This window comes from Paraburkholderia mimosarum LMG 23256 = NBRC 106338, assembly GCF_000739815.1.
Taxonomy (GTDB): Bacteria; Pseudomonadota; Gammaproteobacteria; order Burkholderiales; family Burkholderiaceae; genus Paraburkholderia; species Paraburkholderia mimosarum.
On sequence record NZ_BBJJ01000005.1, the window covers coordinates 1 to 223,699 of the forward strand.

General features: G+C 65.2%; 214 protein-coding genes and 4 pseudogenes. 96 read left to right on the top strand and 122 right to left on the bottom strand.

The genetic code is table 11. From position 1 onward, the window contains the following. Nucleotides 1-40: 40 nt before the first annotated feature. Entirely contained in the window at nucleotides 41-997 is a 957-nt protein-coding gene (locus BMI01S_RS05040; protein WP_028230306.1) for a universal stress protein, read from the bottom strand. A gap of 214 nt (nucleotides 998-1,211) precedes the next feature. On the opposite strand from BMI01S_RS05040, the gene BMI01S_RS05045 reads away from it, so the two are divergent. Together BMI01S_RS05045 and BMI01S_RS05050 are read left to right on the top strand one after the other, a co-directional pair. Continuing rightward, on the top strand, nucleotides 1,212-3,500 hold the full coding sequence (locus tag BMI01S_RS05045; RefSeq protein WP_028230305.1) for a heavy metal translocating P-type ATPase: 2,289 nt from the start codon (nucleotides 1,212-1,214) through the stop codon (nucleotides 3,498-3,500). Between the two features lie 143 nt (nucleotides 3,501-3,643). Then, nucleotides 3,644-4,900, top strand: a complete 1,257-nt coding sequence (locus BMI01S_RS05050) for a cation:proton antiporter (protein ID WP_036044361.1) — start codon at nucleotides 3,644-3,646, stop codon at nucleotides 4,898-4,900. Nucleotides 4,901-4,949: 49 nt separating this feature from the next. On the opposite strand, the gene BMI01S_RS05055 is transcribed toward BMI01S_RS05050, so the two are convergent. Next, on the bottom strand, nucleotides 4,950-5,405 hold the full coding sequence (locus BMI01S_RS05055) for a universal stress protein (protein WP_028230303.1): 456 nt from the start codon (nucleotides 5,403-5,405) through the stop codon (nucleotides 4,950-4,952). Nucleotides 5,406-5,786: 381 nt separating this feature from the next. Between BMI01S_RS05055 and BMI01S_RS42555 the strand changes: the two genes are divergently transcribed. After that, on the top strand, nucleotides 5,787-6,917 hold the full coding sequence (locus BMI01S_RS42555; protein WP_081723325.1) for a sigma-70 family RNA polymerase sigma factor: 1,131 nt from the start codon (nucleotides 5,787-5,789) through the stop codon (nucleotides 6,915-6,917). Here BMI01S_RS42555 and ftsH read toward each other — a convergent pair. Next, on the bottom strand, nucleotides 6,911-8,887 hold the full coding sequence (gene ftsH / locus BMI01S_RS05065; RefSeq protein WP_081716091.1) for an ATP-dependent zinc metalloprotease FtsH: 1,977 nt from the start codon (nucleotides 8,885-8,887) through the stop codon (nucleotides 6,911-6,913). The genes BMI01S_RS42555 and ftsH overlap by 7 nt on opposite strands. A gap of 36 nt (nucleotides 8,888-8,923) precedes the next feature. Continuing rightward, entirely contained in the window at nucleotides 8,924-9,430 is a 507-nt protein-coding gene (locus BMI01S_RS05070; protein WP_051381329.1) for a universal stress protein, read from the bottom strand. 155 nt (nucleotides 9,431-9,585) lie between these two features. Between BMI01S_RS05070 and BMI01S_RS05075 the strand changes: the two genes are divergently transcribed. Beyond that, complete coding sequence (locus tag BMI01S_RS05075; RefSeq protein ID WP_028230302.1) at nucleotides 9,586-10,428, top strand: universal stress protein; 843 nt, start codon at nucleotides 9,586-9,588, stop codon at nucleotides 10,426-10,428. 53 nt (nucleotides 10,429-10,481) lie between these two features. Here the strand turns inward: BMI01S_RS05075 and BMI01S_RS05080 are convergent, their stop codons facing one another. Further along, nucleotides 10,482-11,426 (bottom strand): 1-phosphofructokinase family hexose kinase, encoded by a 945-nt coding sequence (locus tag BMI01S_RS05080; RefSeq protein WP_028230301.1) that lies wholly within the window; start codon nucleotides 11,424-11,426, stop codon nucleotides 10,482-10,484. Nucleotides 11,427-11,588: 162 nt separating this feature from the next. Here BMI01S_RS05080 and BMI01S_RS05085 point away from each other — a divergent pair, with 162 nt between their 5' ends. Then, entirely contained in the window at nucleotides 11,589-11,816 is a 228-nt protein-coding gene (locus BMI01S_RS05085) for a hypothetical protein (protein WP_028230300.1), read from the top strand. Between the two features lie 50 nt (nucleotides 11,817-11,866). Here BMI01S_RS05085 and BMI01S_RS05090 read toward each other — a convergent pair whose 3' ends face one another. Beyond that, the gene (locus BMI01S_RS05090; RefSeq protein WP_028230299.1) at nucleotides 11,867-12,613 is read right to left on the bottom strand and encodes a beta-ketoacyl-ACP reductase; all 747 of its coding nucleotides are present in this window, start codon (nucleotides 12,611-12,613) and stop codon (nucleotides 11,867-11,869) included. Nucleotides 12,614-12,840: 227 nt separating this feature from the next. Between BMI01S_RS05090 and BMI01S_RS05095 the strand changes: the two genes are divergently transcribed. The 4 genes from BMI01S_RS05095 to BMI01S_RS05110 all read left to right on the top strand — a co-directional run bounded on the left by BMI01S_RS05095 (nucleotide 12,841) and on the right by BMI01S_RS05110 (nucleotide 16,890). Continuing rightward, complete coding sequence (locus BMI01S_RS05095; protein ID WP_028213045.1) at nucleotides 12,841-13,659, top strand: universal stress protein; 819 nt, start codon at nucleotides 12,841-12,843, stop codon at nucleotides 13,657-13,659. A gap of 66 nt (nucleotides 13,660-13,725) precedes the next feature. Then, nucleotides 13,726-14,532, top strand: coding sequence for a universal stress protein (locus BMI01S_RS05100; protein ID WP_028213044.1), 807 nt, complete (start codon nucleotides 13,726-13,728; stop codon nucleotides 14,530-14,532). A 43-nt stretch (nucleotides 14,533-14,575) separates the two neighbouring features. Then, nucleotides 14,576-15,601 carry an Acg family FMN-binding oxidoreductase gene (locus tag BMI01S_RS05105; RefSeq protein WP_028230298.1) on the top strand — a complete coding sequence of 342 codons (1,026 nt, stop codon included), beginning with the start codon at nucleotides 14,576-14,578 and terminating at the stop codon, nucleotides 15,599-15,601. Between the two features lie 164 nt (nucleotides 15,602-15,765). Further along, on the top strand, nucleotides 15,766-16,890 hold the full coding sequence (locus tag BMI01S_RS05110; protein WP_028213042.1) for a sensor histidine kinase: 1,125 nt from the start codon (nucleotides 15,766-15,768) through the stop codon (nucleotides 16,888-16,890). 18 nt (nucleotides 16,891-16,908) lie between these two features. Here the strand turns inward: BMI01S_RS05110 and BMI01S_RS05115 are convergent, their stop codons facing one another. Then, entirely contained in the window at nucleotides 16,909-17,334 is a 426-nt protein-coding gene (locus tag BMI01S_RS05115) for a hypothetical protein (protein WP_154671155.1), read from the bottom strand. Nucleotides 17,335-17,589: 255 nt separating this feature from the next. On the opposite strand from BMI01S_RS05115, the gene BMI01S_RS05120 reads away from it, so the two are divergent. From BMI01S_RS05120 to BMI01S_RS05150, 7 genes are all read left to right on the top strand, one after another. After that, nucleotides 17,590-19,035 (top strand): MBL fold metallo-hydrolase RNA specificity domain-containing protein, encoded by a 1,446-nt coding sequence (locus BMI01S_RS05120; RefSeq protein WP_081716096.1) that lies wholly within the window; start codon nucleotides 17,590-17,592, stop codon nucleotides 19,033-19,035. Nucleotides 19,036-19,249: 214 nt separating this feature from the next. Next, nucleotides 19,250-21,334, top strand: a complete 2,085-nt coding sequence (locus tag BMI01S_RS05125; RefSeq protein WP_244145296.1) for a PAS domain S-box protein — start codon at nucleotides 19,250-19,252, stop codon at nucleotides 21,332-21,334. Next, nucleotides 21,331-21,984 (top strand): response regulator, encoded by a 654-nt coding sequence (locus tag BMI01S_RS05130; RefSeq protein WP_028213040.1) that lies wholly within the window; start codon nucleotides 21,331-21,333, stop codon nucleotides 21,982-21,984. The genes BMI01S_RS05125 and BMI01S_RS05130 overlap by 4 nt, the downstream gene beginning before the upstream one ends. A gap of 139 nt (nucleotides 21,985-22,123) precedes the next feature. Then, a complete protein-coding gene (locus BMI01S_RS05135) occupies nucleotides 22,124-22,531 on the top strand; it encodes a response regulator (RefSeq protein ID WP_028213039.1) in 408 nt (135 codons plus the stop codon). 13 nt (nucleotides 22,532-22,544) lie between these two features. Continuing rightward, complete coding sequence (locus BMI01S_RS05140; RefSeq protein ID WP_081716089.1) at nucleotides 22,545-23,333, top strand: helix-turn-helix domain-containing protein; 789 nt, start codon at nucleotides 22,545-22,547, stop codon at nucleotides 23,331-23,333. A 250-nt stretch (nucleotides 23,334-23,583) separates the two neighbouring features. Further along, on the top strand, nucleotides 23,584-23,979 hold the full coding sequence (locus BMI01S_RS05145) for a c-type cytochrome (protein ID WP_238327942.1): 396 nt from the start codon (nucleotides 23,584-23,586) through the stop codon (nucleotides 23,977-23,979). Nucleotides 23,980-24,008: 29 nt separating this feature from the next. Then, entirely contained in the window at nucleotides 24,009-24,377 is a 369-nt protein-coding gene (locus tag BMI01S_RS05150; protein WP_051381323.1) for a DUF3564 family protein, read from the top strand. A gap of 30 nt (nucleotides 24,378-24,407) precedes the next feature. Here BMI01S_RS05150 and BMI01S_RS05155 read toward each other — a convergent pair whose 3' ends face one another. The 5 genes from BMI01S_RS05155 to BMI01S_RS05175 form a co-directional block, all read right to left on the bottom strand. Continuing rightward, a complete protein-coding gene (locus tag BMI01S_RS05155; RefSeq protein ID WP_042288533.1) occupies nucleotides 24,408-24,758 on the bottom strand; it encodes a hypothetical protein in 351 nt (116 codons plus the stop codon). A gap of 71 nt (nucleotides 24,759-24,829) precedes the next feature. After that, complete coding sequence (locus BMI01S_RS05160) at nucleotides 24,830-25,069, bottom strand: hypothetical protein (protein ID WP_028213035.1); 240 nt, start codon at nucleotides 25,067-25,069, stop codon at nucleotides 24,830-24,832. A gap of 140 nt (nucleotides 25,070-25,209) precedes the next feature. Further along, nucleotides 25,210-26,262 carry a universal stress protein gene (locus tag BMI01S_RS05165; protein ID WP_028230295.1) on the bottom strand — a complete coding sequence of 351 codons (1,053 nt, stop codon included), beginning with the start codon at nucleotides 26,260-26,262 and terminating at the stop codon, nucleotides 25,210-25,212. A 61-nt stretch (nucleotides 26,263-26,323) separates the two neighbouring features. After that, nucleotides 26,324-27,157 carry a universal stress protein gene (locus BMI01S_RS05170; protein WP_081723324.1) on the bottom strand — a complete coding sequence of 278 codons (834 nt, stop codon included), beginning with the start codon at nucleotides 27,155-27,157 and terminating at the stop codon, nucleotides 26,324-26,326. Nucleotides 27,158-27,329: 172 nt separating this feature from the next. After that, complete coding sequence (locus tag BMI01S_RS05175; protein ID WP_028213032.1) at nucleotides 27,330-27,764, bottom strand: Hsp20/alpha crystallin family protein; 435 nt, start codon at nucleotides 27,762-27,764, stop codon at nucleotides 27,330-27,332. Between the two features lie 253 nt (nucleotides 27,765-28,017). Between BMI01S_RS05175 and BMI01S_RS05180 the strand changes: the two genes are divergently transcribed. Both BMI01S_RS05180 and BMI01S_RS05185 read left to right on the top strand, forming a co-directional pair. Further along, nucleotides 28,018-28,857 (top strand): universal stress protein, encoded by an 840-nt coding sequence (locus BMI01S_RS05180; protein WP_028230293.1) that lies wholly within the window; start codon nucleotides 28,018-28,020, stop codon nucleotides 28,855-28,857. A gap of 52 nt (nucleotides 28,858-28,909) precedes the next feature. Next, nucleotides 28,910-29,413 (top strand): universal stress protein, encoded by a 504-nt coding sequence (locus tag BMI01S_RS05185; RefSeq protein WP_028230292.1) that lies wholly within the window; start codon nucleotides 28,910-28,912, stop codon nucleotides 29,411-29,413. 1 nt (nucleotide 29,414) lies between these two features. On the opposite strand, the gene BMI01S_RS05190 is transcribed toward BMI01S_RS05185, so the two are convergent. The 13 genes from BMI01S_RS05190 to BMI01S_RS05250 form a co-directional block, all read right to left on the bottom strand. Then, nucleotides 29,415-29,744 (bottom strand): DUF1488 family protein, encoded by a 330-nt coding sequence (locus BMI01S_RS05190; protein ID WP_042288537.1) that lies wholly within the window; start codon nucleotides 29,742-29,744, stop codon nucleotides 29,415-29,417. 37 nt (nucleotides 29,745-29,781) lie between these two features. Beyond that, on the bottom strand, nucleotides 29,782-30,252 hold the full coding sequence (locus tag BMI01S_RS05195; RefSeq protein ID WP_028230291.1) for a hypothetical protein: 471 nt from the start codon (nucleotides 30,250-30,252) through the stop codon (nucleotides 29,782-29,784). A gap of 32 nt (nucleotides 30,253-30,284) precedes the next feature. After that, nucleotides 30,285-31,217 (bottom strand): LOG family protein, encoded by a 933-nt coding sequence (locus BMI01S_RS05200; RefSeq protein WP_036044358.1) that lies wholly within the window; start codon nucleotides 31,215-31,217, stop codon nucleotides 30,285-30,287. Nucleotides 31,218-31,223: 6 nt separating this feature from the next. Beyond that, on the bottom strand, nucleotides 31,224-32,261 hold the full coding sequence (locus BMI01S_RS05205; RefSeq protein ID WP_028230289.1) for a zinc-dependent alcohol dehydrogenase family protein: 1,038 nt from the start codon (nucleotides 32,259-32,261) through the stop codon (nucleotides 31,224-31,226). Nucleotides 32,262-32,388: 127 nt separating this feature from the next. Then, the gene (locus BMI01S_RS05210) at nucleotides 32,389-33,723 is read right to left on the bottom strand and encodes an ABC transporter ATP-binding protein (RefSeq protein WP_154671154.1); all 1,335 of its coding nucleotides are present in this window, start codon (nucleotides 33,721-33,723) and stop codon (nucleotides 32,389-32,391) included. A gap of 25 nt (nucleotides 33,724-33,748) precedes the next feature. Further along, nucleotides 33,749-35,491, bottom strand: a complete 1,743-nt coding sequence (locus tag BMI01S_RS05215) for an ABC transporter permease (RefSeq protein WP_028230287.1) — start codon at nucleotides 35,489-35,491, stop codon at nucleotides 33,749-33,751. A 67-nt stretch (nucleotides 35,492-35,558) separates the two neighbouring features. Continuing rightward, nucleotides 35,559-37,367, bottom strand: a complete 1,809-nt coding sequence (locus BMI01S_RS05220) for a PHA/PHB synthase family protein (RefSeq protein ID WP_036044355.1) — start codon at nucleotides 37,365-37,367, stop codon at nucleotides 35,559-35,561. Nucleotides 37,368-37,464: 97 nt separating this feature from the next. Then, nucleotides 37,465-38,343 carry a potassium channel family protein gene (locus BMI01S_RS05225; RefSeq protein ID WP_063619584.1) on the bottom strand — a complete coding sequence of 293 codons (879 nt, stop codon included), beginning with the start codon at nucleotides 38,341-38,343 and terminating at the stop codon, nucleotides 37,465-37,467. A 40-nt stretch (nucleotides 38,344-38,383) separates the two neighbouring features. After that, nucleotides 38,384-39,211, bottom strand: coding sequence for a polyphosphate kinase 2 (ppk2, locus tag BMI01S_RS05230; protein WP_028230285.1), 828 nt, complete (start codon nucleotides 39,209-39,211; stop codon nucleotides 38,384-38,386). A 39-nt stretch (nucleotides 39,212-39,250) separates the two neighbouring features. Then, nucleotides 39,251-40,591, bottom strand: coding sequence for an ArsB/NhaD family transporter (locus tag BMI01S_RS05235; RefSeq protein WP_028213015.1), 1,341 nt, complete (start codon nucleotides 40,589-40,591; stop codon nucleotides 39,251-39,253). A gap of 52 nt (nucleotides 40,592-40,643) precedes the next feature. Then, nucleotides 40,644-41,681 carry a transporter substrate-binding domain-containing protein gene (locus tag BMI01S_RS05240; protein ID WP_036019657.1) on the bottom strand — a complete coding sequence of 346 codons (1,038 nt, stop codon included), beginning with the start codon at nucleotides 41,679-41,681 and terminating at the stop codon, nucleotides 40,644-40,646. Nucleotides 41,682-41,694: 13 nt separating this feature from the next. Then, entirely contained in the window at nucleotides 41,695-43,116 is a 1,422-nt protein-coding gene (locus BMI01S_RS05245; RefSeq protein ID WP_028213013.1) for a DUF2252 domain-containing protein, read from the bottom strand. A gap of 21 nt (nucleotides 43,117-43,137) precedes the next feature. Continuing rightward, on the bottom strand, nucleotides 43,138-44,007 hold the full coding sequence (locus tag BMI01S_RS05250; RefSeq protein WP_051381321.1) for a sensor histidine kinase: 870 nt from the start codon (nucleotides 44,005-44,007) through the stop codon (nucleotides 43,138-43,140). A gap of 352 nt (nucleotides 44,008-44,359) precedes the next feature. On the opposite strand from BMI01S_RS05250, the gene potE reads away from it, so the two are divergent. From potE to BMI01S_RS05280, 6 genes are all read left to right on the top strand, one after another. After that, nucleotides 44,360-46,609: a putrescine-ornithine antiporter gene (gene potE / locus BMI01S_RS05255; protein WP_028230284.1), complete on the top strand. Its 2,250-nt coding sequence runs from the start codon at nucleotides 44,360-44,362 to the stop codon at nucleotides 46,607-46,609. A gap of 35 nt (nucleotides 46,610-46,644) precedes the next feature. Then, nucleotides 46,645-47,484 (top strand): universal stress protein, encoded by an 840-nt coding sequence (locus tag BMI01S_RS05260; protein ID WP_028230283.1) that lies wholly within the window; start codon nucleotides 46,645-46,647, stop codon nucleotides 47,482-47,484. A 118-nt stretch (nucleotides 47,485-47,602) separates the two neighbouring features. Further along, nucleotides 47,603-48,001 carry a hypothetical protein gene (locus tag BMI01S_RS05265; RefSeq protein WP_028230282.1) on the top strand — a complete coding sequence of 133 codons (399 nt, stop codon included), beginning with the start codon at nucleotides 47,603-47,605 and terminating at the stop codon, nucleotides 47,999-48,001. After that, complete coding sequence (locus BMI01S_RS05270) at nucleotides 47,998-48,600, top strand: hypothetical protein (protein ID WP_028230281.1); 603 nt, start codon at nucleotides 47,998-48,000, stop codon at nucleotides 48,598-48,600. Before BMI01S_RS05265 ends, BMI01S_RS05270 begins: the two co-directional genes overlap by 4 nt. A 40-nt stretch (nucleotides 48,601-48,640) precedes the next feature. Further along, the gene (groL, locus tag BMI01S_RS05275; RefSeq protein ID WP_028230280.1) at nucleotides 48,641-50,236 is read left to right on the top strand and encodes a chaperonin GroEL; all 1,596 of its coding nucleotides are present in this window, start codon (nucleotides 48,641-48,643) and stop codon (nucleotides 50,234-50,236) included. A 64-nt stretch (nucleotides 50,237-50,300) separates the two neighbouring features. After that, the gene (locus tag BMI01S_RS05280; RefSeq protein WP_028230279.1) at nucleotides 50,301-50,888 is read left to right on the top strand and encodes a hypothetical protein; all 588 of its coding nucleotides are present in this window, start codon (nucleotides 50,301-50,303) and stop codon (nucleotides 50,886-50,888) included. A 22-nt stretch (nucleotides 50,889-50,910) separates the two neighbouring features. On the opposite strand, the gene BMI01S_RS05285 is transcribed toward BMI01S_RS05280, so the two are convergent. The 3 genes from BMI01S_RS05285 to BMI01S_RS05295 form a co-directional block, all read right to left on the bottom strand. After that, nucleotides 50,911-52,233, bottom strand: coding sequence for an erythromycin esterase family protein (locus BMI01S_RS05285; protein WP_028230278.1), 1,323 nt, complete (start codon nucleotides 52,231-52,233; stop codon nucleotides 50,911-50,913). Between the two features lie 79 nt (nucleotides 52,234-52,312). Beyond that, the gene (locus tag BMI01S_RS05290; RefSeq protein WP_036044351.1) at nucleotides 52,313-53,026 is read right to left on the bottom strand and encodes a phosphoribosyltransferase; all 714 of its coding nucleotides are present in this window, start codon (nucleotides 53,024-53,026) and stop codon (nucleotides 52,313-52,315) included. An 89-nt stretch (nucleotides 53,027-53,115) separates the two neighbouring features. After that, nucleotides 53,116-53,769 carry a dienelactone hydrolase family protein gene (locus tag BMI01S_RS05295; RefSeq protein ID WP_028213005.1) on the bottom strand — a complete coding sequence of 218 codons (654 nt, stop codon included), beginning with the start codon at nucleotides 53,767-53,769 and terminating at the stop codon, nucleotides 53,116-53,118. A gap of 433 nt (nucleotides 53,770-54,202) precedes the next feature. On the opposite strand from BMI01S_RS05295, the gene phaZ reads away from it, so the two are divergent. Beyond that, nucleotides 54,203-55,465 carry a polyhydroxyalkanoate depolymerase gene (gene phaZ, locus BMI01S_RS05305; RefSeq protein WP_028213003.1) on the top strand — a complete coding sequence of 421 codons (1,263 nt, stop codon included), beginning with the start codon at nucleotides 54,203-54,205 and terminating at the stop codon, nucleotides 55,463-55,465. Nucleotides 55,466-55,547: 82 nt separating this feature from the next. On the opposite strand, the gene BMI01S_RS05310 is transcribed toward phaZ, so the two are convergent. From BMI01S_RS05310 to BMI01S_RS05395, 18 genes are read right to left on the bottom strand one after another with little or no spacing between them, the layout of a single operon-like run. After that, a complete protein-coding gene (locus tag BMI01S_RS05310; protein ID WP_244145295.1) occupies nucleotides 55,548-57,887 on the bottom strand; it encodes an FAD-dependent oxidoreductase in 2,340 nt (779 codons plus the stop codon). Next, nucleotides 57,884-58,408: a flavodoxin family protein gene (locus tag BMI01S_RS05315; RefSeq protein ID WP_028230276.1), complete on the bottom strand. Its 525-nt coding sequence runs from the start codon at nucleotides 58,406-58,408 to the stop codon at nucleotides 57,884-57,886. The genes BMI01S_RS05310 and BMI01S_RS05315 overlap by 4 nt, the downstream gene beginning before the upstream one ends. A 51-nt stretch (nucleotides 58,409-58,459) precedes the next feature. Beyond that, a complete protein-coding gene (locus BMI01S_RS05320) occupies nucleotides 58,460-58,909 on the bottom strand; it encodes a CBS domain-containing protein (protein ID WP_028213001.1) in 450 nt (149 codons plus the stop codon). Beyond that, nucleotides 58,906-59,136 carry a hypothetical protein gene (locus tag BMI01S_RS05325; protein ID WP_028213000.1) on the bottom strand — a complete coding sequence of 77 codons (231 nt, stop codon included), beginning with the start codon at nucleotides 59,134-59,136 and terminating at the stop codon, nucleotides 58,906-58,908. Before BMI01S_RS05325 ends, BMI01S_RS05320 begins: the two co-directional genes overlap by 4 nt. Before the next feature lie 16 nt (nucleotides 59,137-59,152). Next, a complete protein-coding gene (locus BMI01S_RS05330; RefSeq protein WP_028212999.1) occupies nucleotides 59,153-59,803 on the bottom strand; it encodes a BON domain-containing protein in 651 nt (216 codons plus the stop codon). Nucleotides 59,804-59,853: 50 nt separating this feature from the next. After that, a complete protein-coding gene (locus tag BMI01S_RS05335; RefSeq protein WP_244145294.1) occupies nucleotides 59,854-60,552 on the bottom strand; it encodes an NAD(P)H-dependent oxidoreductase in 699 nt (232 codons plus the stop codon). Beyond that, nucleotides 60,549-61,415: a F0F1 ATP synthase subunit gamma gene (locus BMI01S_RS05340; protein WP_028230274.1), complete on the bottom strand. Its 867-nt coding sequence runs from the start codon at nucleotides 61,413-61,415 to the stop codon at nucleotides 60,549-60,551. Before BMI01S_RS05340 ends, BMI01S_RS05335 begins: the two co-directional genes overlap by 4 nt. After that, nucleotides 61,412-62,929 (bottom strand): F0F1 ATP synthase subunit alpha, encoded by a 1,518-nt coding sequence (locus BMI01S_RS05345; RefSeq protein ID WP_028230273.1) that lies wholly within the window; start codon nucleotides 62,927-62,929, stop codon nucleotides 61,412-61,414. Before BMI01S_RS05345 ends, BMI01S_RS05340 begins: the two co-directional genes overlap by 4 nt. Beyond that, entirely contained in the window at nucleotides 62,916-63,665 is a 750-nt protein-coding gene (locus tag BMI01S_RS05350) for a F0F1 ATP synthase subunit B family protein (protein WP_028212995.1), read from the bottom strand. Before BMI01S_RS05350 ends, BMI01S_RS05345 begins: the two co-directional genes overlap by 14 nt. A 13-nt stretch (nucleotides 63,666-63,678) precedes the next feature. Beyond that, the gene (locus BMI01S_RS05355; protein ID WP_017774099.1) at nucleotides 63,679-63,924 is read right to left on the bottom strand and encodes a F0F1 ATP synthase subunit C; all 246 of its coding nucleotides are present in this window, start codon (nucleotides 63,922-63,924) and stop codon (nucleotides 63,679-63,681) included. Then, the gene (locus tag BMI01S_RS05360; protein ID WP_028212994.1) at nucleotides 63,921-64,619 is read right to left on the bottom strand and encodes a F0F1 ATP synthase subunit A; all 699 of its coding nucleotides are present in this window, start codon (nucleotides 64,617-64,619) and stop codon (nucleotides 63,921-63,923) included. Before BMI01S_RS05360 ends, BMI01S_RS05355 begins: the two co-directional genes overlap by 4 nt. Next, nucleotides 64,616-64,891 (bottom strand): N-ATPase subunit AtpR, encoded by a 276-nt coding sequence (locus BMI01S_RS05365; protein WP_036019654.1) that lies wholly within the window; start codon nucleotides 64,889-64,891, stop codon nucleotides 64,616-64,618. The genes BMI01S_RS05360 and BMI01S_RS05365 overlap by 4 nt, the downstream gene beginning before the upstream one ends. After that, nucleotides 64,884-65,189: an AtpZ/AtpI family protein gene (locus BMI01S_RS05370; protein ID WP_028230272.1), complete on the bottom strand. Its 306-nt coding sequence runs from the start codon at nucleotides 65,187-65,189 to the stop codon at nucleotides 64,884-64,886. Before BMI01S_RS05370 ends, BMI01S_RS05365 begins: the two co-directional genes overlap by 8 nt. After that, nucleotides 65,186-65,644, bottom strand: coding sequence for a F0F1 ATP synthase subunit epsilon (locus BMI01S_RS05375; RefSeq protein WP_036044349.1), 459 nt, complete (start codon nucleotides 65,642-65,644; stop codon nucleotides 65,186-65,188). Before BMI01S_RS05375 ends, BMI01S_RS05370 begins: the two co-directional genes overlap by 4 nt. A 9-nt stretch (nucleotides 65,645-65,653) precedes the next feature. After that, complete coding sequence (gene atpD, locus BMI01S_RS05380; RefSeq protein ID WP_036044393.1) at nucleotides 65,654-67,105, bottom strand: F0F1 ATP synthase subunit beta; 1,452 nt, start codon at nucleotides 67,103-67,105, stop codon at nucleotides 65,654-65,656. 44 nt (nucleotides 67,106-67,149) lie between these two features. After that, on the bottom strand, nucleotides 67,150-67,800 hold the full coding sequence (locus BMI01S_RS05385; protein WP_028230270.1) for a BON domain-containing protein: 651 nt from the start codon (nucleotides 67,798-67,800) through the stop codon (nucleotides 67,150-67,152). Nucleotides 67,801-67,842: 42 nt separating this feature from the next. Continuing rightward, complete coding sequence (gene ppsA, locus BMI01S_RS05390; RefSeq protein ID WP_081723321.1) at nucleotides 67,843-70,305, bottom strand: phosphoenolpyruvate synthase; 2,463 nt, start codon at nucleotides 70,303-70,305, stop codon at nucleotides 67,843-67,845. A gap of 48 nt (nucleotides 70,306-70,353) precedes the next feature. After that, nucleotides 70,354-70,806: a universal stress protein gene (locus tag BMI01S_RS05395; protein WP_028212990.1), complete on the bottom strand. Its 453-nt coding sequence runs from the start codon at nucleotides 70,804-70,806 to the stop codon at nucleotides 70,354-70,356. Between the two features lie 190 nt (nucleotides 70,807-70,996). On the opposite strand from BMI01S_RS05395, the gene BMI01S_RS05400 reads away from it, so the two are divergent. Beyond that, nucleotides 70,997-71,476, top strand: coding sequence for a hypothetical protein (locus BMI01S_RS05400; RefSeq protein ID WP_042288546.1), 480 nt, complete (start codon nucleotides 70,997-70,999; stop codon nucleotides 71,474-71,476). A gap of 53 nt (nucleotides 71,477-71,529) precedes the next feature. Here BMI01S_RS05400 and BMI01S_RS05405 read toward each other — a convergent pair whose 3' ends face one another. Next, entirely contained in the window at nucleotides 71,530-72,180 is a 651-nt protein-coding gene (locus tag BMI01S_RS05405; RefSeq protein WP_028212989.1) for a BON domain-containing protein, read from the bottom strand. Between the two features lie 184 nt (nucleotides 72,181-72,364). Here BMI01S_RS05405 and BMI01S_RS05410 point away from each other — a divergent pair, with 184 nt between their 5' ends. After that, complete coding sequence (locus BMI01S_RS05410) at nucleotides 72,365-73,048, top strand: lecithin retinol acyltransferase family protein (protein ID WP_409372309.1); 684 nt, start codon at nucleotides 72,365-72,367, stop codon at nucleotides 73,046-73,048. A 211-nt stretch (nucleotides 73,049-73,259) separates the two neighbouring features. Here BMI01S_RS05410 and BMI01S_RS05415 read toward each other — a convergent pair whose 3' ends face one another. Next, nucleotides 73,260-73,949, bottom strand: a complete 690-nt coding sequence (locus BMI01S_RS05415; RefSeq protein ID WP_028230269.1) for an NBR1-Ig-like domain-containing protein — start codon at nucleotides 73,947-73,949, stop codon at nucleotides 73,260-73,262. 97 nt (nucleotides 73,950-74,046) lie between these two features. Between BMI01S_RS05415 and BMI01S_RS05420 the strand changes: the two genes are divergently transcribed. Together BMI01S_RS05420 and BMI01S_RS05425 are read left to right on the top strand one after the other, a co-directional pair. Beyond that, a complete protein-coding gene (locus tag BMI01S_RS05420; protein WP_244145293.1) occupies nucleotides 74,047-74,664 on the top strand; it encodes a hypothetical protein in 618 nt (205 codons plus the stop codon). Next, nucleotides 74,661-75,293, top strand: coding sequence for a LysE/ArgO family amino acid transporter (locus BMI01S_RS05425; protein ID WP_028230268.1), 633 nt, complete (start codon nucleotides 74,661-74,663; stop codon nucleotides 75,291-75,293). The genes BMI01S_RS05420 and BMI01S_RS05425 overlap by 4 nt, the downstream gene beginning before the upstream one ends. Nucleotides 75,294-75,403: 110 nt before the next feature. Here BMI01S_RS05425 and BMI01S_RS05430 read toward each other — a convergent pair whose 3' ends face one another. The 5 genes from BMI01S_RS05430 to BMI01S_RS05450 form a co-directional block, all read right to left on the bottom strand. After that, entirely contained in the window at nucleotides 75,404-76,936 is a 1,533-nt protein-coding gene (locus tag BMI01S_RS05430) for a phytoene desaturase family protein (protein ID WP_028230267.1), read from the bottom strand. Between the two features lie 298 nt (nucleotides 76,937-77,234). After that, entirely contained in the window at nucleotides 77,235-77,675 is a 441-nt protein-coding gene (locus tag BMI01S_RS05435; protein WP_028230266.1) for a hypothetical protein, read from the bottom strand. A gap of 2 nt (nucleotides 77,676-77,677) precedes the next feature. Further along, nucleotides 77,678-78,244 carry a hypothetical protein gene (locus BMI01S_RS05440; RefSeq protein WP_036019651.1) on the bottom strand — a complete coding sequence of 189 codons (567 nt, stop codon included), beginning with the start codon at nucleotides 78,242-78,244 and terminating at the stop codon, nucleotides 77,678-77,680. 243 nt (nucleotides 78,245-78,487) lie between these two features. After that, complete coding sequence (locus BMI01S_RS05445) at nucleotides 78,488-78,847, bottom strand: septal ring lytic transglycosylase RlpA family protein (RefSeq protein ID WP_042288551.1); 360 nt, start codon at nucleotides 78,845-78,847, stop codon at nucleotides 78,488-78,490. A gap of 467 nt (nucleotides 78,848-79,314) precedes the next feature. Further along, nucleotides 79,315-79,947 carry an outer membrane lipoprotein gene (locus BMI01S_RS05450; RefSeq protein WP_028230264.1) on the bottom strand — a complete coding sequence of 211 codons (633 nt, stop codon included), beginning with the start codon at nucleotides 79,945-79,947 and terminating at the stop codon, nucleotides 79,315-79,317. 344 nt (nucleotides 79,948-80,291) lie between these two features. Here BMI01S_RS05450 and BMI01S_RS05455 point away from each other — a divergent pair, with 344 nt between their 5' ends. Continuing rightward, entirely contained in the window at nucleotides 80,292-81,404 is a 1,113-nt protein-coding gene (locus BMI01S_RS05455; protein ID WP_028230263.1) for a BMP family ABC transporter substrate-binding protein, read from the top strand. 59 nt (nucleotides 81,405-81,463) lie between these two features. On the opposite strand, the gene BMI01S_RS05460 is transcribed toward BMI01S_RS05455, so the two are convergent. Both BMI01S_RS05460 and BMI01S_RS05465 read right to left on the bottom strand, forming a co-directional pair. Beyond that, nucleotides 81,464-82,531 carry a purine-nucleoside phosphorylase gene (locus BMI01S_RS05460; protein WP_028230262.1) on the bottom strand — a complete coding sequence of 356 codons (1,068 nt, stop codon included), beginning with the start codon at nucleotides 82,529-82,531 and terminating at the stop codon, nucleotides 81,464-81,466. Between the two features lie 203 nt (nucleotides 82,532-82,734). Next, nucleotides 82,735-84,462 (bottom strand): methyl-accepting chemotaxis protein, encoded by a 1,728-nt coding sequence (locus tag BMI01S_RS05465; RefSeq protein ID WP_028230261.1) that lies wholly within the window; start codon nucleotides 84,460-84,462, stop codon nucleotides 82,735-82,737. 417 nt (nucleotides 84,463-84,879) lie between these two features. Between BMI01S_RS05465 and BMI01S_RS05470 the strand changes: the two genes are divergently transcribed. From BMI01S_RS05470 to BMI01S_RS05485, 4 genes are read left to right on the top strand one after another with little or no spacing between them, the layout of a single operon-like run. Continuing rightward, the gene (locus tag BMI01S_RS05470) at nucleotides 84,880-85,686 is read left to right on the top strand and encodes a transporter substrate-binding domain-containing protein (protein ID WP_028230260.1); all 807 of its coding nucleotides are present in this window, start codon (nucleotides 84,880-84,882) and stop codon (nucleotides 85,684-85,686) included. A gap of 57 nt (nucleotides 85,687-85,743) precedes the next feature. Then, the gene (locus BMI01S_RS05475) at nucleotides 85,744-86,421 is read left to right on the top strand and encodes an amino acid ABC transporter permease (RefSeq protein WP_028212976.1); all 678 of its coding nucleotides are present in this window, start codon (nucleotides 85,744-85,746) and stop codon (nucleotides 86,419-86,421) included. Next, complete coding sequence (locus tag BMI01S_RS05480) at nucleotides 86,418-87,068, top strand: amino acid ABC transporter permease (RefSeq protein WP_028212975.1); 651 nt, start codon at nucleotides 86,418-86,420, stop codon at nucleotides 87,066-87,068. Before BMI01S_RS05475 ends, BMI01S_RS05480 begins: the two co-directional genes overlap by 4 nt. Continuing rightward, nucleotides 87,055-87,774 carry an amino acid ABC transporter ATP-binding protein gene (locus BMI01S_RS05485; RefSeq protein ID WP_028212974.1) on the top strand — a complete coding sequence of 240 codons (720 nt, stop codon included), beginning with the start codon at nucleotides 87,055-87,057 and terminating at the stop codon, nucleotides 87,772-87,774. Before BMI01S_RS05480 ends, BMI01S_RS05485 begins: the two co-directional genes overlap by 14 nt. Nucleotides 87,775-87,838: 64 nt before the next feature. Here the strand turns inward: BMI01S_RS05485 and BMI01S_RS05490 are convergent, their stop codons facing one another. Further along, the gene (locus BMI01S_RS05490) at nucleotides 87,839-88,042 is read right to left on the bottom strand and encodes a hypothetical protein (protein WP_028212973.1); all 204 of its coding nucleotides are present in this window, start codon (nucleotides 88,040-88,042) and stop codon (nucleotides 87,839-87,841) included. 263 nt (nucleotides 88,043-88,305) lie between these two features. On the opposite strand from BMI01S_RS05490, the gene BMI01S_RS38785 reads away from it, so the two are divergent. After that, nucleotides 88,306-88,470, top strand: a complete 165-nt coding sequence (locus BMI01S_RS38785) for an FmdB family zinc ribbon protein (protein ID WP_028212972.1) — start codon at nucleotides 88,306-88,308, stop codon at nucleotides 88,468-88,470. 333 nt (nucleotides 88,471-88,803) lie between these two features. On the opposite strand, the gene BMI01S_RS05500 is transcribed toward BMI01S_RS38785, so the two are convergent. Next, nucleotides 88,804-89,259, bottom strand: a complete 456-nt coding sequence (locus BMI01S_RS05500; RefSeq protein WP_028230259.1) for an MEKHLA domain-containing protein — start codon at nucleotides 89,257-89,259, stop codon at nucleotides 88,804-88,806. Between the two features lie 273 nt (nucleotides 89,260-89,532). On the opposite strand from BMI01S_RS05500, the gene BMI01S_RS05505 reads away from it, so the two are divergent. The 3 genes from BMI01S_RS05505 to BMI01S_RS05510 all read left to right on the top strand — a co-directional run bounded on the left by BMI01S_RS05505 (nucleotide 89,533) and on the right by BMI01S_RS05510 (nucleotide 91,950). After that, complete coding sequence (locus BMI01S_RS05505) at nucleotides 89,533-91,074, top strand: methyl-accepting chemotaxis protein (RefSeq protein ID WP_028230258.1); 1,542 nt, start codon at nucleotides 89,533-89,535, stop codon at nucleotides 91,072-91,074. Between the two features lie 255 nt (nucleotides 91,075-91,329). Continuing rightward, a complete protein-coding gene (locus BMI01S_RS40670; RefSeq protein ID WP_154671153.1) occupies nucleotides 91,330-91,539 on the top strand; it encodes a hypothetical protein in 210 nt (69 codons plus the stop codon). A gap of 72 nt (nucleotides 91,540-91,611) precedes the next feature. Beyond that, nucleotides 91,612-91,950, top strand: a complete 339-nt coding sequence (locus BMI01S_RS05510; protein ID WP_028212969.1) for an RcnB family protein — start codon at nucleotides 91,612-91,614, stop codon at nucleotides 91,948-91,950. 161 nt (nucleotides 91,951-92,111) lie between these two features. Here BMI01S_RS05510 and BMI01S_RS05515 read toward each other — a convergent pair whose 3' ends face one another. After that, a complete protein-coding gene (locus BMI01S_RS05515; protein ID WP_028212968.1) occupies nucleotides 92,112-92,396 on the bottom strand; it encodes a hypothetical protein in 285 nt (94 codons plus the stop codon). A gap of 323 nt (nucleotides 92,397-92,719) precedes the next feature. Next, entirely contained in the window at nucleotides 92,720-93,013 is a 294-nt protein-coding gene (locus BMI01S_RS05520) for a cupin domain-containing protein (protein ID WP_028212967.1), read from the bottom strand. Nucleotides 93,014-93,137: 124 nt separating this feature from the next. Here BMI01S_RS05520 and BMI01S_RS05525 point away from each other — a divergent pair, with 124 nt between their 5' ends. After that, nucleotides 93,138-93,554 carry a plastocyanin/azurin family copper-binding protein gene (locus BMI01S_RS05525; RefSeq protein ID WP_028212966.1) on the top strand — a complete coding sequence of 139 codons (417 nt, stop codon included), beginning with the start codon at nucleotides 93,138-93,140 and terminating at the stop codon, nucleotides 93,552-93,554. Nucleotides 93,555-93,771: 217 nt separating this feature from the next. Here BMI01S_RS05525 and BMI01S_RS05530 read toward each other — a convergent pair whose 3' ends face one another. Then, a complete protein-coding gene (locus BMI01S_RS05530; RefSeq protein ID WP_028212965.1) occupies nucleotides 93,772-94,665 on the bottom strand; it encodes an SDR family oxidoreductase in 894 nt (297 codons plus the stop codon). 100 nt (nucleotides 94,666-94,765) lie between these two features. Between BMI01S_RS05530 and BMI01S_RS05535 the strand changes: the two genes are divergently transcribed. After that, the gene (locus BMI01S_RS05535) at nucleotides 94,766-95,587 is read left to right on the top strand and encodes a helix-turn-helix transcriptional regulator (protein WP_028230257.1); all 822 of its coding nucleotides are present in this window, start codon (nucleotides 94,766-94,768) and stop codon (nucleotides 95,585-95,587) included. A gap of 588 nt (nucleotides 95,588-96,175) precedes the next feature. On the opposite strand, the gene BMI01S_RS05540 is transcribed toward BMI01S_RS05535, so the two are convergent. The 3 genes and pseudogenes from BMI01S_RS05540 to BMI01S_RS05550 form a co-directional block, all read right to left on the bottom strand. Beyond that, nucleotides 96,176-96,577, bottom strand: coding sequence for a DUF3597 domain-containing protein (locus BMI01S_RS05540; RefSeq protein WP_028230256.1), 402 nt, complete (start codon nucleotides 96,575-96,577; stop codon nucleotides 96,176-96,178). 342 nt (nucleotides 96,578-96,919) lie between these two features. Continuing rightward, nucleotides 96,920-97,201: pseudogene (locus BMI01S_RS05545) on the bottom strand (MBL fold metallo-hydrolase); the annotation flags it as partial. Nucleotides 97,202-97,256: 55 nt separating this feature from the next. Continuing rightward, nucleotides 97,257-97,613 (bottom strand): cupin domain-containing protein, encoded by a 357-nt coding sequence (locus BMI01S_RS05550; RefSeq protein ID WP_036044345.1) that lies wholly within the window; start codon nucleotides 97,611-97,613, stop codon nucleotides 97,257-97,259. Between BMI01S_RS05550 and BMI01S_RS05555 the strand changes: the two are divergent. After that, nucleotides 97,554-98,012, top strand: a pseudogene (locus BMI01S_RS05555) (CadC-family transcriptional regulator); the annotation flags it as partial. The gene BMI01S_RS05550 and the pseudogene BMI01S_RS05555 overlap by 60 nt on opposite strands. 372 nt (nucleotides 98,013-98,384) lie before the next feature. Here BMI01S_RS05555 and BMI01S_RS05560 read toward each other — a convergent pair. Continuing rightward, complete coding sequence (locus BMI01S_RS05560) at nucleotides 98,385-99,788, bottom strand: PQQ-dependent sugar dehydrogenase (protein ID WP_028230253.1); 1,404 nt, start codon at nucleotides 99,786-99,788, stop codon at nucleotides 98,385-98,387. A gap of 575 nt (nucleotides 99,789-100,363) precedes the next feature. Between BMI01S_RS05560 and BMI01S_RS05565 the strand changes: the two genes are divergently transcribed. Then, nucleotides 100,364-100,591, top strand: a complete 228-nt coding sequence (locus tag BMI01S_RS05565; protein ID WP_028211361.1) for a hypothetical protein — start codon at nucleotides 100,364-100,366, stop codon at nucleotides 100,589-100,591. A 638-nt stretch (nucleotides 100,592-101,229) separates the two neighbouring features. On the opposite strand, the gene BMI01S_RS05570 is transcribed toward BMI01S_RS05565, so the two are convergent. The 3 genes from BMI01S_RS05570 to arcD form a co-directional block, all read right to left on the bottom strand. Then, nucleotides 101,230-101,469 carry a hypothetical protein gene (locus BMI01S_RS05570; protein ID WP_028230252.1) on the bottom strand — a complete coding sequence of 80 codons (240 nt, stop codon included), beginning with the start codon at nucleotides 101,467-101,469 and terminating at the stop codon, nucleotides 101,230-101,232. A gap of 431 nt (nucleotides 101,470-101,900) precedes the next feature. Beyond that, the gene (locus tag BMI01S_RS05575) at nucleotides 101,901-102,278 is read right to left on the bottom strand and encodes a BON domain-containing protein (RefSeq protein ID WP_028211358.1); all 378 of its coding nucleotides are present in this window, start codon (nucleotides 102,276-102,278) and stop codon (nucleotides 101,901-101,903) included. A 218-nt stretch (nucleotides 102,279-102,496) separates the two neighbouring features. Next, nucleotides 102,497-103,960, bottom strand: coding sequence for an arginine-ornithine antiporter (gene arcD / locus BMI01S_RS05580; protein ID WP_028230251.1), 1,464 nt, complete (start codon nucleotides 103,958-103,960; stop codon nucleotides 102,497-102,499). Between the two features lie 279 nt (nucleotides 103,961-104,239). Here arcD and BMI01S_RS05585 point away from each other — a divergent pair, with 279 nt between their 5' ends. Then, nucleotides 104,240-104,707, top strand: a complete 468-nt coding sequence (locus BMI01S_RS05585) for a YaiI/YqxD family protein (protein ID WP_028230250.1) — start codon at nucleotides 104,240-104,242, stop codon at nucleotides 104,705-104,707. A 250-nt stretch (nucleotides 104,708-104,957) separates the two neighbouring features. On the opposite strand, the gene BMI01S_RS05595 is transcribed toward BMI01S_RS05585, so the two are convergent. The 4 genes from BMI01S_RS05595 to BMI01S_RS05610 form a co-directional block, all read right to left on the bottom strand. Continuing rightward, nucleotides 104,958-106,199: a DUF3443 family protein gene (locus BMI01S_RS05595; protein WP_028230249.1), complete on the bottom strand. Its 1,242-nt coding sequence runs from the start codon at nucleotides 106,197-106,199 to the stop codon at nucleotides 104,958-104,960. Further along, nucleotides 106,196-106,735, bottom strand: a complete 540-nt coding sequence (locus BMI01S_RS05600) for a DUF2844 domain-containing protein (protein WP_154671152.1) — start codon at nucleotides 106,733-106,735, stop codon at nucleotides 106,196-106,198. Before BMI01S_RS05600 ends, BMI01S_RS05595 begins: the two co-directional genes overlap by 4 nt. An 18-nt stretch (nucleotides 106,736-106,753) precedes the next feature. Continuing rightward, nucleotides 106,754-107,137 (bottom strand): hypothetical protein, encoded by a 384-nt coding sequence (locus BMI01S_RS05605; RefSeq protein WP_028211353.1) that lies wholly within the window; start codon nucleotides 107,135-107,137, stop codon nucleotides 106,754-106,756. Nucleotides 107,138-107,537: 400 nt separating this feature from the next. Further along, nucleotides 107,538-108,317, bottom strand: a complete 780-nt coding sequence (locus BMI01S_RS05610; protein ID WP_051381309.1) for a hypothetical protein — start codon at nucleotides 108,315-108,317, stop codon at nucleotides 107,538-107,540. 287 nt (nucleotides 108,318-108,604) lie between these two features. On the opposite strand from BMI01S_RS05610, the gene BMI01S_RS05615 reads away from it, so the two are divergent. Together BMI01S_RS05615 and BMI01S_RS05620 are read left to right on the top strand one after the other, a co-directional pair. After that, a complete protein-coding gene (locus BMI01S_RS05615) occupies nucleotides 108,605-109,081 on the top strand; it encodes a VOC family protein (RefSeq protein ID WP_028230248.1) in 477 nt (158 codons plus the stop codon). A 177-nt stretch (nucleotides 109,082-109,258) separates the two neighbouring features. Further along, complete coding sequence (locus BMI01S_RS05620) at nucleotides 109,259-110,842, top strand: tannase/feruloyl esterase family alpha/beta hydrolase (RefSeq protein ID WP_407668947.1); 1,584 nt, start codon at nucleotides 109,259-109,261, stop codon at nucleotides 110,840-110,842. Between the two features lie 17 nt (nucleotides 110,843-110,859). Here the strand turns inward: BMI01S_RS05620 and BMI01S_RS05625 are convergent, their stop codons facing one another. Next, nucleotides 110,860-111,648 (bottom strand): COG4705 family protein, encoded by a 789-nt coding sequence (locus tag BMI01S_RS05625; RefSeq protein ID WP_028211350.1) that lies wholly within the window; start codon nucleotides 111,646-111,648, stop codon nucleotides 110,860-110,862. A gap of 279 nt (nucleotides 111,649-111,927) precedes the next feature. On the opposite strand from BMI01S_RS05625, the gene BMI01S_RS05630 reads away from it, so the two are divergent. Continuing rightward, a complete protein-coding gene (locus tag BMI01S_RS05630; RefSeq protein ID WP_028211349.1) occupies nucleotides 111,928-112,188 on the top strand; it encodes a hypothetical protein in 261 nt (86 codons plus the stop codon). 125 nt (nucleotides 112,189-112,313) lie between these two features. Here the strand turns inward: BMI01S_RS05630 and BMI01S_RS05635 are convergent, their stop codons facing one another. Together BMI01S_RS05635 and BMI01S_RS05640 are read right to left on the bottom strand one after the other, a co-directional pair. After that, nucleotides 112,314-112,568 (bottom strand): DUF2934 domain-containing protein, encoded by a 255-nt coding sequence (locus BMI01S_RS05635; protein ID WP_028211348.1) that lies wholly within the window; start codon nucleotides 112,566-112,568, stop codon nucleotides 112,314-112,316. Between the two features lie 179 nt (nucleotides 112,569-112,747). Further along, nucleotides 112,748-114,025: a phospholipase A gene (locus BMI01S_RS05640; protein WP_028230247.1), complete on the bottom strand. Its 1,278-nt coding sequence runs from the start codon at nucleotides 114,023-114,025 to the stop codon at nucleotides 112,748-112,750. Nucleotides 114,026-114,343: 318 nt separating this feature from the next. Here BMI01S_RS05640 and BMI01S_RS05645 point away from each other — a divergent pair, with 318 nt between their 5' ends. Both BMI01S_RS05645 and BMI01S_RS05650 read left to right on the top strand, forming a co-directional pair. Continuing rightward, nucleotides 114,344-114,760, top strand: coding sequence for a Spy/CpxP family protein refolding chaperone (locus tag BMI01S_RS05645; protein ID WP_036044343.1), 417 nt, complete (start codon nucleotides 114,344-114,346; stop codon nucleotides 114,758-114,760). A 69-nt stretch (nucleotides 114,761-114,829) separates the two neighbouring features. Next, on the top strand, nucleotides 114,830-115,108 hold the full coding sequence (locus BMI01S_RS05650) for a hypothetical protein (RefSeq protein ID WP_036018625.1): 279 nt from the start codon (nucleotides 114,830-114,832) through the stop codon (nucleotides 115,106-115,108). A gap of 97 nt (nucleotides 115,109-115,205) precedes the next feature. On the opposite strand, the gene BMI01S_RS05655 is transcribed toward BMI01S_RS05650, so the two are convergent. The 6 genes from BMI01S_RS05655 to BMI01S_RS05680 all read right to left on the bottom strand — a co-directional run bounded on the left by BMI01S_RS05655 (nucleotide 115,206) and on the right by BMI01S_RS05680 (nucleotide 121,952). Further along, the gene (locus tag BMI01S_RS05655) at nucleotides 115,206-117,320 is read right to left on the bottom strand and encodes a phosphocholine-specific phospholipase C (RefSeq protein ID WP_028230246.1); all 2,115 of its coding nucleotides are present in this window, start codon (nucleotides 117,318-117,320) and stop codon (nucleotides 115,206-115,208) included. An 88-nt stretch (nucleotides 117,321-117,408) separates the two neighbouring features. Further along, nucleotides 117,409-117,852 carry a hypothetical protein gene (locus BMI01S_RS05660; RefSeq protein ID WP_028211345.1) on the bottom strand — a complete coding sequence of 148 codons (444 nt, stop codon included), beginning with the start codon at nucleotides 117,850-117,852 and terminating at the stop codon, nucleotides 117,409-117,411. 171 nt (nucleotides 117,853-118,023) lie between these two features. Next, nucleotides 118,024-118,419 carry a PPC domain-containing DNA-binding protein gene (locus BMI01S_RS05665; RefSeq protein ID WP_028211344.1) on the bottom strand — a complete coding sequence of 132 codons (396 nt, stop codon included), beginning with the start codon at nucleotides 118,417-118,419 and terminating at the stop codon, nucleotides 118,024-118,026. A gap of 121 nt (nucleotides 118,420-118,540) precedes the next feature. Continuing rightward, nucleotides 118,541-118,861: a DUF4148 domain-containing protein gene (locus BMI01S_RS05670; protein ID WP_028230245.1), complete on the bottom strand. Its 321-nt coding sequence runs from the start codon at nucleotides 118,859-118,861 to the stop codon at nucleotides 118,541-118,543. 223 nt (nucleotides 118,862-119,084) lie between these two features. After that, a complete protein-coding gene (locus tag BMI01S_RS05675) occupies nucleotides 119,085-120,587 on the bottom strand; it encodes a M81 family metallopeptidase (protein ID WP_028230244.1) in 1,503 nt (500 codons plus the stop codon). Between the two features lie 75 nt (nucleotides 120,588-120,662). Further along, the gene (locus BMI01S_RS05680; RefSeq protein WP_028211341.1) at nucleotides 120,663-121,952 is read right to left on the bottom strand and encodes an MFS transporter; all 1,290 of its coding nucleotides are present in this window, start codon (nucleotides 121,950-121,952) and stop codon (nucleotides 120,663-120,665) included. A 127-nt stretch (nucleotides 121,953-122,079) separates the two neighbouring features. Between BMI01S_RS05680 and BMI01S_RS05685 the strand changes: the two genes are divergently transcribed. Next, a complete protein-coding gene (locus BMI01S_RS05685; protein ID WP_028230243.1) occupies nucleotides 122,080-122,997 on the top strand; it encodes a LysR family transcriptional regulator in 918 nt (305 codons plus the stop codon). A gap of 110 nt (nucleotides 122,998-123,107) precedes the next feature. Here the strand turns inward: BMI01S_RS05685 and BMI01S_RS05690 are convergent, their stop codons facing one another. From BMI01S_RS05690 to BMI01S_RS05700, 3 genes are all read right to left on the bottom strand, one after another. Further along, nucleotides 123,108-124,226, bottom strand: coding sequence for a WD40/YVTN/BNR-like repeat-containing protein (locus BMI01S_RS05690; RefSeq protein WP_028230242.1), 1,119 nt, complete (start codon nucleotides 124,224-124,226; stop codon nucleotides 123,108-123,110). Between the two features lie 13 nt (nucleotides 124,227-124,239). Further along, nucleotides 124,240-124,509: a ubiquitin family protein gene (locus BMI01S_RS05695; protein WP_028230241.1), complete on the bottom strand. Its 270-nt coding sequence runs from the start codon at nucleotides 124,507-124,509 to the stop codon at nucleotides 124,240-124,242. Nucleotides 124,510-124,644: 135 nt separating this feature from the next. Then, the gene (locus tag BMI01S_RS05700; protein WP_042288555.1) at nucleotides 124,645-125,448 is read right to left on the bottom strand and encodes a hypothetical protein; all 804 of its coding nucleotides are present in this window, start codon (nucleotides 125,446-125,448) and stop codon (nucleotides 124,645-124,647) included. A gap of 167 nt (nucleotides 125,449-125,615) precedes the next feature. Between BMI01S_RS05700 and gcvA the strand changes: the two genes are divergently transcribed. Continuing rightward, nucleotides 125,616-126,527, top strand: a complete 912-nt coding sequence (gene gcvA, locus BMI01S_RS05705) for a transcriptional regulator GcvA (RefSeq protein WP_028230240.1) — start codon at nucleotides 125,616-125,618, stop codon at nucleotides 126,525-126,527. On the opposite strand, the pseudogene BMI01S_RS05710 reads toward gcvA, so the two are convergent. Both BMI01S_RS05710 and BMI01S_RS05715 read right to left on the bottom strand, forming a co-directional pair. Beyond that, nucleotides 126,499-127,760 (bottom strand): annotated as a pseudogene (locus BMI01S_RS05710) (cysteine desulfurase family protein); the annotation flags it as partial. The gene gcvA and the pseudogene BMI01S_RS05710 overlap by 29 nt on opposite strands. A 242-nt stretch (nucleotides 127,761-128,002) precedes the next feature. Next, nucleotides 128,003-128,266, bottom strand: coding sequence for a DUF6723 family protein (locus BMI01S_RS05715; protein WP_042288558.1), 264 nt, complete (start codon nucleotides 128,264-128,266; stop codon nucleotides 128,003-128,005). Nucleotides 128,267-128,668: 402 nt separating this feature from the next. Here BMI01S_RS05715 and BMI01S_RS05720 point away from each other — a divergent pair, with 402 nt between their 5' ends. After that, nucleotides 128,669-129,934 carry a multidrug effflux MFS transporter gene (locus BMI01S_RS05720; protein ID WP_028230239.1) on the top strand — a complete coding sequence of 422 codons (1,266 nt, stop codon included), beginning with the start codon at nucleotides 128,669-128,671 and terminating at the stop codon, nucleotides 129,932-129,934. Nucleotides 129,935-130,010: 76 nt separating this feature from the next. Here the strand turns inward: BMI01S_RS05720 and BMI01S_RS05725 are convergent, their stop codons facing one another. Then, on the bottom strand, nucleotides 130,011-130,439 hold the full coding sequence (locus tag BMI01S_RS05725; RefSeq protein ID WP_028230238.1) for a YybH family protein: 429 nt from the start codon (nucleotides 130,437-130,439) through the stop codon (nucleotides 130,011-130,013). Nucleotides 130,440-130,513: 74 nt separating this feature from the next. Then, the gene (locus BMI01S_RS05730) at nucleotides 130,514-131,515 is read right to left on the bottom strand and encodes a Gfo/Idh/MocA family protein (protein WP_028211333.1); all 1,002 of its coding nucleotides are present in this window, start codon (nucleotides 131,513-131,515) and stop codon (nucleotides 130,514-130,516) included. Nucleotides 131,516-131,800: 285 nt separating this feature from the next. Here BMI01S_RS05730 and BMI01S_RS05735 point away from each other — a divergent pair, with 285 nt between their 5' ends. Continuing rightward, the gene (locus tag BMI01S_RS05735; RefSeq protein WP_028211332.1) at nucleotides 131,801-133,453 is read left to right on the top strand and encodes an alkaline phosphatase family protein; all 1,653 of its coding nucleotides are present in this window, start codon (nucleotides 131,801-131,803) and stop codon (nucleotides 133,451-133,453) included. A gap of 63 nt (nucleotides 133,454-133,516) precedes the next feature. On the opposite strand, the gene fnr is transcribed toward BMI01S_RS05735, so the two are convergent. Continuing rightward, nucleotides 133,517-134,272, bottom strand: a complete 756-nt coding sequence (gene fnr, locus BMI01S_RS05740) for a fumarate/nitrate reduction transcriptional regulator Fnr (protein WP_081715946.1) — start codon at nucleotides 134,270-134,272, stop codon at nucleotides 133,517-133,519. Nucleotides 134,273-134,659: 387 nt separating this feature from the next. On the opposite strand from fnr, the gene BMI01S_RS05750 reads away from it, so the two are divergent. The 3 genes from BMI01S_RS05750 (at nucleotide 134,660) to BMI01S_RS05760 (ending at nucleotide 137,491) form a co-directional block, all read left to right on the top strand. Continuing rightward, the gene (locus BMI01S_RS05750; RefSeq protein ID WP_244145291.1) at nucleotides 134,660-135,394 is read left to right on the top strand and encodes a hypothetical protein; all 735 of its coding nucleotides are present in this window, start codon (nucleotides 134,660-134,662) and stop codon (nucleotides 135,392-135,394) included. A 190-nt stretch (nucleotides 135,395-135,584) separates the two neighbouring features. Then, a complete protein-coding gene (locus tag BMI01S_RS05755; RefSeq protein ID WP_042288564.1) occupies nucleotides 135,585-137,069 on the top strand; it encodes an MFS transporter in 1,485 nt (494 codons plus the stop codon). An 83-nt stretch (nucleotides 137,070-137,152) separates the two neighbouring features. Next, a complete protein-coding gene (locus BMI01S_RS05760; protein ID WP_244145300.1) occupies nucleotides 137,153-137,491 on the top strand; it encodes a DUF2322 family protein in 339 nt (112 codons plus the stop codon). 56 nt (nucleotides 137,492-137,547) lie between these two features. Here the strand turns inward: BMI01S_RS05760 and BMI01S_RS05765 are convergent, their stop codons facing one another. From BMI01S_RS05765 to BMI01S_RS05775, 3 genes are all read right to left on the bottom strand, one after another. Further along, entirely contained in the window at nucleotides 137,548-138,987 is a 1,440-nt protein-coding gene (locus BMI01S_RS05765; RefSeq protein ID WP_028230236.1) for an MFS transporter, read from the bottom strand. 165 nt (nucleotides 138,988-139,152) lie between these two features. Then, entirely contained in the window at nucleotides 139,153-140,304 is a 1,152-nt protein-coding gene (locus BMI01S_RS05770) for a CaiB/BaiF CoA transferase family protein (protein WP_028230235.1), read from the bottom strand. Nucleotides 140,305-140,320: 16 nt separating this feature from the next. Continuing rightward, on the bottom strand, nucleotides 140,321-141,283 hold the full coding sequence (locus tag BMI01S_RS05775; RefSeq protein ID WP_028230234.1) for a hydroxymethylglutaryl-CoA lyase: 963 nt from the start codon (nucleotides 141,281-141,283) through the stop codon (nucleotides 140,321-140,323). A 118-nt stretch (nucleotides 141,284-141,401) separates the two neighbouring features. On the opposite strand from BMI01S_RS05775, the gene BMI01S_RS05780 reads away from it, so the two are divergent. Together BMI01S_RS05780 and BMI01S_RS05785 are read left to right on the top strand one after the other, a co-directional pair. Then, nucleotides 141,402-142,331 carry a LysR family transcriptional regulator gene (locus BMI01S_RS05780; protein WP_028230233.1) on the top strand — a complete coding sequence of 310 codons (930 nt, stop codon included), beginning with the start codon at nucleotides 141,402-141,404 and terminating at the stop codon, nucleotides 142,329-142,331. Nucleotides 142,332-142,406: 75 nt separating this feature from the next. Further along, nucleotides 142,407-143,072: a DUF2278 family protein gene (locus BMI01S_RS05785; protein ID WP_028211323.1), complete on the top strand. Its 666-nt coding sequence runs from the start codon at nucleotides 142,407-142,409 to the stop codon at nucleotides 143,070-143,072. 802 nt (nucleotides 143,073-143,874) lie between these two features. Here BMI01S_RS05785 and BMI01S_RS05795 read toward each other — a convergent pair. Next, entirely contained in the window at nucleotides 143,875-144,300 is a 426-nt protein-coding gene (locus BMI01S_RS05795; RefSeq protein WP_028230231.1) for a VOC family protein, read from the bottom strand. A gap of 102 nt (nucleotides 144,301-144,402) precedes the next feature. Between BMI01S_RS05795 and BMI01S_RS05800 the strand changes: the two genes are divergently transcribed. The 10 genes from BMI01S_RS05800 to BMI01S_RS05840 all read left to right on the top strand — a co-directional run bounded on the left by BMI01S_RS05800 (nucleotide 144,403) and on the right by BMI01S_RS05840 (nucleotide 153,078). Next, entirely contained in the window at nucleotides 144,403-145,293 is an 891-nt protein-coding gene (locus BMI01S_RS05800) for a LysR family transcriptional regulator (protein WP_028230230.1), read from the top strand. Between the two features lie 238 nt (nucleotides 145,294-145,531). Then, nucleotides 145,532-146,653: an alanine racemase gene (alr, locus tag BMI01S_RS05805; protein WP_036044338.1), complete on the top strand. Its 1,122-nt coding sequence runs from the start codon at nucleotides 145,532-145,534 to the stop codon at nucleotides 146,651-146,653. 584 nt (nucleotides 146,654-147,237) lie between these two features. Next, on the top strand, nucleotides 147,238-148,353 hold the full coding sequence (locus BMI01S_RS05810; RefSeq protein ID WP_036044336.1) for a SpoIIE family protein phosphatase: 1,116 nt from the start codon (nucleotides 147,238-147,240) through the stop codon (nucleotides 148,351-148,353). A 14-nt stretch (nucleotides 148,354-148,367) separates the two neighbouring features. Next, nucleotides 148,368-148,931 (top strand): SiaB family protein kinase, encoded by a 564-nt coding sequence (locus BMI01S_RS05815; RefSeq protein ID WP_028230228.1) that lies wholly within the window; start codon nucleotides 148,368-148,370, stop codon nucleotides 148,929-148,931. Nucleotides 148,932-148,949: 18 nt separating this feature from the next. Beyond that, nucleotides 148,950-149,336 (top strand): DUF1987 domain-containing protein, encoded by a 387-nt coding sequence (locus BMI01S_RS05820; RefSeq protein ID WP_028211316.1) that lies wholly within the window; start codon nucleotides 148,950-148,952, stop codon nucleotides 149,334-149,336. A gap of 22 nt (nucleotides 149,337-149,358) precedes the next feature. After that, entirely contained in the window at nucleotides 149,359-150,099 is a 741-nt protein-coding gene (locus tag BMI01S_RS05825) for a GGDEF domain-containing protein (protein WP_028230227.1), read from the top strand. A 150-nt stretch (nucleotides 150,100-150,249) separates the two neighbouring features. Beyond that, the gene (locus BMI01S_RS05830) at nucleotides 150,250-151,380 is read left to right on the top strand and encodes a patatin-like phospholipase family protein (RefSeq protein WP_028211314.1); all 1,131 of its coding nucleotides are present in this window, start codon (nucleotides 150,250-150,252) and stop codon (nucleotides 151,378-151,380) included. A 111-nt stretch (nucleotides 151,381-151,491) separates the two neighbouring features. Continuing rightward, on the top strand, nucleotides 151,492-151,686 hold the full coding sequence (locus tag BMI01S_RS38790; RefSeq protein WP_255217791.1) for a hypothetical protein: 195 nt from the start codon (nucleotides 151,492-151,494) through the stop codon (nucleotides 151,684-151,686). Between the two features lie 76 nt (nucleotides 151,687-151,762). Further along, nucleotides 151,763-152,413: a CoA transferase subunit A gene (locus BMI01S_RS05835; protein WP_028211313.1), complete on the top strand. Its 651-nt coding sequence runs from the start codon at nucleotides 151,763-151,765 to the stop codon at nucleotides 152,411-152,413. An 11-nt stretch (nucleotides 152,414-152,424) separates the two neighbouring features. After that, nucleotides 152,425-153,078 carry a 3-oxoacid CoA-transferase subunit B gene (locus BMI01S_RS05840; RefSeq protein WP_028211312.1) on the top strand — a complete coding sequence of 218 codons (654 nt, stop codon included), beginning with the start codon at nucleotides 152,425-152,427 and terminating at the stop codon, nucleotides 153,076-153,078. Between the two features lie 176 nt (nucleotides 153,079-153,254). On the opposite strand, the gene BMI01S_RS05845 is transcribed toward BMI01S_RS05840, so the two are convergent. Beyond that, entirely contained in the window at nucleotides 153,255-154,505 is a 1,251-nt protein-coding gene (locus BMI01S_RS05845) for a serine hydrolase domain-containing protein (RefSeq protein ID WP_028230226.1), read from the bottom strand. Between the two features lie 259 nt (nucleotides 154,506-154,764). Between BMI01S_RS05845 and BMI01S_RS05850 the strand changes: the two genes are divergently transcribed. Together BMI01S_RS05850 and BMI01S_RS05855 are read left to right on the top strand one after the other, a co-directional pair. Continuing rightward, nucleotides 154,765-155,841, top strand: coding sequence for a GGDEF domain-containing protein (locus tag BMI01S_RS05850; RefSeq protein ID WP_028230225.1), 1,077 nt, complete (start codon nucleotides 154,765-154,767; stop codon nucleotides 155,839-155,841). A gap of 192 nt (nucleotides 155,842-156,033) precedes the next feature. Further along, entirely contained in the window at nucleotides 156,034-156,303 is a 270-nt protein-coding gene (locus BMI01S_RS05855) for a DUF4148 domain-containing protein (protein WP_028211309.1), read from the top strand. A 115-nt stretch (nucleotides 156,304-156,418) separates the two neighbouring features. Here BMI01S_RS05855 and BMI01S_RS05860 read toward each other — a convergent pair whose 3' ends face one another. Both BMI01S_RS05860 and BMI01S_RS05865 read right to left on the bottom strand, forming a co-directional pair. Then, complete coding sequence (locus BMI01S_RS05860; RefSeq protein WP_028230224.1) at nucleotides 156,419-157,561, bottom strand: YncE family protein; 1,143 nt, start codon at nucleotides 157,559-157,561, stop codon at nucleotides 156,419-156,421. A gap of 614 nt (nucleotides 157,562-158,175) precedes the next feature. Further along, the gene (locus tag BMI01S_RS05865; protein WP_028211307.1) at nucleotides 158,176-159,129 is read right to left on the bottom strand and encodes a GlxA family transcriptional regulator; all 954 of its coding nucleotides are present in this window, start codon (nucleotides 159,127-159,129) and stop codon (nucleotides 158,176-158,178) included. A 159-nt stretch (nucleotides 159,130-159,288) separates the two neighbouring features. Between BMI01S_RS05865 and BMI01S_RS05870 the strand changes: the two genes are divergently transcribed. Continuing rightward, nucleotides 159,289-160,092, top strand: a complete 804-nt coding sequence (locus BMI01S_RS05870; RefSeq protein WP_028211306.1) for an SDR family NAD(P)-dependent oxidoreductase — start codon at nucleotides 159,289-159,291, stop codon at nucleotides 160,090-160,092. 280 nt (nucleotides 160,093-160,372) lie between these two features. Here BMI01S_RS05870 and BMI01S_RS05875 read toward each other — a convergent pair whose 3' ends face one another. The 7 genes from BMI01S_RS05875 to eat all read right to left on the bottom strand — a co-directional run bounded on the left by BMI01S_RS05875 (nucleotide 160,373) and on the right by eat (nucleotide 170,095). Continuing rightward, nucleotides 160,373-162,031, bottom strand: coding sequence for a methyl-accepting chemotaxis protein (locus BMI01S_RS05875; RefSeq protein ID WP_063619582.1), 1,659 nt, complete (start codon nucleotides 162,029-162,031; stop codon nucleotides 160,373-160,375). Between the two features lie 15 nt (nucleotides 162,032-162,046). After that, on the bottom strand, nucleotides 162,047-162,355 hold the full coding sequence (locus BMI01S_RS05880; RefSeq protein WP_154671151.1) for a hypothetical protein: 309 nt from the start codon (nucleotides 162,353-162,355) through the stop codon (nucleotides 162,047-162,049). A 47-nt stretch (nucleotides 162,356-162,402) separates the two neighbouring features. Next, nucleotides 162,403-164,931: an EAL domain-containing protein gene (locus BMI01S_RS05885; protein WP_028211304.1), complete on the bottom strand. Its 2,529-nt coding sequence runs from the start codon at nucleotides 164,929-164,931 to the stop codon at nucleotides 162,403-162,405. A 253-nt stretch (nucleotides 164,932-165,184) separates the two neighbouring features. Next, nucleotides 165,185-166,219 (bottom strand): helix-turn-helix domain-containing protein, encoded by a 1,035-nt coding sequence (locus BMI01S_RS05890; protein WP_028211303.1) that lies wholly within the window; start codon nucleotides 166,217-166,219, stop codon nucleotides 165,185-165,187. A 229-nt stretch (nucleotides 166,220-166,448) separates the two neighbouring features. Then, complete coding sequence (gene eutC, locus BMI01S_RS05895) at nucleotides 166,449-167,240, bottom strand: ethanolamine ammonia-lyase subunit EutC (protein ID WP_028211302.1); 792 nt, start codon at nucleotides 167,238-167,240, stop codon at nucleotides 166,449-166,451. Next, the gene (locus tag BMI01S_RS05900) at nucleotides 167,237-168,634 is read right to left on the bottom strand and encodes an ethanolamine ammonia-lyase subunit EutB (RefSeq protein WP_028230222.1); all 1,398 of its coding nucleotides are present in this window, start codon (nucleotides 168,632-168,634) and stop codon (nucleotides 167,237-167,239) included. Before BMI01S_RS05900 ends, eutC begins: the two co-directional genes overlap by 4 nt. A gap of 27 nt (nucleotides 168,635-168,661) precedes the next feature. Beyond that, nucleotides 168,662-170,095, bottom strand: coding sequence for an ethanolamine permease (gene eat / locus BMI01S_RS05905; RefSeq protein ID WP_036044331.1), 1,434 nt, complete (start codon nucleotides 170,093-170,095; stop codon nucleotides 168,662-168,664). A 259-nt stretch (nucleotides 170,096-170,354) separates the two neighbouring features. Here eat and glgX point away from each other — a divergent pair, with 259 nt between their 5' ends. Beyond that, nucleotides 170,355-172,532, top strand: a complete 2,178-nt coding sequence (gene glgX, locus BMI01S_RS05910) for a glycogen debranching protein GlgX (protein ID WP_028211299.1) — start codon at nucleotides 170,355-170,357, stop codon at nucleotides 172,530-172,532. A 189-nt stretch (nucleotides 172,533-172,721) separates the two neighbouring features. Here glgX and BMI01S_RS05915 read toward each other — a convergent pair whose 3' ends face one another. Then, on the bottom strand, nucleotides 172,722-174,683 hold the full coding sequence (locus BMI01S_RS05915) for a PAS domain S-box protein (protein WP_042288585.1): 1,962 nt from the start codon (nucleotides 174,681-174,683) through the stop codon (nucleotides 172,722-172,724). 553 nt (nucleotides 174,684-175,236) lie between these two features. Between BMI01S_RS05915 and BMI01S_RS05920 the strand changes: the two genes are divergently transcribed. The 3 genes from BMI01S_RS05920 (at nucleotide 175,237) to BMI01S_RS05930 (ending at nucleotide 178,558) form a co-directional block, all read left to right on the top strand. Beyond that, nucleotides 175,237-175,695 (top strand): PRC-barrel domain-containing protein, encoded by a 459-nt coding sequence (locus tag BMI01S_RS05920; RefSeq protein WP_244145290.1) that lies wholly within the window; start codon nucleotides 175,237-175,239, stop codon nucleotides 175,693-175,695. Between the two features lie 744 nt (nucleotides 175,696-176,439). Beyond that, a complete protein-coding gene (locus BMI01S_RS05925) occupies nucleotides 176,440-176,709 on the top strand; it encodes a hypothetical protein (RefSeq protein WP_028211298.1) in 270 nt (89 codons plus the stop codon). 301 nt (nucleotides 176,710-177,010) lie between these two features. Then, entirely contained in the window at nucleotides 177,011-178,558 is a 1,548-nt protein-coding gene (locus tag BMI01S_RS05930) for a methyl-accepting chemotaxis protein (RefSeq protein WP_028230220.1), read from the top strand. 99 nt (nucleotides 178,559-178,657) lie between these two features. On the opposite strand, the gene BMI01S_RS42390 is transcribed toward BMI01S_RS05930, so the two are convergent. From BMI01S_RS42390 to BMI01S_RS05945, 3 genes are all read right to left on the bottom strand, one after another. Then, a complete protein-coding gene (locus BMI01S_RS42390; protein ID WP_063619581.1) occupies nucleotides 178,658-179,008 on the bottom strand; it encodes a hypothetical protein in 351 nt (116 codons plus the stop codon). 159 nt (nucleotides 179,009-179,167) lie between these two features. Then, on the bottom strand, nucleotides 179,168-180,193 hold the full coding sequence (locus BMI01S_RS05940; RefSeq protein WP_028211296.1) for an AraC-like ligand-binding domain-containing protein: 1,026 nt from the start codon (nucleotides 180,191-180,193) through the stop codon (nucleotides 179,168-179,170). Nucleotides 180,194-180,338: 145 nt separating this feature from the next. Continuing rightward, nucleotides 180,339-181,094, bottom strand: a complete 756-nt coding sequence (locus tag BMI01S_RS05945; protein ID WP_028211295.1) for a DeoR/GlpR family DNA-binding transcription regulator — start codon at nucleotides 181,092-181,094, stop codon at nucleotides 180,339-180,341. 90 nt (nucleotides 181,095-181,184) lie between these two features. On the opposite strand from BMI01S_RS05945, the gene BMI01S_RS05950 reads away from it, so the two are divergent. Continuing rightward, nucleotides 181,185-181,772: an NUDIX domain-containing protein gene (locus tag BMI01S_RS05950; RefSeq protein ID WP_028230219.1), complete on the top strand. Its 588-nt coding sequence runs from the start codon at nucleotides 181,185-181,187 to the stop codon at nucleotides 181,770-181,772. 45 nt (nucleotides 181,773-181,817) lie between these two features. Beyond that, nucleotides 181,818-182,114, top strand: a complete 297-nt coding sequence (locus BMI01S_RS05955; RefSeq protein WP_028230218.1) for a YciI family protein — start codon at nucleotides 181,818-181,820, stop codon at nucleotides 182,112-182,114. Between the two features lie 18 nt (nucleotides 182,115-182,132). Here BMI01S_RS05955 and BMI01S_RS05960 read toward each other — a convergent pair whose 3' ends face one another. The 7 genes from BMI01S_RS05960 to BMI01S_RS05990 form a co-directional block, all read right to left on the bottom strand. Next, nucleotides 182,133-182,936, bottom strand: a complete 804-nt coding sequence (locus BMI01S_RS05960) for an FRG domain-containing protein (protein WP_028230217.1) — start codon at nucleotides 182,934-182,936, stop codon at nucleotides 182,133-182,135. A 154-nt stretch (nucleotides 182,937-183,090) separates the two neighbouring features. Next, the gene (locus BMI01S_RS05965) at nucleotides 183,091-183,594 is read right to left on the bottom strand and encodes a pyridoxamine 5'-phosphate oxidase family protein (RefSeq protein ID WP_051381306.1); all 504 of its coding nucleotides are present in this window, start codon (nucleotides 183,592-183,594) and stop codon (nucleotides 183,091-183,093) included. Nucleotides 183,595-183,678: 84 nt separating this feature from the next. Beyond that, nucleotides 183,679-184,530, bottom strand: a complete 852-nt coding sequence (locus BMI01S_RS05970) for a carbohydrate ABC transporter permease (RefSeq protein ID WP_028230215.1) — start codon at nucleotides 184,528-184,530, stop codon at nucleotides 183,679-183,681. A gap of 21 nt (nucleotides 184,531-184,551) precedes the next feature. Beyond that, nucleotides 184,552-185,514, bottom strand: coding sequence for a carbohydrate ABC transporter permease (locus BMI01S_RS05975; RefSeq protein ID WP_028230214.1), 963 nt, complete (start codon nucleotides 185,512-185,514; stop codon nucleotides 184,552-184,554). Between the two features lie 131 nt (nucleotides 185,515-185,645). After that, nucleotides 185,646-186,908 carry an ABC transporter substrate-binding protein gene (locus BMI01S_RS05980; RefSeq protein WP_028211289.1) on the bottom strand — a complete coding sequence of 421 codons (1,263 nt, stop codon included), beginning with the start codon at nucleotides 186,906-186,908 and terminating at the stop codon, nucleotides 185,646-185,648. A gap of 83 nt (nucleotides 186,909-186,991) precedes the next feature. Beyond that, complete coding sequence (locus BMI01S_RS05985; RefSeq protein ID WP_028230213.1) at nucleotides 186,992-189,001, bottom strand: beta-galactosidase; 2,010 nt, start codon at nucleotides 188,999-189,001, stop codon at nucleotides 186,992-186,994. Between the two features lie 34 nt (nucleotides 189,002-189,035). Then, nucleotides 189,036-190,208 (bottom strand): ABC transporter ATP-binding protein, encoded by a 1,173-nt coding sequence (locus BMI01S_RS05990; protein WP_028230212.1) that lies wholly within the window; start codon nucleotides 190,206-190,208, stop codon nucleotides 189,036-189,038. A gap of 189 nt (nucleotides 190,209-190,397) precedes the next feature. Between BMI01S_RS05990 and BMI01S_RS05995 the strand changes: the two genes are divergently transcribed. Beyond that, complete coding sequence (locus BMI01S_RS05995; RefSeq protein WP_028230211.1) at nucleotides 190,398-191,423, top strand: LacI family DNA-binding transcriptional regulator; 1,026 nt, start codon at nucleotides 190,398-190,400, stop codon at nucleotides 191,421-191,423. Nucleotides 191,424-191,577: 154 nt separating this feature from the next. Continuing rightward, the gene (locus BMI01S_RS06000) at nucleotides 191,578-193,374 is read left to right on the top strand and encodes a methyl-accepting chemotaxis protein (protein WP_028230210.1); all 1,797 of its coding nucleotides are present in this window, start codon (nucleotides 191,578-191,580) and stop codon (nucleotides 193,372-193,374) included. Here the strand turns inward: BMI01S_RS06000 and BMI01S_RS06005 are convergent. Next, nucleotides 193,371-194,345, bottom strand: coding sequence for a response regulator (locus tag BMI01S_RS06005; protein WP_028211284.1), 975 nt, complete (start codon nucleotides 194,343-194,345; stop codon nucleotides 193,371-193,373). The genes BMI01S_RS06000 and BMI01S_RS06005 overlap by 4 nt on opposite strands. A gap of 286 nt (nucleotides 194,346-194,631) precedes the next feature. On the opposite strand from BMI01S_RS06005, the gene BMI01S_RS06010 reads away from it, so the two are divergent. After that, nucleotides 194,632-195,129 (top strand): acyl-CoA thioesterase, encoded by a 498-nt coding sequence (locus BMI01S_RS06010; protein WP_028211283.1) that lies wholly within the window; start codon nucleotides 194,632-194,634, stop codon nucleotides 195,127-195,129. A gap of 50 nt (nucleotides 195,130-195,179) precedes the next feature. Here BMI01S_RS06010 and BMI01S_RS06015 read toward each other — a convergent pair whose 3' ends face one another. Continuing rightward, nucleotides 195,180-196,667, bottom strand: a complete 1,488-nt coding sequence (locus BMI01S_RS06015; RefSeq protein WP_028230209.1) for a sensor histidine kinase — start codon at nucleotides 196,665-196,667, stop codon at nucleotides 195,180-195,182. Between the two features lie 573 nt (nucleotides 196,668-197,240). On the opposite strand from BMI01S_RS06015, the gene BMI01S_RS06020 reads away from it, so the two are divergent. Continuing rightward, on the top strand, nucleotides 197,241-198,776 hold the full coding sequence (locus BMI01S_RS06020; protein ID WP_169745483.1) for an EAL domain-containing protein: 1,536 nt from the start codon (nucleotides 197,241-197,243) through the stop codon (nucleotides 198,774-198,776). A 13-nt stretch (nucleotides 198,777-198,789) separates the two neighbouring features. Here the strand turns inward: BMI01S_RS06020 and BMI01S_RS06025 are convergent. Beyond that, nucleotides 198,790-199,403 (bottom strand): annotated as a pseudogene (locus tag BMI01S_RS06025) (GNAT family N-acetyltransferase). A 174-nt stretch (nucleotides 199,404-199,577) separates the two neighbouring features. Between BMI01S_RS06025 and BMI01S_RS06030 the strand changes: the two are divergent. From BMI01S_RS06030 to cls, 3 genes are all read left to right on the top strand, one after another. Beyond that, on the top strand, nucleotides 199,578-200,060 hold the full coding sequence (locus BMI01S_RS06030; protein ID WP_028211280.1) for an OsmC family protein: 483 nt from the start codon (nucleotides 199,578-199,580) through the stop codon (nucleotides 200,058-200,060). A 213-nt stretch (nucleotides 200,061-200,273) separates the two neighbouring features. Continuing rightward, nucleotides 200,274-201,857 carry an alpha/beta hydrolase family protein gene (locus tag BMI01S_RS06035; RefSeq protein WP_028230207.1) on the top strand — a complete coding sequence of 528 codons (1,584 nt, stop codon included), beginning with the start codon at nucleotides 200,274-200,276 and terminating at the stop codon, nucleotides 201,855-201,857. A gap of 141 nt (nucleotides 201,858-201,998) precedes the next feature. Further along, complete coding sequence (cls, locus tag BMI01S_RS06040) at nucleotides 201,999-203,270, top strand: cardiolipin synthase (RefSeq protein ID WP_028230206.1); 1,272 nt, start codon at nucleotides 201,999-202,001, stop codon at nucleotides 203,268-203,270. Between the two features lie 74 nt (nucleotides 203,271-203,344). Here cls and BMI01S_RS06045 read toward each other — a convergent pair whose 3' ends face one another. Beyond that, the gene (locus BMI01S_RS06045; RefSeq protein WP_051381304.1) at nucleotides 203,345-204,463 is read right to left on the bottom strand and encodes a radical SAM protein; all 1,119 of its coding nucleotides are present in this window, start codon (nucleotides 204,461-204,463) and stop codon (nucleotides 203,345-203,347) included. Between the two features lie 397 nt (nucleotides 204,464-204,860). Between BMI01S_RS06045 and BMI01S_RS06050 the strand changes: the two genes are divergently transcribed. The 4 genes from BMI01S_RS06050 to BMI01S_RS06065 all read left to right on the top strand — a co-directional run bounded on the left by BMI01S_RS06050 (nucleotide 204,861) and on the right by BMI01S_RS06065 (nucleotide 207,936). After that, on the top strand, nucleotides 204,861-205,127 hold the full coding sequence (locus tag BMI01S_RS06050) for a hypothetical protein (protein ID WP_028230205.1): 267 nt from the start codon (nucleotides 204,861-204,863) through the stop codon (nucleotides 205,125-205,127). A 442-nt stretch (nucleotides 205,128-205,569) separates the two neighbouring features. After that, a complete protein-coding gene (locus tag BMI01S_RS06055; protein WP_028211276.1) occupies nucleotides 205,570-205,989 on the top strand; it encodes a MarR family winged helix-turn-helix transcriptional regulator in 420 nt (139 codons plus the stop codon). Between the two features lie 91 nt (nucleotides 205,990-206,080). After that, nucleotides 206,081-207,388, top strand: a complete 1,308-nt coding sequence (locus tag BMI01S_RS06060) for a chloride channel protein (protein ID WP_028230204.1) — start codon at nucleotides 206,081-206,083, stop codon at nucleotides 207,386-207,388. 146 nt (nucleotides 207,389-207,534) lie between these two features. Continuing rightward, complete coding sequence (locus tag BMI01S_RS06065; RefSeq protein ID WP_028211274.1) at nucleotides 207,535-207,936, top strand: hypothetical protein; 402 nt, start codon at nucleotides 207,535-207,537, stop codon at nucleotides 207,934-207,936. A 10-nt stretch (nucleotides 207,937-207,946) separates the two neighbouring features. On the opposite strand, the gene BMI01S_RS06070 is transcribed toward BMI01S_RS06065, so the two are convergent. Next, the gene (locus BMI01S_RS06070; RefSeq protein ID WP_028230203.1) at nucleotides 207,947-208,849 is read right to left on the bottom strand and encodes a LysR family transcriptional regulator; all 903 of its coding nucleotides are present in this window, start codon (nucleotides 208,847-208,849) and stop codon (nucleotides 207,947-207,949) included. Between the two features lie 192 nt (nucleotides 208,850-209,041). Here BMI01S_RS06070 and BMI01S_RS06075 point away from each other — a divergent pair, with 192 nt between their 5' ends. Next, nucleotides 209,042-210,064, top strand: coding sequence for an NAD-dependent epimerase/dehydratase family protein (locus tag BMI01S_RS06075; RefSeq protein WP_028230202.1), 1,023 nt, complete (start codon nucleotides 209,042-209,044; stop codon nucleotides 210,062-210,064). Between the two features lie 85 nt (nucleotides 210,065-210,149). Here BMI01S_RS06075 and BMI01S_RS06080 read toward each other — a convergent pair whose 3' ends face one another. Then, nucleotides 210,150-211,892: an IlvD/Edd family dehydratase gene (locus BMI01S_RS06080; protein ID WP_028211271.1), complete on the bottom strand. Its 1,743-nt coding sequence runs from the start codon at nucleotides 211,890-211,892 to the stop codon at nucleotides 210,150-210,152. Between the two features lie 283 nt (nucleotides 211,893-212,175). Between BMI01S_RS06080 and BMI01S_RS06085 the strand changes: the two genes are divergently transcribed. The 4 genes from BMI01S_RS06085 to yjfF all read left to right on the top strand — a co-directional run bounded on the left by BMI01S_RS06085 (nucleotide 212,176) and on the right by yjfF (nucleotide 216,957). Continuing rightward, complete coding sequence (locus BMI01S_RS06085; RefSeq protein WP_407668945.1) at nucleotides 212,176-213,126, top strand: ABC transporter substrate-binding protein; 951 nt, start codon at nucleotides 212,176-212,178, stop codon at nucleotides 213,124-213,126. A gap of 96 nt (nucleotides 213,127-213,222) precedes the next feature. Beyond that, a complete protein-coding gene (locus BMI01S_RS06090) occupies nucleotides 213,223-214,746 on the top strand; it encodes a sugar ABC transporter ATP-binding protein (RefSeq protein ID WP_028230201.1) in 1,524 nt (507 codons plus the stop codon). Next, a complete protein-coding gene (locus tag BMI01S_RS06095) occupies nucleotides 214,743-215,780 on the top strand; it encodes an ABC transporter permease (RefSeq protein WP_028230200.1) in 1,038 nt (345 codons plus the stop codon). Before BMI01S_RS06090 ends, BMI01S_RS06095 begins: the two co-directional genes overlap by 4 nt. Nucleotides 215,781-215,814: 34 nt before the next feature. Then, entirely contained in the window at nucleotides 215,815-216,957 is a 1,143-nt protein-coding gene (gene yjfF / locus BMI01S_RS06100; RefSeq protein WP_081715944.1) for a galactofuranose ABC transporter, permease protein YjfF, read from the top strand. Between the two features lie 53 nt (nucleotides 216,958-217,010). Here the strand turns inward: yjfF and BMI01S_RS06105 are convergent, their stop codons facing one another. After that, on the bottom strand, nucleotides 217,011-217,214 hold the full coding sequence (locus BMI01S_RS06105; protein ID WP_028211266.1) for a hypothetical protein: 204 nt from the start codon (nucleotides 217,212-217,214) through the stop codon (nucleotides 217,011-217,013). Here BMI01S_RS06105 and BMI01S_RS06110 point away from each other — a divergent pair. From BMI01S_RS06110 to BMI01S_RS06125, 4 genes are read left to right on the top strand one after another with little or no spacing between them, the layout of a single operon-like run. Further along, nucleotides 217,213-218,316, top strand: coding sequence for a sugar ABC transporter substrate-binding protein (locus tag BMI01S_RS06110; protein ID WP_028211265.1), 1,104 nt, complete (start codon nucleotides 217,213-217,215; stop codon nucleotides 218,314-218,316). The two genes, BMI01S_RS06105 and BMI01S_RS06110, sit on opposite strands and share 2 nt — an antisense overlap. A gap of 25 nt (nucleotides 218,317-218,341) precedes the next feature. Next, the gene (locus BMI01S_RS06115; RefSeq protein WP_028230199.1) at nucleotides 218,342-219,352 is read left to right on the top strand and encodes an ABC transporter permease; all 1,011 of its coding nucleotides are present in this window, start codon (nucleotides 218,342-218,344) and stop codon (nucleotides 219,350-219,352) included. Further along, nucleotides 219,352-220,173 (top strand): ATP-binding cassette domain-containing protein, encoded by an 822-nt coding sequence (locus tag BMI01S_RS06120; protein ID WP_028211263.1) that lies wholly within the window; start codon nucleotides 219,352-219,354, stop codon nucleotides 220,171-220,173. Before BMI01S_RS06115 ends, BMI01S_RS06120 begins: the two co-directional genes overlap by 1 nt. A 60-nt stretch (nucleotides 220,174-220,233) precedes the next feature. Continuing rightward, nucleotides 220,234-220,959 (top strand): FadR/GntR family transcriptional regulator, encoded by a 726-nt coding sequence (locus BMI01S_RS06125; RefSeq protein WP_028211262.1) that lies wholly within the window; start codon nucleotides 220,234-220,236, stop codon nucleotides 220,957-220,959. Between the two features lie 62 nt (nucleotides 220,960-221,021). On the opposite strand, the gene araH is transcribed toward BMI01S_RS06125, so the two are convergent. Together araH and araG are read right to left on the bottom strand one after the other, a co-directional pair. Beyond that, on the bottom strand, nucleotides 221,022-222,032 hold the full coding sequence (gene araH, locus BMI01S_RS06130; RefSeq protein WP_028211261.1) for an L-arabinose ABC transporter permease AraH: 1,011 nt from the start codon (nucleotides 222,030-222,032) through the stop codon (nucleotides 221,022-221,024). An 88-nt stretch (nucleotides 222,033-222,120) separates the two neighbouring features. Continuing rightward, nucleotides 222,121-223,689, bottom strand: a complete 1,569-nt coding sequence (araG, locus tag BMI01S_RS06135; RefSeq protein WP_028230198.1) for an L-arabinose ABC transporter ATP-binding protein AraG — start codon at nucleotides 223,687-223,689, stop codon at nucleotides 222,121-222,123. Nucleotides 223,690-223,699 lie beyond the last annotated feature (10 nt).

The following is a 223,699-nucleotide window of genomic DNA, read 5'->3' on the forward strand; positions in this document are numbered from 1 at the left end:
GACAGCGCCGACGTGCGCGCATCGCGACTGGCCGAAGAAACTACCGCTCCACTGGCGGCACGAGCAAGAGCGGAATCGATGTCAATCTCAGCGTCCGTTCCGCGACGCTGCCAAGCAGCCAGCGTGTCAGGCCGCGTCGTCCGTGCGTGCCGAGGACAACGAGCTGCGCCTTCCACTGCCGCGCGTCACGGTCGATCGCATGCGCCACGTCGTCATAGGTGCTCTTCGTCATGATGAGCGCCGTTTCCACTACCTTTTGCGGGTCGCTCGCAGCGAGCTCGCCGCCAGCCGCCTTGAGTGCGACCTGGCCGCTCTCCCTGAGTGTTTCTTCGAGTTGCTGTTCGAGCGGCCCGGTCTCCCGTCCGAGCAGCCGGTCGACAACATAGATGACGCGCCAATCCGAGCGCGCAGACACCAGCCCCATGCCTGCGCGCAACGCGGTCAGCGACGCGTCGCTGCCGTCTGTCGCGAACAGGATCCGTGAAGGTGGGCCTGGCAGTTCGTCTTCGTATTCGACCGGGACAATCAGGGTGGGCGCGCGAAGCAGTTTCGCGAGCGGCGCGGACACCTCGCCTTCCACCCAGCGCAACAGGGCCCGATGATGCCGCGCCCCGAGGACGACAAGATCGGGCGCCCATTGCACTGCGGCCATGGAAAGCGCGTGGACGAGGTCGCCCCCTTCCTTGTAAAGATCGATGACCTCGCCTTCGAGAAGCGCGCCGCAGCCGTCCAGTGCGGATTGCGCGGTCTTGATCGCCGTGTCTGCGTCACGCAGGAGTTCGTCCCGTGCGGCCTGGAGCTGCGACCCGGCCCATACGCCCAGGGGCACGAGCGTGTGAGGATTCTCGGCCACGGATACGACGCGAACCGTCGTGGCGCCCGGATGCACGAGTCTGCGCAAGTACCGTAACGCCGCGGCAGAAGCGGGCGAGGAGTCAACGGCGACCATGATCCTTGCAAAGGACAACGGAGCCTGCGTGGCGGAGTGCTGGGTCATGTCGGGCCTCGCTTCGATGACGGAATATCCTTTTCCATGCTGCCCGCGATCTGTCGCCGACATATGATGCAGATCAAACCGCTTCTCCGTTGCGACTTCAAGGTACGGCGTAGCGGCACGGCGTGGCAGGCCCCGTTTGCGCGGGTCGGTCTGGCGCACCATCGAGCCGCGCGCAGCGGGACTCCCGCTCGACCGAACGAGGCACGCGACAGCCATGCACGACATCTTCCGATCGCCGAACGCGTTCCTGCTTGCCGTTTGCGCGGCCGCACTGGCTGCGGGAACAGGCTGCTGGCTTGCCGGCTCCGTCGATGCGGCACGCCTCATCTGGCTAATGGGTCCGCTGCCCGTGCTCGCCGCGCTCGTGGTCTCGATCGCAGGCGCGCTGCGCCGGCGCGAGGCCGGGGTCGACATTCTTGCCGCGCTGGCCATTGTCTTTGCGCTTGTCCTCGACGAACGGCTGACTGCCGCCGTCATCGCACTGATGCTCGCGAGCGGCCGGGCCCTCGAAGACTACGCACGCGCGCGGGCTCGCTCGGAGATGACGGCCCTGTTGAGCCATGCGCCGCGCGAGGCGATCCGCTCGGACGCCGGAAAGTGGACCCCTGTCGCGCTCGACCACGTCGTGCCGGGCGATCGGCTGCTCGTGCGACATGGCGAAGTCGTCCCTGTCGATGGCACCTTGTCGGGCGCTGCCGAACTCGATGAATCGACACTGACGGGCGAATCGCGCAGCCGCCCCTGCGTATCCGGAGAAGCGGTCCGAAGCGGCGCCGTCAACGCGGGCTCCCCCTTCGAGATGATCGCGTCCGCGACTGCCGCCGACAGTACGTTTTCGGCAATCGTGCGGATGGTCGAATCCGCGCAGCGGGCGCGCAGCCCCGCGGCGCGGCTCGCCGATCGCTACGCGCTCGGCTTTCTCGCCTGCACGCTGCTCGTGGCCGGGGCAGCCTGGATTGCGAGCGGCGAGGCCGTGCGGGCGCTCGCGGTACTGGTCGTCGCGACGCCCTGCCCACTGATTCTCGCCGTGCCGGTCGCCATCGTATCGGGCATGTCGCGTTGTGCGCGCCGTGGCGTCCTCATCAAGGATGGAGGCGCGCTCGAACAGCTCGCGGTTGCGCGCACGCTGTTTTTCGACAAAACCGGAACCTTGACCGCCGGACACGCGCGGCTCGTGGCGATCGAGACCGGCCCGGCAGACACGCCCGAGCGCGTCTTGAGAGTCGCGGCTTCCCTCGCGCAGGCCTCGGGCCACGTGATTTCCGACGCGCTCACGTGCGAGGCGCGCGCGCGCGAGCTGGCCTTGTCCGCTCCGCAGGACGTGCGCGAAACCGCGGGCGCGGGCGTCATGGGAACCGTCGACGGACGCAAGGTGGTCATCGGGTCGTTTGCGTTCGTGTGCGCAACGGCACCCGCGGCGGCCTGGAGCGAACGGCTGCTGCGTCGCGTCGCCTACGAAGGCGCATCCGCGGTGTTCGTCGGCGAGGACGGCGTCATGACAGGCGCCATCCAGATGGCCGACCGGATCCGCACCGATACGCCCCGCGCGCTCCGGCTGCTGCGACGGGAAGGCGTCACGCGCATCGAGATGCTGACGGGGGACCGTGCCGACGTTGCGGAAACCGTCGGCGCGATACTTCAGGTCGATGCCGTCCACGCCGGCCAGACGCCCGCCGACAAACTGCGCGCAATCGAGCAAGCCAGGCGGACCGGACCCGTCATGATGGTCGGCGACGGCGTCAATGATGCGCCGGCACTCGCCACCGCCGATGTCGGCATTGCGATGGGCGCACAGGGGGCCGCAGCCTCGTCGGAGGCCGCGGATGTGGTTCTGCTGGTCGACCGTCTCGACAGACTGGCCGAAGCTCGACGCGTGGCGCAACGCACCCGCCGCATTGCGATCGAGAGTGTGTACGTCGGCATGGGACTCTCGCTTGCCGCGATGGGTTTCGCAGCCGCCGGCATGCTGCCTCCGCTTGCCGGTGCGGTGCTTCAGGAATTCATCGATGTCGCCGCCATCGCGAACGCCCTGCGTGCATTGCGGGTTCCCCGTGCGGGAAGCGGGTCGCTGGCGCCCGCCGCCGCCGCGCAGCTCCGGCGCGAGCATGCCCGGCTCGAGCCGGTGATCGAACAGATCCGCCAGCTTGCCGACGACATGCCGGGACTGCCCGCCACTGCGGTCAAAGCGAGGCTTGGCGATCTCGGCGATCTGCTCACACAGCAGCTCATCCCGCACGAGCGCCACGACGATGCGCAGGTGTACCCGCAACTCGCACCGCTGCTGGGCGGCGATGATCCGCTCGCCTCGATGAGCACCATGCATCGCGAAATCATCCGCGTCACCCGGACGCTGAGCCACATGGCCGCCGACCTGCCCGCCGGCGATCCCGACACCGAGTGGCTACAGGAGATCCAGCGTCTGCTCTACGGTCTTCACGCGATCGTTCGCCTGCACTGCGAGCAGGAAGACGAGCTTTTCCATGCACTCGCCGACAGCGCATAGCCGATAGCCGATCGCCCGGCTATCGCGTGACGGCTTGCATTGACCTCCATCAACTGACCGCGCGCGGGTTGGCGTCTCATATCCGCCAGGGCGACGCTCCGTCAGCGCCAAACCCTCCCGCCTTCACCATGGGAGTCGCACAAATGATGCTCATCGCCGCATTCGTCGCGCTCGTCTTCGTCTACAGCCTCGTGTCCCGGCGTCTCGAGCGGACCGTCATCACGGCGCCTATCCTGTTCACGGCGCTTGGCGCGCTCATGTCGTTTTCGCAGGAGGCGCTAAGCGAGCTTGCACTGGACCGCAAGGGTCTGCTTCTGATTGCGGAACTGGGCCTCGTGATGACGCTGTTCACGGACGCATCGCGCGTGCGGCCGCAGATGCTCAAGGGCGAAGCGAATCTGCCCGTTCGCCTGCTGAGCGGCGGCATGCTCTTCACCATTGCGCTTGGCATCCTCGCTGCGATGGTCGTCTTGCGCTCACTGACCTGGTGGGAAGCGGGCATTCTCGCCGCGATTCTGGCGCCGACCGACGCCGGGCTCGGTCAGGTCATCGTCAGCAGCCCGCGCGTGCCGCGGCGGATTCGTCAGGCGCTGAACGTGGAGGCAGGTCTGAACGACGGGCTCTCGGTTCCTTTTCTGATGTTCTTCATCGCGCTGGCGCAAGCGCGCGAGACAGGCGGGGGAGGGTCGATCCTGACCCGCTTCCTGGTCGAGCAGCTCGGCTACGGCGCGCTGGTGGGACTGGGCATCGGTCTGATCGGCGGCTGGCTGCTGGGCCTCGCGCGGCGCAAGGAATGGATGGCGGTGCCGCTCACGCAGCTCGGGGTCGTCGCCCTTCCCTTTGGCTGCGTGCTGCTTTCGGAGGCCACCGGCGCGAGCATGTTCATCGCGGCTTTCGTCGCCGGCCTGGCGACCCAGGCAGGCTTCGGCGAGGTCGGCAAGCACAGCGTCGAGTTCACCGAGGATTGGGGGCAGCTGTTCAACTACTTTGTTTTCTTCCTGTTCGGGCTGCTCGTTACGCGTGTCTGGAGGGAGTTCGATTTCGCCATCGTGGCGTACGGCGTGCTCAGTCTCACGCTGATCCGCATGATTCCCGTGGCGCTTGCGTTGAAGGGTACGCATCTCAGCTCATCAACGGTGCTGTTCATGGGCTGGTTCGGCCCGAGGGGGCTCGCGTCCATCGTCCTCGGCCTCGTGTACCTCGAGGGCGAAGCGGACCTGCCCGGCGAGCCGACCATCAAGCTGGCCGTCATGGCGACGGTCTTGCTGAGCATCTTCGCCCATGGGCTCACCGCACTGCCCGCGATCGGCCGCTATACGCGGGCGATCGCCACCCTGGGGGACGATGCCCCCGAGCACGAAATTGTCGGCGCCGATCGTGCGAGCGCCGGGGACGGCTGATACGCGACGGCTTCGCTTGTCGCAGAGGTCGCAGAGGCAAGCGCCTGTGCTAGCCACGCACGACCAGCACCGGACAGGACGATATTCGAAGCAGCCCCTCGGCAACGCTGCCCAGCACCGCCCTGCTCACGCCATGCCTGCCGTGGGTGCCCATCACGACGAGATCCGCTTCCTGCGTTTTGGCGCAGCGCTGCAGGCATTGCGCGATCGAGTCGGATTTCCCGAGCGTCTCGCAGATCTCGACCGATCCGGAAACCTTCTGATCGGCCATCGCCCGCCGCACCGCTTCGAGCGCGAGGCGACCGTCCTCGTTGAGCACCCTGCCCAGCGCATCGGGATCGAAGTAGCCGGAGTACGGCGCGATGCCCCACTTGTGCACGACGTACACGGCATGCACGTAAGCGTGCGCAAGCGCCGCGAGCGCCACGGCTTCCTGCGTGGCGCGCTGTGCGCAGGCACCACCGTCCACTGCCAGCAAAATCTTTCGAAAATCGGGCTTTGTCATTTGACGGTCTCCGCGCGCGTCGTCTCATGACGACGCATCCAACCTACGCAACCGGCCTGGTTTTGGACTGATCTCAGTCAATTGAATACGGATCGAAGGCGCGATTGGCGCAGCTTCGCGCGCCCCGAATTCCGGTTGATCTGAGTCAATCGCGTTCGCGAGCGGACGCGAGCCGGCGAAGGCAACGATGTTCACCCGCGTCGATCTGAGCGCCGTGCTCCCATAAAAAAACGGCCGGCGTTTGTTGAATCGCAGGCATTCGCCCCAAGATCGTTGTCGTCAGGCGGTCCTGGGGCGAATGGGAATTCGTGTAGTGAAGTCCGCCGTAATGCGCGGGCGCCCAGCGCCCGCGATCAGCCACGCGGAAGGACCGCCAGCGCCATGAAGACCAAACCCCGTCAGCCACGATCACACAACCGCATGGAGCGCGACGAGCCCATGCGCGAATTCGACGCGGGCCCGCACGATATTCGCGTATCGGGCGACACGCTCGATCTTTATCGCGCGCGAATGCTGGCGGTGCCGCTGTTGTCGCGCGAGCAGGAAACCGAGTTGGCGCGCGAGATCGAGGCAAGCCGTCAAGACCTCCTGTGCTGCATCGAGGCCTGTCCTCCGGCGCTCGAAGTTCTCGCGCGCCGCGCGCGAGGCGATGTCGAGCAGTACGAAGCTCATGACTGGCCGGGCGGCGACATCGAGGCCGCCTGCGACGCGTTGGCCGCGACTCGCAACGAGGCGCAAGCGGGCGAGCGCCGTGCCGCAATGACAGCGGCACGGCGCCGGCTGCGCGCGGCGACGCGCCGGATGTTCGAGGCCAATATGCGGCTCGTCTATTCCGTCGCGCGGCGCTATGAGAATCGCGGCATCGACCTCGCCGATCTCGTTCAGGAGGGCAGCCTCGGCTTGATGCGCGCAATCGAGAAGTTCGAATATCGGCGCGGTTTCAAGTTTTCCACCTATGCGACGTGGTGGATCCGCCAGGCCGTTGCGCGCGCCGTGGCCGAGCGCTCGCGCACGATCCGGCTACCCGTGCACGTGAGCGACCAGTTCTCGCGCGTCTGGCGCGCACGCGAGCGTATCCGCCAGCGCACGGGTCGCGATGCCGGCCCCGGGGAACTGGCAACGGCCAGCGGCATGGCCGAGGACAAGGTGCGCAGCCTGCTGGCGTTGCCCGTCGAGCCCGCTTCGCTCGACATCGTGCTGCCCGATGGGGAAACGGAACTGATCGCACTGATTCCGGACGAGGCCCCTGCGCCGGTGGAAACCCTGGCTCGCGTGCGCATGTGCGAGTTCGTGAAGGGCCTGGTCGACGCAATGTCTCCCCTGGAGGCGAACATCGTGCGTCGCCGCTTCGGCATCGGCGATGGCGAACCGCAAACGTACGAGGAAATCTCGAAGCACATGGGCGTCTCCCGCGAGCAGGTGCGCCGCATCGAAAAGCGCGCGCTCGAAGCATTGCGCGCCTCGGAGCGCGTGCGTACCGCCGCGCACGACTATCTGGAGAGCAATCACTGAGGCGGCCCCGGCCGCTGGGAGACGTGCGCCGCGAAAGCCGTCACCGTCGATGCGCCGCCGGCCGCGAGCGGCGCTTGCGGTGCCGCCGCGGGCTGCGCCGCATCGGGCTGAGCCGCCGCGCCCACGGCGGCAGGCTCAGCACCTGCAATCAGCGTGAGCAGTTCATCGTGCTCGATGACTTCGCGCTCCAGCAGGCGCTTCGCGATCCGGTCGAGCGCGTCGCGCTGGTCGGCGAGCGTGCGCATCACGCGTTCATGGGCGTCGCTGAGCAGCCGGCGCACTTCGTCGTCGATGAGCTGCGCCGTGCGCGCAGCCGGACGCGCGCCATCGACTCCCGTTAGCGCTTTCGGCATGGCGCCATCGTCGGCGCAGTTCGCAAGGCCGAGGCGCTCGCTCATGCCGTAGCGGGCCACCATATGCCATGCCATCGTGGTGGCCCTTTCGAGGTCGTTTTCCGCGCCGGTGGAGACGTCGCCGAACACCAGTTCCTCCGAAGCCCTGCCGCCGATCAGCACATCGAGCCGGTCGAGCAGCTCGCTGCGCCGGAGCACGTAACGGTCCTCGGTGGGCACCTGCTGCGTGTAGCCCAGCGCCGCCACGCCGCGCGGAATCATCGAGACTTTTTTCACGGGGTCACAGTGAGCGCGGCTCTGGGCAACGAGCGCATGGCCCGCCTCGTGGTATGCAATCGTCACCTTCTCCTGCGCATTCATGACGCGGCTCTTGCGCTCCGAGCCCGCCAGCGCGCGGTCGATCGCTTCGTCGAAGTCGGCCATGCTCACGTTCGCGTGGTCGGCTTCGGCGGCATGAAGCGCCGCTTCGTTCACGATGTTCGCGAGATCGGCGCCCACGCAGCCGGGCGTGCGCGCGGCCAGCTCTTCGAGGTCGACGTCGGGCGCGAGCGGTACCCCGCGCGCGTGCACCGCAAGGATCTGCCGGCGCCCGTTCAGGTCGGGGCGATCGATCGCGATATGGCGGTCGAAGCGACCCGGGCGCAGCAACGCAGGATCGAGCGTCTCGGGCCGGTTGGTCGCGGCGAGCAGGATCACACCGGCGTTCGGCTGGAAGCCGTCCATCTCGACGAGCAGCTGATTGAGCGTCTGCTCGCGCTCGTCGTTGCCCGAGACCGGATTCGCGCCGCGCACCTTGCCGAGCGCGTCGAGCTCGTCGATGAACACGATGCACGGCGCCTGCTTTTGCGCCTGCTCGAACAGGTCGCGCACGCGCGCCGCGCCCACGCCCACGAACATTTCGACAAAAGACGAGCCGCTGATCGAAAAGAACGGCACGGCGGCCTCGCCCGCGAGGGCCTTCGCGAGCAAGGTCTTGCCCGTTCCCGGCGCGCCGACGATAAGGATGCCTTTGGGGATCTTCCCCCCGAGCCGCCGGTATCGCTCAGGATGACAAAGGAACGAGACGATTTGCTGAAGTTCCTTCTTGGCTTCGTCGATACCCGCGATGTCGCTGAACGTCGTGCCTGTCGCCTGCTGAAGGTAGACCTGCGCGCGGCTTCTGCCGACGCTCATGAAGTCGCGCATGCCGCCGCCGCGCCGCATCAGGAATTGCCACACGATGACGAAGAACACGAGCGGTACGATCCAGGCGAGCAGCAGGCTATCCCAGCTGCTGTCGAGCGCCCCGCGGTAGCGTACGCCGGCGGCGGCGAGCCGCGCCGGCAGCGACTCGTCGGCGACGCGGATCGTCGTGAACGCATAAGGCGGCTTGCCGGCGGTGAAGGTTGCGGCGTCCGAGGCCGGAAGCGACGCCTTCGCTTGCTCCGAGCGCAGCTCGCCGCTGATGCGCGTGGGCGTGATCACGAGGCTGTCGACCTCGTGCGCGGCGAGCAGGCGCTGAAAGTCGCTATAGGCGATCGCCGGCGGCGCAGGCGCGAGCCAAAGCACCTGGGCCGCGAGCAGGACCAGGACGCCGATGAACAACACGATGCTGCCGGAATCGAACTTCTTCTCCATGCGCAATTCGCTCCACGATGGGTGTATCGCCCGCACTCATTCGTTGGCACCGCGAACGAGCAGGACGGGGCATGGCGCCGAGCGCACGAACCGCTCCGCAACGCTGCCGATCAGCGCGCGTTTTACGCCGCGTCTGCCATGCGTGCCGAGCACGGCCAGTTGCGCGCCGTTGAACGACGCACACCGCTGCAGGCAATCCGCCACGCTGTCTTCGATGCCCAGCACATCGATCAGCTCCGTCTCGCAGCGCACGCCAGCCGCCTGAGCTTGCGCACGGGCATCGTCGAGCCGCTTCATGGCGTCCTCCCGGTACGATTCGACGAGATCGGCCGGAACGTAGGTCATCCCCATGCCCATGGGCGCCACGATGTCGAGCGCGTGCACGATGCGCAGCTGCGCGCCAGTCAGGGCCGCGAACTTCAACGCTTCGGCGAGCGCCCGTTTCGCGGTTTCGCTGCCGTCGTACGCCACCAGGATCTTCTCGTACATGTCGATTGCTCCTGCCGGGCCTTTGCCCAGCGGATCGGGGTCGTGGGTTTCCATCTTCGAATCGGCCGGCTGGCATCGTGGCCATGGGCCGATTTTCGGGCCGGCGGGTCGCATCCCTTTGATATGTATCAAACGAATGAAGCCTGCCGGGAGGGACTAATAGAACGAGAACGACTCGATGGTCCGGAGCCCTCGGAGGAGACGCTGCCATGCCCTACAAGACCTTGCTTGCCTACCTCGACCCGAGCGACCGCGCCCAGGCCCGGCTAGGCTTTTCGCTGGACCTCGCAAGGGAATTCGACGCGCATCTCGCTGGGCTCTACACGACATTCATGCCCGAGGTGCACGAATACTTTTCGATTGCGGGCTGCGCGCACTACTACGACGACTGGAGCGATGCGCGGCGCGGTCAGCGCGACTCGGCCGAAGAGGCTTTCCGCCATGCCCTGCGTGGCGCGGGCCTCGGCGGCGAGTGGATCGCATTCGACGACTATGCCGAGCAGCCGATGATCCGGCGCAGCCGTCACGCCGATCTGCTGATCGCCGGTCAGCCCGGCCCCGACGACGATTCGCGCGCGCTGCGCAAGCGCTTCCTGGAGGGCGTCGTCCTGACGTCGGGCAGGCCGGTGCTGGTGCTGCCGTACGCCGGCGCGTTGCGCCCGCCAGGCGAATCGGTTGCGATCGCGTGGGACGGCAGCCGTGAAGCGGCCCGCGCCGTGCACGACGCGATGCCGTTTCTGGAGCGTGCCGGGCGTGTCACGGTGTTGCGCGTTCGCGGCTCCGGCGCGCTGCCGCCTGACGTGCCTGGTGCACGAGGCAGTGGAATCGAGCTGATGCTGGCGAGGCACGCGGTGAACGTCGATTTCGCGCAAGCCATGAGCGATACGGACGAAACCGCCGGCGACGCCTTGCTTTCCTGGATCGCCACGAGCGGCTGCGACTTCGTCGTGGCAGGGGCCTACGGTCATTCGCAATGGAAGGAGCAGTGGCTCGGCGGCGTGACGCGCGACCTGCTCGAATCGGCGACCGTTCCGGTGCTGTTGTCTCACTGAAGCGCAGTCGAGACTTCGCAGGCGAGTCGCACAGGCTGCGCGCCGCGGCGGCGTTACACCACTTCCTGCGTCCCGGCGTAGAGCCGCTTCACCTCTTGCGCGTCGCACAGCGCCGTGCCGCTCGACAGCAAGGTCGCGGAAGCGGCCGCCTGGGCGAGACGGGCGGCGTCCCGCAGCGTCTGGCCGCGGCGCAGGGCGACGAGCAGTCCCGCCAGGAAGCTGTCTCCGGCGCCGGTTGCGCTCGAGATGGGCACCTCCAGCGCCGGCACGCGCAGGGTTTCCTCCGCCGTGACGACCAGCGCGCCGCGTTCGCCCAGCGTCAGTGCGACGATCTGCGCGCGACGGTCATCGACGAGCGACCGGGCCGCCGCGAGCCACGCCGCTTCATCGGCGAGCGGTTTTTCCGCCATGGCCGCCAGTTCGCCGAGACTGGGCTTCACCAGGAAGACGCCCGCATCGAGTGCGAGCGCGAGCGGCGGACCCGAGGTATCGAGCACCACGCGGGTGCCGCGCAGATTCGCCCAGCGGGTCAGGTCCGCGTAGGCCTTCGCGGGCAAGCCGGGCGGCAGGCTGCCGCTCAGCACGAGATAGCGCGGCGCGGGCATGAGCACGTCGAGTATGGCCAGCGTAGCCGACCACTCATCGGCGCTGATCTGCGGGCCCGGCAGGACGAAGCGGAACTCGCGGCCGGTCGCGCGTTCCGTGACCGAGAAGTTTTCGCGCGTCTCGCCCGCGATGCGCAGCCGCCGGCCGGGCACGCGCTCGGCGGTGAGCATCTGTTCGAGCAGATTCCCCGACGCGCCGCCCGCGAGATAGAGCGCGAGGCAGTTCGCCTCGCGGCCGGCGAGCCGCTGGATCACGCGAGCCACGTTGAGCCCGCCTCCGCCTGGATAGCGGCGCGCGGCTTCGCAACGCAGCTTGTGCGTATCGACAACGCGCTCCACCGCCGTCGAGACATCGACGGCAGGGTTCAGCGTGAGTGTCACGATCTCGACCACCTTCGCCCTCCTTCTCGTCCTTCGTAGGGATTTGCCTACATTCCAAGAAAAAGTCTTACGCCAGTTTCAGCGCCCGCTCATTGGAACGCCGCAGCCGGCGTTGGATACTGAAGACGTACTCACCGCAGCCGCTTTGTCCCATCCGATGCAAGGAGCGCCGAAATGTCCACCGTCGAAATCCGCTCGCTGACCGACGCGGCGCTCCCGAACGCGAGCGCCGCCGACGACCCTGAAACCCTGCTCGCGCTTGCCCGTACCGCCGGCTTGCTCGTCACCCTCGACGGTCAGATCGGCCGGGAAAAATATCAGAGCGTGGCGGGCTCGTTGCCTGCGTTCCAGCGCTTCGCCGCCGCACTGCGCGACACGCTCGTCGCCGACGGCGCGCCCTGAGCGAGGCGCGCCCCAAAGCGGGCCTTCCGGCGGCTCAAACCGCGCGCGTCCTACTCCATGTGCATGCCGCCGTTGACGGCAAAATTGGCGCCTGTCGCGAACGCGCCGTCGTCCGAGCAAAGATACGCAACCAGCGACGCCACCTCCTCCGGACGGCCAAGACGGCCGATGGGAATCTGCGGCAGGATGCGCGTCTCCATGATCTCCTGCGGCACGGCTTCCACCATGGCGGTGGCGAGGTAGCCGGGCGACACCGTGTTCACGGTCACGCCGTGTTTCGCGACTTCGAGCGCGAGCGACATCGTGAATCCATGAATGCCGGCCTTCGCCGCCGCGTAGTTCGTCTGCCCGAACGCCCCACGCGAACCATTCACGGAGCCGATGTTCACGATGCGCCCGAAGCGCCGCTCGAACATGCCGGGCAGGAACGGCTTCGTGAGATTGAACATGCTGTCGAGATCCGTGTGCATCACCGCATCCCACTCGGGCTTGGAGAGCTTCATGAAGCTCGCGTCGCGCGTGATGCCGGCGTTGTTGACGAGAACATCCACGCCGCCGAACTCCGCGATGACCTTTCGTGCGCACTCCTCGCATGAGTCGTAGCTGGCCACGTCCAGCCCGAACGCGTGAAACATGCGGCCCGCTTCGCGTTCGCCGTGCAGCCATGTCGCGACATGATCGTTCTGCTCCGAGTGCGACACGACCACGGTCATGCCAGCGTCGTACAGTCGCCGGCTGATGGCGGCGCCAAGTCCTCCCATTCCACCGCTCACAAACGCAATCCGGTCCTTGCGCATCATGTTTCTCCTCGCAGATCGGTGATCGGCCGCGGATCGGCACGATCGAAAGGTCGCTCCACTATAAAAACCCGCTCTCGCCAGCGATTGACATGCGTCAAATGGAGGCCGGCTCGACCGAAACCGCCGGCTTCAGCCTGGCATTGATTCAAATCAATGGCGACCGCGCGCCCGAATCTAGACTGATCGCACGCCACCGTTATTCGCGCAATTGTGGAGCGCCGATCATGGAGTACCGCAGCATCCTCGTTCATCTGGACGGCAGCGAGCGCGCCAGCGCCTGTCTCGATCTTGCGTTGCTTGTCGCCCAGCGGCACGGCGCCCACGTCAAGGCGCTGTTCGCGCCGGTCACGGCCGATCACGACAGCGCCTGGCCCCTGGCGTTCGATGCGGGCTATCGCGTGCGCTCACGCGAAGACAAGCGCCGGGCGCTCGAGCATCAGTTCTTCAACGGGCTGTCGCAGGCGAATCTCAAAGGCAGCTGGCGTACCGCAACGGAGCACGCCCGGCCGGAACTGCTCGCGCTCTCGCCGTATTCGGACCTCATCGTCGTGGGTCAAAGCGATCCGCACGATCCGGACGCTTCGCTCAGCAGCCGCCTGCAAGCCCAGGTGACGCTGGCGGCGGGCAGGCCGGTCCTGTGGGCGCCCTATGTCGGGACGTTTCCCACCGCGGGCGAACGGATCGTCGTCGCGTGGGACGCGGGTCGGTCCGCCACGCGTGCACTGTACGACGCCCTGCCCTTCATGCGGCTCGCCACGCATACGACCATCGTCACGCTCAACGCCGAACGGGAGGGCCGCATACCGGGAGCCGACATCGCGCTCGTCCTCGCGCGCCACGGCATCGAGGTGGAACTCACCCAGTTACACACGCCCCCCACGGTGTCGATTGCCGATGCCCTGCTGTCACGCGTGGACAAACTGGGTGGCGACCTGCTCGTGATGGGGGCATACGGGCACGCGCGCTGGAAGGAACTCATGCTCGGCGGCGTCACGCAAACCGTTCTCGGCTCGATGCCGGTCCCGGTTTTGATGTCCCATTGAGCGTGCATTTGACTGTTGGCGCGCCAGGGTGGCCGGCGCGCTAGCTCGGGTTCAAGGAAAATCGCCATGTGCTACAAGAGCCTGCTCGTCCACCTCGACGACTCGGAACGATGCGCGGCGCGCCTTGCGCTCTCGCTCGACCTGGCTGAACGCTTCGACGCGCATCTGACCGGACTGTATGTGCCGCGAGGGCAGCGGGAAGCGTCCGAGGGCATGCAGACGCCCGCGGCGCGCCTCGCGCGCATGCACGAGCAATTTCTCCTCGAAGCCGAGCGTGCGGGCCGCATCGTCGAATGGCGCGCGCCTCAGCCTTGCGACGCCGCGATCGCGGCCGTGCACGCGCGCCATGCCGACCTGCTCGTGCTCGGGCAGCCCGAAGCCGCGGATTGGGTCGCCCAGAGCGCCGGCGGCTTCGTGGCCGATGTGCTGATGACAGCCGGACGGCCCGCCGTCGTGGTCCCGCATTCCGGCGACTTCGCCCGGTTCGCGCAGAACATCCTCGTCACGTGGGACGGCAGCCGCGAAGCCGCGCGGGCCGTCTCCGACGCGCTCGGGTTGCTGCAGCGCGCCGAGTGCGTGTCGATCGAGGTGATCGCGTCGCACGGCGGCGCGCAGCGCGCGCACGCGCAAAACGCGGCCATCGATGCCGCCGCGTGGCTCGATCTGCACGGCGTGCAGGCATCCTTTCACGAAACCCCGCGCGACCCGGCGGTTCAGACCGGCGCGGCGCTGCTGGGCCGGGCCAGCGACCTGCATGCCGACCTGATCGTGGCGGGGGCTTACGCGCATTCGCGCGTCCACGAATGCGTCCTGGGCGGCGTGACGCGCACGTTGCTGGAAGCGATGACGGTTCCGGTCTTCATGTCGCACTGATTTCACCGGGCGCAGCGCGCCTTCGAAGAGGCAGGAGTACGTCATGCTCGACAAGCCCCACGACCCGGCAGCCGACACCAGCCCGGTCGACAAGCTCGACGACTACGCGTTGCGCTACGCCGTGCGCCACGCCACGCTAGCGCCGTCGAGCCACAACAGCCAGCCGTGGCGTTTCGTGCCCGGCCAGGACAGGATCCTGCTGTGCGCCGACCGCCTGCGCGCGCTGCCCGTCGTCGATCCGTTCGATCGGGAACTGATCATCAGTTGCGGCGCCGCGCTCTTCAATCTGCGCGTCGCGCTTGCGAGCCTCGACATAGGCTATGCGATCACGCTCTTTCCGACGAGCCTCGATCCGGACCTGCTCGCCGATGTGCGCCTGCTGCGCGGGCAGCCCGTTGGCGCGGAGCTGGCGCCGCTTCTCAATGCGATTTCCCGGCGGGTCACGACACGTCGGCCGTTTTCTCCTGCGCCTGTCGCCGCTGCCATCGAACACGCACTGCTCGAGGCGGCGCGCGCCGAGGGCGTGGAAGTTGCGTGCGCAACCGAAACCGCAACGCGAGAGGCGATCGCCGACCTCGTTGCCGCTGCCGACCAGCGACAGTTCGCCGATCCACGCTTTCGCCGCGAACTCGCGAAATGGATCCATCCGCGCCATACCGGCGACGGCATGCCGGCCTACTCGGCCGGAATCGGATCCCTGCTCGACTTCGCGACGCCGCTCGTCGCCTCCGCGATCCGCACGTTCGATGTCGGCGGCGGCGTGGCGGCCACGCATCGCGCGCTTGCAGCGGGGTCGCCGCTGCTGCTGTGCATCGCGACGAGCGTCGACGACGCACAGGCCTGGCTCGCCGCGGGCGAGGCGCTGGAGCGCGTGCTGCTCGTCCTCACATCGCACGGGCTCTGCGCCTCGTATCTGAACCAGCCCATCGAGGTGGGAGAGTTGCGCGCGCAACTTGGGGCAGTGCTCGGCATGCCGGCATCGGCGTGCCCGCAGCTTCTGCTGCGCATCGGCCACGGCACGCCCGACGCGCCGTCGCCGCGCCGTCCGCTGAGCGAAGTCGTGGCGTAGGCTTCGTCGTTAGGCCGTCGTCTGGAAGTCCGGCGCTTGTCACCCTTCTCAACGCGACAAGCAATTTGCCCTACCATGCGGTTTATCGGCTATCGGCGCAAAGCGCCTCGTGCATCGGCACGCGTCCGATACCTGCTGACACGGCAAATCATCCGGAGCGCTTCATGCAAACGGCGGGGCCCACATCCTGGACTGGAAGCAACGGCAGCGACATCACGATTGCGGACCGGTATCGCCTTTTGATCGACGCCGTCGCCGACTACGCCATTTTCATGATCGAGCCCGGCGGCCGCGTCGCGAGCTGGAACGCCGGCGCGCAGCGCATCAAGGGCTATTCTCCAGATGAAATCGTCGGCCAGCACTTTCGCGTGTTCTATACGCACGACGATATCGCCGCCGGCAAGCCCGAGCGTCTGCTCGAAGCGGCCGCGCTGCACGGGCGCGTCGCCGACGAAGGCTGGCGGCTGCGCAAGGACGGCACCCGCTTCTGGGCGAGCGTCGTCATCACCGCCGTGCGCGACGACGACGACGTGCTCGTCGGCTTCGCCAAGATCACCCGGGACATGACCGAGCGGCGCAGACTCGAAGAACTCGAGCGCGCTCATGCTGCATCCGCCTTGGTCCAGCAGGCGCGCGAGAACGAGCAGCGGCGCATTGCCCGCGAATTGCACGACGATCTCGGGCAACGGATCGCCGCGCTGAAAATGGCGCTCGGCATGCACGGAAAAGAACTCGCCAACGTGTTGCCGACACGGATGCATGCCGAACTCGAGGCCGTCGCGCAAATCGGCGCGGATATCGATTCGCTAGCTGCCGCGGTGCGGCGCATCGCCGCCGATCTGCGGCCCGCCATACTCGACGATCTCGGACTGAGCGCCGCCCTCGAATGGCTCGCGGAGGACTTCCAGAGCCGCTATGGCGTGACGGTCCAGTGCGTGCTGGATATTTCGGAGCCCGACCTGGGCGAATTCGCCACGACCGCCCTCTTTCGCGTCGTTCAGGAAGCGCTCACCAATGTGGCGCGCCATGCTCACGCACGACGGGTGTCGATCGAGCTTCGGAACGACGCGAACCATTGCCGGCTGCGCATCAGCGACGACGGGATCGGCTTCGACCCGAAAGCCCCCTCGCGTCCCGATGCATTCGGGCTCATCGGCATGTGCGAACGCATTCTGCAGGTCGGCGGCTCGCTGACGGTCGATGGACGTCCAGCTGGGGGGGTCACGATTTCGGCGGAGTTTCGCCTGCCGGTGAAAATTCATTCGGCGCTCGCTCGCGCCAACCGGTAGCGAACATCCGCGCCCGCTTCATCTCACGCCCCCCACTTCCCGCACGAATTCGAGCTGACCTTGCAGGAGCTGCTCGGCGCAGCGCGCGTAGAGCCAGCCGGGGCCGTTGTCGGTGCTGTACATGCCGCGGCACAGGCCCTTGAGCCGTATCGTCGTCGTTCCGTCCGCCGCCATCTGCCGCACCGCCCAGAAGTACGCGAGACCGAACTCATGCGGCATGCGTGTCTCGATCGTCTCGTCGGTCGCACGATCGATGGGCGTGGGCGAGTGCCGCTGCACGAAGATCCGCGCGCGGGCCCAGACCTGCGCGCAGTCGTCGGATGTCGCGCACTTGATCGCGCTCTGCTCTCGCCGCGCCGCCAGTTCGGTCTCCGACTGGCGGAAGGCGGCGTTTTCCTCGCGGTGCGAGCCGACGTCCGTCACGCAAGCCGAAAGCGATGCCATCGACAGCATCCAACCCAGCGCCCAGCCGAAGGACAACCTGCTCGCCATTTTTTCGCCCCCGCCCGCAATCCGGCCCGTTACCGCGAGCCACCCATTCCAATCTAAGAATCGACTGGCCCGCCTCGATTGATCTGCCTCAAGTCGAGGCGGATCCGGCGCAAAGTCCGTTCGTCTGATTCAAATCAAAGGCGGCATGCGGGTACGCGATCCAATCAATATCAAGGGCACGTGGGCACATGAAGCGAGGAGAGGATGATGAAGCTGACGTTTCTGGGCGCGGCGCAGACGGTCACCGGTTCACGCTATCTGCTGGAAGCGGGAGGCAAGCGGGTGTTGATCGATTGCGGGCTCTTCCAGGGCACCAAGAACCTGCGCCTGCGCAACTGGGATCCGCTGCCCTTTCCTGCCGGTTCGCTCGATGCCATCGTCCTGACGCACGCCCATATCGACCATTGCGGCTACCTGCCCGTCCTTGCGCGCAACGGATATCGCGGCCCGGTTTATTGCACGCCCGGCACCGCGGACCTGTGCGGCATCATGCTGCGCGACAGCGCGCGGCTCCAGGAAGAAGACGCCGCATTCGCGAACCGCCACGGCTTCTCCAAACACCATCCGGCCCTTCCGCTCTACACGCTGGAAGACGCCGAAGCGGCACTGCGGCTCATCGCGCCGCGCCCGTTCGACGAACCGGTCACGCTCGACGAGCAACTCACCTTCCGGCTGCTGCCCGCCGGCCATATCCTCGGCGCGGCGAGCGCGGTGGTGTGCAACGGGCATACCGTCGTTGCGTTTTCCGGCGACCTGGGCCGGCCCGACGACCCGATCGTGCGTGCGCCATCGCCGCCTGCGCACGCGGACTATCTGGTGGTCGAATCGACCTATGGCGACCGGCTGCACGATGCCCTCAACCCCGAGGACGAACTCGCCGACATGTTCGCGCGCACCTTCGCGCGCGGGGGAATCGTCGTCATGCCCTGCTTCGCCGTGGGCCGCGCGCAGGAGGTCCTCTACTACATCGCGCGGTTGAAGCAGTCGGGGCGCATGGCGAACGTTCCGGTGTACCTCGACAGTCCCATGGCGATCAGCGTGACCGACCTCTACCGGCGTCACATGAGCGACCATCGGCTCACCGTCTCGCAGGTGCACGCCATCGATCACGTGGCGTTCATGGCGCGCACGGTGGACGAGTCGAAAGCGATTGCCGGGCGCAACGGTCCCATGGTCATCATCGCGGGCAGCGGCATGGCCACGGGTGGCCGGGTGCTGCATCACCTGAGCCTGTACGCTTCGGACCCGCGCAACACGATCGCGCTCGTGGGCTACCAGGCGCCCGGCACGCGCGGCGCGGCGCTCGAAGCCCATGCGCCGGCCATCAAGCTGCACGGCGACTATGTACGCGTGCGTGCAGAAGTCTCATCGATCACGTCGCTCTCCGCACACGCCGACTACCAGGAAACCCTGCGTTGGCTCGCCCATATGACCTGCCCACCCATTCGCACGTTCGTCACACACGGCGAGCCCGCGGCGGCCGATGCATTGCGCCGCCGCATTGCGGAGACGCTGCATTGGGATTGCTGCGTCCCGGAATATCGGGACTCGGTCGAACTCGCCGAGGCCACTGTGCGCGCTCGCCCGCACGCCCCGGCCGCAACGGATGAACTGACGCCCGCGCCCGCGCCAGAGGCGGGGGCGGCGCCCTGAAAATTCGGCGCAACACGGAAGGGAAACCGGCGCGCCACAGGAGCCAGTCGGGCAAGCGGACAACTTTTTTGAGACACGTTTGCAAGTGGCTCATAAAATGGGCATGCATCCCCCCGCCGCATGGGGTTCGGTGTTCCTCCATTGAATGGGATACTTCATACGCGAATGGGCTACGGATGGATTTCGCGCAGACATTGCGCCCCGGAAAGTCGTCATGGTCTCAGGCACTGACCCGCGTATGCGCGCCGGGCAAGGCGCGGGGCCGGCGATTCCTGGGCGCCTGCGCGATCCGGTCGTCGCGGCCGTACTCGCCTTCCTGCTGGCGTTCGCCCTGGCTGGCATCGTCGCTACGTTCGTGACGCGGCAGTGGCAAGCGGCGGCGGAACAGCGGTTCACCCGGCGTGCGACGGCGCTCCACGAAACGCTCCGGCAGGCATTGATCGCCGACGAGGCCTTGTTGCGCGGCGCGCGCGCGTTGCTCACGCAAACGCCCCGCCCCGACCCCGCAGCCTGGCAGCACTTCGTGTCGGCGATCGATCTGGCTAGCTCGCGTTCGGCGATCGTCGCGCTCGGTTACGTCACGCCGCGCGCCAACCCGGCGGCGAGCGCGACGAACGGCGCCGAAGTCGCGATGCAATGGGCGGGCCCGAGCGCCGGCGTCCCCGAGAGCGCCCTCGTCGGAACCGCAGCGACGCTCGCGGCGCGCCGCTACGCCGCCGAAACCGGCAATGCGGCGCTCGCGGCCTTGCCGGGGCCAGCCAATGCGCCGCCGCTTCTCACGCTCTGGCTACCCGTGTACGAGAGCTCGCCCGACGCGCAAGCCAATGCGCAGAAAGTGACCGGTTTCGCCGTTGCCTTGCTCGACGCGCGGCGGCTGTTCGAACCGCTCGTCGCCGCCGATCCGGGGCTCGCGCTCAACGCGAGGATCGGAATGCCGCCGCTCTCCCTCTACACGAGCGCGCGCGGCGAAGAAAACGAGGTGTTGCCAGGCGTCCTCTTCCGGCGCAGCAATGCGTTCGCGTTTGGCGGCGCCACGCTGACTCTCGACGTCAGCGCCGACGCAAGCCCGCTGCTCACGGGCGCAGCCGCGTGCGCCCTCTTCATCGTGATCTACGGGCTGCTCGCCGCGGGCGCGTTTGCATTCGTCGTGCATCGCCTCGTACGCGCGCGCCCGGCGCCCGCGCAGGTCGGCGGCGATGCACGGCTCAACGAGGCCCGCATGATGGGAATCATCCGCTCGTCGATGGAAGCGATCGTCACCGTCGACGAATCGCAGCGCGTGGTGATCTTCAACCCGGCCGCCGAACAGGTGTTCGGCCTGTCCGCCATGGAGGCGATCGGCTCTCCGCTCTCGCGCTTCATTCCCGAGCGGTTCCGGGCCGCGCACGCCCAGCATGTCGAACGATTTGGCGAGACGGGCGTCAGCGAGCGCCAGATGGGCCGCCCGCAACGCGTGCTTCACGGGCTGCGCGCCAACGGCGAGGAGTTTCCGATCGAAGCGTCGATTTCGCAGATTCGCGACGATTCGGGCAAGCTTTTCACGGTCATGCTGCGCGACGTCACCGAGCGCCTGCGCGCCGAGGAGGCGCTCAAGCGTTCGCGTGAAGAGCTTCGCGAACTGTCGGCCAATTTGCAGAACGTGCGTGAAGCCGAAAAGACCCGCATCGCGCGCGAGCTCCACGACGACCTCGGCCAGCAGCTCACCGCGCTCAAGATCGATCTCTCCGCGCTCGAGCGCCGGCTCGGAGAAGAGCATGCGACCGACGTCCCCGCGCGCCTCGCCGGAATGCGCAACCTGATCGATGCGACCGTGGCCGCCTTGCGGCGCATCGCGGCGGACCTGCGGCCCGTCATGCTGGACGACCTCGGCCTCGTGCCGGCGATCGAGTGGCTCGCGAACGACTTCACGAACCGCTATGGGATCGCCGTCGAGCGCGACCTCGAAGCGGAGGCCACCGATTTTTCGAACACAGCCGCCTCCGCGCTCTTTCGCATCGTTCAGGAAGCGTTGACCAATGTCGCGCGTCATGCCGAAGCCAGTCTCGTCGAGATCACGCTCAAGGTGGACGGACCGAACTGCGTCCTGCGTATCGCCGACGACGGCCTCGGCATGACCGGCGACCCCGCCGACAGGCAGCACAACGCCTGGCGCGACAAGTCGTTCGGTCTGCTCGGCATTCGCGAGCGCGCCCGCATGCTCGACGGCACCGTTCTCATCGATACCGCCCCCGGAAAGGGCTTCGCCATGACCATCACGTTCGCCCTTCACGCCCTCCAGTCCGAAGAGGCCGCATCATGATCAAGGTCATCATCGCCGACGACCACGCGCTCATGCGTGACGGTCTGCGCCGCATTCTCGAAAGCACGCGCGAGGTCCAGTTCGAAGTCGTGGGCGAAGGCTGCGACAGCGCGACCACGCTCGCGCTCGTGCGCGAGCACCCCGCCCAGGTCCTGGTGCTCGACCTCTCGATGCCGGGGCGCAGCGGCGTGGATCTCGTCAAGCAGATCAAGGATGAGAAGCCCGAGTTGCGCATTCTCGTGCTGACCATGCACGCCGAGCAGCAATACGCCGTGCGCGCGTTCAAGGCCGGCGCTTCGGGTTATCTCACCAAGGAATGTGCGAGCACGGAGCTCGTCAGCGCCGTGACGAAGATCGCCGCCGGCGGCGTCTACGTCAGCATGGCGATGGCCGAGCGCTTCGCCCAAAGCCTGAACGAGCCCGCCGACACGCTCCCCCATCAGCGGCTTTCCGACCGCGAATTCGAGGTGTTCCGGCGGATCGCGGCGGGGCAGACCATCACCGAAATCGCGCAGGAACTGTGTGTGAGCGCGAAGACCGTGAGCACCTATAAGGTGCGCATCCTCGAAAAGATGCAGATACCGCACGAAGCCGCGCTCGTGCGCTACGCGATGCGCCACAAGCTCATCGACGATCCGGACGAAACCTGATCCGTGCGCTTGGTTCCAGGCCGCTCGCGGCTGATTGCCGCACGACTGTAGGAATCGCCCTACACAACTTCCGTTCCGCGTACGTCACTTTCCATCGCCGCCGATGTTTTTTTGAGACGGCGTTGCCGATACTGGCTACATGAATGCCAGTCCTGTCCGCCAGTGTCTGCAAGTCTTCCTCGTCGAGGATGCAACCACGGTACGCAGGAAAATCGCCGAGGCCTTGTCGGCCATTCCCGACGTGGCCGTGATTGGCGAAGCCGAGGATGCGGCCAGCGCCCTGACCGGCATCGCCCAAAGCGGTGCGGACGTCGCCGTGGTCGACCTGAGGCTCGCGAGCGGCAGCGGCATCGAATTGCTTACCCGTCTTGCACGCGAGCAACCCTCGGTCGTGACGGTCGTGCTGACGAATCACGCCGGCGCACCGTTTCGCACAGCCTGCCTAAGAGCGGGAGCCCACTACTTCTTCGACAAGACGTCCGAGTTCGAAGCCGCCTGCGAAGCCATTGATGCGTTAGTGAAACAGCGCGCCGCCCCCGTGCGCTGAACCGGAGACGATCATGTATGCCGAGCCTGCCTGCGATTCCTCACTGTCCACGCCGTTCGCCGCGCGTTGGCCCATCGTGCCGGCGCAGCCCGACGTGCGCGAGGCCGCGCCGCGCAAGCCGGCTACGCGCTGTTCCACCTGCTCGCTGCGCGGTGTCTGCATGCCGCCGGACCTCACCTCGACCGAATTCGAGCAACTCGACACGGTGGTCCTCACCACGCGCAACGTGCACCGCGGCGAAACGCTCTTTCGTGCGCACGACGCATTCCAGAGCCTCTACGCCGTGCGCACCGGATCGTTCAAGACGGTGGTCATGCATCGGGACGGCCGGGAACAAGTCACGGGCTTCCAGATTCCGGGCGAGCCGCTCGGACTCGACGGCATCTGCTCGGGCACGCACAGCTGCGACGCCATCGCGCTCGAAGACAGCACGGTCTGCATCATGCCGTTCGGCCAGCTCGAATCGTTCTGCCGCGAGAGCCGGCGCATGCAGCGCCATCTCTACCAGCTCATGAGCGGCGAGATCGTGCGCGAATCCAGCCTGATGATGCTGCTCGGCACGATGACCGCCGAACAGCGCCTCGCCGCATTCCTGCTCGATCTCGCGGAGCGCTTCCAGGCGCGCGGCTACTCGGGCGCGCAATTCAACCTGAAGATGAGCCGGGAGGAGATTGGCTGCTTTCTTGGCATGAAGCTCGAAACCGTGAGCCGGATGTTCTCGCGCTTTCAGCGCGAAGGTCTCGTCGAACCGAACGGCAAGCAGATCCGCATCGTCGACGTGGAGGGGCTCGCTCGCGTGTGACGCGAAGCGTGACATGACAGGCGGCGCGGCGGCCGCTGACTGGTGTTGGCACCGCTAGCCTCGAAGTCGAGGCGCGTGTGTTTTTTTAGGCGCCCGGTACCCGGCGCCGTTCTTTTTTGAAGCATCCGCGCGTGAATGGCTGCGGATGGATGCTCCGCGATTGACACATATCAACGGCATAACGGGCGCCAATGACACCATGGATCTGGCCGGCAACCCGCACCCCGGCCGCACTGGAGGAGAACATTCGATGTCACACGCTCCCACTCCCGTCGCTTGCGCCCTGGCGATTCCGTCTTTTCATGACCGCGCACGCCCGCTCCTGCTCCACGCTGCGGTGGCATGCGCCCTCGCGCTGCAGGCTTTCGCCGCGCACGCGCAGGTTCCCGAACCTACAGGCCTCGTCGACCAGCAGCACTGCATGTTCTGCCACACGTCGGATGAGCCATTTCTCGCGCCGTCGTTTCATCAGATTGCCGAGCGCTACCGCGACAAGCCGAACGCCAGTACCATGCTCGAAGACAAGCTCAGGCACGGCGGCAAGGCGCACTGGGGCGACATGGCGATGCCCCTGCCGGCCGACCGCGGCGGACCGCTATCGGCCGAGGACGCGCATACGCTCGTTCAATGGGTACTGAGCCAGTAATTGCACAACGTGTTCAAAGGAGCACCTCCATGCGCGTCACCGTCCATCTCGACAGTTTCGACCAGCTCGATCCTTCCGCTTACGCGATCGTCTGGGTCGACACCGAAACGAAAAAATGGTCTCGCGAAGGCCATGCGGGCGTGGATCTGTCCGAATGGGGGCAGTGCCGCCCCTCGCCGGGCGGCACCACGCTGCTGGCCTGCGAGGACCAGCACGAAGTCTGCACACTCGAAGGCCTCGATCTCGCGACGGGCGAAGGCCCCTTCGAAGGCGAATGTGGCGGCGTGAGATTGAACCAGCGCCTGAACGCCGGGCTGCTCGAAGGTCGTTGGCACGTGCAATGTGTCGATGAGTGCGTGCCCGATCCCGAGGATGGGCTCTTCGCCGACGAAGCCTGATGGGGCTTCTTCCCTCAAGCGTGGTGTAGGTCAGTGATCGCGGCGCGCAACATCGCTTCGGCTAGATGCGCCTGCGAATACCGCGGAACCGAGCTGGTGCTCGGCCGCGTCGAATGCCGCGCGAATGGCGGCCACGGGGTCGTCGTTCTCGCAATGGTCAAGCGGTGCGAGTTCCCGCGAAGTCGAAACGAGATCGAGACGAACGTCATACGCCGGCTGGCGGATTCCGGGCTGCAAGGGGTGCAGCCGCTCGATCGCGAGATGGCAAGCCGACAGCACGCCGCAGAACCGCTCGAGGCGCAGCAGTTGAACGGCGGCTTCCGCCTCGAGGGCAGACGAACCGGGGAAACCCAGATAAACGATTTGCATCCCGAGTCCCATCGCCGTGCCCCTTCAAGAATCCGCGGTGTGGCAGTCCGAAGGCGCGTTGCCGCCGTCTCGACTGCGATTGGCTACATTTCAAAAGCGTGACGGACCTTGAGGTCGATCCAGACCATGCCCTCGCGCAGCCCCTCGAGCACCGCCTCCCGCTCGCTCTCGAACACGCGATGATGCGCGAAGGCGTGGGAGAAACGTTGCGTTTGCGAGCCGTGCATGACGCGGACTTCGCAGCAAAAGCCGCCTTGCGGCGCCGGCGACGTGACGGCCTCGACACTCCAGGCTCCCGAATCGATATGGCCGTTGAGCGGCATGATGTCGTTCTCCTTCAATCGTGAGGGTCCCGTGAGCCTGGCCGCGTGCAGCACGGCGAACGACCGGACCTGCGTATGTGAAATCAGCGGAATCAGTGAATTCAGGATAAGGCTGGGCGGTCAACACCAATTGATGCACGTCAAGTCGAGCTATGCCGCTGCCGCACGGGGCGACGCGATATCGACGATTCGCATGGCGCAGCGCTCAGTGAAGGCACTGACGTTTCCGTGTGACGACTCGCCCCGTACGACTCGCGCGTCGCCGTTGGCTGATCGGCTGCGCGGTTCGCCGGCGCCGCGACGAGAACCGGACATCGCGCGTCGCGCAGGGCGCGCGACGCAACGCTGCCGGGCAGTGTCTGCGCCCGAATGCGGCGCCCCTGCAAACCGATGACGAGCATATCGGCGCCCCAGCCGCCCACCTCGCGCAGGATTGCACTCGCGATGTCGTCGAATTCGTCGTGCGTCGCGAGCGCCGCAAGCGAGACGCGGGCGCCGCATGACGCTACGAGCGATCTGGCGCGGGAGAGCGTGCTGGCGCGGCCGTCCTCGAACAGATGGCTGAGTTCCGGCCCTCCCACATGGAGCGTGCGCTCCACGACATGGATCACGCGCAACTCCACCTCCGCGGGCAGGCAGCGCACCGCGAGCTCGAGCGCGGCATAGGCACTTGCGCTTCCGTCGACGGCGATCAGCGCGCGAGCGAGAGGCGGCGCGTCCAGCGCGAGCAACTGCGACGGCACATACAGCAATGTGCGGCGCGTCGCATACGCGATTTCTTCCGGGTCGAGCCTGCATGCCCAGTGATGCCCGGGACGATGCGCGGCCAGCGCCACCAGATCGGCGTCGAAAGCGTCGGCGGCGCGCGCGATGGCGACGGGCGCCTTCGTGTGCAGCACCGCGAGGTCGAGCAACTGCACGTCCGGTTTGCACCCATCGAGCGCCAATGCGTCCGCGGCTTCGCGCAGGTCGAGTTCTGCCCGGCGGATCATCGCCGCGTGGGTAGCGGCGGAGTCAGGCAATCCCAGCTGCAGGGCGGGAAACAGGGCGGCCGGGTCGGCCGTGAGTTCGACGAGTCTGACCGGCGCCTCGCGACCCGCGAGGCGGCAGGCAAACGCCGCGAGCAAAGCCAGGCCGCGTCCGCCCTCGGCGGTGGCCATGAGGCGATGAAAGGGTTTCGACGGAAGTTCCATGAGCGTGTCCCGTGCAATCGAGCGAAGGTCGCCGTGGCGCCATGCGGCCTCGTTCGGGCCATCACGTCAGCATCGACGTCTTCGAAGCGAGCGGCACGAGGAGCAGCGGCAGCACCGTGCGCTGCGCGACGTCGGCCGCGACACTCCCATAGCGCCACCGCCCCCCTTCGTGTCCACCGCGCGTGCCGAGCACCAGCAGGTCCGCGCCCCATTGCAGCGCAGCCTGAACGATCGCGTGCGCCGTTGTCTCGCCATCGTGCCCGGCTTCGAGGATCGCAGCGTCGAAGTCCTCGGGATGCTGCGCGGCCGCCGGGTCGCACGCGAGATACCCCACCCGCACCGCCGTGCCCGGGGCAGCCAGCCTGGCCGCTTCCCGCACGGCGCAAGCGGACGCCGCGCTGCCATCGCTCGCCACGAAGACGCGCCGTGGCGGTGCCGGGCAGTGGCGGGCGGCGGGTGTGGGCAGCAAAAGCACCGGGCACTCCGTTTCGCCCGCGAGCGCGACCGGATTCGCCGGCGCCCCGATGATCAAGTCCGCCTTCCAGTCGCGTACCGCGCGGGCGAGCGCCTCGGTGCGCGCCGCGCTGTCCGGCCCGGCACCGAGGAATTTGCAGTCCGCTTCGATTCCGCGCAACGCGAGCAATTCGCGGGAGGCATCGAGCGTGGCGTCCAGCGTGATCCGATTGAAGAAATGCTGTGAGGCGCGCTTGTCCGCGTCCGCTTCGAGCGCGGCCGGAGCGAGCCCCGCGAGTCGCACGTGCGCGCCTCGTTCGGCCCAGCCCGCCACGCAATCGAGCAGCGCGGCAACGCGCTCCATGCCGGTAAAGAGGACAAAGAGACGGGAGTAAGGCGCAACGTGCTGGACCCTGGCGGCCGCCGTAATCGCTCGTTTCATTTTTTTGCCCCCCTTGATGCAACCGCCTTGCGTTGCGCCTCACGAACGCCGGCCTGCACGAGCGCCCAAAAAAGAAGGCGCCGAGCCGATGCCCCAGCGCCGTAGCGGCGCGCGCCGTGCTCTCGCGCACGGATCGACGCGTCCTCCTTCCCCTCCGTACGACCTCAGGCGCTCACTGGATCTGCAGACGCTTCTGCTCGGCGGGGGCTTTCTTCGGCAGCGTCAGCGAAAGCACGCCATCCTGATACTGCGCAATCGCGGCGCCCTCGTCGATATCGCTGGCGAGCGAGAACGTGCGCGCAAAGGAGCCGCTGTAACGTTCGCGGCGAATGACGCGGTCGCCTTCCTTCTGCTCTGTCTTGCGATCGACCTTCGCGTGGATCGAAACGACATTGCCGTCGATCTTCACGTCGATGTCTTTCTTGTCCACTCCCGGAAGTTCGGCCTTCACCGTATAGGCCTTGTCGTTCTCCGTGACGTCGAGCTTCATCGCCGAGAGTTCGCTCTCCTCGTTGGCGAGCATGCCGCGCATCGGCCGGAACAGCCCCTGGAAGAGGTCCGAAACGGGCTCCATGGAAAACGGGTCATAACGTGTCAGATTGCTCATTGCATTGCCTCCTTTAGGCGTTCGTGGCGCACGAACCCTGCGATGAGTCGCGCCGTATTCAATCTACGCAGGGACGGCGTTATCCGATTGATCTGGCTCAATGACTCCTTTTTCCGAAATCCGCGTTCGCCGAGGCCGATGCACAAGGAGATGCTTGATTCAAATCAAGCGTGACGCGCCCTGCGTTCCTAGACTCGAATCACCAATCCCCGCCCGATGGGGCGGTGCGACCACCCGTTCGCTGGAGATCACGATGAGCTACAAGACCCTCCTGGTGCATGTGGACACGAGCGCGCGCGCAAACGCGCGACTCTCGCTTGCGCTAAGGCTGGCAGGCCGGTTCGGCGCGCATCTGGATGGACTGTTCGCGACCTTCGAGCCGCAACCGCGCGACTTTTATGTGATGTCCGGCACTGCCGACTATTACGACACACATCGCAAGCTGCGCCGCGAACAGCGCGGCGCGATCGAGCGGCTCTTTCGTGCCGAACTGACGCGCGTGCAGATCGACGGCGTCTGGCTTGCCTCCGAGGGAGACCCTGTCACGACGGTCATGCAGCACAGCCGGGCCGCGGACCTCGTGGTACTCGGGCAGCCCGATCCGGACGATCCGGAGTCCTATATTGCCGAACACTTTCCGGAAACCGTCATCCTCGGCGCGGGCGGCCCTGTGCTGCTGATGCCGTACACAGGCACATTCGATTCGATCGGCGAACGCGTGCTCGTGGCCTGGAACGGCAGCCGCGAGGCCGCTCGCGCGGTTCACGACGCCATGCCTTTCATCGCGCGGGCGGCGCATGTGACCATCGTGGCCGCTTCCACGGCCTTTACGCCGGCCGAGTCGCAGGCGTCGTGCGCCGACCTCGCGGCCATGCTTGCGCGCCACGGCGCGACGACGGTCCACATCACGCGGTTCGAGCGCGACGCAGTCGAATCCATCGGCGATGCGTTGCTCAGTTATGCGGCCGATGGCGGTTACGACCTGCTGGTGATGGGCGCCTACGGTCATGCGCGCATTCAGGAGCTCGTATTGGGCGGCGCCACGCGCTCGATCCTTTCGACGATGACGCTGCCGGTGCTCATGTCTCATTGACGGACCGTCGCCCATCACCTTCATTTCCAGGCCGATCCAGGGAGGGCCTGCCATGTACTCGCGCATTCTGGTCGCACTCGATGGCAGCAAGACTGCCTCACACGCCCTCGACACCGCGATCAGACTCGCGCTCGATAACGGCGCGGAACTCCAGGCGCTCTATGTGATCGACCTGCCGGTCATCGCGTACGACGTGCCCGGCTACGATCCCTCGATCGTGCGAGCCGCGTATATCGAGGAAGGCCGCATCATTCTCGGCGATGCACAAGCACGGATGGCGCAGCATGGCGTGAAAGGCACGTCGCGCCCGGTCGAAGTCGAACTCCCCGCGGAAGATGTGGCGCAATGCATCCAGCGCGTCGCCGCTGAATGGCCGGCCGATCTCATCGTCATGGGCACCCACGGCCGCCGCGGCGTGCGCCGCCTCGTGCTCGGGAGCGTCGCCGAGCGCGTGCTGCGGTGTGCGACCTGTCCCGTGCTGCTCGTGCCGGCGCGCGTGGTGCCAGGTGATGAGCACGAGGGGACCGCACCACACCATGCACGGGTTTCGGCGTGAACTACGCAGGCGCATCGCCTCCCGGAGCCGCGTTTGACCCCGCAGCCTCATCCGAATCGCTGTACATGCGGAAAAATCCGCTATGAAGCGTAATCGCCTCGGACCGCGTCGCCTCGATCAGGCGAGCCGCGGCCCTTTCGATTGCGGGCCTATGCGCCAGAAAGGCGCCGCGTAGATCCGCTTCGCGCAGCGAGGCCGCGCCGAAATGATCTTCGAGCGCCTCGGCCGTGATGGCGCATTCGACACTCAGGTCGCCTGCCGTGGCGGGAAAGGTCAGCGTGAGGCGGTTGGCGTCATACTGCGGCGGCCGGTCGGGAAAGATGATGTTCATGCTGATGATCCCCCTGGCATGAGCGTGGGTGAGCGAGCTAGATCGTGATGTAGCCCTGGAAGGACCAGGGCAGCGCCATCTGCGAGTCAACCGCCGCGGCGCCGCGCGCGACACAGCTGCCGAAAAAGCCGGGCGCGCCATCGGCCGAAAACACCGGCACGAACGAGAGCGAATCGTTGATCGTGACGAGGAAGTCAGGGTTGTAGCTCGACGGCGCGACAATCTTCACCGACTCGAAGAAGGCTGCGCCATCCGCATTGCGCGCCCATTCGGCGGCTTGCGTCGGCGTGGGCGCGCGCATCTCGTAGCACGCAGGCAACTCGATGCTCTGCTCGCCGTGGGAAATCTGCGCGGCCGCCCGGAAGACCATCGTCGCTCCCGGATAGGGCAGGCAGCGCGGCGACTGCGGCACCGGACCTTCGGGCCCGAGCCGCAGCGGCGGCCACGCCGCGAGCGAAAGGCACAACACGGGCGTGCGTTGAACAAAGTAATCAGCGAGCCAGTTCATCTCTCTCTCCTTGCGGCGGACTGCCTGATGGGTCAGTCCTCTCCATACCAGTTGCGAATTGCGCTCCAGATTTCCCCGGCCGATTCGCAGTAGCGAAAGAGCGCGAGATCGTCCGGGTCGATCATGCCGGCCTCGGCCATGGCGTCGAAGTCGATCACACTGCGCCACCACGTCTCGCCGGCGAGCAGGACAGGGATCGGTGCAATCTTCCCCGTCTGCAAAAGCGTCAGGACTTCGAACAGTTCGTCGCAGGTTCCGTAACCGCCGGGAAAAAACACGGCCGCCTTCGCGCGCTCCAGCAAATGGAGCTTGCGAATGGCGAAGTAATGAAAGCGAAAACACAGTTCCGGCGTCAGATACGCATTGGGAAACTGTTCGCGTGGCAAGCTGATGTTCATCCCCACCGTGGGCGCTTCTACATCGAACGCTCCACGGTTGGCAGCTTCCATGATGCCGGGGCCGCCGCCCGTCACGACCGTGAGCTTCGGAAGCTTGCTCGTGCCCGGCGCGCGGCCGATCAGCGAGCCGAGTTCGCGCGCGACGTCGTAGTAGACGCTGCGGCGCAGTAGCGCTTGCGCCACGCGCAGTTCGCGCTGCGGATCGGCGCCTGCATCGGCCAGGGCGAGGCGCCGCGCGGCGGCGAGCCGCTTGCGCGCTCGCGCCGGGCTCGTGACGCGCGTGCTTCCATAAACGACCACGGTATGGGCAATGCCGGATCGCTGCAGGCGTTCTTCGGTTTTCCAGTAGTCCAATTGCAGCCGCACGCCGCACATCTCCGGTCGCCGCAAAAACTCAGCGTCCTCGTCGGCCTGGACGTAGCTCTGGCTCTCGATCAGCTGGCGCACGCGCGGCGCCAGCCGCACCGCATCCTCGCCTGCCCGCTGCCGTTCGCGTGGCCCCTGACGCGCCACGCGCGCCTCGGAACGGTCAAGGCGCACGACGGTGGAAAGACCCCGGTTGCCCATGGCGCCTCACATCTCGATGATGACTTTCAGCGCCTGCGTGCTCGCCGCGTGCGAAAACGTCTCGTAGGCCTTGAGCACGTCTTCGAACGCGAAACGATGCGTGATCAGGCGGCTCGGGTCGATGCGCCCCGAGCACACGGTCTTGAGCAGCATGGGCGTGCTGACCGTGTCGACGAGACGCGTCGTGATCGTCACGTTGCGGTCCCAGAGCTTGTCGAGGAACAGCGAAGCCGGCACGCCATGCACGCCGACGTTCGCAATCACACCGCCAGGCGCGACCAGTCGCTCGCAAAGCTCGAACGTCGCGGGCACGCCGACCGCTTCGATGGCGCAGTCCACGCCCACGCCGTCGGTAAGCTTCATCACGGCTTCGACGGCGTCGCTCGCGCGCGGGTCGACGCACGCGGTCGCGCCGAATCGCTTCGCGCATTCCAGACGGTTCGCGTCCATGTCGATCATGATGATCTGCGCAGGCGAATAGAACTGCGCAGTCAGGAGCGCGGCCAGCCCGATCGGGCCCGAGCCGACGATGGCGACCGTGCTGCCCGGCTCGACCTTGCCGTTGAGCACGCCGCATTCGAAGCCCGTTGGCAGGATGTCCGAGAGCATCACGAGCGCCGCTTCGTCGAGGCCGGCGGGAATCCGGTAGAGGCTCGTCTGCGCGTGCGGCGTGCGCACGTACTCGGCCTGGGTGCCGTCGATGCGGTTGCCGAGAATCCAGCCGCCCGTCTTGCAGTGCGAGTACATGCCGCGCCGGCAGTATTCGCACTGCCCGCAGCTCGAAATGCATGAGACGAGCACGTGATCGCCTGCCTTCAGCGTCGACACGCCGCTGCCGACTTCATGAACCACGCCCACGCCTTCGTGGCCGAGGATTCGGCCGGGCTCGCAACTCGGCACGTCACCCTTGAGAATGTGCAGATCGGTGCCGCAGATCGTCGTTTTGGAGATCTTGACGATCGCGTCGCCGGGGCCCTGCAAGGTGGGCATCGGCCGCGTTTCGACGGCGAACTTGCCCGGGCCGTTGTAGACCAGTGCTTTCATGTTCCCTCCAGGAATGTTCGGAACCGCGCCCGGGGGCGCGGCCGTGACGGTGCAACGCTTTGCTCATGATGCGCGGTGGTCGGGCCGCACATTTGACATCGATCAATCGCTTGCCAGGCTGGCGGAATCAATCGCCAAATGTGCGCGTGTGGTCGTCGTAAGTGAACAACCCGGCGTACCGGCCCCAGTCGATCGCGGTCCGCAGCGTCGTTTCGGCGTCGGCGCGATGCAGGTGGTCCTCCAGTTCGAGCTCGAAGCGCGCACGCGGCGCTCGGTGCCCTTCCCGTTCGTCCAGGACCTCGCGGATGTGCGCGATGAGCGGCACGAACTGCACCACGTGTTCGCGAAAGAGCTGCTTGCGTTCGCTGTCTCCGGCGTGCACGAACATGCGACCGGCCGCCGTGAGCTTGATCGTGCGCTCCTGCAACTCCGCGAACGCCAGCAGATGCAGTGCGGCGGCCACGGGAAAGAGCTCGTCGGGTTTGAGCATCAGCGCGGCGGCCATCTGCGCCAGTTCTGCGTGGCCCTCGTGTGCGGCCGCCGCGAGCGCGTCGATGAAGCCCACGAGGCGATGGCTCGATACGGCGGGCAGGCGCAGGGCAAACGCACCGCGTACCGTGCCGGAGCCGTTGCCGGATTCGGCGAGGCGCGCGGTCAGGATGCCGTACAGCGTGTCGACGATCGCGCGAAACGCCGGATCGAGCCGGTTGCGCGGGCGCGGCAGCGGCACGTTCAGCGTCGCCACGATATGTCCAGGATGGCCGCCCAGCACGTGGATGCGGTCGCACATCAGCACCGCTTCCTCGATGTTGTGCGTGACCATGAGCACCGCCTCGATCGGCGTTTGCCGCTGCGTCCAGAGGTCGAGAAAGTCGCTGCGCAGCGTTTCGGCGGTCAGCACGTCGAGCGCCGAAAACGGCTCGTCCATGAGCAGCAGTTTCGGCTCGCTCACGAGCGCCCGCGCAAAGCCCACGCGCTGGCGCATGCCGCCGGAGAGTTCGCGAGGAAACGCGGATTCGAAGCCTTCGAGCCCGATCATCTCGATGGCGGCCATCGCGCGCTCGCGCACCACGCCGGGTTCGAGCCCCGAGGCATCGAGTCCCAGCTCGACGTTGGCGAGCACCGTGAGCCACGGGTACAGCGCAAACGTCTGGAACACCACGGCGATGCCCTCGGCGGGGCCTGCAAGCGGCGCGCTCCGGTACAGCACCCGGCCCGCCGAGGGGCGCGCGAGGCCGGCGGCCACACGCAGGAGCGTCGACTTGCCGGACCCCGAGCGCCCGAGCAGGCCGAGGATTTCGCCCTCGCGCAGCGTCACGTCGATGTCGACGAGGACCGGCAACGGTTCGCCGGAGGGGCGGGCGAACGACATGCCTACGCGTTCGAGTTCCAGCACCGGCGCAGCGACGCCAGCTTCGGGCGTGCGGTCGAGTGTCATCGGGGGGCTGTCGGGAACTGACATTGAGGTGGCTTCCATGACGACAGGTTCAGGCGAGCCGCGTGCGGCGTTCCGCGAACACGTAGAGGGGCCGCCATATCAACCGGTTGGCGGCCACGACCATGAGCGACATGACGGCAATGCCGAGGGCGATGTGCGGGTAGTCTCCCCGTGCCGTCATCTGCGCGATATACGCGCCTAGGCCGCCGGCGCTCAGCGTGGTCGTGCCCCAGCTGACGGTTTCGGCAACGATGCTCGCGTTCCAGGCGCCGCCGCTCGCCGTGATCGCGCCCGTCACGTAATACGGGAAGATGCCGGGCAGCAGAACCTGCAGCCAGCGCGCACGCCGCCCCAGCCGCAGGCTCGTGGCTGCCTCGCGCAGATCGGTAGGCAACGCCGTGGCGCCGGCTATCACGTTGAAGAGGATGTACCACTGGGTGCCGAGGATCATCAGCGGGCTCAGCCAGATCGCCGGAGCGAGCCCGAAGCGCACGATGCAGAACGCGACGACGGGAAACAGCAGATTGGCGGGAAAGGCCGCCAGAAATTGCGCGGCGGGCTGAACCCAGGCGGCCAGCCGGGGGCGCAGCCCCACCGCCACGCCAACCGGCACCCAGATCGCGGAGGCGAGCGCGATCAGCACCGCGACCCGCAGCAGCGTGAGCAAGCCGTTGCGCGCCGCCTCGGCCACGTCGGCCCAGGCGAGGGCCGGCGCGGCGAAGCGCAGCACGGCCACGGCCGCGGCGCTTACGCTTGCTGCGCACAACGCGAACCAGAGCGCGCCGCCCGCGCGACGCGAGAATGAGTGGCTTGCCCATTCGAAACCGTGCCAATGCGCGCCGGGCCTCAGCCGCAGGCGCGCCGCACGCGTGAGCGCCGTCCCAACCGGTTGACATGCCGACTGAATCCACGGCGAACGATGAAGGAGGTCGAGCAGCCAGCTGCGCGCGCTGGCCTGTGCCGCGACATCGCCATAGCGAAACCGGTCGGCCCATGCCACCAGCGGACGAAACAGCAGCTGGTCGTACAGCACGATTGCGAGGCTCATGGCGAGGATCGCCCAGCCCACTGCCGCGAGATCACGCCGCATGATCGCCAGCGCCACCCACGACCCCACGCCGGGCAGCGCCACCTGCACGTTGCCCACCGAGATGGCCTCCGAGGCCACCACGAAAAACCACCCTCCCGACATCGACATCATCGCGTTCCAGATGAGCCCCGGCATCGCGAACGGCACTTCGAGCCGCCAGAAACGCTGCCAGCCCGAGAGCCGAAAACTGCGGCTCGCCTCGTCCAGATCCGAAGGCACGGTGCGCAGCGCCTGGTAGAAGCTGAACGCCATGTTCCACGCCTGGCTCGTGAAGATCGCGAAGATCGAGGCCAGTTCGGCGCCGAGCACGTTGCCCGGGAACAGCGACATGAAGAACACCACCGTGAACGACAGGTAGCCCAGTATCGGCACCGACTGCAGCACGTCGAGCAGCGGAATCAGGATGCGCTCCGCCCGGCGGCTTCTCGCCGCGAGCGTCGCATAGGTGAAGGTGAAGACGAACGAGGCGGCGAGCGCGATCAGCATGCGCAGCACGGTGCGCAGCGTGTAGCCGGGCAGCGCCGCGGGCGAGAGCGAGATGGCCGGACCGTGGCCGCCCGCCAGCGGGCCCGTCATCTGGCGCGCGCCCTCGCCCAGCAGGACGATCGTGCCCGCTACCAGGACGACGGCCGCCACGTCGCGCCAGCCCGGCATTCGCGGGTACCACCGCAGCCCTCTCAATACTTCGGCATGGTGTTCCACGACGCTCCCCTGCTCACCCGGCGGCGCTCGACTTCGATTCGCGCGAGCCGTGACACGTCGCGCGCGCTCATGTTTCGAGCACGTATTCGCCAGGCGCCGGCCCGAGCCCGGGCTCCGGCGTGCGCGCGCTCACCTCGCCCGTAGAGCGCTCGCGCAGCCACTCGCACCAGCAGATCCACCACGAGCCATCGATCGCAGGCGTGTCCCGCACGTACTCGTGGCGGCTGCGGTAGGGCGCGTCGGGCTCGCGCATCGCGCATCGAAAGTAGCGCCCCGCGTGGCCGGGCTCGGACACGATGCCGGCGTTGTGCCCGCCCGCCGTGAGCACGAACGTGAGCGCGTTGTGCGTGAGCAGATGCAGCTTGTAGACCGAGCGCCACGGCGAAACGTGATCGCGTTCGGTCCCGACGACGAACATCGGCGCCTCGATGTCGGAGAGCGCGACGGGCCGCCCGTCCACGCAATAGCGGCCCGCCGCGAGATCGTTGTCGAGAAAGAGCTGTGTCAGGTACTCGGTGTGCATGCGGTATGGCATGCGCGTCGTGTCGGCGTTCCACGACATGAGGTCGTTCGGCTTCGTGCGCCGGCCGAGCAGATACTCGCTCATCATGCGGGACCAGATCAGGTCGCGCGCATTGAGCAACTGGAACGCCGCCGACATCTGCGCGCCGTCCAGGTAGCCCTGGCGCCACATCAGCGCATCGAGCGCGGCGAGTTCGCTTGCGTCGATGAACAAACCCAGTTCGCCGGGTTCGCTGAAATCGGTGAGCGCAGCGAGCAACGTGACGGAGCGCAGCACGTCGTGGCGCCCGTCTCGTGCCAGCGCCGCTGCGGCGATTGCGAGCAGCGTTCCGCCGAGGCAGTAGCCGGTCGCGTGGACTGGCTCGCCGCACCGCGCACGAACCGCTTCGAGCGCGGCAAGGAAGCCGTCGCGCAGGTAGTCGTCGAGGCCGAGATCGCGCGCTTCGGCGCCGGGGTTGCGCCACGATATCGCGAACACCGTGTAGCCCTGTTCGACCAGAAAGCGGATCAGCGAGTCGCGCGGCTGCAGGTCGAGGATGTAGTACTTCATGATCCACGACGGCACGATCAGGATCGGTTCGCGCTCGACAACAGGCGTCATCGGTGTGTACTGCAGCAGTTCGCACAGCGCGTTGCGCCAGACGACGCGGCCCGGTGTCACCGCGACGTCGCGCCCAGGAAGCCAGGGCTGCGCCATGCGCGCACGGGTGCCCCGCACGGTGTCGCCCAGGGCGTTCGCATCGTCGAGCCAGTTGCGCAGGCCATGAACGAGATTGGCGCCGCCGCTGCGCAACGTCGCCTCCAGCACCTCCGGATTGGTGGCGATGAAGTTGCCGGGCGAGCAGGCGTCGAGCCACTGGCGCGCCGCGAATCCAACCAGTTCCTCGTGGTGCCGCTCGACGCCCGGCACGCCGCGCGTCGCTTCGCGCCACCAGTGCTGGACCGCCAGAAACGCGTCGCGGTAGACACAAAAGGGCCAGTTGGACCAGGCGTGGGCCACGAAACGGGGATCCGCATGGCCGGCGTAGACCGTCAGGCCAGCTTCGTCCGCATCGTCGGCGACGCGGGACGACGGGCCCGGGAGCGCGCTCGCCGCGAGCCACCCGTGCGTCGCGAGATCGAAGCATTTTCCGGGCGAGATCGCGAGGTGCCCGCTCCAGTCGAGCGCGGCCAGCGCGAGCGCGAGCGGCGAAAGACCGAATGTCGCCGCCGCGAGCGTCGCATGGGCCGCCCGGTTCCATTGATCGGCGGGCGTATCGTCGGGCCGCCCGCACGGTACGGCACGCGCGCGCGCCGCGCGAAGCGCGCGGCTCGCATGCAAAGGTTCAGCATCGCTCACGGCGGAATCGGTCATGATGGGCGCGCTCCGTTCGCCGTCGGTGCGCGGGATGGCCCGGCGGCGTCAACCTCATCAATGTGCGTTCGCAGCAAGGTCCTTCGATTGATCTGAATCAAGCATGCGGGGGAGCGCCCGTCTGAACGATGCGGGCGCGATCAGCGGGCGCCGATCTGCCGGGCGGCGTTGTCCCGGAACCGCCGTGCCGGGGCGCGAGCGCGTCGCGCAGCGCTTCGAGGTCGCGATGCAGCGAGCCGATTTCCGCATGCAGCGCCTTGATATCCCGATGCATCTCGCGTCTGAGCCGCCGCTCTTCCTTGCCGATGAACCAGGTGGCGATGCCGGCAAAGGCCAGCGAAAGCATGCCGTAGCCGAGCAGCACGACGAAGACGGCAAAAACCCGCGAGGCGGGCGTCGTGGGCGCCATGTCGCCATAGCCGACCGTGGCGCTGCTTTCGAACGCGAGCCACAGCCCCTCGGCGTAGCTGTGCACGCGAGGCTCCAGCGCGTAGAACCCCGCGCCGCCAAGCAGCAGAACGATCGCGCCCGCGACCGGCAGCAACGCGAGGCGGTTCGGCTCGACATACGCATGCAGGGCAACGACGATACGCACCGCGATCATCGCCATGAAGGCGAGTCTGAGCACCCATTCGAGCGAGGACCAGGGATTCGCCCCGCCGATCACGCTCGCAAGCGCGCCACAGGCGATCGCCACATCGAAAGCGTTGCGGTCCAGATACCGCGCAGGTTTGCGGCACGACCACGCGGTGCGCGCGAGCGCGCCCGCGCACGCCAGCGCCATGCCGCCGTAGAGTGCGCGCGCGGTCAGGAGCATGGCGCCAGACGTCGCAAGCAGTTCGAGGTAGAACGCCGGAATCGCGATCAGGCAACCCGCGAGCAAAAGCCAGCGGGCATGCGACCACGCGTGCAACGCCGCTGCGCCATCGTGCGAATCGACGCCGCCGAGTCCTGCCTTGTGCCAGCTGATACTCATTTGCCGTATCCGTCGTTATGCAAGACGCGCAGCGAGCCGGTCAGAACCGCTCCTCGATGAAGCGAAACGGATAATCCGGCTCGACATACCCGCGCGCCTTATCGCGTTCGGGCAGCTTCACTGTCGCGCGCGGCACGCGTTTGTAGGGGATCCTGCTCAACATGTCGCTGATGATGTTGAGCCTCGCGCGCTTCTTGTTGTTCGAGTTCACGACGTGCCAAGGCGCGAAATCGGTGTCGGTTGCGACGAACATGTCGTCGCGCGCTTTCGAGTACTCGTACCAGCGGCTATACGATTTCAGATCCATCGGCGACAGCTTCCAGACCTTGCGCTCGTCATGAATGCGCGCTTCGAGACGCCGCGTCTGCTCCTCCTGGCTCACTTCGAGCCAATACTTCAGCAGGATCACGCCTGAGTCGATGATCGCCTTCTCGACGAGCGGCACGTCCTTCAGGAACGTTTTGACCTGCTCCTCGGAGCAAAATCCCATGACCCGTTCCACGCCCGCGCGGTTGTACCAGCTGCGGTCGAAGATCACCACTTCGCCCGCGGCCGGCAGATGCGGCAGATAGCGCTGCACGTACATCTGGGACTTCTCCCGCTCGGTGGGCGCCGGCAGCGCGATCACCCGGAAGATGCGCGGGCTCACACGTTCGGTGATCGCCTTGATCGCCCCGCCCTTGCCCGCGCCGTCGCGCCCCTCGAAAACGATGCAGACCTTCGCGCCCGTGTGCACCACCCATTGTTGAAGCGCCACGAGCTCCGCGTGCAGTCGCGCGAGTTCTTTCAGGTACTCCTTGTTGCCCATCGTGGCGCGCTCGTCGCTTTGCGGGCTCTCGGTACGTTTCGCTTTTTTCGAATCGCTCATGACCCCTCCTCTGACAAAGGTAACGTTTCGAACCGGCCATCAACGCAACAGCCAGGTGAGCAGCAGCACATACAAGGCAGCCACGCCGAGCTGACAAAGCGTGATGGGCAACCCGTAGCGCATGAAACGGCCGAACGTGATCGGCGCACCCTCGCGCGCGCTGGCTCCGGCCGCGACGATATTCGCCGACGCGCCGATCAGCGTAGCATTCCCGCCCAATGTCGCGCCGAACATCATCGCAATGAAGACCGGCAACACGTTCGCCGGCCATTGCGTGAACTGCGCCGAGAGCGCCGCTTCCGGCACCACCTGCGCGACCACGAGATAGCTCTTGATCATGACGATGGACGCCGCGGCGACGGGCACATTGGCCAGCATGCTCGAAAGCAGGCCGATGCCCGCGATCAATGCGAGCGCCACCGGCGTGAGCTGCGCGCCGAACACGTCGTACAGGCGCAGCGCCATGATCTGCAGGAGCCCGGTCTTCACGACGGCCTGAACGAGGCAGAAGATGCTGGCGAGGAAGATCAGCGTTTTCCAGTCGATGTCGCGCAGCACGTCGTCGGTGGGTTCGACGTGCGCCGCGTAGCCCACCAGCAGCGCGAGCGCGCCCCCAACTAGCGCGACCGCCGGGGGCACGATGCGCGTGGGCAGATCCTCGCCGAAGATGAACAGCAGGACCATCGCCACCAGAATGGCGAGCGAGCAGCCGGCATACAGGGGCCGTTCGATCCGTGTCTGCGCCAGGTGTTCGGGCAAGGTGCGGCGCGCGTGCCACAACGGGCCCATCAGGCGCGGCAGCAGCGGAATGATCACGAGGATCGCCAGCACCCCCGCGGCGCTCACGCGCTGCAGATAGCCGCCGAACGTCATGCCGATGGCGCTGCCGACGAGAAACGTCGCCGGGTCGCCGACCAGCGTGAGCAGGCCCGCCGAATTGCTCACGATCGCCGTCAGGATGAGCGGCTCGGCGGGCTCGAAATCCAGCGCCCGCGCGACGCGAATGATGACCGGCGCCAGCAGGACCACCGTGGTGGCATTCGGCAGGAACGCGCAGAGCGGCACCACCACGGCCATCAGCACGAGCAGGAAGCGCTTGCCGCTGCCAGCCGTCGCGCGCAGATAAAAGTCGCCAAGCAAATCGAAAAGCCCCGTGGTCCTGAGCACGCGCGCGACGATCATGCCGCCGAACAGCAGGCTCAGTGGCCCCGCGGAGGTGCCGAACGCGCTTGCGATATCGCCGCTATCGAGGATGCCGGGGACGATGAGCACGCAAACGCCGGTCAGCGCCGCCACTGCCATGTCGATCACGTTGAATGCGATGGCGAGAATCACCGCGGAAAATACGACGAGCACAACCGTGGTTTGCAACGTGCCCATCTGTTTCGTTCTCCTTGGTGGTTTGCGAACGTGTTGCGCGCCTGTGCCCCGGCTAGCGGGTGGGCGGTGCGTACATCAGGCCGCCCTGCGTCCAGAGCCGGTTGCGCCCACGCCCGATGTCGAATGGGCTATGCGAGCCCAGGTTGCGCTCGAATATCTCCCCATAGTTGCCCACGGCCGCAACGGCGCGCAGCATCCACCCCGGCGCGACGCCCAGCGAGCGATCGACCTCCGTATCCGGCATCAGCGCGGTGCGCACGGCGGCCTCGCGCTCGCGCTGCGAGAGGTTCTCGCGCGTGAGCCCGAGTTGCTCCGCGCTCACGAGCGCGACGAGCACCCAGCGCACGAGCGCGAGCCATGCTGCGTCGCCCTCCCGCACGGCGGGCCCGAGCGGCTCCTCGGCGATATCCCATGCCAGGATCGTCCAGCCCTGCGCCCCGCCCGGCGCGCTAGAACGCGCCACGGCCAGTTGCGACGCGTCGCTCGTCCACGCCCGGCAGCGTCCGGAGAAGAACGCGGCGCGGACATCGGCCGCGGACGCGAGCACCAACGGCTGCAGTTCGAGCTGATTCGCGGCCGCCCACCGCCGCAGGTGACCCGCGCTGGAGGTGCCCTCCTGCACGCAGACGCTGGCGCCCTTCAGATCGGTTGCGCTCGCAACAGGGTCCGAGGCGCGCACCATCAAGGCCTGCGCGTCGTAGTACAGGATGCCCGCGAACTGCAGTCCCAGCGCGCTCTCCCGCTCCAGGGTCCAGCTCGCGTGCGCGGACAGCATGTCGACGACGCCTTCGGCCAGCGCGGGGATGCGCTGGGTCGGACGTAGCGGCACGAAGGCGACATGATCGGGACTCCCGAGCACGGCGGCTGCCACCGCACGGCAAAAATCGGCGTCGAGGCCCGCCCATGCGCCGGCTGCGTTGCGCGCCGCGAATCCGGGGACGTTCTCGCCCACGCCGCAGCGCAAAACGCCGCGCGCCTTGATCTGGGCGACGGTCGCACCGTCCGCCGCGCGCGCCCCGGCGGCTGCGCCGAGCAGGAGCATGCCTGCGAAAGCGATTCTGGCAAACCAGTTGCGGTTGATGCGGTGCATCGTTTCCCCTCTTTCAATCCTCCGCCACCGCCTGAATCCGCCCTTCGCGGATCGCCCGGATGAACTCGCGATAATCCTGCCGGTTCTGCGAGCTGTATTCCGAAGCGAATTCGGTGATGGCGTCATCGAAGGTTCCGCCCGAGCCCATGTATCCGGCAATCATCGCAGCGTCGCCCGAACGCGCATGTGCGCGAGCGAGCGCATGCGCGCACATTCGGGCGTATTGGCGGAGCAGTCCCGCATCGAGCGCCTCGATCATGACGGCCATTTTCATGTCGCGAAGCTGCCTGACATAGAAGTCGCGCCCGCTGCTCCCGCGGCTCCAGCCCAGAAATACGTCGCTCGCGGCCTGCATGATGCGCTGGCCCGCGATCACACGCTGGCCGTGATTCGCGTGCAGGCTTTTGCCCGCGTACGGTTCGAGCACGGACGCTCTCGCCTCCTTGACCTGCAGGAACAACGGGTCGTCGTCGGAAGCCATGAAGAGACCGACACCGCACACCGTGCCGACGCTGCCCACGCCCACGACCTTGAGCGCGAGATCGACCAGATGGAAGCGGTCGAAGAGCACGCGCACATGCTCGGCGAGGCTCTCGCGATACGATGCGATCGCCTCGGCATAGCCGGACTCGAGCCCGGGTGCGAGATCGGCGTCGGGATGGAAGATGAGCGGCGGCTCGTCCTTGATGCGCGGCCGGGCGCCTTCCTCGCTAACGAGCTTCGGATACAGATGATCGGGCACCGTCTTGCGGCGCTCCACCTCGATGCGCTGCGCGATGCGCTTGCGGGCGTCCTCGACGATCTCCGGATCGCCCGACCTGTCCTGGTACTTCTGCAGATCGATCCGGTCGTACCAGACGTCGAGCGCGCGCATGTAAGCATAGTCGTGCATGCGCTCGCGGTATTCGCGCGCGAGATCGGTCGTGAGACGCACGGTATCGCTGTAGGGCAGTTCGAGATGCTGCGCCGCAATCACGACGCTCGCGGCGAGCCGCTTCAGATCCCACTCGAACGGGGCGGGCAGCGTCTCGTCGAGATCGTTGATGTCGAAGATGACGTTGCGCTCGGGCGTGGCGAACCCGCCGAAGTTCATCAGATGCGCGTCACCGCACGCCTGCACGCGCAATCCGCTCGTGGGTGTCGTCGCGAGATCGGCGGCCATCACCGCGGCCGCGCCTCGATAGAAAGCAAACGGCGAAGCCGCCATGCGCCCGAAGCGTATCGGGATCAGGCGCGGCAAACGGTCCGCGTTGGACGCCTCGAGCACTTCGACGACATCGCGGCGCGCATCCGGCAACTTCCATCCTGCCTGCGATGAACGAGGCACCGAGTCGCGGATGCGCCGTCCCTGGGTTGCCCGCTCGTCGGGCGTGCGATATGGGGCCGGCGCCGCATTCGCTGCGTGGGCGGCCTTGTGCGAAACAGCTTTGTCCATGATGTCCGCTCCTCTCCTGCCTCAACCCTGCCCGTTCGCGCCCGCGCTTTGCGCCGGAAGCTCGATATGGAATGTCATGCCGCGATCGGCGTTGCGCTCGGCCCACAGCTTGCCGCCGTGCGCCGTGACGATGGTCCGGCTGATCGAAAGACCGAGGCCCAGTCCATCGGGCTTCGAGGTCACGAACGGCTTGAACAGCGTGGCGAACTGCTCGGCGTCGACACCGGGCCCCTGGTCATGAATGGCGATGCACACCTTGCCCCGATCCGCCGTGGCCGTCACCTCGATACTCACGCTGCGCTGTGCTTCATCGCAGTCCTCGACGGCATCGAGGGCATTCGACAGAAGATTGACGAGGACCTGCTGCAGGTGCACGGCATCCCCACGCAGTTGCGGCAGTGAGTGCGCGACGCTTGCGCTCATCGTCGCGCCAACCGCCCGCGTTTCGCGGCGCAGCAGGCGCACGGCTTCCCGCACGAGTGCGCCCGCATCGATCGAGCTGCTTTCGGGCGGTTCCCGCAGCACCGATTGACGCATCTTTCGAATAATCGCGTGGGCGCGCACGCTATCGGCGACGACCTCGGCGAGCAGTTCCCGCAGGTCGCCGAGAGCCGGCGGCTCCTGGGCAAGAAAGCGCTGGGCCGCCTGGGCGTTGCTCAGAATCGCCGTGAGCGGCTGATCGACCTCGTGGGCGAGCGCGGCCGCCATCTCGCCGAGTTCCGAAGCCCGTTCCCGATGCGAACGCCGCGGCTCGTGCTCCGCCATGGCGGCGTCCGCCGCGCCCGCCGTATCCGGTTCAGCGGCGCGCGCGAGCCGCAGCGTTCCGGGCGCGGACGACGCCGGATGCCTTTCTCGCCCTTCGTTATCCTGACCGCCGAGGTGTAGCTTCATCGCCGTCTCTTCCTTTCGCGTCGGCTGCCCTTTCAACCCGACCCAGGTCCGCTCGCGCGGCCTCTCGCCGGTAGACATTAACGAAGGCAAACCCTCAACGATTGACCTGGATCACAATTCCCCGGAAAGCGATTTATATGCGCGTTTCATGAAACGGCACATCCTGATGATCTGTGCAGTCAGCCAGACGACCTTAACCGGTTGACCTATGTCAATCTACGCTTCGCGGGCGGACTTAGCCTTCACACAGGCTCCACGCGTCCAGTCCGTGACGAGGTTCGTAGCCGCGCATGCGACGGCGTCGCTTCGCGCCGCCAGCCGACGGCAGGCGAGGCACGCACAGGAGATCATCATGACCGACCAACCCAGGAAGATGAACGTCGTGCAACTGACGTTCATCGTCACCGTGAACATGATGGGATCGGGCATCATCATGCTGCCCGCCAACATGGCGCAAGTCGGGGCGATTTCGTTGCTGTCGTGGCTGGTTACGGCGATCGGGTCGCTTGCCATCGCCTATGGCTTCGCGGAAGCGGGGCTGCTCAACCAGCGTGCCGGCGGCATGGCCGCCTATGCGGAAGATGCCTATGGCAAGGACGGCTACTTCCAGGTCTTCTTCCTCTACTTCCTCTCCATCGCCATTGCCAATGTGGCCGTTGCAAGCTCGGCGCTCGGCTATCTCGCCGCCTTCTTCCCGGTGCTGACCGCTTCTCCCATTGCGACCTGCCTTGGGGTGATCGGCCTGCTCTGGCTTACTACGCTCGCAAACTTCGGCGGCCCGAAGATAACAGGCCGCATCGGCTCGGTCACGGTCTGGGGGGTGATCCTGCCCGTCGGCTTCATCTCGGTTGCCGGCTGGTTCTGGTTCCACGGCGACACCTTCGCGGCTGGCTGGAATCCGAAGGGGCTGCGCCTCGTCGAGGGCATGGGTTCGAGCATCTCGCTCACGCTTTGGGCGTTTCTCGGCATGGAATCGGCGGTGCAGAATTCGTCGGCCGTCGAGAACCCCAAGCGCGATGTTCCGTTGGCCTGCATGTTCGGCACCCTCGGCGCGGCGGTCATCTACATTCTCTCCACGGCCGTGATCCAGGGCATCGTGCCCAATGCGGATCTCGCCCGATCGACCGGGCCGTTCGGTCTCGCGTTCAGCAGAATGTTCAGCCCTGCCGTGGGTTCCATCGTCATGGCCCTTGCCGCCATGGCCTGCGTCGGCTCCCTGCTCGGCTGGCAGTTCACGCTCGCGCAAACGGCGAAAGACGCTTCCGATAGCCATCTGTTTCCCGCTGTGTTCGGCAAGGCCAACCGCTGGGGCGCGCCTATTGCGGGCATGGTCATCATGGGCATCGTCCAGTCGATGATGGCCTTGTCCACGATCTCGCCGAACTTGAGCGAGCAGTTCGCGGCGCTCGTCAATCTCGCCGTGGTCACCAATGTGATTCCGTACATCATTTCGCTCTCGGCGCTCTTTGTGATGATGCGCAACGCGGGCGCGCCGTTGGCGAAGTACCGGCTCAACGCGACGGTGACGGTGGTGGCGCTGGCGTACTCGGTCTACGCGATCTACGCTTCGGGCAAGGACGCGGTCATGGGCGGCATGCTGGTCATGGCGATCGGCTACGCCATTTACGGCTTCGCGGCCAATCGCACCGGATCGCAAGCCACCGCGCCCCGCGCGACCGCTGGTTCGGCCGCCGCGGCGATCGCCATCGCCGTGCTGGGGCTTTGGGCATTCATGCCGCGTCCTGCGCACGCACAGGAGCCAACGACGAGCGCGACGCTGCTGCGTGTCAAACAGACGGAGACCATCCGCATGGGCTATCTCGCCGACGCGCGCCCATATGCCTACAAGGACGCCGCCGGGCAAGTGACCGGCTACACGGTCGCGCTGTGCCAGAAGATCGCGGAACAGATCAGGAACGAAACGGGGCTCGCCACGCTCAAGACTCAATGGGTTCCGCTCGGGCACGGCGGCGAGGTGCCTGCACTGCGCGAAAAGCGCGTCGATCTGGTGTGCGGAGCGCCCGATACGCTCTCGAACAGGCAGGCCATGTCGTTTTCGATTGCTGTCTACCCTGGTGGCATCGGAGCACTGATGCGCACGGACGCGCCTGCCGGGCTACACGAGATCCTTTCGGGCCAGCACCCGTCTCATCCCGTGTGGCGCGCGTCGCCCGCGCAACTGCTGTCCCAGCAGACCGTTTCGGTGATCGCGGATTCGCCGGCGCAGCGCTGGCTCGCCGCCAAGCTCAACGAGTTCGCGATAACGGCGACGGTCGTACCCGTCACTTCGATGCAGGCGGGTTTGCAGAAGGTCATCGACCACCAGTCGAACGTCTTCTTTGCCGACCGTGCGCTCTTGCGGGCCGTGGCGCACGACAGTCCCGCAGCGGCCGACCTGGTCGTTCTCGACCGGCATTTCACGAGGGTTTCCGTGGCGATCGGGATGGCGCGAGGAGACGATGACCTGCGCCTGCTGGCAGACCGCACGCTCAGCCGCCTGTACGGGTCGCCGGAGTTCGCGGCCGTGTACGAAAAGTGGTTCGGAAAACTCGATACGGATTCGAGCACGTTCTTTCGCTGGGCGGCGCTGCCCGAATATTGATTCGGCATCGAATCAGTTGCGCATGGAGATCGTCGATGAGCTACAAGACCGTGCTGGTCCATCTCGACACGAGCACAGGCGCCCATACGCGGCTCTCGTTTGCGCTGAAGCTCGCCCGGAAATTCGGCGCCCATCTCGACGGCGTGTTCGCCCTGTGCGACCCCCATCCCGTGGGCTTTTACGCCATGACGGCCGCAACGGACCGCTATGCCGCACACCGCGAACTCCTGGCGCAAAAGCGCGCTGCCGCCGAACGACTGTTCCGCGCCGAACTGACGCGTGCGCAGGTGCCTGGCGCGTGGACGGCACCGGACGGCTATCCCGTCACAATGGTCATGCAGCGCAGCCGAACTGCGGACCTGGTGATTCTCGGCCAATCCGGACCAAAAGATCCGGAATCCTATGTAGCAGACAATTTTCTCGAAACAGTTCTGCTCGGTGCGGGCGGTCCTGTTCTCCTGATACCGGAAACCGGGCCTTTCGAGGCAGTCGGCGAGCGCGTGCTGGTCGGCTGGAACGAAAGCCGGGAGTCGGCTCGCGCCATTCACGACGCGATACCCTTTATCGCGCGGGCGGCGCGTGTCACTGTCGCCGCCGTCTCCACGCCGTTCAAGCCGGGCCCGACCGAGGCATCGTGCGCGGACGTTGCGGCCATGCTCGAACGACACGCTGCGACCCCAGTGGATGTGGTCCGTTTCGATCGCCCGTTGGCTGGGTCGACGGGCGACGCGCTCCTCAAATTCGCAGCCGACGGCGAATACGACCTGCTCGTCGCAGGCGCTTACGGCCACGCACGGCTTCAGGAGATTGTCCTGAGCGGGGTCACGCGCGCGCTGATTGCTTCGATGACGCTGCCGGTATTGATGTCTCATTGAGCGCCGGCGACGGATGAATTGATGCAGGTCAAGTGCTACGGCGCTCCCCGACGGTCGAATGACATCAAGTGCGAAAAGTCCGAAACCGTGGTGACTCGCGCCTACCGGAGCCCCGATCGTGCGAAACGTCCCCAACGTCCCGAAGGTCATCGCCGCCGCGAGCCGTGACCAGACCGCGACCTTCTTTTTTCGCTACCGCGGCGGCCGCCGCCGCAGGCGCTACGACGTGCTCATAGCGCTGAACGAATCGGGCAGCGTGTGCCATATCGAGGTCTGCCATGCTCTGCCGGCCGATGCTGATCCGCCGCCGCTTGCAACGGGACACCTGAGTGCCGCGCGACTGATGCGCGCCGTCGATCTGGTGGGACTCGTAGGGCAGATCGCCTCGCGCGACCACGCCAGGACGGAGCCGGGCCGACTCGTGTTCGACGGACACCTCCAGTTGCCATCGCGGCCCGTTGCCGCTCGCGCACGCCGCCCGAGCGGCTTCCCGAACAGGACGATGAGGTCATCATGAAACGTCGCTGGCGATGTGTCTTCCTTCTTGGCGCGGCGGTGCTCTCAATGGGTGCCTGGCCGCTACAGGCCGCATCCGGCGACGACGCCGCGACGAGCGCCGGGACGGCGCCCCCGTTCTCGGGCAAAACCATCAAGCATGCGAAAGCGGTCGTCATTGCGATCGACACCGGCCGCAACAGCATCACGCTGCTCGAAGACAATGGCGAGCCCTACGACGTGATGGTCGACCGCAGCATCGGCGATGTCGGCAACTTGCGGTTGGGCGACACCGTCTCCGCTACGTTCAGCCGCGCGCTCCTGCTGCGCGCCGACAAGTCCGGTTCGAGCGGCATTCGCGAACGCGTCGACAAAGGCTTCACGAGCGGACCGTCATTGCGCTCTTCGCTGTCGCTGTACCGGGTCGAGGCAGTGACGACGGTCGTCGCAGTCGATCGGGACAGGCGCCTGCTCACCTTGCGCGGCCCGACGCGCTCGGTGGTATTGCAGGCGTCGTCGGAAAGCCTGCTCGACGGGCTCCATCCTGGCGACAGCGTGCGGGTCGACTACGTCGAGGCGACCGCCGTGCAGATCCTGCGCGACGGCGAACCGTTGCACTGATCGAACGTTCTATCCGTACTCCTGATTAGCGAGATCCATCGTGACTGGAAAAACGCTCGTATTCCACCAGGCAGCGCGCCAGCGCCTTCTCGACGGCGTGAACGCCATCGCCGAAGCCGTCAAGGTCACGCTCGGCCCAAGCGGGCGCAACGTCATCGTCGAACGCAGCGGCGAGACGCCGCTCATCGCGAACTCGGGCGTCGTCGTAGCGGGTTCGGTCGCCGTGCCCGATGCGTTCGAGGAAATGGGCGTGCGCCTCCTGCGCGAAGTCGCCACGCGCACCAGCGAACTCGCGGGCGACGGCACGACGACCGCGACGACGCTCGCGCAGGCCATCATGGTCGAGGGCAACAAGTACGTTGCGGCAGGCTACGACCCGATGGCACTGCGACGCGCCATCGAGTCCGCCGGCCAGCAAGTCGTCGCGCGGCTGCGCGAACTGGCGCGCCCATGCAGCGGCACGGACGAGGTGCGCCACATCGCCACGATTTCGGCAAGCGGCGACGCGAGCATCGGCGCCGTCGTCGCACAAGCCGTCGAGCGCGTTGGCCGGGATGGCGCGATCAGCATCGAAGACGGCTCGAAGCTCGAGGACGAGCTGGAGACCGTGGAAGGTTCGTTGATCGAGCACGGCTTTGCCTCGCCGCTTTTCGTCGGCGACGACGCGCGCGAGGTCGTGCTCGAAGAGCCGCGCATTCTGTTGTGCGACGCGGCCATCAGCTCGATTACGCAAATGCTGCCCTTGCTCGAAGCGCTCAGCGCCACGGGCAAGCCGCTGCTCGTGGTGGCGAACGAGATCGAGGGCGAAGCGCTGGCGACGCTCGTGGTCAACCATCTGCGCGGCACGCTCAAGTCATGCGCCGTGCGCTCGCCCGAGTTCGGCGCGCGGCGCACCGAGACACTGAACGACCTCGCCGCGCTGACCGGCGCAACCGTCATTTCGGCGCAAACAGGCCGCACGCTCGAGCACGCCACGCTCGACGACCTGGGATCCGCGCGCCGTGTCGAGATCGCCCGCGACACCACGACGATCGTCGAGGCACGGGGCGATCGCGCCCGCCTCCAGGAGCGCATCGGCGCGCTTCGCGCGCGCATCGAACAGCTCGCCCCCGGCAATGAACGGGAGGCCCTTTCGCGCCGTCTCACGCGGCTCGCGGGCGGCGTGGCCGTCATTCGCGTCGGTGCAGCCACGGAAACGGCGCTGCACGAGCGCAAGAACCGCTTCGAGGACGCGCTCCATGCCACGCGCGCGGCCGTCGAAGAAGGCATCGTGCCGGGCGGCGGCGTCGCGCTGTTGCGCGCGCGGTCGGTTCTCGAGGCGTTCGGCTCCGACGAAACGCAGCGGGCCGGCGCGAAGATCGTCCACGACGCGCTGGCCGCGCCGCTCGGCCAGATTGCCGAAAACGCCGGCGCCGACGCCCAGGTGGTCGTGCACACCGTGAGCGCCGCGCAGGGCGTATGGGGCTATGACGCCGCGCGCGGCACGTTTGGCGACATGATGGCGGCGGGCATCGTGGATCCGCTGAAGGTCACGCGCACGGCATTGCAGAACGCGGTATCCATTGCTTCCCTGCTGCTCACGACCGATTGCATGATCGCCCGGCAAGCCGGTCCTGGCTTCGACCGGCCCGAATGACGCAGGCGACAAACAGGCGACAAACAGGCGACAAACGCAAGTCACCCTGAATCGAGGAATCGACATGAACGACGCATTCGAACGACGCGCCCTGCTGCTTCACCTGGGCCGCACGCTGCAATTGCTGGCCCGCATTCTCGAAACGCACGCGACGGCCGAGACCATCGGGGAACTGATCGAGTTGAATCCGATCCTCGAAAACGAGGTCCTGCTCAGGCACGTTTCGCCTTCCATGAGCGTCGAAGAATTCGTCATGCGCACGCAGCAGGCCTTCTGCGGCTGGCCGCAGGCGTTGCTCGACGAAACGCTCGACCACGACGCCTTCGCCGCATCGGTACGCAACCGTTTGTTCGCGCTCAATGCCCGCGGCTGGCACGCCTATGCCGCGGGCCTGCGCTCCGAGGTCGCCTGGTTCGGCCTCGAATCGCCGCGGGCCAACCGGCCGCGCGCGCGCCGTCGCAGTGATGATCGCGTCGCCGCGCGTTCGCCCGCGCGCGCGAACGTGGCTGGCGCAGGCGCCGCCGCTGCGTCGCCTCGGGACATCGAGCGCGACCAGGACGACCCGGAGCGGACCTCGGAGAATATCGAAGGCCTCTCGCCGCCGCGCGGCGCCACGCGCTTGAACGAACAGTCGCTGCCTGATTTCGAGTAGGCGCGTACGGCGCGAGGTCCGCTCATACGAATGGCGTTTCGGGGCGCCCCTCTCGCCTGTGCCAGCCCGCCGCGGGTTCGAGCGGCTCGACCGCGCTGGTTTCGTCGAGATGAAAAAGCGCGTCGAACTGCGAGGCGAGTTCGGCTTCGAAATAGTGGCTCTGCCGCTCGGTCCGCGGCAGATACAGCACGCCGATCGCGCGCTCGAGCAGCGGCTCGTCGAGCGTGCGCGAGCTCTCGTCCTGCATCGGCAGGAAGAAGCGATCGAAACCCGTGGTGTGGAACAGATGCTCCCAGCTTCCGTGCAGCGCGGGGCGTACCCATTTCTGCTCGACTTCGCCATCCCACTGCGAAGCCGCCGACACATGCCCGGTATAGGTCGTGAACCCGACCAGCAATGCCCGATGCTGCGCGTTTTCGCGCACGATCTGGCCGAGATTCCACTCGCCGCGACGCCGCGACTCCGTTGCGCGCGCATCGCCGAGATGCGAGTTGTGCGCCCAGACGACCACTTTGCCGCTGCCGCCGCGGCGAACGCGGTAGTCCGCCAGCGCAAAGAGCGTGTTGGCCATATGGGCGTCGCGCAGATTCCACGTGTTCAGCCGGCTGCTGAACATGCCGCGGTAGTAGGCTTCGGCGTTCACCACCACCTGGGCGTTCTGCTGGGCGAAGAACTGCGCATCGAGCGCGTCGGTGCCGTCGCGCGCAAGATAATCGAATTCGTCGGCGCGCAGTTGCAGAAGCTGGCGCACCGCGCCGGCGTGCGCGGCGGGCCGGGCGCCGAGCGCCGCGGCATACCCATAGGCCTGCGGCTCGCGCACATGGTCCAGCGCCGCGTAGCGCTCGCGCGCCATGGCGGCTTCGCCCGGGTCCACGTCCTCGAGATAGTGGATCACCGCGTCGGCAGACCGGTAGAGGCTGTAGAGATCGAGACCATAAACGCCGACGCGCTGCCGCTGCGGCCGGGTCGCATTGATTTCGCGCAGCGCGGCAATGAAATCGCGCACCTCCCGATTGCGCCACATCCACTGGGGGAAGCGCTCGAAGTCATCGAGCGCGGAGGTGGCGTCGTCGGCCCCCTCGCCCTGCACGAAACGGTTGATGCGCCACGCGTCGGGCCAGTCGCCTTCGATGGCGACCGTGTCGAACCCGTGTTCGGTGACGAGGCGCAGCGTGATTTCCGCGCGCATCCGGTAGAACTCGGCGGTGCCGTGGGTCGCCTCGCCGAGCAGAACCAGATCGCGGCCGCGCACCATTTCCAGAAGTGCATCGTAGTCCGTACTATTGCCGTTCAGACGCCGGGCAAGCGAGCGCACGGCAAGGAACGGAGTTTTCGATGGCTGCATGATGAAATCTCTCCATGCGGGTAGCGCATGATGCGCGTTCGCGAGGAAACCCGGCGGGACGCGCAAGCCCGTTAGCGGATCAATGCGCGCCGTCTTCCGGGGAAGCGGGCTGCCTGGCCGCGCCGTCGCCGCTCGTGGCCTTCTGTTGCCACTCATGCGCGGCATTGAGACAGGTTCGCACCTCTTCGTCGCTCGTCTGCGTGAAGTCGGCGTAGAACTGCCCGATACCCATGAACCAGTCCGGCTGCATCACGCAGACGAAGTCGTCCGCGGCCGTGTGAAAGCGCGCTTCGACCCCGGCTGGGCACACGGGCACCGCGACGACGATCTGCTTCGGGTGCCGTGTGCGAAGCGCGTCGAGCGCGGCATGCATCGTCGATCCCGTCGCGAGGCCGTCATCCACGACGATGACGGTTTTGCCCTCCACATCAGCCGGCGGCTGCTGGCCTCGGTAGGCCAGCTCGCGACGACGAAGCTCGACGCGTTCGCGCGCAATGGCCTCCACCACCTGCTCTTCCCTCACATGGAGTGCGCGCAGCACCGAATCGTTGAGGTAGATCGCCTCGCCGGTCGCTATGGCCCCCATCGCGAGCTCCGGGTTGTGCGGCGCACCGAGCTTGCGCACGAGCAGCACGTCAAGCGGACAGCGCAAGGCCCGCGCCACTTCATAGCCGACCGGCACGCCGCCGCGCGGCAGCGCCAGCACTACGACGTCGGTGCGCCCAGCGTAACGATGCAGCGCTGTCGCGAGCTGCATGCCGGCATCCGCGCGATTGCGAAATAGGTCACTCATGATCGATGTCCTGTATGCGATGCCTCGCCAGATCTGACGATGCGGGAAATGCGCGAATGGGCCCTGCCCGCGCGGGCGGCGCGATGCCTTCAGGATATCGCGCGGGTCAGCCAGCGCCCGAACCAGCCGGCGGCAAGGCGCGTCACTTCGTCGAGCGTGCCGGGTTCCTCGAAGAGATGGGTCGCGCCGGCCACGATGGCCATGCTGTGCTCGCAGGTCAGTTGCCCGGCGGCCTTCTGGTTCAGGCGGATGACCTCGGTGTCGAGTTCGCCGACAATCAGCAGTGTCGGCGCACGGACCGAGGCAAGCGCGGTGCCGGCGAGATCCGGCCGCCCGCCCCTCGACACGATGGCGCTCACGGTGTTGATCTGAGCCGCCGCGACGAGCGCGGCCGCGGCGCCCGTACTGGCGCCGAAGAGCCCGACGGGCTGCGTCGCGACTTCGGCCCATTGCCGCAGCCATCCAAGGGTGGAGCCCAACCGGCGCGCCAGCAGCGCGATATTGAAGCGGTACGTGGCGTCAACGTCGTCGTGCCGTTGCTCGTCCTGCGTCAGCAGATCGAACAGCAGCGTCGCGAATCCCTCGCGCTGCAAACCGGCTGCAACCTGGCGGTTTCGCGGGCTGAAGCGGCTGCTGCCGCTGCCGTGCACGAACACCACGACGCCGCGCGCCGTACCGGGAATTTCCAGAATCCCGCCGAGCTTCACGTAATCCACGGGAATCTGCACCTGCAGGGTCTGCATCTGTCTCTCCTGGGAATGCAACGGCGCGCCAGCGATACGCATGCTCCATGCCATCCCACGCCGTCGCGCCCGACGGCAACAGCGCTTATATCGATCATCGTGCCTGCCCCGCTCAGCCCGTTGACCTCGATCAAGCATCGGCCCGGATCGATTGGGCGATGCACGTTGCGGCTCGGGCGATCGCAATTGATATGCATCAAGCGCACGGCTGCCAATGGAACCACCATGGAAACGAAGCGCATGCACTCGGCCCATGCCTGACGACCGACGCCCGACGTGACTTGCGCGCGCAGCGCGTCTACGATGAATGGCGCTGCGCTGCCTTTTCCCCTCCAGCCACGGCTCCATCAGCCGATCACGCGGATGCCGGCACGATTCTCGCGAGCGTTGCGCGGTAATTGCCGCTTGATGGCGTGGATCATCGAGGTCAACGATGTGGTATGCCCTTGTGGAACAACAGCGTCAATGGCTGCGCGCCTGGCGCGCTGCATCCCAGTACGCACCCGTATTCGGCGCGTGGCCCGCTCCGGCGCTCGCGCAGGCCGCTTCGTCCTGCTATGCGGATGTGTTCGAGCCCCTTCTCGGCCTCGTGTCGGAACCGCCCCCGTTTGCAATCCGCACCGTTGCGCTCGATGAGGGCCGTTGCGACGTTGACGAACGTCTCGTCGCGCATGCACCGTTCTGCGACCTGCGGCGCTTCGCACGCGCGCACGCGAAGCGCGCCGTGCTGGTGTGCACGCCGCTGGCCGGCCATGCGGCCGTCATGATGCGGGAGACGGTGGAGGCGCTGCTCGCCGACGGCGACGTCTATATCACCGACTGGATCAACGCGCGCGACGTGCCGCTCGCCGCGGGCCGCTTCGGACTCGCCGAATACGTGGCGATGCTCGACGCCTTTATCGAAAGCCTTGTGCAGGACGACCGGCCGCTGCACGTCGTCGCCGTCTGCCAGTCCACGTTTCCGGCACTGGGGGCGCTGGCGCTGCGCGCGCAGCGTGGCTGCGCGCCGCCCGCGAGCGTCACGCTGATCGGCGGTCCGATCGACGCACGCATCAATCCGAGCACGCTCGGCCTCGCGGCCGCATCGCATTCGCTCGACTGGTGCCAGCGCCATCTGATCGACGTGGTGCCCTCCGGATTCGCCGGACAGGGCCGGCCCGTGTTCCCGACTTATCTGCAGCGGGCGGAGATCGCGCTCGTCTATCCGCATCGCTATGTGGCCCTGGCCGACCGCTATGCGCAGGCGATCTCGCGCGGCGATACCGGTGCCGTCGACGAGGCGCGGCGCGCGCTGGCCGAGTACACGGCCCTGCTGGACATGCCGGCGGAATATTTTCTCGATACCGTGGACATCGTCTTCCAGCGCGCCAGGTTGGCAAACCGTACATGGCGCGTGAACGGCACGCTCGTCGAGCCCAAGGCGCTGCGGGACATCGAGCTGCTGACCGTCGAAGGCACGCGCGACGCCGTCACCGGCGCCGGACAGACGCACGCGGCGCTGGACATGTGCAGCGGCATCGCCTCGGCGGCGCGCAAGGGCCTCGATATCGAGGAGTGCGATCACTATGGGCTCTTCACCGGCGAACGCTGGCGCGACGATGTGCATCCCGCGCTTCAGGCGGCCTTTGCGCGAGCCGATTCGGCGTGGCTGCGTCACCGCTCGGTGCCGCGCAAGACCCGCTTCGTATCGGGTTGAGCCGCGGGTTGAGCCGCGGGTTGAACTGCGGGTTGAGCCGCGTGCGGGCGCTGTGCGCCGGTTCCGGCGCGCTGATGCTGCGCTATTTGCAGACCTCGTCCTCGCGGTCCGCCGCCGTCTCGCTGCTGGGCAGCTTCTCTTCGTCCGGTCCGAGCACCGCCAGCGCCGCCGCGCGGCCAAGCGCGTGTAGCGCCGCGATCGCCTGCGCCGAGAAATCGAAGTCGCGCGCAAACGTCGCGCTGCTCGTGCAGGCGCCATTGAGCGCGATGCGGTGAATCTGCACGGGCGCCTGGTTGCCCATCAGCCGGATGTACTCGGGCGACTGCCGCACCCGCTCGGCAGCGGCGGCGTCGAGCTGGCCCGTGATGCGCTCGACGAGATCGCGGAAGTCGTTGGCGTTTTCCTCGAAGCGCAGATCGTTGCGCACCCGGTCCGCATAGACGATCTCGTCGCGGCGCAGCATCACCTCGAACAGATTCGACGGCAACGGCCGGGCGCCCGAAAACAGGTCGACGACGAACACGCGCCCGGCGACCTGGCCGCAGCGCTCGATCACGAGATCCAGCGGGGAGTTGCTGACGATGCCGCCGTCCCAGTAAGCGCGGCCCTCCACGATCGTCCACGGCATGGCGGGCGGCAGGCTGCCGCTCGCGAGCAGGTGCTCGGGCGTCAGCCGGTCGACGTAGCTGTCGAAGATGCGCCGCTTGCCGCTTGCGACGTCCACGGCGCCGAGCAGCAGGCGCGTCGGGCTCGCGGCGAGCGCATCGAAGTCGACGTGGCGGCGCAAGAGCCCGAGCATGGGCTGCGTGTCGTAGTAGCTCGTCCACCATGGCGCGAAGCTGCCGGTTCCCGGTGCGCCCATCCACCAGCGCGGGCGCATGAAACCGGGCACGCCGAAGAGCGCGAGATGCCAGGCCAGTTCGCTTTGATGCAGTTGCGTGCAAGACTGCGGCGCGGCGAGGCCTTCGATCGACAGCTCGCGCCAGAAGGCATCGAGCGCTTCGACCGCGTGGCCGGGGTGGCTTGCGGCGATTGCGCCGTTGAACGCGCCAATCGACACGGCCGAGACGATGTCGGGCCGCACGCCATGCGCCTCCAGCTCGGCGATCGCCCCGCACTCGAACGCCCCGAGCGCACCGCCGCCTTGCAGGATGAGCACGGTCTGCGAAGGCAGCGCACCGAGGCGCGAGCCCGCCTGCGCCAGCGCCGCACCACTGCTCGCGAGATTGCGCCGGTGCCGGATCATCTCTTCGGCCGCGACGGCTTCGTCGGCCGGCGCTTCGATCGAGAACATCGCCCGCAGCACGTTGTGCTTCATGAAGAGCAGCGAGTACGGCCGCTGCGGAAACTCGCCGCGCTCGACGACCTCCTGGGCATCGGACGGATCGCCGAGAAAGTTGTAGGGCACGTCGAAGACGTCCCCATAGAAGATCGAGACATCGCGGTACGGCATGCGTGCGCCGAGCATGTTGCGCGCGGCGAGGCGTCCCTGTCGCACCGCATTGTCCCAGTGCTCGACGCGGTGGCGCGCGCCCAGCAGCGAGTCAGGGAAATTCGCGACGTCGCCGGCTGCATGGATGTCCGGGTCGGAGGTTTGCAGACACTCGTCGACGAGCACGCCATCGGCCAGCTCCACGCCGCTGCCCGCAAGCCATGCGCAGTTCGGTTCCACGCCGGTCGCCACGACAGCGAGATCGCAGGCGAGCGCACGGCCATCGCTCAGCACCGCGCCCGCGAGCGCATGGTGTCCCGTGAAACGCTCGATCGTGAGGCCGGTCAGCACCTCGACGCCATGCTGCACGCAGAGCTTCATGAAGTGCGCCGAAAGCAAGGCCGAATGCAACTGTGGCAGCAACTGGTCACTGCGTTCGACGAGCGTCACGGCGAGCCCCAGCTCGCGCAACACCGCCGCTACCTCCACGCCGACAAAACCCGCGCCGATCACGAGCGCGCGGCGCCGGCTCGCCGTCTCGGTTCGCAAGGCGACGGCCTCGCCGATATCGTGCAGACGGTGCACGCCCGTCAGCGTGGCGCCTGGGATATCGAGCCTGTGCGGCGACGCACCTGTCGCGATCAGCAGCTTGCCGTAGCCCACCTCGCTGCCGTCTTCGAGCTGCACGACATGCGCGCAGCAATCGAGCGCCGCAGCCTTCGCGTGCAACAGCAGCGCGATGTCGTGCTTCTCGTAGAAGTCCGCCGGGTGGATCGTAACCCGCGCCGCGCCGACCTTGCCCTTGAGGAAGCCCTTCGTGAGCGGCGGCCGCCGGTACGGCAGGACGGGCTCGCCGCAGAGGATCGCGATGCTCGCGCCGGGCGCTTCGTGGCGCAGCGTGCGCGCCGCGCACACGCTCGCAATGCCGCCGCCCACCAGCACATAGTCGAAGCGCCGCTCGCGCATGCCCGGCTCCGCCCCCGCGTTCATCGGGACGCCGTTGCGTGCTCGCGCGCGGCGAGTGCATCCTTGATCGCCAGCACGAAGCGGGCAACCTTCTCGACCGCCGCATCGGTGCGCATGTCGCGCGTGGAGATCGCACACGTTGCAATCGGCGCGCGCCGCGCGAGCTGCTCCATCTGCGCGAACGCGTCTTCGCTTCCGCGTCCGCCCATCGTGCAAAAGAACGCCACGGTGCGCATCTCGTGCCAGTGCAGCGAGAGCCACGTCGACACCGGCGTCGACGCGCGCGCCGCCCACACGGGCGTGCCGATCAGGACGACGTCGTAATCGGCGAGCGCATGCGTCATCGGCTGCAAATGCGCGGGGCGCTTGCGGCCCACGTCGAGAATCGAAAGCAGGAAGCCCAGCGGCCCCGCGCGCCGCCGGATTTCGACCTCGCGCAGCCGTTCGTAATCCCCTTCGAGTTCGGCGGCAAGGCGCCCGGCAAACTCCGCCGTCGTCTCGCTGCGCGAATAGCAGACCACGAGAATTCGTGATGGCGCTTTCAAGGCAATCTCCCCCAAGGTTTCGCCGCCGCGCGAACGATGCCGCGCGCCGTGCTAGGTGCGGCGCTTCTCTTCGATATGTGGCTGGCGAGCGGAAACGAGACGCAGCTCCTCGAGCAGATTCGCGGCCGCATGCAGCAGATCGTCGAGCGAGACGATGCCGATCAGTCCGCCGTCGTCGCCGACCACGGGCAGCCGGCGCACGCCGTGCAGGCGCATGCGCTTGGCGAGCAGCCAGACATCGTCGGCGCCATTGGCGACGAGCGCCGGCGTCGACATCACATCGCCGGCGTACAGCTTGCCGGCCGCCGCGTCCGGGCTCACCACGGCCAGCACGATGTCGCGATCGGTCAGCACGCCGAGCGGCACGCGCACGCCTTCGTCGTCTCGCACCACCACGAGGTCTCCGGCATGCAGCGCACGCATTCTCGCCGCCGCTTCGACGATGGAGGTTTGCGGGTCGCAGGTGGCGACTTCACGTGTGCAAAGCGTAGCGGCGTTCATTTGATCACCCTCCATTCGGCGAGTAGTTGTTCGCACGCGCCCGCCTGCTGTGCATCTTCGCAAACGAGCGCGAACGGGACGCCCGCCTGCGCGGCGGGCAACGGAAGGAAGTCGGGCGTCAGCGAGCCGGCGTAGCGGTGGAGGAGCAGAACCGCTGCGCAGACGATGGCCGACGCCGTCACGATGCCGAACGCCACGCGTTCGAAGCGGCGAAAGAAGCGATACATGGCAATGCTCCCGGTGTCATTCGACGCGCAGAAGATTGACGATCGTGTGCACGCCCGGCGTCGATTTCGCCGCGCCGTAGACGAGCTGACGCTCGGCGTACGAGGCGACGTTGCCGGACAGGGTGACCGTGTCGCCGTCGATCTTGATCTCGATGTGTTTCGCTTCGCGCTCGCCGTGGCGGCCAATGGCGGCGCGAATGCCGCGTGCAATGTCTTCGGCCGAGGTGGCGCCGCGAATGCGGATCCGGTTGTTCACGCCCGTCACGCCGAGCAAATGCGAAATCGCTTGCTGTGCGGCATGGCTTTGATAACCCCAGTCGCACTCGCCGAGCAACGTGACGCAACCTTTCTCGACTTCTACCTGGACGTCCTGATTATTGACGCCCACCGTCCATTCGAGGATCGCGCGCACCGTGTTCGCGATGTCCTCGTCACGGCGCGCTTCGTGCTGCGGAACGCGCACCTCCATCTCCACGGCGATGCCGCGCACGCCCGCCACCCGGGCGGTCGCGCGTTGCGCGGCGAGCTTCGCCGCGTAGCTCGCCGGATGGCCCGACAGCGTCACCACGCCGTTGGACACCTCGACGCCGATGCTCGCCGGCAGGATCGACCGGTCGCATGCAAGCTCGGCCTCTACGTCGCGCTTCAATTCCAGATCGGATTTCATTGCCGTCCACTCCTCATGTCGTTCCGGCGCAGCTTCGTTTCACCGGGGATTCACACCGTCGGTACCGAAGCGAAATGTCCGCGAACAAATTGACGCACCTGCGCGAGGTTGGCGGAGGCGGTATCCACAGGCATTGCCGGGCCGACTTCGTCGAAATGCAGATGCCCGATCACATCGAAGCCCGATGCGCGGAACACGTGCGTATCCTGCAGTAGCTGCATGGCCTGCCACCGGCCGTCTGCCACGAACGAGGCCAACGGGGCGGCCGAAATGGTCACCACCACGGCGCGGCGCCCGGACAGCAAGCCGTGCACGCCGTCCGGCTGGGTCTCGTAGGCGAAGCCGCGGCTGAACACGCGGTCGATGTAGCCCTTCATCATCGCGGGCATCGCCATCCACCAGAGCGGGTAGATGACCGTGACGACATCGGCCGCGAGCACGTCTTTCTGCGCGATCACAACGTCGGCCATGCGCACGTGCACGTCGCTTCCCTCGGTCAATTCCTCGGCGGACAGCACGGGATCGAACCCCATGCGGTAGAGATCGTGAAGACGGACGTCATGACCGATGCGGACCAGCTCGCCCAGGTAGGCGCGCGTCACGCTCATGGTGAAGCTGTCTTCCACCGGATGCGCGACCACGATGAGGTGTTTCTGCATGGCGGTGGCTCCTTTCAAAAACCGCTGCACAGGGCCATCGTGCGCGCGTTCCCCGCCATCCGATTGACACACGTCAATCAGGACGATCAATCCCTCGTACGCTGCGCGTACTCGCGTCCCGTGGTCAGCTCGACGATTTCCGAGGTGATCTCGTCCTGGCGCATCGCGCGATACTGTTGAGAAAGCGTGTCGAGCCGCTGTCGCACGTTGGTGCGCGCGGCAAGCATGGCGCGCACGCGGGCCTCGTTTTCGGCGGCGAACGCAAGCATGAGCGCCTCGCATAGCTCGAACGACACATAGAGCCCGACGAGCCCGCTCAGCAGACGCGCGGGCGCGACGTTGACGAGCGGTGGCAAGGCGCGCGGCGTCACCTCGAAGCGCGCGAAATCGAACGGAATGAGCGTGCGCTGCACGATGCGCAGCCGCGACTCGCCCGGCAGCGCGTGCGTGAGCGTGACGCGTGTCGCGCGCTCGCCGTCTGCGAGCCTCGCGTAGAGCGCATCGGAAACACGCGCCGCGAGATGCGGGACGGCGGCAGGGTGCGCCGCCATCGGTACGGACCATGCCTCGCCCATGCCGCGCTCGGCGCATGCGCTCGCGAGCCGGGTGCCGACCAGCAGCCAGTGGCGCGGGCAGGCGAGCGGGCGGCGCAGCGCCTCGTCGGCAATCCGGTCGTTGAGGCCCCCGACGAAGCCCTGCTCCGCACCGATGACGATGCAAACCTCGGCGCCTTCGTCCGCATGCGTCGCGCTTGTCGATGCGCTCGAAGGATCGAACGCCAGGACATCGCCAATCGCGGCCCCGGCCGCCGCCGCGCAAGCACGGATGCCGGCAAGCCGGGCGTGCGCGTCGCGCGCGCGCGCCGCCGCGATTGCGCGCATGGCCCCGACCACGGCTTCGAGTTGATGGGTCGCGCCGATCCGCGCTTCGATCTCGCCGAGCTTGCCGCTCATTGCGCCCCCTCTGAGGCGGTTCCGCCGCGCCCGATGCATTCGCGCACCCGCTCGCGCAACGCGGCAATGCTCGCCAATGATTCGCGATCCGAACGATTACCGCTCGCGTGTGCGCCGACTTGTGCGATCCGCTCGCGAATCTGCGCAACGGCATGCGCGGGCAACGCATCGAATTCGCCGTCGGCGAGCGCGCCAAGCAACGCGATTTGTTGTGCGACGCCAAGCAGGCTGAAGCGCGGCTGCGCGAGCAAGGCGCGAATACGCTCGCCACGTGCGATCTGCGCGCTCACGCGCGCATCGGTGAGGCCGCCGAAGCGCGCGAATATCTCCAGCTCCAGGAACTGCGCGTATTCGATCCTCAGCCGCCCCGCCACCTGGCGCAGCGCCTGGGCCTGCGCCTTGCCGCCCACGCGGCTCACGCTCAAGCCCACGTTGACGGCGGGCCGCTGGTTCGCTGCGAACAGCGCGGCATCCATCACGAGCTGGCCGTCCGTGATCGAGATCAGGTTGGTCGGAATATAGGCCGCGAGATTGCCCGCCTCGGTCTGCGCAATCGGCAGTGCGGTGAGCGAGCCGCCGCCCAGTTCCGCGCTCAGCCGCGCCGCGCGCTCCAGGAGCCGCGCGTGCAGATAGAAGATGTCGCCGGGGTACGCCTCGCGCCCGGGCGGCTCGCCGGTGAGCAGCGCCAGCTCGCGATGCGTGGCCGCGTGCTTCGAAAGGTCGTCGATCACGACGAGGGCGTGCTGGCCGCGGTCGCGGAAATACTCGGCGACCGAGAAGCCCGCGAACGGTGCGACCCATTGCATGCCGGGCGTAGCCGACGACGGCGCCACCACGAACACGCAGCGCTGCGGCGCGCCGCGCGCCCGCACGGCGTCGATCACGCGCTGCGCCGCCGTGGCGCGCTGGCCCACCGAGACGTATACGCAGATCACATCGCTCGCGCGCTGGTTGACGATGGCGTCGACGGCGAGCGAGGTCTTGCCCGTCGCCCGGTCGCCGATGATGAGCTCGCGCTGGCCGCGCCCGATCGCGAATAGCGCGTCGACGACCAGCACGCCGGTTTCGAGCGGCTCGCTCACGGCGGCCCGCTCGACGATGGCGGGCGCTGAGCGCTCCACCGGCAGCCACGCCTCGGCGGCGGGCGGCTCGCCGCCGTCGAGCGGCCGGCCGAGCGGATCGATCACACGCCCGAGCAGCCCCTCGCCAACGGGCACCTGAAGCACGGCGCCGGTGCGCTCCACGCGCTCGCCGGCTTCCACGGCCGCCGCGCCGTCCAGCAGCACGACGTGCGCGAAATCGGCGTCGAGCGTGCGCACGTAGCCGGTCGCGCCGCTCGCGAAGCGCACCGTTTCGTCGAGCGCGACATCGGCGAGACCCGAGATGCGGGCAACGCCGTCGGCGATGCGTTCCACGCTGCCGCTGGTCTGGGCCTCGGGCGCAAACTGCACGCGCGCGAGCGCGTCTTGCGCTCGCGAAAGCCAGTTCTGCGCCCCGGACTCAGCCGCGCACACCGCCGCGCTCCAGCAGCGTCTCGCGGATGACGTCGAGATCGTGACGCAGATGGTTGCGCACCGCCGCGTGCGCGCCCGTGAGTTCGAGCCCGGCGATCAGCGTGGGGTCGGCCTGCACCCGCAGCGTGACGTCGCGCCCGAGCGCCGCGCTGAACGCCGCCTCGCAGGCTTGCCGTTCGGCATCGCTCAGCTCGCGCGGCGCGGCCAGTGCGAGCGGCGAACCCTGCGCGCCGAATTCGTCGCGCGTCTCAGGCGGCAGCTTCGCCAACGCCTGCGCCGTGCCGCTGATGAAGCTCTGCACACGCACCTCGGGCGGCATCCGGTCGAGAAGGCGTCCTGCAATTTCGACCGCCAGTCTCACCGCATCGTCTTCGATGTCGCGCGAGCGCGCGGCGCGCTCGCGTTCGATCTCGCTTTCGGCTTGCACACGCAATTGCGCGGCTTCGGCCCGCGCCTGCATGAGCAGTGTCGCCTTATGTGCTTCGGCGCCTGCTTCGGCCGCCCGCAGCGCCGCGTCATGCGAGGCCGCGAGGCGCGCGGTTTCTTCGCGCGCGGCGTCGTGCTCGGCCTGCGCCGCGCGGCGGCTCGCTTCGGCGTCGGCAAGCAGCGCCTGCGCGGCTTTCTGGCGCGCCGCGACGATCTCCGCCACGGGCCGGAAGAGAAAGCGCGCGAGCAGCCACACCAGCACGAGGGCATTGACCGTCTGCAGCGCGAGCGTCGACCAGTCGATATGCATGGCGCGACCTTCGCTACTTGACGAACGGATTGGCGAACAGCAGCAGGAGCGCGATCACGAGGCAATAGATCGCCATCGTCTCGATCATCGCGAGGCCGACGAACAGCGTGCGCGAGACGGTGCCCGCCGAATCGGGCTGGCGCGCGATGGCGTCCATCGCGGCGGCGACCGCGCGGCCTTCCGCGAGCGCGGGTCCGATCGCGCCGAACGACACCGCGAGCGCGGCGGCGGCGATGCTGACGATTTCGATGAGATTCATGGCTTTTCCTGTGCGCGATGGCCGGCGCCCGAGCGCTCGCCGCCCGCCGCGGCGCCGACGAACACCATCGCCAGCACTGCGAAGATGTAGGCTTGCACCGCGCCCGTGAGCAGATCGAGCGCCATCAGCGGAATGGGCACGAGCAGCCCCGCGAGCGAAAGCACGATACCGACCACGAACACGCCGCTCATCACGTTGCCGAAGAGGCGCACGACGAGCGAGAAGGTGCGTGTGAGCTGCTCGACGACGTTCAGGGGGATCATCACCCAGGTCGGTTCGGCGAAGGCCGCCAGGTAGCCGCGCATGCCGCGCGTGCGCAGGCCGTGAAAGACGGTCGCCGCGAGCACGATCAGCGCGAGCGCCGCGTCGGTTTCGATATGCGCGGTCGGCGGTTCGACGCCTGGCAACAGCGACGACCAGTTGGCCGCCAGCACGAACACGAAGAGCGTGCCGATCAGCGCGCGGTACGGGGCGGGATCGCCTTCGATGGTGTCGCGAATCTGGGCGTCGAGCGTGGTGACGAACAGTTCGAGAACGGTCTGCGTCTTCGAGGGCACGAGCGCGAGCCGCCGCGTGAGCAGCCCCGCGGCGACGGCCATGCAGGCCATGATGGCCCACGTGATGACGACCGGCGCCGTGATCGCGAGCGGACCGAGGTGCCAGAGCGGCGTGGTGGTGAGCGGCGAGGCTTTCATCGTATCCGCACCGCCTGGCGCAGCACGGCATGGCGCGCGAGCAGGAGCCCCGCCATACCCGCAAGCAGCGCCGCCACGCCCGTGCGCGCGAGCGCGAAGAGGAGCAGCGCGGTCAGCACGCAGCGCACGGCCTGTGCGCCTAGCGCGACACCGATCCGGCCTGCAGCAAAGAAGCGCGCGTTCCAGCGCAGCGCCGCGAAATGCGCCGCGCCTGCCGCCGTGCCCGCGGCGAGCCCCTCCACGCACCTCAAAAGCGTCAAATGATCAGTCATCCTCATGGCTCCGTTCCTGCCGGCGCATCCATTTCCACGCGAACCAGAGGCCCGCGGCCGCGCCGAGCATGAGCATCGGCGCCGAGAAGAACACACGCGTGCCGAACAGCCGGTCGAGCATGTGGCCGATCGCGAGCCCCCCCAGCGTGGGCAGCACGATGGTCCAGCCAAGTATGCCCATCTGTCCGAGCCGGCTGCCGAGCGAAGGCTCGGGTTGCGCGCGGCCACGCGCCTCGCGCTGCGCGGCATCGCGCGCGGCGCGCGCCATGTGGTTCGACTCTCGCGACGGATCGCTCATCGATCTCGCTCCCGGGCCGCCGCCATCGCCTGCCCGTCCGGCATGAGCGGGCCGCGCAGATGGCGCAGCATCTGCCGCACCGCCTGGGCGTGCAGCCGCACGCTCTCCACGCGCACGCGCCGCTCGGCGTCGAGTTGCGCGGCGCGTACGCTGGCGACTTCGCGCTCCAGCCGCTCGAGCGAATCGCCGACGATCGCCTCGCGGCACGCGAGCGCCACCGTGCGTCCCGCCGATACCGTCATGACGCCGCCGTCCACCGCGCAATACCGGCGCGTCCCGTCCGCCGCGAGCCAACGCACCACCGAAGGCACGAGCATCGTGATGAAGTCCGCGTGACCCGGCCGGATGCCGAACGAACCGCTCTCGTCCTCGGCGCGCAGCGATCCGGCGGCCTCATGGTTCACCACGATGTCGAGCGGCGTGGCGATCGTCAGATCGAGCAGCGTGGCGTCCATTTGCGCCCCCTATGCGAGTGCGGCCGGCGTGGCCGCCGTTGCCGAAGCACGCTCCTTCTCGCGTGCCTCGTCGAGCGTGCCGACCATGAAGAGCGAGCGCTCCTGCCAGCCATCGCATTCGCCGGCGAGTATCGCCTTGCAGCCCGCCAGCGTATCGGCGATCGCGACCGAGCGGCCCGCTTGTCCCGAGAACGCCTCGGTCACCGCGAACGGCTGCGTGAGAAAGCGCTGCAGGCGGCGCGCGCGATGCACGAGCAGCCGGTCCTCGGCGCCCAGCTCCTCGACGCCGAGCAGCGCGATCACGTCCTGCAACTCGCGGTGGTGCTCGATGAGGCGCCGCACCTCGATGGCGACCGCCGCGTGCTCCGCGCCCACCACGAGCGGATCGAGCAGCACCGAAGACGAGGCGATCGGGTCGATGGCCGGATACATGCCCTCGGCGGCCATGGCGCGCGAGAGCACGACCATGCTGTCCACGTGCGCCGCGATGGTCGTCACGGCGGGATCGGTGAAGTCGTCGGCGGGCACGTAGACAGCCTCGACGGCCGTCACCGCCGCTTCCCCCACCGAGACGATGCGCTCCTGCAACGCGGCCACCTCGCTCGCGAGCGTCGGCTGGTAACCGACCCGCGAGGGCATGCGCCCGAGCGATGCCGATACCTCCGCGCCCGCCTGCACGAAGCGAAAAACGTTGTCGATCATCAGCAACACGTTCTGGTGCTTCTCGTCGCGAAAGTGCTCGGCGATGGTGAGCGCCGTGAGCGGCACGCGCCAGCGCGCGCCCGGCGGCTCGTTCATCTGCCCGTACACCAGCACCGTGCGTGCGAGCACATCCGAGCCGCGCATCTCCGAGAGCATTTCGTGGCCCTCGCGCGACCGCTCGCCCACGCCCGCGAACACCGAGATGCCCTGATAGCGCGCCACCATCGCGTGAATCAGCTCCATCAGGAGCACGGTCTTGCCGACGCCCGCGCCGCCGAACATCGCCGCCTTGCCGCCCTGCGCGATCGGCGCGAGCAGATCGATCACCTTGAGGCCGGTGGTGAAGATCTCGGTCGAACTACGCAGCGCCGCGAGCGGCGGCGGCGCGCGGTGGATCGGCCGGCGCGGGACGCCGGCGTCGAGCGGCGCGCCGCCGTCATGCGCCGTGCCGCTCACGTCGAGCAGACGGCCGAGCACCGCGTCGCCCACCGGAACCTCCAGCGGACCGCCTTGCGCCTCCACGCGGGCGCCGCGCCGCAATCCCGCCGTCGACTGCAAGGCGAGCGCGCGCACCGCCGTGGGCCCGAGATGCGCCTCGACCTCCGCGGTGAGACGCGAGCCGTCTTCGCGAACGATCGACAGCGCGTCTTCGACGGGCGGCAGTGGCCCGCTCTCGAACACGACGTCCAGCACCGCGCCGCGCAACGCGCTCACGCGCCCGACTGCACGCGGCGCGCGAACCGCGGCGGACGCAGACATGTCGTTCGAAGCGTGGCTCATGGGCACGGTGAGTCTGGGCGGCATCACGCCAGCACGAGTTCGTCGATGACCGCGCTCACGCCAGGCTGCGTCCATGCGGCGCCGCGCGCGACGGCGCGCTCGGCTTCCGAATCGACCGTGCCCTTCAGCGTGACCACGCCGTCGCTCATTTCGACGTGGATGTGGCTGACCTCGTCTTCGGCGTGGCGCTGGAGCGACTTGCGGATGCGCTCGCTGATCTTGCGCGGATCCATGCGCCGGCTCGCCTCCACGCGGCTCGTGATGCCCGTGACGCCGCGCAGGCGCACGAGCGAGTGAATCGCCAGTTCGCGCTGCCATTCCCATTCGACGGCCCCGCGCAGGAAAAGGTGGCCGTTCGCCACTTCGACTTCCACCGCGCGTTGCGGCACGCCTGCCGTCCAGTGCAGGATCGCGCGCGCCATGTCAGCGAGCGCTTCGTCACTGGGCGGGTTGGTGGCCGGCAGTTCGACCTGCAACCGCACGACGACCGAACGCGCGCCGCTCACCCGCTGTGCAGCGCGTTCCGCGATATGCGTCTGTGCAAGCGCAGGCACCCGTCCCCAGAGGCTCACGACGCCGTTCGCCACTTCGACCCGGATGTGCGATGCGTCCAGCGCGGCGTCGAACGCCAGTTCGTCCTGGACGTCCTGCTTCAGTTGCGTATCGGCTTTCATCGCATGCTCCGGGCGCGCGTCTTCATGACTCGAATCGGATTCCTAACTGGTTGAGATTGGCACGCTGCGGCTGCGAGCCGGTGCATCCGGACACGCATCGGGCATGCCGGCATCCGCATCGAGCGCGGGCTCGCTGGACGCGACGCGCCGCTTGACGGCGACGAAGCTGTCGGGACTCACCGAGATCGAGTCGATGCCGCACTCGACGAGGAAAGCCGCGAACTCGGGGTGGTGCGCGGGCGCCTCGCCGCACAAGCCGACCTTGGCCCCGGCGCGATGCGCCTCGGCGATGACCCGGCGCACCATCCATTTGACGGCTTCGCTCTGCTCGTCGAACAGGCCGGCGAGCTGCGCCGAGTCGCGGTCCACGCCCAGCGTGAGCTGCGTGAGATCGTTGCTGCCGATCGAAAACCCGTCGAAGCGCTGTGCGAACTCGCGCGCAAGCACCACGTTGGAGGGAATCTCGCACATCACATAGATTTCCAGACCATGGCGCCCGCGTTCGAGGCCGTTCTCGCGCATGACCGCGAGCACGCGGTCGGCCTCCTCCGGCGTGCGGCAGAACGGAATCATCACGACGACATTGGTGAAGCCCATTTCATCGCGCAGGCGCCGGATCGCACGGCATTCGAGCGCGAAGCCTTCGCGGTAGAGCGGCGAGTAATAGCGCGACGCGCCGCGAAAGCCGAGCATCGGGTTGGCTTCCTTCGGCTCGAACTTTGCGCCGCCCACGAGGTTCGCGTATTCGTTGGTCTTGAAGTCGCTCATGCGCACGATTACGGGACGCGGATACTGCGCGGCCGCGATACGCCCGAGCGCGCGAGAGAGATGCTCGACGAAGTACTCGGTGCGGTCGTCGTAACCCACGGTCAGATCGCGGATGGTGCGCTTCGCCTCCCCGTCCTTCAGCTCGTCGAAATGGACGAGCGCCATCGGGTGAACGCGGATCTGGTTGCTGATCACGAACTCCATTCTCGCAAGCCCTACTCCATCGGCCGGAATGCGCCACCAGCGAAACGCCGCCGCCGGATTCGCGAGATTGAGCATGATGCCCGTGCGCGTGTGCGGCATGTTCGAGAAGTCGATCTCTTCAGCGTGAAACTCGGCAATGCCCTCGTACACCATGCCTTCCTCGCCCTGCGCGCAACTGACCGTGACCGCCTGGCGGTTGCGCAGCACGCGCGTGGCGTTGCCCGTTCCGACGATCGCCGGCAGGCCGAGTTCGCGGCTCACGATCGCCGCGTGCGAGGTGCGGCCGCCGTGATCGGTGACGATCGCGGAAGCGCGCCGCATGATCGGCACCCAGTCCGGGTCGGTGGTCTGCGCGACCAGCACCGCGCCGTCCACGAAGCGCGCCATGTCGCGGGGCTGCTCGATCACGCAGACCTGACCCGCGCCGATCGCCTCCCCGACACTCACGCCCGAGAGCAGCTTCGGCCCCGTCTTGCCGATGCGCCAGGTCTTCAGCGCGCCGGCGTCGCGGCGCGACTGCACGGTTTCCGGTCGCGCCTGAACGATGAACAGTTCACCCGTGGCGCCGTCCTTCGCCCACTCCATGTCCATCGGGCAGCCGTAGTGCGCTTCGATGAGACACGCCCAGCGCGACAGATGCAGGATCTCGTCATCGCGCAGCACCCAGGCCATGCGTTCGGCGCGCGAAGTCCGCACGTTCTTCGTCGGCTGTGTCCGGCTGCGCGTGCGGATCATCTTGACCGCCTTCGCGCCGCGCGTCTTGCTGACGATGGGCGTGAGCGACGCCTCCTTCAGCAACGGCTTGAAGACTTCGTACTCGTCGGGGTCGACGGCGCCCTGCACCACGTTCTCCCCCAGGCCCCATGCCGCGTTGATCAGCACGATACGGTCGAACCCGGTTTCGGTATCGATCGAAAACATCACGCCAGCACCGCCCAGATCAGCGCGCACCATCTGCTGCACGCCCACCGACACGGCGACCTTGAGCGTGTCGAAACCCTTGGCCTGGCGGTAGCTGATTGCGCGGTCGGTATAGAGCGATGCGTAGCAACGCCTGCACGCGTCGAGCACGGCGGCGGCGCCGCTGATGTTCAGAAACGTTTCGAACTGCCCCGCGAAACTCGCCTCGGGCAGGTCTTCGGCCGTTGCGCTCGAACGCACGGCCACGCTCAGCGTCTCGTTGCCGGTCTGCCGGCAAAGGTCCGCGTAGGCGCTGCGGATGCCATCGGCGATGGCGGCAGGCCATTCGCCGCGCAAGATCGCTGAACGGATCAGTGCGCCCGTTTGCTCGAGCGTGCTGCGTTGGGCCGCGAGATCGTCCAGCGCGGCGGCGATCGGCGCGTCGAGGCCGTTCGCTTCGATGAAGTCGCGATACGCCTGCGCCGTGGTGGCGAAGCCGGGCGGCACCTTGACGCCGTGGGGCGCGAGGTTGGCGATCAGTTCGCCGAGCGACGCGTTCTTGCCGCCCACGCGCGCGAGATCGGCGCGCGTGACCTGCGCGAGCGAGACGACGGCCGAGGAAGCGTTTTCCATGGAATGCTCCGCTCATGAAGTGCGTTCAATGATTCCGGCTGGCCGCACTCAGGCGGGCTCGCCACGCACGAGCAGCACCGGACAATCCGCGTTGCGCACGAATTCCTCCGCCACGCTGCCAATGATGGCCCGCCTCACGCCGCGCCGGCCATGCGTGCCGAGCACGACGAGTTGCGCACCGAAGCGCGATGCGCAGCCTTGCAGACAGTGCGCAACGCTTTGGGTGATGCCTGCCACTTCGAGCAGTTCCGTCTCGCACTTCACGCCCGCGGCCTGCGCTTCGGAGCGCGCCGCCTTCAGGCGTTCCTTGGCCTCTTCGCGATACGACGCGAGCAAATCCGCGGGAACGTAGGTGAGCCCCATGCCGAACGGCGCCACGACGTCGATTACATGCGCAACACAGAGCTGGCCGCCCGTCAGCCGCGCAATGCGCAACGCCTCGGCGAGCGCCAGTTTCGAGGTCTCGCTCCCATCGAACGCAATCAGAATCTTCTCGTACATGCCCTGCCTCCTGACTCGCGGGCCATCCCGCGCCGCATTGCCCTGCCTGACGCACATCATCCGATCGGATGGCGTCTTCCCATTGACTTGCATCAAATGAAAACCGGCTTGACTTGCATCAGACGCAGCGCCGCGGGGAGCGGGATGCTCTTGCCGTGGCATTACCGGCCGCTCAAGCAAGGAGAGATCCATGAAAACCGCCTGCCGCCTTACGCTGATCGCCGTTCTGATCGCGGCAACGAGTCTCGACGCCAGCGTAGGTTCGGCGCAGACCGTCGCGACGCCAACGGAGAACGCCGCGACGCGGACCGTCCGTAACGGTGTCGCCTACATCACCGGCGGCGTGGGCAGCGACGAAGTCGCGGCGATGCGCAGCGTCGCCAGCCAGTACAGCCTGCGCATGACTTTCCTCACCCAGGGAGGCCAGTTCCTTTCTGACGTGGCTGTCGAGATCGTCGGGCCCTCCGGCGCTTCGGTCCTCAATACGAGCACGCTCGGACCGTTCCTTTACGTCTCCTTGCCCATGGGCAGGTACCAGGTCGCGGCGTATGCGGCGGGAACGAAGCAGACCCGCGTCGTGCACGTGAATGCGCGTCAAGGCACGAACGTCGAGTTCGTTTTCCCCGCGGCCGCGCATCAAGCCATGCCTTTGCGCGCCACCTCGCGATAGCGCCGCCAGCTACGCATGCCAAACGGCGCACGTTTCACGCGGCGACCGCCGCATCACTCCACGATCAGATCGTCCACCACGGCGCGCACGCCCGGTGCCGCCCACGCCGCGCCTCGCGCCACGGAGCGTTCCGCAACGGAGTGGACCTTGCCCGAGAGCCGGACCGTCCCCTCGTTCACGGTGACCTGAATATGCCGGGCCTCGCGGTCCGCATGTCGCCGCATGGCTTCGAGAATGTCCTTGCTGATCTTTTCCGGCGCCATCGTATTGCGGATGTCGATGTGATCCGTCACGTCCGCGACGCCGCGCAACTGCGCAATGGCGCGCACGGCGGTTTGACTCTGCCACGGCCATTCGACCGTGCCCCTGAGCACCACGTGGCCGTGCTCGACCTGCACCTGCACCGCGTCCTCGCTCAGCCCGGCTGTCCAGCGCAAAACGGAACGCGCGATGTGCGCGATGTCCTCGTCGGTGCGAACGTCCTCGCCGGGCAGGCGCACCTCCAGCTCGACCACCAGTGCGCGCACGCCGCCCACGCGGCGCGTGGCCTGTTCGGCGGCCATCTTCTCGGCAAGGCTCGCGAGATGTCCCGCAAGCGTCACCACGCCGTCTCTCACCTCGACGCCAATTCGCGAAGCGGTCACCGCCGGTTCCCACTCCAGTTCGGCTTCCACATCGTGCTTGAGCTGCAAATCGGTCTTCATCGTCGTCTCCGTCGAATCGGTCCCTGGTGGACCATCGAGACGAGCCTGGCACGGGCTGCATCGCGCCGGCTGATCTGCATCAACTACGCGGCGTCGGGCTCCGTTCCGTCCCGCAGTGCTCGCATCTGCTCGCATCGCAATTCGACATCAGCCGTTTTCCTTCACGGTGTCGGAGTTTTCCGACATGCAAAGCAGAGATCGGACATCAATCTCAGCCGGGGCTGATTGTTACCGCGTGCGTCAAAACCAATACTTCAGGCGTGGCGAAAGCGAAGGTGTCAGATGTTCAGCGGCGAGCAAATGCATATCCGGGACGCTGTCCCGGCCAGGTCAGGAGCCGCTGCTGGTTCTGGAGCGAGTCATGAGCCAGCACGCACAAGCCGGTAGTGCAGATGTCGTGTGTACACGCGATGTGTCAGTCGGCGCCCACCTCGCCACGCAGCGGCCCGGTTATCGGCATCACGGCATCTACGTCGGGAACGGCCGCGTCATTCACTACGCCGGCCTTTCGCGCGGCCTTGGCAGCGGCCCGGTCGAGGTCGTCTCCATCGAGCTTTTTGCTGCGGGCTTCGGCTTCGAGGTCGTTCAGCACCCGCACGCGCGGTACGCGGGACTCGAGGTCGCTCGCCGCGCGGCATCGCGGCTCGGCGAGAAAAACTACCGGTTGCTCACCAACAATTGCGAACATCTCTGCCTGTGGTGCGTGCTTGGACACGGGAAAAGCGAACAGGTGGATGCCTGCATGCGCAATCCTGCTCTCGCCGCACGAGTGCTGCTTACGTTGATGGTTTGCAAGCTGATGCGTGACGGTTTGCTGGCGTCTTTCGGCAAGACGATGAACATCCCGGTCCCGGTCCTGGGCTGCTGATGCCGCCGCCGACCGCGCCATGGTGAATGAGATGCATCAAACGCGACTGTCCGGAAATTTCCCTCTGGCTCGCGCGATGGCACCGCCACAAGACGGTGCTCGACGGGCTGGTCCCATGCAAGCTGGCAGCGCAGTCGAGTCTCCGCACACTGTTCCGGATGCGCTCGAACAACGATAGTCCGGAAAGCTCGGTCTATCGCCGATATCTGGCCTATCGAGCCATGACTGTCACGACTACATGCAGGATGAACGATGGACCAAAGCACGGATGCCCTTCGCGGTCCTCGATTCGCCAGATTGAGGCAACCGTGCAGTTTTCATTTGGCGCAGCGAAGTCGACCGACAGACGTATGGGTTGCCCCGGTTGCGTGTCGGGAATTGCAATTTCCCTGTGCAGACTCGACAGGTGCGCATCCAGAACGACCTCTAGCCCGGTATTGTTTCGGGTCCGCCGCGCCATCACGTACTCACCATCGACACGCACGAGGCGACGACCCAGCCACGGGCGTGTACCGAGGTTCTGTATCTCCCATACCTTTTGAAACACCTCTCCCGGCAGGACTACCGTTTGATCTGGCGTCGTGACATCGGCATTGAAGACGGCAACATCTTCCGGGTCGTGAAGGCCTACCGCCCTGTTCGTAGGCGCCACGGGTGCTCCCGTTGCTGGCGCTCCACTGAGATCAGCGTAGTAGCGGAACAGCAGCAATGGCGATACCTGTATCGCCCTGGCCAGTTTCACCAACGTCCGTACTGAGGGGTCTTGAGCGATTCCGCCTGAAAGCCCGTACAGATACGTTCTCGACAAACCCGCCTCCCTGGCAATCGCCGTCATCGATTTACCGAGTTCGCGGCCACGACGTGCGATCAACGCTCGCAGCGTCTCTTTCCTCACTTGCATTCGCTTTCCCCATCGGCCTGCAGGTGGCTACGCGATCGTACACCAGGAAGGACAGTTTGATCGTCGCTACAAACCGCAAAGTCCCGAGAATAGGCTGATGGCGACCACCACGGCCAGGGGCGTCAATCACAGAGCATGCTCGCTCGTTAGATGGGTGAGCAACAAAATTACTGAGAGCACGGTTGGCCGCAATGCAAACCAACGTGAACTGGAGACAGTGATGTCCGATATTCAAAGCTGCGCTGAAGCAATTGCCAGAACGGGATCTGGAACCATCTCGATGACCATGGCGATGATGGAGAGTTACGCATCGCTGATCGACGGCTTCCCAGCGATACCCGAAGAAACGAAGCGGAGTTATCGCTTCGATGACGAGACCGACGGATTTCTCCCATTCGGATCGGAATATGCTCATGCCGACACGAAGCCTGTGCGGTTGCTTGAAAACGAACTCGCCGTTCTATCCGGCTCACTACTCACTCAACTGTCCGATTGCGCGATTCCTGCGACCTACCACGCAGTCCTGAATCCCGGTCGGCCCCGCCAGCGCAGCTCGCTCATTTACTTCGCGAACCCAGATGGAGCAGAAGAGCTCATCGGATTTTGCAGGAAAAAGCGTGTCGACCTGTCCAGGTCGATGAATGTTCACCACACCCGATTCGGCAACCGGCCCATCGCTCCTCGAACATATCCGGCACTACCGGGCGTGCAATGATCACTCCCGTTACGTCGCAGTTCTTCGACGGGTTCTTGTTGGGGATAGTACTGTTTTCCGCCCCTGGCCCAAAAGATGCCCTGGTCCTACGCCAAGGGGCCAGTGGCGGCTCTCTATGGGGTGTAGTCGCCATCTGCGTTATCGCCGATGCCGTACTCATCGCAATCGGCGCGGCCGGCGTCGGGGTTCTGCTCGACAGCCACCCTCGGGTCGTATCAGCGATGCTGCTCGCCGGGGCCGCATACCTGGTCTGGTTTGGCGGACAGCGCATGCTGGCCTGCATCAGAAACACGTCCACGCCCAACGGAGTTGACGGCGCTCCCAATATCCACCGAAGCCTGTTGAATACCACGCTCATGCTCAGTTTTGCCAACCCCTACGCATGGTTGGATACCATCGTCCTCATTGGCTCGACAGGAGCGGCAACGCCAGTCGCAGCGCGCCCATCCTTTTTCATCGGCACGATGTCGGCATCATGTATCTGGTTCATGATCCTCGCCACGGGTGCCCGGAAACTCACAGGCGTCTTCAAATATCCGAAGGTCTGGCGCTGGCTCGACGCCGCTATCGCGCTATTGATGGCATACCTCACAGCAGGGTTGCTGCGGGATGCGATACGGTCGTTTTAGAGTCAAGGCAAAGGTATTGGCCAAGCCATATTCGGTGTCGTACTGGATGAAGCCCTGGGCACCGTTACCGCCCTCGCGGCGCTGCGCAGCCGGAAGGCGCGTCGGGCACATCAGGCCGGAAAGCCATCGGCCGCGTTCGGCGACTTCTGGTGACTGTCCGGCGCGAAGGCAATGCCATCCTGCCGGCACATGCGGCGCACCGCGCGCCGCGCGGTAATCAGGCCCGACGGCAAACCTCCGCCGGGCATGACCCACTGGCCGACCATCAGGAATCGCTGCAAGCCCGGCAGCGTGAGCGGCAACGGCCTTAAGCCCGTCTGAGGCGTGAGCAACCACCCTTCCATGCTGCCGTGCCAATTGCGTGTGCAGCGAACCACGGTGGCGGGCGTCGCAACATCGACCACTTCTATCGCATCGCCCACGCCGGGTATGCACGCGTTGAATATCCCGATCACGCCGTTCGCCACGCGTTGCTTTTCCGCTTCGTATTCCTGCGGATCGCGTTCGCTCAAATGCGACCAGTACTCCACATTGCGCGTCGGCAGCGTGCACGTTACGGCGGTCTTGCCAGGAGGCGCGAACGTCGGATCGTAGTTGAACAACCGGAAGGCAATCTGATTCAGCGCCGTTTGCGGATCGACCGTGAACGGCTTTTCGAGCAGACGGGTCATGTATCCGCACTGCTGCGAAAAATCGCGCGCCACACCGAGGCTCACCTGCAGGAACGAGGGGAAAGGCTTGTACGTGCGATAGACGTGCGCCATGCGCTCGCCGACATACCGCCCGTCGAGCAGATCGTAAATGATCGTGTGTCCGTCGGCGGCCGAGACGACCCAATCGGCCTCGATGCGCTCGCCGTCGCCGAGTTGCACGCCCACTGTCCTGTCGTTTTCCACGAGAACGCGCTCGACGCTCGCGCCTGTGCGCAACACGCCGCCAAGGTGCTGCAGGTTCTGCGCAATCGCGCCGATCACCGCCTGCGAGCCGCCAATCGGATAGCCCGCGTTGCGGTTGCTGACCCACGCGAGCGCGAAGACGAGCGCGAGCACTGCGAGCTGCGCATTTTCTCCTTCGCCAAAGAAGCCTCGCAGCAACGGGTCGTTGAACCGCTTGCCATAAGCTTCGGAGGTGATATGCGAGAGGTTTTGCAGAAGCGGCATGTGGGGAAGCAATTGCAGCCCTGTCCTGATGCGCTCTCGCCATGCACGGCTCAACGATGGCAGCGGGCAGTGACTCAGGCTGCGCACGGCATGCACGAACTGCCGGATCTGCGCTTCGTCGTGCGGCGCGTGCCGTAGCAGCTCGGCTTCGAGCCTTTCGAGATCAGGGTAGATAGAGAGTTGCTCGCCGCGTTCGCCTTCTACGCGCATCCATTCTTCCGGATAGACGAATTGCAGGCGGTCGATGTCGAACACTTCGCGCCATAACGCATGCATGGGGTCGCGCGGATTCGAGCCCAGCAGCCAGTGCAGACAAGCCTCGAAGGTATAGGCGCCGCGCCGCCAGCTGGTGGCGAGCCCGCCGGGACGTTCGTGCTGCTCGAGCACGGTGACGGCATACCCGCACTTGCGCGCATAGACCGCGGCGCAGAGGCCGGCGATACCGGCGCCAACGATGATCATTTTGGGGGCGATGGGATTCATGTCTGTGACTCCGGCGTGCAGGCCGCTGAATCGGGTACCAGGACACGCTGGTCGTTAGCGTCGTTCCTCGTCTTTCGAAGGTTGCCGACGCGGCTGCGCCGGTTCGTCACCAGGCGGCGCCGGCTCCCGCGTACAGGCGTCCGGGGGCGTGGAATAAGGGATGTCGTCGCAGCAACACGCGTACACCGGAAACCCGTATGCGTTCGTACCGACGATGGTCGTTGGCCCGTGCAGCGGGCACACGGCAGGATCGCCTATCACGCTTGTCCTCCTGATTTCGCCGGCGTGCCGAGAGACGCTACTTGCCTTGCAGCAGATCCATGAATGGCGGGAAGGTAAGCATCAAGCTTAACGCCAGCAGGACCGACGAGACCAGAATGACCCATCCGAGCGCCACCGATTTCGTGCCCCACTGACGCGAGAGCGCGAACCACGATAGCAGCCACACGACGATGGCGCTCGTCGTGACGCCTGAAAGCGCGCCCGTCGGCTTGTAGAACGTGAAGAACCTGGCAGCCGCCGGAAATGCATCGCCGGCGAGCGCGAACAGGCCGACGGCAAAGCATCCAATGCCCGCCGCGAGGATCGCGGCGGCCGCCGGTCCATTCGCAATCGTCTCCGCGCTACCGGACTGTGCCGCGCGTTTTGCCCCGGCCGTCTTTTCAGGCGCGAGCGATTCGCGAACCAGTCCCGCGTCTGCGGTCGAGGGCGAGCTGTTGCGGGTCTGTGGGGCGTTCATGTTCACTCTCCCGTCATGAGGTGGATCGCGGTGCCGCCGCGCACGGGCGCGTATTTGTTCAGGAAGGCGCCGAACGCCCCCGCTACGCCTGTCGCGATGAAGGCAACGACCGTAAATGCAAGGACAGCGTGGCGGATCTGCCGCAGCCTGGCGAGAGCGGGACCGTATTTCCCGAATACATACGCCACCATCGTGATGGAGATCGGGGCGAGCCAGGCCACATGCTCCTTCCATTCCATTCCGAGGCTGTGCCAGCCGGACGTGTCGCGACTCGACATCAGAAGGCTCTTTGGGTAGCTCGACAGGTCGGCCAGGCCTGCCGGCGGCACCGCCCGATACCACGGGTAAACAATGTATGCGCCCGAGAAGACAGCCGCCCAGGCGAGCACCACCATTGCGACCAGGTACACCATCAGCAGCCTGTGCTCCCTCGGCGACGGCACCGACGGGCCACCCGGCGCAGTCATGCGGTAAAGCTCGGCAATCGCGCCGGAAAACGCGAGCATGAAAAGCGCCCCGAAGCCCATGCCGTGCAGGACGGTCATCAGGTCGCGAAATGAAATTTCCATGATGGGTCTCCAGTCTGACCGCGTTTCTGCGTCTTTTCTTGTTCGAAATGCTGCGCTCAGACGCTCTATCACGTTTGACCTGAGTCAAGACTGGGGAGATCAAATACCAGGCAATGCGGAGCTGTCGCCCGACCGGCGCACAGTTCGCCGCACCGGTTTTCAGCGGAAACGCAACCAGGAATGCGCGCTAAGCGCATAGATAAGATTGGGCGCGTCCCGCAGGCTCGGGCCAGAAGACAACTGTCACCTTCCTGTTGTCAAGACTCCGGCGTCGTCCGGGTCCGCGTGCGTGTTCTCATTGCTTTCCACGCGTTCGATCTGCACTTGCATCGACCGTGCGTCTGTCAAACCCAAGGCCTTCGCCGCGGCATAGGAGAGATCGATAATGCGTTTTTTGACGTAGGGGCCGCGATCGTTGATGCGCACGACAACCGATTTTCCGGTTGCCAACGACCTGACGCGCACATGGCTGCCGAGCGGTAAGGTTCGATGGGCAGCAGTGAGTGCCCCGGCGTCGAAGCGTTCTCCGCTTGCGGTCAGTCGGCCCTCGAACTTCTCCGCATACCATGACGCCTCGCCCGACTGCACGATCTCGCGCCGCATATGACAGGAATCAGCCTGACACGCAGCATGCCTCGGCGCAATCTGTCCGCAAGCGGTGAATAATGCGCAGATTCCCAGGACGCCCATGTGGCGGAATGATAGCGCCATGGATTCACATGCCAGTCGGTGAGAGAGGATTAACTTCCGAAAGAGGCGGCGCATTTGGCGTGCCCGGATACTCGATCCGGGCGATTTTTCCAGGCTTCGCGCAATCGCCCGTGCGATGGGCACGGGCACGCCGCAAGTACGTGAAATAACTATTTATCAGCGGCCAAAAGGCAGCGCTGACGCCACTGAAATCTCGCGGACCGTTGCAACACGTTTTCGCAAAAGCAGGCAAACCACCTTCCCTTAGTCATCCTCATGATGTTCGTGAGACGCCATACGATCGAATCTCCTGTCCCCCATGAGTCCGTCGAGATGCACATGAAAATGCGATTCGTGAGGCGAGACGACCGCGTCCGCAATCAATAGCGCGCGAGCTGGCTGCCGTTGACCTGTACACGATCGCCCGGGCGCAGGTCGCCCGGCGTCGGCACGTTGAACGCTCGCGTCGAGCCGTCGCTCATGCGCACGTCGATCTGGAATCCCGTGGGCTGACCCATCTGCTGGCCAATCTGGTTGCCTGCGTAGGCTCCGCCGAGCGCACCGATGACGGTCGCTGCATCGCGACCGTGTCCCCCTCCAACCTGATTACCGAGGACGCCGCCAACCAGCGCGCCGACCACGGTGCCGGCAATGCCCGAAGCACCCGTGGCGCTACTCAGGGCGTGGATGCCCGCGATCGTGCCGTACTGCGTGCCGTACTGCGTGCCATATTGATTGCCGTGTTGCGAGTTGTATTGCGAACCGTACTGGCCGATGTTTTGCGTGTCACGCGGCGGCTGCGGCGCGGGGGGCGCCTCGTAGACGGGTTGCCCAACGGTGCCCGGTTGTGCGTACACGGGCTGGCTGGGCGCGGGCGCAGCATACTGGCTCTGGTAGCCTTGCTGCGCGCCGTACGGCGCGTATCCCGTAGCAACGCATGCGGACAACGAAAGACTGGCCGCAGCGACAAGCGCGGCGATGAGGGCGGACCGGGTAGAAAGGATGGGCATCACGGTGGAGTTGGCTTTGCCGTTGCGCCGGGCACGGCGAATTAAACGAGAGGAAGGCAGTTGCGCGGCAGTATACGGAATGCTCGCCCGCTCGTCCGCTGCGCGACGGTAACAACATGTAAAGTCCGTTGCGGGGTTAACGGCGAGCGCCGGCCTCTCCGGATCGCGACGATCTTTTGGCGCGCGCCCCGCTCCCCCGAAGGAATCTATATCGAATCCGTTATACATCACATAACGGATCATATTTTCGGCTTCAATATTGACTCACGACCATCTTCGCTGGCGCGACGCAGCCGGCCGTCTGCCCAATGGCGTCGCATCCTTACCTTCCCGTCTTCGGAGATTCAATGAGAACAACATTCGCGCGCGCGGCGATCCGCTCACTGCGCCCTGCGGTCACGCTTTTGGCGGCGCTTGGCACCTGTGTCGCGCTGAGCCCCACGGCCCTAGCAGCGGTGCCGATGGGCGTCGCGTTCGTCTACCTCGGCAACCCCGGCGACGCTGGCTGGACCTACGCGCACGAACAGGGCGTGAAAGCGATCGAAGCGAAGTTCGGCGACAAAATCAAGGTCACGCGCGTCGAGAACGTACCCGAATCCGCCGACTCGGAGCGCGTGTTTCGCGATCTCGCGAACAAGGGCAACAAGATCATCGTGGGCTCGAGTTTCGGGTTTCAGGATTTCGAACTGAAGACCGCAAAAGATTATCCCGATGTCGTTTTCGAGCACGCAACCGGATACAAGAAGGCCGCGAACTTTGCGACCTATGACGTGCGCACGTACCAGAGCGCGTATCTGGCCGGGCTAGTCGGCGGATATACGACGAAGACGAATACGCTCGGCTTCGTCGCCTCGGTGCCGGTGCCGGAAGTGGTGCGCAACATCAATGCCTTCACAATGGGTGCGCGTTCGGTCAATCCGAATGCGAAAGTGAAGGTCGTCTGGATCAATAGCTGGTTCGACCCGGGCAAGGAGAAACAGGCCGCCGAAACGCTGATCGGCCAGGGCGCCGACGTGCTGATCCAGAACACCGATTCGACGGCCACGATGCAGACCGCCGAGCAGAAGAAAGTGCACGCGTTCGGCTGGGACTCGGACATGAAGAAGTTCGGCCCGAACGCGCAACTGGGCGCATGCGTGAGCTATTGGGGCGTCTACTACTCGCACCTGGTCGAGCAGGTGCAATCGGGCAAGTGGACCAACGCGCCGACGTGGTGGGGGCTCAAGGAAAAAGCAATCGACCTCGCCGACATCAACACGGCGGCCGTATCGCCAACCGCGCAAAAGGCGCTGGTGCAAAAGCGCGACGACATCATCGCCGGCAAATTCGATCCGTTCGCGGGGCCGATCAAGGACCAGAGCGGCGCGATCAAGGTGGCGGCCGGCACGTCGCTGCCCGATGCCGAATTGCTGCGACTGAACTGGTTCGTGCAGGGCGTGGAGGGCACGTTGCCGAAGTAACCCGGCGGACATTAGGCAACGCGAACCGGCGCGGTACGCTTCACCGCGCCGATAACGCGCTAGCGCTGCGGCACGCCCTCGCGCCACTCGCCCCAATGGGTGATGATGTCCTGGACGAGCGGATTGCCCGCGAGGAACAGATTGGCGATCGCGATCGTGAAGCCGCCCTGCGATGCGTAGTTGAGCAAATTATCTGCGCTCGATTGCTCCGCATACGGCCGGTCGAAGTCCGAGCCGGCACGCAGCACCGCGACGCGCTTCAGATCGACCCGATGTGCGGTCGCCGCGCGCGTGAGCGCCTCGAAGGTCGCGTTGTCTTCCTGCTGCGTCGTGCAATACGTGCCCTTGCCGTCGGTCAGGATCTTCGTCCACTGTCGCGCTCGCTCGCCGAGCTCTGTGCCCGACCACCAGGTATCGCCCGCCAGCGTATCGCACTGGATCACCGTGGGCGGGCGGTTCGCGGGCGCGTAGTTGTATTTGGCCCGGGCAGCCTGCGCCTGTGCGTTATCGGTCAGCGTCACGCTGCGCGACAGCGCGAATGCCGCCTTCGAGAGCGCCGGGTTGAGCTGGAATACTTCAGTGCGATAGTCGAGCGGCGGCTTCTGCGTCGGGTCTGTCGTGTTGATGCCGAGATAGCCGGTTTTCCAGACCGACGGGATTTCGCGTCCGTCGATCTCCCACTGAATGCCGAAGTCGACGAGCCAGTTCGCCCAGGCAGCGGAACCGACCGTCCCCTGAAGCGGATCGATACCGGCGATGCCCGCCACCATGAAGTACGTGCGACGCAAATCGAAACGCGGTGAGAACGTGAGCGCCATGATCGACGCGGCGGCGTTCGCGTGCCCCATGCCCGTCGTCATCACGCAGACGTCGTGGCGATTGCAGTGCACGGCCGGGTAGTCAGGGGACAGGCCCGCGACGGTGATGTCCTGCCATGGTCCGAGATTATCGAGCCATACTTGCCCTTCCGGGCCGAACATCGAAATGATCATCACCTTGACCGGACGCCCATGCGGGCCGCCATCATCCTGCGCAAAACCGTCGTCGGCATGCGCGATGGCCGGGACAACGGCCGCGCCGGCCACTAACAACGATGAAATCACTGCAGCAAAAGCACGATTTAGCATAAGGGGCCCCACCTTTCAGGTAAGAACTGCGGTTGCGCAACGTGAATCGCGTGCCGTTTTGTCGACTGATGTCGCGGTTTTTTTTCGGCGTGCAGCGTGGGACCTGGGCGTGAACCGTTCAGGCAACAGTGAGTATAGGCAGCAAAAAAAATGTGTGGCGGCAAGCAGAAGCAATTCGATGCGGACCTTCTTCGCATCGACGATCAGAACATCTCCCACTCTTCGTTGGACGACCTTGCCGCCGTTGCGGGGACAGGAGCGGCAGCACCGATGGCCGGCTTCGCAACTGGCTTTGGCACGCGGGTCGTCACCCGTGCTGCCGGGCTCGCCGCGGGCGCGCGCTTGCGGCCGCTGGGCATCGCCGCGCGCGAGGTCGCAGTGCCGGAATCGGAGAGCCTGAACACGGCGACGGCAGTGGTCAGATTCGTCGCCTGCTCTTCGAGTGAATGGGCGGCCGCCGCAGCCTCCTCGACGAGCGCGGCGTTTTGCTGGGTCACGTCGTCCATTTGCATGACGGCCTGATTGACCTGCTCGATGCCGCGGCTCTGCTCCGCGGAGGCGACCGCGATTTCGCCCACGATGTCCGATACCTGCTTGATAGCGTGCTTGACCTCGCCCATCGTCGCGCCAACGTCGCCCGCCTGTTGCGCACCGTGCCTGATCATCGCCACCGACGAACCGATCAGTTCCTTGATTTCCTTTGCCGCCGCCGCGGAACGCTGTGCCAGGCTGCGAACTTCACTGGCGACCACCGCGAAGCCCCGACCCTGCTCACCCGCACGCGCCGCCTCCACAGCGGCATTGAGCGCGAGGATGTTGGTCTGGAACGCAATGCCCTCGATCACACCGGTGATCTCCGAAATCATCGTCGAACTGCCGCTGATCTGCTCGATCGTGCCGACCATCCCTTGCACGGCCTCGTTGCCCGCATCGGCCATATCGGTGGCCCGGGTTGCCAGCGTATTGGCCTCGCGGGCGTTATCGGCGTTCTGCTTCACGGTTTCGGTCAGCTCGGTCATGCTCGATGCGGTTTGTTCGAGCGATGCCGCCTGTTCTTCGGTGCGGGCCGACAGGTCAGTGTTGCCGGCAGCGATTTGCCTCGCCGCCACGGTGACCGACTCGGCGCTCGACTTGATGCCCCGCACCGTATGGCTCAACTGCACGTCCATTTTGTTCAGCGCTTCGAGCAATTGGCCGAATTCGTCTCGCGTGCGCACCGTGATCCGGTTTTCGAGCTGACCGGCGGCGATCTGGTTTGCGACACCCACCGCTTCGCCGAGCGGTCCCGTGATTGCACGGGACAAATAGAACATGGCCGCCATGGCGCCCGCCATGCCCATGCCGATCAATGCAATGGAAACCCATTGAATCGTGCCGAAGGTGGCTTCGCTGTCGTCGACAGACTGCTTCGCCTGGCGACGATTTTCGGCGATGTCGTCGGCGAGCGAATTGCTGGTCGCATTGGTCGTTTCGCCATACTTGTCAACGAGCGCAGAGACGGCGTCATAGTTGCCGGATTCGAGTTGCGCCAGCTGCTCGTCCACGCCTGCTTTGAACTGCGGCAACAAGGTCTTGATGCGCTCTGCGATTTCACGCTCCTTGTCGCTGGAAACGCGACCCGGATAGTAGTCGCTCCAGGTCTTGTCGAGGCGCGCCTGAGCTGCGTGAATCTTTTCGATGTTGACTTTTGTCTGGGCCGCGTCGTGAAGCGACTGGGCGCGGCGAACCAGCAGGCGGATTTCGAACTGCCTCGCTTGCAGGTCGGTCAGATCGAGTATCGGAAGCAGGTTCCCTTCATAGGATGCGTTGACATTCGAATTCAACCGCGAGAGACCGAACTGCCCAAAGGCACCGATCGCGACGATGAGCGCCAGACATAAACCGAATGCGAGAACGATCTTGAACCGGATGCTTTGTGTGAACGTGTGCATGCTGCTTTCCTGATGGTCTGCGTGGCTCGCGGTCATGCGGGACGCAGAGGTGGATTTTCGCGTAGTCGGTGCGCGTGAGCGGGTTTACGGTATGTCGCCGCCACGACTGAAACGCAGCGGGGTCAGGTTTTCCTGAATCTTGGGTAAGGAGCCACTGGATTTAGCCGCGTTGCATCGCGCGCGGTCGCGCCGGCACGAGGCAAGGGCAGTATTTCGCCCGTCGATGGCGTGACGCATCGATACCGCGCACCGATCTGGTGAATTTAGTCCCACAACGAGCGAAAACTTGCGCGGTCCTTTTCCAGGCTTCAGCCTCACAGGCTTGGCGCACCGGCATTGGCGCGGTCCTTGCTTCGAGCACGGCACGCTCGCAGTCGATACCCGTTCGCGCGCGAATCACTCTTCGGAAATCCCAGGATGGAAAACCAGTTCAATTCAGTTCGACGTCGTCGTTGGCTCGCTGCGCTGCTGGCCGCGCCCGCGCTCACCTTGTTCGCAGCGCAAGCCGCCAACGCCGATGCACTCGATGCCATCGCCAAGCGCGGTACGCTGCGTGTGGCCGTGCCCGAGGACTATCCGCCGTTCGGCGCCATGGGCCCCGACATGCAGCCGCAGGGCTATGACATCGACATGGCGGCGCTGCTCGCGAAATCGATGAAGGTCAAACTGCAACTCGTGCCAGTGAACAGCGCGAACCGGATTCCCTACCTGCAGACCGACAAGGTCGACCTCGTGATCTCCTCGCTCGGCAAGACACCGGACCGCGAAAAGGTCATCGATTTTTCGCAGGCCTATGCCCCCTACTTCCAGGGCGTCTTCGGACCGGCCGACGTCAAGGTCGCCGGACCGGCGGATCTCGGCGGCAAGACCGTCGGCGCCACGCGCGGCGCGCTCGAGGAAATCGCGCTCACGAACATGGCGCCCAACGCCACCATCCGCCGCTTCGACGACAACAACGCCACCATCCAGGCCTTTCTCTCCGGCCAGGTGCAGTTGATCGCGGCGGGCAATATCGTCGCCGCGGCCATCCTCGCGAAGCATCCGCCGCGCGAACCGCAGATGAAGTTCGTCATCAAGGATTCGCCTTGCTTCGTAGGCCTTAACAAAAACGAGCCGCAGCTGCTCGCCAGGGTCAACACCGCCATTGAACAGGCGAAGAAGGACGGCTCGCTCCAGGCGATGTCGAAGAAATGGTTTGGTCAGCCATTGCCCGCCAATCTTTGACGCCCTTGCCGCCGCGCGCGGCAGGCGCTTTCACCTCTGCGCAACACGGATTCCTTTATGACCTATCAGCTTCAGTTCGGCGACCTCGCCGCTTACGCCGGCATGTTCGCGAGCGGCGCGGCTGTCACGCTTGCGCTCACGGCGGCCTCGACGCTGCTCGGCATCGGCCTCGGCATTGCGGGCGCCGCGATCCACCAGAGCCGCCGCGCGGCGGCGCGCACGGCAGTGCATGCCTACGTGGAGGCCATTCGCAACACGCCGTTTCTCGTTCAACTTTTTTTCGTGTTTTTCGGGCTGCCGGCACTTGGCGTGCACATCGGCGAATACACGGCGGCCGTGCTCGCCATGACGCTGAACCTCGGCGCCTATTCCATCGAGATTCTGCGCGCGGGCATCGATGCGGTGCCGCGCGGACATCGCGAGGCCGCCGCGGCACTCGCGATGTCGCGCCGCGAGACCTTTGTGCACGTACTGCTTCCGCAAGCGTTCGCGAAGGTATTTCCCGCGCTCGCAAGCCAGATCGTCATCACGATGCTCGGCTCGGCCGTGGTCTCGCAGATTTCGGTCGCGGATCTCACCTATGCGGCAAGTTACGTGCAGTCGCGCAATTTCCGCGCGTTCGAAACGTATTTCCTCATCGCCGGCGTTTATCTCGCGATGGCGCTCCTGTTGCGCGCCGCACTCACTGTGGCCGGACGACGCCTGTTCATGCGCAACGTGCGGGGCGCGCGATGATCGAATTCTCGTTCGCGCAGATCGTCGAGGGTCTGCTCCTGGCCGCGCGCTGGACCGTCCTGCTGTCACTCGTTTCATTCATCACCGGCGGCGTGGTCGGTTTGCTGCTGCTCGTGATGCGCGTATCGCAATCACGTGTGCTGCGCTCGCTCGTGCGCCTTTACATCGAAGTGTTTCAGGGCACACCGTTGCTGCTGCAGCTTTTTATCGTGTACTTCGGACTGCCGCTGCTGGGCATCGACGTCTCGCCGTGGATGGCGGCCACGCTGGGCCTCACGTTCTTTACCAGCGCCTATCTCGCCGAGATCTGGCGCGGCTGTGTGGAGGCGGTGCCAAAGGGACAATGGGAAGCGTCGGCCAGTCTCGCCATGAACTATTTCGAACAATTGCGCCACGTGATCCTGCCGCAAGCCGCGCGCATCGCCATTGCTCCCACCGTGGGTTTCGGCGTTCAGGCCATCAAGGACACCGCGCTCGTGTCGATCATCGGCTTCGCCGAACTCACCAAGGCCGGCACACAAATTTCGAACGCGACGTTTCGCCCGTTTCTGGTCTATGGACTCGTCGCGCTAATCTATTTCGCCTTGTGCTATCCGCTTACGCGGTACGCGCGGGCGCTGCAAAGGAAATGGCATGCCGCTCGTTAAGACCGAAGGCGTCGAAAAGCAGTTCGGCGCGCACCCTGTACTGAAAGGAATCGACCTCACAGTCGAACGCGGCCAGGTCGTCAGCATCATCGGGCGCAGCGGGTCCGGCAAAAGCACGTTGCTAAGGGCGCTGAACGGGCTCGAAAGCATCGACGCGGGCTCGATCGAAATCGACGGCGCACACGTCGATGCACGGCACGCGGACCTGCGCGCCCTGCGACTCAAGGTCGGCATGGTCTTTCAGCAATACAACCTGTTTCCGCATCTCACAGCCGGTGAGAACGTGATGCTGGCGCAAACGGTCGTCAAGAAGACGTCGCGCAAGGAGGCGCGCGCCATCGCGCAGCAGATGCTGGAACGGGTGGGCCTCGCCGGCAAATTCGATGCGTATCCCGATCAACTCTCGGGCGGACAGCAGCAGCGCGTCGCCATTGCGCGCGCGCTCGCCATGAAGCCGAGCGTGCTGCTCTGCGACGAAATCACGTCCGCCCTCGACCCCGAACTGGTCGGCGAGGTGCTGGGCGTCGTGGAAAGTCTCGCGCGCGAGGACATGACGCTCATCATGGTCACCCACGAAATGCGCTTCGCGCGCGCGGTCAGCGACAACGTGGTGTTCATGCACGAAGGCCGCGTATGGGAAAGCGGACCACCCGAGGAAATTTTCGGCCGCCCTTCTACGTTGGAATTACGACGCTTTGTCCAGTGACCCGGAATCGGCATTGCAATTGCATGCTCCTCATGGACTGGGCACGGTGACTCTCCCGACGCAGCTAATGATCGTGTGCAAGGGCTTCGAGACGAGCGTAGCCCGCGTCTTTCGCGGCGCGCTCCGTGGAGAAGGGTTCTTCGGCTACGAGCGAGCGCCGCACTTCGCGCGCATCGAAGTCGACGAGCGTGATGACCCATACCCAACCGCCGATCTGTTCGGCCGTCTGCACGAATGCGCGCACGTTGCCTTTGTCCTTGGTGTTCATTTGACCTCCTCGATGGAAAAGACGGCAAGCGTCGACCGTGCCGCACCGGACCGCGTGGGGTACGGCCCCGGTCGTGTCGCGCCCCGCGCGACATTTCATTTTAGGCAATGAGAGGGGCGAACCAGGCTGCCTGTGCCGCCTGGTGATGAATGCGGCACGACACGCGTTCGCACCCGTTTCCTGCACTAGAATGAGTTATTGCCAGCGTCGCGGACAATCTCTCCTGCCAGCGTGACGTGCGGGCTTCTCGTTAGAGGAATACCATGCCGACCTACCAGTACAGGTGCGAGAAGTGCGGCGAGACGTTCGAACATGCGGAGCATCTTGCCGAACATCAAACCGCTCATCCGACTTGCCCGAAGTGCGGAAGCGACAAGGTTCAGCACACACCCACGCCATTTGTCGCGAAAACGTCCAGAAAATCCTGAAAATCGATCTGGACGAAAGAGAACAAGATTCGGCCTCGGTGCGAACCGGGTCGTGGACGGTCAACTTCGGGGTCGTCGGAAATCGACTCGTACAAGCCACAATGCGGTCAAGCGCTTTCGCTTGCGTGCTCGTCGTCCGGCGGCGCCGCTGCGGTAATTTAATCAGGATTCCTTCAGATAACGCGTGAAAAGCGCATGCGTACGTTACGCGGCTTGCCGGGCGCATCCAGCCTGGCCCTCCCAACGAAGCCGATGCATCAGGCGCAGTTGAAGTGCAATTCGAGAGTTGCAGTCCGCTTCAGGCGATCCACGTCCGCCCGGCGGCGCGCCACCTCAGCAAGCGGCAATGTGCGGAATCATCGCGGCCTGCCCGCGTAGCACGCCGGCATCGTCGATCAACTGCCATACGGTCGCGCGTTCGATCCAGAAGCGCTGCCCCGTCTTCGTGATGCGAATGCCGCGATAGTCTTTCACGAAGCCTTCACGTGTCACGGCATCGAGAAACGCCTGCCGCTCGCCGCGCTCAGGCGCCTGCGCAGAAAGGCGCGAAGGCAGCGCCGTTAGCTCTTCCCAGGTGTAGCCGAAGATCGCTTGCGCGCGGCAGTTTCCATACATGAACACGGGATCGGCTTGCGTGCCGTGCGCGAGCAGCCCGAACGGCGCGCTTTCATAAAGCCACGCCGCGCCTTGTGCATCGCTCATGCCTTCGGGCACGAGCGCTTCGCCAAGCAATCGGCGATAACTGTTCGCGATGTGGCGAAAGAGTTCGGTATCCATGCTGGGTGACATCGAGTGGGGTCCTGGAAACGAGGTTTTGCGCGGCCTGCGATTTTACCAACCACAAGCCGCTGGGCGCACCGCGGTTCGAGCTCGTGGAACCGGAAAAGAGCGCGCTGCCAACCGCAAGTGCCCAGTCGCGACGTGCGTGCGCAGCGAATCGGCATGCGGGAATCCGTATGAGGAAAGGCGCCGTGAGCGCCCGGACTCAAGAAGCGCGGACTCGCGCCGTAATAAGGAGGTCGGCGCGCCCAGCGCCATCGTATGTAGCATTCGATCCTTTCTATGAAGCTCAGCCGCAAGATTCCCCTCGCCTTCGCCGCGTCCCTCACCCTGATGTCAGCGGGAGCGTTCTATGGCATCCACACGCTCAATAACGCAATCGAGACTTACCGCGTCACCGTGCAGGACGCCGCTGCAAACGAGCGGATGGTCTCGGCGACGCTCGTCGAATTCAAGCTGCAGGTGCAGGAATGGAAAGACACGCTCCTGCGCGGCAAGGATCCGCAAAAGCTCGATCGTTACTGGAGCGCGTTTCAAAAGCGCGAACGCACGGTGGACGATCTTGCCGCCGCGCTCGAAAAGAAGCTGCCGGAGGGAGATGCGCGCGCGCTCGTCCAGCAGTTCGCGGCCGCACACACGGCGATGGGGCTGGGTTATCGCAAGGGCTTCGAGGCGTTCAAGGCGGCAGGCGCCGATCCCGTTGCCGGCGACAACCAGGTCGCCGGTGTCGACCGCGCGCCGGCCCAACTGCTCGACCGCGCAGCCCGCGAGATCGCCGCCACCAACGCCCAAGTGGCCGCAGAGGCCGGCGTGCAGGCAGAGCGCGCGACGATCGTGAGCGGCGTGCTCATGGTGGTCGCGTTCCTGCTCGCGCTGACGGGTGGCGGGCTGTTCAGCCGCACGGTCACACGTCCGTTAGGCCGCGCGGTGGGTTTCGCGCGTGAAGTGGCCAACGGCGATCTGTCCACGGACCTCCATGCGCACGGCGACGACGAAACGGCCGAACTGCTCACCGCGCTGTCGAAGATGCAGGCGAGCCTCGCGCACGTAGTGAGTGACGTGCGAGCCAACGCAGAAGGCGTGGCGGCGGCGAGCGCGCAGATCGCCGCCGGCAATCAGAACCTCTCCTCGCGCACGGAAGAGCAGGCTGCGTCGCTCGAGGAAACGGCCGCGAGCATGGAGGAACTCACGTCGATCGTCCGCACGAACGCGGAGAACGCCCAGCATGCGAGTTCACTTGCGGGCACGGCGGCGCAGACCGCTGCGCGCGGCGGCACGGTCATGCGCGACGTTGTCGGCACGATGCAGACCATCGCGGAAAGCTCGAACAAGGTGGGCGAGATCATCGGATTGATCGATGGCATCGCGTTTCAAACCAATATTCTTGCGCTCAACGCTGCCGTCGAAGCGGCGCGCGCGGGGGAACAAGGCCGCGGTTTTGCCGTCGTCGCGGGCGAGGTCCGCACGCTCGCGCAACGCAGTGCGAGTGCGGCGCGCGAGATCAAGACGCTCATCGAACAATCGAAGCAGCGCGTCGAAACCGGGTCGTCGCAGGTGGCCGACGCTCGCCGCATCATCGACGAGATCGTCGATGCGGTTCATCGGGTTTCCGGTACCGTCAATGACATTTCATCGGCCTCGAACGAGCAGTCGACGGGCATCGAACAGGTGAACGTGGCAGTGACGCAAATGGACGACGTCACGCAGAAGAACGCAGCGCTCGTGGAGGAAGCCACGGCAGCGGCGCATGCGCTGGCCATGCAGGCGCGCTCGCTTCGCGAGGCAGTGGCCGCATTCCGGCTACGAGACGCAGCCCTGGTCTGAACGCTTCTCCGAGTCCCTTTCTGGACGGTTGGCGCGATAGCGTGCTGCACGGTACGTTCGCGCCCTTTGCCCGATGCCATCGATGGGACGTTACGCCGCACGAATTCATGCAGTGATTACTTGATACCGAATCTTACGAAATGTAAACTAGTCGTAAGTTTCGGATTCAGGAAAACACCTTCCGCAGCCACCTTCAACCCGTAGCTGAATCCGAAGACAAGTTAGTTATCCTTTCTTTATTGCCAAGGGGAAAACATGAACTCGTACTTCAACCGACTCAGCGCCGCCTTCGCTATCGCCGGTCTCCTCGTGATCGCGCCGGTCATGGCCATGGCACGCGTGCCAACGCCAGCCAACGCGCATGGTAATCCGGTCCCAAAGAAACGGACGGCGGCTCCCGCCGTGACCCGCGGCGAACGCGCCGGTCAATCAGGTCAACACGCTGCCGACAAAGCCGCCCCGTGAACGGTCCGGCGACCGAAGTCCGCGCACTGAAGACCGAACCTCTTTCTCCTGAACCACAATGGAGCAACTACCATGAAATCGAAAGCCTCTGCATTACTCGTCATTGTTTCCCTGCTCGCAACGTCGGCGACGGCATTCGCAGCGCAGCCGCCCCACCCTGCCCACCAGCCGAACCCCTCCATTGAGCGGGCGAACCGACCGGTCGGTGCGATTCCGCATCGCGACTGGCAGCGTGGCGACCGGCTGCCCGCGCAGTACCGTGATCACATCTTCAGGGTCGACAACTGGCGTCAGCATGGCCTTAAGGTACCTCCGCGCGGCCATCAGTGGGTTGGCGTGGCCGGCGACTACGCGCTTGTGGCCAGCGCGACCGGCGTGATCGTCGACATCGTTCCGGCCCGTGCGCACTGACCGCCCCTTGCTGCGACAGACAGCGTTGCGCCGTGGCGCTAAACCGCTTTGCCTGGATGTTGCCGGTGCTTCGGCCATTCAGGCTTCGCTGTCGCGGGGGAAATCTTTCACATTTCGACTCGGCTGGCGGCTTGCCTCCATGTAACGCATAGCAGTGCAGATCAATGCGCGCGCACTTTCATACCCTCGCGTTGAGCCAGCAGTTCACGTATGCGCGCGAGGTGCAGATCGCCAACAGACGTATCGGCGGCCTTGCCCAGTCGCGCTCGACGCGCAGCCGGCGGCCACGCACCGAGGTAGCGGCATAGCGCCGAGACGAACGGCCGCTTTCCGCCACCACCCAGCCGTTGCGCCGCTACGGCGACGCGCTCTGCCCCGACGTTTGCGACCAACCATTCAAACGCCTGACGGTCCTCGTCATTCACAATGCGAATCAGCGAATTCATGTCGCGCTCCCACTGGACGTAAACACATACTGTTAATTTATACAGTACTTTGCGCTGCCGCAAGGGGTTTTTGACTTGACAGTGCTTCCAGATGATCCGTACTCAAAATTCCGGCTAAATCGCCCCGTCGATACGGGCAGGAGCGGCGGGTAATGCGTCGCCGGTGACAACTCGTTCGAATGTTGCGTAACGACTGTACGTCGCCAGTTGTCACCGGCCACCGCTGGCTGCCTTGTCTGGCTCAGTCACCCATCCGCGGCATGGGGGCGTCGAGGGGCGAACGGCATGCTTTAGATTGGCTTCATGAAACGGATGCCGGTGGCCTAGGCGATGCCCATTACCTTGGGCAGGTCGCGCGGCAGATCCTTCACCTCGCGGCTGACACGCTTAAAGAAGATGCCGGTGTGCGCTGGCGCATCGAAGATGAGCACTCGCGCAGGCTGTTCGGAGGCACCCCAAAAGCCGTGCGGCACACTGCCGGGCGCGTAGACGAAGTCGCCGGCGGACGCGGTGAAGCTTTGCTGCCCCACGCTGAAGTGCACTTCGCCAACGGTAATGAAGTAGGCCTCGTTCCAGTCGTGCGTGTGCGGGACGGGTTGCTGGAATATGCCCTTCACCCTGCTCGTTTATTGCACGTATCGCGCGTCGCAGAAAACCTTCATGCCATCCCCCTGGCAGGGCCATTTGCGCACTCAGAGAATTGCACGAGGCAGGCGCGATAGCGACGAACAGGAGATGGCCATGCATGCCAATTGCCGATTCACTCTTCTCGCCAGTGCGATTGCACTCGTGACGACTTCGAATGCGGGCTGGGCGGAGCAAACCGTCAACGCCACATTGCTATCGAACTCGATCCAGCTCGGGACACACAACGTGAAAGCCGGGCGCGTCACACTCGAAGTCAGGAATGCTGCGGACAACAACATGGAACACGAACTCGTTGTCCTGAAAACCGATCTCTCGGACGATGCACTCCCCGTCAGCAAAGGAGCGGTGCTGGAACGCAGGCTGCACAAAATCGGCGAAGTTGAAGATATCGCGCCTGGCAAGAGCAAGCGCGTGTCGTTCAAGCTTGTGCCCGGCCACTACGCGCTGATCTGCAACAAGCCGGGACACTATGCGGCGGGAATGCATACCACGCTTGTCGTGACGCCGTGAGCCTGGAGGCAAGCTCCGAAGATCGCCGGGGAAGTATTTCGTCCGCGCGTGTTGAGCGAAGCAGAAGTGCTCTTACTGGTTCCTGTGGCCGTTCAGGGTCGCTTTGGCGCATTCGCCGACGCGACGGCGGCGGCCAGGAGCCAGTGTTCGCCAGCAGGCAGGGCAACGGCCATCAGGGGACGTTCGGGCATTGCCGTCGAGTGGCCGTTCACCCGAACTATCCACGCGTCGACTGAAACTTACCCAGATCGTCAAGCAGACCAGGGCCGGTCGGACGCCAATCGAGGCGCTCGCGCGTCAGCTGACTGGAAGCCGGAAGGTCGAAGCCGACGAACATCGCCATCCATCCGAAATGAGCCTGAGCTTGTTCGGCCGTCAAGGGCACCGTCGGAATGTTAAGCACACGACCTATTGTTTCGGCGATTTCCTTCATCGGCACCCCATCTTCGGCGACTGGGTGGTAACGCTCGCCCGCCGTTCCCTTTTCTAGCGCGAGCCGATACAGCCGTGCGGCATCGCTCACGTGCACAGCGGAATAGCGGTTACGGCCTTCGCCAACGTAAGCCGAGATCCCTTTTTCGCGGGCAATTTCGATTGCCGGCGAGACCAGCCCGAAGCGGGTCGTGTCGTGCACTTGCGGTAGTCTCACCACGCGCACATCCACACCGGCCGATGCCACTGCGGCCCCGGCCAGTTCTGAGGCAACGCGCGGATTGGGATGATCGGGATTGAATACGTTCTCAACGCCGGGTTGTCCCTGCGCTGGAATACCCATGCCTACGCCCGAAGTGATGAGCAACGGACGCGCGGTGCCGGCCAGCGCTTCTCCAATCGCCATGATTGCAGACTTGTCCTTTTCGCAATTGGCCACGAAATTCGAGAAGTCGTGGTCGAAGGCCAGATGAACTACCGCATCGCATTGCGCTGCACCGGAGCACAGTGTCTCCGGCTCTTCGAGCGTGCCACGATGCGCTCGCGCACCCTTTGCCGCAAGCGCGGCGGCGCCGGCGTCGGAACGGGTGAGGCCAAGCACTTCGTGGCCTGCGGCTAGCAACTCATCGACGACGCGGGAACCGATGAAGCCCGTTGAGCCGGTAACGAATACGAACATTGAATTTCTCCGAATTGGGACACAGGCTGATAATTTAGACAGGCGACCCCTTGCGAAAAAGCGCAGACGTTATACGGGTATCGAAACTAACAGGATTTGTATGCCGGCAACGAACAGCAACTCGCTTGGAACCTACCTGAAGGACCGTCGCACGAGGCTCGATCCGGCGGCGCTCGGCTATCCCTCCCTGCGCCGTCGCACGCCCGGCCTGCGACGCGAAGAGGTTGCACAGCGCGCCAACGTGAGCACGGCGTGGTACACCTTGCTTGAACAGGGGCGTGGTGGTGCGCCCTCGACCGAGGTGCTCGAACGCATCGCGCAGGCGCTGATGTTGAGCAGCATTGAACGCGAGCACTTGTTTCTGCTCGCGCAAAACCGGCCGCCGGAAATCCGCTATCAGGAAAGCGTCGGCGTCACGCCACGTCTGCAGCGCGTGCTCGATTCGCTGGAGTGGAGTCCTGCGCTGGTTCGCAGTGCGACCTGGGACGTGCTCGGCTGGAACCGCGCCGCAGCAAAGGTGCTGACCGACTACGGTACGCTGCCGCCGGAGCGCCGCAATGCGCTGCGGATGATGTTCCTCGATCCTGACGTGCGCGCGGCGCAACTCGATTGGGAAAGCGTCGCGCGTGCGATGGTGGCAGTGTTCCGTGCCGACGCGGCGCGCGCTGGCGCTTCCGGACGCATGGCAACGCTCGTCGACGAACTGGGTGCTGCAAGTCCGGAATTCGCCGCGATGTGGCGCGACAACGATGTCAGCAGTTTTGGCGACGGCGTCAAACACATCCGCCATCCGCTCGGCGGCCCGATGGCCTTCGAATATTCGTCTTTCGCTGTCGATGGCCGGCCCGATCTGGGTATGGTTGTTTTTAACCCGGCAACGCCAGGAGACAGGGAGAAGGTCAAGGCGTTACTCGCCGCATGATTCCCGTCGCGGCGCTATCCGCCCGTCGCGCCGGAGCATCTGTGGGCGAAATACTCCCGCAGCTCGCGCCACCCAACCAATTTTTCCTGATCGGAAACAGCCGCATACGCAGGGCTGCTCCACGGCAAGTGGAGAATCCGATACCTGTTCGCTGTTTCACTCAACGTTCGCATCCCTGTCTGTGTTGACGGTGTGGATGAAGACCCGCTATGCGTCTCAATCGCAAAGTGCTGTGGCTACTTCGCCTCTTGCGGTCGGATCGACGTATCAGAGTCGTCCGAAAACGGCTCAGCAAGAGCCATTCGCCTCCGCGAACCGAGTGGCGCTTGTGACGCCGTCGGTCACAAGAACTGTCCGTCGCGACGGACGAGGTGCCCTGAACCAACAAATGATCAATTTGTTGCGCATGTCGCGCAGGCTTTATCGGTGAGCTTTTGTGGGAGATCCGCCGAACAGCCGGGCGCAGATCGGGCGCGTCGTTTGCCGCCGGACGTAAAAGCGGCTACCCGAAGGAAGCCGCGTTACTGCAAGTGTGGCGCGCCGCTTCGCCGTCGCGATCGCCCCAAAACAGGCGACGCTAGCGAGCCGTTAGCCCGCCAGATCCGGCGGCAACTTCCCGCCGTTTGCCGCCAGCGCTTGCATCACCTGTTTGTGCAGCCAGACGTTCATGCTCGCCGAATCGTCCAGGTCGCCGTCGTATTTCAGTTCCTGCGCGAGCTGCTTGCGATGCGCGAGGCTACTGTCAACGCCGAGCGCCTTCATTGTGTCGACGATCGACGTGCGCCAGTTCAACGTTTGCCCGCTTTCGCTCACGAGCTGGTCCATGACGGAAGCGACGTCAACGTCAGTCAGCGGCGCGGGCGCGGGTGTGGCGTCGGGTGCGCCAGCCTGCGCTGCAGCGGGATCCGGTGTCGGCTCGGCCGCAGGCGGCGGCTGGTCGGGCTTCGCCTTGCCAAAGAGCTTGTTCACGATGTCACCAAAGATGCTCATTTTGAATCCTCCGCAGATGGGTTATTGACGCAAGCACACTCCGCTCGCGGTACGGGTACTATCGAGATCCTACGCGACCTTTGTGTCCTCGCAACGGGGCGATATTTAAAAAAGCCCCGACGCCGGGGTTACCCGTCGACTTCGCCATGAAGTCGACGTTCGACGAGAATATGTCGGTTGTTTCCTAATGTCGCAAACCGGGCCAGTTCCAGACATTGGCCCGCACTCTTGGACAAGACATTCGAACGTCCGCATTGCCGCTGCTTTCAGCCACCATGCGTCAGATACTGGCCTGATTGAAGCGCTTCGTCAGCCCCTCGGCGTTCGCCTTTCGCTCGCTATGTCGATCAGGATCAGGCGTTCGCCGCTGCGCACGAGCGCAATATTCAGCGCCCAGTCGAACATGTCGCGTTGCAGGAAGCGACCGTCGAACCATTCGTTGCGATCCGCTTCGCTCACGTTGGTGGACATGGTTGAGGTCGGAAGCGGCAGAATGCCATCGCTGATCAGTACGACGTCGACGTCACCCACGCGCACGGCGTAGCGGGAAGGCACGAGTTCGGCTGATCCTTCTTTGCCAAGGTTGGCGGTAACCGGCTGCACATTGCGGGTTGCTTTACTCACCTTATGTAGTCCTATTAATAAATTGGGTGAACCGCGCGCCGGGCGACGGCGTGGTCTACTTCGCTGGCACGAGAACGGGTGCGCCCTTGTCCTTGAGCAGCACTACGATGAACGTCGCGGGCTTCGTCTGGCTCGCATTGCGCCCAACCGTATGAACGTCGTTCGGCCCCTCATAAAACGTCTGTCCCGGACCGAGGGCGACTTGTTTGCCGCCCCTGACCTGCATCACGATGTTGCCTTCCAGCACGTAGATGAAACCGTGCGCATTGTGCCGATGCACGGGGTCCGACGCGCCGGGCGGATATTCCACGCGGATCATCAGCGCTTCCTTGCCCGGATAGTCGTCCAGCGCCTTGGTCGATACCGCTGGTTGTTCGTCGTGGCACGTAATTCGAGCTTCACGTACAAGCATCGAAACGTGGATGTGAAGCAGATCGGGCGCGAGCTGGGCGTGCGGTACGTGCTCGAAGGCAGTTGGCGTCAGGCTCAGGGCCGCGTTCGCATCACCGGCCAACTCGTCGATGCGAGCACCGGCGCGACCCATTGGGCTGGCCGGTTCGAGGGCATGCTCGACAATATTTTCGAGTTCCAGGATCAGATCGCTCACAGTGTGGTCGGCGCGATTGCGCCGCAGCTCGAACAGGCGGAGATCACGCGCGCCCGGTATAAACCGACCGAGAGTCTCGATGCATACGACTGCTACCTGCGCGGCATGGCGCGGCTTCATCGAGGCACCCGCGAAGCGATTGACGAAGCGTTGCCGCTATTCCAGCGCGCGTTTGCGTGCGACCCGGAATACGCCTCGGCGTACCTGCCGTTTTCGCGGAAGGCTTGGTGAGGGCTGGATTCAGCCCTGCACGCTGCAAGGATTGATGCGAGCTGGCGAGCACACCGATGTTACTCCCAGCTGCAGATCCGTTTCCGGCGAAGGCGAGCGTCCCTTTCGGGGCGCGTGATGCCGTTTGCAGGCCACGCGCGCACGAATCAATCGTGGCACGAGTCATCGGGCGCTAGCCGGCCGCTTCCGGTCTTTCGTGATGCTGAGCCGACGGGCATTCAAACGGCGGCTTCAACCTCTGAAGCCGCCGTCCGTCTGTTTCAGGATACGCGGAACAAACGCACAACTCGCGCAAGGCACAGGAATCGTTTAGCGCCAGCCACGCACCACTCAGTTGTCCGCCTGCTACTTATGCGTAAATCGCCTCACGGTACTGGTAACGAGGTCGACGTAGAAGAGGTCCCCATCCGGACCGGATTTCAAATCCACCGGTCCTCCCTGCAGGCCCCTGGCAAACGTCTGTGGCGTGTTATTCGGCGGCTGCATTGTCCAGATGCATTTCCGAAGAAGATCGCCAAAGTACAAGGCCTTGTTGAACGCAAGCGGGTAGGTTGTGCTGGTGCCGTCAGTGAATCCAATTGCGGAGATCACACTACCGTTTTGATCGGGCCCCAAGCCGGACGGCTTGCCACCGCAGGTCCTTCCCTTGCTGTCTTCGGCCGTAACGTAACTCGTGTGAGCGTACGCATAGAACGGTTTAGGGACACTCGCAGGGCTGACGCTTCCGCAATAGCCAGTGCTCTGGTAGGCGGGTTGAAGAGCGGCACCGAAGTTGTTGTTGGGGTCCCATCCTTCAAAACACGGCCACCCAAAGTTCTGGCCGGCGACGATGAAGTGATCGATGGATTCCCAGAGGTTCCAACCCACATTGCCGATATACAGTTCATCCGTCATCAAACCGGGCAGCCGGGCGAAGCGGAAAGGATTGCGCAGGCCGTTTGCGACAACGGCAACGCTTTGGGTCGTCGCGCCCGGGTTCGTTACCTTGAGAATAACGCCATCGTAGTAGGGCGACGTGCCCTGACTGCGAAACGCCCCCTGCGGCACACTTGTACCATCGCCGCAAGCGGTATCCAACTGGCCGTAGTCGACCTGCTCGAAGCTTGCGCCATCGCCGGCACTTACATATAGCGTTTTGTTATCGGCTGCGAAGACCAAGCCCCCGATGCTGTGAGACGTATAGTAGAAACACCACGGCTGGTTGGTGGAGCCTGCGGGGGGGAGAATCTTCGTTTCGCCCGACCCTGTTAAAAGCGAAAGTTGGCCGCCGGTAAGGACGTTTCCACTACACGCTCCTGTCATAGGACGCGTCGTGTAAAGAACGTAGACGTTCCCATCATTCTGCGGATCGACTGCAAGTCCGAGGAGCCCCCGGTCAGCATCATTGCAAACTTCACTCCCCAAGTCGGCGAACAACGTACAGGTAGGTGTCGCCAAATCGCAATTCCAGACCTTGCCCCCTTTTTCGGCGACGAAAACCCTGGTCTTGCTTCCGTTGAAGCTTATCGCGGTCGGCTGGGTGAGACATCCTGCGTACAAGATCTGCTCGGTAAAACCAATGGGAAGCTTCGGCTGCGGCCTGGTCGTGGACGTGGGCTGGCATGTAACCGACGGCCCGACAGCAGCCACATTGGGTACAGCAGCGGGCTGAGCGCGCGCCACATCAGTGAACGCCGATAACATGAGTAACGCTGCCAGCGCGGCGATCACGCGGCTTTGGCTTAGCCAGCCTTCTATGCAGTGCGGCATCTTATCCTCCTGTCCACGAATTGACTCATCGCGAAACCATTTAACGATAGGCCGTTTGCCCACGGGCGCTCCCGACACATCACCATGAATGTGCACGCCCGGGAGCGCATAACACGTGCCCCAACAGGGTCGCCTGGAAACCGTGATAAGAGTCGCCATCCGGGAGCCGACACTGCAAAGGCCGGAAAGACATGAAAGCCGCCGTTTTGGCCGTCCAGGAGGCGGCAGGGGGTCGACTTCCGCCGACCGCATCGGACAGCGGCCGTGCCACATGCGGAGATCCAACCTGGCTAGTGGTGAACCATTCGAAAGGCAGGATGTGCCGTTAAGAGCTGACTCTACGGATCAGGAAGTGTCACTGCAGATTGTCCAGCAGGCAAAACTGAGGTTGGAAGCGCCCTTACTGGATTCTCGGCCCACTGGGTCAGCCGGCGTGCAGATGACTCGATCCTTGCGCTAGTATGGACGGGCAAAAAGGAGGATCGAAGACAGCCCACGACCTGGTGCTGCCGTCACCTGCCCGCTTTGTCCCGCTGTTCAGTCGCTGGCATCGCCGCGTTCAGACGGAGGTCGAAATGAACCAACAATCCGTGCTCGGTATCATCCATGCGCAGGAACTACTGATGGTGTCGCTCATTCGGATACTTCCGCCCGACGAACGGCGCAAAGTTTCCGACGAGTTCCACAGCCAGGTCGAGCTGGCCGAAGCGCCGCATCTGAGTGACGGCCATGACCGCGCGATGGTCGAAGCCTTCAGGGCGCATATCCGCAAGCTGTCGATGTTGCTGGCATCGTTAAGTTGATCGGGCCGACGTTCGCGCTGCAGACTGCCGCGCGCAAACGGGAGCGCAGAAGGCAGGCCTGCGCGCGGCCGTCATGAATGCGTCGACGGTCTCCACGCGGCAATGGTCACGAAACGCGCCCGTGATGCACTGATCGTCGCCGGGTTAGAAGATGCCCTCCGGTTCGGGCTCATTCATCGCGCGCTCGGCCAGAAGAGCTTGATATAGCGTCCCTGCCTTTGAGAGGTTCCCGGAAACCCGCGCGCGACGGACGCAGGAGGGAGCGAGTTGAGCGTTTCTTGCACATCGCCTTATCAAGAGGGCAACCCGGGAGGAAAAACCGCGAGCTCCTTTCTTTCGCACCATCGTGCGCCCGGCTCAGAGAGCGTTGCGCGCCTCACGGACGCAAGGCCGCAGCCCGTGCAAGCACTTCGATCCGCTCAAATGTGAACTCGATGCTGGCGTCATGCCCAGCCTGGTACACTCGCGTTCGGCTTGCCGACACGGCTTTGAGACTGCCAATGCGTTCAAGATAGAGAGCGTGCTCCGACATGCCATTGAGTGATGTATAGACCGTCCCTGTTCGGGCGACTATCGCTGATTCGCGTCATGGCGCGGCGCAGGTTTTCCCGCTGATTTTCCGCGCGATTCAGTTTCTACTAGCTGCTCCAGGACTCGATGTTGAGGACGATACGTGCGACCGGATTGTCGTCGGCGGTCTTGGGAGAGAACTTGAGCTGGGCGAACGTTGCGAGACCGAAAGCGACTATCGCTAACGTCGCACTCGCTGCGATGCGGTTGACGTATTTCACAGTTACCTCATTTTTGTTCAGGAGCATGTCCGCCCGCAACCCGGCGAAGCCGGCCACGGCCGTCAGAACGCGCCAGTTGACCGCCATTGGACTGCTCCGAGGACGAGATGCCCAAACTATAAATTGATGTTTAGCAGCTTGTTTGCGACAAGCCGTCGCAACCGATGCCTAAATTTGAAAGTCTCTTCTGTGGGAGGTTTTCCAAAGACGCATCGGCTCGAATTTCAGTCCGTCCGGTGGGTGCCAGGCACGATGAGGACGACAGTACCCACAGTGACAACTGCCATGCGTGGTCGAGCGAGCGTGAATGGCTGACGAATGACCCGAGGCTGCCGCCGGCAACCCGATCCCTGAAGTCGCGAGAACTCTCGGCGTTTTTTGCAGGCCGCCGCGCTTCGCACCGGAGCGCAGATCACAAGAAACGCTATTGGCGTTGAAATCTCATCTCGCCGACAGGCCGAGCGGCGTCCCGGGACGCCGCCCCCCTTCCGCCAATCGTCTAGCCGATGCGCGAGACGTCACTCACTGGCCGCCGCATCGCCCTTTTTCTCGGTCAATCTGTTCCTCACCGCGGTGACGCCCAGCACGGATCTTGCCGCGTTGCCGGCGCGCGAAATCTGCCAGCTCTCCGGCACCGACCCCGTCAGCGTGACGACGCCATGGCTCACCCTGATGTGAATCTCTGAATGATCGAGCTCCGGTACCCGCCCGAGGGCACGGCGAACGTCACGAACGATCGATGTATCCGGCCGGGTTCCGGGCGTCGACGCCGCTACCCGTTGCACGCTCACATCGGCCGCGTTTGCGCCTGTCTGCGCGCTCGCTTCGACGGCGCAACTCGCGATGGCCACGCACAACACTGCGCCGAAGACTCCGTTCGCACCGTTTCTGCTCATGTTGGCTCCTTGGGTCTTTGTCGACCGGTTTGACGATACACAGCTGGAACGAGTCGAGCGCAGGGCGCGCGATGCTCCAGCATAGCCTCGATCGTCAAAACGCCGCCGTCTTGCGCGCACACAGTCACATGGCGCCAGGCTCGGCGGGTCCGCCACTGTGTCGCTTCAAGGCCCCACGCGAGGGGCGCGGTTGCCCGAGATCGTGCACCCGTTCGACGTCAAAGCGTCAGCAGCCCACGATACAGACCATAACCGGCCGCGACTGCCGCCACGAGGACCGCCGCGAAAGCGCCTTTCTCGATCCGGCTGAACACCGGTTGACCGGCCTCTCGCCTCGCCTTGGCGAACAGGACGACGCTCGGCGCATAGAGCAGCGAGGAAAGCAGCAGATACTTGACACCGCCCGCATAGAGCAGCCAGGCCGCATAAAGCACGGAGATCGCTGCGATGATCGCGTCCCTGCGCCGCTCGCGCGCCGAACGTTCATAGGTTTCGCCCCGGATTGCCAGCAGTAACGCGTAGGTCGCCGACCAGAAATAAGGCACGAGAATCATCGACGTGGCGAGATAGATCAGCGAGAGATAGGTGCCTTTTGAAAAGAGCGTGATAAGCAGAAATCCCTGCACCATGACGTTCGTCAGCCATAGCGCGTTCGCGGGAACCTGGTGCGCGTTTTCCTTGCGCAAGAACGCCGGCATCATGCGGTCCCGCGCAGCCGAGAAAAGAATCTCCGCACACAGCATGACCCATGACAGCAGCGCGCCGGCAAGCGAAATGGCCAGGCCTACGCTCACCAGCACCACGCCCCAATGCCCGATGACATGCTGGAGCACGCCTGCCATCGATGGGTTCTTCAGCGCGGCGAGCTGGCGCTGCGTCATGATGCCGAGCGACAGCACGTTGACGAGCACCAGCACCAGCAGGACGGTGAAAAAGCCGATCACGGTCGCCTTGCCGACGTTCTTGCGCTCGGCCGCGCGGGCCGAGAATACGGTGGCGCCCTCTATGCCCACGAACACCCACACGGTTACGAGCATCATGTTGCGGACCTGGTCCATCACGCCGCCGAGAGCGGGATTGCCGCGCGCCCAGAAGTCAGCCGAGAATATCTCCACGCGAAACGCTAGCAGGCAAATCAAAATGAAAAGCAGGAGCGGAACGATCTTCGCAACCGTCGTGAACTGATTGATGAAACTCGCCTCTTTAATGCCGCGCAGCACCAGAAAATGCACGCTCCACAACAGGACGGAAGCGCACGCGATGGCGGGCAGCGTATTGCCCTCGCCGAATATGGGAAAAAAATATCCCAGCGTGCTGAAGAGCAGCACGTAGTACCCGACATTGCCGAGCCACGCGCAGATCCAGTAACCCCACGCTGAGGCAAATCCCATGTAATTGCCGAATCCGGCTTTGGCGTACGCATAGACACCGCCATCGAGATCCGGCTTGCGGTTTGCGAGGGTCTGAAATACCAGCGCGAGCGCGAGCATTCCAAACGCCGTAATGATCCAGCCAATCAGCACGGCTCCCGCACCGGCGGAGGCGGCCATATTCTGGGGCAAGGAAAATATCCCGCCGCCGATCATCGAGCCGACCACCAGTGCGACGAGCGCGCCCAGCCCCAATCCGCTCGTGGACTTGCGCTCGCCGGCAGCATCGAACCCGTGGGTAGCGTCGCTCATATGCGCTCCGTCTCTGCACTATCAGGTTGACGGGTCATCCAGTGGTTTGCGGGCTCTGGTCACACGGCGCAGCACCGCAATCCGTTCCCGCCTGTACGACGGCCCCGGCGACGCCGTTCCACTGCGTAGTCATTGTTGGCAGGAATGCAGGCAAACGCAAGGAAAACACGGTGAATCAGCGAGCGCCCGGGTTGCCGCAGTTTATGCCTTCCGGGTGACGGCGAGGCCGTTGCAGACGTTGCGATATGATCGCGCTTTTAATGTCACGGAAAAGCCTTCATGCAAGTGCTGGTCGACGCCGACGCCTGCCCCGCCGTCATCAAGGACATGCTCTTTCGGGCCGCGCGGCGCGCCGAGGTCCAGGTGACGCTCGTTGCGAACCAATATCTGCGCACCCCGCCATCGCCCTTTATCAAATCGATTCAGGTGCCGGCGGGATTCGATGCGGCCGACGCCCGCATCGTCGAACTGGTCCAGCCCGGCGACCTGGTGATTACCGCCGACATCCCCCTCGCGGCCGCTGTGCTCGACAAGGGCGCATACGCGCTCGACCCGCGCGGCAACTGGTTCACGCGCGAAAATATTCAGGAGCGCCTGACAATGCGCGACGTGATGGATCAACTGCGCAATGCCGGCATCGAGACCGGTGGCCCGTCCGCGTTCAGCGCACGCGACAGCAAAGCGTTTGCCAGCCAGTTCGACCGGTTTCTTGCCCGGCATCACGCGCCGTCTCGCGGTACCGATTAATACCAGCATGCGCGCACCCGCACGTTTGGAATCGTTGCGCTAATCGTGCCCATGGCGCACACAAGCGTCGCATTGCCTGGCTGCTTCGTGACTGCGCCGTGAATGCAAACCCGGGTATGAACTAGAAGTTTGCGCGGTATCGGCGCATTGGCGGCGCCGCGCCGCCTCGCCGCTTGAAACACAGGGGCGATCACGCTCAACGGCGTGATCGCCATTCTCCGCGAGAGCAATGCCGACTCTCAAGCACTCCTTAGAACGCCACGTAAGGCGCCGTGCCGCCAGGCGCCGTTCTCCCGGCGATCGCGAAGTACACATTACGCCCGAAGAAGAACGGCAACCCCCAGTCGAATGTATTGTTCAAGCCTGTCGCGGCGAGGTTGTCGAAAGCGGAGGCCCGTGTCCGCGCAAGGTTGTTTTCGTTGGCGACCATGAAGGACATGTTCGCAGGCGTCGCGGGTCCGGCGTTGCCGGTGGACGTCGCCGACAACGCCAGCGTGGCCGCCGGGCAGTACCATCCCGCCGTGCCAGAGCAAGGGACAATGCTGCTGTCCACGAAGAACAGGCCGTTGGATCCACTATCGATGTATGACTCGGTCATGCTCTTCCCGCTGTACTGGGTCGTAAAGGTAAGAGCCGGGTCATAGCCGAGCACCGACGTAGCGGCAAACGTGTTGTCCGATTGCGTGCCGATCCCGAAGACAAGGGAACCGTCGACGGAAGCCTGTCCCGTCGCCGAAATGGCGGGCAACTTCACGATCACGCCATTGTTGTCCACTGCAAACGCCGCCACGGGATTCTGGACCTGGTTCGCTGCGCTTTGCGTCGTCGAATGGCAGATTCCAGTGGACGTGTTGCACGAAAAGTAAATGTCGTTCGTCGCGTTGGTCGTGCAGCCGGGACAATCCTGCACCAGACTGCCAACGCCCAGAATGCCATTCGCACCAATGAGCGAAGGCGCGTCCGCGAGCGTGTAACCCGTTGCGCAACCGCTCGGCGTCGAAGGAAAGCCCGACGTCGCGCCGTCGATCTGCATCGGCACGTCGGAAGCGACCTCGCCGGCCAGCTTGATGTCGGCGCTCACCACCGGCCCCCAGAAATACCGTCCATCCGCGAACGCATAGCACTCGCCAATGGCATTGCCACTGCTATCGGTTTGCGTGGGAAGCGAGGTCGTCAAGCTGCCGAGCGCCGAGGCCGCAAGACGCAGCCCGACCGAGCCGGTATCCACCAGCACGTCATCCACCGTCACGCATTGATTGGTGCCGTGCACGCACACCGTTACCGTCGTCACCGGTACATTCGGTGCATAGCCCGCACCTGTCGGCGCCAGCGAAGTATCCACGTGAATCGCCAATACATTGCCGCTGCCCGACGAACCCGGCGTGCTCGATTGCGCAGTCTGACCACCGTTGCTGCTGCCACCGCCACCACCGCATGCGGCCAGCAGGAGACAGAGCGCCATCGCCCAAAGTGTGTTGCGCATCGAACTCATTGCAGATCCTCCGGCGAGACGCCCGCGGGAATCGCCGCAGGCAACCACGCCGTGCCGTGCATGTTGTTCATCCGGCCGCCGCCTACATACATCATTTGCGACGTCTGGACCTGAACGTGTCGGTGCAGGTCGCCATGGACAGGCGTCTGCAGCGAAGCCCTGAATTCGGAAAAGTGAACGCCGAGGAGTTGCGACAGATCCGGCGGGCGCGGTCCCTTCCATGAGACGGCAAACACCTGCCCCGCGGCGTTCGCGTATTCGCGCACCGTCGTGCCCGTTTCCAGCGTGATCACCTGCGTGGTGTAGGCGGAGGTCGACGACGTCGAGGCCATATGCCCACGCAGACTCGATGCTTCGATTTGCATCGAATAGAGTTTGTCGCCCAGTGCAGCTTGCGCAGAGGACTCGCAGATTGCAAATGAAGCAACGCCTGCCATTGCTGCGAACAGCAAGAAACGCGTTGCCCGGCATTCACACAGTCGGATTTTCATGTTTATCGTCTGTTGTCTGATCTTTTGTATCGAGATCGCCGCCACCAGAAATGGCGGATCTCTTCAGCTATCGCCGCGGCGCCGGAGACCTGCATCTGAGCTTTCCTGGCCACCGTCATCGATCTGGTACACCCGCGTACGCACCGCAGGAAGCTCGGGGGGCTGCTGGGCAATTCCCCATGCTCTCAGCAAACCGTCGAACGACGCCACGACGGTGGTCGACCGGGGCTCCGGCAGAGGCACGCCGGTCGAGCGGTAGCGCGCGGATCCTCGCGCCCCTGTGCCGGTGCCGATCCGCTCGGCGGCGCCGTTGCGCAGGGCGTAGCGAACGACATCCGACGCTTCGCGAGAACTCATCAGCCCCGACGCCGTCATCTCGCTGACCGACGCGCTCTCGCGTTGCGCCAGCCAGCGCAGCAGCGTGAGCGCACTAGCGTGAACTTTCATTCGAGGCCTCTCTCCGTGCACTTTGCTTCGATTTTGTTCCGGCCTTGTCCGCGGATCTGCGCGCGAAGGCGATTGCGCCGGCCGGCGTGAACGAGGGCGCAAGGAAGGCACACGAAGGGAGAGCGAAAATCGCGCACAGGCGTGGGCTGCGCGCATGGATATGCCACTGGCTTTGCATTGCTTTTTTCACCGCGCACGCAGGCGCGCGCGGTAACCCCCCGGTACGGCCGGTGCGCCGCGTGTTTGAATTTGTGTCCATCTGCTCATCAGAGGCTATCGGCAGCCGGCTGATGAATCTTTAGCCGCGTGTCGACGCAAAAGCAGATCGATCGGCTCGCAGCGCGAAATTGGAGGATGGGCCCAGAATGTGGGAAGTCCGCAATGAAATATTGCTGCTCAGTCAATCGCGCGCCATGCGCCGCAGCCGCATCGAATGCAGCCGCTGGCTCAGGCCCTTGAACACGCTGTTCTCGTGCGGATCGCCAAAGTGCAGCAGGACCGTGCAGCGCACGCTGGAAGGCGCACAGGCCTGATTCGCGTGAAGCGAGCGCATGCCCCAGAAGAAGTACAGATCACCCGGAGTCAAAGATACGACCCTGGCCGAAAGCCACCGCTGGACGAGCGGCAAACGCCATACGGGCCCGAGCAGCTTTTCGACGACGACCTTCTCGACGATATTGACGATCGCCGAGCGCCGCACCTCGCGCAGGTTGGGAAACATGACCAGGCTTCCCTCCGGTTCGTGCAGCCCATGTGGAATCTGCACAGGAAGCAGTATCGACACCACGTAAGAATCGTAGTGGAAATTATTCGAGTGCCGGATTCCCTGCGTTCCCGTCAGCACGCGCATCACCGGCAGGATCCGGTCACTGGGTGGCGGCGCGCCCATCTTGCGCTCGTACAACTGGCGCAATAGCGCGAGCAGGCCCGGATCATGGTAAAGCTCGGCGAGACAGCTACTGGCCATCCATTGAGCGCCGTAGAAGCCGAAATATCGGGCGCCCTGCTGCTCGATCAGCTCCGCTATCGAGTTGCGGAGCCTCGCGAGAAGGGCTTGCGGCAAGACATCGCCCAGCACGGCCACGCCGGTTTCGTCCATCGACCGTGCCAAAGCCTGCGCGCTGACCGCGCTCATGGGCTTGATCGCGTCATCCGGCAATTCGTGATTCAACGCGATCATCGCAGTCCCTCGCCCGGCTCGCCGGTCTTCGACGAGCGCGCTTGCAGTCAACGCAGATTCACCAGACTGAAGCGAAAAGCCCATGCGTTCCGTGCGCCTTCGTACAGAAACGCGTCGCGTTGATGAGGCGGGCATATTCTGCGCGCGTGCAACAATGCCCGGCATAACCGGGGCGTGAACAGGTTCCGTGAGCGATGCACCACTCGAGCACCGGATCCATCGTGACTTTGTCAGAATATGCAGCAAGGAGGGGCCGACGGCGGCCAGCTTTCTGTAAGGAGATCGTCATGCCAGAGCTAGTGACTTGTGTGTGGTTCGATGAAGGCAGAGCGCTTGAGGCCGCGGAGTTCTACGCCGCGACATTTCCCGACAGCCACGTCGACGCGAAACATGCGTCCCCGATACCGGGCATCGGACAAGGGGCCGAACTGCTGGTGGAATTCACGCTGCTCGGCCAGCGCTTCGTGGGCCTGAACGGCGGACCCGACTTCAAGCCGAGCCAGGCAGTGAGTTTCATGGTCAAGACCGACGATCAGGAGCAAACCGACCGCTACTGGAACGCGATCGTCGGCAACGGCGGCGAGGAATCGGAATGCGGTTGGTGCAAGGACCGTTGGGGCTTTTCGTGGCAGATCACGCCGAAGCGCCTGCTCGAATTCGTCAGCGGCGCGGATCGCGAAGCCGGCAAACGTGCGATGCAAGCGATGATGACGATGCGCAAGATCGATATCGCCACGATCGAACGCGCGGCGGCAGGCAGCTAACCGAGGCAGACGAGAGCGTATGGAACGATATCTGTGAGATTCGCTGGTACGCGCACGGGCAGCGCCCCGCAACGCCTGGCGTGGCGCATTGCCGGCCATTGCGCCCCGCCTTTCTCATTCGCGGGCGTCCGGGCGATCGTTGTCGTCGCGTTGACGCTCGCCGCCAGCACCCGCGCAATCGCCCAGCGCACGCCTTCCCTGCCGCTGCACTGCACCGATCTTGCTGGCGCCGTGCTGCCGCCCGCCAGCATCGGCTTGCCGACCAACGGCGCGCTCGTGATGAGCGCGGCCATGATCCCCGCCACGGCGACAGGCAATCTCAACGGCGACTTCTGCCGCTTGACCGGCGTGATTCGCGCACAGAGCGCAGGCACCCCGGACATCCGCTTCGAAGTGAACTTGCCGAGCCAGTGGAACCACCGCGCACTGCAATTCGGCGGCGGCGGCTACAGCGGTGTCGTCGTGACGGGAACCGGCCCGATGCCCTTCTCGCCCGAACGCGCGCCGCTCGCGCGGGGTTACGCGACCTTCGGCGACGACTCGGGCCACAACGGCACGTCGTCGGAGGCAAACTTCGGACTGCTTGAGGAAGCCGTGACGAACTTCGGCTTCGCGCATCTGAAGAAAGCGCACGACGTCGCGCTCGCATTGATCGAGCGCGGCTACGGGCAGGCGCCGGAACACGTCTATTTCGGGGGCGGCTCGACGGGCGGCCGCGAAGGCTACACGGTGATCCAGCGCTACCCCGACGACTACGACGGCGTGATCGCGAATTCGCCGGCACTGAATTTTTCGGGCGTGCGCCTGACGGGCGTCGTGGTGGGCAGACACGAATACCGCACGCCCGGCGGGTATCTTTCGCCGCAATTGCTGGAGCGCGTGTACGAGCGCGTGATGCAGGTGTGCGACACGCTCGACGGCGCCGCCGACGCGATCATCAGCGACGTCGAGGCGTGTCGCGCGAAAGAACCGGAGATCATCGATTCGCTGCGCTGCCAGAACGAGGACCAGGCGGATCGCCGGCACGTCGGCGACGACTGCCTCACGCCGCCGCAGGTCGCGACGCTGGAAACCCTTCGTGACGGCCTGCGGCTGCCCTACGCCCTCGCGTGGAACGTGGATAGCTACCGCGGCTACAACGTCTTCGAGGGAACGCGCTTGACGAGCACGCTGGGGCTCGCGCACTCGCCGCAGCGGCAAACGCAGCCCGCCTTCGCGCCAAACGGGTACCTGTACGCGCAGGGCGACGCCTACCTCAAATACTTCATCACGCACGACCCGAACTTCGATTCGACGAACTTCGACGTGACGCATCCTGGCCGCTATCGCGAGCGGCTCTTCACGCTATCGGCGACGATCGGCGCGATGAATCCCGACGTCTCGCGCTACATCGCGCGAGGCGGCAAGCTCATCACGTTGCAGGGACTCGCCGACGAGGTCATCAGCCCGAACCAGACGATCGCGTACTACCAGGCGCTCGTCGGCCGCTACGGTGAGGAACGCGTGGACAGCTTCATGCGGCTTTACATGGTGCCCGGTTACCAGCACGGCAACGGCGTGTTCATTCCCTCGGTGGATCTGCTCGGCGCGCTCGACGACTGGGTCTCGCACGGCAATGCGCCGGAAACGCTGTTCGCGACGGACATCGCACAAGCCACCAACGGCCGCACTCGCCCGCTGTGCCGCTATCCGGCGTTCCCGCGCTATCTCGGCAAGGGCAATCTGAATCTGGCGACCAGCTTCACCTGCGCGATGCCGTGACGGTCGAGGCGCCCCGACTACGCCGACGGCACCCGGCGCGCGGCGCGCTGAGGCAGCACCACGATGCAGCCGACGACGAAGATCAGCAAAAGCGCGGACGCATAAAACCGGCTGAAATGCAGGCCGCCGTCCGCTATGGGTTTGTCGAGGAAGTCGCCCAGCGTGGCGCCGAGCGGACGCGTGAGCACGAACGCGAACCAGAAGAGCGCCGTGCGCGAGACGCGCGGCCACAACCAGAGCAGACCCACGACGACGAGACCCGCGCCGAAGATAGCGGCGCCGACTTCATAGCCGAGACCGAGACCGCCACGGTCGTCGCCCGCCACCCAGTCGCCGAGCGCGGTGCCGAGCGTTTGCGAAAACAGGATCGTGATCCAGTAGAACCACTCTACGCGTGCAGTCGCGACGCTCTCGATCGAAACCGAGCCCTCCACGCGGTACCAGATCCCGAGGCTGGCGACGAGCAGGAGCAGGATGATCGACACGCCACCTGGATAGCCGACGCCGAGCGAGCGGTCGAAGAAATCGGCGAGCGTCGTACCGAGCGTGGTCGTGGCCACGATCGTCGCCCAGTAAAGCCACGAATAGAAGCGTTGTGCGCGGATTTGCGCCGAGACCAGCACGACAAAGCCCGCAAGGAAAATAAGCGAGCCGATCAGATAGCCGAGATTCAGCGACATCGACACCCAGTCCCCGCCTGTCTCCCCGAGCGTGGTGCAGGCAATCTTGATGATCCAGAAGCCGATGGTCACTTCGGGAACCTTGCTGACTGCGTGTTCGACGAGACTTCGGGTACTGGTGGACATGAGAGCTCCTTGCGCCGCTTGAGGGGCAAAATAAACCAAGGCTGGACTATAAGCGCCCCTTGCTTAACTGACGCTTAAATGGCGCCCGATAACAATTTGATACACGGTTGACACTTCGGCGCACGCCTTGTTCTCTTGACATAAGCCATTTCTAAGGTTGCCGGCGTACTCTTTGGACATAGGCGGTGAAAAAACGTGGGCTTTACTGCAAGCGGTTTTGCAATACCTGCGCCCACTTTTTAGTAATCCGAATCTATGTCGTTTAAATGGAGTGTCATCATGAAAGTGCTCTTCGCTTCCGCGATTTTCTCGCTCGGCCTTGCTTTGTCTCCCGCGGTCTTCGCCCAGAACACCGCCCCCAATGATCAGGCGCCGCAGATGCAACAACAGGCAACGTCCCAGCAGTACGGCACTCAAGCCGGGACCGATTCCGGCTATGGAATGGAAAGCACCGGCACGTCGAATGCGTCGTACGGGCGCACGAGCCAAGGCGCGATCATGTCTCACCAGGGACGCAACGATCTTTTCGCGCATCATTGATTCCCGATGACAATGCGCGCCACCCGCCTGCGCAGCGGATGGCGCTAGCATCGTCAATCGGTACACCGATGCAACCGGTCGCGACCGCCGCGCTCAACAGTAGCTTGCGTCGCGCCGCATCTCCCTCACCCGCGGCGCTTGTCGTGCGCCAGTTCGTTGGCTGACATTGCGTTGCCTTCCTGCAAAGGCTCACCGGCTAGCCGACGCTTGCCGGCCTGATCGCTAGCGACATTCGAAGTCTCGCCTTCCGCGTCGTATTCCGCGGCGATCTGTCTCTCTGCGCGGCCCCAGTATTCATCCGCCTTGCCCTGCTGCGCGCCGCCCTCTTGCCAGAGTTGATACGCGCGCCGCCGGATCCGCTCTGCCCGTTGCTCGTCCATGGTCGTTCCCTCCGATGTGCGCGCGGCCGCAGCGTGGGAATCCGGCCGAAAGCCGGGCGTCGACTCGCGCGCTGCATGTGGCGAATGCGCAAGCATAGTGCCCAGAACAAGCGTCAAACTGGAGCCGACAATGCGACCCGTTGAAAAGAATCGCCGTGGTGAGCCGACGCTTCCGTCCCTCACCGCGAAACGGCAATGCCGATGCGAGCGGCCCATCGATGCTGGTTGTATTCAAGCAGGTCTTCGGCATAGCCGTTGAAATAGTTGAGAAACACGTAGCCGCCCCATGCATTTCCGAACAGTTTGGCGAGCGGGTACGTGAATTGCACATCGACGCTTCCATAGGTCGATCTCGTGCCCTTTCTCAATGTGGTCGCGAGTTGCCAGCCATCGGGGCTGCCGTATTTCATCAACAGATCGACATAGCCCCGATAGTGTGCGATATCCGAATTCGTTTCCTGGATGTGCTCGTACGCGTAGATTTTAGGTGCAATGGTCAAGTGGTTGGCATTGATGTCGCCGAAATCCCAGATCGGCTGCACGTACAGAATGTCGACACCGCGCGAGCCGGCACCCGCAGTCCCATTCGACTCGTGCTCGTAGCCTGTCTCGATGCCCATCCGGGTGAACCACTTGGCCCTCCACCCGGTGTCTTCGAGATAGTAGAAAAGCGCGGGCTTGTAGCTCGTATCGTGGAACGGCGAGTCGTACCCGCGAATATTCCAGAGCGAAGTCTGCGTGTAGGCAAAATAGAGGTTGTCGACGAAACCGCGCGAACGCGGATCATCGGGCAGCACGAAGCGGAATTTGACACTGATCTGGAATCTTGCGAGGTCCGCGTCGTTCGAGGACCAGCCGTCCGAGAAATAGTTCGGCTGGTAGAACGAAAGACGCCCCAGCAGAAAGGTGCCGAGATCCGGCACGATCGAATTCGAAGGCTTCACGGTCGAAGGCGGCATTTGCGCGGCGAGCGACTCGTTGCCCGCCATCGGCCCTTCGGCCGGCGCAATCGCGAGTGGACTGGATGCGGGAGCAACGGCCACTGCAGCGGTTGCCGATGCCGGCGACCCGGCGTTCGCCGTAGCGGAGTGCGGCTTGCGCGTGAGCAGGACCAGCGAAGGCGAAACGTCTACGCCGGGTACGTCCACACGCACCGCGCCGCGCGCCCACTCGGGCCATGGCGCGCTATAGCTCACCGCTTTCAATTCGCCGGCCGCGAGCCTTACATGCTCGGGTGCGCCCGAATCACGCGTGAGCAGCACGGCTCTCGGCAACTGCTCGCCGTTCGTGAGCGTGATGCTCAACGTGCGGGGCACATCGACCGAGGTTCCGCCAGGCGCGTCGCCGCTGTACACGATCGTCACCACCAGCGGCTCGTCGGAGCGCGCTTCGCGCGGCGGGCGCATGATCGACACAGCAGCGCGACTTTCCGACACATAACCTGCGAACGTGGTCATGGCTAGCGCTGCGCATGCCAGCCTTCCCCACCGCGTCCGCGAAGTCGCAACGGAGCGGAAAGCGTAGCCCATGCAAGATGCGAATCGAATCGCCACGTTGCCTCCTTTTATCGCCAGAATGGCTCCCCGCGAGCCAGATCCAGTTGATGCTTTTCGTGAGTGAAGCGTGGTGCCGGTGCGAATCGTGCCCCATTCCCTCTTGCAAACGCGGCGCCGAAATTGAATTGTTCGCTGCCGCTGCCTATGATCAAAACGATTCATTCCTGCTTGCCGGACAGCGCAGGCTGTCGCCGGCGAGCGCATCTCGCGAGGACTGACATGAAACCTGTCCTGGTAGCGCTAGCCCTGCTTGGCGCTTCAACGTGCTGGGCGCAGGCCAGCGCTCCCGCCGCTTCGGCGCATCAGGCTCACACCGAGACAGTCGACGACCGCGTGAACGAACTGCATGCTGAACTCAAGATTACTCCCGCCGAAGAAGAGAAGTGGGCGAAAGTGGCCGACGTCATGCGCAACAATGCAAAGACTGTCGATGACCTGATCCAGCAAAGGCACGACAACGCGCACACGCAAACCGCGGTGGAGAACCTGCAGTCGTGGAACGAGATCGCCCAGGCGAATGCCGATGGGAGCAAGGCGATGCTCGATGCTTTCTCGGCGCTTTATGCGGACATGCCCGACGCGCAAAAGAAGGTTGCGGACGCCGCTTTCCGCCCCGCGCAAGCGCACACGAAATAAGCGGCCGGGTGCAGCGGGAAGCGCACGACCCGGCCTGACTCGTCCAGAGGCACGACGATGAAACCCTGTGTGGTGAAGTTTGCTTTCGTCCCGGCGCTGGCCGTCCTCTGTGCCATGCAAACCGCACAGGCGCGCGTGAACGTCAACCTGGGCGTGGGCTTTGGCATTCCGGGCGCCTTTTACGCACCGCCGCCGCCCGTATTCTTCGTGCATTCCGGGCCCATGTGGCCGCCTCCTGTCATGTACAGCCGCCACGGCTTTTCTCCGTGGCATCATCCGCCGCGATTCGCCGGCCCGAGACACGTCCGCCATCCGGGCTGGGGGCCGCCGCCGCCGCGTTGGCGCTAGATGCAACGCTCATCATTGCGCGGCAAGCAAAAAAACCACGGCTCGCGAGGCTCGCAAAGCCGTGGTCCATCTCACTGCTTAGCCCGCATTCCCTTCCTTACGCGCCCAGCGCCGGGTCGCTATAGCTCGGGCGGCCCGTTTCGACGTGACCCGCAATGCGGCGCACGAAGGTCGCGTCGCAATCGACCGTGATCGTCAGGTCGTACCAACCGTATGCATTGCGCAGGTCGAGATAGAGCGGGTCCGTGTCGCCGCCGCGCACGGTGCGCTCGATCTTCGTTTGCGGATCGTAAGCGTTGACGATCGCGAACTGGCAGCGCGCGCTGCCCCTGTTCTCGAGGCGCAGTTGCAGGTTGCCGTTCGCCACGTCATAGCCCTCCGCGACTTCGGGCCGTGCCGTGTCGTCGCGGCCCAACCAGCCCGACTTGACCAGCGTGCCTGCGAAGCGGCGCAGAAAGCCGTTGGGGCCGTGCACGCTGAAGTCATAAGCACCGGTGGCGCCAATCGGGAGCTTGTCCTGCAGATGCTTGCCGGCTTCAACGGTATAGGTGCGCGGCGCATCGGTGCTGCCCGCCGTGTAGACGAGGAACACTGCACCGGCGCGCCCGGAATTGACGAAGCGCGCGGAGACCTCGCCCGAGTTGCCGTTCGCATCGAAGCGAACGAAGAGCTCGTACGGCAGCGCGCGCGCATTGCGCACGCCTGCTTCCTGCTTCGGCACGCTGCCCGTGACGGGCGGCACCGGCACGTAGTCGGGGTGACGGAGCTTGTCGGGCGGCGCGTAGCCCGTCGTGGAAGGCAGCCCGGGCAGCGCCGCGTTGGGCGTGGCGAAGTTGAACGCCGACGTGAGGTCGCCGCATACGGCGCGGCGCCACGGCGTGATGTTCGGCTCGCGCAAATCATGATGGAGTCCGAAGCGCTTTTCGATGAAGCGGATCACGGAAGTATGATCGAACGTCTCCGAGCACACCCAGCCGCCGCGCGACCACGGCGAGACCACGAGCATCGGCACGCGCGGCCCGAGGCCGTATGGCCCCGCGGCGTACTTGCTGCTGCCCGGGAAAATTTCGTTGGTGGTGTCGACAGTCGAGAGGCCATTGGCACTCGAAGCCGGCGGGAACGGGGGCGCCAGGTGATCGAAGAAGCCGTCGTTTTCGTCGTAGTTCACGAGCAGCACGGTCTTGCTCCACAGGTCCGGGTTCGACGTGAGGATCTGCAGCACCTGGTCGACGTACCACGCGCCGTAGTTCGCAGGCCAGTTCGGGTGCTCCGAGTACGCCTCGGGCGCGACGATCCACGAGACCTGCGGCAGCGCATTGTTGGCCACGTCCTGCTTCAGCACATCGAAATAGCCGCCGCCAGCGAGCACGTTCGTGCCCGTGCGCGCACGGTCGTAGAGCGGGTTGCCGGGCTGCGCGTTCTGGTATTGATGGAAGTACAGCAGCGAGTTGTCGCCGTAGTTGCCGATGTACGGGTTGTCGCCCGTCCAGCCCCACGAGCCCTTCGCGTCGAGACCTTCACCCACGTCCTGATAGATCTTCCACGTGATCCCCGCGTTCTGCAGCACCTCGGGATACGTGGACCAGCCATAGCCCGCTTCCGCGTTGTCGATCACCGGGCCGCCGCCGCTGCCGTCGTTGCCCACCCAGCCCGTCCACATGTAGTAGCGGTTCGGGTCGGTCGCGGTCATCGTCGAGCAGTGGTATGCGTCGCAAATCGTGAAAGCATCGGCGAGCTGGTAGTGAAACGGAATGTCCTCGCGCGTGAGGTAGGCCATCGTGGTCGTGCCCTTGGCGGGCACCCACTGATCGTAGCGGCCGCCGTTCCAGGCCGCGTGCGTCGTGGTCCAGTCGTGCGGCAGATCCTGCAGAAACTGCATGCCGAGGTTGGCCGCCGTGGGATGGAACAGCAGCACTTCGCCCGCCCCGGCCGCGAGCGGCTGATTCCACACGGGCTTGCCGTTGGGCAGCGTGATCGCACGCGTGTCGCCGAAGCCGCGCACGCCGCGCAGCGTGCCGAAATAATGGTCGAACGAGCGGTTTTCCTGCATGAGGACGACGATGTGCTCGACATCGCGGATGCTCCCCGTGCGATTGTTCGCGGGAATCGCGAGCGCATTGCGGATGCCCTGCGGCAGCATCGTCAGGGCGGTGGCCGAACCGGCGCTCATCGCGGCAGTACGGAGAAAGTCACGGCGGCTTCTCGATGTCATGTTCTGGTTTCCATCTTCAGGTTGAGAAAGGCACGCGCGGCATGCCGCCTTGACGGCGGCAGGCGGCCAAGGCCGCGCGGCCGGGTTGTCAATCGACGGTGTGAATGACGGGTGTGACGAGCGGGTCGATTTGCACCGCTTGTGCGCTCGCATCGGCCGGCGACCTGGCCGGCGAGCGCACGGCGTTTGCAGGCAAAGCGGCGCCGTCTTTCCCCGTATCGTTTGCATTACTGAATGAACTGTCGTGAAGATTCGCTGCGGCCGCATCCGGTGCGAGCGTGAATGCATTCGCAAACTGCGGGCGCTGCGATTGGCCCGGCTGCGCTTGCGAGAGTTCGCGTGCGGCGCTCGTGGTGAGCGCGACGCGCGCGTCGCTGTCGCGCGCGCTGCATGCGCCCAGCGTGCAGACCGCCGCCGCGCACGCCAGCAGCACGGCGGGCACACGCATCGTCGCGAATGCAGCGGGCAGGCTCAAACGTCTGCGCGGCGCGCTTTGCAAAGGCAGAAGCGCCGGCGCGGATTCGACCGTCATCGAAGTCTCCGTCCCAGATAGAGGCACAACAACGGCTCGAGGAGCGGCCCGAGCGGGAGCCTTGCGCGCGAGGAAAGCCGCGGCAAGGCAACGTCAGAGAGTAACGAAGCCGCTTTTAAGTTTTGTGACGGCGTGAGAAAGAAGCCGGGGTGCCGCGCAAGCGGATCGGCCTTACGCCTGGTGGATCTGCAATTCCGCGTAGCCGGTCAGCGGGTCGGGCGCCCGCGAGAAGCGATGGTCGGGGAGCAGCACCAGCAGCAGTTCGACCGTGGTACGAACCACGCAGCCGCGCGCGACATGCCCGCCGAACACGCGGCCTTGCGCGTCGGACACAGCCATGTGCAGATGCGCGCCATCGGGCGACACCGAGCCCGCCAGCGTGAGAATTTCGAGGTCGCCGCGCAGTTCGGCCGGCGACTCGGCGCCTGCGAATCGCAATTGGGCGGCACCCAGGCTGCCGATGCCCTGGATGACGAACGCCGCCTGCGATGCGTATCGATTCAGCAAGCCTTCGACGGCGACGCGCAGATCGTCGCCGGGGGATAGCCGGACGGGTGTGGTTTGCATGCTGGTCTCGGGGTGGTCGTGTCCGGCACAGGTTAGGGCTGCGAGAGGAACGAGGCAAGTGAGCATGTGCAACGGCCCGCACGAAGCGGGCCGTCGTTGAATTCGCGCGCTCAGTCACCGATCACCGATGCGCGTAGATCGAACCCAGACCGGGAATGTCATGTGAAGCCGAAACCATTGCCGGACCCGCTGCCGACGCTGCATTGGCCACGCCGCCATACGCCGACGCCAACGCGCCGTTCTGGGCATCCACTCGCGCTTGCGCGGCCTGGATGTTCTGCGGGTAGTCGTTGTAGTCGGCCGCCGGGTTGTAGCCGGCCTTTTCGAGCTGCACCAGTTCGGCGCGAACCTGAGCACGCGTGAGCGGCTCGCTGGACTGCGCGAAGGAGACGACCGGAACTACGACAGCAGCGGCAACGATCAGCGACTTGAAGAGTTTCATGGTATCCACCTTTAAGCATCGGTTGAGTCGGGCCACGGTTGCGTGGCACGTGCATCCAGTCATCTCGAAGTCTCGTTTGCGACTTCGCTGGCTGGCATGGGTGTATTTGACCCCCCGCACGTATCCCGCTTGTTTCCGTGGCCCCCGCTTTTGCAAGCCACTTTGTCCGTTGCCGCGGTGGATACACAGAGATACGAAAGTCCCGCCCGGCCCGGGCTACCTGCTACCCGCGCAGATCGCGCAGCGACGCACCGTTCGGGCGCAGCCGCAGACCCGGATCGATGCGCCGCCACGGCAGGTCGGCGGGATCGGCGGCCATGGGCCCAGGCGCCTTCGCCACGAGATGCGCGGAGGCAATTGCATCGAAATCGGCGCGATAGTGGACCGAACTCTTGTTGACGAGAATCTTCATGCGCTCCGGTTCGATCCCCGCCGCACGATAGAGATTGCGGTCGAAGATCTGCATCTTGACCGAGCTGACCGCGATCCTCACGCCGTCGATACGCAGGCACGCCACCGGCCCGATCCCGGTCCACATGCCGTTCATCATGGGGCCGTCGAAGCGCACCCGCCCATCGGCGACATGCTCCACCACGAAGCGCCCGGCGAGCGGCGCGTCGCCGGGCACCCCCGAGCCGCCCGCGAGCGAGAGCTCGATAGTCGCGCCCACGCCCGCCTCGTGCGCCTGCGCGGCGGCCTGCGGGTCCCAGATCAGGCCCACGGCCGCGTCGCGTGCGCCGTGGCGCAGCAAGGCGCGCACGAGGCCCATGGTGTTCGAGTCGCCGCCCACACCCGGGTTGTCCTGCGTGTCGGCGATGACCACGGGCTGCGTGGCATGCGCGGCGAGGCGCATGGCTTCGCGCACGGCGGCGTCGGGGTCGAGAAAGCGCACTTCCCAGTCGCGTTCCTGTGCGACGATGGCCGAGGTCAGCGTATCCACCGCCGCCATCACGGCGGCTTCGTCGAAGCCGTAACCCCAAACGGTCGCGCCGCACTCGGGGAAATCGGCAGCGGGAAATCCGGGCGCGAACGAGAGCGAAACGACCGCATCGCTCTCCAATGCCGCAAGGCGCTCGTACGTGCCGCGCGCCGGTTCGACGAGCGTGCACATGCCGTTCACCGGGATCAGGAACGGAATGCGGCGCGCGAAACGTTTGAGCCTGCGCCCGGGCGCCTCGACGAGGCGCATGAGAATCTGCGCGGCGCGCGCGCCCGTCTCGGCCATGTCCACGTGCGGATAGGTGCGATACGCGACCATGGCGTCGGCATGCGCAAACATCTGCCCGGTCACGTTGGCGTGCAGATCCAGCGAGATCACCACGGGCATGTCGCGGCCCACGATGGCCCGCACGCGCGCAAGCAGTGCGCCTTCGCCGTCGTCGAGATGCTCGGCGACCATAGCGCCGTGCAGATCAAGGTAGATGGCGTCGAAGCCGCCGCGCCGCACCGCATCGACGATCTCTCCGGCAATGCGCTCGAACGCGTCTTCGGTCACGTGCGCGGAAGCGCTCGCCCCCGCCCAGATGACCGGCACCAGCGTATGGCCCGCCGCCTCGGCCGCCTTGATGAAGCCTCCGGCGGGCACGTTCACGTCGCGCAGCGAGAGCACGTCCGCGCCGCGCGCGAGCGGCGGGAAGCCCTCGCCCTGGACGAAACTCTGCCAGCTTGCTTTCGTCGGCGCGAACGTGTTGGTCTCGTGCTGGAACCCCGCGATGAGAATTTTCATGTCCCTTACCTCATTTATATAGGATGACTTATCAAATGATATTGCGTGGGCATGCGTTGAATACGCCACGCGCGTTCAGTGCTTCGCGCTCGAGAGCCCGACCGTGAGAATCAGCAGCGCGGCGACGAGCGAAACGCCCGCCATGGCGAGCAGCGCCGGCTGAAGGTTGCCCGCCGCCGTCTTGATCCAGCCGATCGCCGCGGGCCCCCAGAAGCCGCCCGAAAGCCCAATGGTGTTGATGAGCGCGATGCCGCCCGCCGCGGCCGGCCCCTTGATGTATTCGGGCGGAATCGCCCAGAAGACCGTATAGGCCATCCACAGCGCCATCGTCACGAGCGTGAGCAGCGCGAGCGTTGGCGCCAGATGATTGCCCGTGGCGGCGCACATCGCGAAAAGCAGCGCGGCGGCCGCTGCCGGCACCGCGCAGTGCAAGCGCCGCTCGCCGAGCCGGTCCGATCGACGGCCCATATAGAGCATGCCAACGGCTGCCGCAACGTACGGAATCGACGTGTACCAGCCGAGTGTGATGAGATTGCCCACGCCCTGCGCTTTCAGGATGGCGGGCAGCCAGAAGCTGATGGCGTAAATCGACGCAATGATGCAGAAGTACGCGAGCGCCAGCACATACACCTTGCGATCGCGCAGCACGCTGCCAAACGACGTGGCGTGCGCCTCGGGCAGACCGACTTCGGCTTCGAGCCGGCGCTTTTCGGCGTCGCTCAGCCAGGCGGCATCCGCCGGACGGTCGGGCAGATAGAGGAAGGTCGCAATGCCGAGCGCGATGCACGGCAGGCCTTCCACGAGAAACATCCATTGCCAGCCCGCGAGGCCCGCCCTGCCCGCCAGCGAACTCATGATGGCCGCCGAAACCGGGCCGCCGACGATGCCGCCGATCGGCCCGGCCAGGAACACCATGGCAATGGCGCGCGCCATGCGCGAAGGGCCGTACCAGCGCGAAAGATAGAAGATCATGCCCGGCGCGAAACCGGCCTCGAAAACGCCCAGCAGGAAGCGCATGGCGTAGAACGCGTTCACGCTGCGCACGAACAGCATGCACGCCGACGTGATGCCCCACAGCACCAGAATGCGCCCGAAGGTCTTGCGCGCGCCGATTTTCGGCAGCAGCAGATTGCTCGGCAATTCGAACAGCACATAGCCGATGAAGAAAATGCCCGCGCCCACGCCATAGGCGGCATCGGAGAACCCGAGATCGGTCTGCATCTGCAGTTTTGCAAACCCGACGTTCACGCGATCGAGGTAGGCAAACAAATAGCAGATCAGCAGAAACGGCAGCAAACGCGTGTTGATCCTGCTATAGAGCGCGGAAGCGTCGAGGCTTCGCGCGGTGGGAAGAATGGCCGCCATGTCTGTCTCCTGTCGATGGGCGTCGTGCGCAACGCCATCCTGACCAGGGCATTCCACGCTAGCAAGAGCAACAAAGTTCACATATCGTTCTTTTTCAGTCAACGGTCCTTGTACGGAACCGAGAGCCATGCGCGAAATCAATCAGCAGCGGCTGCGTTATTTCCACGAAGTGCTCACGCACGGCACGATCCGCGGCGCCGCGGACAGCCTGAACACCTCGCCTTCCGTCATCACGCGGCAAATCAAGCTGCTGGAGGACGAACTCGGCGCGCAACTGTTCGAGCGGCAGGCCCGCGGTGTGAGGCCCACCGAAGCCGCGGCGCATCTGCTGGAGTTCTGGCGCGGCTATCGCGCGCAGCAGGAAAAGTTCGAGGACCAGTTGCACGCGTTGCGCGGGCTCCAGCAAGGCCGCGTGGATCTCGCCGTGAGCGAGGGTTACGTCGATGCGCTGGTGAGCGAAGTCATCACGCCGTTCTGCGCCCAGTATCCGAAGCTCGAAATCGGCCTTACGACCCTGCCCGTCGACGACGTGCTCAACGAAGTCGTGGAAAGCCGCGCGCATATCGGTATGGCGTTCAATCCGCCGCCGCATGAGCGCATCGAATACCGCGCGAGCAGCGCGCAGCCCGTTGTCCTGCTCGTGCGCAGTGATCATCCGCTCGCGCGGCGCGGCACGCCAGCCACGCTCGACGACCTCCGCGCGTGGCCGCTCGCGTTGATGCCGAGCACGTTCGGCATCGGGCATCTCGCGACGATGCTGGCGTTCGCGGAAAACATCGAGATTCGCGCCACGCTCACCACAAATTCGCTTACCGCGCTCAAGCGTTTCGTGGCCGCTGAAAACTTCGCGACGTTGATCGGCGCGTTCGCCGCCTCGCGCGAGATCGAGGCCGGCGAACTCACGACTGTGCCGATCGATCACCCGCTGTTTCTGGGCACGAAGGCTCGCGTGCTCGTGAAGTCGGGGCGGCCGCTCGTCGCGGCCGCGCATGAACTGCTCGAGTGGATCCTGAAGCGCATGACGATGTTTCAGGCGGCGCACTAAAAGTGGCCCACGTCCGCGACGGCCTGGGCGAACGCCTGCGGCGCTTTCTGCGGCAGGTTATGGCACCTGCGTGAGGCGGCGTCCGGTTCCGCTCCTTCAGCCTTCAGCCTTCAACCGAACCGGACACAATAAACCGGCGGCAAATGCGCGGAGATCAGCCGCCAGCTTTCGCCGCCGTCGGCCGACGTCCACAGTCCACCCGTCGTCGATCCCATGGCGAGGCGCGTGCCGGACTCGTCGATGTCGAGCCCGTGCCGGTACACGAGGTCGTACGCCGGCGCGGCCGGCAAGCCGTTCGAGAAACGCTCGAACGTGCGCCCGCCGTCGCGCGTGCGCGTGACGACGAGCCGGCCATCCACGGGAATGCGGTACTGATCTTTCACGGCTGGCACGAACCACGCGGTATCCGGCTCGCGCGGATGCACCGCGACCGCGAAGCCGAAGCTCGATGGCTGCGCTTCGATGCGCCGCCAGTGAGCCGCGCCGTCGGTCGAGCGGAAGATCGCGCAGTGATGCTGCGTCCACAGCACGTCGGGGTTGGCCGCGCATTGCACGACGCGGTGCGGATCCTGCACATTGGCTTCGCCGCGGCGCTCGGGCGGCATATAGTCGGCCTCCATGCCATCGGCGGTGAGGCGCCAGGTCGCGCCGCCGTCGTCCGTTTGCCAGACGCCGCCGCACGATACGCCAACCGTGACGTGCCGGCTGTCGCGCGGATCGACCATCACGGAATGGATGCCCGGCGCATCGTAGCCGCCTCCTACCCATTCGCGACGCTCGGGGCGGTCCCAGAGCGCGCGGTTGAGTGTCCAGGCGTCGCCGCCGTCTTTCGAGCGGAACAATCCGCCGGGGATCGTGCCGGCCCACAGTACGCCCGGCTCGTCCGCGCCGCCGGGTTCGAGCGACCAGATCTGCTGGAGCGACCAGGGCGCGGGCGGCCGGCCCAATGCGTCGGCGACCGCGGACTGCACGTCGTCGGCGGGTTGCGGCGGGTAGACGGGCACCGCGCACTCCTCCCAGTCCGTCATGCCAGCGCGCCGTCTATGCAGCTTCACGCCGAAGTGGCCCAGATTGAGCGCGGCATAGAGCGTCCCGTCGCGCGGATCGTGCATCGCCATGCTCACCGGCTCGCCGACGAAATGCGGTTCGCCGAGCAGCCAGCCCTCCCGGCCATCGGCTTGCAGAACGAACAGCCCCTTGCGGGTCGCGACTAGCAATCGATCGCTCATCTACCAGTCCTCCTCAACCGCCCGAAAGCGCCTGCACGACGTAGACGCGGCTCGCCTCGCCGAGCGCATCGGACAGATGCTCCCGGTCGCGCAAGCGCACGCCGTCCACGAACACCGCCAGATGCTTTCGCAACGCGCCTTGATCGTCGAGGATATAGCCGCGCAAACGAGGCTGCTCGGCGAAAACGGCATCGAACGCTTCGCCGAGCGTGCACGCGTGGATCTCGCGTTCGGGCATCGCGACGTGCCGTTGAATCGAGGCTGCGAAGAAGATGTGCGCCATGGCGGGCCGGCGGTGCGGAAGTGGCCGCATCCGCTGGTTGTGTAGTGTAGGCGATCCGCCGCGAGCTTCGGGGTGCCGCCGGTGCGCGCCCGCGAGCTGCGTTGCGCCGCAACAGCTGCAGGGGCCTTGGCGCGGCTACGGCGCGCTGCCTTCGGGCCTCGTCTTGCTGCGCAGGCACGGCGCCGGCAGGCGCATGCGGTAGAGGGAAATCGCCTGGATCGTCAGCACGCAGACGATCGCGCCGCCATACGCGGCCACGAGAGGCCAGCGCGTGAGCGTGAGGCTCAGCACAAAGAAGAACGAGGCGAAACCGAGCAGCCCCGTCGTCATGCCGCGCATCAGTTGCTGCGCCGCTTCATGGCCGATCATGCGGTGCGCGAACACGGCGAGGATGATCGCCATGAACGGGAAAGACGCCAGCACGCCGCTCGCTTCGGGCCCGACGTAAGGCGCGATGAGTGTCACGCCGACCACGAGCCCCGCGATGAGCGCCATGCGCGAAGGCAAGTCCCACCAAGGCGGCGCGAGCCGAGCGGTGCGGGCGGGCCGGTTGGGAATGCGGGGGAGCGCCAGGGCGATAGCGAGAATCGCGACGAGATACAGGCCGTTTGCAGGCAGCGCGCTCCACTGGAGCGCAGCGGCCACGAGGGCGAACGTCGCGCCGGCGCCTGCGAGGGCCACCGTCCACCCGCGGTTGGCGAGCCGGCAGTACGCCACGCAGAAAGCCGCTTGCGCGGCGGTCGCGACGAGCGAGCCCGATGTCGCGTGAGCAGCAAATGCCGGCCCGTGCTCGAGCGCGAGAAAAACCGAGACCGGTCCCGATGTGAGCGGCAACCCCACGAGCAGCCCGCCGACTGCCTCGCCCCAGCGGCGAGCGGCGAGACTGGCGGCCAACAGCAACAACGGCGTAACGACGAGTTTGAAAAGCAGAAGATCCATGAGGAACGATGCAATGCGGAGAACACCAACCTTCGGGAATGCGCCAATGGCGTAGCGCTACGTCCCGCCTTGCTGCCCATATTGAAGGTCGCCAATGCGGCTGACAAACCATTTGTCGTCATATAATGCGTGAGTCAAACTCACACGTCGCACACGCCTTCCGCTCCATGTTCGACCGGCTGCCCCCTCTGCAAACCCTGCGCGCCTTCGAAGCCACGGGGCGGCTCTTGAGCATGACGCTGGCCGCGCAGGAACTGCACGTCACGCACGGCGCGGTGAGCCGGCACATCAAGACACTCGAACGCCACCTGGGGGTGGCGCTGTTCCAGCGCCTCACGCGGCGCATCGTCCTGACCGAAGCGGGCGCCGAATTCCTGCTGGCCGTGAACCGCGCGCTCGCGGAACTGACCAAGGAGTCCGAGCGCCTGCGAACGCACGACAGCGTCAGGCGACTGAAGATCAACGCGAGCGTGTCCTTTGCGAACCGTTGGCTCGCGCCGCGCCTGCACCGGCTCAAATCGCGCCATCCGGAACTCGACGTTCATCTGGACGTGACCGACAAGTACGTCGATCTCAACGACTCGGATGTGGACGTGGCGATCCGCTACGGAAGCGGCCGGTATCCGCGCGTGCTGGCCGAGCGCATTCTCGATGAGACCGTGACACCCGTCTGCAGTCCCGAATATCGGGCGAAGATGGGCGGCATGGCATCGGTGGAGAGTCTCGCGCGCTGCACCCTGCTGCACGAGGGCGGCATGCTCGCGAACTGGGAGCAATGGCTGGCGCTGGCGGGTTTGAGCGGCGTGCGCAGCGATCGTGGCACGGCGTACAGCCACGGCAGCCTCGCCATCGAGGCGGCGATCCGCGGCGAAGGCGTGGCGCTGGGGCGCAGCGTGATCGTGGCAGATGACATCGCGGCCGGCCGGCTCGTGGCGCCGTTCCCGCAATTGCGCCTCGAGGCCGAGCGCGGTCATGACCTCGTCTACCGCATGGACAGCCGCGACGACCCGAAGGTGCGTGCCGTGCGCGACTGGCTCACCGACGAGATCCAGCGCTTTCTCGCCCAGGGCGGCGGCTAAGCGAAGCGGTCAGCCGCCAAAAGCGAGTGAATCGAACATCGGGCGGGGATGGCCATCGCGTGCCGATCAGAGCGCTGCCGCAACCGGCGTGCACGGCGCCACGGCGCGAAGCATGCAGTCCGCCGCGAAGTCGACGTCTTCCTGCGTCGTGAAGCGTCCGAGGCTCAGGCGTACGGTGCGGCTCGCCGCCTCCTCGCCGAGCCCGATCGCCGTGAGCACGTGCGAAGGCGAGCCCGCGGCCGAGTTGCAGGCCGAAGTCGAAGAGATCGCGAGGTCGCCGGTCAGCAGGAACGGGAAGAAGCCCGGCAGATCGAACGTGAGGCTCAGCGTGTGCGCAATGCGCTTCGCGTGCGCGGCGTTGAGCGTGACGCCCGGCACCGCCAGCACCTGCTCCAGCAGACGCTCGCCCAGCCGCGCGATGCGCTCGCTGTCTTCCTGCATCTCGTTGCGCGCGATCTCGCACGCCACGCCCATGCCGACGATCTGGTGCGTGGCCAGGGTGCCCGAGCGCAGGCCGCGCTCATGGCCGCCGCCGTGCATTTGCGGCGCGATGCGCTCGAACGCCTCGGGGCTCACATAGAGCGCGCCGATGCCCTTCGGTCCATACACCTTGTGCGCCGACATCGAGAGGAGATCCATGCCCATCGCTTTCACGTCGATGGCTGTCTTGCCGAGCGCCTGCGCCGCATCGACGTGCAGCAGCGCGCCGGCCGCGTGCACCACGCGCGCGATCGCCGCGATGTCCGTGAGCGTGCCCACTTCGTTGTTGACGAGCATGAGCGACACCAGCCCGGTGTCCGGACGCAGCGCGGCGGCCACGGCCTCGGCCGTGATTTCGCCTTGTGCGTTCGGCGCGAGGCGCGTGACCGGCATGCCGCGCGCTTCGAGGCACGTCATCGTGTCGAGGATGGCCTTGTGCTCGAGCTGGCTCGTGATGAGGTGGCGCTTTTCGGTGGCGCGGTCCGCATAGCCCTTCAGCGCGAGATTGTTCGACTCGGTCGCACCGGAAGTCCAGACGATGTCGCCGGCGTCGGCGCCGATGAGCGCCGCGACGTCCTTGCGCGCCTGCTCGACGAGCCGCCGCGCCCGCTGGCCAGCGCCGTGCGAGCTGGACGCCGGATTGCCGAAGTCGCCTTCGAGGCCCAGACAGCCGAACATCGCCTCGATCACCCTCGGGTCCGCCGGGGTGGTCGCGGCATAGTCAAAGTAACGCAAATCGCCTTTCTCGCTCATCTTCTTTCTCGCGCAACGGAACTGCCGAAAATGGTACGCGCTGGGTGCCAAAAAATGGTTCCAAAATACGGCGCCTTATCGGACAAGAAGAGGATTGAATTCTATTTAAAAAGGCGTGGGAGAAATTGAATTCTCCCTGCACAGGCATTGGCGCAAGCGGAAGGCGCACAATCCGATCGCAAAGCCAGACGAACATCGCCCCACCAATGCCCAGGCGATGCGCTAACTGCGCCGGCGCGGCGTCACGCCTCGGGCATCGCGATATCGGCGCGAATCAACTCGTCCGCGAGCGAGAGCGCCTGTTGCCGCGCCAGCGCGCCACTCGCGCATGGACCAGGGCGCGGGCATCCGTCGAATGGATAGATGAGCCGTCCATCAGTCTTGCGGCGAATGCGCAGCAACCCGTAGAAACGGCCCGCTCCATCGATCTGCTCGCCGCAGAAGACCTCGTAGTCTTCCGCGCTGACCGGGTTGCGCACGAGCGGCTTCGGCCTTCTCTCTGGCATGTCGGCACTCCGCATCTGTCCACTGAACGAGACAGGCGGATCCCAGCAAGCGCCGCGCCTGGCGACTCAACCTCGCGGACGGCCTGCCGAGGGCGCATCAGTGGACCAGGCGGGACGAATCGGGGCGCAGCCCGATATGATCCTGGCCGCGTCCGCGCGCGGCCCGGCCCATGAATCCGGCTATCGACATCGAGCGGCGCACCCTGACTTATCGCGGCGGCGCATGGGCGACCCGACCGCCCCTGCCGGCGCAAGGGGTGTCGCACGAAAGTGACCGATAACAGGCACAATACGCGACTACGCCGCCGCGCCCCTGCTGAGTTCGCGATCCGAACCGCCTTTCGCGCGCGTTTCGAGACCCTGCCCGCCCGGCCGCACCGGAATCGCCTTTTTCACGCTGTCATGACCCAAGATCTTCCCGAGCGCTCAGGCACCGCCGCGCGAGCGCAGAATTCGCCGCGCTTTCTGCTGTTCCTGATCTGCCTGTTCGCCTCTGCCGGGCAACTCGCCATCGACATCTACGTGCCCGCGCTGCCGGCCATGGCGCGCTACTTCGCGACCTCGCCGCAGGCGATCCAGTCGAGCGTATCGGTCTATATGGCCGCGTACGCGTTCGGCCAGCTCATCTTCGGACCGATCTCCGATGCCCTGGGACGCAAGCGCGTGCTGGCCTTCGGCCTCGTGGTGTACACCCTCGGTTGCCTGCTCTCGCTCGCCGCTCCGAATCTGGAGACCTTCGTGCTCGCGCGCTGTCTGCAAGGCTTCGGCATTGCCGCTACCAATCTGCTCGCGAAGGCCATCATCACCGACTCGTTCGCGGGCACCGCGCTCATGCACGCGTTCACCTATATGTCGATCACGTGGGGGCTCGCGCCGATCGTCGCGCCCGTGATCGGCGCGCATCTGCAGGAGTGGTTCGGGTGGCAGGCCTGCCTCGTGTTCCTGCTGGTCTATTCGCTCGTGATGTGGGCGCTGCTGTGGCGCTTTCGCGAGACCTTGCGGCAACCCGTGCGTCTCGAGCCGCGCACACTCGTCGCGAATGCGGGCAAGGTGCTCGCGAGCCCCGTGTTCCAGAGCTGTTTTCTCGCCCAGGGGCTCTGCTACAGCATCCTGCTCGTGTTCAACATCATCGGGCCGTTCATGGTGCAGAACACACTGCACAAGCCGCCGACGTTCTTCGGCTACCTCGCGCTCGGCATCGGCCTCATGTATTTCCTTGGCGGCCTCTCGAACCGGCTGCACGGCCCCCGCCTGCCGACGCCGGAGCAGCGGCTGCGCGTGGGCGCACGCGTGATGGCGGGCGCGGCGGTGGTCATGCTGGTGCTCGCGCTCACGGTCGGGCTGCGCGTGTGGACGCTCGCCACGCCGGTTCTCGTCATGGGCCTGTGCGCGGGCGCGATGTATCCCACGCTGATGGCCAAGGGCAATTCGCTGTTCCCGCATATCGCGGGTTTGACGAGCGCGATCCTCGGTTGCGCGCTCCTGCTGGTTTCCTCGGCGATGATGGGCCTGGCCGGCTTCGTCTCCGTGCACGTGCTCACGCCGCTCGCGGTGTTTTTCGTGCTGCTCGCGTTCACGGTCGTCGCGATGGTGACGAAGCTGCTGCGCCACCTCGCGCAAAACCAGGCCGCCGCCGCGCTCGCGCAGCGCAGCGGCGAGGCGGCTTGAGCCGATACTGGTCGCCTTCGTCCTGCTGCACAGAAGGCAATGCCGAGCCCCGCGCAAGGCATGTCTGTTTCGCGCATCAGCGCTTGAAAATCGCCTTCGTCGTAGCGGGATCGATCGGCGAGGACGAATGCTGGTGGACGATCCGCCAGCCGTCGCCGCCCTGCCTGAGCGTCACGGTGAGCCGGTTGTCCATCGAGCGCAATGTCTCTCCGTCGGCGGCCACCGCCTTGAATGACACGAAGGCGTGAACAACGGCGAGGTTCTGCGCGACGATCGTCTGCGCTTCGCTGAAATCCACCACGACGCGGTCCGTACCCAGCGAGCCGAACCAGCCCGCCACCATTTCGCGCCACGACGCGATGCCGCGATACGTCCACGCACCCCACATGTCGAAGACCAGCACGTCAGGGTCGTAGAGTGCGACGAACGCGTCGACGTCTTTTGCGAATACCGCGGATTTGTACTCGTGCAGGATATGCAGAATCGGATCGTCGGGTTTGTCCACTGTGTTTCCTCCTGAACCACGTTGAAATGGCGGTGGGAAATTCGGGTATGGCGGGGGGACTCCGCTGGAATCGCTCAGCTTGCCGGAACACTCTCCCATGCGCCCGTTCGAGCCGAGCGGAACACGGCATCGATGACTCGCATGTTTGCGCGCGCATCTTCCAGCGGGATCGCCTGTGGGTTGCCGTTCAATATCGCCTCGGCAAAAACCGTTGCGGCCACACCGTACTGATCGCAGACGGGAAGCTCCAGCCAGCGATCCGCATTTCCTTGCTGACTCACCAGGAGACGCGTGGGCCGGTCGTTCGGCGCGTTGAATGGAATTTCGACCTCGATACGCCCCGTGGTGCCATGAAACTGCATCCGCTGATAGGGATAAACCTGGGTCGAGTAAAAGAAGCTTGCCTGCACGCCATCGAAATCCAGCAGCACGGAGCCGAGCCGGTCCACCTCGAACGACGGATCGCGCTCCATCAGCGCGACCACCCGCTTCGGTTCGCGGCCAAGTATGAAGCGCGAGGTCGTGATCGGATAGCAGCCGATATCCAGGAGGCCGCCGCCGCCCAGTTCGTTCTGGTTGCGAATGTCGCGCGCGTTGGTGTTGTAGTAAGTGAAGCCCCCGGTCACGGCCCGCAACTCGCCTATGGCGCCTTCCTCGATCAAAGCCCGCACCTTCAGCCACTGCGGATGCGTGCGAACCATAAAGGCTTCCTGGACGTACCGGCCGCTCTTGTCGCGCGCGGCGATGAGACGCTCGGCCTGTTGCGCGTCCAGCCCAACCGGTTTTTCACACAACACGTGCTTGCCCGCTTCGACGGCCTTGATCGTCCATTCCATATGGAGATGATTGGGCAACGGGATATAGACCGCGTCGATTTCCGGGTCTGCCAGCAGCGCTTCGTAGCTGCCGTACGCGTGCGCGAGACCATACTTCGCAGCGGCTTCCCGGGCCTTTTCCGCTGAACGCGAAGCAATCGCTTTTACGCGGCACTTCGGTGCGCTGTGCATGGGCACGACGACCTTGTCGTTGATTTTCGAAGTGCCCAGGATACCCCAGACGATTTCATCCTTTGCCATGACGTTCCCTATCGATTCGATGACGTGAATTCCGGAATGGACTGAAAAACGAGCGCACGACAAGCAATGGCCAACGCTCGACCGGTGGAGTCTACACCCGGGGGAAAACCATGATCGCCTCGTCATCGGGCGGACCGCGTAACAACTGACTACAACTGATGGGTAGTTGAAAGCACAACGTCATCAGAGATTCGCCTTCGCCCGACACAGTGCTCAGGTTGTGCGCAGCTCCCACGCAATTCCCCGCAACGTTCCCTACAACGCAATTCAAAAACGAGGTAAAACATGGAGAATACGACCCGGTGGTCACGGATAGGCGCAGTCGTTGGAGCGAGTGCTCTCGCGCTCGCGGGCGTACAGTCGACGGCGTACGCAGGCGACATGAAGGACGTGAAGCACGTCCTGCTGATCAGCTTCGACGGCCTGCACGAGCAGGATGTCGCCCGCTGCATCGGCAGCAACAGCTGCCCCAACCTCGCATTGCTCGCCAAATCGGGCGTCACCTACACGAACGCGCACACGCCCCATCTGTCCGATTCGTTCCCCGGTCTCGCGGCGCTCGTGACGGGCGGCTCGCCCAGGAGCGCGGGTCTCTTCTATGACGTCTCATATGACCGGACGCTCTACGCTCCGCTCGATTCGAAATGTGCCGGCCCGCAAGGCTGGAACGTCGTGTTCGACGAAACGACCGGCATCGACGCGCAGAACGGCGGCGCGCTGGTCCACCTCGACGGCGGCGGCGCATTCAATCCGCAAGCCATTCCGTTTGCGAAGATCAACGGCGTCTGCACGCCCGTGTACCCGCACAATTACATCAAGACCAACACGGTCTTCGAAGTGATCAAGCAGAATCTGCACGGCTCGCACACGGCGTGGGCCGACAAGCACGCGTGGGGCTATGACTGGGTCAACGGGCCGTCCGGCAAGGGCGTGGACGATCTCGCGCGCACCGAGATCAACTCGATCGATCCGAAGACCAACTCGGACTATACGGACGTCTACACGCATACCGAGGTCTTCGACAACCTCCACGTGCAGGCGCTGATCAACCAGATCGACGGCCTCGATTCGACGGGCAAGACGAGCGCGCCCGTGCCCACGTTGTTCGGCACGAACTTCCAGACGCTCAGCGTCGCGCAGAAGGCGACGGTCGCGAAGCAAGGCGGGTACCTCGACGCCGACTTCACGCCGGGCCCGCAGGTCGCTGCGGCGATCACGTACCTCGACAACTCGCTCGGGCGCGTGGTCACGGAGTTGAAGCAGCGCAATCTTTATGCCTCGACGCTCATCATCGTGACGGCCAAGCACGGCCAGTCGCCGACCGATCATACGAAGCTGGTGAAGAACGGCGATACGCTGACGGCGCTGCTGGAGGCTAACAATTATCTGGATCCGAACGGCAACTTCGGTCAGAACAATACGAAGACGGGCAGCCTGAACGACGGCACGGGCCTTTCTGGCACCGGCATGGTGCAGACCGACGACGTCGGCCTGATCTGGCTGCGCGACCAGAGCCAGAAAGATGCGGTCGTGAAGACGCTGAAGGCCAACCTGGGCTGCAACGCGCCGGGCATCTGCGCGGACGGCCCGCAAGCGTACATCCTCACCGGCGACCGTCTCGCGGACTGGTTCGGCAATCCTTCGAACGGCCGCACGCCCGATATCGTCGTGCAGCCGAACCCGGGTGTGATCTATACGTCGAGCAAGAAGAAGGATGAAGAGCACGGCGGCAACGCGCCCGACGACAGCCATCTGGGTCTCGTCGTGTCGTTCCCGGGCCTCAAGCACGCCGGCCGCACCGACGACCACTACGTGTTCACGACCCAGGTCGCGCCGACGATCCTGAGCGCGCTCGACCTCGATCCGCGTCTGCTGCACGCGGTGCAGGTCGAAGGCACGCATCGTCTGCCGGGTCTTGGCCTCGACGACGACAAGTAAATCGTTAGCAATCGGCAGCGGCAGTCATCGGGCGTTCGATGGCTGTCGCGCCGCCGGTCCCGCTCAGACCGTCTGCAGCCCTTCGATATCGCAGATGCGAATCAGCTTGCCCTGCGCATCGATCAACCCGCGCTTCTGGAAGCGCGACAGAATCCGGCTGACCGTTTCGAGCGTGATGCCGAGATAGCTGCCCATGTCTTCGCGCGACATTCGCAGGCGGAACTCCGCCTGCGAATAGCCGCGCTGCCAGTTGCGCGACGAGACGTCGAGCAGGAACGCGGCCACGCGCTCTTCGGCGCTGAGCGAGCCCAACACCATCATCTGCGAAGCTTCCTGATTGAACTGGTCGCCCATGAGCCGATGCAGCCGGTCCTGCATCGTGCCGCTTTCGCGGCAAAGCGTCTTGAGCGCGGCGTAGGGCAGCGTGCAGATCGAGCTGTCTTCGAGCGCGACCGCGCTGAACGCATGGACGTCGTTGGCAATGCCGTCGAGCCCCAGCGCATCGCCCGCGAGACGCAGTCCCGTGATCTGCTCGCGGCCGTCACGGTTGACGATGAACGTCTTGAGCGAGCCGGAGCGCACGGCGTAGAGATTGTCGAAGCGGTCGCCCGAGCGGTAGAGCGCTTCCCCGCGGCGCACCTTGCGCGCGCCGCAGATCAGCGCCTCGAGCTTGGGAAGCTCTTCCGCCGGCAAGCCTTGCGGCATGCAAAGATGGCGCATTGAGCACCCCGAGCAGCGCGCACTGGGCTGCGTAGCCCCGAGAGGAGCACGACTGCTTTGGCGCACGACGATAGCGGATCCTGCGACGGGTGACAGCATCGGACGACTCCTTCGTTAGCTTATTTTGAAGATTTCGACGCATTGTCACACCATGCGCGTGCGTCAATGTGGTGGCAAAATGCCGCGCACCTGAACCGCGAGCGCTTGCGCCTTGTCACGTAACGGTTTCGCCGGCTATCTCGCCCGCTTGCGCAAACGCAAGCGACGCAAAAACAACACCGCCGAAGCACGACCCGCGCGCGCGCTGAAGGTCACTCGGCGCATTGTTCGGCACGGTCCGGTCCGACTGCGGATTTTCCCGAACGAGTTGACTTCGCCGGTATCGCCGGCGCTGCTCCATCCGCAATTTCTTCCGCTGTTGCCGGCCGTCCACATCCGTTGACCGGTCATTTCGACTGTCATGTTAAGCGACGAAAGGCGTGAACGTTGCATTTGGCACCCCCTCGCATTCTGCAGACCATCCGTCAGCTGGTGGACTTCGCATCGATCGCGCCGCACGCACTCATATTCGGCTGGCAGGAAGCAAATCAGGTACTAGAATGCATGGATGCAGGTGAAGCGAAGGCGGTCTGTTCGATCGAAACATTCAGCGGTCGATGTTTCGAGTTCGTCATTGGAGGGTTCCTCATGACGTGCCTGAACGAAAAGATTGTCGGTGCAGCCTTTCTTATGCTGAGCGGTTACGCTTACGCTCAGAGCACCTTCATGAGCGCTCCCGAAACCATGACGCTCGCCAATATCGCGCCGATGCCCATGGAGGTCGTTCCTTCACTGCCAGAACCTCAGGTGTATCTGCACCGTTACGAACTGGAATATCAACAGAATCAGGAAAAGCCGTTTTACGCGCAATTGGAGAATTTTTATAGCGCGCCAATCGCACACGACAAATACCATTACGAGTTCACGAAGTCCGCACACGGCAGCGGGTATGGTGAGCCGCAGGCCGCGCTGCCGTCTTCCGGCTATCTGCACATCGGCCCTTCCACAGCGCCGCAAATTTCGATTCTTCAGGTGCCCGACAGCACGTTGAACATCGGCGCGCAGCCTCAACGCAGGCTCTCGCTCACCATGGACCAATGGGTGTTTTCCGCCACTGCGCGAGTCGCCATTCTTCATTCGCACAGCACTGGCGCGACAGTCACCGTTCGGCGCAGTTTCTAATCGAGCGCGCGAGTTCCGGGCACACATTCGGCCGCGCCTTCAAAGCATTGGCAAGTTCGGAGATCCCGCAGATAAGAATTCGGACTTGGCGTGAGCCGGTATTTCGCACCTGCTTACGTGGTTCGCTCTTCTGCGGCCATTCGGGAACGGGCCATGCTACAGCCATCCCGACCGAACCCAGCCCTGCCCGATGAATCCGCACCATACGCACGATAGGCCCGATACGACCACTACGTCCGATAAGCCCGTCATCATCGAAACCACGCTGCCCGCGCGCCTCGACCGCCTGCCGTGGGGGCGCTTTCATGTGCTCATCGTCGCGGCGTTGGGCGTCACGTGGCTCCTCGACGGCCTCGAAGTCACGCTGGCCGGTGCGGTGGCGAGCGCGTTGAAAACGAGCCCGGTTCTGCATCTGGACAATGCGCAGGTGGGCCTCGTGGGCAGCGCCTATATCGCGGGCGCGGTGTGCGGCGCACTCGGCTTTGGCTGGCTCACGGACCGGCTCGGCCGCCGCAAGCTCTTCTTCATCACGCTGGCCGTCTATCTGCTCGCCACCGCGGCCACGGCGTTCTCCTGGAGCTTCGCGAGTTTCCTGGTCTTTCGTCTGATCACCGGCGCTGGCATAGGCGGCGAGTACGCGGCCATCAATTCGACGATCCAGGAGTTCACGCCCGCTCGCGTGCGCGGCTGGACCGACCTCTGCATCAACGGCACGTTCTGGGTCGGCGCGGGCGTTGGGGCGGCGGGCTCGCTCGTGCTGCTCGACCCGCATCTGCTGCCCGCCGACTGGGGCTGGCGCGTGTGCTTTTTCATCGGCGCGGTGCTCGCGCTCATCATCCTGCCGATGCGCCGCTGGATTCCGGAAAGCCCGCGCTGGCTCCTCACGCACGGCGGGCACGGCGAAGCCGGACGCGTCGTGCAGGACATCGAGGCGCGCTTTCGCGCTGCCGGCCATACACTCGACGAGCCGTCCGGCGCCCCGCTGCGCCTGCACGCGCGCAGCCATACGCCGCTGAGCGCCGTGTTTCACGCCCTCTTCGTGCGGCACCGGCGGCGCGCGCTGGTCGGCCTTTCGCTGATGACGGCGCAGGCCTTCTTCTACAACGCGATCTTCTTTACCTATGCGCTCGTGCTCACGGAGTTCTATGGGGTGCCGGGCAGCGAAGTCGGCCTCTACCTGCTGCCGTTCGCGCTCGGCAACTTTCTCGGGCCGATCATGCTGGGACGCCTCTTCGACGTGATCGGCCGGCGCACGATGATAGCCGCGACCTACGCGCTCTCGGGCATGCTGCTCACGGCGAGCGGCTGGCTGTTCGCGCAGGGCATCCTCACGGTGAGGATGCAAACCGGCGCGTGGATGGTGATTTTCTTTTTCGCTTCGGCTGCGGCGAGTTCGGCTTATCTGACCGTGAGCGAGTCGTTTCCGCTGGAGATTCGCGCGCTGGCCATCGCCGTGTTCTATGCGTTCGGGACTGCGCTGGGCGGCATCATCGGCCCCGCCTTCTTCGGGCGGCTGATCGACACCCACCAGCGCAGCGAGGTGTTCACGGGCTATGTGGTGGGCTCGGCGCTCATGATCGGCGCGGCGTTCGTCGCCGCGATCTGGGGCGTGGACGCGGAGCGCAAATCGCTCGAGCATGTGGCCGCGCCGCTTTCGGCTGTGGGAGACGAGTGAGGCGGGCGACGTGCGGCACACTCCGATCGGCTAAGATACGGCTCCGCCAAAGGCATTTATCGAACCAACGGAGTATTTCAGTGATTCAGGCAATTCAACCGGGCGCCGTATTCAAGGACAATCTCGCCCTGCTGCCGGGCATCGACGGCATCGAGCGCATCGATCTCGTGGACGGCCAGGGCGCCGTGGTCGCGAGCATCGAGAACAAGCCCGGCAAGCAGGGCTCGCTCGCGGTCTACCACTATCTGCGCGAAGCATTCGGCTCGCTCGACGCCAACGCCGCGGAACACGGCCTGGCGGTGTTCGCCGAGCACACCGCCGACGCGCGCAACCGTCCGGGCGCGCACGCGAACGTGGACCGTCTGCTGGAGATCGCGGCAGGCGGCCCGGCGCTGCGCATCGATGTGATCCCGGCGGCTTGAATCCCGCGTAGGCGTTGCGCACCGACCGGCGCGCAACGCCTGCCGCTTTCCTTACCTCACGCCGACAGTTCTTCGAGCCTTACGCCATTCGTGCGCGGACCGAACCCGCCAATGGATACCATCACCGCGACCATGCACACGGTGATGCCCGCAAACACGCCGCTCACGCCGAAGTCGCGCAGCAGCGCGGCAATGACGAATCCCGACATCATCGCGCCCACGCGGCTCGCGGAGTACACGATTCCATTGGCGCTGCAACGGATCGCGGTGGGAAAAAGCTCGGCCTGGTAGGCGTGATAGCACACGGAGATGGTCTGCCCCGCGAGACTGATCAGGACTCCGAGCGAAATGAGGGCGGCCGCCCCGCGCGCCTGCGCGAACAGTAGCCCGAACACCACAACCGCGAACGCCGAGCCGACGATGAGCCACTTGCGCTCGATGCGATCGGCCACGAGCATCGCGAGCAGCGGCCCGCAAGGCAACGCGATGGCGATCACGAAAGCATAGAGCAGGCTCTTCGTCACGGTCACGCCCTGCCCGATCAGCAGCGTGGGCACCCAGTTGGCAAAACCGTAGTAGCCGATGGCCTGGCACAGGTTGAATGCGATCAGCATGATGAGGCGCGCACGGTACGGCGGCCGCCAGAGCTCCGCGAGCGAGGCGCGCCGGTGCACGGGCAGCGCGGGCGTAGGCGCGGGCTCCGGCAAGGCCGCACCGCTTTCGCGCACGGCGCGCTGCTCCATCTGCGCGATCACGCGCTCCGCCGCCTCCGTGTGGCCGTGCGAGACGAGCCAGCGCGGGCTCTCCGGCACGGCGCGCCGCACGAACCACACCAGCGCCGCGCCGAGCGAACCGGCCAGCACGACCCAGCGCCAACCGTCGAGACCGAGCGGCGCCTGCGGCACGAGCCACCACGAGAGCAGCGCCGAAATCGGCGCGGCCGAAAACATGATGGCCTGGTTCCAGGCCATGGCGCGGCCACGCATCTGCTGCGGGACCATTTCGGTGACGTAGCTATCGATCGTGACGATTTCGATGCCCACGCCGATTCCCGTGATGAAGCGCCACAGGATCAGCCCCTGCGAGGTGTGCTGGAACGCCATCGCCACCGATCCCGCCGAATACCAGAGGAGCGAGAGCGTGAACACGCTTCGTCGTCCGAATCGATCAGGCAGCCAGCCGAGAAAGAACGTACCGACGAAGAGGCCCGCGAACGTCGCGGCCACGAAAGCGCCGATGCCGTTGAAGCCGAAGAATGCGTGCGTGGTGGTTTGCAGCATGCCGCTTCTCGCCATGCCAGGCGCAATGTAGCCCGTGAAGATGAGATCGTAGACCTCGAAAAAGCCGCCGAGCGAAATCAGCGTCACCAGCATCCAGAGTTGCCGCGTGGCGGGCAAGCGGTCAATGCGCGCGGAAAGCGCCGCCGCGGCGCGATTGCCTGCTGGCATGGCCGTGACGACGTCGAGCGGTTTCTCCGCCCCCATGGTTCGTTGCATGTTTGTCTCCGTGACGACGCCTCGCTGGGCGTCTTTCTTGTGGAAGCAGGGTGTGCGTGCGGCGCGTGCGAACTTCTTGCGGATCATTGCACGCGCAACCATCAAGTCAACCCGGCGGGGGAATCGCCAAGCGAGAAACGTGGCACCTCTGTGCCGCGCGCCGGCTCAAGGCGCGGCGTGCGTCCTCAGGCCCGCCAGCACCTCTTCGGTGTGCTCGCCCACGCGCGCAAGCGGCTGGCGCACGCCGGGGCGGCGGCCGCCCATCAGGAGCGGCAGCAGCACGACTTCGGTCATGCCGCCATCGTCGGTCTGCATGGGCGCCAATCCGCCGCTCGCCTTCAGGTGCGGGTCGTCGAACAACTGATCGGGGCGCACGATCGGCGCGTAAGGTATGCCGGCCGCCTCGAGGCGCGGCGTGAGTTCGGCCACCTGATGCGTGGCGAGCACGTCGGCAAGACGCGCGAGCAGTTCGGGCCGCGCCGCCACGCGCAGCGCGTTGTTCGCGAAGCGCGGTTCGCCGGCGAGCCGCGGGCAGCCAATCACGTCGCATAGCGTGATGAACTGCTTGTCGCTCACCGCGCCGATGAAAAGCTGCTCGCCCTGTGCGAGCGTGAACACGTCATACACGCTCCATGCCGAAACGCGCGAAGGCATGGGTGGCGGCGCCTCGTGCGTCATGGCGTACTGCTGCATATGCTGTGCGCTCAGGAAAACGCAGTTTTCGAACAGCGCGCTTTGCACCTCCTGGCCGCGCCCGGTCGCATCGCGCTCGCGCAGCGCCGCCAGCACGCCGATCGCGCCGAACATGCCGCCCATGATGTCGTTGACGGACGTGCCCGCGCGCAGCGGACGCCCGGCGGGGCCGGTCATGTACGAGAGTCCGCCCATCATCTGCACGACTTCGTCGAGCGCGAGACGCTTTTCGTACGGGCCAGGCAAAAAGCCTTTGTGCGAGACGTAGATGAGCCGCGGATAACGCGGCGAGAGCGTGGCATAGTCGAGCCCGAGTTTTTCCATGAGGCCAGGGCGGAAGTTTTCGAGCACCACATCGCAAGCGCCGATCAGCTCGACGGCCGCCGCGCGCCCGGCCTCGGTGTTGATGTCGAGCACCACGCTTTTCTTGTTGCGGTTGAACGAGCGGAAAAAGCCGATGCCAAGACCTGGCAAATTGCGCGTCTTGTCGCCGCCGGGCGGCTCGATCTTGATGACTTCGGCGCCCAGGTCCGCGAGAATCATCCCGCAGGTGGGGCCCATGACCATGTGCGAGAATTCGACGACGCGCACGCCTTCGAGCGGAAGCCGGCTGACAGTGTTCATATGGATCTCTAACTAATCAGGTATACAGATTCGTGGAGCGGGACGCAGAGCGAAACGTCTTAGGCAGGCCGGCGCGCCAAAGCGTGCCGTGCAGGGTTTCACCCGCCAGCCACTGCCCTACGCGCGCGCGCAGCGCCAGCAAGCGTTCGATCTCGATGCCGGTGTCGATGTCCATGTCGGCGAGCATGAACGCGAGGTCTTCGCTCGCTGCGTTGCCGCTCGCGCCCGGCGCATGAGGGCAACCGCCGATGCCGCCCAGCGTGGCGTCGAAGCGCGTCAGGCCCGCCTCCAGCGCGGCATAGACATTGGCGAGCGCGAGGCCGCGGGTGTCGTGAAAGTGCGCGCACCAGAGCCGCTCACCCGCGATCTCGCGGGCGGCTTCAAAAAGCGCACGCACGGCGGCGGGGTTCGCATAGCCTACGGTGTCGGCGAGACTCACCCGGTCCGCGCCCGCATCGAGCAGCGACTGCATGCAGCGCAGCACTTGCGCTGGCTCCACGCGCCCTTGAAGCGTGCAGCCGAAGGCCGTCCCGATGCCGCCTTCGATCAGCGTCTTCGCGCCGCTCGCGTCGCGCGCGGCACGCATGCGCGCCACTTCGGCCACGACTTCCTCAGGCGTCTTGCGCAGGTTCGCGAGGCTATGCGCCTCGCTCGCGGAAAGCGGCACGAGCATGAGGTCCGCTTGCGCTTCGAGCGCGCGTTCGGCGCCCTTCAGGTTCGGCACGAGCACCGAGACGAACAAGTCCGGAAGCGTCTTCGCGTATGCGACGAGTTCAGCGGTGTCCGCGAGTTGCGGCAAGAGGCGCGCGGGCACGAACGAGCCCACCTCGATCTCGCGCTGCCCGGCTTCGTGCGCCGCACGTATCCATTCGATCTTCTGGTCCGTAGGCAGCACGGTCGCGATGCTTTGCAGGCCGTCGCGCAAGCCGACCTCGCGGATCACGGCGCGCGCGTGGGCCCATTGCGGCAAAGGGGGCATGAAGGTGTCTCCGTTGTTGTCTCCAGCGATGTGCTAACTTTAGACATTCCGCGAAATGCATAAAGCGGTATTTTGGAAGCCCCATGATTCCATCTCGGAAACACCGTTAGGAGACGCCGTGCGCGACATCGATCTCAAGACCCTGCGCTTGCTGGTGAGCGTTTGTGAACATGGCAACATGGGCCGCGCTGCGCGCGAGGAGCATATCGAGCCCTCCGCCATCAGCAAGCGCATCGCCCAGCTCGAGAGCGAGTTCGGTGTGCCGCTGCTCACGCGCTCGCGCCGCGGCGTGCAGCCCACGGCTGCCGGTACCGCGCTGCTGGAACACGCACGCAGCGTGATCTTCACGCTGGAGCGCGCCGCGAGCGACATTGCCGCGCTCGGCGGCGGCCTCTCGGGCAGCGTGAACGTGTGCGCCTCGGCCTCCGCGATCGCCGAGGCGCTGCTCGACGATCTCGCCGTGTTCATGCGCCTGCCCGCCTATCAGAACATTCGCGTCAATGTGGAGGAGCGCACGTCGCACGAACTGGTCGAGCGTGTGCGCGACGGAGCGGCTTCGCTGGGCGTGTGCTGGGACAAGGTCGAGCTTGGCGGCCTGCAGTCGCGCCCGTGGCGTGAAGACCGCCTCGTGCTGGCCGTGCATCCCGGGCACCCGCTTGCGAAGCGTCGCACCATCGCGTTCGAGGAGACGCTCGATTACGAGCATGTGGGCCTTGCGCCCTCCACTGCGGTTCATGCGATGCTGCGGCAGTCTGCGGCACGCAGCGGGCGCACGGTGGCCTACCGTGCGGTGGTGTCGAACTTCGACGCCGCGTTTCGCGTGGTGGCCGCGAATCTCGGCATCAGCGTCGTGCCCGAGGAGGTGAGCACGACCTACCGGCGCATCATGGATGTGCGCACCATCGCGCTTTCGGACGCCTGGGCGCGGCGCCGCTTCATCGTCTGCTTTCGTGCGTTCGACACGCTGCAGCCCGCGGCCCAACGCATGGTCGAGCATCTCGTGGAGCGGGCGGCGCAAAAAAAACGCAGCGCAACGAGCAAGGGGTGACTGCGCACCCTGGAAGCGCAAGTCCATCTTCTCGCGCCACAATGGCGAACCCACCCCAACTGCGAGGAGCGCGCGATGGCCCTACCTTACGGCTACGTTAAAGCGAAGATTGCTACCGCACCGCAATTGAAGTCCACGCGGCGACCACACGAAGTTCAATATCATCTGCACTTCGGCATAACGGTGGACGGCGCGCAATGGGACATCGCCGTCAACGTGGGCACCACGGATGCCGACGACCTGCTCAAGTACAAGCTCGTGTTCGACTTCAATCACGCCGCGCTCCCGACGCTCGCCAATGCCGCCGAGGGCTCGACGGATCTCACCGGCACCGCCGTGCTGCCCGCGATCGACTTCCAGCGCAGCGACTTTCTCGCCAACACGGGCGCGTGGCGCAACAGCGACGTGATGGACGGCTCCAGCCAGGTGGAACCCGTCGCATCGCTGGAACGCCTTCTGTTGCGCGCGCAACAATCTGCACTCGACGTGTACGTGTTCGGCCGCTTCTTCAGCGAAGGCGGCGGCATGCACGACGTCCACATGAACCAGGGTTCCACGGGCGGGTTCATCCACCGCGCGGGCGACGATGCGAACGACCACAACGACATCTGGCAGGACGGCGCACTACTGGTGGATCTCGGCGATCCCGAATGGGCCTTGTACGTGGCGGCCTTCGACAAGCAGTACGTGCCGACTGACGATCTCGGCAACCCCACGCAGGATGCCCGGCCGATTTCGTGAAGGTCAACGTAGAGGCCGCGCGGGCACATCCGTCGCCGGAATGCGCCCGCGTTTGCGCGCGCGTTCATGCAGCCCTTCAGGCGGCGAAACGCCCACAAGCCGATTTTCGAATTCGAGTCGTTTAATCTGCTGAAATCCATTCTAAATTTCGCTCAAAATTAACGAAGAATTGCGATCCGCGCTCGCTTAGCACGCGAATTGTCGTCAATCGCCGGATATTTTGCCAGTCGCACGATGCGCGCCACGGGCGGCGCAGGCCCCTGGAAATACGTCACAATGCGACATAAAATAAAGGCCCAGTTGCCCATTCATGTGCTCACCGCGTATGAAACCCGCTATTTTCTCCGCGCTAATCGCTCTGGCTTCGGCCCCCGCCGCATGGGCCATGGGCGTGACTCCGGCAAACGAAAAAGCAGATCTGCCCTCCCCCCAGAGCATGGCGCCTGCCACGTTGCATTGGCCTCCGCCCTCGCCCTCGTCCATCCCATTGGGCATCTCGCGCGCGACGATGCACACCGAGTCGCAGCACGGCAAGTCGTATTTCGAAGCGGTCCCGCCTGGCAATGAGAGGCTCGACGATGAAGGCGCGCCCTTGCGCAGCGACCGCTTTCGCTGGAACCAGCCTTAGCGTTCGCATGCCGCTGCGTTTCGCGCGAGGAGATAGTCAGCGTTCCTGATCGTTCTTGTGCAGCCTGGATGAAGCTAGCCATCGCTTCGCGGCAGGCCGCGCACTTTCGTGGCGGCGCCGCCATTCGGCTCCCTGCCCGCGCGAGCGTCTTCATCGCACAGCGGCGATCCGCGCCTACCTGGCGAAAAGCTGGCCGATGTCCTTGAATGCCTTGAATTCGAGTGCATTGCCGCACGGATCGAGCAGGAACATCGTGGCCTGCTCGCCCACCTGACCCTTGAAGCGCACATACGGTTCGATCACGAACTGCACGCCAAACGCCCTGAGGCGCTCGGCCAGCGCCTCCCACTCGCTCCAGCCGAGCACGACGCCGAAATGCGGCACGGGCACGTCGTGGCCGTCCACGGGATTCGTGTGAGCGTTCTCCTGCGAGGCGGTTTTTGGATGCTCGTGAATCACGAGCTGATGGCCGAAGAAGTCGAAATCGACCCACTGCGCGCTGGAGCGCCCTTCCGCAAGACCGAAAACGCGCCCGTAAAAGTCTCGCGCGGCCGGCAGGTCGTACACGGGAATGGCGAGGTGAAATGGCGAAAGCGACATGCGTGTCTCCACTGTGTCCGAAAGCGATCCTGTCATGGTAGACAGGCCAAAGCAAAAACGAAATCAATATATAATTTCTTGATATACAAATATTATTGATGAATGATCCGCGAACTCAGAACCCTCGTTGCCGTAGCGAGCGAAGGCACCTTCGCCGCGGCGGGCCAGAAAATCGGTTTGACTCAGGCCGCCGTAAGCGCGCAGATGCAGCGCCTCGAAGCGGAACTGGGCTTCGCGCTGTTCGACCGCGAGGGGCGCGCCGCCCGCCTGAATGCGATGGGCGAGCACATCCTCGCCCAGGCGCGGGAGGTCATCCGGCTTTATGAGAACCTCAGTTCGAGCGCTGCGGGCCCCGCGGCGAGCGGGCGTGTGACGCTCGGCGCGATCGCCTCCGTGCAACGCTCGCTGGTGCCCGACGCGCTGGCGGAATTCCATCGCCGTTGCGCCGACTGCCGCACGCGCGTGATTCCCGGGGTTTCGATGGAACTACACAATCTCGTGGATGCGGGCGACATCGACATGGCGGCCATCATCCGTCCACCCTTCGCACTGCAAAGCGATTTACGCTGGACCACGCTCGCTCGCGAACCGTTCCGGCTCATCGTGCCGCGTCGCGTGAAAGGTCGCGATTGGGCCGATCTGCTGGCGACCCAGCCGTTCATCCGCTACGACCGCGCGTCGTTCGGCGGGCGCCAGGTGGACCGCTTCCTGCGCCGCATGCATTGCACGGTGCAGGACGTGAGCGAGCTCGACGAGCTCGAAGCCATCGTCGGGCTGGTCGCGAACGGCCTGGGCGTCGCGCTCGTGCCGCAGACATCGGCGTGGCGCCAATGGCCCGCCTCGGTGCGGGCGATCGACCTCGGGCAGCATACGTTTCACCGCGACGTCGGGCTCGTGCATCGCGCGCCGGGCACGCTGAGCGATCCGGCGCGCCTTCTGGTTCAGTTGATCGAAGCGCGCGCCAGTGAGCAGCACGCAAGCGCGGATCGATAAAAGCGCATGGCGGGCTGAAAACGCACATTAGCAGACCAGAACAACTCCCTTCAGGGCGTCCGCCGCTAGAAGCCTTCTGACGACAGAGCCTGCCGCCACGCCCGGCGGCGACGCGCCTCCGGGTTGAGAGCAGTCGTTTCAACCAAAATATAGAAAAAATACATTAAAAATAACTAGAAAATAATCAATACGATTGCGCAAACCACTAGACCGCATCGACTCTCCCAGAGGAATGCCTATGCCGCGCCCCATCACTGCCCGCATCCAGCCCGATGCCATCCGTCACAACCTGCAGCTTGCGAAACAAATCGCCTCCGGATCGCGTGCCTTCGCCGTCATCAAGGCCAACGCGTACGGACACGGCATAGAGCGGATCTACCCGGCGCTCGCCGGCGCGGACGGCATCGCCCTGCTCGATCTCGATGAAGCCGTGCGCGTGCGCGAGCTGGGCTGGAGCAAACCGCTGCTGCTGCTCGAAGGCGTCTTCGAACCCGCCGACGTCGAGCTGACCGTCGCGCACCGTCTCACGGTGGCCGTGCATTGCGACGAGCAGCTCGATCTGCTCGCGGCGGCGAATCCGCGGCGTCCCATCGATATCCAGTTGAAGATGAACTCGGGCATGAACCGCCTGGGCTTCCGCCCTCACGCGTATCGCGCCGCCTGGGAGCGCGCGCGCGCCATGCCTTCGATCGGCGCGATCGGCCTCATGACGCACTTCGCGAACGCCGACGAAGGCCAGGTCGACTGGCAGCTCGACACGTTCGACGCAGCCGTGCAGGATTTGCCCGGCGAGCAGTCGGTGTCGAATTCGGCGGGCGTGCTCTGGCATCCGCGCGCGCATCGCGACTGGGTGCGGCCCGGCACGATTCTCTATGGCGCATCGCCCACCGGCGTGGCGCGCCACATGGAAGGCTTCGGCCTGCGCGCGGCCATGACGCTCACGAGCCGCATCATCGGTGTGCAGACGCTCGCACCTCAAGAAACGATCGGCTATGGCCGCACGTTCGCAGTCGACCGTCCCATGCGCGTCGGCGTGGTGGCGTGCGGCTATGCGGACGGCTATCCGCGCCACGCACGCACCGGCACGCCGGTCGCCGTAGGTGGCGTGCGCACGCGCGTGGTGGGCCGCGTATCGATGGATATGCTCACCGTCGATCTCACGCCCTGTCCGGAAGCGGGCATCGGCTCCAGCGTCGAGCTGTGGGGCGATCAGGTGCGCGTGGACGAAGTCGCCGAAGCGTCGGGCACGATCGGCTACGAGCTGATGTGCGCGCTCGCGCGGCGCGTGCCGGTCGTCGTTGCGGACGATGCAGCCGATGCGCCGGCTGCAGACAAGCGTGGGGAGCACGTCGCTGCCTGACCGCCTGGCAAGTCTGCTGAGGATGATTCATCAACTTTCCGGTTGAGACCGGGCCCGGCATCATTTATTTTCTGCGTTGAGACGCGCGGCGCATCGCACGCCGCGCGGCAGCAGCGCGATCCTTTTCCTCAGGTAGCACGCCCGGTTCCCAGACCACGTCGAAGCCTGCCCCATTGCGCGTGCAACCAAAAAGACTGACGCGCTTCGACCACGCAGGACGTACGTTCGCGATCGGCCGCTCGAAAAACAAGGTCTGCGCAAGCGAGGGGCTCTGCACGCGCGAACACGTGCTCGCGACAAAATGTCCAGCAACTGAAGCAATAGTGTCGCGCAAACGTTAGCGCGCGATGCATTGATCGCTACGTTGTATTAAACAAGCCGACTCGAAGTCTTTCTCCTCTCCATGTAACGAAAATGACATAAAGAGCCATTAGCGTGCTTAATCTCCATATTAATCGGAATGGATAATGCACCCCGCGCTCGCGCAATTTCGTCGTCCAGGACTTTCCACAAGTCCGCGCAGCGCCGGAGAACTGGCTCTGGAAGTTCCGGCCGTCGACGCCGCGGATCCAAACGCCCTTGTCATGGAGATCTTCTATTCACGGCGCGACATGGGCAGCCTCGCTGTGATCGAAAACGATCGTCCCGTCGGGCTGATCAACCGCGATATTTTCATGTCGCAAATGAGCAAGCCGTTTCATCGCGAACTCTATGACAAGAAGAGCTGCATCGCGTTCATGGACAAGGATCCATTGATCGTCGATGCGGAGATGGGCATCGAAGCGCTCACGTTCAAGACGGTGGAAGTGGGCGAAAAGGCGCTCGTGGATGGTTTCATCGTGACACGCGACGGCCGGTTCGCCGGCGTGGGCAGCGGCCTGCGTCTGCTCTCCATCGTGGCGGAAATGCAGGCGGAGAAGAATCGCCAGATCATGCAGAGCATCGAGTATGCGAGCGTGATCCAGCAAGCCATGCTGCGCGCCTCGCGCGAGACGCTCTCCAACACGCTGCCCGATGCGGCGCTCGTCTGGGAACCGCGCGACGTGGTCGGCGGCGACTTCTATCACTTCGCTGCATTTGCCGACGGCTGGTTCGGCGCGGTGGCCGATTGCACGGGCCACGGCGTGCCAGGCGCGTTCATGACCCTGCTGGCCTCGGCTTCGCTCTCCCAGGCGCTCGAACAGATCGGTCCGCGCGACCCTTCGGCACTGCTTGCGGCCGTGAACCGCAACGTAAAGGGGCTGCTTGGCCAGATCAACGGCGCGGGCGACACGCCGCAGTCCAACGACGGGTTGGACGCCGCGTTCTTCTGGCTCGATGCCGCCAGCCGGGTCCTGCACTTTGCAGGCGCGCGGGTCGCGCTCCATGTGCTGCGCCCCGACGCGGCGCAGTTCGACACCATTGCCGGCGAACGCATGGGCGTGGGCTACGTAGACAGCCTCGCCGATTACACATGGGCGCTGCACGCTGTCGAGTTGCCGCAGGGCAGCCTGCTGTTCGTTTCCACCGACGGCCTGACCGACCAGATCGGCGGCCCACGCAAGATCGCATTCGGAAAACGCCGCGCGCTCGACAGGATTCTTGCAGAGCGCGAGAACACCGCTCCTTTCATCTGCGCACGCCTGCTCGAGACATTCGCCGAATGGCAAGGCTCGCAAACGCGCCGCGACGATGTCACGCTTTTCTTTGCACGAGTTTGAGGTAGTCCAACACTATGTCCGGCATTCTGGATCAAAACTGCTGCTTCTTCGAAATGGCCCAGAAGCGCAATTTGCTCTTCTATCACAAGGGCTATTTCTCGCATAGCATCGTCGCCGCGATGAGCGAGGTCGTGAAGCTGCAACTCGCAGTCGCGGGACTGAGCACGTCGACACGCAGACGCATCTTCTCGTCGTTCATCGAGCTTTCGCAGAACATCGTGCACTACTCGTGCGACGCGTTGTCCGAAGATCAGGGACAAGGCGGTGCGATCCGCGAAGGCGCGATGTGCATTTCGGCCGAGGGCGAGCGTCATCTCATGGTGTGCGTGAATCCCGTCGCCGCGGGCGCCGTGAACGCATTGCGCGAGAAACTGGAGCCGCTGCGCAACATGTCGATCGAGGAAATCAAGGAGGCCTACAAGATGTCGTTGCGCGCCGAAGCGCCGCCCGACAGCAAAGGCGCCGGGTTGGGATTTCTGACGATGGCGCGCGACGCCAGCGCGCCGCTCGAATTCGCGTTTCATCCACGCGAAGGCGACCCGGACACCACACTGTTTTGCCTCAAGACCATCATCTGACCAGGGCACGCGAACAAGATGGAAAACCTTTTTATCGCCGCCACCGCAACGTCGCCGGAAATCGACTTCCGCTTCGACGAAAACGTGCTGTCATTGCGAGGCGAGTCGTATCCCGAGAACGCCGCCGCGTTCTATGCGCCCGTCATCGAGCGGCTCAATGGCTGGCTCAAGGCCTGCAAAAACGCCGCGATCACGGTCGAGGTGACGCTCACGTACTTCAACAGCTCGAGCACGAAGATGCTGTTCAACGTGTTCGACGCGCTCGACCGCGCCGCTTCGGCGGGCAACCAGGTGCAGGTGAACTGGTATCGCGACGCAGAAGACGAAACGATCCTCGAATTCGGCGAAGAACTGCAAGCCGACTTTACGTCAATCAAGTTCAACGATTGCCCGGTTGCGACCTGAGCAGGCCTTGAGGACTACGCGCGTGGAAACGACTGCCCTGCGGGACACATCGAAGGATCATTCTCTTGAACTGTTCCGCAGCGAGAGCGAGGCGCTGGCGCGCGCCCGGGCGATTGCCGCGGATGCTGACTCGCACGCGCAGCAATATCACGAGGCGCTGACCGAGCTCATCGTGCATTACGAGCGCCTGATGCGCGAGACCCGGCGCCTCATCCGGCGCAGTGATCGCGCCGAGCGCGAGATGCAGGCGCTGACCCAGCAGCTGCAATTTCGCGCGACGCACGACGCGCTCACGGGCGTGCTCAACCGGAGCGCCGTGATCGAACGCACGGCGAAGGCGCTGCGCGCGGATCGTGCGGTGATGATCCTGCTCGATATCGACGACTTCAAGAAGGTCAACGACGACTTCGGGCACCCTGCCGGCGACGCCGTGATTTCCGGCATCGTGCACTGCCTTCGGCGAATCCTCGGCGAAACGGGCCTTATCGGGCGCGTTGGCGGCGAGGAATTCACGGTGGTACTGCCGGGCTTCGAAATCGCCGAGGCGCTGCAACTAGCCGAGCGCATGCGCGCAACCATCGCCAGCCACACGTTCCCTGCCCCGGTGAACCGCCCCATCACGGCGAGCTTCGGCGTGAGCGACAATCCGGCGGGCACGGACTTCGACACCGCCTATGGACTCGCCGACTCCGCCTTGTACACCGCGAAGCGCGCTGGCCGAAACTGCGTGACATTCGAAGGACATATCGCATCGGCGAGTTGAAAGGGCTGTGGATTTGCTCGCCCACGCGCCGCTTGTCCGGTAAGCGTTTTCGCTTCGCTCAACGCTACTACAATAGTGCGGATAAAGTCGCCACGCGCAGGCATATTCCAGACAAAACGCGCGTCGACGAAAAGATCAGCGAGGCGATCGATGGCAACGAAGCGGCCGCAACACCTGGCATTGCCCGGGCAAGTCGTGCTCGTCTTGCAGGGCGGCGGCGCGTTGGGCGCCTATCAGCTCGGCGTCTACGAAGCGATGCACGAAGCCGGCATCGAGGTGGACTGGGTAATCGGCACGTCCATTGGTGCGATCAATGCGGCGTTGATCGCCGGAAATTCTCCGGAGCGCCGCCTCGAACGTCTGCAGGAATTCTGGCATCGCGTCACTGACCGAACCCGGCTCGACGTCGCGGCTTCATGGCCCGGTCTCGCGCCCGGGTGGGACAAAACGTTTGCAAAGCTGATGATCATCGGCGGCGGGATTTCGGGCTTCTTCCAGCCCAATCCGGCTTCGTGGTTCGGGCCGCTCGCGCGCCTCGGCGTGGATCGCGCGTCTTACTACCGGATCGCGCCGTTGCGCGAAACACTCGTTTCGCTGGTCGACTTCGAACGGCTCAACGCCGGGCGCCCACGACTGACCGTCGGCGCCGTGAACGCCCGTACGGGCGCGATGCGCTATTTCGATACGCGCGACCAGCGCCTGAACGTCGAGCACATCATGAGTTCGGGCGCGCTGCCGCCCGCGTTCCCGGCCGTGCGCATCGACGGTGACCCGTACTGGGACGGCGGCATTTATTCCAATACGCCGGTCGAGGTCGTGCTGGACGACAAGCCGCGCAGGAGCTCGATCATCTTTTCGGCGCAGGTGTGGAATCCGGCCGGCCCCGAGCCGGAGAGCATCTGGCAGATCGCGGAGCGACAGAAGGACATTCAGTACGCAAGCCGCACGGAAAGCCATATCGCACGCCAGCAGCAGATACACCGATTGCGCCACGTGATCCGCGAACTCGCGAAACGCGTGCCCGAAGCCGAGCGCGACTCGCCCGATGTCGAGGCGCTTGCCGCCTGGGGCTGCGAGACCACCATGCGCCTCATCAAGCTCGCGGCGCCGCGGCTCGATGGCGACGACCAGCTGAAAGATATCGACTTCACCCCCGCCGGCATTGCCGCGCGCAGGCGCGCGGGCTACGAGGCCGCCACGCGCGCCATCGCCGCAAAGCCATGGGAAGCGCCCATGGATCCGATAGAAGGGTTGTGCGTTTACACTGCAGACGAAGGGTAAAACGGAAAACGTTATTGCAGGCGCGAACCGGAGACTGCCCCATCTGGACGAATCGCTCCCGTCGATTGACGACAAGGAACCTGACTGGCGGTCGCCGCCGTCCATCGCGCCATCGACCATTTCGTTTTCCGCTTGCAGCGCGAACTCGGCGCAATGCCCGCTGTCATGGGCGGAATTGACGCATTGGTCTTATGCGGTGGCATCGGTGAGAATAGCCGCATCATCGGCCGCAGGGTCTGCGAGCGCCTCGGCTGGACGGGGATCGAAATCGACAAAACCCGGAGTTCTCGCGTACTACCGTCATGATCGTTCGCACCCGCGAAGATCTGGTCATCGCCCGCGCCGCCCGTGCGGCCGCAGGCGCTTCATAAGGAGCCGCAGCATGAAGGGCGCGCTAAAAGCCGGTGCAGCTGCCGAACTGATCCCCGACGGCGCGAGCCTGTTGATTGGCGGCTTCATGGCCGTCGGATCGCCAGAGAGGCTGATCGATGCGCTCGTAGCACGGCGCGCAAGGGATCTCACGGTGATCGCCAATGACACGGCGCTCCCCGGCAGGGGAATCGGCAAGCTGATCACCGCCGGCGCCGTCCGCCGCGTCGTCGCCTCGCATATCGGCCTCAATCCGGAAACGCAGGCGAAGATGATGGCAGGCGAAATCCATTGCGAACTCGTCCCTCAAGGCACACTGGTCGAGCGCATCCGCTCCGGCGGCATGGGACTGGGCGGCGTGCTGACCGCGACCGGCCTCGGGACCGAAGCCGCAGAAGGTAAGCAGACAATCGAAGTCGAGGGAAAGACGTGGCTCGTCGAGCCGCCGATCACGGCCGACTACGCGCTGATCGGGGCCTGGCAGGCCGACTATGTCGGCAATCTCTGCTATTTGCTGACCGGCCATAACTTCAACCCGATCATGGCGCTTGCCGGCCGCACGGTGATCGCCGAGCCCGAGAGCATCGTGCCGGTGGGCGTCATCACGCCGGATGCAGTCAAGACGCCCGGCGTTCTGGTCCATCATCTCATCATTCGCGGCTAGGAGGGCACATCATGGACGCCAAGGAACTGATCGCCCGCCGCGTCGCGCGCGAGATCGAGCCGGGGATGCTGGTCAATCTGGGAATAGGGCTGCCGAGCCTGGTGGCGAACTACGTTCCCGCCGACAAGGGCGTGTTCTTCCAGGCCGAAAACGGCGTGATCGGCCTCGGCGCCCGTCCGCCCGAGGGCATGGAGGACCCGCATTTGACCGACGCCGGCGGCGGGTTTGTGACCGCAGTTCCGGGTGCGGCGTCGATCGACAGCGCCATGAGCTTCGGCCTGATCCGCGGCGGCCACCTCGACGTGACGGTGCTCGGCGGGCTGCAGGTCGATGAGGCGGGGCAACTCGCCAACTGGAAGGTGCCCGGCAAGATGGTGCCCGGCATGGGCGGCGCCATGGATCTGGTGACCGGCGCCCGGCGGGTGATCGTCGCCATGCAGCATAGCGCCAGGGGCGAGGCGAAGATCGTCCCTGAATGCACGCTGCCGCTGACCTCGACGCGACGCGTCGACCTGATCATCACCGATATGGCGGTGATCGAGCCGACGGATGAGGGCCTCGTGCTGCGCGAGCGCGCGCAAGGCGTGTCGGTCGAGGAAATCCGCGCGGCGACCTCCGCCGCGCTGATCGTCCCGGACCACGTACCTGAAATGCAGCTTGCCTGAGGGACGTTCGATGCCAGAGCATCGCCAGCGACGAGTGGGACGCAAGGTCTCTGGCCCAGGGACGCGCTATCGCTGCGGAAAAATGACCTCACCCCAGCGCGTTCCTGCCGCTCGAAGCGGTATCGGCATCTCGCGGCGCGGCTTGTGCGCAGACGAGCAACTTTGCGTCGCAAGCTTCAACCCGCGCTGTCGGTAATCGCGCTATAGACGAGCGTGCGCAACTGCCGGCGGACCGGCCAGGCAGTCGAAGGCAGGAGCTGGGTGAGGAACACCACGATCATGTCTTCGCGCGGATCGACCCAGAAGAACGTACTGGCCGCCCCGCCCCAGAAGAAGTCGCCCGCGTTGCCCGGGATCAGGGTCGATGCGGGCGCAATCGTCGTGGCGAAACCCAGCCCGAAGCCCACGCCTTCGTAGCTCGCTTCGCTGAACATCGAGCGCGAGAGACGCGGCAGGTCGGCGCCGCCCGGCAGATGGTTGGCGGTCATCAGCTCCACCGTCTTCGGGCCGAGCAGCCGGACGCCATCGAGCTCGCCGCCGCCCAGCAGCATACGCGCGAAACGCATGTAGTCCGCCGCCGTGGAGACGAGGCCGCCACCGCCGGAGACGAACGAAGGCGGCTCGCGGTAAGCGCTCGTGTGGGGATCGTCCTGCAGCGTCGGGCCTTGCTCGACCACCTTCGAGCCGAGCGCGCCGATGGCGTAGCACGCGCAGAAGCGCGACACCTTCTCCTGCGGCACGTAGAACGCCGTGTCGGTCATGCCGAGCGGCTCGAAGATCCGCGCTTTCAGAAAGTCCTCGAACGGCATGCCGCTGATCTTGCCGACCAGATAGCCGAGTACGTCCGTGGACACCGAATAGTTCCATGCGTCGCCCGGTGAGAACTCCAGCGGCAACGTGGCCAGCTTGTCGACCATGTCGTCCAGCGTGCCGGCGGTCGCCAGTTCGCCCACCTTGAGCTTGCGATAGGCCGCATCGACGTTGGTGTTCTGATGAAACCCATAGGTGAGCCCGGAGGTATGCCGCAACAGGTCGACCACGCGCATGGGGCGCGCGCTCGCGCGCGTCTGGAAGCTTTCCATGAAGCCGCCCGCGTACACGCCGAGCTTCTCCCATGCCGGGATGTACTTGCTCACGGGGTCGTCGAGCGCGATCTTGCATTCCTCGACCAGCATCATGATCGCCACCGACGTGATGGGCTTGGTCATCGAGTAGATGCGGAAGATCGAATCCTCGGCCATCGGAATCTGCCGCTCGCGGTCCGCGAGACCGAGCACCGAGTTCAGCGCAAGCTCGCCGCGCCGCCACACCTGGGTCACGGTGCCGGCGAACGTGCCGGTGGCGACGTAGTTGTCGTCGAGGAAACGTTCGATGCGCGCGAGCCGTTCATACGACATGCCCTGCTTTTCCAGACCTTCCCTGCTCATGACGCCTCCTTGACCGGGTTGACGAGCCAGTTTCGAACAGACGAATTTTTTCCAATGCGCGCGACAGTATCGATCATTCGGCGCAATGTTGCCGCGCGTTCTCCGGCACGCCTCAACGCACCGCGCGAGTCCAGTCCATGCAATCGGCATAGAGTGCGGCACGCAGGCGGCGTTGCGCATCCTGATGCGCCTTGATACGTCATATCCGTGGGGTACACTACCGGGCGACAAAATCCAGAATTCGAGCGGGGTGGTTGCCATGGGCGAAACGGATACGCATTCCTGGCCCGGGAAAGCATTGTTTAGCGCATTGCCGAGAGACCCGGAAAAAGAGCAGGCGCTACTGCGTGTCTCGCTCGGCTCTGTCGTGCTTCTTGCCTACCTCGTTGCCAGCTCGGTCTATCGATCCGCTCACGTCTACGCGACGCTTCTGGCAGTCACCGCTTATGTGGCGTTCGGCGTCGCCACCTATGTGGCGCTGACGATCGCGCCGGCGCGCTCGCGCGTGCGCCTCACGCTCACCACAATCGCCGATCAGGCCATCGTGACCGCCGCGCTGGCCGTGGGCGGCACCGCCGCGCTGCCGCTCCTGTGGGTCGCGTTCTGGTTTCTGGTCGGCGCCGGCTGCCGCTATGGCCAGCGCATGCTGGCGCTTTCCTGCGGCGTGGCGCTCGTCGGCCTGATGGGCCTGGCGCAATGGCAACCGTGGTGGCGCGCCAACGTCGCGGCCGCCTTCGGCGTGGGATTGAGCATCGCGGCAACGTCGATCTATCTGGCGGTGCTCGTCAAACGGCTCGAACGGCAAGCGTCGACCGATCCGCTCACGGGACTCTACAACCGCGTGCGACTGGAGCAAGCCATTGGCCGGACGCTCTTTACACGCGCAGGCGAAAGCGAACGCAGCGCCATGCTGCTCGTCGACCTCGACGGCTTCAAGGAGGTGAACGACTCCTTCGGGCACGCGGTCGGCGACGAGCTGCTTTGCACCTTCGCCGAGGCACTGGTTCGCCGCATGCGCCGGGGAGACACGCTCGCGCGTCTCGGCGGCGACGAGTTCGTCGTGCTGGCGCGGCGCGTCTACGACAAGCAGGATGCGCTCACCATTGCCGATGGCATCCACGCGATCCTCGCAAATATGGACACCGTTGCCGGCTATCCGGTCACGGTTTCCTGCAGCATCGGCGTATGCCTGCTCACCGAGGGCACCGGCAGCCGCTCGCTCGATGCGCGAACCCTCATGCGCGCCGTGGACAGCGCCATGTACCGGGCGAAATCGCGCGGCATGGGGAAGACGGAATTCGTCGATATGGTCGGCGTCGTGCCGGGTGTAGCCTGAGCGCGTCGACGCCTGCCGCGTTCAGGAAACCGGCGCATCTCGCCATGGCTGTGCCCGAATTGTTCATATGGCCACAACAGTGAATTCGTTTCTTAGGTATTTACCCTGACCTTTACCCCTCCTACACTGACTTCACCGCTGCAACCAACCCCGTACGCAGCTCAAGAAGAAAGTCAATCCGGAGGTAAAGTTATGAAATCGCTCGTCCAAGCCGTTGTGATCGCTGCTGCTTTTGCCGCTCCTGTGGCTGTGTTCGCCCAGTCGAATAACCAGCCCCTGACGCGCGCCCAGGTCCGTGCGGACCTGATTCAGGTCGAAAAGGCGGGCTTCAACCCGGCACGCTCGAATCCCAATGAATACCCGGCGAACATTCAGGCTGCGGAAGCTCGCGTCGCTGCGCAAAACAGCGCCGTGGGCGGCGTGAACACCGGTTCGTCGCAGGCAGGGCAAGCCGCGCAGTAAGCGGCGGGGCTGACCGGCCCCCTCTATCCGGCCGTTTTCTGCTGGCCCGCCATCGCGGTGTGCGATGGCGGGCCGGTTGCATTTCTGGCTTCGAATAATACTGCGCTGGCTCGATCTACTGCGTCGAGAACACCGATATGCCGCCATTCGGGAACGCCGCCGAGCCCGGCTGGAACGGCACGTAGACTTCACCGAGGGTGCTGTCGATGGCAACCGAGTGCGCGCCCGTTCCCACCGCCACCGTATAGAGCAGCTTGCGCGTCGTGCCGTCGATCACACCCATCGTCGGCGTGAAGCCCGACGCCGCCGCCGTGCCGCTCGTGACATAGTGGCGCGCCGGCAGAAAGTAGCGGTTCGACGCGGGATCGTAAGCGACCTGGTCCACGCCGCCGAACGGCACCGATGCGAGCTGCGTGCCCGTGTTCCGATCGAGGATCAGCGTGATGAGCGGGTCGCCCGCGGACGGATCGCAGCCGATCAGCACGTCACTGTTGGGACCGAGCGCGATGCCCGACGGACCGCACTTGCCAAGCGGAAACGCCTTGCTCACCACCGGCGCGCCGGACGTGACGGAAGCGGCGGTAATGACGTCGAGTTCGCCGTCCGGGTTCGCGGCGGTTCCGTCGTTATTGATCAGGAAACTCTTCGAGGCCCGATCGTACACGCAGGCTTCGAGCCCCGAGGAACCGTTGAAAGGCATCTTCATCACGATCGATTGCGTCGTGGTCGAAATGAAGGTGACGAACGGCGGCGTGTCGCCCGGGCTCGCGAACATGATGAGATGGTCGTCGGGATCGTAGCAGCCCTCATCGACACGCGAGCCCGACGTGCTGATGGGAATGGTCTTGATCGTTTTCATCGCAGAAGTGTCGACGACTTTCACGTTATCGACGTCCCCCACGTAGAGCGTGTGTGCGCCCGTCACGCCCACGATGCCATCGGGCCCGGACACATCGGTGCTCGCGCCCGCGCCCGTGAAGCCGCCTTGAATCTGTGCGATCAGCGCGTTCGATTTCGTATCGACGACATCGACCGCTTTGCTGTTGCGGTCGGACAGATAGTACCTGCCTGCTTCCACATAGCCGATGTCGAAGCTGAACGCAGGGCTCGTCGTGCTCGGCACGGCAATGTTCGCGAGCAGTTTGGGAGCGGAAGACGTCGCCGACGAAACCGGGTTGGAGCTGGAGCTGTTTCCTCCGCCGCATCCGGCAGCGACGGCCGTCGCCACGAGTAGAACGGCCAATAACGATTTCTTCATCAGTCGGCTCCTTTGAGCAGCAGAACAAGTGGGTGAACTGGGTCAACCGGATCAACGCGCGATGGCTTCACGGAATCTGCGCGAGCGCCTCGATGACTTCTCATCGCACCTGGTGCTCACGTCATCCCTGTCTTTGTCTGGAAGCAAGCATGCGGAAGGAGCAGTCATAATGCACAGTTAAAGAATTTGATCGTTTCCATTCGAAAGCGCGAATGAATGTAGGGATGCAGAAACCTGGCGGCAGAGAAAACGCGCGCTTTTAGTAAGTTTTGAATCTCGGCGCAAAAGTTGAGAATGAAAGTCAGAATCGATCCAGCCGGGGAGCACAATGCGTCTTGCTGCGTCGCAGTACTCACCGGATTGCCAGGGTAGCGCGGCAAGCGCGCAGGCGAGTTTGGGGCTGCCGTCGCTGAATTGATGCGCAGGCACATCGATATGCACCGCCCCGCGGCGCATCAGGGCCGCGTCATGCGACCGGCGCGCCTATGTAAGACGCGGTTGTGAAGCCGAAAGGGGCGCGGGCGGCGAATCGGATGGCACGCCGCCACAAATGAAAGAGCGGCCAGGGAAAAGCCTGGCCTCCGGTTCCTCCACCAACAGCGGTTTTCCCCAACCTACCCTGCCGCACGGACTTCGCGCCGCACCGCCTGCGGCGGCACGCCAAAGCCGCGCATGAACGCCTCGCGCATGTGCCGCCGGTCCCGAAAACCCGTCTCCCGCGCGATGACGTCGAGCGGATGCGTGCTCTGCTCGATCATGAGCCGCGCCGCCTCCAGCCGCAGGCCTTCCACGGCGCGTGCGGGCGATTGCCCTGTCTCCGCCGTAAACACGCGGCTGAACTGGCGCGGACTCAGGTGCACCGCTTCGGCGAGTTGCTCCACCGTGAGCGCATGGCTCAGATTGCGGCGAGCGTAGTCGAGCGCATTCTGGATGCGGTCGGATTTCGGCGCGAGCGCGAGCATTTCCGAATGCTGCGACTGACCGCCCGAGCGGCGTTGATGCATCACGAGCTTGTGCGCCACCGAGCGCGCCACCTCCGCACCGAGATCGCGCTCGACCATGGCAAGCGCGAGATCGAGCCCCGCCGTCATGCCCGCCGACGTCCAGATCGGCCCATCGACGATAAAGATGCGGTCGTCCTCCACGTGCACAGCGGGAAAGCGCTGCTGCATGTCGCGCGCGAAGAGCCAGTGCGTGGTCGCGCGCCGCCCGTCGAGCAGGCCCGCCTCGGCCAGCACGAAGCCGCCCGTGCAGATGCCCGCCACCCGGCGCGCCCGGCCGCTCGCGCGGCGCAGGAACGCGAGCGCAGCGGGTGAAGCGCCCACGGCAAGCGGATCCACCACGCCCGCCACGATCCAGGTGTCCACGCGGCTGCGCCCGGGAGCGGGCGTGGGCAGCGTGCCCACGTTCATGCCGAGCGAGGAGCGCACCTCGCCGCCATCCACCGAGTAGGTCTCCATGGCGTAGAACGGCGAACCCGACACGAGGTTCGCGCATTCGAAAACGCTTTGCGTGGCGATCGCCATCACCTGAAAGCCGTCGCTCAGCAAGTAGCCGATGCGGTGCATGTCCATCTCCCGTCATCATGTCCTGAAAGACGACCTTATACGTCATTTGCGCCATCGTCAATCGAGGCCAGAATGCATCCACACGGCAGCACATCGAAGCAAAACGCAGTGACGTCGCAGTGACGTTCCAGTCAACCACGCAGTTCAAGGAGTGCAATCATGACCCAGCAAGTTCACCGTGGCACCGCGCTCGTCACCGGCGCGTCTTCCGGCATCGGCGCAGTGTACGCAGAGCAGCTCGCGCGCCGCGGCTACGACCTCGTACTCGTCGCGCGCAACCGCGAGCGGCTCGCCACGCTCGCCGAGCGCATCACCAGTGAAACGCGGCGCGCCGTGGAGGTGCTCGCCGCCGATCTCAACGACCGCGACGATCTCGCCACTGTCGAAGCGCGTCTGCGTGACGACAGGGGGATCACCCTGCTCGTGAACAACGCGGGCATCGGGACCCACACGCCGCTAGTGGAGAGCGACGTCGAGCACATGACGCGGATGATCGATCTGAACGTCACCGCGCTCACGCGGCTCACGTATGCCGCCGTGCCGGGCTTCGTGGCGCGCGGTCAGGGCGCGATCATCAACATCGCGTCGATCGTGAGCATCGCGCCCGAAATCCTCAACGGTGTGTATGGCGGCACCAAAGCCTTCGTGTTGGCATTCAGCCATTCGCTGCATCACGAACTGGCGGCTAAAGGCATCCGCGTGCAGGCCGTGCTGCCCGGCGCGACGGCCACGGAGTTCTGGGAGACGGGCGGCCTGCCGATCGAGCATCTCGACAGCGCGATCGTCATGTCCGCGCCGGACATGGTAAGCGCCGCCCTCACCGGCTTCGAACGCGGCGAAACCGTGACGATTCCTTCGCTGCACGACGTGGAGCAATGGAACGCGTTCGAAACGGCACGCCGCGCCATGTCCGCGCACTTGTCGACCAACACGCCAGCGCCGCGCTATCGCGTTGCCCAGTGAGTCCGCACGAGCGGCGACCCGCACGTCATGCCGCTCGATGCGTTGATCGGCGGGACCATGGAGGCGATCGAACCCGCCGGCACGGGAGCGCTACGGAACGCGTCACGACAACGCGGGCGCGAATCGTCGAGCGTTCATGAACCGGTTCAATCAGATCATCGAAGCGCCGCCGATTGCCGTGGCGCGAATCGCGATCAGTGAAGCGGCGGCATCGACCGTCGCTTCATTCGTCTAGCCTTGCGGCTGCCCATGCTCCCGCATTGGCAAGCCGCGTCAGAGCTCACGCGGCCGCAGGCATTGCATGCACGGGCGGCTCGCTTGCCCCGGAAATCGCCTGCACGACTGCCTGCGCCGCAGCCGACGTATCCAGCGCCGCCTCGCTCAGGCGGAACGTCGCCACGGCCTCGGCCATCTGGCTCGCCTGCTGCTCGAGCGACTCGGCGGCGGCGGCGGCCTCTTCCACGAGCGCCGCGTTCTGCTGCGTCACCTGGTCCATCTGGCTCACCGCCGTCTCGACCTGCTCGATGCCGGCGCTCTGCTCCACGGTGGCCGAGGCGATCTCCTTCATGAGGCCCGACACCTTGTCCACCGAGGCGACGATTTCGGCCATCGTGGCGCCGGCTTCCCCCACAAGCGACCGGCCGTTGCGCACGTCGTGCACCGAGGTGTCGATCAGCGTCTTGATCTCTTTGGCCGCTGCGGCCGAGCGCTGCGCGAGCGAGCGCACCTCGCCCGCGACAACGGCGAAGCCGCGCCCCTGCTCGCCGGCGCGCGCGGCCTCGACCGATGCGTTGAGCGCGAGAATATTGGTCTGGAACGCAATGCCGTCGATGATGCCCGTGATGTCAGCGATCTTGCCCGAGCTGCGGCTGATGGCCTCCATCGTGTCGATCACCTGCTCGACCACGCGCCCGCCACGCTGCGCGACCTCGGCTGCACCCGTGGCCAGCGCGCTGGCGGCGTTCGCGTGCTGCGCGTTCTGGCGCACGCTCGACGTGAGCTGCTCCATGCTCGACGCCGTCTGCTCCAGCGAGGCCGACTGCTGTTCGGTGCGGCTCGACAGATCGAGATTGCCCGCGGCAATTTCGCGTGCGCCCGTATTGATCGCATCGCAGCTCGACCGCACGCTGTGCACTGTCTGGCTCAGGCCGAGTTGCATGCGCCGCATGGCGCCCAGCAACTGGCCGATTTCGTTGCGCCCGCCACCTTCTATGCGGACCGCGAGATCGTTTGCGGCAATCTGGTTCAGCACTTCGACTGCCTCGGCAAGCGGCGCGGTCACGAGGCGGCGCAGCGCCAGATGGGTCGCGACGACGAGCGCCAGCGCGCCCAGCAGCCCCACGGCGACCATCGCCAGCACCCAGTCGTGCTCGCGCTCGCCGCGTTCGAGCGTCGCGCGCGTGAGCGCATCGGCATTCGCGCGCAAGGCGGCCACGGTCGCGGAGAACTGCGTGTTCGCGCTGGCGATATCGCCGGCCGCAAGCGCGGCGTAGGTCGCGGTATCTCCCGCCGCCAGCGCCGTGGAAGCGCGCTGCAGCGAATCGTCAAGCGCGCGGGCGGCGCCGAGCAATGCGTCGCGCTGCTGGGCCGCCTCGGCGTCGAACGGCGCGCTCGCGCCCAGCGCGGCGCCACGTTGCGCGGCCTGCTCGATGAGATCGTGCGCGTCCTGCAGCGCCTGCTTTTGCGCCGCCTCGCGCGCGGCGGCGTCGCCGTTCTCTTTCATGGCTTGATAGGCGCGCGCCAACGCCGTTTGCGCCAGCGCCGCCTCCTCGCGCAAGGCGAGCGCGAGCCCATCCTGGCGCGCCACTTCGTGGATGAAACGCGCCGAGTCGTCGGCGCGGCCAATCATCAGGACACCTACGGCCGCGCCCAGCATCAGCATCGTCGCGAACGTGCAGAGCACGAGCAGCAGCCCTTTTCGAATCGTCAGATTACGCATTGCCTTCTTCCTGCTTCAGGGCGTCAATGGAACTACGTCGGCGTCGCTGTCCAGCCGGGACAGCAGCACATTAGCCTGTTCGATCAGCGTGGCGCGGTACTCGCCGGGCAGCAGCACGTCGTCGGCCACGGCCATCGCTTCGCCGACGTGCGCGCGAAACGCCTGAATCGTGCGCTCGACCTGTGCCCCCGACAGTTGCGGCAACACCGCCTCGACGAACTTCGTCATCACCACCACGCTCGCGCCGAAGCGCGAAATGGCCTTGCCATGTGCGCTGACTAGCGCGGTCATCGAATGCAGCAGCATCTCGTCACTGGTGCTCACGGAAATCTCCAGATACGTCGGCTAAAGGGAGAAGGAAATTGCGGCCTTCAACCGGCCTCGCACACTTCGAGTGCGCGCGGCATCAACTCCGGCGGCGCGGGACGCGCGAGCAGGAAACCTTGTGCGCGATCGCAACCGATCTCGCGCAGAAACTCGAGTTGCCGAGGCGTCTCGACGCCTTCGGCCACGACCGTCACGCCAAGCGAGCGCGCCATTGCGACGATCGCGCGCACGATCGAGCGGTCACGCGCGGCGTTCTGCATCAGACGCGGCGGCGCAGCCACATCCGCGAGGAACGAGCGGTCCAGCTTGAGCGTGTCGACCGGCAGGGACTGCAGATACTTGAACGACGAATAACCGGTGCCGAAGTCGTCGATCGCGAGGCTGATGCCGCGCGCGGCCAGTTCCTGGAGCAGCGCCTCGATGCCGCCGCGGCCCGACGTCATCGCCATGCTCTCCACGAGTTCGAGCTGCAGACGCGTGGCCGGCAAGCCGGTTTCGCTCAGAATGGTCGTGACTTGATGCAGAAAACCGTCGTGCATGCATTGCCGTGCCGAAAGATTGACGCTGATGCGGCCGAAGTCGAAACCTTCGTCCAGCCACTCGCGTGCCTGGCGGCAAGCCTCGCGCAACACCCATGCGCCGAGCGGCACGATCAGTGAGGATTCCTCGGCAATCGGAATGAACTGATCGGGCGGCACGAGACCGCGGCGCGGATGCTGCCAGCGCACGAGCGCCTCGATATTGAGGAGCGCGCCGCTTGCGACGTCGAATTCGGGCTGATAGTGGAGCACGATTTCGCCGGCCTCCAGCGCATGATGCAACTCGCTCTCGAGCACGATGCGCTCCATCGCCGAGGAAGTCATCGGCGCGGCGAAGAAGCGGAAGTTGTTCTTCCCCGCATCCTTGGCCTCGTACATCGCGCGGTCGGCCTGCATCAGCAGTTGCCGCGGATCGTGTGCATCGTCGGGATACATGCTGATGCCGATGCTCGGCGTGACGAACAGGAGCTGTTCGCCAATGTGCATCGCCGCGCCCACGCACGCGAGCAAGCCCTGGGCGATCTGCCCGACGTGGCGAATGTCTTCGATGTCCTCGATCAGCAGCGTGAACTCGTCGCCGCCCAGACGCGCCACCGTATCGGTGTCGCGTACGGCTTCGCGCAAACGCGTGGCGATCACGGTGAGCGCCTCGTCGCCCACGCCATGGCCCATCGTGTCGTTGATGAGCTTGAAGCGGTCGAGGTCGAGGAACATCACCGCGACGCGCTTGCCCGAACGCCGCGCGCGCGCGAGCGAAAGCGAGAGGCGCTCGGTGAAGAGCGCGCGGTTGGGCAGACCCGTCAAGGCGTCGTGCGTCGCCAGATAGCTCAAGCGCTCTTCGTTCTGGCGGCGCTGGGTGATGTCGGCAAAGATCGCGGCGTAGTGCGTACACCGGCCGCTGGGGTCGCAGATGCTGGAAATCGTCAGGTATTCGAGGTAAATGGCGCCGTCCTTGCGGCGGTTCCAGATCTCGCCTTTCCAGTGGCCGTCTTGCCGGAGACTGCGCCAGAGCGCGCTATAGAAAGCCGGACCCTGGCGGCCCGAGTTGAGCAGGTTCGCATTGCGCCCGAGCGCCTCTTGCTCCGTGTAGCCGGTGAGCCGTGTAAAAGCGGGATTCACGCGCTCGATGGTCCCATCGAGATCGGTGATCATCACGCCGTCGAGCGTCGACTCCACCACCTGATCGGCGAGGCGCAGATTCGCGCGCGAGGCGAGCAGCGCGTCGTCGCGCTCGCGCAGCGCCGTCTGCAGCTCGCGCACGAATTCGTCTTCGATGTCGTGCAGGATGTGCGAAAGGTCGAGCAGGCCCGCGAGACTGCCGTCTTCGCCGATCACGCCCACGTGACGCATACGGTGCTCGACGAGATACTGGCGCGCCGCATACAGGCTTTGCGAATGCGAAAGCGAACGCAAAGGCCGGCTCGCGCGTGCGCCGACGGTGCCGTCGAGCGCGCCGCTGGCCGCGAGGCGCACCACGTCGCGCTCGGTCACGATGCCGTAGTCGCCTTCCGGGTAGATGACGACCAGCGCGCTCAGGCGCCGCGCGCGCATGCGCTGCATGGCGTCGTGCATGGGCGTGCGCGCGTCGATCACGAGCGGCATGGCGGCATTCACCGAGCCGACGGTCTTCAGACGCAGGAAGCACTCGAGCCCCTGGTTCATGACCAGATCGGTTTGCGTGACGATCCCCAGCGAGCGGCCCGACCCGTCCACGACGAGACAGTGGCGTATGCCCTCGCGCTTGAAGCGCAGGGCGGCGTCGCGCAGGCGCGTGCTGGCAGGCAGCGCGCGCACCGGGTGACTCATCGCGTGGCGAATGGGCAGCGAGAGCGCGGCGGCGTCTTCGCCGAGCGCCAGCGCGTCGTGCTCGGTCCAGATGCCGATCGGCCGCCCCATTTCGGTAATCACGATGGCGCTATAGCGCCGCTCGCTCATCATGCGCGCCGCTTCGCGTACCGGCACGTCAGGGCCGCACGCAAGCGGCGGCCCAGAAAGTAGCTGCCCGATTTCCAGGTCCAGCGTGAGGTGTTGCATGTTGCGCCCCGAACCGCACTGCTTTGTCTTTGTGAGATAGCGGAAAGCTAGCAGCGGGCGTCGGGTGGTCAATTGACAAAAATCAACGGTCTTACCGCGATCGGGAGCGCAAACGTTTGCGAGGTGCAGCGTGCGGACGAAATTGTGTACGGGGACCAATGAGTTGTCGTGCGGGGACGACACCAGGGAGGCGAATCGGTCGCCAGTTGCTTGTGATAGATGTGACGATTAATCGGGCAGGCTGCGCGCCGGATCAGCACCCGTCCGCACCGCGCAGCGCCTCGGAAGGCCGCATGCCGAACATGCGCCGGTAGTCGCTGGCGAACTGGCTCAGATGCCAGAAGCCCCAGGCGGCTGCGACGTCCTGCACCGAACCCGCTACCCGTCCGCACAGGTCGCGCCGCGCGCCGTTCAGGCGCAGCACGCGCAAATAAGCGGCGGGCGCCATGCCGAGCACGTCCTGAAAGCAATACTGGAGCGTGCGGCGGCTCACGTGGAGTTGCTCGCACAGCTCGGGCACGCCGACCGGCCGCGCGCGATGGGCGAGCACGTAGTCGCGCGCCTGTGCCACGATCCAGCGGCGGCGCGACGGGGATTCGACCACCGGCTCACCGCTGCACGCGCAGACGTCGAACAATGCGGCGAGCACTTCGGCCTGCACCTCGTTGCGCTCCATATCCGAAAGCGGGCCGTTCGGCGCGTGGGGATGTGAATTGGCGCCGTCGTCGTCCAGATATCTGCCAAGGAGCGCGCAGAGGCCCTGCAGCCTCGCCGCTCCCGCCTGCACGATGGGCGCGCGCGGCAGACGCGCTTCGAGCGGCACGCGCTCGACGCAAGCCGCATAGTGGCGCAGCGCATCGGCGCGCACGACCACGCCGTAGATCGAGAATTGCGCCGGCGTGAGCAGTTCGAACTCGACGTTGCCGGGACGCAGCGCGAACGAATCTGCCGCGATGGGCTGCGCGTCGATACGCGCGTGGCCTTCGCGCGCGACGGGTATGCCGAACCAGTAAGCGTCGCCGCGCACCTCGCACCCCTGGCGCAACGTGTGGCTCGTGGTCTCGCGAAACACCTTCATGGTGTCGAGCGGCAACTCCGTGAGCGTGCCGACAAAGCGGCCCGCCGCGAGCTGATCGTAGGTCTGCCGCCAGCCCACGAGATTGCGCGCCTGTTCGTCCGCGTCGTGCGCGACGCTCACCACGGGCCGGCCAGCAGGAGCGGCGGCGCCCTGGGCGTTGCGTTGGGTGTCCTCGGCTGTGGCTTCAGTCCGCTCAGCGATTGCGTTCATTGTGTTGTCTCCCAGCACACGCCTGCTCAATCGAATATCGAATGATGCAAGAGCCGCACCAGCCCGAACAGCCTGCGGAACGGCCAGTTGTGGGCGCCGCGCCGCTCCATGGCGGCGCAACGGGCTATCGCAGTCATGATCGATCGCGTTGCGCACGCGGAGCGACGCACCACGGTGGTGCACCGCGTGCCGAGCGTGGACGACGGCGATGCCTGCCGCATGACGTGGCTCACGCCGACGCGATAGGCGTGCCGCCGCTCCCGGGCAACGTGGCGTCGCTATCGTCCTTGAGGCCGACGCCAGTCAGGCAGAGCCGCCGCGCATGCGTGAGCAGGTAATGGAGCTTGTGCGCGGCCGACTCATAGGGCAGGCCTTCAGGCCGCACGTTCGAGATGCAATTGCGCTGCGCATCATGGCAGCCCACCTTGGGCGCGTAGGTGAGATAGACCCCCAGGCTATCGGGCGAACTGAGCCCCGGTCGCTCGCCGATCAGCATCGCCACCAGTTTCGCGCCCAGCAGTTCGCCGATCTCGTCGCCAAGCGCCACGCGAGCCTGGCGTGCGACGACCACGGGGCCGATGCGCCAGTCCGCAAGACGCTCGCGCACGGCGAGCAGGAGCGGCACGGCCTGTTTTGCGGCGGCGAACGCCGAAAGCCCGTCGCCGATCACGAACACGACTTCGGGCGATTCGCCGCCCGGCAACGCCGCCGCGGCTTCGCCCAGCGCAGCGCGGCTCGCCTCCGACAAGCGCCGCCCCAGGTCCGGCCTGCGCAAATAATGCTGCCGGTCAGGCGCCGCGCTTTCCACGCCCAGCGTGGCGAAGCCCTCGGCTTCGAGCGTACGTCGCAGGGCTTCGGCGTCGAGCGGGTGATGCACGGCGTCGCGCGCCTGCGCGTGCGAGAGATTGAAGGCAAGAAGCGGCGCGGTGGGCAGGCCGTTGCCCGCGCGCCCGAGCGCAATGCGCGCGTTCGTGAACGCCTTGAGCCCGCCCCACGGGTTCTTTTCGACGGCGTCGCTCATGCGTCGATCCCCATCCATTCGTGCGCGCCCGCGAGCAGCGGCACACGCGGCGAGCCCGGCAACAGTGCGCCTTTCGCATCGACGATGCCCATCGTCTCCAGCCACTCCTCGAACTCCGGCGCGCGGCGCAGGCCCAGCAGGTCGCGCACGTAGAGCGCGTCGTGAAACGAGGTGCTCTGATAGTTGAGCATCACGTCGTCGGCGCCCGGAATGCCCATGATGAAATTGATGCCTGCCGCGCCCAGCAACGTGAGCAGCGTGTCCATGTCGTCCTGGTCGGCTTCAGCGTGATTCGTGTAGCAGATGTCGCAACCCATCGGCACGCCCAGCAGCTTGCCGCAGAAGTGGTCTTCGAGACCCGCGCGGATGATCTGCTTCCCATCGTACAAGTACTCGGGGCCGATGAAGCCCACCACGGTATTGACGAGAAACGGCTCGAACTTGCGCGCGACCGCATAGGCGCGCACTTCGCACGTTTGCTGGTCCACGCCGTGGTGCGCGTTCGCCGAGAGCGCGCTGCCCTGCCCCGTCTCGAAGTACATGAGGTTATCGCCGACCGTGCCGCGCCTGAGCGAAAGCGCCGCCTCGCGCGCTTCCTTCAGAAGCGCCAGCGAAATACCGAAGCTCGCGTTCGCTTTCTGAGTGCCCGCAATCGACTGGAAGACGAGATCGACGGGCGCGCCTTTTTCGATTGCCGCGATCGTGCTGGTGACGTGCGTGAGCACGCAGGACTGCGTGGGCACGCGGTAGCGCTCGCGGAAACCGTCGATCATCGTCAGCAGCTTCACGATGGCCGCAAGGCTGTCCGTCGCCGGATTGATACCGATCATCGCGTCGCCGCAGCCGTACATCAGGCCGTCGAGCATCGAGGCGGCGATGCCCTTCACGTCGTCGGTGGGATGGTTCGGCTGCAAGCGCACGGACATGCGGCCGGGCAGCCCCACGGTGTTGCGAAAGCGCGTGACCACGGGGCGCTTTCTCGCGACGGCGATCAGGTCCTGGTTGCGCATGAGCTTCGACACCGCCGCGACCATCTCGGGCGTGAGCCCCGGGGCCAGGCGTTCGAGCGCTTCGGTGCTCGCCGCGCCCGACAGCAGCCAGTCGCGAAAGTCGCCCACCGTGAGGTGCGCGACGGCCGAGAACGCCGCCGCGTCGTGATCGTCCACGATGAGCCGCGTGACCTCGTCGTCCTCGTAGGGAATCAGCGCTTCGTCGATAAACGCCTTGAGGGGCACGGCGGCCAGCGCCATTTTCGCGGCCACGCGCTCCTCCTCGCTCGCCGCCGCCACGCCCGCCAGCTGGTCGCCGGAGCGCAGCGGGCTCGCCTTCGCGAGCAGCGTCTTGAGGTCCGCGAAGCGGTAGGTGCGCGCGCCGATCGTCTCCGTAAAGCTCATGCATTGGACTCCTGCAAATCCTGCCAGTCACTCTTCGAGCAGCGCCTCGCCCGGCATGGCGTCGCGCTGGGCGCGCGTGGCGAGGAAATAGCCGTAGCCGAGCGCGAGGAACACGACGAACACGCCCGCGACGAGCCCATTGAAATACACCATCGTCGCAAGGCAAACCAGCGCCGCCACGAGCGCAAACGCCGGGAAATACGGGTACAGGGGGGCGCGGAACGGCCGCTCCATGGCCGGCTGCACGCGGCGCAGCTTGAAGAGCGCCGCCATGCTGACAATGTACATCACGATCGCGCCGAATACCGACATCGTGACGATGTTGGCCGTGAGCGTCTGGCCGCCGAACTGGATCAGCTCGTCGCTGTAGATCGCGGCGATGCCCACCACGCCGCCCGCGAGAATCGCGCGATACGGCGTCTTGAAGCGCGGGTGGATCTTCGCGAGCCATGCGGGCAGATAGCCTTCGCGAGCCAGCGCGAAGATCTGCCGCGAGTAGCCGAGGATGATGCCGTGAAACGAGGCAACGAGACCGAAGAGGCCCAGCCACACCAGCATGTGCATCCAGCCGCTATGCTCGCCCACGATGAATTTCATGGCCTGCGGAAGCGGGTCGTTGATATTGGCGAGTTTGGTCCAGTCGCCCGCACCGCCAGCGAACACCATCACGCCCACGGCCAGCGCGACGAGCGTGAGAATGCCGGCCACATAGGCGATGGGAATCGAGCGGCGCGGGTTCTTCGCTTCCTCGGCGGCCATGGCGACGCCCTCGATCGCAAGGAAGAACCAGATGGCGAACGGAATGGCGGCGAACATGCCATGAAACGAGCCGAGCGAAAAGTGATCGTTGCCCGACCAGCCGCCCTTCAGGAAATGGCTCCATGCGAAGCCCGGCGACACCACGCCCATGAACACGAGCAGTTCGAAAATGGCCAGCAGCGTGACGATCAGCTCGAAGGTCGCGGCGATCTGCACGCCGACGATATTGAGCGCCATGAACACGAGATACGCGCCCATGGCCGCATGTTTGGGCTCGAGGCCGGGAAACTGGACGTGCAGGTAGGCGCCGATCGCGAGCGCGATGGCGGGCGGCGCGAACACGAACTCGACCAGCGTGGCTGCGCCAGCGAGATAGCCGCCCGTGGGCCCGAACGCGCGGCGCGCGTAGGCAAACGGACCGCCCGCGTGAGGAATGGAAGTGGTGAGTTCGGTGAAGCTGAAGATGAAGGTCGTGTACATCGCCGCGACGAAAAGCGCGGTGACGACGAAGCCGAGTGTGCCGGCGCTGGCCCACCCATAGCTCCAGCCAAAATATTCGCCGGAAATCACGAGGCCGACTGCGATGCCCCATAACTGCCATGTGCCGAGCGTTTGATTGAGCGCCGGCGCGGCCGACTGGCCTGCTGCCCTGGCGATTGAATTCTTGGCCGCCGCGGCATGTGCGTTCGACTCGCGTTGCATCGTTCCCCCTGGATGAACCGGGCGGCCGGCCACTGGCCACCTCCGGTGAGTGGAACCATGCTATTGGGTCATTAATCGGTGCGTTATCGAAAATCGGCAAACCTTGAATGCGGTGCAGCAAGGGCTGGGGCGTATGCTACGTTGTTGCGCCCGTGACGCTCGCGGTATCGGGAACGCGCGGGAACGCTGCTTGCTTGATGTAAGCCCCCGCGCAACCGCAATGCACACGCGCGCCACCGCGCCCGAAATTTACGAGCCCATGACGAAGAAAACCGCCACCCGCATCGTAGAAGGACAGCCTTTTCCGCTTGGCGCCACCTGGAACGGCCGCGGCGTCAACTTCGCGCTCTTCTCCGCGAACGCATCGAAAGTCGAACTGTGCCTCTTCGACAAAACAGGGCGGCGCGAACTCGAACGCATCGCGCTGCCCGAATACACCGACGAGGTATGGCACGTGTACCTCCCGGACCTCGAACCGGGCGCGATCTACGGGTATCGCGTGCATGGGCCCTACGAGCCGCACGCCGGCCATCGCTTCAATCCACACAAGCTGCTGCTCGACCCTTATGCGAAGGCGCACGTGGGCACGCTGCGCTGGCACCCGGCCGTGTTCGGCTACACGATCGGCAGCCCGGATGCCGACCTCTCGTTCGACACACGCGACAGCGCGCGCTACGTGCCGCGCTGCCGCGTGGTCGATCAGGGCTTCACCTGGCATCACCCGCTGCGCGAGCGCGTGCCGCGAGAGCGCACCATTCTCTACGAAACGCATGTGCGCGGCTACACGATCCGCCACCCCGAGGTGTCGCACGAGGAGCGCGGCACGTTCGCGGGCCTTGCGCAAACGCCGGTGCTGGAATACATCCGCGGGCTCGGCGTCACGACCGTCGAACTGATGCCGGTGCATACCTTCGTGAACGATTCGCATCTGCTCGAACGGGGCCTCACGAACTACTGGGGCTACAACACGATCGGCTTCTTCGCGCCGGACCCGCGCTATTCGGTGGGCGCGTACGGCTCGATCGACGAATTCAAGAACATGGTGGACCGCTTCCACCAGGCCGGGCTCGAAGTGATACTCGACGTCGTCTACAATCACACGGCCGAGGGCAGTGAGCTGGGCCCGACGCTCTCGTTTCGCGGCATCGACAATGCTTCGTACTACAGATTGCCAGACGAAAGGCGCTACTACATCAACGACACGGGCACCGGCAACACGCTCAATCTCTCGCACCCGCGCGTGCTGCAGATGGTCACCGACAGCCTGCGCTACTGGGTGCTCGAAATGGGCGTGGATGGCTTTCGCTTCGACCTCGCGACGATCCTCGGCCGCGAGCCCTACGGCTTCGACGAGGGCGGCGGCTTTCTCGACAGCTGCCGCCAGGACCCGATACTCGCAAGCGTGAAGCTGATTGCCGAGCCATGGGACTGCGGCCCGGGCGGCTACCAGGTGGGCCGCTTTCCGCCAGGATGGGCCGAATGGAACGACCGCTTTCGCGACACCACGCGCGCCTGGTGGAAAGGCGACGAAGGCAAGGCAGCCGACCTCGCCACGCGCCTGTGCGCCTCGGGCGACAGTTTCAACCGGCGCGGACGCCGGCCGTGGGCGAGCGTGAACTTCGTCACCGCGCACGATGGCTTCACGCTGAACGACCTCGTTTCGTACAACGAGCGCCACAACGAAGCCAACGGCGAAGACAACCGCGACGGCCACGGCGACAACCTTTCGTGGAATTGCGGTGCGGAAGGCCCGACCGACGACCCCGAAATCCGCGCGCTGCGCGAGCGCCAGAAGCGTAACTTCCTCGCGACGCTGCTGCTCTCGCAAGGTACGCCGATGCTGCTCGCCGGCGACGAGTTCGGCCGCACGCAGTTGGGCAACAACAACGCGTACTGTCAGGACAACGAGGTGAGCTGGGTGGACTGGGCGGGCATCGACGACGCCGGCCGCGCGCTCGCCGACTTCGTGCGCAAGCTCACGGCTCTGCGCCATGCGCTGCCGGTATTGCGGCGCAACCGCTTTCTCATCGGCGAGCACAACGCCACGCTCGACGTGACCGACGTCGAATGGCTCTCTCCCGCGGGCGTGCCGCTCGAGACCGGGCAATGGGACGATCCCGCGATGCGTTGCTTCGGCATGCTGATCGATGGGCGCTCGCAAACGAGCGGCATCATGCGTCTCGCTTCGGACGCGACCATGCTCATCGTGCTCAACGCGTATCACGACGTGGTGGAATTCACGCTGCCTTCCGTGCCCGGCCACGATCAGTGGAGCTGCCTCATCGATACGAACATGCCCGTGCGCGACGAGTTGCCCGAATTCGAAGCGGGTGACATGTACCAGGTGACGGGCCGTTCGCTGCTGCTGTTCGCTCTCCAGGCGCGCGGCGCGACGCAGCGCGTGTTTCAGCGGCTCGAAGAAAATCTCACGGGATGAGCATTGCCCAACTGGACTGCGGACTGGCGGCATCGTCGCCGGTCCGTTGCGCAGCGCGTGGCGGGGTAGGCGGTTAGTTGCACAACCTGGGAGGGATCAACGATCCTTACCGCGATATCGCTGCCCCCTTGCCGCCCGCTTAGCGCTAGCGGCAATCCGATTGGTCACATAAAAACGCCGCGTGCGACGTCACGCCCCCACTCGCGCGATCACCTTCGCGTTCGCCGCCATCCGCCAGGTATTGCGCCCCGCGCGTTTCGCCTCGTACATCGCGGCATCGGCAAGACACAGCGCGTCGTCGGCCCGCGTCCGGGGCTCGGTCTGGGTCTCTGCCTGGGCTTCCGCCTGGACTTCTGTCCTTTCCTCGGCCTCGGCCGCCAGCACCGCGCTGGCGGCGTCCACGACGCCCGCCGCCCCTCCGGCGCCGGTCAGCACCACACCGACGCTCGCGCTGGTCTCGATCACGCGCCCCCCGACGACGAACGCCTTGGACACTTCGCGGCAAATGGCCGCCGCGATGCGTTCGCCGGTGCGTGCGTCCATCACGCCTCGGCTCGCCACGACGAACTCATCGCCACCCAGGCGGCTCACCACGTCGCCCGAGCGCACCGTCGCGACGAGCCTGCGCCCGATCTCCTTGAGCAAGCTGTCGCCCACGTCGTGGCCGTAGCGGTCGTTGACCGCCTTGAAGCCGTCCATATCCATGAAAAAGAGCGCGAACGGCTCACCGCTCGCGCGCAACTCGCGCAGCGCGTCCTGCAGCGCGCGCCGGTTCGCGAGCCCGGTGAGCGGGTCGACCAGCGCCCGCTCGCGCAGGCGCCGCTCGGTGCGGTGCTGCTCGGTGACGTCATGCGCCATGACGTAGAAACCCGTCACCTGGCCGTCGCGCCGCACCGGAATGTAGGTGACCGACCACACCTGGTCGACGTCGGCCCGATACCGCACCTCGTCGCAAGTCACGCGTTCGCCGCTCAGTGCGCGCGCGAAGAATGGCTGCAACCGCTCGAACACGTCGGGGGGCAGCGTCTCGCTCAGGCTGCGCCCGCGCAATGCGGCGGGGTCCGTATCGAACACGCGCCTGTACGTCTCGTTGTTGAACTGGTAGCGGAGATCGCGATCGACCACGGCAACCAGCGCGGGCAGATTGTCGGTGATGATCTGCAGCGCGTCGCGGCTGCGCCGCAGTTCCGCCGTGCGTTCGCGCACGCGCACTTCGAGTTCGATGTGATAGTTGCGCAGCGCCTCCTCGCTCTTCTTGCGGCTCGTGATGTCCTGCACCGCCGCGATGAAATGCAGCGGGGTGCCCGACACGTCGCGCACGAGCGACACCGCGAGGTTGACCCACACTGTCCGGCCGTCGGGCCGCAGGTAGCGCTTTTCCATCGCATACGTGGCCTGGCGGCCCGCGAGCAGTTCGGCCACCTGAACGAGATCGGCGGCGACATCGGCCGGGTGCGTGATCGAGGCGAAGGTGCGCCGGCGCAGCTCGATCTCCTCGTAGCCGATGATTTCCGTGAACTTCTGGTTCACGTCGAGAAAGCGGCCGTCGAGATCGACCACGGCCTTGCCGATCGGCGTTTGCTCGAACACGGTCCGAAAGCGCGCCTCGCTGATGGCAAGCGAGCGGCGATCGCGTTCGTGGGCCGTGCGTGAGCGGACCAGTTGCTGACGCAACTCCAGCTCGCGCTCGACGAGCTGCGCGAAGTCTGCCAGCATGGCGGCCTCGCGCGCGTCGAAGCTACGCGGCATCGAGTCGATGAGACACAGCGTGCCGACCACCTGGGCATCGGGCAGGCGCAGCGGCGAGCCCGCGTAGAAGCGGATGTTCGGTGCGCACGTGACGAGCGGATTGTCGAAAAAGCGCTCGTCTTCGAGCGCGTCCTCGACCACGAGCATGCGCTTGCTCAGGACGGCGTGGGCGCAGAACGACACGCTGCGCGGCGTTTCGCAGGCGGCCAGTCCGTAATGGGACTTGAACCACTGGCGGTCTTCGTCCACGAGCGAGATCAGCACGATCGGCACGCCGAACGCAAAGGCAGCGAGCCGCGAGATGCGGTCGAAGGCGTCTTCGGGGTCGGTATCGAGTATGTCGAGTTGCCGGAGCGCCCGAAGGCGCACGTCCTCGTCCAGAGGAAGCGGAGCTGTGATCATGGTGTAGGCATCGCGAGGGCGGATACGTTGCGTGGCGCTTCCCGCACCGGCGCGCCTCACCGGGGTTTACGGCTGCGCCACGCAAAAACTGAAGTTCGCAGATGTGCCGAGCTGGCGCTGCGCGCAAGGCTTCTGAAACAGGATTTCACGCGAGCCGGAACAACAATTCAATGCACGAACGTTCGGTAAACGATGGGCTTCGCCAATCATCGCCCGTGCCGGCATTTGCGCGCGTGCTGTATGCGCGGCTCTCACGCGCTCCAGGGGGAACGGTCGCGCGCCCAATCGATTCGCGATCCGAACTACATGTTTAGCATTCGGGTGGCATCGGCGTGGCATGCCGAATCCGACGCATCGACGAGCCCTCGCGCTTGAAACAACGCTTCGCCGATGTACGCCGGCACGCATCGGCAATTTGCGGTACGCGGCTTGCTGCATTTGGCCGGAGGCGGCCAGAACCGCTGCGGCATCGCCTTCCGGCTGACATGGGAATCGTCGGGAGTCTGGCCTGACTCAACGCGCTGTTCCCTCCATATTCCATAAGGAGACCATCATGCCCACTTTCACCCCTCCCCCCATGCCGACGCGCAATGGTGCGCGCATCATCGGCAAGGGCCGCGTGAGCGCCGCGGGGCCGGGCCCCGACGTGATGGCGGCCAGCACGCTCGATAGCGACCGCGTACTCAGCTCGGACGGCCAGGAAGTCGGCAGGATCAAGGAAATCATGCTCGACGTGCAGAGCGGCAGGGTGGCCTATGTGGTGATGTCCAGCGGCGGCTTTCTCGGCATCGGGGACAAGCTGCTCGCCATTCCCTGGGGCGCGCTCATGCTCGACACGAGCCGCAAGTGTTTCCTGCTCAATGTGTCGTCCGAGCGCGTGAAGGAAGCGCCCGGTTTCGACCGCGACAGCTGGCCCTCCATGGCCGACGCGAGTTGGGGCAGGACGCTGCACGAGTATTACGGCGCCGAGCCGTACTGGGCAGAGGTCGAACCCGTGACGCCGCGTCACTGACGCGCGTTGCCGCGACCAGCAAGAACGACAGGCTGGCGTTCGGGGCCGGTCGCTGGGCCGGGCGAGCGCCCGGCCTGTGCTTCTCCGTGCTGTGTTCGCGCAGAGCGTAACGTACCGGCCGCGATCCGCCAGTGGCCGAACCGCGTATCCAGGCATCAACACCCATCTTATGATCTGACACCGATTTGAATCTGGATCGCGGACAGTCACGCCTTTGAGCGCCAGCGATGGCGCCGCCCGGCGAAAGGACACTCGACTCACCGCACGCGCAATGGGCAACGCCGTCGCGGCCTCGCGCTCCACGTTAGCTTTCGTGCACGCGCCACGCAGCAGCCGTTACACCAATGCGGCGAACTGAACGCGATATCGCACCCTGCTCGCGCCATTGGCCGTGGCCTGCGAGGCATAGACTGGTTCAGCTGTCAAAAAGGGCAACTGCGGAACACGGGGGCAGTGATGCGGGTGACGAACTGGATACTGGTGCTGGAATGCGCGTATATGGAGTTTTCCAGCTGGCGCGGGAAGAACGTTTACCGTCGCACCGTTGCGTACGATAGCGTCGTTTGGTGCTAGACAACATTGGCCTGCCCGAACCGGCAGCCATCGACGCGAGGACGATCCTCCACTACAGTCGAAGACGTTGATAGCGCCCGGCCAGGGGCGCCCGGCGAGGGGCGCCCGGCGAGGGGCGCTCGCCAGAGAAGCCCGGCTTCCGTCATCGTCACTGGATTCGAGGACTCGTACATGCTGTTTCCCGCAGTCGCCACCATCGCCTTACTGATCGTGGTCTATGTTCACGCGAATATTCCGCGCTTCACGGCCCGAGGCCCCAAGCGGATCGTCGCCCACGCCGTGCTATTGCTCTCCGGTCTCGGCTTCGGCATCGTCAGCGCAATGCTCTCGGGAACGATTGCGCCGCCATGGGCGGTGATCGCCTGCGGCATGGGCCTCGTACACCTGCCGACGCTGTGTGTGCTCGCGCTCAAGCGCTTCGGGCATTCGGGCCGCAGTTGACGCCGACCTCGGCCACCGCGTCGATGAATACTGCCGCGTTGCGCAGGAATCCGAATCATTTTTTCGCTATCACGGCGCGCTGACACTCGGCCAATGCGCCCAAGCCGCCCCGCGATTCCGGGCGTCTTGCCGTTCACGCGTCGCCCCGCATGTCAGGGTAGGCCTCGATTGCGGGACACCCCCGCCCCGCCTTCAGTTCTCTCGCGGCGCGCCGTAAACGTGTTCAGTGCTTTGCCGCGTGGCGCGTAAAGCCCTTCAACTTGTCCTGCAACGTTGCCCCTCGAGTTTCTGGAGCCTTTTCGTGTTTGCACGACTCTCTATCTCTGTCCGTCTGCGCATCGCGGTCGGGATTCTGGCCTTGCTGATCGTGGCAGCCGGCGTCTCCGGCCTTGCGGGCATGTCGCGCACCAATACCGCGCTCGGCTACGCGTATTCGAACCAGCTCGCCGCCGCCATCAACATCGGCAAGGCGAACCTGCATCTCACGATCGCGCGCACGACGCTCGACCGCATCCTCCTGCATCCCGACGCGCCCGATGTACAGCCGTTGCTCGAGAAAGCGCAAAACTATCTCGCCACCTCGAATACCGCATGGGAAGTCTACCGCTCGCTGCCCCACGCCCCGGAGGAACAGGCGCTCGCCGACGGCGTGCAGGCCGCCCTCACCGGCATGCTGGAGCAAGGCATCCAGCCGCTCATGGCCGCGATCAGGCAAGGCGATCGCCAGGGCGAGGACGACATCGCGATGAAGCGCATTCCGCCGCTCTCGGTCGCGCTGACCAAGGCTTCGACTGCGCTCGAAGCATGGCAGAAGGCGCACGGCGAGCAGGCGTTCGACCGCGCGCAGGAGCGCTATTCGTGGCTGCGTGCGGGCAGTATCGCGCTGATCGTGCTCGGCCTCGCGGTGGCGGGTGTGTGCGCCGTGGGCCTGCACCGCGCCATTGCCGCGCCGCTCGATTACGTGCAGGGCGCGCTGCAGCGCATTGCGGGCGGCGACCTCACCGCGCAGCTCCAGGCGCGTTCCAGCGACGAAATGGGCCGCCTGGTGACCAGCCTCAAGGCGATGCAGGATGCGCTCGCGCAAACGGTGCGCAAGGTCACACACAGCTCCGAATCCATCGCCACGGCGACGCGCCAGATTGCCGCCGGCAACGACGACCTTTCGCAGCGCACCGAAGAGCAGGCCGCCTCGCTCGAGCAAACGGCCGCGAGCATGGAGCAGCTCACGGCCACGGTCAAGCAGAACGCCGAGAACGCACGCACCGCGCAGACGCTCGCCAACAGCGCGCAGGAAGTCGCCGATCGCGGCGCGCAGGTCGTGAGCAATGCGGTGCAGACGATGGAACGCATCGACGGCAGCTCGCAGAAAATCGCGGATATCACCGGCATCATCGAGGGCATTGCTTTTCAGACCAACATTCTCGCGCTCAATGCCGCCGTGGAAGCCGCGCGTGCGGGCGAACAAGGCCGCGGCTTCGCCGTGGTCGCGAGCGAAGTGCGCTCGCTCGCGCAGCGCTCCGCCGCTGCCGCGAAAGAGATCAAGACGCTGATTGCGGAATCGGTCGAGCACGTTTCGTCGGGCTCGCAGTACGTGCGCTCGGCGGGCGAGACGATGAAAGAGATCGGCGAGTCGATCGGACGGGTGACGACCATCGTGCGCGAGATCGCAAACGCTTCGGAAGAACAGCGCGACGGCATCGAACAGGTGAATCTCGCCGTTTCGCAGATGGATCAGGTGTCGCAGCAGAACGCCGCACTGGTGGAAGAAGCGGCCGCGGCCGCCATGGCGCTCAGCGAGCAGGCCGATTCGCTGCGCGATGCCGTGGGGGCGTTCCGGCTCGCGCACTGACCGCATTCGAGGCGCCGGCAACCGGCCGCCTCCGTTGGCGCTGACAGCGGGGACACGCCATGAAGGCGGGAAAGCGTGCCCCGCCATGGGCCGCATCCCTCACGCCGACTTTGCGCCTGCCCATACCGGCCATTCATACAGCGTTTCCCTGAGGCCCGCGCGCGTCAACTCACGCGCGAGGCCGGACGTATCGAAGTCACTGGCCTTTTTTGCGCCTGCCGCGCAACCGCGCTTTTCGAGCCGTTCGGCCAGCAGACAGCAAAACGGGTCCAGCGCGGCGGTGCCGTGCGTAACAGCGAACTCTTGAAGCACTTCCTGCACGCCGGCTTCCTGAGTCGCTGCGGAAAGCATGCTGGCGATATGCGACGCGCCGCGAGCGAGTTCGAGCGCATACACCGATTCGTAATAGTAGAGGCCGCCTTGGCGCGCCTTTCTCAGGTTCTTTTTCATGATTTCCCCGTAAGCCTGGATCCGGCATGCGTTTGCATCTTTGCAGGTGACCTGTTACGGGGCAATGAAATGACGTGCGCGACAACGTAATCTGTCGCTATGTCTCAAAAAGTTGTTGTTTTGTCTCACACGTCGATTGCAGGAACCCCGTTACTTGCGCTAACGCATCAACGCCATCCAGTAGCGCCAGTCGTCGCTGGCGGTCTCGCCGCCCTGCGCGGCGCCGTTCATCGCCAGCATGCGCACGGCGCGCGGCGAAAGGCCGATCGAGCGGCGGAACGCGCGTGCGAAGTTCGCGGCGTCGGCGAAACCATAGGTGGCCGCGATGTCGGCAATCGACAGGTTCCGGCGCGCCGGGTCTGCGAGCATTTCTCGGCAGCGCCGCAGGCGCCGCTCGCGCACGTAGGTCGCGAAACCGCCCTCCTGCTCGAAGAGCCGGTAGAGCGTGGCGCGCGAGATGTCGAACGCACGCGCGACCTGCTCCACGCTCAATTGCGGGTCGCTCAGGCGCTTCTCCACATAACGGCAAATCGACACGAATGCACACTGCTGAACCGCAGGCACGTGCTCGGGGCTCACGCTCGCGTTCAGCACGGAGGCGGCAAGCTGAAGCGTGGCGGGCATGACCGCCTGGGCGTTCGCGAGCGTCATCTGCGGGGCGTGGCGATACAGCGCGCCCAAATGCTCGCGCAGCAGTGCGACCGTGGGATCGTTGCCGCGAATGACGCGCATGCTCTGCTGGTCGGGCGCTTTCAGCAGCGGCGCGAGCAAACGCCGCGGCACCGCCAGGTTCAGAAATTCGCTGCGCGTGGTTTGGGTCGCCAGCGGCTGGGCGGCATCCACGATAAACATGTCGCCCGGCTGCGTGCACGATTCAGAACCGCCGTCGCGCACGCGGCAATGGCCGCTTAGGTAGAACTGCAAAACGTATTGATCGTGGCCGTCGCGTCCGATCTTCGCATTCGAGCGATCGTAACGCTGCGCGCCCGTCTGAATCGAACCCAGCACCACGTCGCCGACCAGGTAGCCGCTCACGCTGGTCTCGAAGCCGGCGTCGCGCGAGTCGGCGGTCTGCGTATCGAAAATGACGCTCACCGCGTCGCGCCACGCAGAAAATTGCTGGTCTGGCGGCAAGACACGGGTATCGAATTCGGAATGCGGCAGAGAGTTCTGCGTGTCGCTCATGGGCCACTCCGGTGACGGAAATCCTCGACTCGACAACTACGATATCGGTTGCGTGCGGAAATTCTTTAGGGCGGGCTGCGGCGGAATTTCGCTGGGGCACGCGTTTTGTCCGCAGGCGGCAATGCACGCCGTTCACGACGCGCGTTCATGCACGCACTACCGTCACACCCGCCGCCTCGATCGGCTCGGTCAGCTTCGCGTCCGTCGAGCGCTCGACCACCACGGTCTGCGCCATGCCGATGGGACCGATGCAGTACGGCGACGCCGCGTTGAGCTTGGCGGCCGAGGCCAGCACGACCGTTTCCGCGGCACGCGCCGCGAGCGCACGTTTCACATAGGATTCCTCGAAGTCGCCGGTGCTGAGCCCTGCTTGTGCATGCACGCCGGTCACGCCCATGAAGTAAAGGTCCGCGTGGATATGCGCGATCGCCTCCACGGCCGCCGCGCCGACCGTGACCACCGAATGCTTGTACAGCTTGCCGCCGATCAGCACGACCTCGATGGCCGGATGTTCGGCCAGCGCGACCGCGATGCCGGGGCTATGCGTCACGATGGTCGCCTGCAAATCGGCGGGCAGGCACTCGACCAGAAGCGCAGAAGTCGTCCCGCCGTCGACGATCACCACTTGCCCCGGCGCGATCATGTCCGCCGCCTTTTGCGCGATGCGCCGCTTGGCAGCCACCTCCATCCCGCGGCGCTGGGCAATGGGCGCCACCGCCGGCGAAGCCGGCAGCGCGCCGCCATGCACGCGCTGAAGCAGGCCTTCCGCAGCGAGTTCCCGCAAATCGCGCCGCACCGTGTCTTCCGAAACGCCGAACGTTGCGCTGAGTTCGCCGGCTAGCACCTGGCCGTCGCGCTTGAGCGCGTCGAGGATGGCTTTCTTTCTCTGGTCTGTGAGCATGGGGCGTGGCGTGGGTGTCTGCACGAATTTTCTTGATTTTGCACGAAAATGCACGATACCATGAATACCGGACGTCGAAGGAGGAACGAAATGACTGCGACCCGAGACCGCGTGCGAATGATCGAAACCGCCGTGCTGTCCGACGACTGGTATGTACTCAGGAAGGTGACGTTCGACTTCCTGCGCAGCAACGGCACGTGGCAACGCCAGAGCCGGGAAACCTACGACCGCGGCAACGGCGCGACCATCCTGCTGCACGACCCGAAAAGCGGCAACGTCGTGCTCACGCGGCAATTTCGCATGCCGACGTTCGTCAACGGACACGACGGCATGATGATCGAGACGCCGGGCGGCCTGCTCGACGACGCCGCGCCCGACGAGCGCATTCGCGCGGAAGTCGAGGAAGAGACCGGCTATCGCGTGCGCAAGTTGCGCAAGGTGTTCGAGGCGTATATGAGCCCGGGCTCCGTGACGGAAAAGCTGTACTTCTACCTGGGCGAATACGATCCCGCCGAGCGGCCCGGCGCGGGCGGCGGCGTGGAGGAAGAAGGCGAGGATCTGGAAGTGGTGGAAGTGCCGCTCGACGAAGCGCTGAGCATGATCGAGCGCGGCGAGATCGTGGACGGCAAGACGATCATGCTACTCCAGCATGCGGCGCTTTCCGGCTTCGCGCGGTAACATGGAGCCCTTTGCCCGGTTTGACTTCCTCACCTCGAAACGCTCATGTACATCGTCTCGCTGACCTATACGGCTACGCTCGAACGCATCGACGACGCCCTGCCCGCTCATCGCGCGTATCTCGACGCGCAGTTCGAAGCCGGCAACTTCATCGCCGCCGGCCCGAAAATGCCGCGTGACGGCGGCATCATCATCGCCTCGCACATGCCGCGCGAGCGGCTCGACGCGCTGCTCGCCGCCGATCCCTTCGCGCAGCAAGGGCTCGCCACCTATGCGGTTACGGAATTCAAGGCGACGCGGCTCGCGCCCGGCCTCAATCTGCCTCGCGCCGAAACGCCATAAAACGCCGATGCGGGCTGCTCAGTTCGATGAGCCCGCAACCGGCGCCATCATGCCCGACCACACGATTTCCAGTTCCACGGCGATGGATCGCGCAAGCCCGTCGAGCCCAGGAAACAGCGACGCATTCGTGATGTTCATGCGATAGAGCCACTTCATCGCATCCATGCGGATGCGCGCGGGCAGCACGATTTTGTGCAGCAGTTCCTCGTGGCTCTCGTAGCCTTCGAGAATCGCCTGCAGAGGCTTGTCGATCACGCCCGGCACGACGAAGGTGCCCGATTGCGCGACGAGACGGTCGTCCATCTCCGTAGGCTCACCCGACCAGAGAATTTCGTTCGTGTTGCTAAAGAAGTAGCGTTCGAAGTTGTCGTGCACACGCGGGTCGATCACGTCGCGCGTGAGCGTGGGATTGTGCTTCGGCAGCGCGCGATTGTTCCAGAGCGCGGGCGTGTTCAGTGCGTAGACGGCGGCGTCGCCGGTTGCGCGCTCCAGCGCGAAAAAGGCCGCGACGAACGGGCTCTTGGTGAAATCGAGCAGCCGCGTGGGGGCGCCATGGTGCTGCATGAGCGCGAGACAGCGCACGTCGTCCTTGAGCAGTTCCGGATGCGCGAGAAAGTTGTGCGCCTTGCGGCGAAATACGCGAATGGCGCGCTCCTCGCGCTGCCGCCACTGCAGCCGGTCGCCCACGTAGTCGCGCATATAGCGCGTGAGCGAGCTTTCGAGGTGCCACTGCGCGTTCAGCTGGCCGCGAAAGGCCCAGCCGTCCAGCTGCGTCGTCAGCGCCATGAACTGCTGCCAGTCTGTGAGTACCGTGGTCTGCATCGTCGTTGCGTTTGAGTTGACGTGGGCGTTTGCGGTTGGCGCCCGCTTCGCGCGAGGCTCCCGGTGTAGGGGGCCGCACCAGGCGCGCGCCCAAACACGCTAGCACATCGACGATGACAACATCACGAAGGCTTTCAGCGGCCTTGCTGCCAACTCACGCGAGCGCGCGCAGCATTGCGATCTGCTCGCGCCAGCGCGCCAGCACGCGCTCGGGCTCGTAGAGCCGGAACGTCACGCCGCTCAGCACTTCGGCATACTTCGCGCGATGCTCGGTGACGGATTCGATTTCCACGCGAAACACGCTCAGTTCGGGCGCCGTCTGCGGCTGCGACACCGCATGCGCCCGCGCGCGGATTTCCAGCAGCGCGCCGTCATGCGCGAGCGAGAGCGTGAGGCGGCCGTCGCGCGCGAGGTTGCGGGTGGTGTTCGACTGCGGCCAGACCGCGATGAGCAGCGTAGCGGCGTTCACGGCCAGGATTTCGCCCGCGCTCAGTTGCGCGGCGTGCGGCCAGCCGTCCTCGCTCACGGTCGAAAGACGGACCGCAGCGGTCGTGCGCGCTTCGAGGTGGTCGCCGTCGAATTCGCGCACGATCGCCGCGGGCAGTTGCGCGGCCGAAGCGGAGTGCCCAGGCGCGGGGGCAGATTCATTCTGTTGCATGGGGCGTTCCTTGCGTGCGTCGTTACCGGCTCAGATTGGACCGTAGCGCCGCGCCGAAGTCAAACCGCCCCGCCCGTCGCTCGCTCAGCCCTTGGTCGCGCCGAACGTGAGGCCCGCCACAAAGTGCTTCTGCATCGCGAAGAACATCATCACCGAAGGCAGGGCGGCCAGGACCGAACCCGCGGAGACGAGGTTCCATGCCGTCGTCCACTGCCCCTTGAGCGCGGCCACGCCCACGGTGATCGGTGCGGCGTCGTCGCCCTGGGTCAGGCACAGCGCCCAGAAGTAATCGTTCCACACGAACGTGAACACGAGAATGGCGAGCGCGGCAAGTGCGGGTCGAATGAGCGGCAGCACGATGCGCACGAACACGGTCCACTCGTTCGCGCCCTCGATGCGCGCGGCTTCGACGAGTTCGTACGGCAACTGCTTGATGAAGTTGCGCAGGAACAGCGCGCAAAAACCGGTCTGAAACGAAAGATGAAAGAGGATCAGCCCGCCCACGGTGTTGTAGAGCCCGAGCCTGAGTGTGAGATCGCGCACCGGAATCATCAGCACCTGGATCGGCACGAAGTTGCCTGCGACGAAAGTCGCGAACAGCGCCGCATTGCCCGGAAAGCGGTAGATCGCGAGCGCGTAGCCCGCCAGCGCCGCCAGCGCGATGGCCCCGGCCACGGCGGGCAGCGTGATCTGCACGCTGTTCCAGAAATAATGGAGCATGGGCGAAGTCGTGAGCGCGTCGCGATAGTTTTCGACCATCGCGAAGTGCCTCGGCCAGCCCCAGTAGTTGCCTTCGCTGAGCTCTTCGGTGGAGCGCACCGAGGTCACCAGCACGGCAATGAGCGGCAGCAGCCAGATCACCAGCGCCACCGGCAGCGAGAGCTTGTACAGGCGGCGCGGCGCGGGCTTCCATTTGTCGATCGGAATCGGGAACATAGGCGGCTCCTCGTAGCGGGTTCAGTGCTCGCTGCGCAACAGGCGGCGCAGGTGATAGACGATATAGAGCAGCATGATCGCGAACAGCACGACGGCAATCGCGGCGGAATAGCCGAGCCGGTAATACTTGATCGCCTGGTCGTACATGTAGTACGCGAGCACCGTGGAGCTTTCGAACGGGCCGCCGCCCGTCATCACGGAGATGAGGTCGAAGCTGCGCAGCGCGCCGATCACCGTGACCACCACGGCCATGAACGTCACGGGGCGCAGTTGTGGCAGGATCACGTGCCACAGCATGGTCCAGCCCTTCGCGCCTTCCATGCGCGCGGCTTCGATCTGCTCGCTGTTGAGCGTGGTCAGGCCCGTGAGATAGAGGATCATGCAGTACGCGGTTTGCGGCCACAGCGCCGCGAAGATGATGCCGGGCGTGGCATAGCGCGCGTCGCCAAGCACGGGGATGCCGTGCCCCACGATGATCGCGAGCAGGCCGAACGTGGGGTCGTAGAACCACGAATAGATGAGGCCGACCACCACGCCGGAAAGCACGAACGGCGCGAAAAACAGCGACTTCACGATGCGGATGCCGCCCACGGCCTGGTTCAGGTACAGCGCGATCGCAAGACCCATTGGCGGCGCGAGCAGGAACAGCACGAGCCAGATCACGTTGTTCTTGAGCGCCGTGTAGAACGTGGGCGACTGGAACAGCTCGATATAGTTCGCAAGGCCGATGAAGCTCGCTTCGCTCATGCCGTCCCAGTTGTAGAGCGAGAGGCGCAGCGTGGAGAGGATCGGCCAGATCACGTAGACCGCGAACATGATGCATGCGGGCGCGAGAAAAAGACACGCGGCGCGGCGCTGGCGGCGCGCCGTGGGCGAGACCCGGCGGCGCGGTTGTATGCCACGTCCGCTTGCGCGCGGTACGGCGCCGCTCGCTTCGCCCGGCGGCGCGGCGCCGTCCACGCGCTGCGCAACGGAGTGAGTCACTGCCTGTCTCACGGCAAAACCTCCTGTCGATCCAGAGTTGGCGCTTCAGCGCTTACTCTGGTCCCATGCAAAGCTTGTCGACTCCACAGCAGGCGGCGCAAGTACGCACCGCCCGCATCCCTTCGAACTGCTTACTTCTTGTAGATGCGCTGACGCGTCTGCTCGAGCTGCGCGAGAATCGCGTCGAGCCTGGTCGGATCGGCCACGAACTGCTGCATGCCCTTCATGCCTTCGTCGGCCATCTCCTTCGTCATGTCGCGATCATAGAACTGCGCGATGCCGCCCTTCGTATTCGAAAGAATCTGGAAACCGATCTTCGAAATCGGATCTTCGGGCTCCGGCGACTTGCTGTTGGCCGAAAGCGAACCGAGTCCCTTCGCGAGTTGCGAGCCGATCTCCGGCGTTTGCGTAAACGCCAGGAACACATGCGCATCGGCCTTGTTCTTCGCCTTCCCCGGAATATGCAGCGATTCGACCGGGCCATCTTCGGCGGTCGGCACGTTCGGATCGATGATCGGGAACTGGAAGTAGCCCATTTGCTGCTTGACCGTCGGGCTGAAACCGCCCGTGATGAAGGTGCCCATCAGCATCATCGCGGCCTTGCCCTGGAACAGGAAGGGCTGGGCAGCATCGAGATCGTAGGACAGCGAATTGGGAATGAAGTCGCCGTCGTCGAGCAGTTGCTTCCACGTGACGTACACCTTCTTCACGCGCGGATCGGTGTAGGGCACTTCGCCCGCCATGAGCTTCTGGTGGAACGCGTTGCCGTTCAGGCGCAAGTCGAGATAGTCGAACCACCCGGCGAGCGTCCATGCGTCGCGCCCCGCGACCGCGATCGGCGTGATGCCCGCGGCCTTGAGCTTCTTGGCAGCGTCGAGGAATTCATTCCACGTCTTGGGCTCGCTCTTGATGCCCGCCTTGTCGAACAGATCCTTGCGATAGAACATGCCCCACGAGTAGTAGACCGTAGGCGCGGCGTACTGCTTGCCCTGGAACGACGAGGCCTCCTTCGTCGAGGCATACATGCTGTCCCAGTTGTTCTTCTTCCAGTCGTCCGAAAGGTCTTCGAACAGGCCGCGCTTGGCGTAGTAGGCCATGCGCTCGCCGTCGTGCCAGTTCACGATGTCGGGCGGCGCGGTCGTGAGCCAGTTCGGCAGCTGCACCTTGTACGCTTCTTCATCGACGAACGACACCTTCACGTCGGTGCCCGGGTGCGCTTTCTTGAACTCGTCGACGACCTGTTCCCAAACGGCGCGCTGGCTCGCGCCCTTGTAGGCGATGTTCATGGTGAGCGTGCCGGCCTGCGCGGCACCCGCGAATGTGCCTGCAAGCGCGCCCGCCGCCAGCATTGCGGCAACGAGCAGGGTCCGTGGTCTGAAGGTCTTGCCGATCATGCGTGTCTCCTTGGTTATACGTCGTTGTCGGTGCTGCATCCGGAAGCAACTGGCGATGCGTTCATCGCCGGGTCATCGCGCGTTCACGACGAGCGGTAAGCGCTCACGCCCTGCGCTTCTATCGTACGCGAGCCGATCACGAATGCCTCGTCGGGAATGTCCGCAGATAGCGTGTGCGTGCCCGGCCCGTAGTTGAATACCCACGTGAAGCCGCCGCGCCGGCTCACGCGTATCGCGTCGCCAAGCGGCTGCGGCACGAGGCCGGCTTCGCGCGCGGCGCCCGCAAAAACGGCCTGCGTGGTCGCGTCGTCGAACAGGCTCGCGAGGTAATGGACCGCCCCGCTCTTCACATAAGCGGGATGCCCGTCGCCGAACGTCGCGCGAACCTCCGGCACGGCCCATTCGTTTTCGCCCGCGTTCGTCACTGAGCCACCCAGTTCGATCAGGTCACGCCAATGGCGCGCATGGCCTTCCTGCGCGGCAGCCCCATCGAACTTCACCGGCTCGCTGATGTCCGGCCGCAGCGACTCCACGCGCCACACGCGCAGCGGCAGCAGCGCCGCGAGCGGCCCCGGCGGCAGGTTGGCCGGAATCTGCAGATCGATGGTCTTCGAGCCCGTGCGCGGCCCGATTACGATCTGTGCGCCCGACGCCGCGAGACGCTGCGCGAAGTCGTCGGGCACGATGGGCAGCGGCGGCACGACGATGAGCCGGTAGCCGTCGAGCGGCGCATGCACCGGCACGATATCGACGTCGAAGCCCAGCGAGCGCAGCGCCGAGTAGTACTCCACAGCAAAGCGCGGATAGTGGAAATCCGCGCCTTGCGGATGGATCTCGAAGAGCCACTTGGCCTCGTAGTCGAATACGAGCGCAACGGGTGTCTTCACGTCGAAGTCGCGGTCCGCCTTTGCCGCCGCGAGCACCGCCTCGATTTCCCCGGCCACGCGCGCGGCCTCCGCGCTGGCGAGATCAGGCCGGTTATCGGGCGTATTCAGGCCCGCGTGCATCTGCTCCTGCGCGAACGGCGCCTGGCGCCAGCGAAAATACGACACGCAGCCCGCGCCATGCGCGAAAGCCTCCCAGCTCCATAGGCGCACCATCCCCGGCAGCGGCGCGGGGTTCCACTGCGCCCAGTTCACGGGACCAGGCTGCTGCTCCATGACCCAGAACGGCAGCTTCGACATGCCGCGATACACGTCATGATTGAACGAGGCGAAATCCGGGTGGCCCGTGCGCAGATAGCGCGCCTTCACGTCGGGCGCGAACCACTGCTGGTCGAGTGCGCCGAGCGGATAGCTGTCCCAGGCCGCGACGTCGAGATCGGCGGCGACCTTGTAGTGATCGAACTCCATGAAGAGCTGCATGAAGTTGTGCGCGATGGGCCGGCCCGGCGCATGTGCGCGCAAAATGTCCACCTGCATGCGGTTGTAGCGCTGCAGTTCGTGGGAAGCAAAACGCTGGTAGTCGAGCCGGTGCGAAGGATGCGCTTCGGTCACGGTGCCCACGGGTGCGTCGATCTCGTCGAAGCTGCGGTACTCCATGCTCCAGAATACGGTGCCCCACGCGGTGTTGAGCGCCTCGATGCTGCCGTAGCGCGCCGCGAGCCATTCGCGAAAGCGCCGTACGGCCGCCGGCGAATAGCTGACCACCGTTTGATGGCAGCCGTACTCGTTGTCCGTCTGCCAGTACGCGACAGCGGGATGCTGGCCGTAGCGCGCGGCGACCGCCTCGCAAATGCGGCGCGAGGCCTCGAAATACGCCGGCGACGAAAAATCGTAGTGCCGCCGCGAACCGAACCCGCGCACGCGGCCATCGGCGCCTACGGGCAGGATGTCGGGATGCTGGTCGATCAGCCACTTGGGCGGCGTGGCCGTGGGCGTGCACATGACCACTTGCAGGCCTGCCGCGCCGAGCGTGTCGATCGCGCGGTCCAGCCAGCCCCAGTCGAATTCGCCGGGCGAGGGTTCGATGCGGCTCCACGCGAACTCGCCGATGCGCACCTGCGCGATGCCGAGCGCCTTCATGCGCGCGGCGTCGTCTTTCCACATGGCCTCCGGCCAGTGTTCCGGGTAGTAACAGACTCCAAGACGCATTCCTGTCCCCTCGTTCGCAGCTCTCATTCTGTTCTCATGCGGTTTGATCGATGGTGGCGAGCGGCGCGACGGCAAAGCCGTCCTCCGCGAAGAGATGGCAGGCGTTCGCGCTCGCACGGAACCGCACGGTGTTGCCGCTTTGCAGGCGCGCGTCACCGGGGGCCTTGGCGACGAGCACGGCTCCCCCCGGCTGATCGAGGTGCACGTAGCTGTGCTCGCCCAGCTCCTCGACCAGCGTGACGGCGCGCGCAATCGTCAAGGTATCCTGATGATCCTTCGATGCCCTCGATGGGGCGTCACCCTCCGCGAGTTCCAGATGCTCGGGGCGCACGCCGAAGGTAACCGGCGCACCCACAGCAAGCCGCGCGCCCTGCACCGGCAGCCGCACCGTTTCGCCGCTTGGGTCGAGCGTCACGCTCACGCCGTTCGTCTCGATGGCGGCCACGCGCGCCGGCAGGAAGTTCATGCGCGGGGAACCGATGAAGCCCGCCACGAAACGGCTCGCCGGACGGTGATAGAGGTCGAGCGGCGCGCCCACCTGCGCGATGCTCCCATGTCGTTCGGTGTCCTTACCGCTGTGCAGCAGGACGATCTTGTCGGCGAGCGTCATCGCCTCGATCTGGTCGTGCGTCACGTACACCACGCTCGCCTGCTCGAACTGGCGATGCAGGCGGGCGATCTCGATGCGGGTCTGGCCACGCAAGGTGGCGTCGAGATTGGAAAGCGGTTCGTCGAACAGGAACACGCCGGGCTCGCGCACGATCGCGCGGCCAATCGCCACGCGCTGGCGCTGTCCGCCCGAAAGCGCCTTGGGATGACGCTCGAGCAGCGCTTCGAGCTGAAGAATGCGCGCGGCCTCGCGCACCTTGCGATCGATCTCGGCCTTCGGCGTCTTTGCGAGCTTGAGGCCGAACGCCATGTTCTCGTACACGGTCATGTGCGGGAACAGCGCGTAGCTCTGAAACACCATGGCTACGCCGCGCTGCGCGGCGGGCACATCGTTCACGAGCGTGCCGCCAATGGAGATGTCGCCATCGGTCACGTCTTCGAGGCCCGCGATCATGCGCAGCAGCGTGGACTTGCCGCAGCCCGAAGGGCCGAGGAATACACAGAACTCGTTTCTGCCGATCTCAAGATCGACGTTGCGAATCACCGGCGCGTTCTCGCCGTATGCCTTCTGAACGCCGCGTAACGAAATGCTCGCCATCGTCCCGTCTCCATGTTCTAATCAGCACGACACGGAGATTAAGCGCTTAATCAGCAGCCTTAAAAAAGCGATCGCCGTAGCGATCCTGGCTGGCTTGTCTCCGGTAATCGTTTTGATTGTCGGGGCAATGTTGCAGTGGGCGTGACGATCATGCAAATGTTGAATGACCTTCCCATATTCTGAGATTACATGGCGACCCTGAACGAAGTCGCGCGCCGCGCCGGCGTCACGCCCGCCACTGTCTCGAACGTCTTGCGCGAGCGCGGGCGCGTGGGCGAGGCTACGCGCCAACGGGTGCTCGAAGCGGTCGAGGCGCTCGGCTATCGCCCCCACCTCTCGGCCCGCGCGCTCGCCGAGGGGCGGCCGCCGACCATCGCGCTCATGGTGTCGAGCATCGCGAACCCGTTCTACCCGGAGTTCGCGCTCGCCGTGGAGAATGCGCTGCGGCGCAGCGGGCGCTTCCTCATCATCTGCAACACCGACGGCGACCCGCAAAAGGGCCGTGCTTACCTCGAACAGATCGCGGGCACGCTTTCAGCGGGCGTGCTCGTGATGAACGCGAACCTCGATTTTTCCGATTTGCGCGCCACCATGCGGCGCGGCGCGCCCGTGGTGCTGTGCATGTGGGAGCGCCCGCTCGATCCGCCCGGCCTGCCCTGCGTCGCCGTGGATTTTCGCCTTGCGGGCGAGCTTGCCGCGCAGCATCTGCTGACGCTCGGGCACAGGCGCATGGGCGCGATCGTCGGCAGCAAGGTCTCCGGCATTCACGCGGCGCGCCATGAAGGCTTCGTCGCGGCCCTGCAGGCTGCCGGGCTCGACGGCGCAGGCGCGCCCGTGCGCCATGCGCCGGATACCACCCAGGGCGGCTACGCGGCCGCGAGCGAGCTGCTTGCGCGGCATCCCGATCTCACTGCCCTCTTCGCGACCAATGATCTGCCCGCGCTCGGCGCGATGCAGGCCGCCGCCGATCTCGGGCTCAACGTACCGCGCGATCTTTCCGTGGTCGGGATCACCGACATTCAACTTGCGCGCGAATCGCGGCCCGCGCTCACGACCGTTGCGGTCGCAACGGTCGAGGCAGCGGAGCGGGCTGTCGAACTGCTCACGGAGCTGGTCGAAGCGCCGCATTCGGCCGCGGGTGCGGCCTCGCGGGTATGTGTGGTTTCGGCGCCGCGGCTAGTCGTGCGGGCTTCGACGGCGGCGCCTCGCAAGTAAGGCAAACGCAAGGTTCGGCATCGAAATCCAGGCCGGAATCACAGAACGTTTAAGCAAACCTTTAGTTTCTTCCCGAACCATCCGTTAAAGACGGTGGCGCTGCAGCAGCGCACCGCCAGGAACAACAACAGAGAACGGCTGGAGAAGAACGACCGTGAAGCGAACAACGTTGAATCAGAAAGCCTGGAGCATCGTCGCGCTCCTGTGGGTCGCGCTCGTCGTGCTGGTGGTGGCCAACGCCTTCATCACGCGCTCGGGCATGCTCACCGACCGCAAGCAGTTGGTCGAGCAGGAAACGCAAACGGCAATGGGCGTGGTCTCGTACTACCAGAAGGAAGCGGCCGCCGGCCACGTGAGCGCCGACGACGCCAAACGCCTCGCCATCGCCACCTTGCGCAGCATGCGCTACGGCGACGACAACAGCGGCTACTTCGGCATCTACGACAGCAACGCAGTCGCGCTGCTCGTGCCGCCCAAGCCAGAGATGGAAGGCAAGAGCCAGGCGAACACGACCGATCCGCGCGGCACCCACGTCGCCGTCGAGATCGTCAAGAGTTCTTCCTCGGGCGGCGACGGCTACGCCAGCTACTTGTGGCCCAAGCCCGGCAAGAGCGCGCCGGTGGAAAAGATCACGTATTCCACCTTCGTGCCGGACTGGGACTGGCACCTGTTCACCGGCATCTATACCGACGATATCGACGACGCCTTCCGCAGCGCGCTGATCAGCAACCTCGTGCTCGTGACGGTGATCGGCGCGGCGGTGACGCTCGGCCTCATGTGGCTCATTCGCACGATCCGCCGCAGCCTGGGCGGCGAGCCGGAATATGCATCGGCCATCTGCCAGCGCATTGCCGAAGGCGATCTCACGGCGCGCGTGGATCTCGCGACCGGCGACCAGCACAGCCTGCTCCATTCGATGCACCAGATGCAGCGCCGGCTCGTCGAGACCGTGCAGCGCATTCAGACATCGGCGGAATCGATCACGACGGGCGCGAAGGAAATCGCGGCGGGCAACATGGATCTTTCCTCGCGCACCGAGGAGCAGGCCGCCTCGCTCGAGGAAACGGCCGCCAGCATCGAAGAACTCACGACCACGGTCAAACACAACACCGACAATGCGCGCCAGGGCAACACGCTGGCCGTCAACGCATCGGAAGTCGCGGCGCGCGGCGGCGAGGTCGTACGCCGCGTGGTCGAGACGATGAACGAGATCTCGAGCAGCTCGCAGCGCGTGGAGCAGATCATCGGCGTGATCGACGGTATTGCGTTCCAGACGAATATTCTCGCGCTCAACGCCGCCGTGGAGGCCGCGCGCGCCGGCGACCAGGGCCGCGGCTTCGCGGTCGTGGCGGGCGAAGTGCGCAGCCTCGCGCAGCGCAGCGCGACGGCTGCCAAGGAGATCAAGGACTTGATCGGGCAGTCGGTGGCGCAGGTGGCGCAAGGCACGAAGCTCGTCGACGAAGCGGGCAAGACGATCGACGAGGTGGTGATGTCGGCGCGCCGCGTGGCCGACCTGATGGGCGAAATCGCGGCGGCTTCCGAGGAACAGCACACCGGCATCGAGCAGGTGAACCGCGCCGTCGCGCAGATGGACGAAGTGACGCAGCAGAACGCGGCGCTCGTGGAGGAAGCCTCGGCCGCGGCGCAGTCAATGGCCGCGCAATCGGACGGGCTGCGCGATGTCGTGACGGTGTTCCGGGTCGCGGCGCATGATGCATCGATGGCGGCGCCTTTTGAGAGTGCGCGTGCCGCGCGTTCCAGCGCTGGCGGACCGGCAGTGGTGAGCGCGCCGCTCAAGCGTCCGGCAGCTACGGCCAAGCCGGCCCGAAGCGCGCCGGCGCGCAACGCCACGAATGGTGCAACGGCAACGGTAGCGGCAACGCCCGCGGCAGCCGCAGCGAAGCCCGTGGCGATGGCATCGAACCACACCGCTGACTGGGAAACGTTCTAGAAGCGGCTTCGGTCCGCGCCCTGCGCCGCGCGCCACGCCGCGAACGTCGTCAGCTCCGGCGCGAGCCGCGCATCGTCGATACGGGTCCAGCTCGTATGCGTGTCGTCGAGTCCCGGCACCGGCTGCGGCGTCGCGAACGCCAACTGCGACATGCCGGGACGATACGCCTCGTGCGGCCAGTACACGGGCATGACGCGCCGCGCCGCCATTGCTTCGCGCAGCGCAGCGGGGCCGCCTTCGTCGGTCACGACATCGCATTGCGCCGACCAGTCGCGGCTGTCCCACGCGAGGAACACGCCGGCGTTGCCTTCGGCGTCGAAGGTCAGCACGGCGTTCTGCTCGGGCCGCCAGTAGTATTCGACAATGCGCTCGCGCTGCGCGAGTTCGTGCAGCACGTCGGCCGCGCGCCGGTTCGCGTAGACCGCACCCACCCCATGCACGCCGATATGGCCGCGCCGCGCGCAGAATTTGCGCTTGGCGTCGTCGATGGCGCCGCGCAGCTTGCGCGTCATGGCGGGATCCGTCTTCTTCACGTAGAAGTCGATGAGCCCCGCGTTGAACGCCTCCACCGCGTGCGATTCGTCGGCCGTGGCCGTGAGCAGGATGCGCGTACACGCCAGGTCCCGCGCCGCAGCGAGAAATTCGATGCCGGTCATCGCGGGCATTTCATAGTCCACCACGAGCGCGGCGATATCCTCAAAGCGCGCCGTGTCGGCCATTACATCCTCGCCAAGGGCGTTGCCGCCTTTCTTCTCGAACTCGGACCATGCGGGCCCCGACGCGGGATTGCGCGCACGCTGCCGGGCCTCGTGCGAAGCGACGAAAGCTAGCGCCTCGTGCGCGCTCGTGAAATAGCGGTCCGTGCCGGCTCCGGGAAACAGCCCGCGCAGCGCGTAGAGAAAATCCGCACTGTCGTCGAGGAAAACGACGGAGACGGGATGATAAACCGGCTGTCTGACGATGGAACTCATGCTCGATCTCGGTTAAGCGCGCTGCACTTCATGCGGCAAGTGCCGTGCCGCAAGTCAACCCTGGCGATTATGCGGTGTGACGCCTTTGCACAGCAACCCGATGCAACCGTTCGCCGTGCGAAACCCGTTTGCGCAAACGTTATCGCACCCAGCGAGCATGAACGCACTTACGTATGTGAGGGGCACGATATTGATCAAAGAAGAACACGAAGAGAATGGCGCATGCCTCCCTTTTCGGGGAGCCATGCGCGGCTGCCGCTTGCAGCCCCTATCTGGAGTCATACTGATGTACGCACGCGAATCCATTCCCGCCGTCCTTTCCCGTGGCACCGCCGGATTCTCCGACGAAATCATGGAAGCCACGCCGACCAAAACGTTCCACCACGTCATCGATATCTACCTGAAGGACTCGAACGCCTTCATGAACACGTATTTCGCCCGCTATTTCGAGTGGCAGGGCATCTGCCGCGAGCGCTGGTTTCATGAGTGCATCCACAACAATCTGCTCGCGGCCGGCGGCGTGTTCGTCACCAAACGCGCGCACCAGGAATACGTGCAGGAGACGTTTCCGTTTCAGCGCGTGGATTGCTACATGAACACCTTCCAGGTGCGTCAGTGCTCGGCGTATCTCGTGTTCCGCTTTTGCGTGGACGGGCGGCCCGTTTCGCTCGGTTATCAGCAGATTCTCTTTGCCGGCACCGACAAGCGCATTCGCCGCTTTCCGCCCGGCATCGTCGAGCGCGTGAAAGAGTACGAGCTGATCCTGCCATCGGGTTCGAACTAAGCAATTGCAACCGGGCGGTTCGAAAGGCGGACTGAATCCGGCTGGATGAACTAGCCTGCAAAGTCCTGCCCCGCCGGCCAGCGGCGGGGCTTCGCCGGCGCATCGTGCAGCGCGCGGTCGGCGCTCGTGCCGGGCTCGGGCAGCCGGATCGTGAAGGTCGTGTGAACGTGCGGCTCCGACTCGCAGGCGATCGTGCCGCCCAGCGCCTCGGCCACGCGGCGGCAAAACGTGAGACCCATGCCGGTGCCGCGCCCGTGCGACTTGGTCGAATAGAACGGATCGAAAACGCGCGGCAGAATATCGGCGGGAATGCCACAGCCGTTATCGGAAAAGCGCAGCACGCACCAACCCGATTCGCTCGTCGCGGCAATCTCAACGCGGCCTTCGTAGGCGCTCGCCTTGTCGCCTCGTTCGGCGATCTCCGCCTGGATCGCGAAGAGCGCGTTCTTGAGCAGGTTGAAGAGCACGAACACCACGAGCGAATCCGAGCCCGAAAAGCTCAGTTGCGCGTCGATAGGCGCAACCCGCACCATATCGCGTTCGCCGGCACGAAACGGAAAGCGCTCGAGCGCGGCGTTCACGCAGGAGCGCACCGGGTAGGTCTCGAAGCTGCGGCGGTCGAGCCGGTCGAGCGTGAACGAGGCCAGCGACATCTCGACCACGGTGCTCGTGCTGTCCACCTGGCGGCGGATCGAGGTGGCAAGCGAGGAAAGCCGCTCCGACTGCCCCGGGTACAGCCCATCCACGCACAACTGATGCTGCACGGCCAACTGGTAGCCGCGCATGAGTTCGGGGAGCACGTTGCCGATTTCTTCCGCGTGCATGCCGATGGCCGCGAGCGGTGTGGCGACCTCGTGCGCCACGGTGGCCGCGATCAGGTACGGCCGCATGAGGCCGTAACGCACGATCGTGACCGCGAGTATGCCGAGGCTGATGGCGATGAACACGGCGCCCACGGGATAGAACGCGAGCCCGTAGTTCACGGCGTAATCGGTGGCCGCCAGCGCGTACAAGCCGAGGCTGAAAACGCACAGATCGAGCAGCTTGCGACGATCGTGCGCCTGCGACTGCCGGCGTGCGAAGAAAAGCAGCCATGCGCTGCGGCACGCGAGCAGCACCGTTTGCACGACGTGCACGGGATGCAGCGCACCCGCCTTCGGATACTTGCCGAAGAAGAACGTGCCATAGCCGTCCACCACGGCGTCGCTCAGGAGCAATAGCGCCGCAAGCAGTGCGCTCAGCACCCAGGAGCCGATGAGCCACGCGCGTTCGCCGCGCCGGGCGCTCACTTCGGTCACGAAGTGATAGAACGTCGTGGGCAGAAAGAGGATGAAGAAGTAACCGACCTTCACCAGCACACTGGAGAGTTCCGGGTCGGAAGTCTGGAACAGAAAGGCCCACGTGCCCTGCCAGAAGAACGTGGTTGCGCACATCAAGGCGAACGGCACCGAGAGGCGCGTGAAGCCCTCGGTCAGAAGCACGTAGACGCCGAATCCGAGAAATAATGCGGAAACGAACGCAGGCAGGATCGAATACATAGTCTGTCGCGTGGGTTCTTGTTCTTACCGACCTGTTGGTGCGGCGCGTTTCGTGCAGCTTCCCCGTGCGCCCGATGTCCGATACGGGGTGATATTTCGCCACCCAATGCGCGATGCATCAAAATTACGCGCCAATCGAACCGAATTTGCCGATTATCGCCGCTAATTGCTGTTGCGGCAAAAAATTCCTCCCAAAGCCCCCCTCGCGATGCGCGCTGAACCACCGCGATCGGGTTCTTGCAGAGGATTCCCAATCGATGCGGCGCGCGCTTGATACTGATTGATGCCGCTTGATCCTGATTGAGAGCGCTCGACGGCACCCGGATCTGCGCCCGTGCAATAGCCGGGCACCCTCATGCGCCGGGCATGCGCGCAAACCCGGCGAGCGTTTCGCTTGCGCGCTCACGCCCGGACAGCAGCGCGTCGCCGGGCCGCGAAAGACGCTACCATCGGCAACGACGATCGGCGAAGGGCACCTGACGCACGCCGTCGACCTGCGCCTTCGTTCGCGCCGCCGGAGCCCGACCGTACGCCATGAGCCCCCGACTCACCGCCCTGACGACATTCTGCGCCGTGTCCTTCGCCGTCCTGGCCACGCTCACGGGGGCCCTGTACGTGTCCAACGCTGCTTCCGAACGCCAGCTCCGCCAGCAGATCGACGCCTTTTCGAGCCGCGCGCTGCTGCGCGCCGACCAGGTGACCGCCGAAGTCGTGGAGGCCCTGCGCCATCTGGAGCCGTACGACGGCACGCCGTGCTCGAACGAGCATCTGCAGGCTCTGCGCGAAGCCGAGGAACAGTTTCGGTACATACGCGAGGTCGGCTGGACGGACGGTGTCCGCCTGCGCTGCACCGCGCAGCGCGGCAACGTCGACGTCGTATTGCCGCCGCCAGAATGGACCTATGGACAGGACGTCACCGCGTGGCAAACCGAGGGCGGTCAGCGTGGCAACGAGCAACGCATGCTCAACGTGCGCCTCGGCAATCACGTCGTCGTAATCGACCCGCGCTTCTACCTCGACATCGTGCCGCTCGACGACACCATCGCGCTCGCCGTGCTCGAAACGCAGGACGGCGTCGTCATCTCGCGCTCACCGCACGCCGACGCAGGACTCGCGCGCGCGGCGCTGCAGCGCCAAGCCGCCAGCCTGTATTTCGACGGACGCTATTACATCGCCGTGCGCTCGCAGCGCTTTCCCATCGCCGTGGTGGCCTATGAGCCCGAGGACCGCTTGCGCGCCAACCTGTTCGCACAACTCCGGACTGCTCTTCCGTGGGCGCTCGTCCTGAGTGCGCTCGGCACGTGGCTCGTGCTGCGCTGGGGCCACAAGCTGCGCACGCCGCGCCACGCAATCCTGGAGGGCGTCCGGCGGCGCCAGTTCGTGGCCTGGCTGCAGCCGATCGTCTCGCTCGAAAGCGGCCGCTGCGTCGGCGCCGAGGCGTTGGCACGCTGGAAGCTCGAAGACGGCACCTTCGTCACGCCAGACACGTTCGTTCCGATGGCTGAATCGCTCGGGCTCATCCAACCCGTTACCGATGAGATCGTGCGCTCCGTGTTCGAAGGCGTGGGCGCGCTGCTCGCCCGGCGCCCCGATCTGCACGTCTCGATCAATCTTGCGGGCGACGACCTGGGCGGCATGCGCGTGCTCGACACGCTGAACGCCGCACTTGCGAAATATGCGGTGCGTCCCGAGCAGATCTGGTTCGAAGCGATCGAGCGCGCGCTCATGGACACGGCCATTTCGGCACCGGTTCTCGAGGCGTTTCGCACGGCCGGGCACCGCGTGTTCATCGACGATTTCGGCACCGGCTATTCGAGTCTTTCGTATCTGCACGAACTGCCGGTGGACGGCATCAAGATCGAGCGGTCGTTCATCGGCCCGCTCCCGGATGGTGAGGAACTGAACAAGATCGTCCCGCACATCATCGAAATGGCGCGCAGCCTCGGCCTCGCGATCGTTGCCGAGGGCGTGGAGACCGAGGCGCAAGCGCACTATCTACGCGAGCGCGGCGTGCAGTACGCGCAGGGCTGGCGCTATGCGAAGGCCATGCCCCCCGACGAATTTCTGCACTATCTGGAGCGCGAAGCCGCACCGATGCAAAAGGCGTGAGTCTCGTGCTCGTTCATGCGTGCGGACTGTACGACACCGCGCGCGATGTCTCGCCGGGCAGATGCGCAGGCGCCAGCCCGCCGCGCACCGCCGCTGCCTTGCCGAACACGGCGCTATCGTAGCCCCGACCCGCAAAGCGCACGACATCGACGAGACTGAAGCCTTGCGCGCGATAGAACGCAACGAGGTGATCGGCGGCAAACGGCGTGTCGAGTGCGATTTGCGTGTAGCCGCGCGCAGCCGCCCAATGCCCCGCGAACGCGAGCAACGCGCGGCCGATGCCGCGGCTCTGCCATTTTGGCTCAATATCGAATTGATGGACCGAAGCAACGCTGCGCTGGCGATAATATTCGCAATGCGAACTGCTGTCGTGCCCTTCAACCGTCAACGTACCGACGATCCTGCCGTTGCACACGGCGACGAAACAGTCGCCCGCCAGCGCGCGCTCGCGTGTCATGCTCGCGGCCTGATCGGCGCGCAGAAACAGTGCAACCCGAGCGACGCGAGGCGTGCAAACGCGCGATGCAGCAAACGCGTGAGCGCCTCCCAGGAATCGTGGCGCGGATCGAAGCGCCGCAGCGCGAGCCGGCCGATTCCGGGCTGAACGAAGGTAGTCCGCTCATCCATGCGCTGGGTTGCACGCGAGGTCGACATGGCGCCTCCAGTCGTTTCGATGCACGCAGTCTAGAGTTGGGCCGCAAGCGCCACAAGAAAAAATGTCGTAAAAAACAGGGCGATACGCGTTGCCGAATCACGCTGTCATAATGAGCGCCCCGAAGTTCGATCTAGTGGAGAGACAACATGGCGCACGGCGAGCACACCTACCGCGTTTCGGTTCAATGGACGGGCAATCGCGGCAGCGGCACCTCGGGCTATCGCGAGTATGGCCGCGATCACGTCATCCGCGCGAGCGGCAAACCCGATATTCCCGGCTCGGCGGACCCGGCCTTTCGCGGCGACGCCGCGCGCTGGAATCCCGAGGACCTGCTCGTGGCTTCGGCCGCGGCATGCCACAAGCTCTGGTATCTGCACCTGTGCGCCGATGCCGGCATCGCGGTGCTCGCCTACGAGGACAACGCAGAAGGCACGATGGCCGATACAGCGCAACACGGCGCCTTCACGAAGATCGTATTGCGCCCTCGCGTGACGATCCGCGCGAGCGACGACCGCAGCCTCGCCGAGCGGTTGCATCACGCGGCGCACGATCAGTGCTACGTCGCGAACTCGGTGAAGTTTCCGATTACTTGCGAGCCAACCATCGAAGTGGCCGCGCCGGCTTCCTGATAGCCAGAGCGCGCCTCGGGCTCGGCTCTTCCCACTTGGTGGCGCGCTCCATCATTGTTCACACCGATCAACGCTACGCCACGTTCTCATCGGACGTTTCATCGGAAGATTGCCACCACAACGATTTGACAGCCGGCATTTTCGTTTACCTATACTCCATGGACTCTGGAAGGCAGCCCCATTTTCCGAAGACCAACAAGAACGGAGTGTGAGATGCAACGAGCGATGCGAAATGCGGGTTTGGCACTGCTGACTTTCTCTTTGTCGAGCGCAAGCGTGATCGTGCAGGCGGATTCGACCTGCGGCGGTGCGAGCTGCCTTTACCGCGGTCAGCTGGTCGAGCAGAGCACGACCCTGCGGCTGGGCGCGAGCGATTTCACGAAACTGCTGGGCAGCAGCGCGAGCGGCCAACAGTTGCTCCAGGTTGCCGGCACGCCGCGCTGCGACGTCGAAATCCGCTACTTTCGTTACCGCACGACAGGTGGCGCGGGCGAACCCACGATATCGAGCGCAGCGCTCATGATCCCGGGGGGCCGGGCAGCGTGCACGGGTGGGCGCCCCCTCATGCTGTACGCGCACGGAACGACGACCTATCGCAACTACAACATCGCCGACATCACCCAGACGGATCCGAACAACGGCGACGGCGCGGGCGAAGGCATCGCCGTGGCCGCGATCTACGCGGCGCAAGGCTATATCGTGGTGGCGAGCAACTATGCCGGCTATTCGGGTTCACCGTTGCCGTATCACCCCTATCTGAACGGCGACCAGCAATCGGCCGACGTGATCGATTCACTGCGCGCGGCGCGGCTCGCGATGGCCCTTCCGGGCCCGGGCAACAAGACCCGGGAAAACGGCAAGCTGTTCGTGACCGGTTATTCGCAAGGCGGCTACGTGGCGCTCGCCACGCACCGCGCATTGCAGGCGGCCGGCATCAACGTCACGGCGTCCGCACCCGGCTCGGGGCCCTATGCGCTCGGCGCAATGGCCGACGCCCTCGTTCAGGGAGAAGTCGACCTCGGCTCCACGATCTTTACGGTGCTGGCGACCATGAGTTACCAGCATGCGTATGGGAACATCTATCGTCAGCCGGGCGACTTTTTCGAGGCGGCCTATGCGCCGGGCATCGAGAACCTGTTGCCGAGCGTCACGTCGATGGATGCGCTGTTCGCCGAAGGCAAACTGCCCTCCACGCAGCTTTTCAGCAGCGTGCCGCCCGCGCCCCAGTTCGCTTCGCTCACGCCGCCCGCTGCGCCGCCGCTTGCGCCCCCCGAGTTGACGCCGCTATTCGCATCGGGATTCGGCACGTCGAATCTCGTGCGTAACGCGTATCGACTGAGCATCCTCGACGACCAGATCGTCAATCCGGATGGCGCATATCCCTCGCCGACCGCCGCGATGGCGCCGGCTGCGAGTCCGGCCCAGCCGCTGCGCCAGGCGTTCAGGCGCAACGATCTGCGCAACTGGGTGCCGCGCGCGCCGGTGCTTCTCTGCGGCGGCCATCTCGATCCGACGGTGTTCTTCTTCAATGCGCAGATCGAGCAGGCATACTGGAAAAACGCCCACGTCGCGCCGGGCCTGACGAACGTCCTCGACGTCGATTCGGCTCCGGGCGTGAACGACCCGTTTGCCGCGGTCAAGGCCGGCTTCGCAGAGGCCAGGGCCGCGGTCGCCGCGCAGGCTGTTCAGGCCGGCGCAACGGATAACGGCTTTTCCGCCGTGCTCGAGGCCTATCACGGCGACATCGTCGCGCCTTTCTGCATGGTCGCGGCGCGCGGCTTCTTCAGCAACTTCTGATCCAACGATCACATCGACGAGGAATGGTCAACCCTCGTCGATCGGGCGTGCGGCAATCGTCTCACGCAGGGCGAACGGCTTGCCCGGAACGCACGTACACTTGCGGTTCCGGACTCATGTTCGCCAACGCGAGGCCCATGCATGCCGACGATTGCCCTGATTGTCGCGACTATCGCGGTGACGCTCGTCGTCGTATTCGTGATCGCCAACCTGACGAGCGGCGAGAAGAAGATCGAGCACAAGATCGAACGGCTGTATGCAAGCGACGATCCCCAGTTCACCCGCTCGATGGGGCTGCTGCTCGGGCCGCCCGTCATCGGGGGCAACCGCTTCGAAGTGCTCGTGAATGGCGACGAGATCTTCCCGTCGATGCTGCAGGGCATTCGCTCGGCGCAGCGCACGATCACCTTCGAAACCTTCATTTACTGGTCCGGCGCGATCGGCGAGGAAATCGCGCATGCGCTCTCCGACAAGGCGCGCGCGGGTATCGCGGTGCATGTGCTGCTCGACTGGGTCGGCTCGTCGAAAATGGACAAGCGCTATCTGCAGATGCTGCGCGAGGCGGGCGCGGAAATCGTCCTGTATCACAAGCCGCACTGGACGGGTCTCGGCCGCCTGAACGACCGCACGCACCGCAAGCTGCTGGTGATCGACGGGCACATCGGCTTCACGGGCGGTGTGGGCATCGCCGAAGAATGGACCGGCCATGCGCAGGACGAGAAACACTGGCGTGACACGCACTTTCGCGTGGAAGGACCGGTGGTCGGCCAGATGCAGGCGGTGTTCATGGACAACTGGGTCAAATCGACGGGGAACGTACTGCACGGCCCGCAGTATTTTCCGGCGATCGACCCGGTCGGCAACGGGCTCGCGCACATGTTCAGCAGTTCGCCCTCGGGCGGCAGCGACGACATGGAGCTGATGTACCTCATGGCGATCACCGCTGCGACCTGCTCCATCGACTTGTCGAGCGCGTACTTCGTGCCGGACAAGCTGACGATCAACGCGATCGTCGAGGCCGCGAAGCGCGGCGTGAAGGTGCGCATCATCACGCCCGGCAAGCGGATCGACACCCACACCGTGCGCGAGGCATCGCGCGCATGCTGGGGCGACCTGCTCGCGGCCGGTGTCGAGATATACGAATATCAGCCGACGATGTTCCACTGCAAAGTGATTATCGTGGACGAGTATCTGGTGTCGGTCGGCTCGACCAACTTCGATAGCCGCTCGTTCAAGCTCAACGACGAAGCCAATCTCAACATCTACGACCGCGATTTCGCGCGCCGGCAGACGGCGATTTTCGACAGCGACCTGAAACACGCGAAACGCATCACGTTCGACGCCTGGCGCAGCCGCCCGCTCGTCGAAAAGCTGCTGGAACGCGCTATTGCGTTGCTCGATCCGCAACTTTGACGCCTGGTTGCGCCGCGAGCGGCCGCCAGGGACCGCGATTCGCCGATCAGGCTTGGTGAGCCAAAGTTCCCTGCCTATTTGGAGGCGGGGGCAATGGTTCTCGGCTTGCGTCTGAAAACCTGTCTGGGCAGCGCCTCGGTCGAGAGAGACCATAAGGAGTACATCACACCGCGCTGACGCAGCGCGCTCACCGCCGCCCCCACATGGCCGTGCTTGACAGCCTCGTATGCGTCGGCTGCGGCGATCGCTCCATGCATCAGCACACTCCCATGCCGATAGCAGGCCATCATGCAGGCGTAGCAGGGTTGCGTCTCGTCAGGCATGCGATCGAGGTCGAATACCGAACCCATGGGCGCCGACCACGCCTCGCAGCGCCAGATGTCGAGATTCCAGTCGATATAGAAGTACTTTCGCCCGCCGATGCACGGTACGCGCTGTTCTTCGCCGCGCACGAATCGCTCGACCTCGGCCAGCGCGCCGGCGGGATCGACCACGCGAAAATGACGCTTCATACCGGCAATCGCGTGCAATGCATCGACTATTTCATCCTTGTCGAGATCGACCAGCGTCGACGCTTCGTCGTAGACGAGCGATGTCGATCCGAACGGCTCGCGCCGCGGATAGGAAAACGCGACGGCGTCGAATCCGAGTCTCGCGAGCGTTTCCGGTAGCGCGTCATACCGGACCAGGCGGCTGACCGTGACCGTGGCACAGGTGGGAATACCGTGCGCGCGTGCGGCCGTAACGCCTTCGGTGATACGCCGCTCGAGCCCGTTCAGTCCGCGATTGAGTTCATGCTCGAGCATGCTGTGGCTGTCGATCGACACGAGCAGACGCTTGAGCCCCGCGCGCGCGAGCGCCTCGATATGCCGGGTGAGAAACCAGCCGTTGGAGATGAGGCTGCATACCATGCCGGCCTGCGTGGCCGATTCGACGAGTTCGACGATATGCGGATGCAAGAGCGGCTCGCCGCCCTGAAACGTGACGTACTTGATATGCCTTCGCCGCAATATCGGCAACGCGCGTGCAAACGCTTCGCGGTCCAGGTAGCGTCTTGGCCCCACGAGTTTCTTGTCGCGGGCAAAGCCGCAGAAGTCGCAAGCCGCGTTGCAGACGTTGGTGACCGAAATGTCGCAAATGGCCGGAAGCGCATTGCCTGGCACTGCAACACCGGGGGATGCCGATACGTTCATGTCAGCCTCGTCTTGTCCATCTCGTCTCGTCCGCCGTGTCTCTTCCCGATACGCCGGTCCGCCATCGGAAAGCATGGCGCCTTCCCTGTGCACGCCGGGCGAATTCGTTGCCGGACATGTCGCAAGCCTTGGCTCGCGCGATGTTTCGCATCGTAGCGCGATCTGTCGTTAGGTGTTCTGACCGGCGCACGCGCAAGGCGACGGCTTGTGGCGAGGACCGTTTACGGCAACTTGACGGTGGACTTACAGCCGGTGGCGCACGCCCGCGCCTCATGCGGCGTGCATGCCATTGCGTGCCGCTCGCATCGGCCCGAGGTGCGCCAGGGATTTCACCAAGTATTCGCGCGATGCCCGGCGTGCGACTCTATGTCCCATGCCATTCCCTATGGAGCCCGGCATGCAAACTGAGACGCTCAAGAAAGCAAGGGCCGCCGCTTTTCTGAATTGGTCGGCGCTGTGCCTGCTGATGTTGCCAGTTGCCTGCCTCTTGTGGGCGCTAGGGACGTATCCCCCGCAGGATGCGTGCTGGCTGTCCTTCTCCCTCGCCATCTATATCTGGCCTTTCGCCGGCGTCCTGTTTGTCGTTTCGGCAGGGCTCCATGTCGGCACCCGCGCTCGGCGACTTCAAAAAGACGCCGGGTTGCGCGAGGCGCATGGACACTAGTCGGCGCGCCGTCCAGCCGGGAAGTCCGCGGTAGTTGCTGGATAACTGCTGGATAGCTGCTGGAATCAACGCCCCCCTCGAAGAAGGGGGCGTTTGAGTTCAGCTTACGCTGCGCGACCGGCTATTACCCTTCTTCCGACCGCAAGACGATGCACAGGGTCGCGACCCGCCCTTCATCGTCCATTGCGGGAACGCCATGCGCCGACATTCCCGCATGCTGCGTGTCCTGCCCCGTTATGGCTAGTCACGATAGCCAGCCTGCCCCTGTGCGCCGTCTCGTCGTGGCGATGTGAAAGCCCGTCAAGCGCGCGACGGATGCCGCCAGCCATCTGCGTGATAACCTCTTCGGCCACGGGCCTGCCGCTAAAGTCCCGCTGCCGCGCAAGCGCCTCGCCCGGCAACGAACGTTGCGGCATGGCGGGCAATGCATCGGGAACGGCACATGAATTCGGGCAAATCAACCAGACTTACACTTGCGGAAAAGCGCGACCTCGAAGCCATGTCGACATTCCGGTACGACCTGCGCAAGTTCCTGCGGGCTTCCGAGGAAATCGCCAACGCGGCCGGCATCACGACGCTTCAATATCAGTTGCTGCTGCACGTATGCGGCTTTCCCGACCGGCAATGGGCGACCGTCGGCGAACTCGCCGAGCGGTTGCAGGCGGCACCGAACGGCACGGCGGCGCTCGTTTCGCGCTGCGAATCGGCGGGGCTCGTGACGCGCAAGCCCGATCCCGCCGACCGGCGCCAGGTGCAAGTGCATCTCACGCCGCGGGGCGAAAAGTTTCTGCTCGAACTCGCGGCCGAACACAAAGCGATTTATGGCGCATTTGGCTGGGTGTTCGAGGAAACTAACAGCTAACGCCCGCCCAACCAGGCAGGTGGCCCCTGCGCCGGCGGTCGATGCGGTTTATGTCACAATGTGCCTTAAATGGCATTTTCCCGGCGCCTCCATGCGATTTCTCAGATTCATCGACCGCCGCACGCTTCAACGCAGCCAACGGCGCTGGATGTACTTCGGCGTGTTCTGGCTCGGCGCAATCGCCACCGGGCTCGTGGCGGTCCTCTACGCCCGGCTCATCGACTACGGCTTCGACGTCTTTTTGCAGGCGACCGCCCACAACTGGTGGTTGCCGCTCCTCATCACGCCGGCGATCGCCGCGTTCAGCGTGTGGGCCACGCTCCATTGGTTTCCCGGGTCGGAAGGCAGCGGCATCCCGCAGGTCATTGCAACGCTGGACGACGTGCGCGAACTCGGACCACGGCTGCTCACGCTGCGCATCCTGATCGGCAAGATCGCCTTGTCGTTCCTCGCCATCCTCGGCGGATTCACGATCGGCCGCGAAGGACCGACGATCCATGTGGGCGCCGCGTTGATGTTCAGCCTGCGGCGCTTTTACCCATCGCGGCTGCGCAGCATTTACAGCGTCGGCCTCGAATACAAGCTCGCGCTCGCGGGCGCGGCCGCTGGCCTGTCCGCGGCGTTCAATGCGCCGCTCGCCGGCGTCGTCTTCGCGATCGAGGAGCTCACGCGCAGCTTCGAGGCAAAAACCAGTGGCGTCGTCATCACGGCGATCATCTTTGCAGGCGTCGTCTCGCTGGGGCTGCAAGGCAACTATGTCTACTTCGGCAGGATAGCCATCGCTGGCAAACTGCCTGATCTCCTCGCCGTCGCGGTCGTACTGGTCGGCCTGATCACGGGCCTTGCGGGCGGCGTGTTCTGCTGGCTTCTGCTCAACACCGGGCGATGGATGCCCGCACAGTTATTCGCACTCCGAAGGGAGCGTCCCGTGGCGTTCGGTGCGGTGTGCGGCTTGTTCATCGCCGTAATCGGCGTGGCGAGCGGCGGCCACCTGTTCGGCAGCGGCTATGCCGAAGCGCGCAACATGCTCGAAGGCCGTTCGCACCTCGGCGCCGTCTATCCGGTGCTGAAAATGGCGTCGATGGTGGGCTCGTATCTGCCGGGCACGCCCGGCGGCATCTTTGCGCCGTCCCTCGCGATCGGCGCGGGGATCGGCAACGCTTTGCACATGGTGTTCGGGCAGATGCAATTGCCGATGCTCATTGCGCTCGGCATGGTCGGCTATCTCGCCGCCGTCACGCAAAGCCCGATCACGGCCTTTGTCATCGTCATTGAAATGATCGACGGGCACGCGCTGGTGATTTCGCTGATGGCGACGGCGCTCGTGTCGAGCCAGATATCGAAGCTGTTCGCGCCGCCGCTTTACGAAGCCCTGGCGCACCGTTATTTGAAGCATTGACGCGCGCCAGCAGGCATTCATCAGTCAAATATCGCCTTTCCCAAAAAGCGCCGCACGCTCGGGAGCGCGCGTCAGGCTCCGCGCCACCTTGCGCTCGCGATGTATGATTTCGGCGGGATCGCCCACCGGACATTGTGGAGTACGCCATGGGAAGCGAATGGAAACGCCGCTTCAGACTGTTCATCCAGCGTTTCTGGCAACCCACCAGCGCGTGCATGACCTGTATGCCGGGGAGCTGGGGCAACGTCATGAGCGTTGCCCACTGGGCGATCGCGTTCAAGACCGGGCTGCTCACCGGCGTGCTGGCCTTGCTGCTGACCTTCACGCCGGCGGCGAGGTGGTACGCGAATCGCTATGGCAACGCCCTGCTCGTCGGTTCCCTGACCGCGATAGGCGATGCCTACTCGCACACGAGCCACTATCGCTTTCATGCGCTCGAACACATCGCGACCGGTGTCATCTCGGGCCTGTTCGCGCTCGCTGCGTCCTACCTGTTCGAGGACCGCGCGCGCCGCATACGGACGGCATGGGTGCGCTTGTTCGGATAACCCGGCTCGCTCATCCGTTCATATACGTTCTCAGGCCTTTGGCCAGCGCAGCGAATGTCACCGCGCAGCGAGCGCTCCCGCGCAAATCTTCGTGCATGGCGACCCACGTGTCCAACGTCAGTGAAAAGGCTTTCGGCAGCACCCTAACCAGCTTCGAATCTCGCGCCGCCAGGGCCGCCTGGCACGCGCCAATACCGAATCCCGCGCGTATGGCGCTCAATTGAGCGAGGTCGCTATCCGCCCGGAATGCAAAGTTCTCTCGCGTCAGCGCTTTGTTCTTTTTCTGGACGGAGCGAATGAATTCGGTTTCCACATCGAAGCCGATGAGCGCGTGGCGAGACAACTCGCTCATCGATTTCGGCACACCATGGCGGGCCAGATAGTTTTCGTGAGCGTGCAGACCGACTTCGATCCCACCGATGCGCTTCGCCACCAGCGCCTCCTGGACGGGACGAAACATGCGCACCGCAATGTCCGCTTCGCGCCGCAACAGATCGTCCGCCTTGTTCGACAGCACAAGTTCGATGGTCAGTTCCGGATGGTCGTTGCGCAGTGCGGCTAGTATCGGCGGCAGAACCTCGACGCCGACGATCTCGCTCGCCGTGAGCCGTACCGTGCCCCGGACGCCCGATCCATGACCGCTCGCCACCCGGCGCAACGCGGCAGTGGTCGCAGAAAGGCTCTCGGCATATGGCCTCAATTCATGGGCAGCGTCGGTCGGCGAAAACCCATCGAACGAGCGCGTAAAGAGCTTGAGCCCCAGCGCGGTTTCGAGGCTTTCGATGTGGCGTCCGATAGTCGGCTGCGTGAGACCGAGCGAGCGTCCTGCTGCCGACAGCGAGCCGGTCTCGACGACCCGCAGAAAACTTCGGTACCACTCCCAATTCGGTTCGTTTCCGGCCGTGACAGGCATCTTTCGAGCGTCATCCATCGTTTCTGGTCTCGTGGTTATCACCGGGTCTGCACTACCCGTGTATGGCTGGCAGGCGTCCAGTCCGACGCCATACATAAATGTATAGCCGCTCGCCTTCCTTAGGGGATTTTTTATTGGCCGTAAGCGGCGCAGAATGGCCTGCATGACACCTCACTCGCAAGGAGAACCCGCATGATCGCCGTCCCCCTGAATCCCCAGAACCGTGTCCTCGTGCTTGGCGCAAGCGGCGGGATTGGCGGCGAAGTGGCGCGCCAGTTGCGCGATGCCGGCTGGCAAGTCCGCGCGCTGCGGCGCGGCGGTGCGCCCGAGCCCGGCGCGAGTGCGGCTCTGGCGGCGAGCGGCATCGAATGGCTCGACGGCGATGTGCTCTCACGCGAAGCGGTGGTCCGCGCGGCGCAGGGCTGCACGGTGATCGTGCATGCCGTCAACCCGCCCGGCTACCGGCGCTGGGCGCAAGTCGTGCTGCCCATGATCGACAACACCCTCGCCGCCGCAGCCGCCGTGGGCGCGACCGTCGTGCTGCCCGGCACGGTCTATAACTACGGGCCCGATGCGTTCCCGCTGCTGCGCGAGGATTCGCCGCAGCAACCGCTCACGCGCAAGGGTGCGATTCGTGTGGAACTGGAGCGGCGCATGCAGGCCGCGAGCGAACGTGGCGTGCAGTCGATCGTCGTGCGCGCGGGCGACTTTTTCGGACCGCACGTGGGCAATAGCTGGTTGGCGCAAGGCCTCGTCAAGGCGGGCGCGCCGGTGCGGGTCGTGCGCCAGCCCAGCGCACGCGGCGTAGGCCATGCATGGTCGTACGTGCCCGACGTCGCGCGCACGATGCTCGAACTGATCGCGCGGCGCGACTCGCTGCCCGCGTTCGCGACGTTCCACATGGCCGGGCACTGGGACGCCGATGGCACGCAGATCGTCGATGCGATTTGCCGCGTGGCGAGGCGTCACGGATTAGAGCCGCAACGCAAGCCGTTTCCCTGGGCGATCGTGCGCGCCGTCTCGCCGTTTGTCACGACGCTGCGCGAAATGATGGAAATGCGCTACTTGTGGCGCGAGCCGTTGCAGCTCGACAATGCGCGGCTCGTGGCGACGCTCGGCCGCGAGCCCCATACGCCGCTCGACGAAGCCATGGAGGCGACGCTCATGGGTCTCGGATGTCTGCGCGCCGATGAACGCATGCCCAAGGTGGCGTGAGGGACAGGAATCGATACGTCAGGCGCATTCTATTCGGATGTCGAATCAAATGCTCCTGACGCAACGCAGGCGTCACCGCCCGGTCTCAATGCGAATGACTCGGCACATCCGAGCCGCGGCAGCCCACCAGGAAATCGAAGTCGCATCCCTCGTCCGCCTGCAGCACGTGCTCGACATAGAGCTTGCGATAGCCGCTGCGATCTGCCGCTATCGGCTGCTGTTTCGCGGCCCATTCGTCGAGCCTCGCGATGATCACCTCGTCGCTGATATCCACACGCAGCGTACCCTTTTCGCAGTCCAGCTCGATCCAGTCGCCGTCGCGCACGATCGCGAGTGGGCCACCCGCCCGCGCCTCGGGAGCGACATGCAGCACCACCGTGCCGTACGCCGTGCCGCTCATGCGTGCGTCCGACACACGCACCATGTCGGTCACCCCCTGCGCGAGCAGCTTGGGCGGCAGGCCCATGTTGCCCACCTCGGCCATGCCAGGATAACCCTTGGGTCCGCAGTTCTTCATGACCAGCACCGAATCGGGCTTGACGTCGAGATGGGGGTCGGCAATGCGGGCCTTGTAATCGTCGAAATTCTCGAACACGACGGCCGGTCCACGATGCCTGAGCAGCTTCTGCGTCGCCGCCGAAGGCTTCAACACCGCGCCGTTCGGCGCGAGATTGCCGCGCAGCACACAGAGCGCGCCGTCTTTTACGAGCGGATTGTCGAGCGGACGGATCACCTCGGCGTTGTGAATGGGCGCTTCGCGCACGTTCTCCCAGAGCGTCTTGCCGTTGGCGGTGAGCGCATCGGGATGCGGCAGCAGGTTCGCTTCGCCGAGGCGCCGCAGCACGGCCGGCAAGCCGCCCGCGTAATAAAACTCCTCCATCAAAAAGCGGCCCGACGGCTGCAGATCGACGATGGTGGGTGTGCCGCGCCCGATGCGCGTCCAGTCGTCGAGTTCGAGCGGCACGCCAATGCGCCCCGCGATCGCCTTCAGGTGTATCGCCGCATTGGTCGACCCGCCGATGGCCGCATTCGTGCGAATCGCGTTCTCGAACGCCGCGCGCGTGAGGAGCTTCGAGAGGCGCAAATCTTCGAGCGCCATTTCCACGATGCGCATACCCGACATATGCGCGAGCACGTAGCGGCGTGCATCCACAGCGGGAATCGCCGCGTTGTGCGGCAGCGTGACGCCCAGCGCCTCGGCCATGCAGGCCATGGTCGAAGCCGTGCCCATGGTGTTGCACGTGCCCGCCGAGCGCGACATGCCCGACTCCGCCGACATGAACTCGTGCATCGAGATCTTGCCCGCCTTCACCTGCTCGCTCAGTTGCCACACAACCGTGCCCGAGCCGATGTCATGGCCTTCGTGCTTGCCGTTGAGCATCGGGCCGCCCGTCACGGCGATGGCCGGCACGTCGCAGCTCGCCGCCCCCATCAGCAGCGCGGGCGTGGTCTTGTCGCATCCCACCAGCAGCACCACGGCATCGACGGGGTTGCCTCTTATGGATTCCTCAACATCCATGGAAGCGAGGTTGCGCGTGAACATCGCCGTGGGCCGCAAGTTCGATTCCCCGTTCGAGAAAACCGGAAACTCGACCGGAAAGCCGCCCGCCTCGAATACGCCTCGCTTCACGTGTTCCGCGAGCTTGCGAAAATGCGCGTTGCATGGCGTCAATTCGGACCACGTATTGCAAATGCCGATAATCGGCTTGCCGACGAACTCGTGATCGGGAATCCCCTGATTCTTCATCCAGCTTCGGTACATGAAGCCGTTTTTGTCCACGGTGCCGAACCACGCGGCCGAGCGAAGCTTGGGCTTACGGGTGTTCATGGCTCTGCCCACTTAGTGAGAAAGACCTATAAATAGCATGACTATATGGTCGTAGCTTACCGGGAAAACGCTAATCGAAACCGTCGATGACGTTGCATATAGTTTGTCTATTGTGGTCAGCAGGGGCGGCCGACGGTGTACCGCAAGGATACCCGGAGGTCAGGGATGGCGCGATACTCTCGTGATTCTGTCCGGCCGTGATGGACGCGGGTGTAGCGCCATGGATTAAAGAAATACAACGCACAGAGCTACATCGGAGACACGCATGAAACTGGCAATTCGCATGGTGAGCGGGCTCGTCGCAGCGGCGGCCGCTTTTTCGTTGGCGGCGGGCGTCGCGCACGCCGAAGACAAGCAGATCACGTTAGGTTTTGCGCAGGTCGGCGCGGAAAGCGCCTGGCGCACGGCGAACACCGTGTCGGTCAAGGCGGCCGCCAAGGACGCCGGCATCAACCTCAAGTTCTCGGACGCCCAGCAAAAGCAGGAAAACCAGATCAAGGCGATCCGCTCGTATATCGCCCAGAAGGTGGACGTCATCGCGTTCTCGCCCGTGGTGGAATCGGGCTGGGAGCCTGTGCTCCAGGAAGCGAAGCGCGCGAAGATTCCTGTGATCCTCACGGACCGCAACATCGACGTGAAAGACCAGTCGCTCTACGTGACGATGATCGGTTCGGACTTCATGGAAGAAGGCCGCCGCGCGGGCAAGTGGCTCGAAGATCACTACAAGAGCAATCCGGGCCCGATCAATATCGTCGAGTTGCAGGGGACCGTTGGCTCCGCACCCGCCAACGACCGTCACTCGGGCCTCATCGAAGTGATCAAAAACGATCCGAAGTTCAAGATCATCGCATCGCAAAGCGGCGACTTCACACTGGCCGGCGGCAAGCAGGTCATGGAAGCGTTCGCCAAGACGTATGGAAACAAGATCAACGTGGTCTACGCGCATAACGACGACATGGCGCTCGGCGCAATCCAGGCCATGGAAGAAGCGGGCATGAAGCCCGGCAAGGACATCAGCGTGGTCTCGTTCGATGCGACCAAGGGCGGCTTCGAGGCCATGATCGCCGGCAAGATGAATGTTGACGTCGAGTGCAGCCCGCTGCTCGGGCCGCAACTCATGAGCGCCGTGAAGGACGTCGTGGCGGGCAAGCAGTTGCCCAAGCGCATCGTGACGAACGAAACGGTATTCCCGATGGACGTGGCGGCGCAAGTGCTGCCGTCGCGCAAGTACTAAACTCGCTGCAAGCGGCGCGGCCTGCTTCGTAGCCCTTATCAAACGATAAGGACTTGCGATGCGCGCCGCGCGCTCTGGCCTTTTCCACGGTTGCCCATGAGCGTTTCCCCCATACTCGAAACCGTCGGTCTTACCCGAACCTTCCCCGGCGTGCGCGCGCTCGACCGGGTCGATTTTCGTCTGTTCCCCGGCGAGATCCACACGCTGATGGGCCAGAACGGCGCCGGCAAATCCACGCTCATCAACGTGCTGACCGGCGTGCACCAGCCCGAGGCCGGCGAGATACGCCTCGCGGGCGAGGCCGTGCATTTCCCGACTCCGCAGATGGCGGAGGCCGCCGGCATCCAGACGCTCTACCAGGAAGTCAATCTCTGCCCGAACCTCTCGGTCGCGGAGAACATCTTCGCGGGCCGCCAGCCGCGCAGGCGCGGCCTCGGCCTGATCGACTGGAAAGCAATCCATCGCCGCGCCGAAGCGGCGCTCGCGGAGCTGAACCTCTCGCTCGACGTCACGCAGTCGCTCGACACTTACCCTATCGCCATGCAGCAGATGGTGGCGATTGCGCGCGCCGTGTCGGTCGATGCGCGCATCCTCATTCTCGACGAGCCGACCTCCAGCCTCGACGAAGGCGAAGTCGCGCGCCTGTTCGAAGTGCTGCGCAAGCTCAAGGCGTCGGGCATCGCGATCCTGTTCGTCACGCACTTTCTGGAGCAGACCTACGCGATTTCCGATCGCATCACGGTGATGCGCAACGGCGAGCGCGAAGGCGAGTATCTCGCCGCCGATCTGCCGGTGCAGACCCTGGTCGCGAAGATGGTGGGCCTGCAGAACGCAGGCGAGCGGCTCACGCAGGCGGAAGCGTCGCACACCGTCACAGCTGGTTCGGATGCCGAACCGTATCTCGCCGCGCAAGGCGTGGCCCGGCGCGGCGTGCTCAATCCGCTCGATCTCGAGGTGCAGCCGGGCCAGATTCTCGGTCTCGCGGGTCTGCTCGGTTCGGGCCGCACGGAAACGGCCCGCCTGCTCTTCGGCGCCGATAAAGCCGACGCAGGCACGGTGCACATCAACGGCAAGCCCGTGAAGCTTGCTTCGCCGCGCGACGCGGTGCGTCACGGCATGGCCTACTGCCCCGAGGACCGCAAGAAGGAAGGCATCGTCGCCGATCTTTCGATACGCGAGAACATCGTGCTCGCGCTTCAGGCGCAACTGGGCTGGTGGCGCATGATCCGGCGTTCGCGCCAGCGCGAACTGGCCAACGACTATATCGAGCAACTCGGCATCAAGGCGCGCGACGCGGAGCAGCCCATCGGCCTGCTCTCGGGCGGCAACCAGCAGAAGGTGCTGCTCGCCCGCTGGCTCGCCACGAAGCCGCGCCTCCTGATACTCGACGAACCCACGCGCGGCATCGACGTGGCCGCCAAGTTCGAGATCATGGACCGCGTGCGCGCGCTCTGCGCGAAGGGCCTCGGCATTCTGTTCATTTCCTCGGAGATCAGCGAAGTGGTGCGCGTGAGCGACCGTATCGCCGTGCTGCGCGACCGGCGCAAGGTGGCCGAGCTCTCGGGCGCGGCGCGCTCGGAGCACGAGATCTACGACCTCATTGCCGGAGACCGTCGATGACGCGCCCCGCTCTCCCCGCCTGGCTTTCGCTCGTCATCCGCCATCCGCTCGTATGGCCCGCGGTGACGCTCATCGCCCTGTTCGTCGTGGACGTGGCGCATCGCGGCAACTTCCTCTCGATCACGATGCTGGGCGGCCACCTGTTCGGCGCGCCCATCGACATCCTCATGCGCGCCGCGCCGCTCGTCGTGGTCTCGCTCGGCATGACGCTCGTGATCGCCACGCGCGGCATCGACATTTCGGTGGGCGCCGTGGTGGCGATCGCGGGCGCGGCAGCCGCCACGGTGCTCGCCGCCGATCCTTCGCGCGTGGGCATGGCGTTCGGCGCGGCGCTCGCCGTGGGCTTGCTCGCGGGCATCTGGAACGGACTGCTCGTGGCCTTCGTCGGCATGCAGCCCATCATCGCCACGCTCATTCTCATGGTGGCGGGGCGCGGCGTGGCGCAGTTGCTCACGGGCGGCCAGATCATCCCGATCGGCGCGCCCGGCTATCTCTTCGCAGGCGGCGGCTATTTCGCGCTGGTGCCGTGCGCCGTGTGGATCGCGCTCGCCGTGACCGCGCTCACCGCGCTCATCGTGAACCGCACCGCGCTCGGCCTCTTCATCCGCTCCATCGGTGTGAATCCGGTGGCCGCGCGCCTTGCGGGCCTCTCGTCGCAGGCCGTGGTGTTCGGCGCATACGCGTTCTGCGGCGTCACCGCCGCCATTGCGGGCATTCTCATCAGCTCGAACGTGCGCAGCGCGGACGGCAACAATGCGGGCCTGCTGCTCGAACTCGATGCGATCCTCGCCGTGACGCTCGGCGGCACTTCGCTGCTGGGCGGGCGCTTCAGCCTGGCGGGCACGGTGCTCGGCGCGCTCATCATCCAGACGCTCACCTACACCACCTATTCGATCGGTGTGCCGCCCGAGGCCACGCTCGTCGTGAAGGCCGTGGTCGTGCTGCTCGTGTGCCTGATCCAGTCGCCCGCCGCGCGCACCTTCGCATTCCAGCAGCTCAAGCGTATTGCTCTCGCACGCCGTGCACGCGCGTGAGCCCCACAACGAACCCATACCAGGAAAGCCGAGCATGAACCGCCCTGCCCTGTCCTTGTCGAACACGCTCGCGGCGTGCCGGCGCGGCGCCATCCGCTTCGTCGATCCGCGCGTGCTGCCCATCGTCGTGACCGTCGTGCTCTTCGCCGTGCTGTTCGGCTTCGGCTCGGTCATGTACACGGGATTCTTCTCGCTTCAGGTGGCCTTCGGCCTGCTGGTGGACAACGCGTTCCTCCTGATCGTCGCCATCGGCATGACGTTCGTGATCATCTCGGGCGGCATCGATCTTTCCGTGGGCGCCGTGGTCGCGCTCACCACGATTCTCTGCGCCGTGGGCACCGAGAAGCTGCATTGGCCCGTGGCCGTGGTCGTGCCGCTCGTCCTGCTCGGCGGCGCGCTCTACGGCGCGGCAATGGGCGCGCTGATCCACTTCTTCCGGCTGCAGCCCTTCATCATCACGCTCGCGGGCATGTTCCTCGCGCGCGGCACCTGCTTTCTCATCACCACCGAATCCATCCAGATCAACGACCCCGGCTTTCACGCGCTCTCCGAATTCAACATTCCCGTGGGCAGCGGCTCGCTCACGACGGGCTCGTTGACTGCACTGGCCATGCTCGTTGCGGCGATCGTCATCGCGCATTTCACGCGTTTCGGGCGCAACGTCTACGCGATCGGCGGCAACGAGCGCTCCGCGCTGCTGATGGGTCTGCCGGTGGCGCGCACGAAGATCGGCGTGTATGCGCTCTCGGGCTTCTGCTCTGCGCTCGGCGGCGTGGTGTTTACGCTTTACGTGCTCTCGGGCTACGGGCTGCAGGCGCAAGGCATGGAACTCGACGCCATTGCCGCGACCGTGATCGGCGGCACGCTGCTCACGGGCGGCGTGGGCTATGTGATCGGCTCGGTATTCGGCGTTGGCATTCTCGGCACGATCCAGACGCTCATTACGTTCGACGGCACGCTCAGTTCGTGGTGGACGCGCATCGTGATCGGCGCCCTGCTCTGCGCGTTCTGCCTCATGCAGCGCGCGACCGAACGCCATGCCGCGCGCCGCAAATCCACCGGCACCGGTCGCGGCGCCCCGCGCGCGGCGCGCCGCCCGCAAGCTACCGCACCAATGGATCAGGCCAAGCTCGCCAGCCCGCCGCCGCGAATGCACGGGGCGAAAGGCGGTGCGTAACCCGCTTTTCGCCGCCTCGGCGCGCTCATCGATTCGTTAGGGGTATACATGGATTAGGAGCCCTCATCACGCTGCACTAAGCTTTTTGCGGTACCGTCGGCGCCCGGCGATAGCACGTTCGCTGCGGACGTCTGGCGCGCGATGGCTCGAATCCGCGAGCGCCGCGCGCGCGTTTCCCCGGTACTGTCTAGCATCTGCACGCTTTTCGACGAAACGTCGACCACATCGACCACGAAGACAAGACCGGAGGAAAACATGGCACACGATCGGGATGATGCAAAAGACGGCAAGAGCTTGATCGACACGGGCCGGCGCGGCCTGATGCAGGGTGCGGGCTTAAGCGCGGCGCTCTCGCTGCTCGGCGCGGTGGGCGGCGGCGGATTCATTTCGTCGGCCCAGGCGGCCGAATCGGGATTCCCATCGCACAAGAAGTGGAAGATCGTGTTCGTCAACCACGTCACCACGAATCCGTTCTTCGTGCCGACGCAATACGGCATCCAGGATGCCTGCTCGCTGCTCGGCATGGACTATCAGTGGACCGGCTCGGCCACCTCCGACGCTGGCGAAATGGTGCGCGCCGTGAATTCGGCGATCGCCGCGAAGGCCGACGCGATCGCCGTGCCGATCGTCGACCCCACCGCCTTCGACAAGCCCATTCAAGCGGCGCTCGACGCGGGCATTCCGGTATTCGCGTATAACGCCGATGCGCCGCGCGGCAAGAAGAATCCGCGCCTCGCCTATATCGGCCAGGATCTGTACCTGTCGGGCTACCAGATGGGCGAGCGCATCGTGAGCCTCATCGACAGCGGACTCGTGGCGCTCTTCATCGCCACGCCAGGCCAGCTCAACATCCAGCCGCGTCTCGATGGCGCGAGCGACGCCATCAAGAAGTCCGGCAAGAAGATCGACATCCAGACCGTGGCCACGGGCGCGACCGTCAACGAAGAGCTATCGAAGATCAAGTCGTTCTACCTCGGCCACCAGGACCTGAAGGGCATGTTCGCCGTGGATGCGGGCAGCACGCAGGGCGTCGCGCAGGTGATGAAGGAATCGAACCTGCCTTCGAAGGGCGTGCACGGCGGCGGTTTCGACCTGCTGCCCACCACGGTGCAGCTCATTCACGAAGGCTACCTCGACTTCACGATCGACCAGCAGCCGTACGTGCAGGGCTTCTATACGGTGATGCAGGCGTTCGTGACGCTGGCCTCGGGCGGTCTGGTCGGCCCCGCCGACACCAACACGGGCCTGAAGTTCGTGACGAAGGAAACCGTCGAGCCGTACCTCAATACCTCGACGCGTTATGAAGGCAAGACCACCAAGCCGCAAATCGTCCCGATGAGCGGTGGAATCAAGTCGTAACGAACCGGGCGCAACGAAAGGCGTGATGAACTCCGTGAACGAAACCAGCAAGGCTGACGTTGCCGCGCGGGCGCCCCGCCCGCGCGGGCAATGGATCTCCGCGTGGGCGCCCGAGTTGCGCATTCTGCTCGTGGCCGTGATTCTCGCGGCGTACTTCGAATTCTCCAACCGCGATTTCCTGCTCACCAACGCGAGCCTCGTCAACCTCTCGCAGTTCATCGCGCCGGTGGCGATCATCGCGTTCGGCGAAATCATGCTGATGATCGGCGGCGACATCGATCTCTCGGCCGGGATGGTGTTCGCGTTCGCGCCGTTCATGATGGTGTTCGCCAACGACGCGGGCGCGCCCATGTGGCTCGCCGTGATCGCCGGCCTCGTGGCGGCGGCCGTCGTCGGCTTCGTGAACGGCGCCGTGACCGTGTGGCTGCGCCTGCCCTCGTTCGTCACGACGCTCGGCACGCTCTTTCTCATCAACGGCATCACGCTCACCGTTTCGCGCGGCACGCCGGTGCAGACGCCGGGCTCGCCCGAGTTCGCGGCCTTCATGGGCGCTTGGGGCTATAGCGAGATCCTCTGGACGGTCGTGATCGCCTTCGCGATGCACGTGCTGCTGCGGCACACCCGCTGGGGCCTGCATACCCAGGCGGCGGGCGCGAACCCGCTGGGCGCGAGCGAGGCCGGCATTCACGTGAACCGGCTGCGCCTCGGCAACTTCATTCTTGCCGCCGTGCTCGCGGGCTTCACCGGCATTCTGGAAGGCTTTCGCATCACCTCGATCGACCCGCAGGCGGGCGGCAACCAGATCATGTTCCTCGCCGTGGCTTCGGCCGTGATCGGCGGCACGCCGCTCACGGGCGGCTCGGGCACGATCGTGGGCGGCCTGATCGGCGCGGCGGTGCTCGGCATTCTCAACGACGGCTTCACGCTCATCGGCATCAACGCCTTCACGTTCAACATCATCCTCGGCGCGGCGATTCTCGCAGCCATGGTCTTCAATATTCACGTAGGGCGCCTGCGCCGCAAAGGGAGCCGATGATGGACGAATCGCAGGCCTCCCCTGCGGGCCCGGGCACGGCCAACCCCACGGCCGACGCCCCGCTCGCGCTGCGCGGCGACAACATCGTCAAGCGCTTCGGGGCAGTCACGGCGCTCGATGGCGTCTCGCTCACGCTCGGCCGAGGTGAAATCCTTGGCATCCTCGGCGACAACGGCGCCGGGAAATCCACGCTCGTCAAGATCCTTACGGGTTTTCACCAACAGACGAGCGGCACGCTGCATATCGACGGCAATGAAACGCTGCTGCGGTCCGTCGATCATGCGCGCTCGCTCGGCATCGAATGCGTTTATCAGGATCTCGCGCTCGCCAATTCGCTGAGCATTTACCACAACATGTTTCTGAACCGCGAGATCGTCCGCAAAGGTCCGATCAAACTGCTGGACCACAAGCAGATGCGGGCGCGCGCGGCGCAACTCCTCGATGACATCGGCGTGCACGTCCCCTCCGTGGACCTCCCCGTGGAGCGCCTTTCGGGCGGCCAGCGCCAGGCCATCGCCGTGGCGCGCGCCGTGCATTCGAACGCCAGAATCCTCCTGCTCGACGAACCGCTCGCCGCGATGGGGGCCCGCGAGGCGGCCCTCATCATCGATCTTGTCATGCGGTTGAAGGAAAAAGGCGGCCTATCGATTATCATGATCATGCACAACTATGCGCAGACGCTCGATATCGCGGATCGCATCATGTTGATGCAGCGAGGCCGCGTGACATACGAGCAGCGCAGCGCCAATACCTCGGTCGCTGAACTGATGGATATCGTGCGGCGGGAATACCGGGCCATGCGCGCCACCAGCGCGAATTGAGCCCACTAAGGGCCCACTACAGGGGGAACATTCCGATCGGGTAGCCCCGGCCGGACCATCATGGATTACCGCAAACTAGAGAAACGCAAGAGCATGCACGCGCGCATCGTGCAGGAGCTCGGCATGCAGATCGTGGGCGGCGCGCTCGCGCCCGGGCAACGCCTGCCCGCCGAGCCCACCCTATGCGAAACCTACGGCGTGAGCCGGCCCGTCTTGCGCGAAGCCACGCGCGTGCTGGTCGCCAAGGGCCTCGTGGTTTCGAAGCCGCGCGTGGGCAGTGTGGTGCGCCCGCGCGAAGAATGGCACATGCTCGACCCCGACGTGTTGTACTGGACCGTCAACAGCATTCCCGAAGGCGAGTTCTTCCGCTCGCTCATGACGGTGCGGCAGATCATCGAGCCCGCGGCCGCGGCGCTCGCGGCGATCTCGGCCACCGGCGAAGACCGCGCGCGCATTTCCGCCGCGTTTGCGCGCATGGAAAAGGCGCAAACCGCCGCCGACCTGCTCGAGCCCGATCTGGAATTCCATCGCGCGATCATGGCGGCGACGCATAACGACATGCTCGCGTACATCGGCAACATGCTTTCGCTCGCGCTTTCCGAGTCGATCAAGCTCACGAGCCGCCATCCCAACACGCATGCGCTCTCGTTGCCGCGCCACAAGGCAATTCTCACGGCCATCGAGCACGGCGACGCACTGGCGGCGCGGCAGGCGAGCGTGGTGCAGCTCGACAATGCGCGGGCCGACGCCAAGTCCATTCTCGGCGGTGCCGGACTGGACACCTAGCCGCTCGATCAAGCGGGCCGCCGCGCTGGAAGCGCATGGCGGCCCATCGAAGCGCTGCCCGCTCACACCGCCCGCTTGCTGCGGCGGAACTGGTCGAACAGCACCGCGAGCAGCAGAATCCCGCCGCGAATCAGGTACTGGTAGAACGTCGGCACGTTCATGAGGCTCATGGCGTCCTGCACGGCGCCCATGATGAGCACGCCCACGAGCACGCCCGAGATCGTCGCCACGCCGCCCGTGAGCGAAACGCCGCCCAACACGCACGCCGAAATCACGCCGAGTTCGAGGCCCACGGAAGTCTTCGGGTCGCCGAGGCTCATGCGCGAGGCCAGCATCACGCCCGCGAAGCCCGTAACGAGCCCTTGCAGCACGAATACCGTGATCTTGATGCGCGTGACGGGCAGACCCGCAAGCCGCGCCGCTTCGCTGTTGCCGCCCACCGCGAGCACGTTCTTGCCGAACACGGTTTTCTTCAGCAGAAAGCCGAACAGCACGAATCCGATGATGTTGCTCCAGATCGGGAACGAGATGCCGAGGAACGAGCCGCCGCCCAGGTCGAAGAAGCGCTCTTCGGAGATCATCACGGCGTCGCCGTTCGAGGTGAGGAACGCGAGGCCGCGCACCGCTTCCATCATCGCGAGCGTGGCGATCAGCGAGTTGATCTTGAAGCGCGCGATCAGCACGCCGTTCACGAGGCCCACCGCGCCACCCGCGAGCACGCCCGCCGTAATGCCGAGCAGCACGCTATGCGACTGCGTGATGACGGTGGAGGCCACCACGCCCGAGAACGCGACGATCGAGGCGACCGAAAGGTCGACTTCGCCCAGCGCGAGCACGAACATCATCGTGACGGCGATCGAGCCGATCAGCGTGACGGAGAGCAGCAAGCCCTGAATGTTGCGGGTCGTGAGGAAGTCGGGCACCGTCGCGGAAAGCACCGCGAACAGCACCACGAACACCACCACGATGCCCGACTTGTTGATCATGTCCCACGCACGCGCGCGCTGTGCGGTAATGGGCGCGGCGGCTTCGTTGACTACGGGAGTGCCCTGTGGCTGCATGGCTTCACTCATTTCTGGTTCATCGTTTCGGATCGGTCGCACGGCTTCGCTAGCATTCGCTTCGCGCGCGACCGGCAAGGCAAAAACAAAGAGCGTTCGTTCAGCGCGGCAGCGCCATCCTGATCAGCTCGTCGGGCGAGGCCTCGGCTTTCGGCACGCTGCCCGCAATGCGCCCTTCGCGCATCACGATGATGCGGTCCGCCACGCCGATCACCTCGGCGAGGTCGCTCGACACCATGATCACGGTCTTGCCCGCTTCCGCGAGCTCGTAAAGCAGGTTGTAGATCTCGGCGCGCGCGCCCACGTCGATGCCGCGCGTGGGCTCGTCCATCAGGAACACTTCGATGCGCTCGGCCAGCCAGCGCGAAAGAATCACCTTCTGCTGGTTGCCGCCCGATAGCGTGCCGATGGCCGTTTCGCCGTTGCGCGTCTTGATCGCGAGTTTCTTGATGTAATCCTGCGCGAGGTCGCGCTCGCGCCGCGCGTCGAGCAGGAAACGCGCGGGGCTGAAGTGGCGGCGCGCGCTGATGTTGAGGTTGTCGGCCACCGAGGCGATCGCGACGATACCCTCCTGCTTGCGATCCTCGGGACACAGCGCGAGGCCCGCGCGCACCGCGTCGCGCGGGCTCGCGAAGTTCACGCGCTTGCCGTCCAGCTCGACGTGGCCCGCGCTCGCGCGCGTGGCGCCGTAAATGAGCTTCATCAACTCCGAGCGCCCCGCGCCCACCAGGCCGAAGAAGCCGACGATCTCGCCGCGCCGCGCCGCGAACGACACGGGCTCGGCAAGGCCCGGCCCGAGCAGGCCCTTCGCTTCGAGCAGCACGTCGCCCGCTTCGCGCGGACGGTAGCCGTAGACATCTTCGATCGAGCGGCCCACCATCGCGGCAATGAGACGGTTGCGGTCCAGATCGGCCACGGAGTCGAACGTCTCGATGCGCTTGCCGTCGCGGAACACCGTCACGCGGTCGCACAGCTCATAGACTTCGTCCATGCGGTGCGTGACATAGATGATCGCGCGCCCGTCGGCGCGCAGCGCGTTGATGATGCGAAAGAGGTTCTCGGTCTCGCGCGCCGAAAGCGAGCTGGTCGGTTCGTCGAAGGCGATCACGCGTGCGTCGCGCATGAGCGCCTTGCCGATCTCGATCATCTGCCGCTGGCCGATGGAGAGGTTCTTCACGGGCGTGCGCGGATCGATGCGCTCGCCGAGGCGCTTGAGTTCGTCCATCGCGCGCTTGACGAGCGTGCCTTCGTCCAGCACGCCGAGGCGGTTGGGCAATTGCCCGAGCATCAGGTTTTCCGCCACCGTCAGCTCGGGCACGAGATGCAGTTCCTGATAGATGATCGCGATGCCCGCGTCGAGCGCGGCCTTCGTGGTCGTGAAGCGATGCTCCTCGCCACCGAGCCTCAGCGTGCCTTCCTGTGGCTGGTTCACGCCCGAGAGCACCTTGAGCAGCGTGGACTTGCCCGCGCCGTTCTCGCCCATCAGGCCGTGCACCTCGCCCGCTCGCACGTCGAGCGCCACGCGGTCGAGCGCGCGCACGCCCGGGAAGCTCACGGTGATGCCGTCGAGCTCCAGATAGGCGCGATTCCCCTGTTGAGCGCCCGCATTCGCGTTCCGCGCCGCGTTCGCTCGTGCCTGCGCGCTCGCGTGTGTCATCGTTTCAGTCATTGCATCCCTG

Bases quoted from the DNA above. Each gene is read 5' to 3' on its own strand.
- BMI01S_RS06035 (WP_028230207.1), top strand. From the start codon at position 200,274: ATGCAACGAGCGATGCGAAATGCGGGTTTGGCACTGCTGACTTTCTCT.
- BMI01S_RS05645 (WP_036044343.1), top strand. From the start codon at position 114,344: ATGAAACCTGTCCTGGTAGCGCTAGCCCTGCTTGGCGCTTCAACGTGC.
- BMI01S_RS05070 (WP_051381329.1), bottom strand. From the start codon at position 9,430: ATGGAAACCCACGACCCCGATCCGCTGGGCAAAGGCCCGGCAGGAGCA.
- BMI01S_RS05160 (WP_028213035.1), bottom strand. From the start codon at position 25,069: ATGCCGCTCAACGGCCATATCGATTCGGGAGCCTGGAGTGTCGAGGCC.
- BMI01S_RS05105 (WP_028230298.1), top strand. From the start codon at position 14,576: ATGCTCGACAAGCCCCACGACCCGGCAGCCGACACCAGCCCGGTCGAC.
- BMI01S_RS05945 (WP_028211295.1), bottom strand. From the start codon at position 181,094: ATGCTCACAGACCAGAGAAAGAAAGCCATCCTCGACGCGCTCAAGCGC.
- BMI01S_RS05445 (WP_042288551.1), bottom strand. From the start codon at position 78,847: ATGCGGCGCGAGATCGTGCAGTCGGGCGAGGCGTCATGGTATGCGGAG.
- BMI01S_RS05610 (WP_051381309.1), bottom strand. From the start codon at position 108,317: ATGATCGCGTTGAATCACGAATTGCCGGATGACGCGATCAAGCCCATG.
- BMI01S_RS05540 (WP_028230256.1), bottom strand. From the start codon at position 96,577: ATGAGCATCTTTGGTGACATCGTGAACAAGCTCTTTGGCAAGGCGAAG.
- glgX (WP_028211299.1), top strand. From the start codon at position 170,355: ATGACGAAGAAAACCGCCACCCGCATCGTAGAAGGACAGCCTTTTCCG.
- BMI01S_RS05820 (WP_028211316.1), top strand. From the start codon at position 148,950: ATGGAAAACCTTTTTATCGCCGCCACCGCAACGTCGCCGGAAATCGAC.
- BMI01S_RS06090 (WP_028230201.1), top strand. From the start codon at position 213,223: ATGAGCGTTTCCCCCATACTCGAAACCGTCGGTCTTACCCGAACCTTC.
- BMI01S_RS06060 (WP_028230204.1), top strand. From the start codon at position 206,081: ATGCGATTTCTCAGATTCATCGACCGCCGCACGCTTCAACGCAGCCAA.
- BMI01S_RS05480 (WP_028212975.1), top strand. From the start codon at position 86,418: ATGATCGAATTCTCGTTCGCGCAGATCGTCGAGGGTCTGCTCCTGGCC.
- BMI01S_RS05800 (WP_028230230.1), top strand. From the start codon at position 144,403: ATGATCCGCGAACTCAGAACCCTCGTTGCCGTAGCGAGCGAAGGCACC.
- BMI01S_RS05400 (WP_042288546.1), top strand. From the start codon at position 70,997: ATGAAAACCGCCTGCCGCCTTACGCTGATCGCCGTTCTGATCGCGGCA.
- BMI01S_RS05350 (WP_028212995.1), bottom strand. From the start codon at position 63,665: ATGCATATCGACTGGTCGACGCTCGCGCTGCAGACGGTCAATGCCCTC.
- BMI01S_RS05675 (WP_028230244.1), bottom strand. From the start codon at position 120,587: ATGAAAATTCTCATCGCGGGGTTCCAGCACGAGACCAACACGTTCGCG.
- BMI01S_RS05595 (WP_028230249.1), bottom strand. From the start codon at position 106,199: ATGAGTTCGATGCGCAACACACTTTGGGCGATGGCGCTCTGTCTCCTG.
- BMI01S_RS05110 (WP_028213042.1), top strand. From the start codon at position 15,766: ATGCAAACGGCGGGGCCCACATCCTGGACTGGAAGCAACGGCAGCGAC.
- araG (WP_028230198.1), bottom strand. From the start codon at position 223,689: ATGACTGAAACGATGACACACGCGAGCGCGCAGGCACGAGCGAACGCG.
- BMI01S_RS05130 (WP_028213040.1), top strand. From the start codon at position 21,331: ATGATCAAGGTCATCATCGCCGACGACCACGCGCTCATGCGTGACGGT.
- BMI01S_RS05950 (WP_028230219.1), top strand. From the start codon at position 181,185: ATGACTGCGACCCGAGACCGCGTGCGAATGATCGAAACCGCCGTGCTG.
- ppsA (WP_081723321.1), bottom strand. From the start codon at position 70,305: ATGGAAAACGCTTCCTCGGCCGTCGTCTCGCTCGCGCAGGTCACGCGC.
- BMI01S_RS05195 (WP_028230291.1), bottom strand. From the start codon at position 30,252: ATGAACTGGCTCGCTGATTACTTTGTTCAACGCACGCCCGTGTTGTGC.
- BMI01S_RS05855 (WP_028211309.1), top strand. From the start codon at position 156,034: ATGAAATCGCTCGTCCAAGCCGTTGTGATCGCTGCTGCTTTTGCCGCT.
- BMI01S_RS05220 (WP_036044355.1), bottom strand. From the start codon at position 37,367: ATGACCGATTCCGCCGTGAGCGATGCTGAACCTTTGCATGCGAGCCGC.
- BMI01S_RS05875 (WP_063619582.1), bottom strand. From the start codon at position 162,031: ATGCGTAATCTGACGATTCGAAAAGGGCTGCTGCTCGTGCTCTGCACG.
- BMI01S_RS05050 (WP_036044361.1), top strand. From the start codon at position 3,644: ATGATGCTCATCGCCGCATTCGTCGCGCTCGTCTTCGTCTACAGCCTC.
- BMI01S_RS05395 (WP_028212990.1), bottom strand. From the start codon at position 70,806: ATGTACGAGAAGATTCTGATTGCGTTCGATGGGAGCGAGACCTCGAAA.
- BMI01S_RS05850 (WP_028230225.1), top strand. From the start codon at position 154,765: ATGGGCGAAACGGATACGCATTCCTGGCCCGGGAAAGCATTGTTTAGC.
- BMI01S_RS05625 (WP_028211350.1), bottom strand. From the start codon at position 111,648: ATGTCCACCAGTACCCGAAGTCTCGTCGAACACGCAGTCAGCAAGGTT.
- BMI01S_RS06050 (WP_028230205.1), top strand. From the start codon at position 204,861: ATGCAAACTGAGACGCTCAAGAAAGCAAGGGCCGCCGCTTTTCTGAAT.
- BMI01S_RS05090 (WP_028230299.1), bottom strand. From the start codon at position 12,613: ATGCGCAAGGACCGGATTGCGTTTGTGAGCGGTGGAATGGGAGGACTT.
- BMI01S_RS05660 (WP_028211345.1), bottom strand. From the start codon at position 117,852: ATGACGGTCGAATCCGCGCCGGCGCTTCTGCCTTTGCAAAGCGCGCCG.
- BMI01S_RS05730 (WP_028211333.1), bottom strand. From the start codon at position 131,515: ATGGCAAAGGATGAAATCGTCTGGGGTATCCTGGGCACTTCGAAAATC.
- BMI01S_RS05500 (WP_028230259.1), bottom strand. From the start codon at position 89,259: ATGTCACCCAGCATGGATACCGAACTCTTTCGCCACATCGCGAACAGT.
- BMI01S_RS05515 (WP_028212968.1), bottom strand. From the start codon at position 92,396: ATGAATTCGCTGATTCGCATTGTGAATGACGAGGACCGTCAGGCGTTT.
- ppk2 (WP_028230285.1), bottom strand. From the start codon at position 39,211: ATGAGCGATTCGAAAAAAGCGAAACGTACCGAGAGCCCGCAAAGCGAC.
- BMI01S_RS05700 (WP_042288555.1), bottom strand. From the start codon at position 125,448: ATGGATCTTCTGCTTTTCAAACTCGTCGTTACGCCGTTGTTGCTGTTG.
- BMI01S_RS05985 (WP_028230213.1), bottom strand. From the start codon at position 189,001: ATGCGTCTTGGAGTCTGTTACTACCCGGAACACTGGCCGGAGGCCATG.
- BMI01S_RS06110 (WP_028211265.1), top strand. From the start codon at position 217,213: ATGGCACACGATCGGGATGATGCAAAAGACGGCAAGAGCTTGATCGAC.
- BMI01S_RS05260 (WP_028230283.1), top strand. From the start codon at position 46,645: ATGAGCTACAAGACCGTGCTGGTCCATCTCGACACGAGCACAGGCGCC.
- BMI01S_RS05190 (WP_042288537.1), bottom strand. From the start codon at position 29,744: ATGAACATCATCTTTCCCGACCGGCCGCCGCAGTATGACGCCAACCGC.
- BMI01S_RS05290 (WP_036044351.1), bottom strand. From the start codon at position 53,026: ATGAGTGACCTATTTCGCAATCGCGCGGATGCCGGCATGCAGCTCGCG.
- BMI01S_RS05430 (WP_028230267.1), bottom strand. From the start codon at position 76,936: ATGAATCCCATCGCCCCCAAAATGATCATCGTTGGCGCCGGTATCGCC.
- BMI01S_RS06070 (WP_028230203.1), bottom strand. From the start codon at position 208,849: ATGCCTGTCACGGCCGGAAACGAACCGAATTGGGAGTGGTACCGAAGT.
- BMI01S_RS05550 (WP_036044345.1), bottom strand. From the start codon at position 97,613: ATGCTTGTACGTGAAGCTCGAATTACGTGCCACGACGAACAACCAGCG.
- BMI01S_RS05475 (WP_028212976.1), top strand. From the start codon at position 85,744: ATGACCTATCAGCTTCAGTTCGGCGACCTCGCCGCTTACGCCGGCATG.
- BMI01S_RS06125 (WP_028211262.1), top strand. From the start codon at position 220,234: ATGGATTACCGCAAACTAGAGAAACGCAAGAGCATGCACGCGCGCATC.
- BMI01S_RS05145 (WP_238327942.1), top strand. From the start codon at position 23,584: ATGTCACACGCTCCCACTCCCGTCGCTTGCGCCCTGGCGATTCCGTCT.
- BMI01S_RS05425 (WP_028230268.1), top strand. From the start codon at position 74,661: ATGATCACTCCCGTTACGTCGCAGTTCTTCGACGGGTTCTTGTTGGGG.
- BMI01S_RS05995 (WP_028230211.1), top strand. From the start codon at position 190,398: ATGGCGACCCTGAACGAAGTCGCGCGCCGCGCCGGCGTCACGCCCGCC.
- BMI01S_RS05170 (WP_081723324.1), bottom strand. From the start codon at position 27,157: ATGAAACGAGCGATTACGGCGGCCGCCAGGGTCCAGCACGTTGCGCCT.
- BMI01S_RS05530 (WP_028212965.1), bottom strand. From the start codon at position 94,665: ATGTTCGTATTCGTTACCGGCTCAACGGGCTTCATCGGTTCCCGCGTC.
- BMI01S_RS05115 (WP_154671155.1), bottom strand. From the start codon at position 17,334: ATGGCATCGCTTTCGGCTTGCGTGACGGACGTCGGCTCGCACCGCGAG.
- BMI01S_RS05340 (WP_028230274.1), bottom strand. From the start codon at position 61,415: ATGAGCGGCAAGCTCGGCGAGATCGAAGCGCGGATCGGCGCGACCCAT.
- BMI01S_RS05045 (WP_028230305.1), top strand. From the start codon at position 1,212: ATGCACGACATCTTCCGATCGCCGAACGCGTTCCTGCTTGCCGTTTGC.
- BMI01S_RS05465 (WP_028230261.1), bottom strand. From the start codon at position 84,462: ATGCACACGTTCACACAAAGCATCCGGTTCAAGATCGTTCTCGCATTC.
- BMI01S_RS05635 (WP_028211348.1), bottom strand. From the start codon at position 112,568: ATGGACGAGCAACGGGCAGAGCGGATCCGGCGGCGCGCGTATCAACTC.
- BMI01S_RS05455 (WP_028230263.1), top strand. From the start codon at position 80,292: ATGAGAACAACATTCGCGCGCGCGGCGATCCGCTCACTGCGCCCTGCG.
- BMI01S_RS05980 (WP_028211289.1), bottom strand. From the start codon at position 186,908: ATGATCGGCAAGACCTTCAGACCACGGACCCTGCTCGTTGCCGCAATG.
- BMI01S_RS42555 (WP_081723325.1), top strand. From the start codon at position 5,787: ATGAAGACCAAACCCCGTCAGCCACGATCACACAACCGCATGGAGCGC.
- BMI01S_RS38785 (WP_028212972.1), top strand. From the start codon at position 88,306: ATGCCGACCTACCAGTACAGGTGCGAGAAGTGCGGCGAGACGTTCGAA.
- BMI01S_RS06075 (WP_028230202.1), top strand. From the start codon at position 209,042: ATGATCGCCGTCCCCCTGAATCCCCAGAACCGTGTCCTCGTGCTTGGC.
- BMI01S_RS05320 (WP_028213001.1), bottom strand. From the start codon at position 58,909: ATGAACGCCGCTACGCTTTGCACACGTGAAGTCGCCACCTGCGACCCG.
- BMI01S_RS05460 (WP_028230262.1), bottom strand. From the start codon at position 82,531: ATGCTAAATCGTGCTTTTGCTGCAGTGATTTCATCGTTGTTAGTGGCC.
- BMI01S_RS05670 (WP_028230245.1), bottom strand. From the start codon at position 118,861: ATGAAACTCTTCAAGTCGCTGATCGTTGCCGCTGCTGTCGTAGTTCCG.
- BMI01S_RS05470 (WP_028230260.1), top strand. From the start codon at position 84,880: ATGGAAAACCAGTTCAATTCAGTTCGACGTCGTCGTTGGCTCGCTGCG.
- BMI01S_RS05565 (WP_028211361.1), top strand. From the start codon at position 100,364: ATGAACCAACAATCCGTGCTCGGTATCATCCATGCGCAGGAACTACTG.
- BMI01S_RS05125 (WP_244145296.1), top strand. From the start codon at position 19,250: ATGGTCTCAGGCACTGACCCGCGTATGCGCGCCGGGCAAGGCGCGGGG.
- BMI01S_RS06005 (WP_028211284.1), bottom strand. From the start codon at position 194,345: ATGAGTTCCATCGTCAGACAGCCGGTTTATCATCCCGTCTCCGTCGTT.
- BMI01S_RS06010 (WP_028211283.1), top strand. From the start codon at position 194,632: ATGTACGCACGCGAATCCATTCCCGCCGTCCTTTCCCGTGGCACCGCC.
- BMI01S_RS05185 (WP_028230292.1), top strand. From the start codon at position 28,910: ATGTACTCGCGCATTCTGGTCGCACTCGATGGCAGCAAGACTGCCTCA.
- BMI01S_RS05355 (WP_017774099.1), bottom strand. From the start codon at position 63,924: ATGAATCTCATCGAAATCGTCAGCATCGCCGCCGCCGCGCTCGCGGTG.
- BMI01S_RS05175 (WP_028213032.1), bottom strand. From the start codon at position 27,764: ATGAGCAATCTGACACGTTATGACCCGTTTTCCATGGAGCCCGTTTCG.
- eutC (WP_028211302.1), bottom strand. From the start codon at position 167,240: ATGAGCGACGCCGTCGAAAAGAACCCGTGGGGCGGGCTCAAGGCGTTC.
- BMI01S_RS05365 (WP_036019654.1), bottom strand. From the start codon at position 64,891: ATGACTGATCATTTGACGCTTTTGAGGTGCGTGGAGGGGCTCGCCGCG.
- BMI01S_RS06030 (WP_028211280.1), top strand. From the start codon at position 199,578: ATGGCGCACGGCGAGCACACCTACCGCGTTTCGGTTCAATGGACGGGC.
- BMI01S_RS05510 (WP_028212969.1), top strand. From the start codon at position 91,612: ATGAAATCGAAAGCCTCTGCATTACTCGTCATTGTTTCCCTGCTCGCA.
- BMI01S_RS05075 (WP_028230302.1), top strand. From the start codon at position 9,586: ATGCCCTACAAGACCTTGCTTGCCTACCTCGACCCGAGCGACCGCGCC.
- BMI01S_RS05990 (WP_028230212.1), bottom strand. From the start codon at position 190,208: ATGGCGAGCATTTCGTTACGCGGCGTTCAGAAGGCATACGGCGAGAAC.
- BMI01S_RS42390 (WP_063619581.1), bottom strand. From the start codon at position 179,008: ATGAAAAAGAACCTGAGAAAGGCGCGCCAAGGCGGCCTCTACTATTAC.
- BMI01S_RS05695 (WP_028230241.1), bottom strand. From the start codon at position 124,509: ATGGCGCACATCTTCTTCGCAGCCTCGATTCAACGGCACGTCGCGATG.
- BMI01S_RS05655 (WP_028230246.1), bottom strand. From the start codon at position 117,320: ATGACATCGAGAAGCCGCCGTGACTTTCTCCGTACTGCCGCGATGAGC.
- BMI01S_RS05890 (WP_028211303.1), bottom strand. From the start codon at position 166,219: ATGAACGCAATCGCTGAGCGGACTGAAGCCACAGCCGAGGACACCCAA.
- BMI01S_RS05870 (WP_028211306.1), top strand. From the start codon at position 159,289: ATGACCCAGCAAGTTCACCGTGGCACCGCGCTCGTCACCGGCGCGTCT.
- BMI01S_RS05150 (WP_051381323.1), top strand. From the start codon at position 24,009: ATGCGCGTCACCGTCCATCTCGACAGTTTCGACCAGCTCGATCCTTCC.
- BMI01S_RS05285 (WP_028230278.1), bottom strand. From the start codon at position 52,233: ATGCAGCCATCGAAAACTCCGTTCCTTGCCGTGCGCTCGCTTGCCCGG.
- yjfF (WP_081715944.1), top strand. From the start codon at position 215,815: ATGAACCGCCCTGCCCTGTCCTTGTCGAACACGCTCGCGGCGTGCCGG.
- BMI01S_RS05715 (WP_042288558.1), bottom strand. From the start codon at position 128,266: ATGCCAGAGAGAAGGCCGAAGCCGCTCGTGCGCAACCCGGTCAGCGCG.
- BMI01S_RS05435 (WP_028230266.1), bottom strand. From the start codon at position 77,675: ATGAACGCCCCACAGACCCGCAACAGCTCGCCCTCGACCGCAGACGCG.
- BMI01S_RS05415 (WP_028230269.1), bottom strand. From the start codon at position 73,949: ATGCAAGTGAGGAAAGAGACGCTGCGAGCGTTGATCGCACGTCGTGGC.
- BMI01S_RS06015 (WP_028230209.1), bottom strand. From the start codon at position 196,667: ATGTATTCGATCCTGCCTGCGTTCGTTTCCGCATTATTTCTCGGATTC.
- BMI01S_RS05270 (WP_028230281.1), top strand. From the start codon at position 47,998: ATGAAACGTCGCTGGCGATGTGTCTTCCTTCTTGGCGCGGCGGTGCTC.
- arcD (WP_028230251.1), bottom strand. From the start codon at position 103,960: ATGAGCGACGCTACCCACGGGTTCGATGCTGCCGGCGAGCGCAAGTCC.
- eat (WP_036044331.1), bottom strand. From the start codon at position 170,095: ATGCAACGCGAGTCGAACGCACATGCCGCGGCGGCCAAGAATTCAATC.
- BMI01S_RS05405 (WP_028212989.1), bottom strand. From the start codon at position 72,180: ATGAAGACCGATTTGCAGCTCAAGCACGATGTGGAAGCCGAACTGGAG.
- BMI01S_RS05830 (WP_028211314.1), top strand. From the start codon at position 150,250: ATGGCAACGAAGCGGCCGCAACACCTGGCATTGCCCGGGCAAGTCGTG.
- BMI01S_RS05685 (WP_028230243.1), top strand. From the start codon at position 122,080: ATGCGCGAAATCAATCAGCAGCGGCTGCGTTATTTCCACGAAGTGCTC.
- BMI01S_RS05940 (WP_028211296.1), bottom strand. From the start codon at position 180,193: ATGAGCGACACGCAGAACTCTCTGCCGCATTCCGAATTCGATACCCGT.
- BMI01S_RS05775 (WP_028230234.1), bottom strand. From the start codon at position 141,283: ATGCCCCCTTTGCCGCAATGGGCCCACGCGCGCGCCGTGATCCGCGAG.
- BMI01S_RS06105 (WP_028211266.1), bottom strand. From the start codon at position 217,214: ATGTTTTCCTCCGGTCTTGTCTTCGTGGTCGATGTGGTCGACGTTTCG.
- BMI01S_RS05955 (WP_028230218.1), top strand. From the start codon at position 181,818: ATGTACATCGTCTCGCTGACCTATACGGCTACGCTCGAACGCATCGAC.
- BMI01S_RS05690 (WP_028230242.1), bottom strand. From the start codon at position 124,226: ATGAGCGATCGATTGCTAGTCGCGACCCGCAAGGGGCTGTTCGTTCTG.
- BMI01S_RS05155 (WP_042288533.1), bottom strand. From the start codon at position 24,758: ATGGGACTCGGGATGCAAATCGTTTATCTGGGTTTCCCCGGTTCGTCT.
- BMI01S_RS05885 (WP_028211304.1), bottom strand. From the start codon at position 164,931: ATGCAACACCTCACGCTGGACCTGGAAATCGGGCAGCTACTTTCTGGG.
- BMI01S_RS05810 (WP_036044336.1), top strand. From the start codon at position 147,238: ATGGAGATCTTCTATTCACGGCGCGACATGGGCAGCCTCGCTGTGATC.
- BMI01S_RS05735 (WP_028211332.1), top strand. From the start codon at position 131,801: ATGGAGAATACGACCCGGTGGTCACGGATAGGCGCAGTCGTTGGAGCG.
- BMI01S_RS05505 (WP_028230258.1), top strand. From the start codon at position 89,533: ATGAAGCTCAGCCGCAAGATTCCCCTCGCCTTCGCCGCGTCCCTCACC.
- BMI01S_RS05900 (WP_028230222.1), bottom strand. From the start codon at position 168,634: ATGAGCTTTACGGAGACGATCGGCGCGCGCACCTACCGCTTCGCGGAC.
- alr (WP_036044338.1), top strand. From the start codon at position 145,532: ATGCCGCGCCCCATCACTGCCCGCATCCAGCCCGATGCCATCCGTCAC.
- BMI01S_RS05235 (WP_028213015.1), bottom strand. From the start codon at position 40,591: ATGGGCACGTTGCAAACCACGGTTGTGCTCGTCGTATTTTCCGCGGTG.
- BMI01S_RS06095 (WP_028230200.1), top strand. From the start codon at position 214,743: ATGACGCGCCCCGCTCTCCCCGCCTGGCTTTCGCTCGTCATCCGCCAT.
- fnr (WP_081715946.1), bottom strand. From the start codon at position 134,272: ATGCTGTCACCCGTCGCAGGATCCGCTATCGTCGTGCGCCAAAGCAGT.
- BMI01S_RS05795 (WP_028230231.1), bottom strand. From the start codon at position 144,300: ATGTCGCTTTCGCCATTTCACCTCGCCATTCCCGTGTACGACCTGCCG.
- BMI01S_RS05385 (WP_028230270.1), bottom strand. From the start codon at position 67,800: ATGAAAGCCGATACGCAACTGAAGCAGGACGTCCAGGACGAACTGGCG.
- BMI01S_RS05840 (WP_028211312.1), top strand. From the start codon at position 152,425: ATGGACGCCAAGGAACTGATCGCCCGCCGCGTCGCGCGCGAGATCGAG.
- BMI01S_RS05575 (WP_028211358.1), bottom strand. From the start codon at position 102,278: ATGAGCAGAAACGGTGCGAACGGAGTCTTCGGCGCAGTGTTGTGCGTG.
- BMI01S_RS05360 (WP_028212994.1), bottom strand. From the start codon at position 64,619: ATGAAAGCCTCGCCGCTCACCACCACGCCGCTCTGGCACCTCGGTCCG.
- BMI01S_RS05755 (WP_042288564.1), top strand. From the start codon at position 135,585: ATGAATCCGCACCATACGCACGATAGGCCCGATACGACCACTACGTCC.
- BMI01S_RS05370 (WP_028230272.1), bottom strand. From the start codon at position 65,189: ATGAGCGATCCGTCGCGAGAGTCGAACCACATGGCGCGCGCCGCGCGC.
- BMI01S_RS05525 (WP_028212966.1), top strand. From the start codon at position 93,138: ATGCATGCCAATTGCCGATTCACTCTTCTCGCCAGTGCGATTGCACTC.
- BMI01S_RS05630 (WP_028211349.1), top strand. From the start codon at position 111,928: ATGAAAGTGCTCTTCGCTTCCGCGATTTTCTCGCTCGGCCTTGCTTTG.
- BMI01S_RS05200 (WP_036044358.1), bottom strand. From the start codon at position 31,217: ATGGGCAACCGGGGTCTTTCCACCGTCGTGCGCCTTGACCGTTCCGAG.
- BMI01S_RS05100 (WP_028213044.1), top strand. From the start codon at position 13,726: ATGTGCTACAAGAGCCTGCTCGTCCACCTCGACGACTCGGAACGATGC.
- BMI01S_RS06080 (WP_028211271.1), bottom strand. From the start codon at position 211,892: ATGAACACCCGTAAGCCCAAGCTTCGCTCGGCCGCGTGGTTCGGCACC.
- araH (WP_028211261.1), bottom strand. From the start codon at position 222,032: ATGAGTGAAGCCATGCAGCCACAGGGCACTCCCGTAGTCAACGAAGCC.
- BMI01S_RS05860 (WP_028230224.1), bottom strand. From the start codon at position 157,561: ATGAAGAAATCGTTATTGGCCGTTCTACTCGTGGCGACGGCCGTCGCT.
- BMI01S_RS05310 (WP_244145295.1), bottom strand. From the start codon at position 57,887: ATGAACGCGGGGGCGGAGCCGGGCATGCGCGAGCGGCGCTTCGACTAT.
- BMI01S_RS05640 (WP_028230247.1), bottom strand. From the start codon at position 114,025: ATGACCACGTTCGCAGGTTATGTGTCGGAAAGTCGCGCTGCTGTGTCG.
- BMI01S_RS05770 (WP_028230235.1), bottom strand. From the start codon at position 140,304: ATGAACACTGTCAGCCGGCTTCCGCTCGAAGGCGTGCGCGTCGTCGAA.
- BMI01S_RS05720 (WP_028230239.1), top strand. From the start codon at position 128,669: ATGACCCAAGATCTTCCCGAGCGCTCAGGCACCGCCGCGCGAGCGCAG.
- gcvA (WP_028230240.1), top strand. From the start codon at position 125,616: ATGTTCGACCGGCTGCCCCCTCTGCAAACCCTGCGCGCCTTCGAAGCC.
- BMI01S_RS05180 (WP_028230293.1), top strand. From the start codon at position 28,018: ATGAGCTACAAGACCCTCCTGGTGCATGTGGACACGAGCGCGCGCGCA.
- BMI01S_RS05585 (WP_028230250.1), top strand. From the start codon at position 104,240: ATGCAAGTGCTGGTCGACGCCGACGCCTGCCCCGCCGTCATCAAGGAC.
- BMI01S_RS05925 (WP_028211298.1), top strand. From the start codon at position 176,440: ATGCTGTTTCCCGCAGTCGCCACCATCGCCTTACTGATCGTGGTCTAT.
- BMI01S_RS05280 (WP_028230279.1), top strand. From the start codon at position 50,301: ATGAACGACGCATTCGAACGACGCGCCCTGCTGCTTCACCTGGGCCGC.
- BMI01S_RS05120 (WP_081716096.1), top strand. From the start codon at position 17,590: ATGAAGCTGACGTTTCTGGGCGCGGCGCAGACGGTCACCGGTTCACGC.
- BMI01S_RS06120 (WP_028211263.1), top strand. From the start codon at position 219,352: ATGGACGAATCGCAGGCCTCCCCTGCGGGCCCGGGCACGGCCAACCCC.
- BMI01S_RS05485 (WP_028212974.1), top strand. From the start codon at position 87,055: ATGCCGCTCGTTAAGACCGAAGGCGTCGAAAAGCAGTTCGGCGCGCAC.
- potE (WP_028230284.1), top strand. From the start codon at position 44,360: ATGACCGACCAACCCAGGAAGATGAACGTCGTGCAACTGACGTTCATC.
- BMI01S_RS05440 (WP_036019651.1), bottom strand. From the start codon at position 78,244: ATGGAAATTTCATTTCGCGACCTGATGACCGTCCTGCACGGCATGGGC.
- BMI01S_RS05615 (WP_028230248.1), top strand. From the start codon at position 108,605: ATGCCAGAGCTAGTGACTTGTGTGTGGTTCGATGAAGGCAGAGCGCTT.
- BMI01S_RS05970 (WP_028230215.1), bottom strand. From the start codon at position 184,530: ATGTTCCCGATTCCGATCGACAAATGGAAGCCCGCGCCGCGCCGCCTG.
- BMI01S_RS05845 (WP_028230226.1), bottom strand. From the start codon at position 154,505: ATGAGCAGGGAAGGTCTGGAAAAGCAGGGCATGTCGTATGAACGGCTC.
- BMI01S_RS05295 (WP_028213005.1), bottom strand. From the start codon at position 53,769: ATGCAGACCCTGCAGGTGCAGATTCCCGTGGATTACGTGAAGCTCGGC.
- BMI01S_RS05095 (WP_028213045.1), top strand. From the start codon at position 12,841: ATGGAGTACCGCAGCATCCTCGTTCATCTGGACGGCAGCGAGCGCGCC.
- BMI01S_RS05210 (WP_154671154.1), bottom strand. From the start codon at position 33,723: ATGTCAGTTCCCGACAGCCCCCCGATGACACTCGACCGCACGCCCGAA.
- BMI01S_RS05330 (WP_028212999.1), bottom strand. From the start codon at position 59,803: ATGAAATCCGATCTGGAATTGAAGCGCGACGTAGAGGCCGAGCTTGCA.
- BMI01S_RS06085 (WP_407668945.1), top strand. From the start codon at position 212,176: ATGGTGAGCGGGCTCGTCGCAGCGGCGGCCGCTTTTTCGTTGGCGGCG.
- ftsH (WP_081716091.1), bottom strand. From the start codon at position 8,887: ATGGAGAAGAAGTTCGATTCCGGCAGCATCGTGTTGTTCATCGGCGTC.
- BMI01S_RS05865 (WP_028211307.1), bottom strand. From the start codon at position 159,129: ATGCACCGCATCGGCTACTTGCTGAGCGACGGCTTTCAGGTGATGGCG.
- BMI01S_RS05665 (WP_028211344.1), bottom strand. From the start codon at position 118,419: ATGCAAACCACACCCGTCCGGCTATCCCCCGGCGACGATCTGCGCGTC.
- cls (WP_028230206.1), top strand. From the start codon at position 201,999: ATGCCGACGATTGCCCTGATTGTCGCGACTATCGCGGTGACGCTCGTC.
- BMI01S_RS05240 (WP_036019657.1), bottom strand. From the start codon at position 41,681: ATGCACCGCATCAACCGCAACTGGTTTGCCAGAATCGCTTTCGCAGGC.
- BMI01S_RS05055 (WP_028230303.1), bottom strand. From the start codon at position 5,405: ATGACAAAGCCCGATTTTCGAAAGATTTTGCTGGCAGTGGACGGTGGT.
- BMI01S_RS06045 (WP_051381304.1), bottom strand. From the start codon at position 204,463: ATGAACGTATCGGCATCCCCCGGTGTTGCAGTGCCAGGCAATGCGCTT.
- BMI01S_RS05765 (WP_028230236.1), bottom strand. From the start codon at position 138,987: ATGCAACGAACCATGGGGGCGGAGAAACCGCTCGACGTCGTCACGGCC.
- BMI01S_RS05605 (WP_028211353.1), bottom strand. From the start codon at position 107,137: ATGAAAGTTCACGCTAGTGCGCTCACGCTGCTGCGCTGGCTGGCGCAA.
- BMI01S_RS06055 (WP_028211276.1), top strand. From the start codon at position 205,570: ATGAATTCGGGCAAATCAACCAGACTTACACTTGCGGAAAAGCGCGAC.
- BMI01S_RS06115 (WP_028230199.1), top strand. From the start codon at position 218,342: ATGAACTCCGTGAACGAAACCAGCAAGGCTGACGTTGCCGCGCGGGCG.
- BMI01S_RS05560 (WP_028230253.1), bottom strand. From the start codon at position 99,788: ATGCCGCACTGCATAGAAGGCTGGCTAAGCCAAAGCCGCGTGATCGCC.
- BMI01S_RS05040 (WP_028230306.1), bottom strand. From the start codon at position 997: ATGACCCAGCACTCCGCCACGCAGGCTCCGTTGTCCTTTGCAAGGATC.
- BMI01S_RS05920 (WP_244145290.1), top strand. From the start codon at position 175,237: ATGCCCACTTTCACCCCTCCCCCCATGCCGACGCGCAATGGTGCGCGC.
- BMI01S_RS05165 (WP_028230295.1), bottom strand. From the start codon at position 26,262: ATGGAACTTCCGTCGAAACCCTTTCATCGCCTCATGGCCACCGCCGAG.
- BMI01S_RS05225 (WP_063619584.1), bottom strand. From the start codon at position 38,343: ATGAGTATCAGCTGGCACAAGGCAGGACTCGGCGGCGTCGATTCGCAC.
- BMI01S_RS05680 (WP_028211341.1), bottom strand. From the start codon at position 121,952: ATGGCGGCCATTCTTCCCACCGCGCGAAGCCTCGACGCTTCCGCGCTC.
- BMI01S_RS05420 (WP_244145293.1), top strand. From the start codon at position 74,047: ATGGCGACCACCACGGCCAGGGGCGTCAATCACAGAGCATGCTCGCTC.
- BMI01S_RS05960 (WP_028230217.1), bottom strand. From the start codon at position 182,936: ATGCAGACCACGGTACTCACAGACTGGCAGCAGTTCATGGCGCTGACG.
- BMI01S_RS05325 (WP_028213000.1), bottom strand. From the start codon at position 59,136: ATGTATCGCTTCTTTCGCCGCTTCGAACGCGTGGCGTTCGGCATCGTG.
- BMI01S_RS05205 (WP_028230289.1), bottom strand. From the start codon at position 32,261: ATGAAAGCACTGGTCTACAACGGCCCGGGCAAGTTCGCCGTCGAAACG.
- BMI01S_RS05815 (WP_028230228.1), top strand. From the start codon at position 148,368: ATGTCCGGCATTCTGGATCAAAACTGCTGCTTCTTCGAAATGGCCCAG.
- BMI01S_RS05085 (WP_028230300.1), top strand. From the start codon at position 11,589: ATGTCCACCGTCGAAATCCGCTCGCTGACCGACGCGGCGCTCCCGAAC.
- BMI01S_RS05785 (WP_028211323.1), top strand. From the start codon at position 142,407: ATGGCCCTACCTTACGGCTACGTTAAAGCGAAGATTGCTACCGCACCG.
- BMI01S_RS05375 (WP_036044349.1), bottom strand. From the start codon at position 65,644: ATGGACGCCACGCTGCTCGATCTGACGATCGCCACGCCGCTCGACATC.
- BMI01S_RS05410 (WP_409372309.1), top strand. From the start codon at position 72,365: ATGCAAAGCAGAGATCGGACATCAATCTCAGCCGGGGCTGATTGTTAC.
- phaZ (WP_028213003.1), top strand. From the start codon at position 54,203: ATGTGGTATGCCCTTGTGGAACAACAGCGTCAATGGCTGCGCGCCTGG.
- BMI01S_RS05250 (WP_051381321.1), bottom strand. From the start codon at position 44,007: ATGAAGCTACACCTCGGCGGTCAGGATAACGAAGGGCGAGAAAGGCAT.
- BMI01S_RS05965 (WP_051381306.1), bottom strand. From the start codon at position 183,594: ATGCAACAGAATGAATCTGCCCCCGCGCCTGGGCACTCCGCTTCGGCC.
- BMI01S_RS05535 (WP_028230257.1), top strand. From the start codon at position 94,766: ATGCCGGCAACGAACAGCAACTCGCTTGGAACCTACCTGAAGGACCGT.
- BMI01S_RS05245 (WP_028213013.1), bottom strand. From the start codon at position 43,116: ATGGACAAAGCTGTTTCGCACAAGGCCGCCCACGCAGCGAATGCGGCG.
- BMI01S_RS40670 (WP_154671153.1), top strand. From the start codon at position 91,330: ATGAACTCGTACTTCAACCGACTCAGCGCCGCCTTCGCTATCGCCGGT.
- BMI01S_RS06065 (WP_028211274.1), top strand. From the start codon at position 207,535: ATGGGAAGCGAATGGAAACGCCGCTTCAGACTGTTCATCCAGCGTTTC.
- BMI01S_RS05915 (WP_042288585.1), bottom strand. From the start codon at position 174,683: ATGATCACAGCTCCGCTTCCTCTGGACGAGGACGTGCGCCTTCGGGCG.
- BMI01S_RS05135 (WP_028213039.1), top strand. From the start codon at position 22,124: ATGAATGCCAGTCCTGTCCGCCAGTGTCTGCAAGTCTTCCTCGTCGAG.
- BMI01S_RS05140 (WP_081716089.1), top strand. From the start codon at position 22,545: ATGTATGCCGAGCCTGCCTGCGATTCCTCACTGTCCACGCCGTTCGCC.
- BMI01S_RS05835 (WP_028211313.1), top strand. From the start codon at position 151,763: ATGAAGGGCGCGCTAAAAGCCGGTGCAGCTGCCGAACTGATCCCCGAC.
- BMI01S_RS05490 (WP_028212973.1), bottom strand. From the start codon at position 88,042: ATGAACACCAAGGACAAAGGCAACGTGCGCGCATTCGTGCAGACGGCC.
- BMI01S_RS05570 (WP_028230252.1), bottom strand. From the start codon at position 101,469: ATGGCGGTCAACTGGCGCGTTCTGACGGCCGTGGCCGGCTTCGCCGGG.
- atpD (WP_036044393.1), bottom strand. From the start codon at position 67,105: ATGTCTGCGTCCGCCGCGGTTCGCGCGCCGCGTGCAGTCGGGCGCGTG.